General features: G+C 61.8%; 171 protein-coding genes, 1 tRNA gene and 1 pseudogene (2 of these 173 cut by a window edge). 98 read left to right on the top strand and 75 right to left on the bottom strand.

The features are described from left to right. From O6760_RS28635 to O6760_RS28620, 4 genes are all read left to right on the top strand, one after another. On the top strand, positions 1–275 hold the end of the coding sequence (locus tag O6760_RS28635) for a Do family serine endopeptidase (RefSeq protein WP_269583059.1). The gene continues 1252 nt to the left of window position 1, outside the view; 275 of the gene's 1527 nt are visible here — the last part of the coding sequence; its start codon lies off the left edge, out of view; it ends in the stop codon at positions 273–275. A gap of 287 nt (positions 276–562) precedes the next feature. Next, entirely contained in the window at positions 563–1249 is a 687-nt protein-coding gene (locus O6760_RS28630; protein ID WP_269583058.1) for a response regulator transcription factor, read from the top strand. Next, positions 1233–2684: a sensor histidine kinase gene (locus O6760_RS28625; protein WP_269583057.1), complete on the top strand. Its 1452-nt coding sequence runs from the start codon at positions 1233–1235 to the stop codon at positions 2682–2684. The genes O6760_RS28630 and O6760_RS28625 overlap by 17 nt, the downstream gene beginning before the upstream one ends. Continuing rightward, positions 2644–5631 (top strand): bifunctional [glutamine synthetase] adenylyltransferase/[glutamine synthetase]-adenylyl-L-tyrosine phosphorylase, encoded by a 2988-nt coding sequence (locus O6760_RS28620; protein ID WP_269583056.1) that lies wholly within the window; start codon positions 2644–2646, stop codon positions 5629–5631. The genes O6760_RS28625 and O6760_RS28620 overlap by 41 nt, the downstream gene beginning before the upstream one ends. A gap of 56 nt (positions 5632–5687) precedes the next feature. Here the strand turns inward: O6760_RS28620 and O6760_RS28615 are convergent, their stop codons facing one another. From O6760_RS28615 to pepN, 4 genes are all read right to left on the bottom strand, one after another. Next, entirely contained in the window at positions 5688–6377 is a 690-nt protein-coding gene (locus tag O6760_RS28615) for a hypothetical protein (protein WP_269583055.1), read from the bottom strand. Positions 6378–6595: 218 nt separating this feature from the next. After that, positions 6596–7069 (bottom strand): DUF3592 domain-containing protein, encoded by a 474-nt coding sequence (locus tag O6760_RS28610; RefSeq protein WP_269583054.1) that lies wholly within the window; start codon positions 7067–7069, stop codon positions 6596–6598. A gap of 42 nt (positions 7070–7111) precedes the next feature. Beyond that, the gene (locus O6760_RS28605) at positions 7112–9466 is read right to left on the bottom strand and encodes a PAS domain-containing sensor histidine kinase (protein WP_269583053.1); all 2355 of its coding nucleotides are present in this window, start codon (positions 9464–9466) and stop codon (positions 7112–7114) included. 158 nt (positions 9467–9624) lie between these two features. Continuing rightward, the gene (gene pepN / locus O6760_RS28600) at positions 9625–12267 is read right to left on the bottom strand and encodes an aminopeptidase N (RefSeq protein ID WP_269583052.1); all 2643 of its coding nucleotides are present in this window, start codon (positions 12265–12267) and stop codon (positions 9625–9627) included. Between the two features lie 220 nt (positions 12268–12487). On the opposite strand from pepN, the gene O6760_RS28595 reads away from it, so the two are divergent. The 10 genes from O6760_RS28595 (at position 12488) to O6760_RS28550 (ending at position 24426) form a co-directional block, all read left to right on the top strand. After that, complete coding sequence (locus tag O6760_RS28595; protein WP_269583051.1) at positions 12488–12985, top strand: class I SAM-dependent methyltransferase; 498 nt, start codon at positions 12488–12490, stop codon at positions 12983–12985. 27 nt (positions 12986–13012) lie between these two features. After that, the gene (locus tag O6760_RS28590) at positions 13013–14203 is read left to right on the top strand and encodes a CaiB/BaiF CoA transferase family protein (protein WP_269583050.1); all 1191 of its coding nucleotides are present in this window, start codon (positions 13013–13015) and stop codon (positions 14201–14203) included. A gap of 15 nt (positions 14204–14218) precedes the next feature. Beyond that, a complete protein-coding gene (locus tag O6760_RS28585) occupies positions 14219–14803 on the top strand; it encodes an NUDIX domain-containing protein (RefSeq protein WP_269583049.1) in 585 nt (194 codons plus the stop codon). 110 nt (positions 14804–14913) lie between these two features. Further along, complete coding sequence (locus tag O6760_RS28580; protein ID WP_269583048.1) at positions 14914–16794, top strand: adenylate/guanylate cyclase domain-containing protein; 1881 nt, start codon at positions 14914–14916, stop codon at positions 16792–16794. Between the two features lie 189 nt (positions 16795–16983). Then, on the top strand, positions 16984–18870 hold the full coding sequence (locus tag O6760_RS28575; protein ID WP_269583047.1) for an ABC transporter ATP-binding protein: 1887 nt from the start codon (positions 16984–16986) through the stop codon (positions 18868–18870). Next, positions 18870–20753: an ABC transporter substrate-binding protein gene (locus tag O6760_RS28570; RefSeq protein ID WP_269586373.1), complete on the top strand. Its 1884-nt coding sequence runs from the start codon at positions 18870–18872 to the stop codon at positions 20751–20753. The genes O6760_RS28575 and O6760_RS28570 overlap by 1 nt, the downstream gene beginning before the upstream one ends. 49 nt (positions 20754–20802) lie before the next feature. Then, positions 20803–21465 carry an O-methyltransferase gene (locus tag O6760_RS28565; protein ID WP_269583046.1) on the top strand — a complete coding sequence of 221 codons (663 nt, stop codon included), beginning with the start codon at positions 20803–20805 and terminating at the stop codon, positions 21463–21465. A gap of 99 nt (positions 21466–21564) precedes the next feature. Continuing rightward, positions 21565–22590, top strand: a complete 1026-nt coding sequence (locus O6760_RS28560; RefSeq protein ID WP_269583045.1) for an ABC transporter permease — start codon at positions 21565–21567, stop codon at positions 22588–22590. Further along, a complete protein-coding gene (locus O6760_RS28555; RefSeq protein ID WP_269583044.1) occupies positions 22587–23768 on the top strand; it encodes an ABC transporter permease in 1182 nt (393 codons plus the stop codon). Before O6760_RS28560 ends, O6760_RS28555 begins: the two co-directional genes overlap by 4 nt. A gap of 67 nt (positions 23769–23835) precedes the next feature. Continuing rightward, the gene (locus O6760_RS28550; protein WP_269583043.1) at positions 23836–24426 is read left to right on the top strand and encodes a class I SAM-dependent methyltransferase; all 591 of its coding nucleotides are present in this window, start codon (positions 23836–23838) and stop codon (positions 24424–24426) included. 195 nt (positions 24427–24621) lie between these two features. On the opposite strand, the gene O6760_RS28545 is transcribed toward O6760_RS28550, so the two are convergent. The 4 genes from O6760_RS28545 to O6760_RS28530 form a co-directional block, all read right to left on the bottom strand. After that, on the bottom strand, positions 24622–25128 hold the full coding sequence (locus O6760_RS28545) for a helix-turn-helix transcriptional regulator (protein ID WP_269583042.1): 507 nt from the start codon (positions 25126–25128) through the stop codon (positions 24622–24624). Beyond that, complete coding sequence (locus O6760_RS28540; RefSeq protein WP_269583041.1) at positions 25125–25778, bottom strand: cytochrome b/b6 domain-containing protein; 654 nt, start codon at positions 25776–25778, stop codon at positions 25125–25127. Before O6760_RS28540 ends, O6760_RS28545 begins: the two co-directional genes overlap by 4 nt. Before the next feature lie 2 nt (positions 25779–25780). Beyond that, positions 25781–26041 carry a PepSY domain-containing protein gene (locus O6760_RS28535; RefSeq protein ID WP_269583040.1) on the bottom strand — a complete coding sequence of 87 codons (261 nt, stop codon included), beginning with the start codon at positions 26039–26041 and terminating at the stop codon, positions 25781–25783. Between the two features lie 238 nt (positions 26042–26279). Then, the gene (locus O6760_RS28530; RefSeq protein WP_269583039.1) at positions 26280–26567 is read right to left on the bottom strand and encodes a DUF1330 domain-containing protein; all 288 of its coding nucleotides are present in this window, start codon (positions 26565–26567) and stop codon (positions 26280–26282) included. 98 nt (positions 26568–26665) lie between these two features. On the opposite strand from O6760_RS28530, the gene O6760_RS28525 reads away from it, so the two are divergent. Further along, a complete protein-coding gene (locus O6760_RS28525; protein WP_269583038.1) occupies positions 26666–27556 on the top strand; it encodes a LysR family transcriptional regulator in 891 nt (296 codons plus the stop codon). Between the two features lie 6 nt (positions 27557–27562). Here O6760_RS28525 and O6760_RS28520 read toward each other — a convergent pair whose 3' ends face one another. Genes O6760_RS28520 through nthA form a run of 4 tightly spaced genes read right to left on the bottom strand, consistent with a single transcriptional unit; the run spans position 27563 to position 29657 of the window. Beyond that, positions 27563–28015 carry a methyltransferase family protein gene (locus O6760_RS28520; protein WP_269583037.1) on the bottom strand — a complete coding sequence of 151 codons (453 nt, stop codon included), beginning with the start codon at positions 28013–28015 and terminating at the stop codon, positions 27563–27565. Positions 28016–28022: 7 nt separating this feature from the next. Further along, a complete protein-coding gene (locus O6760_RS28515) occupies positions 28023–28373 on the bottom strand; it encodes a nitrile hydratase accessory protein (RefSeq protein WP_442969944.1) in 351 nt (116 codons plus the stop codon). Further along, entirely contained in the window at positions 28366–29025 is a 660-nt protein-coding gene (nthB, locus tag O6760_RS28510; RefSeq protein WP_269583035.1) for a nitrile hydratase subunit beta, read from the bottom strand. Before nthB ends, O6760_RS28515 begins: the two co-directional genes overlap by 8 nt. Beyond that, the gene (nthA, locus tag O6760_RS28505) at positions 29022–29657 is read right to left on the bottom strand and encodes a nitrile hydratase subunit alpha (RefSeq protein ID WP_269583034.1); all 636 of its coding nucleotides are present in this window, start codon (positions 29655–29657) and stop codon (positions 29022–29024) included. The genes nthB and nthA overlap by 4 nt, the downstream gene beginning before the upstream one ends. Positions 29658–29847: 190 nt before the next feature. Here nthA and O6760_RS28500 point away from each other — a divergent pair, with 190 nt between their 5' ends. The 4 genes from O6760_RS28500 to O6760_RS28485 all read left to right on the top strand — a co-directional run bounded on the left by O6760_RS28500 (position 29848) and on the right by O6760_RS28485 (position 32982). Next, the gene (locus O6760_RS28500; RefSeq protein WP_269583033.1) at positions 29848–30390 is read left to right on the top strand and encodes a VOC family protein; all 543 of its coding nucleotides are present in this window, start codon (positions 29848–29850) and stop codon (positions 30388–30390) included. Positions 30391–30464: 74 nt separating this feature from the next. Further along, complete coding sequence (locus O6760_RS28495; RefSeq protein WP_269583032.1) at positions 30465–32075, top strand: FAD-dependent oxidoreductase; 1611 nt, start codon at positions 30465–30467, stop codon at positions 32073–32075. A gap of 4 nt (positions 32076–32079) precedes the next feature. Continuing rightward, a complete protein-coding gene (locus O6760_RS28490; RefSeq protein ID WP_269583031.1) occupies positions 32080–32292 on the top strand; it encodes a DUF2783 domain-containing protein in 213 nt (70 codons plus the stop codon). 189 nt (positions 32293–32481) lie between these two features. Beyond that, on the top strand, positions 32482–32982 hold the full coding sequence (locus O6760_RS28485) for a peptide-methionine (S)-S-oxide reductase (protein ID WP_269583030.1): 501 nt from the start codon (positions 32482–32484) through the stop codon (positions 32980–32982). Between the two features lie 25 nt (positions 32983–33007). On the opposite strand, the gene O6760_RS28480 is transcribed toward O6760_RS28485, so the two are convergent. The 6 genes from O6760_RS28480 to O6760_RS28455 are packed head-to-tail and all read right to left on the bottom strand — an operon-like array spanning position 33008 to position 38886. Further along, positions 33008–33313, bottom strand: a complete 306-nt coding sequence (locus tag O6760_RS28480; RefSeq protein WP_269583029.1) for a DUF3088 domain-containing protein — start codon at positions 33311–33313, stop codon at positions 33008–33010. Beyond that, a complete protein-coding gene (locus O6760_RS28475; protein WP_269583028.1) occupies positions 33310–34104 on the bottom strand; it encodes a polysaccharide deacetylase family protein in 795 nt (264 codons plus the stop codon). Before O6760_RS28475 ends, O6760_RS28480 begins: the two co-directional genes overlap by 4 nt. Next, complete coding sequence (locus tag O6760_RS28470; protein ID WP_269583027.1) at positions 34101–35255, bottom strand: glycosyltransferase family protein; 1155 nt, start codon at positions 35253–35255, stop codon at positions 34101–34103. Before O6760_RS28470 ends, O6760_RS28475 begins: the two co-directional genes overlap by 4 nt. Next, complete coding sequence (locus O6760_RS28465; protein ID WP_269583026.1) at positions 35252–36379, bottom strand: glycosyltransferase family 4 protein; 1128 nt, start codon at positions 36377–36379, stop codon at positions 35252–35254. The genes O6760_RS28470 and O6760_RS28465 overlap by 4 nt, the downstream gene beginning before the upstream one ends. A 24-nt stretch (positions 36380–36403) precedes the next feature. Then, positions 36404–37624, bottom strand: coding sequence for a glycosyltransferase family 4 protein (locus tag O6760_RS28460; protein WP_269583025.1), 1221 nt, complete (start codon positions 37622–37624; stop codon positions 36404–36406). A gap of 44 nt (positions 37625–37668) precedes the next feature. Continuing rightward, the gene (locus O6760_RS28455) at positions 37669–38886 is read right to left on the bottom strand and encodes a glycosyltransferase family protein (RefSeq protein WP_269583024.1); all 1218 of its coding nucleotides are present in this window, start codon (positions 38884–38886) and stop codon (positions 37669–37671) included. Positions 38887–39180: 294 nt separating this feature from the next. On the opposite strand from O6760_RS28455, the gene O6760_RS28450 reads away from it, so the two are divergent. The 4 genes from O6760_RS28450 (at position 39181) to O6760_RS28435 (ending at position 44557) form a co-directional block, all read left to right on the top strand. Beyond that, the gene (locus tag O6760_RS28450; protein WP_332306210.1) at positions 39181–41700 is read left to right on the top strand and encodes an ATP-binding cassette domain-containing protein; all 2520 of its coding nucleotides are present in this window, start codon (positions 39181–39183) and stop codon (positions 41698–41700) included. A gap of 99 nt (positions 41701–41799) precedes the next feature. Then, positions 41800–42258 carry a cyclic nucleotide-binding domain-containing protein gene (locus O6760_RS28445; RefSeq protein WP_269583022.1) on the top strand — a complete coding sequence of 153 codons (459 nt, stop codon included), beginning with the start codon at positions 41800–41802 and terminating at the stop codon, positions 42256–42258. A gap of 10 nt (positions 42259–42268) precedes the next feature. Beyond that, positions 42269–43093 carry an MBL fold metallo-hydrolase gene (locus tag O6760_RS28440; protein WP_269583021.1) on the top strand — a complete coding sequence of 275 codons (825 nt, stop codon included), beginning with the start codon at positions 42269–42271 and terminating at the stop codon, positions 43091–43093. Between the two features lie 339 nt (positions 43094–43432). Then, positions 43433–44557, top strand: coding sequence for a helix-turn-helix transcriptional regulator (locus tag O6760_RS28435; RefSeq protein WP_269583020.1), 1125 nt, complete (start codon positions 43433–43435; stop codon positions 44555–44557). Positions 44558–44562: 5 nt separating this feature from the next. Here the strand turns inward: O6760_RS28435 and O6760_RS28430 are convergent, their stop codons facing one another. Beyond that, positions 44563–44982: a GFA family protein gene (locus O6760_RS28430; RefSeq protein WP_442969840.1), complete on the bottom strand. Its 420-nt coding sequence runs from the start codon at positions 44980–44982 to the stop codon at positions 44563–44565. Positions 44983–45207: 225 nt separating this feature from the next. Here O6760_RS28430 and O6760_RS28425 point away from each other — a divergent pair, with 225 nt between their 5' ends. Continuing rightward, the gene (locus O6760_RS28425; RefSeq protein ID WP_269583018.1) at positions 45208–46563 is read left to right on the top strand and encodes an adenylate/guanylate cyclase domain-containing protein; all 1356 of its coding nucleotides are present in this window, start codon (positions 45208–45210) and stop codon (positions 46561–46563) included. A 173-nt stretch (positions 46564–46736) separates the two neighbouring features. Here O6760_RS28425 and O6760_RS28420 read toward each other — a convergent pair whose 3' ends face one another. After that, complete coding sequence (locus O6760_RS28420) at positions 46737–48269, bottom strand: arylsulfatase (protein WP_269583017.1); 1533 nt, start codon at positions 48267–48269, stop codon at positions 46737–46739. 267 nt (positions 48270–48536) lie between these two features. Here O6760_RS28420 and O6760_RS28415 point away from each other — a divergent pair, with 267 nt between their 5' ends. The 3 genes from O6760_RS28415 (at position 48537) to O6760_RS28405 (ending at position 51201) form a co-directional block, all read left to right on the top strand. Beyond that, a complete protein-coding gene (locus tag O6760_RS28415; protein WP_442969839.1) occupies positions 48537–49319 on the top strand; it encodes an SDR family NAD(P)-dependent oxidoreductase in 783 nt (260 codons plus the stop codon). 231 nt (positions 49320–49550) lie between these two features. Then, positions 49551–49967: a hypothetical protein gene (locus tag O6760_RS28410; protein WP_269583015.1), complete on the top strand. Its 417-nt coding sequence runs from the start codon at positions 49551–49553 to the stop codon at positions 49965–49967. Continuing rightward, complete coding sequence (locus O6760_RS28405) at positions 49960–51201, top strand: HlyD family secretion protein (RefSeq protein WP_269583014.1); 1242 nt, start codon at positions 49960–49962, stop codon at positions 51199–51201. Before O6760_RS28410 ends, O6760_RS28405 begins: the two co-directional genes overlap by 8 nt. 80 nt (positions 51202–51281) lie before the next feature. Here O6760_RS28405 and O6760_RS28400 read toward each other — a convergent pair whose 3' ends face one another. Then, positions 51282–51671 (bottom strand): VOC family protein, encoded by a 390-nt coding sequence (locus O6760_RS28400; protein ID WP_269583013.1) that lies wholly within the window; start codon positions 51669–51671, stop codon positions 51282–51284. 100 nt (positions 51672–51771) lie between these two features. Here O6760_RS28400 and soxR point away from each other — a divergent pair, with 100 nt between their 5' ends. Further along, the gene (soxR, locus tag O6760_RS28395) at positions 51772–52233 is read left to right on the top strand and encodes a redox-sensitive transcriptional activator SoxR (RefSeq protein WP_269586372.1); all 462 of its coding nucleotides are present in this window, start codon (positions 51772–51774) and stop codon (positions 52231–52233) included. A 40-nt stretch (positions 52234–52273) separates the two neighbouring features. Here soxR and O6760_RS28390 read toward each other — a convergent pair whose 3' ends face one another. Continuing rightward, positions 52274–52531 carry a YjhX family toxin gene (locus O6760_RS28390; RefSeq protein ID WP_269583012.1) on the bottom strand — a complete coding sequence of 86 codons (258 nt, stop codon included), beginning with the start codon at positions 52529–52531 and terminating at the stop codon, positions 52274–52276. 284 nt (positions 52532–52815) lie between these two features. After that, positions 52816–53070, bottom strand: a complete 255-nt coding sequence (locus O6760_RS28385; protein WP_269583011.1) for a hypothetical protein — start codon at positions 53068–53070, stop codon at positions 52816–52818. A 494-nt stretch (positions 53071–53564) separates the two neighbouring features. Here O6760_RS28385 and O6760_RS28380 point away from each other — a divergent pair, with 494 nt between their 5' ends. Continuing rightward, positions 53565–53867: a phosphatidylglycerophosphatase gene (locus O6760_RS28380; RefSeq protein WP_269583010.1), complete on the top strand. Its 303-nt coding sequence runs from the start codon at positions 53565–53567 to the stop codon at positions 53865–53867. Positions 53868–53885: 18 nt separating this feature from the next. Here O6760_RS28380 and O6760_RS28375 read toward each other — a convergent pair whose 3' ends face one another. Further along, a complete protein-coding gene (locus tag O6760_RS28375) occupies positions 53886–54128 on the bottom strand; it encodes a DUF6455 family protein (protein WP_269586371.1) in 243 nt (80 codons plus the stop codon). Between the two features lie 1605 nt (positions 54129–55733). Here O6760_RS28375 and fliK point away from each other — a divergent pair. The 4 genes from fliK to O6760_RS28355 all read left to right on the top strand — a co-directional run bounded on the left by fliK (position 55734) and on the right by O6760_RS28355 (position 59235). Beyond that, positions 55734–56912 (top strand): flagellar hook-length control protein FliK, encoded by a 1179-nt coding sequence (gene fliK / locus O6760_RS28370; protein WP_269583009.1) that lies wholly within the window; start codon positions 55734–55736, stop codon positions 56910–56912. Positions 56913–56925: 13 nt separating this feature from the next. Continuing rightward, positions 56926–57207, top strand: a complete 282-nt coding sequence (locus tag O6760_RS28365) for an EscU/YscU/HrcU family type III secretion system export apparatus switch protein (protein ID WP_269583008.1) — start codon at positions 56926–56928, stop codon at positions 57205–57207. Positions 57208–57357: 150 nt separating this feature from the next. Continuing rightward, positions 57358–58839 carry an Asp-tRNA(Asn)/Glu-tRNA(Gln) amidotransferase subunit GatB gene (gatB, locus tag O6760_RS28360; RefSeq protein WP_269583007.1) on the top strand — a complete coding sequence of 494 codons (1482 nt, stop codon included), beginning with the start codon at positions 57358–57360 and terminating at the stop codon, positions 58837–58839. Between the two features lie 21 nt (positions 58840–58860). Then, positions 58861–59235 (top strand): GFA family protein, encoded by a 375-nt coding sequence (locus tag O6760_RS28355; RefSeq protein WP_269583006.1) that lies wholly within the window; start codon positions 58861–58863, stop codon positions 59233–59235. Here O6760_RS28355 and O6760_RS28350 read toward each other — a convergent pair. Continuing rightward, positions 59232–60122 carry a LysR family transcriptional regulator gene (locus O6760_RS28350; protein WP_269583005.1) on the bottom strand — a complete coding sequence of 297 codons (891 nt, stop codon included), beginning with the start codon at positions 60120–60122 and terminating at the stop codon, positions 59232–59234. The genes O6760_RS28355 and O6760_RS28350 overlap by 4 nt on opposite strands. A 236-nt stretch (positions 60123–60358) precedes the next feature. On the opposite strand from O6760_RS28350, the gene O6760_RS28345 reads away from it, so the two are divergent. The 3 genes from O6760_RS28345 (at position 60359) to O6760_RS28335 (ending at position 63386) form a co-directional block, all read left to right on the top strand. Then, a complete protein-coding gene (locus O6760_RS28345; RefSeq protein ID WP_269583004.1) occupies positions 60359–61219 on the top strand; it encodes a hypothetical protein in 861 nt (286 codons plus the stop codon). A 112-nt stretch (positions 61220–61331) separates the two neighbouring features. After that, the gene (locus O6760_RS28340) at positions 61332–62876 is read left to right on the top strand and encodes an ArnT family glycosyltransferase (protein WP_269583003.1); all 1545 of its coding nucleotides are present in this window, start codon (positions 61332–61334) and stop codon (positions 62874–62876) included. Between the two features lie 45 nt (positions 62877–62921). Beyond that, entirely contained in the window at positions 62922–63386 is a 465-nt protein-coding gene (locus O6760_RS28335) for a GNAT family N-acetyltransferase (RefSeq protein ID WP_269583002.1), read from the top strand. 13 nt (positions 63387–63399) lie between these two features. On the opposite strand, the gene O6760_RS28330 is transcribed toward O6760_RS28335, so the two are convergent. After that, on the bottom strand, positions 63400–63864 hold the full coding sequence (locus O6760_RS28330) for a DUF2147 domain-containing protein (RefSeq protein WP_269583001.1): 465 nt from the start codon (positions 63862–63864) through the stop codon (positions 63400–63402). 123 nt (positions 63865–63987) lie between these two features. After that, positions 63988–64410 (bottom strand): DUF2147 domain-containing protein, encoded by a 423-nt coding sequence (locus tag O6760_RS28325; protein ID WP_269583000.1) that lies wholly within the window; start codon positions 64408–64410, stop codon positions 63988–63990. A gap of 576 nt (positions 64411–64986) precedes the next feature. Between O6760_RS28325 and O6760_RS28320 the strand changes: the two genes are divergently transcribed. Next, entirely contained in the window at positions 64987–65226 is a 240-nt protein-coding gene (locus O6760_RS28320; protein WP_442969943.1) for a hypothetical protein, read from the top strand. A 140-nt stretch (positions 65227–65366) separates the two neighbouring features. On the opposite strand, the gene O6760_RS28315 is transcribed toward O6760_RS28320, so the two are convergent. Continuing rightward, complete coding sequence (locus O6760_RS28315) at positions 65367–66011, bottom strand: DUF930 domain-containing protein (RefSeq protein WP_269582998.1); 645 nt, start codon at positions 66009–66011, stop codon at positions 65367–65369. A 403-nt stretch (positions 66012–66414) separates the two neighbouring features. On the opposite strand from O6760_RS28315, the gene O6760_RS28310 reads away from it, so the two are divergent. Continuing rightward, positions 66415–66504, top strand: a tRNA-Ser gene (locus O6760_RS28310). 94 nt (positions 66505–66598) lie between these two features. Here O6760_RS28310 and O6760_RS28305 read toward each other — a convergent pair. Both O6760_RS28305 and O6760_RS28300 read right to left on the bottom strand, forming a co-directional pair. Further along, entirely contained in the window at positions 66599–66772 is a 174-nt protein-coding gene (locus tag O6760_RS28305) for a hypothetical protein (protein ID WP_269582997.1), read from the bottom strand. A gap of 204 nt (positions 66773–66976) precedes the next feature. Further along, positions 66977–69181, bottom strand: coding sequence for a penicillin acylase family protein (locus O6760_RS28300; RefSeq protein ID WP_269582996.1), 2205 nt, complete (start codon positions 69179–69181; stop codon positions 66977–66979). A 652-nt stretch (positions 69182–69833) separates the two neighbouring features. Here O6760_RS28300 and O6760_RS28295 point away from each other — a divergent pair. From O6760_RS28295 to O6760_RS28225, 15 genes are all read left to right on the top strand, one after another. Then, a complete protein-coding gene (locus tag O6760_RS28295) occupies positions 69834–71252 on the top strand; it encodes a radical SAM protein (protein WP_269582995.1) in 1419 nt (472 codons plus the stop codon). Between the two features lie 2 nt (positions 71253–71254). Beyond that, positions 71255–73021 carry a non-ribosomal peptide synthetase gene (locus O6760_RS28290; RefSeq protein WP_269582994.1) on the top strand — a complete coding sequence of 589 codons (1767 nt, stop codon included), beginning with the start codon at positions 71255–71257 and terminating at the stop codon, positions 73019–73021. Continuing rightward, positions 73018–76236 (top strand): amino acid adenylation domain-containing protein, encoded by a 3219-nt coding sequence (locus tag O6760_RS28285; RefSeq protein WP_269582993.1) that lies wholly within the window; start codon positions 73018–73020, stop codon positions 76234–76236. The genes O6760_RS28290 and O6760_RS28285 overlap by 4 nt, the downstream gene beginning before the upstream one ends. Further along, on the top strand, positions 76233–77291 hold the full coding sequence (locus tag O6760_RS28280) for a TauD/TfdA family dioxygenase (RefSeq protein WP_269582992.1): 1059 nt from the start codon (positions 76233–76235) through the stop codon (positions 77289–77291). Before O6760_RS28285 ends, O6760_RS28280 begins: the two co-directional genes overlap by 4 nt. Position 77292: 1 nt before the next feature. Beyond that, the gene (locus O6760_RS28275) at positions 77293–80499 is read left to right on the top strand and encodes a non-ribosomal peptide synthetase (protein WP_269582991.1); all 3207 of its coding nucleotides are present in this window, start codon (positions 77293–77295) and stop codon (positions 80497–80499) included. A gap of 1 nt (position 80500) precedes the next feature. Then, entirely contained in the window at positions 80501–85069 is a 4569-nt protein-coding gene (locus tag O6760_RS28270; protein ID WP_269582990.1) for a type I polyketide synthase, read from the top strand. Next, positions 85059–85955, top strand: a complete 897-nt coding sequence (locus tag O6760_RS28265; protein WP_269582989.1) for a 3-hydroxyacyl-CoA dehydrogenase family protein — start codon at positions 85059–85061, stop codon at positions 85953–85955. Before O6760_RS28270 ends, O6760_RS28265 begins: the two co-directional genes overlap by 11 nt. 282 nt (positions 85956–86237) lie before the next feature. Then, positions 86238–86489 (top strand): acyl carrier protein, encoded by a 252-nt coding sequence (locus O6760_RS28260; RefSeq protein ID WP_269582988.1) that lies wholly within the window; start codon positions 86238–86240, stop codon positions 86487–86489. Then, a complete protein-coding gene (locus tag O6760_RS28255; RefSeq protein ID WP_269582987.1) occupies positions 86486–87634 on the top strand; it encodes an acyl-CoA dehydrogenase family protein in 1149 nt (382 codons plus the stop codon). The genes O6760_RS28260 and O6760_RS28255 overlap by 4 nt, the downstream gene beginning before the upstream one ends. Continuing rightward, positions 87631–88686, top strand: a complete 1056-nt coding sequence (locus O6760_RS28250; protein WP_269582986.1) for an HAD-IIIC family phosphatase — start codon at positions 87631–87633, stop codon at positions 88684–88686. The genes O6760_RS28255 and O6760_RS28250 overlap by 4 nt, the downstream gene beginning before the upstream one ends. A 197-nt stretch (positions 88687–88883) precedes the next feature. Next, the gene (locus O6760_RS28245) at positions 88884–89117 is read left to right on the top strand and encodes a hypothetical protein (RefSeq protein ID WP_269582985.1); all 234 of its coding nucleotides are present in this window, start codon (positions 88884–88886) and stop codon (positions 89115–89117) included. A 480-nt stretch (positions 89118–89597) separates the two neighbouring features. After that, on the top strand, positions 89598–91316 hold the full coding sequence (locus O6760_RS28240; RefSeq protein ID WP_269582984.1) for a hypothetical protein: 1719 nt from the start codon (positions 89598–89600) through the stop codon (positions 91314–91316). Between the two features lie 146 nt (positions 91317–91462). After that, positions 91463–97687 (top strand): non-ribosomal peptide synthetase, encoded by a 6225-nt coding sequence (locus O6760_RS28235; protein WP_269582983.1) that lies wholly within the window; start codon positions 91463–91465, stop codon positions 97685–97687. After that, positions 97687–98463 carry a thioesterase II family protein gene (locus O6760_RS28230; RefSeq protein WP_269582982.1) on the top strand — a complete coding sequence of 259 codons (777 nt, stop codon included), beginning with the start codon at positions 97687–97689 and terminating at the stop codon, positions 98461–98463. Before O6760_RS28235 ends, O6760_RS28230 begins: the two co-directional genes overlap by 1 nt. A gap of 323 nt (positions 98464–98786) precedes the next feature. After that, on the top strand, positions 98787–99530 hold the full coding sequence (locus O6760_RS28225) for a TauD/TfdA family dioxygenase (RefSeq protein WP_269582981.1): 744 nt from the start codon (positions 98787–98789) through the stop codon (positions 99528–99530). A 190-nt stretch (positions 99531–99720) separates the two neighbouring features. Here the strand turns inward: O6760_RS28225 and O6760_RS28220 are convergent, their stop codons facing one another. The 3 genes from O6760_RS28220 to lptB form a co-directional block, all read right to left on the bottom strand. Further along, a complete protein-coding gene (locus O6760_RS28220) occupies positions 99721–100452 on the bottom strand; it encodes a class I SAM-dependent methyltransferase (RefSeq protein ID WP_269582980.1) in 732 nt (243 codons plus the stop codon). Beyond that, positions 100452–101600, bottom strand: a complete 1149-nt coding sequence (locus O6760_RS28215; RefSeq protein ID WP_269582979.1) for a glycosyltransferase — start codon at positions 101598–101600, stop codon at positions 100452–100454. The genes O6760_RS28220 and O6760_RS28215 overlap by 1 nt, the downstream gene beginning before the upstream one ends. A 255-nt stretch (positions 101601–101855) precedes the next feature. Then, the gene (gene lptB / locus O6760_RS28210) at positions 101856–102623 is read right to left on the bottom strand and encodes an LPS export ABC transporter ATP-binding protein (RefSeq protein ID WP_269582978.1); all 768 of its coding nucleotides are present in this window, start codon (positions 102621–102623) and stop codon (positions 101856–101858) included. 501 nt (positions 102624–103124) lie between these two features. On the opposite strand from lptB, the gene O6760_RS28205 reads away from it, so the two are divergent. Further along, positions 103125–104435 (top strand): aminotransferase class I/II-fold pyridoxal phosphate-dependent enzyme, encoded by a 1311-nt coding sequence (locus tag O6760_RS28205; protein ID WP_332306209.1) that lies wholly within the window; start codon positions 103125–103127, stop codon positions 104433–104435. A gap of 174 nt (positions 104436–104609) precedes the next feature. Continuing rightward, complete coding sequence (locus O6760_RS28200; RefSeq protein ID WP_269582977.1) at positions 104610–105764, top strand: LptF/LptG family permease; 1155 nt, start codon at positions 104610–104612, stop codon at positions 105762–105764. A gap of 7 nt (positions 105765–105771) precedes the next feature. Here the strand turns inward: O6760_RS28200 and O6760_RS28195 are convergent, their stop codons facing one another. Genes O6760_RS28195 through O6760_RS28175 form a run of 5 tightly spaced genes read right to left on the bottom strand, consistent with a single transcriptional unit; the run spans position 105772 to position 109320 of the window. Next, complete coding sequence (locus O6760_RS28195; protein ID WP_269582976.1) at positions 105772–106179, bottom strand: MaoC family dehydratase; 408 nt, start codon at positions 106177–106179, stop codon at positions 105772–105774. Then, positions 106176–106640 (bottom strand): hypothetical protein, encoded by a 465-nt coding sequence (locus tag O6760_RS28190; RefSeq protein WP_269582975.1) that lies wholly within the window; start codon positions 106638–106640, stop codon positions 106176–106178. Before O6760_RS28190 ends, O6760_RS28195 begins: the two co-directional genes overlap by 4 nt. Next, positions 106621–107832: a beta-ketoacyl-[acyl-carrier-protein] synthase family protein gene (locus O6760_RS28185; RefSeq protein WP_269582974.1), complete on the bottom strand. Its 1212-nt coding sequence runs from the start codon at positions 107830–107832 to the stop codon at positions 106621–106623. Before O6760_RS28185 ends, O6760_RS28190 begins: the two co-directional genes overlap by 20 nt. Next, positions 107822–108145, bottom strand: a complete 324-nt coding sequence (locus O6760_RS28180; protein ID WP_269582973.1) for a phosphopantetheine-binding protein — start codon at positions 108143–108145, stop codon at positions 107822–107824. The genes O6760_RS28185 and O6760_RS28180 overlap by 11 nt, the downstream gene beginning before the upstream one ends. A 17-nt stretch (positions 108146–108162) precedes the next feature. After that, the gene (locus O6760_RS28175) at positions 108163–109320 is read right to left on the bottom strand and encodes a hypothetical protein (protein WP_269582972.1); all 1158 of its coding nucleotides are present in this window, start codon (positions 109318–109320) and stop codon (positions 108163–108165) included. Between the two features lie 354 nt (positions 109321–109674). Here O6760_RS28175 and O6760_RS28170 point away from each other — a divergent pair, with 354 nt between their 5' ends. Next, a complete protein-coding gene (locus O6760_RS28170) occupies positions 109675–110448 on the top strand; it encodes an SDR family NAD(P)-dependent oxidoreductase (protein ID WP_269582971.1) in 774 nt (257 codons plus the stop codon). A 121-nt stretch (positions 110449–110569) separates the two neighbouring features. Here O6760_RS28170 and O6760_RS28165 read toward each other — a convergent pair whose 3' ends face one another. From O6760_RS28165 to O6760_RS33490, 4 genes and pseudogenes are all read right to left on the bottom strand, one after another. Next, positions 110570–111316: a sterol desaturase family protein gene (locus O6760_RS28165; protein WP_269582970.1), complete on the bottom strand. Its 747-nt coding sequence runs from the start codon at positions 111314–111316 to the stop codon at positions 110570–110572. Positions 111317–111447: 131 nt separating this feature from the next. Next, the gene (locus O6760_RS28160; RefSeq protein WP_269582969.1) at positions 111448–112521 is read right to left on the bottom strand and encodes an LptF/LptG family permease; all 1074 of its coding nucleotides are present in this window, start codon (positions 112519–112521) and stop codon (positions 111448–111450) included. Between the two features lie 145 nt (positions 112522–112666). Then, a complete protein-coding gene (locus O6760_RS28155; protein ID WP_269582968.1) occupies positions 112667–113581 on the bottom strand; it encodes a fatty acid desaturase in 915 nt (304 codons plus the stop codon). Between the two features lie 30 nt (positions 113582–113611). Continuing rightward, positions 113612–113674: pseudogene (locus O6760_RS33490) on the bottom strand (hypothetical protein); the annotation flags it as partial. Between the two features lie 283 nt (positions 113675–113957). On the opposite strand from O6760_RS33490, the gene O6760_RS28150 reads away from it, so the two are divergent. The 5 genes from O6760_RS28150 to O6760_RS28130 all read left to right on the top strand — a co-directional run bounded on the left by O6760_RS28150 (position 113958) and on the right by O6760_RS28130 (position 120748). Beyond that, complete coding sequence (locus tag O6760_RS28150) at positions 113958–114962, top strand: hypothetical protein (RefSeq protein WP_269582967.1); 1005 nt, start codon at positions 113958–113960, stop codon at positions 114960–114962. Between the two features lie 499 nt (positions 114963–115461). Beyond that, positions 115462–117162, top strand: coding sequence for a glycosyltransferase family 4 protein (locus O6760_RS28145; protein ID WP_269582966.1), 1701 nt, complete (start codon positions 115462–115464; stop codon positions 117160–117162). A gap of 129 nt (positions 117163–117291) precedes the next feature. Then, on the top strand, positions 117292–118101 hold the full coding sequence (locus O6760_RS28140) for an ABC transporter permease (RefSeq protein WP_269582965.1): 810 nt from the start codon (positions 117292–117294) through the stop codon (positions 118099–118101). Beyond that, a complete protein-coding gene (locus O6760_RS28135; RefSeq protein ID WP_269582964.1) occupies positions 118091–119407 on the top strand; it encodes an ABC transporter ATP-binding protein in 1317 nt (438 codons plus the stop codon). Before O6760_RS28140 ends, O6760_RS28135 begins: the two co-directional genes overlap by 11 nt. Next, on the top strand, positions 119408–120748 hold the full coding sequence (locus O6760_RS28130; RefSeq protein ID WP_269582963.1) for an ABC transporter ATP-binding protein: 1341 nt from the start codon (positions 119408–119410) through the stop codon (positions 120746–120748). Positions 120749–120814: 66 nt separating this feature from the next. Here the strand turns inward: O6760_RS28130 and O6760_RS28125 are convergent, their stop codons facing one another. The 6 genes from O6760_RS28125 to O6760_RS28100 all read right to left on the bottom strand — a co-directional run bounded on the left by O6760_RS28125 (position 120815) and on the right by O6760_RS28100 (position 130302). Next, complete coding sequence (locus O6760_RS28125) at positions 120815–121774, bottom strand: glycosyltransferase family 2 protein (RefSeq protein WP_269582962.1); 960 nt, start codon at positions 121772–121774, stop codon at positions 120815–120817. A gap of 68 nt (positions 121775–121842) precedes the next feature. Continuing rightward, complete coding sequence (locus O6760_RS28120; protein WP_269582961.1) at positions 121843–123732, bottom strand: hypothetical protein; 1890 nt, start codon at positions 123730–123732, stop codon at positions 121843–121845. Positions 123733–124043: 311 nt separating this feature from the next. After that, positions 124044–125342 (bottom strand): lipopolysaccharide biosynthesis protein, encoded by a 1299-nt coding sequence (locus O6760_RS28115; protein WP_269582960.1) that lies wholly within the window; start codon positions 125340–125342, stop codon positions 124044–124046. Positions 125343–125661: 319 nt separating this feature from the next. After that, positions 125662–126765 (bottom strand): helix-turn-helix transcriptional regulator, encoded by a 1104-nt coding sequence (locus O6760_RS28110; protein WP_269582959.1) that lies wholly within the window; start codon positions 126763–126765, stop codon positions 125662–125664. A 102-nt stretch (positions 126766–126867) separates the two neighbouring features. Continuing rightward, positions 126868–128580 (bottom strand): alpha/beta fold hydrolase, encoded by a 1713-nt coding sequence (locus O6760_RS28105; protein WP_269582958.1) that lies wholly within the window; start codon positions 128578–128580, stop codon positions 126868–126870. 459 nt (positions 128581–129039) lie between these two features. Continuing rightward, the gene (locus tag O6760_RS28100; protein WP_269582957.1) at positions 129040–130302 is read right to left on the bottom strand and encodes a TMEM43 family protein; all 1263 of its coding nucleotides are present in this window, start codon (positions 130300–130302) and stop codon (positions 129040–129042) included. Between the two features lie 411 nt (positions 130303–130713). On the opposite strand from O6760_RS28100, the gene O6760_RS28095 reads away from it, so the two are divergent. The 8 genes from O6760_RS28095 (at position 130714) to O6760_RS28060 (ending at position 147740) form a co-directional block, all read left to right on the top strand. Beyond that, positions 130714–131238 (top strand): DUF3592 domain-containing protein, encoded by a 525-nt coding sequence (locus O6760_RS28095; protein WP_269582956.1) that lies wholly within the window; start codon positions 130714–130716, stop codon positions 131236–131238. A gap of 171 nt (positions 131239–131409) precedes the next feature. Beyond that, positions 131410–131760, top strand: a complete 351-nt coding sequence (locus O6760_RS28090; RefSeq protein WP_269582955.1) for a hypothetical protein — start codon at positions 131410–131412, stop codon at positions 131758–131760. Positions 131761–131906: 146 nt separating this feature from the next. Continuing rightward, positions 131907–135866, top strand: coding sequence for an autotransporter outer membrane beta-barrel domain-containing protein (locus O6760_RS28085; RefSeq protein ID WP_269582954.1), 3960 nt, complete (start codon positions 131907–131909; stop codon positions 135864–135866). A 2-nt stretch (positions 135867–135868) separates the two neighbouring features. After that, positions 135869–136414 (top strand): invasion associated locus B family protein, encoded by a 546-nt coding sequence (locus O6760_RS28080; protein ID WP_269582953.1) that lies wholly within the window; start codon positions 135869–135871, stop codon positions 136412–136414. A gap of 273 nt (positions 136415–136687) precedes the next feature. Next, positions 136688–138238: a hypothetical protein gene (locus tag O6760_RS28075; protein WP_269582952.1), complete on the top strand. Its 1551-nt coding sequence runs from the start codon at positions 136688–136690 to the stop codon at positions 138236–138238. Then, entirely contained in the window at positions 138235–140313 is a 2079-nt protein-coding gene (locus O6760_RS28070; RefSeq protein WP_269582951.1) for an ATP-binding cassette domain-containing protein, read from the top strand. The genes O6760_RS28075 and O6760_RS28070 overlap by 4 nt, the downstream gene beginning before the upstream one ends. Before the next feature lie 2 nt (positions 140314–140315). Next, positions 140316–141710, top strand: a complete 1395-nt coding sequence (locus O6760_RS28065) for an HlyD family type I secretion periplasmic adaptor subunit (RefSeq protein ID WP_269582950.1) — start codon at positions 140316–140318, stop codon at positions 141708–141710. Between the two features lie 9 nt (positions 141711–141719). Beyond that, positions 141720–147740 (top strand): VCBS domain-containing protein, encoded by a 6021-nt coding sequence (locus tag O6760_RS28060; RefSeq protein ID WP_269582949.1) that lies wholly within the window; start codon positions 141720–141722, stop codon positions 147738–147740. Between the two features lie 93 nt (positions 147741–147833). On the opposite strand, the gene O6760_RS28055 is transcribed toward O6760_RS28060, so the two are convergent. The 21 genes from O6760_RS28055 to O6760_RS27955 all read right to left on the bottom strand — a co-directional run bounded on the left by O6760_RS28055 (position 147834) and on the right by O6760_RS27955 (position 183097). Continuing rightward, positions 147834–152126 carry a hypothetical protein gene (locus O6760_RS28055; RefSeq protein ID WP_269582948.1) on the bottom strand — a complete coding sequence of 1431 codons (4293 nt, stop codon included), beginning with the start codon at positions 152124–152126 and terminating at the stop codon, positions 147834–147836. Next, entirely contained in the window at positions 152123–159586 is a 7464-nt protein-coding gene (locus tag O6760_RS28050) for a LysM peptidoglycan-binding domain-containing protein (RefSeq protein WP_269582947.1), read from the bottom strand. Before O6760_RS28050 ends, O6760_RS28055 begins: the two co-directional genes overlap by 4 nt. Beyond that, positions 159583–160932, bottom strand: a complete 1350-nt coding sequence (locus tag O6760_RS28045; protein WP_269582946.1) for an MBL fold metallo-hydrolase — start codon at positions 160930–160932, stop codon at positions 159583–159585. The genes O6760_RS28050 and O6760_RS28045 overlap by 4 nt, the downstream gene beginning before the upstream one ends. Continuing rightward, entirely contained in the window at positions 160929–162287 is a 1359-nt protein-coding gene (locus O6760_RS28040) for an MBL fold metallo-hydrolase (RefSeq protein WP_269582945.1), read from the bottom strand. Before O6760_RS28040 ends, O6760_RS28045 begins: the two co-directional genes overlap by 4 nt. Continuing rightward, entirely contained in the window at positions 162287–165934 is a 3648-nt protein-coding gene (locus O6760_RS28035) for a hypothetical protein (protein ID WP_269582944.1), read from the bottom strand. The genes O6760_RS28040 and O6760_RS28035 overlap by 1 nt, the downstream gene beginning before the upstream one ends. Then, positions 165931–169080, bottom strand: a complete 3150-nt coding sequence (locus tag O6760_RS28030) for a hypothetical protein (RefSeq protein WP_269582943.1) — start codon at positions 169078–169080, stop codon at positions 165931–165933. Before O6760_RS28030 ends, O6760_RS28035 begins: the two co-directional genes overlap by 4 nt. A gap of 87 nt (positions 169081–169167) precedes the next feature. Further along, positions 169168–170880, bottom strand: coding sequence for a Hint domain-containing protein (locus tag O6760_RS28025; RefSeq protein ID WP_269582942.1), 1713 nt, complete (start codon positions 170878–170880; stop codon positions 169168–169170). A 474-nt stretch (positions 170881–171354) separates the two neighbouring features. Continuing rightward, positions 171355–172110: a Crp/Fnr family transcriptional regulator gene (locus tag O6760_RS28020; RefSeq protein ID WP_269586369.1), complete on the bottom strand. Its 756-nt coding sequence runs from the start codon at positions 172108–172110 to the stop codon at positions 171355–171357. A 5-nt stretch (positions 172111–172115) separates the two neighbouring features. Next, positions 172116–172742: a c-type cytochrome gene (locus tag O6760_RS28015; protein ID WP_269582941.1), complete on the bottom strand. Its 627-nt coding sequence runs from the start codon at positions 172740–172742 to the stop codon at positions 172116–172118. A gap of 75 nt (positions 172743–172817) precedes the next feature. Further along, positions 172818–173360 carry a copper chaperone PCu(A)C gene (locus tag O6760_RS28010; protein ID WP_269582940.1) on the bottom strand — a complete coding sequence of 181 codons (543 nt, stop codon included), beginning with the start codon at positions 173358–173360 and terminating at the stop codon, positions 172818–172820. 12 nt (positions 173361–173372) lie between these two features. Continuing rightward, on the bottom strand, positions 173373–173981 hold the full coding sequence (locus O6760_RS28005) for an SCO family protein (RefSeq protein ID WP_269582939.1): 609 nt from the start codon (positions 173979–173981) through the stop codon (positions 173373–173375). 4 nt (positions 173982–173985) lie between these two features. Beyond that, entirely contained in the window at positions 173986–174837 is an 852-nt protein-coding gene (locus O6760_RS28000; protein WP_269582938.1) for an ABC transporter ATP-binding protein, read from the bottom strand. After that, complete coding sequence (locus O6760_RS27995) at positions 174834–175550, bottom strand: hypothetical protein (protein ID WP_269582937.1); 717 nt, start codon at positions 175548–175550, stop codon at positions 174834–174836. The genes O6760_RS28000 and O6760_RS27995 overlap by 4 nt, the downstream gene beginning before the upstream one ends. Continuing rightward, the gene (locus O6760_RS27990) at positions 175547–176494 is read right to left on the bottom strand and encodes an ABC transporter permease (RefSeq protein WP_269582936.1); all 948 of its coding nucleotides are present in this window, start codon (positions 176492–176494) and stop codon (positions 175547–175549) included. The genes O6760_RS27995 and O6760_RS27990 overlap by 4 nt, the downstream gene beginning before the upstream one ends. A 103-nt stretch (positions 176495–176597) precedes the next feature. Further along, positions 176598–177974 carry an ABC transporter substrate-binding protein gene (locus O6760_RS27985; protein WP_269582935.1) on the bottom strand — a complete coding sequence of 459 codons (1377 nt, stop codon included), beginning with the start codon at positions 177972–177974 and terminating at the stop codon, positions 176598–176600. 404 nt (positions 177975–178378) lie between these two features. Further along, entirely contained in the window at positions 178379–178915 is a 537-nt protein-coding gene (locus tag O6760_RS27980) for a TlpA family protein disulfide reductase (RefSeq protein WP_269582934.1), read from the bottom strand. Beyond that, positions 178909–179712 carry a GntR family transcriptional regulator gene (locus O6760_RS27975; protein WP_269582933.1) on the bottom strand — a complete coding sequence of 268 codons (804 nt, stop codon included), beginning with the start codon at positions 179710–179712 and terminating at the stop codon, positions 178909–178911. Before O6760_RS27975 ends, O6760_RS27980 begins: the two co-directional genes overlap by 7 nt. 42 nt (positions 179713–179754) lie before the next feature. After that, a complete protein-coding gene (locus O6760_RS27970) occupies positions 179755–180708 on the bottom strand; it encodes a HEAT repeat domain-containing protein (protein ID WP_269582932.1) in 954 nt (317 codons plus the stop codon). Between the two features lie 10 nt (positions 180709–180718). Next, positions 180719–180952, bottom strand: a complete 234-nt coding sequence (locus O6760_RS27965) for a 4Fe-4S dicluster domain-containing protein (protein ID WP_148587465.1) — start codon at positions 180950–180952, stop codon at positions 180719–180721. A 21-nt stretch (positions 180953–180973) separates the two neighbouring features. Further along, positions 180974–182710 (bottom strand): fumarate reductase/succinate dehydrogenase flavoprotein subunit, encoded by a 1737-nt coding sequence (locus O6760_RS27960; protein WP_269582931.1) that lies wholly within the window; start codon positions 182708–182710, stop codon positions 180974–180976. 66 nt (positions 182711–182776) lie between these two features. Then, positions 182777–183097, bottom strand: a complete 321-nt coding sequence (locus tag O6760_RS27955) for a DUF971 domain-containing protein (RefSeq protein ID WP_269582930.1) — start codon at positions 183095–183097, stop codon at positions 182777–182779. Between the two features lie 213 nt (positions 183098–183310). Between O6760_RS27955 and fdxA the strand changes: the two genes are divergently transcribed. From fdxA to O6760_RS27850, 21 genes are all read left to right on the top strand, one after another. After that, complete coding sequence (gene fdxA / locus O6760_RS27950; protein WP_269582929.1) at positions 183311–183637, top strand: ferredoxin FdxA; 327 nt, start codon at positions 183311–183313, stop codon at positions 183635–183637. A 68-nt stretch (positions 183638–183705) separates the two neighbouring features. Continuing rightward, complete coding sequence (locus O6760_RS27945) at positions 183706–184521, top strand: ferredoxin--NADP reductase (protein ID WP_269582928.1); 816 nt, start codon at positions 183706–183708, stop codon at positions 184519–184521. A gap of 11 nt (positions 184522–184532) precedes the next feature. Next, positions 184533–185540, top strand: a complete 1008-nt coding sequence (locus O6760_RS27940; protein WP_269582927.1) for a YeiH family protein — start codon at positions 184533–184535, stop codon at positions 185538–185540. Between the two features lie 202 nt (positions 185541–185742). Continuing rightward, positions 185743–186897 carry an iron-containing alcohol dehydrogenase gene (locus tag O6760_RS27935; protein ID WP_269582926.1) on the top strand — a complete coding sequence of 385 codons (1155 nt, stop codon included), beginning with the start codon at positions 185743–185745 and terminating at the stop codon, positions 186895–186897. A 374-nt stretch (positions 186898–187271) separates the two neighbouring features. Beyond that, positions 187272–188453 (top strand): alginate lyase family protein, encoded by a 1182-nt coding sequence (locus tag O6760_RS27930; protein ID WP_269582925.1) that lies wholly within the window; start codon positions 187272–187274, stop codon positions 188451–188453. A gap of 800 nt (positions 188454–189253) precedes the next feature. Then, positions 189254–190570 (top strand): nucleotide sugar dehydrogenase, encoded by a 1317-nt coding sequence (locus O6760_RS27925; protein WP_269582924.1) that lies wholly within the window; start codon positions 189254–189256, stop codon positions 190568–190570. A gap of 6 nt (positions 190571–190576) precedes the next feature. Then, positions 190577–192109, top strand: a complete 1533-nt coding sequence (locus tag O6760_RS27920; RefSeq protein ID WP_269582923.1) for a glycosyltransferase — start codon at positions 190577–190579, stop codon at positions 192107–192109. After that, positions 192106–193155 carry a PilZ domain-containing protein gene (locus tag O6760_RS27915; protein ID WP_269582922.1) on the top strand — a complete coding sequence of 350 codons (1050 nt, stop codon included), beginning with the start codon at positions 192106–192108 and terminating at the stop codon, positions 193153–193155. The genes O6760_RS27920 and O6760_RS27915 overlap by 4 nt, the downstream gene beginning before the upstream one ends. Before the next feature lie 141 nt (positions 193156–193296). After that, on the top strand, positions 193297–194709 hold the full coding sequence (locus O6760_RS27910; RefSeq protein ID WP_269582921.1) for a mannose-1-phosphate guanylyltransferase: 1413 nt from the start codon (positions 193297–193299) through the stop codon (positions 194707–194709). Between the two features lie 19 nt (positions 194710–194728). After that, positions 194729–195703 carry an HlyD family efflux transporter periplasmic adaptor subunit gene (locus O6760_RS27905; protein ID WP_269582920.1) on the top strand — a complete coding sequence of 325 codons (975 nt, stop codon included), beginning with the start codon at positions 194729–194731 and terminating at the stop codon, positions 195701–195703. A gap of 29 nt (positions 195704–195732) precedes the next feature. Beyond that, positions 195733–199464 (top strand): right-handed parallel beta-helix repeat-containing protein, encoded by a 3732-nt coding sequence (locus O6760_RS27900; protein ID WP_269582919.1) that lies wholly within the window; start codon positions 195733–195735, stop codon positions 199462–199464. A gap of 3 nt (positions 199465–199467) precedes the next feature. Next, positions 199468–202464 carry a tetratricopeptide repeat protein gene (locus O6760_RS27895; RefSeq protein ID WP_269582918.1) on the top strand — a complete coding sequence of 999 codons (2997 nt, stop codon included), beginning with the start codon at positions 199468–199470 and terminating at the stop codon, positions 202462–202464. Further along, positions 202461–203891, top strand: coding sequence for an alginate O-acetyltransferase AlgX-related protein (locus O6760_RS27890; protein ID WP_269582917.1), 1431 nt, complete (start codon positions 202461–202463; stop codon positions 203889–203891). The genes O6760_RS27895 and O6760_RS27890 overlap by 4 nt, the downstream gene beginning before the upstream one ends. A gap of 17 nt (positions 203892–203908) precedes the next feature. Further along, the gene (locus O6760_RS27885) at positions 203909–204562 is read left to right on the top strand and encodes an alginate O-acetyltransferase AlgF (protein ID WP_269582916.1); all 654 of its coding nucleotides are present in this window, start codon (positions 203909–203911) and stop codon (positions 204560–204562) included. A gap of 40 nt (positions 204563–204602) precedes the next feature. After that, positions 204603–207449, top strand: coding sequence for a tetratricopeptide repeat protein (locus O6760_RS27880; RefSeq protein ID WP_269582915.1), 2847 nt, complete (start codon positions 204603–204605; stop codon positions 207447–207449). A gap of 72 nt (positions 207450–207521) precedes the next feature. After that, a complete protein-coding gene (locus O6760_RS27875; RefSeq protein ID WP_269582914.1) occupies positions 207522–208622 on the top strand; it encodes an alginate lyase family protein in 1101 nt (366 codons plus the stop codon). Positions 208623–208657: 35 nt separating this feature from the next. Continuing rightward, positions 208658–210088, top strand: coding sequence for a phosphomannomutase (locus O6760_RS27870; protein WP_269582913.1), 1431 nt, complete (start codon positions 208658–208660; stop codon positions 210086–210088). A gap of 134 nt (positions 210089–210222) precedes the next feature. Further along, positions 210223–211563 (top strand): tetratricopeptide repeat protein, encoded by a 1341-nt coding sequence (locus O6760_RS27865; protein ID WP_269582912.1) that lies wholly within the window; start codon positions 210223–210225, stop codon positions 211561–211563. A gap of 27 nt (positions 211564–211590) precedes the next feature. Beyond that, on the top strand, positions 211591–212805 hold the full coding sequence (locus O6760_RS27860) for an AGE family epimerase/isomerase (protein ID WP_442969838.1): 1215 nt from the start codon (positions 211591–211593) through the stop codon (positions 212803–212805). Between the two features lie 124 nt (positions 212806–212929). Then, positions 212930–214366, top strand: coding sequence for an MBOAT family O-acyltransferase (locus tag O6760_RS27855; RefSeq protein WP_269582911.1), 1437 nt, complete (start codon positions 212930–212932; stop codon positions 214364–214366). Between the two features lie 18 nt (positions 214367–214384). After that, positions 214385–215518, top strand: coding sequence for an alginate O-acetyltransferase AlgX-related protein (locus tag O6760_RS27850; protein WP_269582910.1), 1134 nt, complete (start codon positions 214385–214387; stop codon positions 215516–215518). A gap of 42 nt (positions 215519–215560) precedes the next feature. Here the strand turns inward: O6760_RS27850 and O6760_RS27845 are convergent, their stop codons facing one another. Further along, positions 215561–216019 (bottom strand): Lrp/AsnC family transcriptional regulator, encoded by a 459-nt coding sequence (locus tag O6760_RS27845; RefSeq protein WP_269582909.1) that lies wholly within the window; start codon positions 216017–216019, stop codon positions 215561–215563. 113 nt (positions 216020–216132) lie between these two features. Here O6760_RS27845 and O6760_RS27840 point away from each other — a divergent pair, with 113 nt between their 5' ends. After that, the gene (locus O6760_RS27840; protein ID WP_269582908.1) at positions 216133–217335 is read left to right on the top strand and encodes a methionine gamma-lyase; all 1203 of its coding nucleotides are present in this window, start codon (positions 216133–216135) and stop codon (positions 217333–217335) included. 180 nt (positions 217336–217515) lie between these two features. Here the strand turns inward: O6760_RS27840 and O6760_RS27835 are convergent, their stop codons facing one another. Beyond that, on the bottom strand, positions 217516–217986 hold the full coding sequence (locus O6760_RS27835; RefSeq protein ID WP_442969837.1) for an Lrp/AsnC family transcriptional regulator: 471 nt from the start codon (positions 217984–217986) through the stop codon (positions 217516–217518). A 126-nt stretch (positions 217987–218112) separates the two neighbouring features. On the opposite strand from O6760_RS27835, the gene O6760_RS27830 reads away from it, so the two are divergent. Further along, positions 218113–220470 carry a 1-deoxy-D-xylulose-5-phosphate synthase N-terminal domain-containing protein gene (locus O6760_RS27830; protein WP_269582907.1) on the top strand — a complete coding sequence of 786 codons (2358 nt, stop codon included), beginning with the start codon at positions 218113–218115 and terminating at the stop codon, positions 220468–220470. Positions 220471–220784: 314 nt separating this feature from the next. Here the strand turns inward: O6760_RS27830 and O6760_RS27825 are convergent, their stop codons facing one another. From O6760_RS27825 to O6760_RS27810, 4 genes are all read right to left on the bottom strand, one after another. Next, positions 220785–221636 carry an amidohydrolase family protein gene (locus O6760_RS27825; RefSeq protein WP_269582906.1) on the bottom strand — a complete coding sequence of 284 codons (852 nt, stop codon included), beginning with the start codon at positions 221634–221636 and terminating at the stop codon, positions 220785–220787. Then, positions 221633–222064 carry an RbsD/FucU family protein gene (locus O6760_RS27820; protein ID WP_269582905.1) on the bottom strand — a complete coding sequence of 144 codons (432 nt, stop codon included), beginning with the start codon at positions 222062–222064 and terminating at the stop codon, positions 221633–221635. Before O6760_RS27820 ends, O6760_RS27825 begins: the two co-directional genes overlap by 4 nt. Next, positions 222054–223106, bottom strand: a complete 1053-nt coding sequence (locus O6760_RS27815; protein WP_269582904.1) for an aldo/keto reductase — start codon at positions 223104–223106, stop codon at positions 222054–222056. Before O6760_RS27815 ends, O6760_RS27820 begins: the two co-directional genes overlap by 11 nt. A 70-nt stretch (positions 223107–223176) precedes the next feature. Then, positions 223177–223890: a GntR family transcriptional regulator gene (locus O6760_RS27810; RefSeq protein WP_269582903.1), complete on the bottom strand. Its 714-nt coding sequence runs from the start codon at positions 223888–223890 to the stop codon at positions 223177–223179. 106 nt (positions 223891–223996) lie between these two features. On the opposite strand from O6760_RS27810, the gene O6760_RS27805 reads away from it, so the two are divergent. From O6760_RS27805 to O6760_RS27780, 6 genes are all read left to right on the top strand, one after another. Further along, positions 223997–225523, top strand: coding sequence for a UxaA family hydrolase (locus tag O6760_RS27805; protein WP_269582902.1), 1527 nt, complete (start codon positions 223997–223999; stop codon positions 225521–225523). Between the two features lie 51 nt (positions 225524–225574). Continuing rightward, a complete protein-coding gene (locus O6760_RS27800) occupies positions 225575–226324 on the top strand; it encodes an SDR family oxidoreductase (protein WP_269582901.1) in 750 nt (249 codons plus the stop codon). Positions 226325–226359: 35 nt separating this feature from the next. Next, positions 226360–227886: a sugar ABC transporter ATP-binding protein gene (locus O6760_RS27795; protein ID WP_269582900.1), complete on the top strand. Its 1527-nt coding sequence runs from the start codon at positions 226360–226362 to the stop codon at positions 227884–227886. After that, the gene (locus O6760_RS27790; RefSeq protein WP_269582899.1) at positions 227883–228887 is read left to right on the top strand and encodes an ABC transporter permease; all 1005 of its coding nucleotides are present in this window, start codon (positions 227883–227885) and stop codon (positions 228885–228887) included. The genes O6760_RS27795 and O6760_RS27790 overlap by 4 nt, the downstream gene beginning before the upstream one ends. A gap of 80 nt (positions 228888–228967) precedes the next feature. Next, positions 228968–229912, top strand: coding sequence for an ABC transporter substrate-binding protein (locus tag O6760_RS27785; protein ID WP_269582898.1), 945 nt, complete (start codon positions 228968–228970; stop codon positions 229910–229912). Between the two features lie 76 nt (positions 229913–229988). Continuing rightward, positions 229989–230686 carry the 5' portion of a fumarylacetoacetate hydrolase family protein gene (locus O6760_RS27780; protein ID WP_269582897.1) on the top strand. It continues 157 nt past the right edge of the window, so 698 of the gene's 855 nt are visible here — the first part of the coding sequence; it begins with the start codon at positions 229989–229991; its stop codon lies beyond the right edge, outside the window.

The following is a 230686-nucleotide window of genomic DNA, read 5'->3' as shown; positions in this document are numbered from 1 at the left end:
ATGATCTCGGCCTGGTCCTGACCACCAAGGCGGAAGCCGGCATGGACGGTGAGGGCGTTGTCATCGCGGAAATCGATCCGGACAGCCCCGCGGCGGAGAAACGCCTGGCCACGGGTGACGTGATCCTGGAAGTCGCCGGCATGGCGGTGAACAGCCCTGACGATGTCCTGAAAGCGCTCGAAAAGGCGGAAAAGGATGGTCGCAAGGCCGTGCTCTTCCGGGTCGAGAGCAACAATTCCACCCGGTTCGTGGCCCTGCCCATGAACCTGGCCTGATCAGGGAACGGTTCCCCGGAACCGGCTCCTGTGCGGCGTGACCGGCCTGCCCTCTGCCCCTAAACCCCGTCGGGCCGGTCATCGCCAAGGTTCTGTCCGCCTTCCACAAGGACAGACCAAGGGTTTTGCCCCAAACCCTGACTGACTGGCGGCGGCGTCTCACATCCATCGCCGCCGCCAGCCATTTTTTTTGGATCGCCAGGCGTCGAAATTTGAGCCACCTAAACGGCTCAGTCTTGCAGGAATGTCGATTGGCCCTCGAGCGCAACTCAAGGTAAAAGGGTTACATGTTGAAGATTCTTGTCATTGAAGACGATCCGGAAGCTGCCGGCTACCTGGTCAAGGGCCTGAGCGAACTCGGTCACACTGCGGACAAGGCCGGCGACGGACAGACGGGTCTGCAGATGGCGCTGGACAGCAGCTACGACATCCTCATCGTGGACCGGATGCTGCCGAAGCTGGACGGCCTTGCCGTCATCCAGGAACTGCGCAGGCAGGGCAACCATACGCCGGTCCTGATCCTCTCCGCCCTCGGCCAGGTCGATGACCGGGTCAAGGGCCTGAAGGCCGGCGGCGACGATTATCTTCCCAAGCCCTATGCCTTCACCGAATTGCAGGCCCGTGTCGAGGCGCTTGCCCGGCGGCCGAAATCGGCCGGCCAGGTCGAGACCACCTACAAGGTCGGTGACCTGACACTCGACCGCATGGCCCATTCCTGCCGCCGCGGCGAGACCGACATTCCGTTGCAGCCGCGCGAATTCAGGCTTCTGGAATACCTGATGCAGCATGCCGGCCAGGTGGTCACCCGCACCATGCTGCTGGAAAATGTCTGGGAGTATCATTTCGACCCGCAGACCAACGTGATCGACGTGCACATCTCCCGGCTGCGCGGCAAGATCGACAAGGGTTTCGATACGCCTCTGCTGCACACGATCCGGGGCGCCGGATACACCATCCGTGACGCGGTTCACTAGGTTCACCCGCACGACAGCTTTCAAGCTGTCGCTGCTCTACATCGCCGTCTTCACGGTGATGTCCGGATTTCTGCTCGTCTATGTCTCGGAAAACACAGATCACCTGATGTCCGAGCAGGTCGTTCAGTCGGTCGATTCGGAACTGAAAGGCCTGGCGGATGTCTACGTGCGCGGCGGCGTGCGCGATCTTGTCGAAACCATCGACAGCCGCTCCCGTCATCCGGATGCCAGCCTCTACCTGCTGACGGACTTTGCCGGCAATGCCCTTGTGGGCAACATCGCCCGCCTGCCGACCACCGTGCTGGAAGAAGCCGATGGCGGCTTGCGGAGGGTCCGCTACACCCGCCTTGGCCAGAATTCCGAGGATGTCGAGCGCCAGGCCATGGTGCGCACCTTCGAGTTGCGCGGCGGTTTTCGCCTCCTCGTCGGCCGGGACCTTGGCGATCAGCTGCGCTTTTCCAACCTTCTGGGCAATGCGCTGCGCCTCTGGCTGATCGTCGTCGTGGTGATGGCCGCGATCACTTGGTTCTTCGTCAGCCGGCGGGTGATGAAACGCATCGACGACATGTCCGCGACCAGCCGCACGATCATGCAGGGAGACCTGTCCGGCCGGCTGTCCATTGCCGGAACCAACGATGAATTCGACCGGCTTGCGGTCAACCTGAACACCATGCTCGACCGCATCGAACTACTGATGCAGTCGATGAAGGATGTCACCGACAACATTGCCCATGACCTGAAAACGCCGCTGACGCGCCTGCAGACACGTATCGAAACGGCGCTGCGCGAGGCGAAAGGGGAGGAGGGCTATCGCACGGCGCTTGAAGCGGCGCTCGACGAATCCGACCAGCTGTTGCGGGTGTTCAATGCGCTGCTTCGGATCGCCCGGATCGAATCCATGGCGCCGGGCACGGTCATGGAGCCGACGGACCTCAACCGGCTGGTCGCCGAAATCTCGGAACTTTACGAGCCTCTCGTCGAAGACGAGGGCGGCCGGCTGGAAACGGATGTTCCGGCAGGACTGATGGCCGAGTGCAACCGGGACCTGATCAGCCAGGTGCTGGTGAACCTGATCGAAAACGCGCTCAAATACGGCCGCCCGGAGGAGGGGGGCCTGGTGATCCGGTTGACCGGCCTGACGGAAAACGGCCGTGTCTGCCTGGCCGTGACCGACAACGGGCCGGGCATTCCGGAAAAGGATCAGGACCGCGTCAAGGAACGTTTCGTACGCCTTGAGGAAAGCCGTTCGGAGCCGGGGACCGGGCTTGGTTTGAGCCTGGTCAAGGCGGTTGCCCGCTTGCATGGAGGAGACTTGCGCTTCAAGAATGAGGCACCGGGCCTGAGTGCCCGCATAGATCTCGAACCGGTGGAACCGGACAGCAGCAGGAGCGGGCATGAACAAGGCGGCACATCCGGAGAACAGGAACGGTCCTGACGGCGGTGCCGGCAGTCTTGCCGACCGGGTTGCGGTTGTTCCGCACACGCCCGACACGGAACGCGCCGGTCTGTTCCTCAAAGACCTTCTGGAGGACGCCGACAGCGGCGGCGCCTTGAAATCCCTCCTGGAGCAAAAGCCGGACCTTGAAGGTTTCCTCACCGGTATCATCGGCAATTCACCCTATCTGCGCGACCTGATGCTGGCCGATCCGGCCAGGTTGCTCGCCCTGCTTCAGGAAGCGCCCGAAACCCGTCTGAAGCGGTTGCTGGAGGAGGCGCGCGCGGCCAGGGCTGAAGACGAAGCGGGGATCATGCGGGCCCTGCGTCATCTGAAACACGACCTGGCGCTGACCCTCGGACTGGCCGACATTTCCGGTGCCATCGGTCTCGACAGGGTCACCAGGGCCCTGGCCGGTTTCGCCGACGCGGCCCTGACCGCGGCAATCCGCTTCTGCCTCACCGATCTGGCCCGCCGCAACAAGTTCGCGCCGCGCGACGCGGAGGAACCGGAAAAGGACAGCGGCCTTATCGTCCTTGCCATGGGCAAACATGGCGCCAACGAGCTGAACTACTCCTCCGACATCGATCTCATCGTGCTCTACGATCCGGCGACGGCCCCGATGGCCGGCAACGCCGAAGCGCCGGTGGAATTTGTCCGTCTGACCCGGCGGCTGGTCAAGATCATGCAGGACCGCACGGAGGACGGTTATGTTTTCCGCACCGACCTGCGCCTCAGGCCCGATCCGGGGGCGACGCCGCTTGCCATGTCGGTTCCGGCCGCACTGGTCTATTACGAGTCGCTCGGCCAGAACTGGGAGCGCGCGGCCCTGATCAAGGCGCGGCCCTGCGCGGGGGACATTGCGGCCGGCGAGGAATTCCTGCGGGAGATCGTGCCCTTCATCTGGCGCAAATATCTGGACTTCGCGGCCATCGCCGATGTCCAGTCAATCAAGCGGCAGATCCACATGCACAAGGGCCACGGCACCATCGCCGTGGCCGGCCACAATGTGAAACTCGGACGCGGCGGCATCCGCGAGGTCGAGTTTTTCGTCCAGACCCAGCAGCTGATTGCCGGGGGACGCAATCCCGGGCTGCGCGGGCGGCGCACGCTCGACATGCTGGACGCCCTTGTCGAGGCGGACTGGATCCTGGCCCGCACGCGTGACGAAATGGCGTCGGCCTACCGGTTCCTGCGCGATGTCGAACATCGCATCCAGATGCTCAACGACGAACAGACACAGCTCTTGCCGAAGGACAAGGAGGGTCTGAACCGGGTGGCGGCCCTGATGGGCTTCGACAGTCTTGCCGGCTTCGAAACGGAACTGCTCGGCCATCTTCACAAGGTGCAGCAACATTATGCCGAGCTGTTCGAGGACGAGCCGGGCCTCTCGTCGGAACTCGGCAACCTGGTCTTCACCGGTGACGATCATGACCCGGACACGCTGGAGACGCTTGCAGGGCTCGGCTTCAAGCAGGCGGCGGAAGCCGCCGCCATCATCAAGGCGTGGCATTTCGGGCGTTATCCGTGCACACGCTCGACCAAGGCCCGCGAACGGTTGACGGAAATGCATCCGGCCCTGATCGGGGCGCTGGCGGCGACCGACAATGCCGATGCGGCCCTGCGGGCCTTCGACAGTTTTCTGGCCAAGCTGCCTGCGGGGGTGCAGCTGTTCTCCCTGCTGAAATCCAATCCGCAGCTTCTGACGCTTCTGGCGACCACCATGGGGGCGGCGCCACGCATGGCGGAAACCGTTTCCAAGCGCGTGCATGTGCTCGACGCGGTGTTGGATCCCGCCTTTTTCGGCGCGATGCCGAGCGTCGAGGAATTCCGGCGCGGCTTGGACCGCACCTTGTCCCAGGCGCGTTTTTACGAGGAAGCGCTGGATCGGGCACGGATTTTCACCCAGGAACAGCAATTCCTGATCGGCCTCAGGCTGATCTCCGATACGCTTTCGGCAGACCGGGTCGGTTTTGCCCTGGCACGGCTTGCGGAAGTGGTGGTCGATCGCCTGCTTGGCCGGGTCATCGAGCATGTCGGCGAAAGCCACGGTGGCGTTCCGGGCGGCAATGTCGCGGTTCTGGCCATGGGGAAACTGGGCGGACGTGAAATGACCGCGGCCTCCGATCTGGACCTGATCCTGCTCTACGAAGCCCCGGAGGACGTCAAGCAGTCCGACGGCCGGCGGCCGCTTGCCATCACGCAGTACTATACGCGGCTCACCCAGCGGCTGGTCACCGCCCTCAGCGCACCGACCGCGGAAGGGGCACTCTACGAAGTGGATTTCCGCCTGCGCCCGTCAGGCAATGCCGGTCCGCTGGCGACCAATCTGGACGGTTTCATCGCCTATCAGAAAAAGGAAGCCTGGACCTGGGAACACATGGCGCTGACCAGGGCGAGGGTTATTGCCTGCACCACGCCTGAATTCAGCCAGAAGATCTTCGACAGCATCAACGGCACTCTGGTGCAGGAGCGCGACAAGGTAAAACTCGCCGACGATGTCCGCTCCATGCGCGCCCGGATCGAGAAAGAAAAGGGCACCCGGGATATCTGGGACCTGAAACAGGTTGCCGGCGGCCTGGTTGATATCGAGTTCCTCGCCCAGTTCCTGCAACTCGCCCACGCACATGAGGCCCCCCAGATCCTCGCCCAGGGAACGGAACAGGCCCTGGAACGCATCCGCGACGCCGGTTTTCTCGCCCTCGACAATGCGGAACTGCTGCTGGAGGCGCTACGTCTCTATCACCGGCTGACCCAGGTCCTGCGCCTGACGCTCTCCGGCAAGTTCGTGCCGGCCGAGGCCCCGGGCGGCGTTCTGGACCTGCTGGTGCAGGCGTCCGGCAGTCCGACCTTCTCCCGGCTCGAGACGGAACTCGCGGAATTGCAGGGCAAGGTGAGGGCGACGTTTGTCAGGCTTGTCGGGGAAGTCGAGGCCAGCAAAGCCTGATCTCTTTCGGTCGTTCCACGGGGCGAAGGGTCTGTGTCCCCCGCGTCGACAACACATCAGATGATCGCTGGTTCAACGTGCAGGACGTTCCCTTGGTCAGACAGGGCAGCGTTCGAAGGTACGAAGATGCCGCGATTTGGGTCATAGGTCATCGAGATTTCGCTCACACCGCCACCGAAGGTCGCGACCGTGTATTTTCCGATGATCTTTCCGATCGCCGTCCCGCTGGTGAACTGGCTCTGAAGCCAGACATAGACCCTGGTGGTTGGGGTCAGGAGAAGCGTCTGGTTCGCCAGCACCATCTGCGCAGAGATCACTTTTCGCTCGGTGACCTGTCCATTGACGTTGGCCGTCTGTGACAGCCCGAATGTCAGCGCCGGATAACTCGACGGCGGCATGTCGTTGTTGATCGCAAACGAGCCTTGGGGAATATCCGACGAGCCGACAAACTGGTTGAAGACCGCGGCGGCTGTGAACGGGTAATATCCGGCGTCAAGCGCCGGGCCCGGCGTCAGTTCGGAGAGTTTCAGGATCGACGCACCGGAAGTCATTTGGGTGTTGGATGCATAGAGCCAGAAATCCTCGGCCCACTCGATCATATTCGCGGCGAAGGGATCGAACGTCAGCCACACGACGCTCGGTTCGCTGCTGCTGACGGTTCTCGCCAGCGTAATACGCTGCTGTGCCGCCTTGATGTATCTGAGTGTCTCCATATCGATATTCAGCTGAAGCTGGTAGCTGGTCATGACACTTTTCCCCGTCGCAACATTCTGTTGGCTGCCGCCCTCGCGCGCCGCTTTCAGTTCCGAAAATCCAACACACAGTCCAATTTCGTTTAGCGGGACGCCTACCGGCCAGAATCCCGCACAGGCTGAAACCTGCCGCAGGGAACCGGGGAGGACGTTACACCCTATCAGCGTGTATTGAAAAAATAAACAACTCAAAGATTAGTGGGCGCCGTCGTTCAGGCCTGTTTAAGGCGCCCCCGGATCCGGTCGAAGACAATCATGAGAACCAGCATGCCAAAGGCCACGAAAGCGAACAGGAAACTGCTTCTGGCCATTGCCGCGTGTGTGCCTTCGCTCAGCTCGGAAATGTCGGGAGTGTCGCGAACGAAGCGCACCGCAACCGTTTCACCGGGAGAGCTTGTCTCGTAGCGCTCACCCGAAACGGCGGCCTCTCCGGTGAATTCCGCGCCGCCGACCGCGTAGCGATAGGTCAGCAGGTGCAACTTCCGGCCCAGGCCGTCAAGGTCGTAGCGCCGGTCCCTTGTTTGTTTGGACAGGATCTTTCCCGTTGTGACGGCACCTTGTGTCGCGAGCAGCCGGGCATTCGAATGGGTCTGGTAGCCGTCGAAAAGGAAAAACAGACCGATGCCCAGAAGGAGCAGATAAAAGACAAGGCGGTATCGGTCATAGAACGCGTTACGGCGGTTCATGTGCAAATCCCCCGGCCCGTCGCAATGGCGCCATGTCCCGGATCAGGCGGCGGCTTCCTGAGCCAGCGGCAGCGTGAAGCTGACGGTGGTGCCCTTCTTGACTTCCGACTGGATCGTCAGCGACCCGCCGTGCAGTTCGACCAGGGAGCGGGCGATGGCAAGACCGAGGCCCGAACCCTGGTGGGTCTTGGTGAACTGGTTTTCCACCTGAACGAAAGGTTGGGCGAGCCGTTCGATGTCGCGGTCGGAAATGCCGATCCCCGTATCGACGACCTCGAAGCGCAGCTTGTCGCCGCGCGGCCGGGCCCTGAGGGTTACGGTCCCGTTGTCAGGGGTGAACTTCACCGCATTGGCAAGCAGGTTCAGCAAGATCTGTTTCAGGGCCCGCTTGTCGGCCTGCACGAACAGCTCCTTGGCGACGTCGGAGGTGACGGTGATGTTTTTCTCCGTTGCCGCGCCAGTCACGATCCGGCTGGCATCCTTGGCCGCGGCAGAAGCGCTGACGGCTTCGGTCTCGATCGACATGCGTCCGGCCTCGATCTTGGACATGTCGAGGATGTCGTTGATGACATTGAGAAGATAGATGCCGGACGAGTAGATGTCCTTGCAGTAGTCGCTATAGCGATTGGTGCCGAGAGGGCCGAACATCTCCTGGGTCATGATGTCGGAAAAGCCGATGATGGCGTTGAGCGGTGTCCTCAGCTCGTGCGAGATATTGGCCAGGAATTCGGACTTGGCCTTGTTCGCGGCCTCGGCACGGGTCTTTTCCCCCTGGTACTTGTCCGCCATCTCGACCAGCTGACGTGCTTGCACTTCGAGGGTCTGCCGGGACTTCTGCAGATCGGAAACGGTCGCCTTCAGGCGCTTTTCCGAGTCCATCAGCTTTTCTTCGTGTTTCTTCAGCGCGGTGATGTCCGTTCCGACGGAGACGAAACCGCCGTCCTTGGTCCGGCGTTCCGAAATCTGCAGCCAGCGGCCGTCCTCGAGCTGGGCTTCGTAGGAGCCTTCCGGCGCGCCGCCGCGCTGGCGAACCGAGACGGGGTGCGGTGCGACCTCGGCATTGGAAGCCGCGGCCATCACGTCCTTGTACGGTGTTCCCGGAACGATCACCGATGTCGGCAGACTGTGCAGGGCCTGGTAGTTCGAATTGCAGATCACCAGCTCATTTCTGGCATTCCAGAGAACGAAGGCCTCGGAGATCGTCTCGATCGCGTCGCGCAGCCGCAGGTCGGCCATGCGGCTTTGTTCGGCAAGTTCATGCTGTTCGGTGATGTCGATGCAGATCCCGATCAGGTGCGGTTCCGCCCGTCCCGTTTCGGACTGGATTTCACCGCGGGCGCGCAGCCAGATCCAGCTGCCGTCTGCGTGGCGCATCCGGAAGGTTTCGTCCACCAGCGTCTCGCCGGTTTCCAGCAGGTGTTCTGCAAGGCCGAGCAGGTCGATATCGTCCGGATGGGTGATGTCGGCCACGTCCGCGAAGCTCAGGATGTCGTCCTTGGGTTCACGGCCCAGCAGCTCGTATAGAGAAGACGACCAGAACATCCGGCCCCGGGAGAGGTCCCAGTCGAACAGGCCGCACCGGCCATGGGTCAGGGCGGTGTCGATGCGCCCGCGGGTGGCGGCGTACATGTCGTCCGCCACCTCGGCGCGGGTGGCCTGGCTGAAGAAGCCGTAGATGACGGCCAGCAGGACCAGCGACGTGCCGACGAACAGGGTTACATTCGCGGAAAGGTCATCGCGCCATTGAGCGTGCACTGCGCTTTCCGGCTGCAACACCGCAACCATACCGAGACTGCCGTCGAGATGATGGACCGTCGCCAGAACCTGTTCTTCACCGGCCGCGTTGCCTAGGTCCACCGCAAGCGGCAGCACGCCCGCGCGCGCGCCGAATACGGTCAGGGGCTGGGAATGGCCGAGCAGGTCGCTGATGGGCCGGCTTTCGAGGGAGGGCTGGATCGGTGCCGAGGCGGCGATGGTGCCGGCCTGGTCGGATACCAGGAAGATCCGGCCGTCACTGGTGGCTCCTGCGGGCAGGCTGTCGGCGAGGATGCGCTTGAGCGAGGTCCGGTAGCCCGTCTTCGGCAACGTGTCCTGCGAACCGGTGAGGCCGTTGGCAACCACCGTTGCCATCAGGCTCAGGGTGGTCTCGGCGGCCTTCTGTGTGTCGGAGTAGTCGCTGGCCAGTTCGCCGGCACGGAACAGGGCGAGCACGATGATGAACAGGATGGCAAGGCCGGGAATGAGGCGCCGCATCAGGCCGTCCGAGCGGGCCAGGCCGCTGCGGACCGTGCCGGCCAGCGAATTCAGGGGCAAGCCGGTTAGGCCCGCATCTGTCTCGCTTTCAGACTCCTTGTCGCCGCGCCGCGTGGAAGCGTCGCCAGCAAGTGCTCGCGCCATAGGAAGTGTGCCTCAAAAAACCGCCTCATCGGAGCTTGCCCCGAATCACTTCCATTTGAATCAAAACGTCTGATTTTGTCCAGACCTGCCCAAGAATAAAATGGTTAACGCGCGGCGCGTTTTTCTGGTCTCGCGTTAACCAATGCCAGTATTGCACACTATTGCAAGGTTCTGTCGACGATATCGCGGCTGTCTCTCGACAGTTCTTCGCATGAGGATACCCGCAGGAGCGCAGATTCCGCGAGGGCAGATCTCTGTGGGTCAAGTGCGCGCCAGGAGCGGAAACTGGTCAGAAGGCGGGAGGCGACCTGCGGATTTCGCTTGTCGATCTCCAGAACTGATTCGGCGATCAGCTCGAACCCGGCCCCGTCCGCCCTGGCAAACTGCGTCGGGTTGCCGGTGGCAAAGGATTGCAGCAGCGCGCGCACGCGGTTGGGGTTGCCGGGATCGTAAAGCGGGTGCTTCATCAGAGCCTCGACCTTTTCCACGGTGTCGTGGTGCGGTGATGTCGCCTGGGTCATGAACCATTTGTCCATGGCGAGCGAATTGTCCTGATGCCGGTTGCGGTACCGGTCCAGTGCTTCGTCCCGCTTCGGCATGGCGTCGTGCACCAGCAGCGTGAGGGCCGCAAGCCGGTCGGTCATGTTGTCGGAAGACGCGAACCGGTCCCACACGAGGTCAAAACCGTCGGGGTCCGTGGAAGCGGCGACATAATAAAGCGCCCGGTTTGCGAGGGCGCGCTTGCCGGCTGAAGCGGCGTCAGGCGAATAGCCTCCGTCGCCGGAAGGCCCGGCCGAGAACTTGCGCAACGTCTCAAGATGTGTGTTGCCGATGGCATTGCGCATGACCGACTTGGCATTGTGGATGGCGTCCGGGTCGACATCCTTGCCGATTTCCTGCGCGACATCCGCTTCGCTTGGCAGGGTCAGGGCCAGGGCGCGCAGCGCGTCGTCGAGGCCGGTGTCGAGCAAGGCCGACCCGATGACATCGATCACGTTGTCCGAACAGGTCGGGGCCTGTCCCTGCCTGGTCAATGCGGTAAGCCGCACCAGATCACGCATCAAAAGCGTTTGCACCGCCTGCCAACGGTTGAACGGGTCGCTGTCCTGGGCCGCAAGAAACGCGAGGTCCTCAGGCTCCAGATGCTGATTGAGGCGAACAGGCGCGGAAAATCCGCGCAGCAGGGACAGGACCGGCTTGGAGGCAATGTTCTCGAAGGTGACGTCCTGATGGGATTTGTCCAGGATCAGGACGTCTCCCGCAACTTCGGCTCCGCTGGGCGGGGAGACCTCCAGATCGTCTCCATTGGGGCCGATCAGACCGAAACGCAGAGGAATGACCGCGGGTTTGCTTGTCTTCTGACCGGGTACCGGCGGGATTTCCTGACCGAGGGAGACCGTAAAGGTCATGCGGTCCGGATCGTATTCCGATTCCGCCGTGACCACAGGCGTGCCGGCCTGCTCGTACCAGAGGGAAAACCGGGCAAGGTCGACCTCTGCGGCCTCCTCAAAACAGGTAAGAAACGCCTCGATTGTGGTCGCCTCTCCGTCGTGCCGGTCGAAATAGAGGTCCAGACCGGCCCGGAACTTTTCAGCACCGATCAGGGTCTTCAGCATACGGACGACCTCGGCGCCCTTCTCATAGACCGTTGCCGTGTAGAAGTTGTTGATTTCGTGGTAGATTCTTGGCCGGACCGGGTGTGCCAGCGGTCCCGCATCCTCCGGGAACTGATGCGATTTCAACAGGCGTACGTCGGCGATGCGCTTCACGGGGCGCGACCGCATGTCGGAGGAAAATTCCTGATCGCGAAACACGGTCAGGCCTTCCTTCAGGCACAGCTGGAACCAGTCGCGGCAGGTGATCCGGTTGCCGGTCCAGTTGTGGAAGTATTCGTGGGCGATCACGGCCTCGATATTGGCATAGTCCTGGTCTGTCGCTGTTTCCGGGTCAGCCAGGACATATTTGTCATTGAAGATGTTGAGACCCTTGTTCTCCATCGCGCCCATGTTGAAATCGGAGACGGCGACGATGTTGAAGACTTCAAGGTCGTATTCGCGCCCGAAGGCGTCCTCGTCCCAGCGCATGGACCGTTTGAGGGAATCCATCGCCCAGCCGCAGCGGTCGTCCTTGCCGTGTTCGACATAGATGTTCAGGTCGACATGAGTGCCGGACGCCGTGGTGAAGGTATCGGAGACCTCTGCGAGATCGCCTGCCACCAGGGCGAACAGATATGCCGGCTTGGGATGCGGATCGTGCCAGACGGCAAAATGGCGGCCGCCCTCCAGATCGCCGGTCTCCGACAGGTTGCCGTTTGCAAGCAGCACGGGACAGTCGGTCTTTGAGGCTTCCAGCCGTGTCGTGTAGACCGACAGGATATCCGGCCTGTCGAGGAAATAGGTGATGCGGCGAAAGCCTTCCGCCTCGCACTGGGTGCAATAGGTTCCCGACGATCGGTACAGGCCCATCAGCTTGGTGTTGGCGTCCGGATTGAGCTCGGTCACAAGCGTCAGCTCGAACGGATCCGGGGGAGGCGCCTTCAGTTCAAGCCGGTCGGAATCGGCACAAAAACTGTCTTCAGCGACCGGAGCGCCGTTCAGCCTGATCTCCACCATGGTCAATTCGTCGCCATCCAGAAGAAGCGGCGTGCCCGGCGGCGTGCCGGTTTGCCTGCGTACCGACAGGGTCGCGGAGACCCTGGTGGCCGTCGGGTTGAGTTCAACGTTCAGATCGACGGTATCAATGCAATAGGCGGACGGTTGATAATCTTCCAGCCGGATGGCCGGCGCCGTTTCGGAACGCATCTGGAACTCCTGAAATGTCGGTCCGCGGGAGACTGGGAAAAGGCAAGCGAACGACGCTAAGGCGTTACCATGATCAGGGAACGTGTCAAAGAACTGATTGGGGCCACCTGCGGGCGGGGCGGGGTTTCTCCCGGCCGGTGATGCGATTGGGCAGAGGGGTTTTGACGTGGGACGGGCCATTGTCTATGTGAGGGGTGCATCAGCTACAGGGACCTTCTGAATGAGCCGCTTGGACAGTTTTATCCGCCGCATGACATCGCAAAAAATTCTGCTGGAATACCTGGTCGACAAGGTCAATGAAGTTGAAGGTCCGGTTCTGGAGCTGGGTTTGGGCAACGGCAGGACCTATGATCACCTGCGCGAGATCTATCCTGACAAGGAAATCTTCGTCTTCGATTTCGCGATGAACTGTCATCCGAGCTGCGCGCCCGACGCCGAGCACATGATCCTCGGTGATATCCGCGACACGCTTGCCTTCTGCGAGCCGCGCGTGAAGTCGAAGGCTTCCTTTGCCCATATCGACATCGGCTCCGCGGATCCGACCAACGACCTTGCGATCGTCCACTGGCTGGCGCCCCTGGTCGACCAGCGCATGGCGGTCGGCGGATATGTGCTGACGGCGCTGGAGCTTGACCTGGACAATTTCGAAAAGCTCGAAAAACCCGGAGGAATCCATCCGGGCCGCTACCACATCTATCGCAAGACCGCCGAAGCCTGATCTGCAGGCCGCATTGGGATCAATGAAATGAGTGCGCCGCTAAAAGGCATCAAGGTCGTTGAACTTGCCCGCATCCTGGCCGGGCCCTGGACCGGGCAGACACTGGCGGATCTCGGCGCGGACGTGATCAAGGTGGAAAGCCCGCAGGGCGACGATACCAGGGGCTGGGGCCCACCTTTTGTCCGCGATGAGGCCGGCAAGGATCGTGACGCCGCCTATTTCCACGCCTGCAACCGCGGCAAGCGTTCGATCACGGTCGACTTCCGCACCGCGGAAGGTCAGGAAGTGGTCCGCCGTCTCGTCGCCGAGGCCGATGTCCTGATCGAGAACTTCAAGGTCGGCGGGCTTGCGAAATACGGCCTCGACTACGACAGTCTCGCCGAGGTCAATCCGAAGCTTGTCTATTGCTCGATCACAGGCTTCGGCCAGGACGGGCCCTATGCGCACCGGGCCGGCTACGATTTCATGATCCAGGGCATGGGTGGCATCATGGACCTGACCGGGGACCCGGACGGCGATCCGCAGAAGATCGGCGTGGCTTTTGCCGACATCTTCACCGGCCTCTACGGGGTCATCGGCGTTCTTGCCGCCTTGCGCCGGCGCGACCAGAACGGCGAGGGTGAGTGGGTCGACATGGGGCTGCTCGATGCCCAGGTCGGTGTCCTGGCCAACCAGGCCCTGAACTATTTCGTCTCCGGAAAATCGCCGAAACGCCTCGGCAACGCCCATCCCAACATCGTGCCCTACCAGGTCTTCCCCGCCAGCGACGGACACCTGATCATCGCTGTCGGCAATGACGGCCAGTTCAGGCGGTTATGCGCGGTTCTCGGCCGTCCCGATCTTGCCGAAGAGCCGAAATACGCCACCAACGCGGCACGGGTTGCCTCCCGATCCGAACTCGTGCCGGTCCTGGTGGCGGAAACCGAAACGCGAACCAGGGATGATCTGCTGGCGGCCCTGGAAGGCGAGGGCGTGCCCGCCGGCCCGATCAATTCCGTGGCGGACGTCTTTCAGGATAGCCAGGTTCTGCACCGGGGTCTCAAAGTTGATCTGCCTGCAACAGGTACCGAAACCGGCACCGTTGCCTCCGTACGCACGCCGATCCGGTTCAGGAACAGCGAGCTCGTGCTGGAGCGGGCGGCACCGGCATTGGGCGAACACACCGATGAAATCCTGGCCGAACTCGGACTGGCGCACGTTGCCGATCCGGCCGACTGAGTACTGGGTGGCTTCATGAAGAGCGCGGAGTTTCTGGACATCGTCGACAGCACGGTGCTGTCGGACGAATGGGGCACGCTGACCCGTCACAAGATCCGGTATCGGCGCCGGGACGGCACATGGCAGGAACAGGTTCGCGAAGTCTATGACCGGGGCCATGGCGCCGCCTGCCTTTTGTTCAACCCGGAAACCGGTTGTGTGCTGCTGACACGCCAGTTTCGCCTGCCGGTGTGGTTCAGCGGCAAGGATCCGTTCGTGATCGAGGCGCCGGCCGGTCTGCTGGAAGGTGCACGGGCCGAAGAGCGCATGCGGGCGGAACTGATCGAGGAAACCGGCTTTGACGTCTCGAAACTCGAGTTTCTCTTCGACGCGCTCATGAGCCCCGGCTCGGTCACGGAGTATCTGGCATTCTTCACCGGCACCTACCATCTGAAGGACAAGGTGTCGGAAGGCGGTGGCGAGCCGGACGAAGGCGAGGACATAGAGGTGATGCATGTGCCGCTCGCACGGGCCCTGGCCATGGTCAGGGCCGGGGAGATTGCGGATGCGAAGACCATCATTCTTCTGCAGGAACTGGCCCTTCGACAGGCAGGGCTGTGAAAAGTGCGGTCCGGACGGAACAATTCCGGTGGAACCTGAAGCATGTGCCTTAATTTGACGCAAAGTGTCAGGCAGGTAAGCTGCCGGATGACAACAAGGGGCGCCGCCTGATGAGCAAAGAGAAGCGCAGCAGACGCAGGATCAAGCTGCCCCTGACGACCATCGTCGGGCTCAGCTTCGGTGCGTTCGTGGCCATTGCCATCGGGCTCGTTCTGGGGCTGTCCGTCTCCGCCAATTTCCGCAATACCTTTTCCCTGCTCAACGACAAGACGATCTTGAGCACCCAGTCGCTCGAAACCCAGCTGCGCACCCATTTTGCCTCGATTGAAAACGCCGTCGTCGGTCTCAAGCCCTATTTCGACGAGGGCACGATCGGGTTCGGGGATCCGGAAAGGACCCTGGAAGACCTGACGATCGCGTTGAATTCGAACAACAACATCACCACGCTAGCCGTGACCGACGCCGACGGTCGGCGGCTCGGCGTCTACCGGGCGAACAATGGCAAGATCTGGCGGATCAGCTCCGACGCGCCCCCTCCGGGCATGACGCCGAAGGACATGCCGGAACTTACCGCCGACAGCCCGCCGACCTGGGGCGCGCTTGTCAAACACGACGTCGGCCTGTTCGCGAATGTGTCGGTCCCCCTCGTTCGCGACGGCCGGAAAATCGGTATGCTGACCGCCGCCACCTCCATGGAGGAGCTGGGGCGTATCGTGACCGCCCAGGACGAAGGCGTCGACAACACCGTCTTCATCATTGCCGACGGTGATCAGGTCATCCTGCATTCCGATGCGGACTGGCTCCAGACCGGTGGTGCGATCCGTGAAAACCTGCCCGGTTCCTTTTTGAGTGTGGGAGATCCGGTGCTGGCCGGAATCGCGAGCGAGCAGCCGCTGGACGAGTTCAAGAAGGCCGCTGAACTTGGCATCGATGTGTCCTTCGTTCAGGCCAATGATGATGAATACATCGTCATGAAAGCCCTGCTGGAAGGGTTCAGCGACATGCCCTGGACGGTTGGCCAGTACTATTTGAGTGCGACCGTTTCCCGCGAGGTCCGCCGCCTGGCGGGATCCATGTTTGTCGGCTTCGGTGCGCTCGTCATTTCCGTGCTGATCGCCTTCTGGATGGGCCGGCGGGTGGCACGGCCGCTGAAGTACCTGGCTCTGCAATCCAAGCGCGTCGGCTCCCTGTCGCTGAATGATGTTGAACCCCTGCCGCGCAGCCGTGTCGCCGAGATCGATCAGGTCGCCTCCGCCTTCAATTCGATGGTCGAGGGCCTGAAGGCCATGAACACCTACGTGCCACGGTCCCTGTTCATCAAGCTGATGCGGCTTGGCGGCAGGTCTGCCGCCGAGCCGCGTGAAGCCGAACTCACCATCCTGTTCACGGACATCGTCGGCTTCACGGCCCTTTCGGAACATCTGAGTGCCGAGGATACGGCGGGTCTGTTGAATGAACATTTCGCGATCCTCGTGGAAGCCGTCGAAAACGAGGGAGGGACGGTCGACAAATTCCTGGGCGACGGCATGCTGGCCTTCTGGGGCGCGCCGGATGCGCGGCCCGACCATGCCCGGGCGGCGGTGCGCACCGCGCGGCGAATCGCTGCCGCCCTGCACGAGGCAAATCGGAAAGCGGCAGAAGCCGGCCGGCCTCAAATGTCCCTGCGCATCGGCATTCACACCGGACCCGCGGTTGTCGGCAACGTCGGTGCGCTGGACCGCTGGAACTACACCGTCGTCGGAGACACGGTGAACGCCGCGGAACGGCTCCAGACACTTGGCAGGGAAGTGGAAGGCACCCCGGAGGTGACGATTCTGGCCAGCGCGGCCACGGTGGCGCAACTGCCGGGAGAACATGATCACAAGGCGGTCGGCGACCACCACCTGCGCGGCCGCAGCGGGCGCATGGAAGTCTACTGGCTGGATCCCTTTGCTGCCTGCGAACCGGAAGAGGTCGGCGCAGAAAAACTTCCCGTTACGGCCGCCGAGTAAAGTTGCCTCTACGGCAGGTGGCCGGTGGCGGGCCGTTTCTGCGGTAATTTTCCGTTTTGTGACACAGATCACACAGGCAATCTATGGATTCCTGCATTGCTATCCCATGGCGAATTTGGTTGTCTTTGAAATGCAATGAGGGCTTAGTAAGCCTCGGTCAGACAATCCTTGCCTGGGAGGAAGTACGCGGTGAATGTTCTCTCGATCGAGGGACTGACGGTAGATTTTCATACGGCGGAGGGCCAGGTCCGGGCTGTTGACGACGTCTCGTTTGTCGTTCCTGAAAACCGGACGGTCGCGCTTGTGGGAGAATCGGGCTCGGGCAAGACGGTTATCTCCCAGACCATCATGGGACTTCTGCCCCAGGCGGCCACGATCGCCTCCGGCAAGGTGATCCTTGCCGACCCGACAGGAGCGGAGCCGCCGGTCGACATAGCGGCCCTGGAGCGCAAGGGGCCGCAGATGCGGCATTTGCGCGGCAACCGCGTTGCCATCATCTTCCAGGAGCCGATGACCTCCCTGTCGCCGTTGCACACCATCGGCGACCAGATCGGCGAGGCGGCGCTGCTTCACCGCAACGTCTCCAGTGCCGAAGCGCGCGAGCTGACCAGAACCATGCTGAGCCTGGTCCAGTTTCCGGATCCGGAAAGGGCACTCGACACCTATCCGTTCGAACTTTCCGGCGGGCTGCGTCAGCGCGCGATGATTGCCATGGCCATGATCTGCCGGCCGGCTCTGCTGATTGCGGACGAACCGACCACGGCCCTCGACGTGACCATCCAGGCGGAAATTCTCAAGCTGATCCGCGAGGTTCAGGCCGAGCTGCGCATGTCGGTCCTGATGATCACCCACGACTTCGGTGTTGTTGCCAACATGGCCGACGAGATCGCCGTGATCTATCATGGCAGGATCATGGAGAAGGGCACCGCCGAGCAGCTCTTTTCCGACCCGAAGCATGACTATTTGAAAGCCCTGCTCAATGCCGTGCCGAGCTTTCACATGGACAAGGACGAGCGGCTGGTTCCGATCCGTCCGATCGAGCTGCATTCCGAGGACCTGACCGCCAACCGCCCGCACTGCAAGGTCACGCCTGGAGAGCCGCTGGTGGAAATGCGGGATGTCACCAAGCACTTCACGTTGCGCAAGGGCTCCTTCCTGGGCGGGAAGACCAAGACCATGACCGCGCTCGACTGCATCAATCTGACCATCCGCCGCGGCGAGTGCCTTGGCCTGGTCGGCGAGTCGGGCTCCGGCAAGACGACCGCCGCCAAGGCGATCCTGCGCGCGCTCGACCTGGAAGGCGGGCAGGTTCTTTACAATCGCGGCAACGGGCTGGAAGATATTTCCAGCCTTTCCGGTCCGGAGTTGATGGATTACAGGCGGCGTGTCCAGTTGATCTTCCAGGATCCCTTCTCGTCGCTCAATCCCCGGATGACCATCAATGACACATTGATGGAGCCCCTCGAAGTCCATGGCATCGGAACGCCGAAGGAGCGTGCGGAACGGGCGCGCAACCTGATGAACCTCGTCGGGCTCGATCCGCGGTTCCTGCGCCGCTATCCGCACTCCTTCTCGGGGGGGCAGAGACAGCGCATCGGTATTGCGCGGGCGCTTGCACTCAATCCGGAATTCATCTTGTGCGATGAGCCGACATCGGCGCTTGATGTCTCGGTGCAGGCCCAGATCCTGAACCTGCTTCAGGATCTCAAGCGCGACCTCAACCTGACCTACCTGTTCGTAAGCCACAACCTGGCCGTTGTGGACTATGTCGCCGACCGGATCGCCGTGATGTGCCGTGGACGACTTGTTGAAATGGGCGAGACCCGCACCGTCGTCGGCAATCCGCTCCACCCGTACACCAAGGCGCTGTTGTCCGCTGTTCCGGAGCCGGACCTGTCGGCGCCACTTGATTTTGCGGCTCTCGATGCCAACCGGGCATCCGAGCCGCATCTTTGGCCGGAGCCCTTCCGGCTGGAGGACGGACAAGCGCCGTCCCTGGTCGAAATGGAGCCGGATCACTTTGTCTGCGCACCCGGACTGAAGAACACCGGGGCGCTTGAGGGGACTGCAGCATGATGCTTAAGAATTCCATTCGGGCCGGTCTGTTCCTGACCGCAGCCCTGATCGCGGGGCCGCTGGCCGCGCTGGAGCTGAAGGAGACGCCCGGCCTCGATCCGTCTCTGCCGCCCGTGGCCGAACGCGTGCCGTCCGAGCCCTTGGTCGTCGATCTGGAAGCAACAGGACGCACTGTCGGCAAGCACGGCGGCAAGATCGACACATTGATCGGCCGAGCAAAGGACGTGCGTCTTATCAATGTCTGGGGGTATGCACGCCTTGTTGGTTACAACGAGGACCTGGAACTGGTTCCGGACATTCTGGAAAATGTCGAAGTCGAGGACGGCCGCATCTTCACGCTGCACACCCGCGAAGGCCACAAGTGGTCCGACGGTCATCCCTTCGGAGCGGAAGACATCCGATACTATTTCGAGGATGTCGTCAGCAACGAGGAACTGACACCGTCCGGGCTGCCGCCGTTCCTGCTGTCGAACGGCAAGGGACCGAAATTCGAGGTTCTGGACGAAACGACAGTGCGGTTCACCTGGGACGATCCGAACCCGTTGTTCCTGCCGGAGCTGGCCAAGTCCCGGCCGCCCTTTCTCTATCGTCCCGCGCACTATCTGAAGCAGTTTCACGGAAAATACGGCGATCCGGATTTTATCGCCGCGGAAGCGGCGAAGGTGAAGGCACGAAGCTGGGCACCGCTGCATGCCAAGAAGGACGACATGTACAACGCTCGCAATGTCGAGCTTCCGAGCTTGCAGCCCTGGGTGCGCAACCGCGACGACAGTGACCTGCGCTTCGTGCTCGAGCGCAACCCGTTCTATCACCGTGTCGACAGCACCGGGCAGCAACTGCCCTATGCAGACGAAGTCGTCATGACCGTTGCCGACAGCAAGCTGATTCCGGCCAAGGCGCAGGCCGGCGAAAGCAACCTGCAGGCACGCAATCTCAGCTTCGCCGACATCACTGTCCTGAAAAAGGGCGAAAAGCAGAACGACTATGTCACGGCGCTCTGGTCCAACAGCAAGGGCTCCGAGATTTCGATCCTGCCGAACCTGACGGTGAAGGACCCGGTCTGGCGCGAGCTCCTGCGGGACAAGCGTTTCCGGCACGCGCTTTCGCTTGGCATCGACCGCAATCTTCTCAACCGGGTGCTTTTCTTCGGTCTTGGCAAGCCGGGCAACGACACGGTGCTGCCGGTCAGCCCGCTCTACAAGGCGGAATACGCTTCCAAATGGGCGGAGTATGATCCCGACCAGGCCAACGCGCTTCTGGACGAGATCGGGTTGACCGAACGCAATGGCGAGGGCATCCGCCTGTTGCCCGACGGCCGGCCGCTCGAGATCATCGTCGAAACGGCCGGTGAGGAACAGGTTCAGGACGACGCGCTCGAACTGGTCAGCGAGACCTGGCGCGAGATCGGCGTCAAGCTGTTCGCCAAACCGAGCCAGCGCGACAACCTGCGCGAACGGGCCATTACCGGCCAGTTGGTGATGTCGGTCTGGTATGGCCTCGAAAACGGCATTCCGACGTCCGAAATGCCGCCGGAAGACCTGGCGCCGGTGCGCGGTGACATTCTGTCCTGGCACTCCTGGGGTGACTATTACGAGACCCAGGGGGAGGGGGGCGAAAAGCCTGACTGGAAACCGGCGGAGCGGCTGATGGAGCTTTACAAGTCCTGGCTGGAGTCCAGGACCCAGGAAGAGCGCGCCCGGATCTGGGAAGAAATGCTTGCCATCCATGCCGAGGAAACCATCCGCATCGGCCTGGTTTCGGGTGTGCCCCAGCCCGTCGTGGTCAAGGGTGTTGAAAACGTGCCGCTGGAAGGTATCTACGGATGGGATCCGGGCGCGCATTTCGGGATTCACCGTATGGATGAATTCTATCTGGCCGAGTAGGGTCGGCCGAAAGCGAATGTACGGATTCCCGGAAGCAGGTGGAGGGACCATGGCCGATCGGCTTGAGATGACAACAGATCTGATCGACTATGTATGCCAGCATGGCACCCGGGAATCCGCCCCCTTGAGGAAGTTGCGTAAGCAGACGCAGGCCCTGCCCGAATCCAGCATGCGCGTGCCGCCCGAGGAGGGGCAGCTTCTGCATTTCCTGATTCGCACCCTCAACGCGCGCAAGGTCATGGAACTTGGTGTTTTCACCGGCTACAGCACGTTGTGGATGGCATCGGCCCTGCCGGAAGACGGCCGGCTGGTTGCCATCGACAAACGCAAGGACTGGAAAGACCTTGCCGAAACGCACTGGGAAGAAGCGGGGGTCCGCGACAGGATCGATTTCAGGGTCGGTCGCGCGGAACACGTGATGTCGGACATGCTCGACGCCGGCGAGGGAGGGACCTTCGATCTGATTTTCATCGACGCGGACAAGAAAAGCTACACGACCTATTTCGAGCTTGCGCTGAAGCTGCTGAGGTCGGGCGGCATCATGGTGTTTGATAACATGCTGCGTCTCGGAGATGTTGTCGACCCGGCCGTGAGCGATCCGGCCGTCGACGATATCCGGACACTCAATGAGCGGTTGAGGGATGACAGCCGGGTGGAAATTTCTATGCTGCCGTTTTCGGACGGACTGACTCTCGTTCTTAAAACGTCATAATATCGAAACGGAAGTCGACCTTTCGTGCGGTTCTTCAATGCTCTTTCGCATACGAGCCAATCCGCACTGCAAGCTGAGCTGGGGCCGAGGGGAGATTAGGTGCTCTATTATATTATACGCCGAATACTGATGATGGTGCCGACCCTGTTGGTGATCAGTTTCCTGACGTTCCTGATCATCGAACTGCCCACCGGCGACTACATTTCCAATCAGATTGCTGCCCTCAAGACCTCCGGTGAAAGCTCCTCGATTGCCAAGCTGGAATTTTTGCGCAAGGAGTTTTCTCTCGACCGGCCCTTCTTTGAGCGATACCTCATCTGGGTTGGCCTGTGGCCCGGTCCGCATGGCTTTGACGGTCTCATTCAGGGGAACTGGGGCTGGTCCTTCGAGTTCGACAAGCCGGTTGAGCAGGTGATCGGCCCAACCCTGCCGCTGACGGTGGTGCTCAACTTCGCGACCATCCTGTTCGTTTACGTGGTGTCGTTCCCGATCGGCATCTTTTCGGCGACCCGGCAGTATTCCTGGGGGGACTACGGCTTTACCTTCGTCGGCTATTTCGGTCTCGCGACACCGAATTTCCTGCTCGCACTGATCCTGCTGTATTTCTTCAACAGATGGTTCGGCCTGTCGGTCGGCGGCCTGATGGATCCGGAATATATCGATCAGCCGTGGAGCTTCGACAAGGCGATGTCGGTGCTTGCGCACCTGATCGTGCCGACGATCGTGATCGGAACGTCCGGAACGGCGGCGATGATCCGGCGTCTGCGTGCCAACCTGCTCGACGAGTTGCACAAGCAATATGTCACGACCGGGCGGGCCAAGGGCCTGAAGGAAAGCCAGCTTCTCGTCAAATACCCACTCCGCATGGCGATCAATCCGTTCATTGCCGATATCGGCAACCTGATTCCGTCCATGGTCTCCGGCTCCGTGATCGTCTCGGTGGTGATGAGCCTGCCGACGGTCGGCCCGGTGCTGGTGTCGGCACTTCAGTCGCAGGATCAGTTCCTGTCGGGCTTTATTCTGCTCTTTGTCGCGGTACTGACCCTGATCGGCATGCTGATTTCGGACCTGTTGCTGGCCGTTCTGGATCCGCGCATCCGGCTTGGCGGGAGGGCGTCCACATGAGCACCGACATGAAGGACAGGACCTCCCAGCGCCAGGTCGAGCATTACGTCGATCCGACACCGTTCAACCCGGCTGTCACCGAGGAAATGACGGAAGAGCAGGAACGCTTCTTTCAGGCCTCGCAGTGGCAGATCATGTGGTGGAAGTTCAAGCGCCACAAGCTCGCGGTCTGGTCGGGCGTGATCCTGATCCTGTTCTACATGTGCGTGCCCTTTGCCGAGGTGATCGCGCCCTACGGCGCGAACACCCGCGACAGCCTGCATCTCTATGCGCCGCCGCAACCGGTTCACCTGTTTCACGAAGGCTCGTTTGTCGGGCCGTTCGTCTACGGAATGACCTCCGAAATCGACATGGAAACCCTGCAATGGGTGTTCAAGGACGACACGACGCAGGTGCAGAAGCTCCGCTTTTTCTGTCTTGGCGACGACTACAAGTTCTGGGGGCTGTTTGACGGGTCCTTCCATCTGGTCTGTCCGGCGGAAGGGGGCACGATGTTCCTGTTCGGCACGGACCGTCTGGGCCGTGACCAGTTTTCGGGCCTGGTCTATGGCGCCCGGCTGTCTTTGACCGTCGGCCTGATCGGGGTGATCATCTCGATCGTGCTCGGGCTGTTTTTCGGAGGCATAGCGGGGTATTTCGGCGGCCTTGCAGACAGTGTCATCCAGCGCGCCATCGAGATTATCCGTTCGCTGCCGGAACTGCCGCTCTGGATGGCGCTCTCTGCGGCGTTGCCCGTCACCTGGAGCCCTGTCTGGATCTATTTCGGCCTGACCATCATCCTGGGCCTGCTCGACTGGCCGGGGCTTGCCCGTGCCGTACGGTCAAAGCTCCTGTCCCTGCGCGAGGAGGAATATGCCAAGGCGGCGGTGCTGATGGGCGCCAAGCCCAAGCGGGTCATCACGCGCCATCTGCTGCCCGGCTTCACCAGCCACATCATCGCTTCGGCGACCCTGTCGATCCCGTCGATGATCCTCGGTGAAACCGCGCTGTCCTACCTCAATCTGGGCCTTCGGCGTCCGGCCGTCTCCTGGGGTGTGCTCTTGAACGAAGCGCAGAACATTTCGGTCGTCACCGTCTATCCCTGGCTGATGGCGCCGGTGATCCCGATCATTATCGTGGTGCTTGCGTTCAATTTCCTCGGCGACGGTTTGCGCGACGCGGCTGATCCCTATAAGTGATGCATTTGAGAGTCTGAGAAGCGGCGGGCCGTCCTCCTGGCCCGCCTTGAACATTTGGGAAGCCGTCATGTCGAAGAATGCCACAACCGCCCAGGGCTGGGACGAGGAATACGAAGCGGGCCGCTGGGCCTTCCTGCGCTCGTTGCCCGAAAGCGGCCGCTACGGCATCATCGGCATGTGGCTCAGCCTGACCGGAACCATGGACGAGGTGCTCGACATCGGCTGCGGCGAGGGTCTGCTCTACGAGCGCCTGCAGCCCATGGGCATCAGGCGATATGTCGGCATGGACCTTTCCCCGGCCTCGCTCGAGATTGCCAATGTCGACCCGGCGATCGCGTCCCTTCGCGACGGTGACATGCACACGTTCGAGCCGCAAGACGGCGAGCGGTTCTCCGCCATCGTCTTCAACGAGGTGCTGCATTTCGCCGACGACCCCGCGGCTCTGGTCGCCCGCTATGTGCCGTTCCTCAAGAAGGACGGCGTCATCGCTCTGTCGATGTATTCCCCCAAGAAGCCGGAGTCCGGCGCCAACAAGCTGATCAACAGGCTTTGGGAAGCAACCGACGACAGCAGCAGCTGGGAGGTCCTCGACGACTATCGCCTGGTCTCGGACAAGAAGGGTGTCACCTGGCGCATGCGGCTGGTGAAGCCGGTCTGAGCAACAAGCGCCCCGCACAACAGGCCTGATCCTGAGGAAGCGCGTCAGCGCTGCCTTGCAGGATCGGCCAATCGCGCGAGAGCCGGCAGCCGATCCTGCGATGCTGGCCGGTCGGTCCTTCTCTGGAGGACGCAATTGGATACAGAGGCATGGGCACGCCGGAAACCAGGGTTGGCCGGCGCTGATTTCTCGCGCTTAGGCGAGCTTGCCGACGAGCAGGTCTTCCACGAACCAGGCGGCGAACTGGTGCCGACCGGAGACACCGGCCTTGGCATAGATCCGCGTGAGCTGCGCGCGCACCGTACCCTGTGCAGCGCCTCGCATTTCGGCGATTTCCGCAAGATCCAGTCCCTTGAGCGCAAGCAGACCGACATCTCGTTCCGCCGGTGTCAGACCCCATTCCTCGAACTGGTTTTCAACGATCCTCGAAAGTTCGCCGCGCGCGGTGTCGAGCGCGCGTTCCTGGTCCCGCATCCGCTGGAGGGTGAGCCTCAATTGCCAGCCGGCGAGGAAAATGCCCAGAACAAGGACGAAGACGACAAATGCCTCTTGGAGCGAATGCGGGCTGCCGAGATCGCCGACAAGATCGGCGAAGACGTCACCGACAAAGAAGACTGCGGCAATGGATTGAAGGGCCATGAAGGTGGCGAGGGCGGTTGTTTCGTGCCGCCCCCGCCTGAAACGCAGACTGGTGAAATTCATTTGTTCCTGGCCCGGCCGTAGATCATCGGTCGGACAAGATTACGCCTCAGGAGCCGGCTTTCAACCGCGACGCCCGCGACATGGAGCAGCGCCAGAATGAGGAGCAGGTTGGCGGCCGTTTCGTGAATTTCTTCCATGATTTCTCCGGCGTCGTTGTCTTCGGAGGCATGTTCGCTGTCGTCCTGGTCTACCAGCACCGACCAGTCTCCCGCCGCAACCGCAGCCTTCTCCTCGGCGATGGTGACCGGGCTCTTGCCGCCTGTCATCACGAGGCCTGTTGCCGTCACCGCGACCAGGCAGGCCCACAGGGCGTAGACCATGATCGAGGCGGCGGGATTGTGCGACGGGTATTCGCTCGGCTTGCCGCGAGCGAGCTGAAGGAGATGCGCCACCGCTGCTCTCGGATCCGGCAGGAACGAGGAAAACCGGGCCTCTGCAGGTCCGAACAGGCCCCAGAAGAACCGGAGCGCCAGGAGCCCGAGGGCAACCCAGCCGATCCAGATGTGGATCGTTCCGCCTGGCTTGGTCAGGAGACCGTTGGCGATCACGGCTGCCGCGAGCGTCCAGTGGCTGATGCGCACGACCGGGTCCCAGGGATCGGGAGGGCTGTGCGCCCTCCCGGTTTCGTGGCGCGACTTGGGAGTGGCCATGATCAGTCGTCGGCCTTGACGTTGGTGACCTTGCCGGTCTTCGGGTCGATATAGATCTCCCAGCGCATGTTCGCGACGTCGGTGCATTTCGCTTCGATCTTGCCGTCTTCGGCCTCGAACTCCTGAACCTTGCAACCGGCTTCGGCGAGCGCGGCCGTGGCATCGGCCGGATTGGTTCCGACCGTATCGCCGACAGCGGGCATGGCATTGGCCGTCACCGGCAGCAGGACCAGAGCGGCCGTGGCAAAAACGTGCTTGAACATGGAAAAACCTTTCTTGGAACAGAACCGGGCCGTGATTGGCCTGTTCGAGATCTGAACCGGGAAAGGGGCGCGGTCGATTGCCGGATTGCTGACAAGGGCGCCCGTAAGCACCTGCTTACGGGCAAGGGGGGCGGCTTGCAGGCAGGAACGGACCGGTCCCACCTGGTATCCCTCATCCTCTCAGGCGGACCTGGCCGAATGCCTCGGGAGGAGGAGTTCGGGTGCCGGCCGCTTGGTTTCAGCCCGGCAGCACCACGATCGTCGACTTGCCGCCCTTGTTGCGCAGGGCGTGGATGTCGGCGAGATCCGGATCCTCGCGCCACGCCTTTGCGGCATCGGCGTTCGGGAAGGCAAGCACGGCGACGACGTTCGGGGCGTCATTGGCGGCTTCCAGAACCAGCGGTTCGGGGTCTGCGGCGACAACGCTGCCGCCGTGGCGGGCGAGGGCTTCCGCGGCCTTTTCGCGGTAGGCGCCGAGGGCTTCCTTGTCGGTGACGGTGATCATGGCGAGGGCTTGTACGGTCATCTCAAAACTCCTTTTGTCGAGACGCTCTCAACATAGTGAGATCGGTGGACGCGAAAAATTCTTCAAATTCGGAATGCTCATGTGCAAAAATGCACGGCATGGACAATTGGGATGATCTGAAATTCGTGCTCGCCGTCGCCAAGGCGGGCAGTGTCACCAGGGCGGCGCGGTCGCTCGGCGTGACCCACTCCACCGTGTCGCGCCGGCTGACGGCGCTCGAAGAGCGGATGGGAACGCGCCTGTTCGACAGGTTGCCGGAAGGTTTTACCGCGACCGCGGCAGGCGAGGAGGCGATCGAGACCGCCCGGCGCATGGAAGCCGAAGTGCTGTCGCTGGACACACGCATCACCGCCCGCGACGCGGAGCTGGAAGGCCCGCTCCGGGTGACCGCCGCGCAGCTCATCTTCCAGGCGCAGCTTGCCGACATCGTTGCCAGGTTCAAGGAGCGGCACCCGCAGATCGATGTCACCATGAACGCCGCCAACGAGATCCTGAGCCTGCACCGGCGCGAGGCCGACATTGCCGTGCGGGTGACCGACAAGCCCGACGAGACCTTGTTCGGACGCCGCGCCACTGGCCAGAACCGGTGTTACTACGTGTCACGCGAGTTTGCCCGCAGGTTCCAGGAGGCCTATCGCGACAGCATGACCACCGCCAGGGTGCCGTTCGTTGCTTTCAAGTGGTGGGGCAACAGCGTTCCGAAAGACCTGCGCGAGCGTTATCCCAACGGCGAGGTGGCAACCGTCACTGATGACATGATCACCATGCATGCGGCCGTGCGCGCAGGCATGGGCATCGGCCGGCTGCCCTGTTTCCTGGGCGATCACGACCCTGACCTGATGCGCCTGCCCGGTGTCGAGCCGACACGCTATTTCGACATCTGGATCCTGACCCATCCCGATCTGAAAAATGTCGCCCGCATCCGCACCTTCCTGCGCTTTGCCGCGGATGCCTACAAGGAGAACAGCGGGTTCTATCTCGGAAAGTGAGAAGGCTCAGATCCAGCGGCGAACCTTGGCGAGATAGGCGTCATAGTCGGCGCCGAAAACCTTTCGAAGGGCGGTTTCCTCCGGCTTGATCTGGTATTCGGTCATGAACCAGACGAAACCCGGTATGACGGCCAGTGCCGTCAACGTGCCCCAGAAGATCGCGATGGCCAGGAGCACGCACAGCAGCCCCAGATACATCGGATTGCGGCTGATCCGGTAGATCCCGCCCGTGACCAGTGTTGTCGCGGTGTCCGGTGTCATCGGATTGACCGTGGTCTTGCGCGCAATGAATTCCAGGACGGCCTGGATGCCGGGAACGACACCGGCAAGGCCGAGAAGAAGCGCAAGGTTCACCTGGCCGGGAAAGGAGAGCGACAGGGCGGGCAACAGATAGTGGCCGGCGGCCAGCAGGGCGACGGCGATCAGGAAGACGGCAACGGGCGGAACCTTCAGATGCATGGCACGCTCAACTCCGTTGCAGCTCGATGGGCTGTCCGTGCGGTGTCGCCTTGGCGGCCGCGTCCCAGGCCTTCCTGAGATCGGCGAGCTGTCCGGCGCCGGCGACGCCCTTGGCGTTCAGAAGCGTTTCGAAAGCGGTCAGCCAGTGATCGTAATATCCCAGCGTCTCGCCGCTGCCGTCACCGTCCCTGGCCAGCTCGGCGCCGAGTGTCTCGGCCCATTCCGGCCAGGTGAAGACACCTGCCTGATGGGCCTGGAGCGTCATGGCGAAGACACGGGCTTCCCAGGGGGCGGAGAAGACGGGGCCGCCGTCCTGGTCGAGCGGCAGGCGCGGCGTGGCGGGCAGCTCGTCAGGCAAGGTCAAGATAGGGCTCCCAGAGATCGAGTCGCAGGCTCAGATTGGGATCGCTGTCCGGCCCCCAGATGTCGGTGCCCTTGAAGGCAACACCATAGAGCCAGGCCGGCTGCTCTCCCTTGCCATGGGCATTTGTGTCGGGAAAGACATGCACCCCGTGCACCACCTCGATCGTTCCCGCAACATCCCGCGCGTAGCGCGGCAGGCGGATGTGCGTTTCCGGATGGAGGCGCCTGGTCCGCACCTTGTCGCCGACACGGAATCGGGCCGGTTGCCGTTCGGGCCGGTCGACCGGAGCGCCCCTGGCGAGCACTGCGGCGACATCCGGCGCCTTCAAAACCTGTTTGACTGGCTTGGGATCTACAAGCGCCTTGCCCTGTTTCAGTTCCTCGTCGGTGACAAGGCCATGTGTCACCACCAGCCGTTCCAGGCCCTTGGTCCAGATCTCGTAATAGCTGGAGCTGAGATACTCGGCCGGCGGCAGGGTTTCCCTTGCAAAACGCGAGGCATCGAGCGTCCAGGAGCCGGTCGCCCCCATGGCCAGCGTCACCGCAAAGGCACGCTCTTCCCATTTGGCATGGAAATTCGGTTCATTGTCTTCCGGCCCGACCGGGCCGAAGCCCATCTGGCCGCCGAGATCCTGGGCACCGTTCATGTCACCGGTTCCTCTTTCAGGGGATCCAGCGCCAGCCCGGTGCCGATCATGCTGTCGCGGGTGACCAGTTCGGCGAGTTGCTCCTCGCTCCAGTCTTCCGTTCCAACGGGGCGCTCCGGGATCACCAGGTAACGGACTTCCGCGGTGCTGTCCCAGACCCGGATCTCCTTGTCTTCGGGCAGGTGCACGCCGAATTCGTCGAGCACGCCGCGCGGGTCGCGCACCGCGCGCGAGCGGTAGGGCGGCGACTTGTACCAGACCGGCGGCAGGCCGAGCACGGTCCAGGGATAACAGGAGCAGAGCGTGCACACGACCATGTTGTGCGTGGCCTTGGTGTTCTCCACCGCCACCATGTGCTCACCCTGGCGGCCGGTGAAACCGAACTCGGCAATGGCCGCCGTCGCGTCTTTCAAAAGACGGTCCCGGTACTCAGGGTCCGTCCAGGTCCGGGCGACCACTTTTGCGCCGTTCTTCGGGCCTATCCTGGTTTCGTAGGTCTCGATCAGCTCGTCGAGCGCAGGCGGATCAATGTAGCCCTTTTCGGTCAGCAGGGTCTCCAGCGCACGCACGCGCAACTCGATGTCGCTGAGGTCTGAATGGTCGTGATCATGGGAGTGGTCGTGACCGGACATGGGCGGCTCCTGGCAGGGTGAGGCTCACATATGAAAACGCGGGCGGAGTGCTGTCAATTGCCGACGTGATCTCCGGTGTTTTCCTCCAGATCAAAATGGTTGCGCTTGTAACCAATTTGATCTGGATCAAGGCAATCGCTCTGCGGGACTATATAGTTACATATGTAACTAATTGCGGAGGAACGGTCCCATGAAAATCGAGCAGATGCACCACGTCGCCTACCGGTGCAAGGATGCCAAGGAAACTGTCGAATGGTACGGCAAGATGCTGAACATGGACTTCATCCTGGCCATCGCCGAAGACCACGTACCGTCCACGCATGAACCCGATCCCTACATGCACATCTTCCTGGACGCCGGCAACGGCAACGTGCTTGCCTTTTTCGAACTGCCGACCAAGCCGGAAATGGGTTTCGACCCGAACACGCCGCGTTGGGTGCAGCACATCGCCTTCAAGGTGAAGGACCGGGACGAGCTGATCGACTTCAAGGACCATCTGGAGAAAAACGGTGTCGAGGTCCTGGGCGTCACCGACCACTCGATCTTCCATTCCATCTACTTCTTCGATCCCAATGGTCATCGCATCGAGCTGGCCTGCCCGGATCCGGAGGAGGACCGCTTGCTGGCGCGTCTCGACGAGGTCAAGTGGCAGATGCTGGAGGAGTGGTCAAAGACCAAACGTGCGCCGAAACATGCCGAATGGCTGCATGCCAAAGAGCTGGCCGATGTGTGAGGACGACAAATGCGCGCGCTGCGGCAAGTGCCGCGCGCTCGACACCGCCTTGGCGGATCTGGGAGGAGAGCCCGATGTTTCAAACCTATCAATATCCGCAATACAACTACCGGCAGTCGGAGGAACAGCGCACGGGTGTGCTCAGGCGTCATCCGGTGGTGGTGATCGGGGCCGGTCCGATTGGCTTGACGGCCGCGCTTGATTTCGCACAGCGCGGCATTCCGGTGGTCGTTCTCGACGACAACAACACCGTCTCGGTGGGCTCGCGGGCCGTCTGCTACGCCAAGCGCCCGCTGGAAATCTGGGACCGGCTCGGCTGTGCGACACGCATGATCGAAAAGGGTGTCGAGTGGCAGGTCGGCAAGGTCTTCTTCCGGGATGACCTGGCCTATTCCTTCGACCTTCTGCCCGAACAGGGGCACAAGATCCCGGCCTTCATCAATCTCCAGCAATATTACCTGGAAGAGTACATGGTCGAAGAGGCACAAAAATCGAACCTCATCGATTTGCGCTGGCAGCACAAGCTGATCAACCTGACCCAGGACGACGACCACGCGACCCTGACCGTGGAAACACCGGACGGTGTCTTCCGCATGGAGGCCGACTGGGTGGTCGCCTGCGACGGCGCCAATTCCGACACCCGCAAGATGGTCGGTGCCGGTTTCTCCGGCCAGTTCTTCCAGGACCGCTTCCTGATCGCCGACATCATCATGAAGGCGGATTTTCCGACCGAGCGCTGGTTCTGGTTCGACCCGCCGTTCCATCGCGGCCAGTCCGCGCTGCTGCACAAGCAGTGCGACGACGTCTGGCGGCTCGATTTCCAGCTCGGCTGGGACGCGGATCCGGAAGAGGAGAAGAAACCGGAAAATATCATCCCGCGCGTCAAGGCCATGCTGGGCGAGGACCGGGAGTTCGAACTGGAATGGGCCTCGGTCTACCAGTTTGCCTGCCGGCGGATCGACAGGTTCCGCTATGGCCGGGTGCTGTTTGCAGGCGATGCCGCGCACCAGGTCTCGCCCTTCGGCGCACGCGGCGCCAACACCGGCGTCCAGGACATCGACAATCTGGGCTGGAAGCTGAAGCTGGTCCTTGATGGCGCGGCACCCGAGGGCCTGATCGACAGCTATCATGAGGAACGGGCCTTTGCGGCAGACGACAATCTGCTGAACTCGACCCGCTCGACAGACTTCATCACGCCGAAAAACGAAGCCTCGCGCCGCTACCGTGACGCGGTGCTGGACCTGTCCGAAGTGACGGACTTTGCCAAGCCGCTGGTGAATTCCGGCCGCCTGTCGACCCCGACACCCTACCAGCACAGCCCGCTCAACACGGAGGACGAATCCAGCTTCGCCGGCAAGATGCGGCCGGGCACCTGCTGCACCGACGCGCCCGTCCGGGTGAACGGCAAGGAGGGCTGGTTCCTCAACCAGGTCGGGGATGGTTTCACGTTGCTGGTCTTCGGTGACACCGCGTCCGGTGATATTTCTGTCGGTAGCATCAAGGCGCGTGTTCTCAAGGTGGGCAAGGACCTGGACGATGCCGAAGGCAAGCTGGCCGAACGCTATGACGGCCAGCCGGGCACGGTCTACCTGATCCGCCCGGACCAGCATGTCGCTGCCCGCTGGCGCTACTTCAACGACAACAAGGTGGAGACCGCCTTGAAAACCGCGATGGGAGGCGCGTGAAACGATGGCTCTTGACCTGACACGGAACATTCCCGACCCCGACGGTTTCTACGAACATCTGGTTTCCAGCCAGCGCCACATGAGCGACGAGGAGGCCAACTGCATGAATGCCCGTCTGGTGCTGATCCTCGCCAACCAGATCGGCGACCTGGGCACCCTCAAGGCCGCGATCGATTTCGCGGCGAACCCGAAAGCGGGGGCGAAGAAGGCAGCGTAGGGAGGGCGGCGACAGTTGCCCATTCCCGATCCACAAACTCAGGTGTCACCCAGGGTCTCGCGCTGCGTCCGGGGTGACATCTTTGAAGGTATCTTCCATCTCCCTTGTGTGAATCTCGACCAAGCCGTTTTGCATTTGCCCCGCTCACAGGCACACTGGGCGCCTCTCGTCAGACCACTGGAGGCCGGGGTGAAGATCGGATTGGGCGGCGGGTGCCATTGGTGCACCGAGGCCGTCTTTCAGGCAATTGCAGGCATATCCCGGGTGGATCAGGGCTTCGTGCGCTCCGACCCGCCCGAGGACGCGTGGTCGGAAGCCGTCATTGTGACCTTCGATCCGGTCGAGCTGCCGCTCGAGGACCTGGTCGAGATCCACCTTCGGACCCATTCCAGCACCTCGCGCCACAAGCTGCGCGGCAAGTATCGCAGCGCGGTCTATGTCTACGACGCCGGAACGGGCGTGAAGGTCGGCCGCATCCTGCGCGCGCTGCAGCACGGGTTCGACGAACCGCTGGTCACCAGCGTCATGACCCTTGCCGACTTCAAACCCTCAGACGAGCGCTTTCAGAACTACTACGCAAAAGGCCCGGAGCGGCCGTTCTGCAAGACCTATATCGACCCGAAACTGGCCTTGCTGCGCAAGCGCTATGCGAAGGTGCTCAAGCCGGAGCAGGTCGAGGCGGCGGAATGACGGCGAGAGATGCTGTGATTTGTCATCAAGGATGCGGATCCGGAAAGCCGTGGCGTTCCGTCAGGGCCGCCAGGATGGCGTCCTTGTCATCGATGAAACCGCCTTCGGCCAGGACCAGCACCGGAAGGCTCTGATTGGCCTCGCCGAGCAGGTCGACCAGTTCCTGCCGCGGTCTGGGCCAGGCGATCCGGCGGACATCGAGTTTGACGGCAAGGTCCGGGAAGGACGCCAGCACGCCTTCCATCAGCGCGCAGTGCCAGCAATAGAAGGTCCTGCCGGGAAAGGCCGGATCCTCGAAACCTGGGGCGAGAAGGAACAGCTTGTCTTTCATGCGGCGGCAGGCTCCGAAGTTTGGACCTTGTCCTTGCAGAAGAGCTCCTTGACGCTCGGCCATTCCGCTCCCTCGTGATGTGCCGCGATTTCCAGGAACACTTCCAGGAACTCGAAACAGCCGTCGTCATGGGCGAGGTGATGGGTCAACAGTCCAAGCGGTTCGGCGCCTGTGTTCCGGCGGCGCGTCAGCTGCAGGTCGAAGCGCAGCCGGGCGCTTTCCCAGCCGATGAAACGGACCTGCTTCTTCCATTTCAGGATGTCGACATGGGACTGGACCTGGGTGTCGCGCGGAAAGTTGAACCAGGTGAATGTCGAAAGACCCGGTAGGCCGATACCGGGCAGGCGGCGGCAGATCTCCGGGGCGATGCGGTTCCAGGGCGGCACCATCGCCGGCAGGAACCTGTCGCCGAAGAGGGCCTCCAGACGCGCCTTGCCCTCGGTGAGCTGGGCCATCAATTCACCCGGGTCCCGGCGCGACCCGAGTTCGGCGGCTTTCTCGCCGAGGTCCTTGCGCTGGAAGTTTTTATGCTGCCAGCCATGCTGCAGGACAAAGGCATGCGGTTCCCCGGAAAGGCGTTCTGCCAGCGCCTGCGTGGCGTCTTTCGGGATGACGGCAAGTGCCAGGTCGACATCGTGCCGGTTGGCAAGGTCCAGCATCCGCTCGAGTGCGGGCGTCGGCTCGATGGCATCGTCGTCCCGCCACCAGAAGCGGACCTTGCGGCCGCGCTCGGCAAACCAGTCGAGATGTCGGGTCAGCTCTTGCGTGAAGCGCTGCAGGTCAGAAGTCATGCAATCCGGTCTTTCAGGTCTTCAATCAGGACACGGGCGCTTTCCTCGGCGCCGCCCAACTGGACGGCATGATGGCTTCGCGGCAGCGCCAGCGCGTCGTCCATGGCACTGGCAAGCCGCTCCGGCGACAGCCCGGCTTCCGGGGTCACCACGGCGCGGCCGTGGCGCGCAAGCGCCTCGGCGCGCTGGGTCTGTTCGGTCTCGTTCGCCTGTGCAAACGGCACGAACACGGCCGGCACGCCGGCAATCAGGATGTCCAGCACCGTGTTGTAGCCGGCCTGGCTGACGGACAGGCGCGCGCGCTTCAAAAGCTCGGGAAAGTCGGGCCGTGCACGTTCCACGACCACGCCGTCGGCAGCGCTACGCTGGTAGATCGCAAAGGCTTCGTCCGAGATGTCGTGACCGATCAGCACGCGCCAGGGCGTGTCCTCCGCGCGGCGGGACAAGGGTTTCGCCTCCAGGGCGGCCGACAGCAGGCTTTCGGCCACCGCGCCACCGCCGCAGGAGATGATCACCTCGTCCGTACCATCCTGGCTGTCGGTGACCGGGCGCGGGGCACCACCGACATAGCCGGTGTAACGCACCAGGCCGTCGACATCCTCGGCAAAGGGAAAGCTGTCGCCGAGCCGGATGAAGTCCGGGTCGGAATGGACCAGGATGCGGTCGTAATATGTCAGCGCCTGGTCGGCCATCCAGCGCTCTTTCCAGAGTTCCTTCTTGCGCACCAGGATATCGCGGATGGACGTGGCGATCAGCGGCGGCCTTGCGCGGGCCTTCGCCGCTTCCAGAAGCGGTGTCAGCTCGAAATCCAGCTGCCTTCGGCCGAAGGGATAGGTTTCGGTCAGGAGCAGGTCGTAATCCGCCGCTTCAAACACTTGAATCGATGCTTTAACGCGGGCGGATTTCCAAGCATCGTCAATATCTTCATTGTCCAAGGTGACAAGGCGCTTGAAGGCGGCATCCGGGCTTTTGCACGCCGGCAGTTCGACGATGTCCAGAGGGCCGGTGTCCAGCGTGGGCGGGATCCGGTTGCCACTGGCCAGGGTCACTTCGACGCCTTCGGCGGCCAGCGCCTTGCCGATCGCGGCGGCGCGCACGACATGGCCGGTACCAAGCAGGTGCTGCACGTGGATGAAAGCTTTCGCGCTCATGCCGTGTCGCCTCCCGAGCGGGACTTGTGATTGCGCACTGCCTTTTCCGCGAGGGCTTCCAGCCTGGCGGCACCCGACGACAGTGAGTGGACGTCGACAATATGCTGGCGCGCGGCGACACCCAGCCGGTCGGCAAGGTCGGGGCTGTCCAGAACGCGCCGGAGATTGGCGGCAAGTGCGACAACATCGCCTTCGGGGGAGAGCAGGCCGGTTTCCCCGTTGCGGACGATGTCGGGAATGCCGAACGTGTCTCCTGCAATGACGCCGAGACCGGCCGCCTGGGCTTCCAGCAGGACCAGGCCGAACGCCTCGCGAATGGCCGGCCAGACCAGGAGATCGTGGCGGGCATAATGTTCCGGAAGAACGTCCGGCTCGAGTGCGCCGAGAAAGCTGATCCGCTCCGGCGGGAACAGGGTAAGCACATGATCGCGCATCGGCCCGTCGCCGATGATGGTCAGGTGCCAGGGCAGGTCGCGCAGCTCGGCAAGCGCGGCGGCCAGAACCTCGTAGGACCGGGTCTTGTCGCCCTCGCGCATCATGCCGACGGCGAGCAGTTTCATCGGCGCGGCTGCCAGAGGCTTTGCGGCCGTCGACGCGCGCAGATACGGTTCGGCATCCAGGAACGGCAGCAGGACCGAGAGATTGCGGTGCGGCACCACGGCCGCGAGGCAGTCCAGATCCGCATTGTGGATCGCGGCGACGGCGTCGGCACGTTCCAGGGCGGCATCGGCCGCTGCAAAGCCGAAGGCCCAGTCGCCGGTCTGGCGTTTTGGCGCCCTGCTGGCCTCGACAATGGCATAGGGCAGGTCGAAGCGGTCTGTGAGGGCAGGGCCGATCCAGTCCGGCGCCTTGTGATAAAGATGATAGGTCAGGAACAGGTCCGGCCGGTAACCGGTTTGCTCCCAGTCTGCGGCGATCCGCTCCGCTTCCTTGAGCGCCGCTGCCCTGACTTCAGACTGAATGGCCTCGCTGCCCTCCTTGCGCCAGGCCCGGAAGCGGCTGGCAATCGTCACCTCGTGACCGAGGCTATCCAGCGCCTTGACGATCAGCCGGCCCATGGTCCGGTCTCCGGAGGGAACCGGATGGTCCAGGGGCTTCATAGGCGCTGTGAAGGCGATTTTCATGGACATTCCTGATCTTGAACGACGTCAGAGCACCTTACGAAATTTCTCCGCAAGACGGTCAAGGCCCGGATTGGAGGAAAAATCCGACCGGACCCGCTTTGCTGCGGCCAAGCCCAGCTTGTGGCGCTCGCCAGGAGACCGGATCAGGCGGGCAAGGGCACTGCCCAGCTCCTTTGGGGCACCAGGGTCAACCAGAATACCGGTTTCGCCGTCGAGGATCAGTTCCGGAATGGCGGAGACCTTGGTGGAGAGGCAGCACAGTCCCATTGACTGCGCTTCCATCAGCACGTTTGGCAAGCCGTCCCTGTCTCCGGACCTGGCGAGTTTCGACGGCAGCACGAACAGGTCCGCATCCCGGCAGGCGTTGATAACCTCTTCGCGCGGCTGCGCGCCGCGCCAGGTGATCCGGTCCGAAAGCCCGAGCGCATCCGCTTGCGCTTTCAAGGTGTCCGACAGTTCGCCCCCGCCGACATGGGTGAACTGCCAGTTGAGACTGTCCGGCAGGGCATGGAGCGCTTCCAGCAGATCGTCATAGCCCTTTTTCTCCACCGCGCGGCCAACGGAGACCAGGCGCACCGGTTCACCGGTGCCGTCGCGCGGGGACGGCGTATCGGACGGGGCCGGGAAACCCGAGAAATCGAGCCCGTGATAAAGCAGCTCGACCTTGCCGGGGTCGTCGGCCAGGCCGTTGAGATACTGCTCGTTGACGGCCGTGCAGGTCACGCCCCACGCGGCATCGTTGATCTTGGTTTTCAGGTCCCAGTCCGGGCTGGTCCAGATGTCCTTGGCATGGGCGGAAAACGACCATTGCCGCCCGGAAAGATGGGCGGCATAGCGTGCCGCCGAACAGGGCGTATGCAGGTAATGGGTATAGATCCAGGCAATGTCGTCCGGAAGCTCATGGGCAAAGACGCAGCCCTGGGCCCAGCGCCGCCGGCGGTCCGCATTGGGCTGATGCGCGAAATCCGCCTCGAACAGGGCCTTGGCTTCCGCATAGGTCGGCTGTTTTTCCGCCCAGCGTTTGGCCCGGGCGACCCGTGCGGGATCGTCCTTCACGTATTCCGGCAGATACATCACCTCGGCGGAGATCTGCCGGTGCAGGTCATGGATGAACGGATCGTAGGGCTTGCGAAGGGCAACGATCAGGATGCCGATGCCGCGCCGTTCCAGGCCGAGGATCTCCTGCGCGATGAAGGTTTCGGACAAGCGTGGATAGCCTTTGACCACAACGGCGATACGGGACATCGGTCGTCTCTTGGGTGTCGGGATGGCGGGAACGGCGGAATGTGTCAGAAATTGACAAGCTTGCGGTTGTCATCCGCCTGTGCGTCGTCGAGGATCTCGCCCACCCGGGTCGAAATGATCTCGAGGCCGCCCAGCAGATTGTCGATCCCGGCGGCGGAGGGCGGTGCCATTTCCGGCAATTCCGAAAGCGCCTTCGCCATGAGATCAGGATCGGGATAGCTGTCGATCGGCAGGACCTTGAGCAATTTGCTGTTCTCGGCGCGTTCGGCGCGGATCGCCTGTTCACGGCGGGGGACCACACGCGGCACCATCAGGGTCGGCTTGTCGAAGGACAGGATCTCGCAGAAGGTGTTGTAACCGCCCATGCCGACAATGGCGGTCGCGTTGGCGAGATAGGGTTCGATCTGCGGGGTGAAGCGGATGATTTCCACATCCCTCAGATGTTCCGCCCGTTCGCTGAACTGCGTCGCTGCCGCCGCCGGCATGAACGGTCCGAGAACGATCAGGGCCGGGAACAGCGGCCGCTGCCGCGCTTCGTAGGCGCGCATGACCCAGTCGACCATTTCGACACCGTCGCCGCCGCCTCCAGGGGTCACGAGTATGTAGGGTTCCTCGTCGAACGGCGAAGGGGCGGGGTGTTCGAGGGCCGATTTGGGCAATTCACGGCGCAGGAAACCGGTATAGCGCAGCTTTTCGTTGACCGGCTCAGGCAGGTCGATTCCCTCCAGCGGATCGCAAATGTCTTCCGGACCATAGATCCAGATCTCGTCATACAGATCGTTGAGGGCCGGATAGACATTTTTCCGGTCCCATTCCTCCTTGAGGATCTGGGGGTCGTCCATCACGTCGCGCAGTCCGAGCACCAGCTTGGTATCGGTTTCCTTGAGGGCTTCCAGTGTCGGCAGCACCTCGCCGCGCAGGCCGAGCGGTTCCTTGTCGACGATAAAGATGTCGGGCTCGAACACTTTCGCGGTGTGTTCGATGATCGAGGAGCGTATCGCCAGGGTCTGGTCAATGTTTATATGCAGGGACAGCGGCGTGTATTCACCGTTGCGCAGCTTGATCACGCCGGGGATGCGAACGAAATCGACCCGGGAGCGGAATTCGAAACTGCCGATGATCGGGGAGCCGGACAGGATCAGGACGGACAGGGTGTCGAAGTCGCCGACCAGCGACTGGGCGATGGCACGGCAACGTCTCAGGTGGCCCAGTCCGAAGGAATCGTGGCTGTAGATGAGAATCTTCGGCGTTTTGGAACTCATACTGCCCCTAAATTTGTAAAGCTGCCCCGGTGGGCTTATGTCTCAACTTATCGGGTCTTGTCACGCGCGGATATGCCTTGACAGGAAACTTTCGACAAGGAACGGTCTGAGGACCCTTTCAAAGTGGTTGTTACAAATGCTAATCCTGGCTGGCGCATCGATCTCGGATCGCTAATATATCAAATCTGATCTGTTTGCACATGATTGATCCTTATCTGTTTGGATGAGCTGATGGAAAAGAGCCTTTTCGGTTTTATTTGGAAGTATAGTGCCAGACAGCAGATCTTTATTCTATTGGTCACCATACTCACCTATCCGGTGGTTTATTTCCTGCTTGAGTTACCGAAACTCATCGTCAACGACGCTGTTCAGGGCGACAACTTCCCGCGGTCGATTGTCGGTTTCGATTTCGACCAGATTCCTTATCTGGTTTTGCTCTGTTTCACGTTCCTGTTTCTTGTGGTCGTCTCCAACGGGCTGAAATTCTACCTCAACGTCTACAAGGGACGGCTCGGAGAGCGCATGTTGCGGCGCCTGCGTTTCGAACTCTTTCAGCGGGTGTTGCGCTTCAGGTTGCCTCATTTCAGGAAAGTCAGTTCCGGCGAGATCATTCCGATGATCACCTCGGAGGTGGAGGACGTCGGAGGGTATATCGGTGAGGCCTTCGCGCTGCCGGCTTATCAGGGCGGCATGCTGGTCGTCCAGCTGGGCTTCATCTTCATGCAGGACCCGCTTCTGGGTCTCGCGGCCATCAGCTCCTACCCGATCCAGGGCTATGTTATTCCGCTGTTGCAAAGGCGGGTGGTACTTCTGTCCCGCCAACGGGTGAAGAATGTCCGGATCATCGCGGACAAGGTCGGCGAGAATATTACCGGCGTTGCCGAGATCCACGCCAATGACGCGGCGGCGTGGCACTCGGCGGATATTTCCGACAGGCTCTATGAGAACTTCAAGATCCGCTACGAGATCTTCAACCGGAAATTCCTGATCAAGTTCCTGAACAACTTCATGAACCAGCTGACGCCGTTTTTCTTCTACCTGATCGGCGGTTATCTGGTCATCGAGGGCAACCTGAGCATCGGTGCCCTTCTGGCGGTCATCGCAGCCTACAAGGACCTGGCCGGCCCCTGGAAGCTGCTCCTGTCCTTTTACCAGATGACGGCCGATGTAAGCGTCAAGTACCAGACCGTGGTCGAGAATTTCGACCCGCCCGACATACATGACACCGACCGGCTGACCTCCGACGACACCGTGGAACTCACTGGCGACGTGAAGTTCGACAACGTGAATTTCTCCGGCGGCGCTGCAGGGCAGGAAGTCATGGACGTCTCGCTGACCGTCCCCGCGGGCAGCGCATGCGCCATTGTCGGGCCGGACGGTTCGGGGCGTTCGGAAGTTCTGCAACTTGCCGCCGGACTGGTGTCGGCCTCGACAGGCAAGGTCTGTATCGGAGAGCACGATCTCGACAAGCTTACGGACGCGACGCTCGGGCGCGAGATCGCCTATGTCGGCGGTGCTGTCCATGTCTGGACGGGGACCATCCGGGACAACCTTTATTACGGCCTCAGGCACAGGCCGCTGATTCCGCCGGAGCGGGAGGGCGAGGACCTCAAGCTATACAAGAGGCGTGTCAGCGAAGCGAAGCTGACCATGAACCCGATCTACGACCTGGGCGCGGTCTGGGAAGATCTGCAGGCTGCCGGTGCCGACACGGAGCGGGATCTGGACGAAAAGGCGCTGGAACTCCTCAAGGCGGTCCAGATCGACAAGGACATCTATCGTCTCGGCCTGCAGTCCAGGTTCGATCCGTCCATGGATGACGGCTTCGCCGACAAGATCCTGAGCGTGCGCAACAGCCTCGCCGACCGTATCGCGAAGGAACCCGCGCTCGGCGGGCTCGTCGAACTCTGGCACCCGGACAGGTTCAACGCGAGCGCCAGCCTGGCGGACAACCTGTTCTTTGCCGTTCCGTCCGATCCGGACATCACGATGGACGATGTGCCGGACCTTGAGGAGGTGAAGGCATTTTTGTCGGAAACGGGCTTTGACAAGAAGTTGCAGCAGATCGGTCTGAAGATCGCCGAAACCATGCTGGAACTGTTCTCGAACGTGTCCGGCGACAGCGGGCTGCTCGGTGCCTATTCCTTTATCACGCTGGACGAGATACCCGAATTCGAGCGTATCGTGCGCGTGGCGAAGTCCGAGCAGCAGCGCCCCGGTCTGAGCGAAGCCGACCGGTCGCGCCTCACCGGGCTCGCCTTCAAGCTGGTTCCGGCCCGGCATCGTCTGGGCGTGATGGACGATGCGCTCAAGACAGAGATCATCAGCGCCCGCAAGCGGTTCCTGAACGAGGTCGTCAAGGACAACGACAAGTTTGTGGCCTTCGACCCGGATGTTTACCTGCCGCCCCTGACCATCGAGGACAATCTGCTCTTTGGCCGCGCCAGGGTCGACCGCCGGGACGCGCGCAGGCGCATCGATGACGTCATTCGCGCGATCGTTGAAGAGACCGGGCTCCGGAAGCCCATCATCTATGCCGGCTTCGGCTATCATGTTGGGGTCGCCGGGTCCAAGCTTTCAGCAGGCCAGCGCCGAAAGATCGCGCTGGTCCGCGGCCTTCTGAAAAACGCGAAAATCACCATATTGGATGATATTGCCACCGGCATGACCGAGGATGACAAGTCGCTCCGTGAAGGATTGCGATCGATCCTTGCCGAAAAGACGTTCTTATACGGCACATCCAATGCGGATATCGCGGCTGAATTCGACCAGCGTTTCACATTCGACCAGGGACGGCTTGCAGACAAAGGATAGAAAGATGGCGGTGAGGACAAGCGGGTGGCCGTGCAGCTTTCCGTGCTCCGGCATGACGGACGCGGCAGTGCGTGGCAAGAACGGAACCGGGAGGTCGGCATGACCCTAGAAGCCGAAGTCGAGGCACTCCGGAAGGTGCCGCTTTTCCATGGCATCGACGAGACAAAGCTGCGTCTGCTGGCCTTTATCAGCGACCGCACCGAGTATCCTGCGGGCGAGCGCCTGTGCTCGCAGGGGGAAGAAGGGGATTGCGCCTTCATCATCCTGTCGGGGGACGCGGATGTTCTGGTCGAAACGCCGGAAGGAGAAAAGAAGGTCGCCCAGGTTTCTGAAAATTCAATCGTTGGCGAAATTGCGATTTTGTGCGACGTACCAAGAACCGCGACACTTGTTGCTGCAACCAATATGGATGTTTTGACTGTATCGAAAGACGATTTCTTGAAACTCTTGAAAGAATTTCCGGATATCTCACTTGAGGTGATGCGGACATTGGCCTTGAGGCTCGAACGGACAACCCGAGATCTGGCCGATGCGCGCCGCGGTGCCGGCGCCGGCTGAGGAGTAACACGTGACCGAGGAATTTTCGCTTCGTTGCTGGGGCGTCAGAGGATCCACACCGACACCTGGGTCGAGCACGCTCCGCTATGGTGGCGAAACCTCCTGTTTCGAGATCCGCGCCGGAGATGCGCTCGTTCTCGTGGACTGCGGCTCCGGTGCCCGAAACCTCGGCATGGAAATCTGCAAGTGCGACACGCGCCGTTTCGATCTCCTGTTCACGCATACGCATCTCGACCACATTTGTGGCCTGCCTTTTTTCAAGCCTGCCTATGATCCGAGTTTCGAGGTAACGGCATGGGCCGGGCATTTTCAGGACGAAACCAACCTGGTTGAAATTGTCAGCCGGATCATGTCACCGCCGATCTTTCCGGTTGCCGCCAAGACCCTCAAGGCGGTCGAGTTCAAATCCTTTGCCGCCGGTGAGCAGATCCCGCGCACCGACGACCTCGTCATCCGCACCATCAAGCTCAACCATCCGGGCGGGGCTTGTGGCTACAGGTTTGAATTCAGGGACAAATCGATCTGTATCATCACGGATCACGAGCACGGCGACCCGGACATCGACGCCGCACTTCCCGGTTTCGTCATGAACACCGATGTCATGATCTATGACGCCATGTTCACGGACGACGAGTACCAAAGCTATAAGGGCTGGGGGCACTCGACCTGGCAGAAGGCTGTTCAGCTGGCCAGGGAAGGAAACGTCAGGACACCGGTCCTGTTTCATCATGACCCGAGGCGGTCCGATGACGAATTGGATGAAATCGGCCTTGCGGCGCAATCTGCCTATCCGGGCACGCTGGTTGCAAGTGAAGGCATGGTGCTGCGTCCCTGAATTGTGTGAGCGGCAAGACTATTTAAAAAAATGGGCGGCCCAAACGGCCGCCCAAAAAACACTATAGTTTAAAAAAAGATCATACGCCGGATGCAGGAATGCGGGTATTCCTGAAGCGCACCCGGTAAACGGTCAGGTGCGACTTGAAATTCGGGCGCGCCTGAACGTCAGATACGATCAATAGTTGTTTACAGGGTGTATGCATTAAGTGCATGGTCCAAATGGACTAAATTGTTGCGATTTCTCGGTGTCGGCCACCGGATTGTCTAGCGGTATTGTAAAAAACAACAGGGTTCGCTTGGGGGTGGCGTGGTTGTTGATGCGGGAAAATATGTTCATTTGTCGAGCCTTGCGGTCTCCGCTGCACTGGATCCAAACCAGTGGCAGGTGTTTCTCGATGAGCTTGCACAGGTTCTCGGAACGCGCGTTTGCACACAGCTGATCGGCTATGATCAGCTCACCAGGGCAGCGCCGCTTGCCTGTTCGTCCGGCTACGATCCGCAGATCCTGGAGCTCTACGAAACCCACTACGCCGACAAGAACCCGTTTGCTGAGAATTTTTCGAGATGTGCGGTCGGGGACGTCATTTCCACGTTCCAGCTTTGCCCGCCGGCCACCCTGAAGAAGACGCAGTTCTATGCCGACCTTCTCGCGCCGCTGGAAGACATAACCGGCGGCGGCGGCTGCATGCTCGCCTATGATGCGGACCGCATGTTCCTGCTCGGCGGCAACATGCGGGCGAGGGATCGCGACAAATACGAGGCCGACTGGCTGCGGTTGTGTGACGATCTCGCGCCGATCATTCGCCAGTCCCTGGAAATCAACCGGACGATTTCCGGGCTCTCGTTCGAGAAATGGGCCGCCGAACAGCATCTGCTTGGGTCCGGCACCGCGATCATGGTGGTCGATCCGGCGATGACGATCCACTTTGCCTGCGGGCAAGCGCAAGCGCTGCTGGACAAGGGAACACTCATCGGTAACGGCTTCGGGCGGCGCGTCCGGTTCCGGTCCGAGGAGACGCAGAGAGAGTTCGCCGCCTTCACCCGCTTTCAGGCGAAGGGAGAAGGCATCTTCAAGAACTGGAGCCTTGAGGACGAGGAAGGCCATAAGTGGACCTGCCGTACTATGGGCGTGCGCCTTGCGGACCTCGACCGCACGCCTTTTGGTGCCTTTATGGACAAGTCCATTTCTGCGGTGCTCGTGGCGCTCAAGCCGGAAAAGAACCGTGCGTCGCTCAAGGATCACGTTCAGCGATTGCTTGGTCTGAGCCTGGCCGAGACGGTGACGGTCCTGAAGCTTCGCGAGGGACTGACGCCGGCGGAAATTGCGCAGGACAGGCAGATCAGTGTCCATACGGCGCGCAACCAGATCAAGGCCGCACTGTCCAAGACCGGTTGCCGTCGCCAGAGCGATCTGGTTCGCAAGGTGGAACAGCTTCACCAGCAAATGATCTGGCGGAGCTAGGCGCGTCAGGTGTCGGGCTGCCAGTCCGGTTGAGTTTCGAAACAGACGGTGTCCTCCGGCAATTGGTCCCAGTGCGGTTTGTCACGCTCGAAAACCACGACCTGAACTTCCAGGCCGGCGGCCTCATCCATCGAGCCGAGTGTCAAAGTCAGATAGTCGGGTGAACGCGTATTCGTGCCATATATCGGGCTGCCACATGTCGCGCAGGACGCTTTGGTCACTTTTGAGCCCTTTGCCGATGTGTATCTGTATTCGTGGAGGTCGCCGTGGATCCTGACCGCTTTGGCGGGGAACATGGCTCCAATCGAGTGGCCGGTTCCACTCAGGCGGCGGCATTCTTCGCAGTGACATTGGGCCACAACGACCGGCGGTCCATCCGCATCGTAGCCAATCGCGCCACAAAGGCATTTTCCCGAAAACTTCATACCGGTACTCGAACCTCGCAAGGCCTGTCCGTCACGCCTTCTGCCGCAGTCGGAACAGGCTTTTGTATCAGGGCAAGGAACGGGCGTCACGATCTTCGGACATTGACGGGATGTCCTCTCACGGCGACAGCCACTCACAACCGGTCACAATCCGGAGGAGCGGCTTGCGCAATGCCTTGCCGGAGTGGAAACTCCGGTTGTCCTTACATCGACATCGGCGTCCTGATGGCTTCATTTCTGAATTCTGTTAGATACATCCTGCGCGGTGGACCGCCCGAGGCCGGGTTGCCCGACCGGATCCGGGACGACATTCGCGCCCGGGAAGCCTCTTCGGAGCACCTGATCGGCTGGGTGCAGCTGGGCATCGTGCTGTTTTTCTCGACGCTCTATGCCATCGCGCCCCGGGCGGAAGGGTCCGCCGGGTTCAATTTCGTTCCCTACGCCCTGGCAGCCTATTTCCTGTTCACCGTGATGCGGCTGGTGCTGTCCTACCGCTTCGAGCTGCCGCAATGGTATCTGCTGATCTCGATCCTGGTCGACATGAGCCTGCTGGTCGGGCTGATCTTTTCCTTCCACATCCAGTATGGCCAGCACCCGACCTTCTACCTGAAGACGCCCACGCTGATGTATGTGTTCATCTTCATCGGACTGAGAGCGCTCCGTTTCGATCCGCGCTTCGTCCTGACCACCGGCCTTGTCGCGGTGACCGGCTGGCTCGGGCTGGTCTTCTATGCGGTGTTCGCGGACATGGACCACATGCGCGTCACCCGCAACTATGTCGAATACCTGACCGGAAACACCATCCTGATCGGCGCCGAACTGGACAAGACCATGGTCATTCTCGCCGTCACCATCATCCTGTCCGTTGCGCTTTACCGGGGGCGGTCGATGCTGTTCGAGGCGACAAAGGATCATGCCGCGGCGATGGACCTGCGCCGGTTCTTTGCTCCCGAAGTCGCCGCGTCCATCACCGGGGCGGACACCGAACTGCAGGCCGGCGAAGGCAGCCAGCGCGATGCGGCAATCCTTTATGCCGACATCCGCTCCTTCACCTCGACCTCCGCGACACTGGCACCGGAAACCGTTCTGGCCGTGCTGGCGGAATATCAGAACCTTGCGGTCGAGGTGATCGTCGAGGAGGGGGGGCGCGTCGACAAGTTCCTCGGCGACGGTATCCTGGCGACCTTCGGCGCGGTCCATCCTTCCGAGACCTATGCGGCCGACGCCCTCAGGGCGGCCAACCGCCTGATCGAATGCGCCGAACAGGCGCAGGACCGGTTCCAGTCTGCCGGTTGGCCGGAGCAATTGCGCATTGGTACGGCAGTCTCGGCCGGACCGGTCACGGTCGGGGTGATCGGCTCGAAGCGGCGGCTCGAATTCACGGTGATCGGTGATGCCGTCAACAGGGCGGCCAAACTGGAGGATGCCAACAAGATCCAGCAGTCGAAGGCGCTCACCGACAGGACAACCTTCGAGCTGGCACGGGCACAGGGCTATGACATTCCGCTCCTCGAGGCCCGCCCGGGGGAAGAGGTCGTCGGCATGCGGGCTCCGGTCGATCTTGTCGTTCTCGCCCGGTAGAGCTGTTGCAACAGGAGCATGCTTGCGGGTGCCTGCGGCTGGATGCGGGCGCGAATAACCGACGCCAGACATTTGACGGCGGCATCGCCGCCTTCCGGACCTGCCGTGAAAGCACGCGGCAGGAATTTCGTCCCGGAGAGCTGCCGGCTGCCCCGGGACGAGGTACGCAGATGTCAGCGCGCGTTGGGATCCATCATGGTGTCCATGATCGACTCGGTGTCGAAATCGAGGCTCTTCTGGCGCGGCGGATAGTCTTCGAACGACGAGAAGAAGCGGGCAACAATGGCGCTCGCCGGGCCGAGCGCCCAGGACCTGTTTTCCTGCCACTCGTCGAACCCCCTGCTTTCATGGAATCGCTCGAACGGATCCAGGTCGAGCCGTGTGATCAGGGGCGTCGTTATCTGCTCCTGGACACCGTTGAACCACTTGTCCTGCTGCGTGAACAGGAACTTCCATTCGCCGAACCGCAATCCGTGGAAGGTGGTTTCCGAGAAGAAGAAGAACTCCTTGCGATTGGAAGGGCCTTCGCCGGTCAGGACCGGTGTCTGGTCGTAACCGTCAAGATGGACGCGGTAGTCGGTGCCGCCGATCTCGGTCCCGCCAAGCAGGTCCTCCTTGAGGCCCGGCTGTCCGAGCTGGGCCATGATGGTCGGAACCCAGTCTTCCATGGTGACAAGTTCACCGGTCGTGGTGCCGGGCTTGACCAGGTTCGGCCAGCGTATCATCGCCGGCACCTTGAAGGCCCCCTCGTAGCCGCCGACACCCTTGTCGCCGCGGAAAGGCTGGTTGCCGCCGTCCGGCCAGCTGTTTGTCGGGGCACCATTGTCGGTGGAGAAGATCACCACAGTGTTGTCGGCAATGCCCAGTTCGTCGACAAGGTCCAGCAATTCGCCGACATCGTCATCAAGTTCGACCATGCCGTCGGCATAGACGCTTCCCGTGCCTGTGATGCCGTCATATTCCTCGCTCAGATTGGTCCGGTAATGCATCCGTGTCGTGTTGTGCCATACGAAAAACGGTTCGTCGGCGGCCACGGCGTCCCGGATGAACCGGAGGCTTTCTTCCAGGACTTCCTGGTCAAGCACGCGCTGACGTTCCTGGCCGAAACCTCCCAGGTCCTCAATTTTCTGCGCGCCTCCCTGGTCGGCCGCAAAGGAATGAATAACGCCCCGTTGTGCCAGTCCGGCTTCCTCGAATGCCTCTGCGGGATAGTCGTCCTGTTCGACATATTCGCCGGCGTTCAGGTGATAGAGGATGCCGAAGAATTCATCGAAACCGTGCGCCGTCGGCAGATGCTCGTCACGGTCGCCGAGGTGGTTCTTGCCGAATTGCCCGGTGCGATAGCCGAGCGGTTTCAGCATCTCGGCGAGGGTCGGGTCCTCAGGCTGGAGCCCTTGCGGCGCACCCGGGAGGCCGACCGTCGAAAGGCCTGTCCGGATCGGGTACTGGCCCGTGATAAAGGCCGCTCTTCCCGCCGTGCAGGACGCATGCGCATAATGGTCCATGAACAGCAGACCCTCGTCCGCGATGCGGTCGATGTTCGGTGTCTCGCAACACATCATCCCGCGGTGATAGGCCGAGATGTTCCACATGCCGACATCATCCCCCCAGATCACGAGAATGTTCGGTTTGTCCGGCTCTTGCGCCATGACTGGGCCGGAGGCAAGAAACAAGGCCAGGGCTGCAGAGGAAAAAACTTTCAACATCACATGGCTCCCTTGGAAACTGTGCAACTCAGGGAGATAGAGCGGCAGAATTAAAAGTCATTCGTGTGGCGACAAAATACCTTTTTGAGTTAACGCCCGCCCGTGCCCGAGGTCGAACTGCCCTGCCGCCGGGGTGAAGCTCATGGTCGCCAGGACAGTGAAACCCGGAATTGCTTGACCGGGCACGCATTCTCGGTCACTTTGCGCCTTAAATTGACGTTTTCGTCAAAAGGAAAAATTAAATCTATTGATATCAATGGATTGGTCATGTTGGAGGCTGACTTGAAACTGGATTCTTCTCTTTCGGCAATTGTCACAGGCGGTGCTTCGGGGCTGGGCGCGGCAACGGCGCGCATGCTCGCCGCCGAAGGCGTCAGGGTGACGCTGTTCGACCGCAACGCAGAAGATGGGAGCGCGGTGGCCTCCGAGATCCACGGCATCTTTGCGGATGTCGACGTCACCGACCAGGCCAGCGTTGAAGCCGGGTTCGAGACCGCGCGCAGCGCCCATGGGCAAGAGCGGATCCTCGTCAATTGCGCCGGTATTGCACCGGTCGCCAAAACGACGTCGCGCGGAGAACCCCATCCGATGGACATGTTCGAGAAGGTGATCGGTGTCAACCTGATCGGGTCCTTCCGCTGCATTTCGATCGCGGCAACGGGCATGGCGGCTCTTGAGCCGGTCACCCCGGACGGTGGGCGTGGCGTGATCGTCTCGACGGCCTCGGTCGCGGCCTTTGACGGCCAGATCGGCCAGGTTGCCTACGCAGCCTCGAAAGCCGGTGTCGCCGGCATGACGCTGCCTGTTGCGCGGGATCTTTCAAAATCGGGCATCCGCGTGATGACGATCGCACCCGGCATTTTCGAAACGCCGATGCTGCTCGGCCTGTCCCAGGAGGTCCAGGACTCTCTCGGTCAGCAGGTGCCGTTCCCCTCCCGGCTCGGCAAGGCGACGGAATATGCCCAGCTGGTCCGGTCCATCTGCGAGAATGACATGCTCAACGGCGAGACCATCCGTCTCGACGGTGCAATCCGCATGGCTCCGCGGTGATGGGTAGTCGGCGGCGCTGACATCAGTGCGCCGCCGGTTTGGCCAAACTCTTCCACAGACACACTTTTTCATACGCTTGTGGCTTTTTCCCGTCTAAGCTGACGCAACGGCGCGCGCACGTGAAGCGCTGCCTTGGCGTTAGGGGAGTCATCTATGTCTGAACAAGCGCATGAACTTGCGCCGCATCATTTGCCGCCTTTCATACCGACGGCGGATGGTGGCGACTGGTTGATGTCGGTGATGCTGGTCTCGCTGATCATCGGTGTCATTCTGGCGGGCGTTTTTTATCTGCACCTTCATTCAATCCCCGAACGCCTGGCGCACAAGCACGGTCGCATGCAGTTCGAACTGGTTGCGGTGCTTGGGTTGCTGGCGCTGTTCACTCACAACAACATCTTCTGGGTGGCGGCGCTGCTTCTGGCCTTCATCCAGCTTCCGGATTTCTGGACCCCTCTTGAATCGATCGCTCATTCACTGAGCCGGATGGCGGGCACAGGTGGCGTCTCCTCCGAGACAATTGTTGAACACGACACGGAGGTTGAGTTCGCCGCCGATGAAGGGCCGGCGGCCGAGGGCGAAATGTCCGCTTCTTCCGAAGAGACCGTTCAGGCTTCCGCGCAAGAAGGTGAGGGGGGCAAACATGTTTGAGCTTCTGTTCTGTTCGCTTCTCACCATCCTGCCGGACTTCCTGATCCGCCGATTTGTCCAGGGAAAGCGCATCGGTCATGAAATCACGCTTTATTCGGTCTGGTACGAGCTGCGCTACGGCATCGTCCTGTGCCTGATGCTGACCGTCGCTCTGATCACGCTGATCTTCTACTACCATCCGACCGCGACCTCGGCAGTGTCGTCCTTCCGGACGGTGCCGATCCTGCCCGAAGGTTCCGGCCGTGTGGTCGAGACCTATGTCCCGCGCGAGCTGGAGGTCGAGGTCAAGGCAGGCGACCCGATCTTCAGGCTGGACAGCACGCGTCAGGAGGCCGACGTGGTGACGGCCGAACAGCAGGTCGCCGAGACAAGGGGCGAACTGGCACTGGCGCAAAGCGAACTGGCGGTGGTGACCGCGCAGGTCGAACAGGCGCAGGCCTCGCTGAAACAGGCACAGGACGAGCTCGACACGCGGCAGGAACTGTTCCAGCGCAACGCCAATGTGGTCAGCGAGCGGGACATCGAGAAACTGCAGAACACGGTCGATGCCAGGTCCGGCGGACTGCGGGCCGCCCAGGCCAACCAGGAACTCGTCGAGACCAAGATCAACGTGTCTCTGCCGGCAAAGCTGAAAAGCGCCGAGGCGCGCCTCAACGAGGCGCAGGTGGAACTGGCGAAGATGACCGTCTATGCCGGTGTCGACGGAACGGTCAGCCAGTTCATTCTGCGCAAGGGTGACATCGTCAATCCGTTCATGCGGCCGGCCGGTGTTCTGATCCCCGCCGATGCGCAGCGGGAGCGGATCATCGCCGGGTTTGGCCAGATCGAGGCCCAGGTCCTGAAGGAAGGCATGGTCGCGGAAGCATTCTGCGGGGCAGTGCCCTTCACCATCATCCCTTTGGTGGTGACCGAAGTGCAGACCCAGATTGCCTCTGGACAGGTCAATGCGGGCGGACAGCTGGTCGATACCAGCCAATCCGTGAAGCCGGCAACGATCACCACGATGCTGGAACCGCTCTACGAGGACGGGCTGGAAGAGCTTCCCCCCGGCGCCATCTGCATCGTCAACGCCTATACCAGCAACCATGACCGGCTGACATCGGGTGAACCGCTCGGCACAGGCGAGTTCATCTTCCTGCACGCGGTCGATACGGTCGGCCTGGTGCACGCCATGCTGCTGCGTCTTCAGGCGCTGCTGTTCCCGATCCAGACACTGGTGCTCACCGGGCACTGACGGTTGCGGCTCACACGGAATGACAGCAAGGGCCGGACCGGACAGTCCGGCCCTTGTTCGTTCCCGTTTCACGGCGCAGATCAGGACGTGTAGCTGACCACCTCGAATTCGATGCCGTCGTCGTCGTCGAAATAAAACCGGCGCCCGGGCTCGTAGTCGCCGTGATTGTGGGTCCTGTAACCGCCGGCCTTGATCCGTTCTTCCGTGGCGTCCAGATCGTCGACCACAACGGCGACGTGATTGAGACCGCCGTGGGTGTGGTAGCTGACCGCGTCGGACCGGTTCGGCGGTTCGGGTGGCGTATAGGCGGCGATATAGCTGGTTTCGTTGCCGATATGATAGGTCGTTCCGCCACCGAGGCTGGCGCCCTTCCAGCGCACCTTCCAGCCGAACCAGGCCTCCAGCCGCTTGGCCGTCGCGTCCGGGTCGCTGACGGTGATGTTCACATGCTCCAGAAATGCCGTGCTCATGACAGTGTCCTTTCAAGGTTTGACCTTTTTGGGACACTGGAGATAATTCCTCAAGTAAGGTTGAGGTCAAGGGGAGAAAGCCCAAAAAATGAAAAAGCTTATGAAAGGGACCGATCCTCTGTCCATCGGTGAACTGGCTGAGCGGACCGGGCTTTCAGTCTCTGCGATCCGGTTCTACGAGGACAGGGGGCTGGTGCACCCGAGCCGGAACGCCGGCGGCCAAAGACGGTTTCTGCGGGCCGACATCCGGCGGCTTTCCTTCGTGCTTGTGGCACAGGAATTCGGGTTTTCGATTGCCGAGATCGCGGAGCAGCTCAAGCGCCTGCCCGAAGGCAGGGCACCAACCAAGGCGGACTGGACCAGGATCAGCCGGGAGTTTCGCGCCCATCTCGATCAGCGTATTGCACGCATGACGGCGCTACGGGACAAGCTGGATTCATGCATCGGCTGCGGCTGCCTCTCACTGAAGTCCTGCCGGCTCTACAATGCCGGCGACGCCGCGGCCAACAAGGGCCGCGGGCCGCGTTATCTGCTCGGTGACCGGCCGGATGTGGCCGGATGAATGGCCGGTCCTGCTTGCGCAGCCGGCAAGCGTTTTCAGGTTACCGGTTGTTGAGCTGTGACCGAACCCTCCTGAGACCCAGTTGGGTTATGCGGTAGGGACCGCCGTTTTTCGAGGAGATATACCGCATGTATTTGAGCTTGCGGAACAGTCTCTGAGTACAACCTCCCCAGAACCAGCCTTCGCGGGTGACGGTGTCATACGTGACGATACGGCCGTCCTCGTCCTTTTCCACGAGGATATGGCCGCCTTGAGCCAGCAGGTGCAGGACCCGCTGCTCGGCCTTGGAAATGTCCATTGATAGTGATTTGCCTGATTTTATGCATACCGGCAGTCACCGCAGCAGAACGCATGCAGTGCTGATTGTCTGTTCCCGGCTGGCTGCAGCCGGGTTTTACCGGGACTCTTGCAATCCGCGCATAAAAATCCTTTCAGTTGGCAGTGATGTCCATATCACGGGCACTTATGGGCAGCAATGTAGCGCGGTTGAAAGGACAGGAGAGAAGACCTCTTCGAGGCCGCCTGTTGCCCAAACGCCAAAGGACAGCGGTAAGGTGGAACGGATCCGGGGATCCGAAGAGGTCAGCTGCTTTCTGCGGGCCAGTAGCCGTTGTCGGTGTTCCTGGACACGGCAACGGCGCTGACATCCTTGGAACCGCAGGCGGCGCATTTCAGGGTTTCGCTCAGTGCCGATATTTTCTGATCGCCTGAGAACCGGCCGGCACTCATGTAGCGAAACCGTCCGCAATGGTGGCACTGGATTCCAAGACGTCGATCCGTCTTGCCCAATACTTCAATGGTAGGGTCGTCTTCATGGAAGGGTGCAAGTAAATTCATGTATTTAAATCTTGCCGAGCAGAAATGAAGAGGGGCTAGGGTCCGCGTATTGGGTGCCCAATTTATTTAGATTAGCACATGGCGGAGGAAAGTAAAGTTACAGACAGTTATGTGAATTGGTGTTCATGTTCTTGTGAATACGAAAAGTTTCGTAATAATACGTATTAGTGCTGAACGTTGCTGCTGATGAGACTATCCGGTTCAAACGGCAAGGCGCGTTGCGAAGCGCGATGCGGTGCATCGGACAAGCGGCGCAGCGCTGCCGGCGGGCCAGGCGGTTTGGCACGCCGGCGTCGTTGGCCCCTAATGGTGGGAAACACCTCCGCGCCAGGCCCGCCTCGCCAGCGAGCCAAATCGCCTCGGTCAAATGACCCTGATTGATCGCAAAGCGCTCCAGTGGGTCAGGTTGCAGATTTTTCGGAAGGTGGGGGCGGCCAGAAAAGAAGGCCTAAATGTCTCTCGCAATTTCAGGCGGCTGCCGTTAAGAGGAGCATATGATGACCCTCTCGGAAACCTGGTACGACCTGATCGGACTGTCCGGTCTCTTGAACCCGTTTGCGCTCCTGATCGGGGCCTATCTGGGGTGGCGCGCCGACCGTGCGCAAAAATTGTGGATCGCGGGTTTCGCCGCCGCCGCGCTTTCACTCATTCTCGAGGCCGCGGTCGGCATGCTGCAATTGCCGCTACCCATCTCCCAGGATGCGGGCGCCCTGGCAATGTTTCCCTTCAGATTTGTCGGAGGCGCGCTGGCCTCCGGCCTGGCGTTCTGGCTCAGCCGGCGCCGGAAGCACGGTTGAGCGTTTCGAGGGAAGCGATCAGTTGTCCAGCCAGCTGTTGAAAAGTGCGGCGTTCGGGCATTGGTCGAGCGGGTGTTCAGCCCCGTCCGGGTGCTGCTCCAGCCACGTTCGGCAGGCGTCCGTTTCCGAGCAGTTGATGCAGCGATAGGCGGCAGACCGCATGACGGCCTGCGACTGCGCCCCCGAAGGCATGTACTTCATGGCACCGATTGTATCGAGCATCCTGCCCATCAGTTCGGCGCGTTCATTCAGGCGATCCATCCAGTTCACGCTGTGTCTCCTCTTGTTCGGGCGAAACGTGCGTCCTCCTCATGAGTGTTTTTTGAGCACCGTCGGGGAGAAGGACACCGGCGGATAACAGCATGGTGCGGGAAACCGGCCCGCATTGCCTTGATCCGTGTCAACTCTGGCATTCCTTAAGAAACCGGCCATAATCGAGCCTTATGATTCCGCGAATGAATGCCCGTGAGCGGGACCTGGTCACCCGGAGATGGTGTGATGGTTGAAACGGTGAGTGCGTCCACACTGCCCCAGGGGAGCGGCAACGGCTCTGCTGCGCGGACGCTTGAGCCGGGAACGGAAATCAAGGCCAGGGTGGAGAGCAATTTGCCGGGAGGCGTGGTGCGTCTCGCGACCGCCGACGGCAAGGTCGACCTTCGGGTTGCCAGTCCCCTGCCGGCAAATGCGGAGGTGACGGTAACGGTCTCGGGCAGCAAGCAGCAGCCGGCCATATTGATCACGACCGACAAGGCGCCTGCACAGACCGGACAGCAGAGCGGCGGGGCGGTGCAAGGCCAGGGGGGACAGCAGGCCCAGCCCAATCCGTCCCGTTCCAGCCCATCTCCGGCCACCCGATCTCCGGCCACCCCATCTCTGGCCAACCCCTCTCCAGCGAATTCGGTCCGGCCGGACCTGCCCCAAACGGGTGGATCTTCGTCCGCATTCCCCGCTCAGAGCGCCGCTGCCCGTCCGATTGTCACGGCGACGCCCGCGGGAGCTCATCTCGTTCAAGTCATGCCGGCGACTGTGGGAGGCTCGGGCACGGGTGCTCCTACGGGCCCCTTGGCCACGGCTCCAGGGACGCAGCCGTCGCCCGGCGCGGGAGGCAGCGCTGCCCCGGCGCCCTTGTCCGGCCAGGCCACAGTGTCGGGAACCCCGCAACCGCCCCAGCCCGGCGTTTCGCAACCCGGCGTGCCCGCTCCGGCTGCATCCGCTGGCGGCGGCAGTCCTCAGGCACCGGCCGTTGCCTCCAGTCAGGCGCCTCCTCAGGTGTCCGCTTCGCCGGGACAGCTCCCGGGTGGCGGAACCGTCACTGGCACAACGGTGGGGCAGGGCGCATCTTCCGGGACGCAGCCCATCTTCTCCTCCAACACACCGGCAGGGCAGCAGGCGCCGCCTCCGGTATCCGGCAATTCCTCAACGGGTGTGCCGTCTGGCGCGGGGGCCTTGTCAGCATCGTCTGTGACCGTCTCCACCACTGGACCCGCTGGAACCGCAGCAGGGGGAACGCCGGCACAGGTCTCGGCGACACCTGCCGGCCAGGCTGCAGGCACGCCGTTGCCGGGGACCGCGCCGCCGGCCGGGGGGCAGGCAGCTTCCGCAAGCTCTGCGCAGACCGGCGCGCCGGCGGGGCAGGGATCCCCAGTTGCGCCCGCCGCAGGGCAGCCTTCAGGCGAACAGGCAGTCCCGGGGACAAGACTTGGCCAACAGGGCGCGCCTGCACAGTTCCGGCCGGGCACGGGATCTCCCCAACCGCAGCCGGCGGCGCAGACCGCATCCGGTCAGGCGACAGCATCCGGTCCCGGGCAGGCTGGACCGCACCCGTCAGGCCAGGCAACGCCGTCACTCGCGGGGACAACGCCAGGCGTGGCTTCCACACCGGCCGCGCAATCTGCGGTCTTGACTGCCACACCCCCGACCGGCGCACAAACCGGCGCACAGGGGCCTGCGCTGGCGACCCTGACCGCGGGAACCGGTGGTCTCGGCCAGCAACAAGGTGCTGCGCCGGTCCGGATCCTGAACGGGCAACCCTATCAGCAGCTGGGCAGTCAGCCGCTTGGCGGCGCTGGTCCGGCAACTTCGGGACATCAGGTCCTGGCCGGCAAACCGGAGCCGGCGGCGCAGGTCGCCGGCGCCCTGCAGAAGCCCCTGGCCGAGCAGCAGGCCGGTCTCACGAGCCTGTTTGCCCAGGTCGGCAGCCTGATGAGTGCTCAAGGTGCCGGAAATGTCGCCCTGCCGGATGCGGTGGTCAAGGCCATGCAGCAGATCCTGGGCTTGCGGCTGAACCTGTCTGGCGGGGCAAGCGCGGGCGACCTGCAGCAGGCGGTACGCCAGTCGGGCCAGTTTCGCGAGGCGCAGCTGGCGCTACCGGGCAGCGGGACTGGAGCGGTGCCGGATCTCAAATCCGCTCTGTTGTCCTTCAAGTCCCTGCTTCAGCAGCTGGGCGCCCGGCCTGAAATAGCCCGGCCCGCCGGGCAGCCCGCGGCGCCGTCCCGCCACGCGGCGCCCCAGGGGCAGGCACAACAGGTGGCGAGCGGTTACTGGGCGGGCGCGGCTCCGCAAAATCTCCAGGCCTTGTTGAAGGAAACCGACGCAGCCCTTGCGCGCCTGCGTCTGACGCAATTGTCGAACACCGGCCTGACCAGGGACAGTGCCCCGCAGGCGACGGCCAAGCCCATGGATCTGGTGCTCGAGCTGCCTCTGGCGATAGGCCAGGAAACGGCGGTCATGCAGATGCAGATCGGCCGGGATGGTGCGGGAAATCAGACCGGGGACGAGGCTGAGCCTGCCTGGCGACTGAGATTCGCGCTCGACCTGACCGCGACCGGTCCGCTTGAAGCCGCGATCAGCCTGCGCGGCGGCGGTACCTATGCCAGTCTCTGGGTGGACCGCAAGGACACCTTCGACAATCTGAACGCGGTGCGGGAGACGATGGAAGCGGCCTTTGCGGATGCCGGGCTGGATCTGCAGGAATTGCGGCTGATCCGCGGTCTGCCGCCCAGAACCGCTGCCTATTACGGCAACATGATCGATCGGCAGTCTTGAAGGGAACGGGCCTGTGAGCCAGGGAGACAAGGACAAGAAACTTGCGGTTGCCCTCAAATACGAGAACGAGGGCGCACCGGTGGTCACTGCCAAGGGCGCGGGCTCCGTGGCCGAGCAGATCGAGCGTCTGGCGAAGGAGGCGGGTGTTCCCATCGAACAGAACCCGATGATGGCGGAGGCCCTCTCGCAGATCGAAATCGACCAGGAAATCCCGATCGAACTCTACCAGGCGGTCGCCGTCCTGATCGGCTTCATCATGCGCACTGGCGAGGCGCAGCACCCGCCGCGTCCCTGATTGTGTGAAACCGCGCCTCTCGCACAAGGAAATCCTTGCAGCCGGGCCAAATTCTGACTAGGTCATCAGTCTGCTACACATTCGCGCCGCAGCATTCCTGCCCCGCTGCCGATCTCGCGCGAAATCGAACGAACAGGATTCTTGACGAAAATGACGATTGTCGACGTACGCACACCCGATCCGAAGAAATTCATCAAGGGCGCGACCGGCGACTGGGAAATCGTGATCGGCATGGAGGTCCATGCCCAGGTCACGTCAGAAGCCAAGCTCTTTTCCGGTGCCTCGACCGAATTCGGCAAGGATCCCAACGGCAATGTCAGCCTCGTGGATGCCGCCATGCCGGGAATGCTGCCGGTGATCAACGAGGAATGCGTACGCCAGGCGATCCGCACCGGCCTTGGTCTGAAGGCAGAGATCAACCTGAAATCCGTGTTCGACCGCAAGAACTATTTCTACCCGGACCTGCCGCAGGGCTACCAGATCTCCCAGTTCAAGCAGCCGATTGTCGGCGAAGGCAAGATCCTGCTCGACATGCCGGACGAGCAGGTCGAGATCGGTGTCGAGCGCCTGCATCTGGAACAGGACGCCGGCAAGTCGCTGCACGACCAGCACCCGTCCATGTCCTTTGTCGACCTGAACCGCTCGGGCGTCGCGCTGATGGAAATCGTTTCCAAGCCGGACCTGCGCTCCTCCGACGAGGCCAAGGCCTATCTCACCAAGCTGCGCACCATCCTGCGCTATCTGGGCACCTGCGACGGCAACATGGACCAGGGCTCCATGCGCGCCGACGTCAACGTGTCTGTCCGCCGTCCGGGCGGCGACTTCGGCACGCGCTGCGAGATCAAGAACGTCAACTCGATCCGCTTCGTCGGCCAGGCCATCGAATATGAGGCCCGCCGCCAGGTTGCGATCCTGGAAGACGGCGGCAGCATCGATCAGGAGACGCGCCTGTTCGATGCGGTCAAGGGCGAGACCCGGTCCATGCGCTCTAAGGAAGAAGCGCATGACTACCGCTATTTCCCGGATCCGGACCTGCTGCCGCTGGAATACACGCAGGAATTCGTCGACGCGCTGGCCGAGAACCTGCCTGAACTTCCGGACGACAAGAAGAACCGCTTTGTCAGTGACTACGGCCTGACCGTCTACGACGCCGATATCCTGGTGGCCGAGAAGGCCTCCGCGGATTTCTTCGAGGACGTGGCCAAGGGCCGCGATGCCAAGCTCGCCGCCAACTGGGTGATCAACGAACTGTTCGGCCGCCTCAACAAGGAAGGCACGGACCTGGCCGACAGCCCGGTTTCGGCCGCCCAGCTCGGATCGATTGTCGACCTGATCAAGGACGGCGTCATTTCCGGCAAGATCGCCAAGGACCTGTTCGAGATCGTCTGGACCGAAGGCGGCGACCCGGCGGCGATCGTCGAGGAACGCGGTATGATGCAGGTCACCGACCTCGGCGCGATCGAGGCGATCGTCGACGAGATCATCGGCGCCAACCCGGACAAGGTTGAGCAGGCCAAGGCAAAGCCGGGCCTGCTGGGCTGGTTTGTCGGCCAAGTGATGAAACAGTCCCAGGGCAAGGCCAACCCTCAGGCCGTCAGCGACATGCTGAAGCAGAAGATCGGCCTGGAATAAGACCCGGGCCGGGAGGGACCAATGACGGTGAACTTGCCGATCAGGGGAGCGTGTCATTGCGGCTCGGTTTCCTATGAACTGAAAGTGCGGCCGCGGTTCGCGATCTCCTGCAATTGCTCGATCTGCCGGCGTCTGGGGGCGGTCTGGGGACACGGTGACGTTGGCGAGGCCGAGATAACCTGCGAACCCGGCGCGACACTGGGCTATTCCCATGGCGACCGGGAGCTGGTGTTCCACACCTGCAAGACCTGCGGCAGCACCACGCATTGGGAAGCCGTGGCGGGGCCGAAAAAGGGCCGTGTCACCGTCAACCTGAACCTGGCGGAACTCGGCACTGTCGAAGCCGTGGGTCTGCGCCATTTCGACGGCGCCGAGACCTGGACGTTCCTGGACTAGAGCCCAGCTCCTACACTCTCCCATTCCATCGCTCGGGCCGCCTCGAGCGCCTTGAGGACCGGTGGCGAATGCTTGCGTCCCGCCTTGGTGACGATGCTGACCGTCCGATAGACTTCCGGTTCGACGAGATCCCTCAACTCAAGGTCCGCGATAACGGGAAGGAATTTCGGCATCAGCGTGATGCCGAGTCCCGCTGCGACCATGGTCTGCACCCAGTCCTCGCGCTCGGTCGAATAGCGCGTGCGAACCGCGTGATACGGCTTGGCGATACCGAGTTTGGAGAAGTTGGACGGGAATTCGCAGTGAAGGCGCTTGACGTAGTCCTCGCCTTCCAGTTCGCGCAAGGGCACCTCCGGAAGGTTGCCGAACCGGTGCCCCCTGGCGAAGGCCACCTGGTAGGGCTCGCGGAACAGTTCCACCGGCCTGAAATCCTCCGAATAGTCCGGTAGCGTAAGGATGGCGATATCGATGTCGCCCTGGTGCAGGGCCTCGGCGATGTCGGCGCAGTGACTTTCCCAGATCTCCAGGTCAAGGCCGGGCGCATGGCCCCGCAGTTTTTTAAGAAAAGCCACGAGATGGGCGCTGGACATGGTCGAAATGACGCCGAGTTTCAGTTTGGTGTTTGAGGACACATATTCGGCGGCCTCGCTTTTCGCTGTCTCTGCGGCCTCGTGCAGGGTCTGGAAATGGCGCTGCATCAGGCGGCCAAGATCGGTCAGGTGCGTAAGGCGCCGTTCCCGCCTGAACAGCTGGCCGCCCAGTTCATCTTCAAGTTTCTTGATCGCCCTGGTGAGCGATGGCACCGCGACGCCGCAATCGCTGGCCGCCCGGGTAAAATTCAGGGTTTCGCAGGCCGCGAGAAAATAGCGGATTTCATGAAGTTCCATGCGGTTTCCCAAACTGCCTTGTTTGACCTGAAATCGCGCCTTTCCAACCGGGCGAGACAGGGCGCAAAGACCGAAAGGATAAGATCCCGCCGGGGCCAAGTAAATTGTCCGGCGTGCAATATTTCGTTAGACAACCAGTGGGTATATCCGGAAAAGGGTCAGCTCTAGCCTTTCATGCATCCCAGCGGCGCTTTCGCACTGCCGGACTGGGCTAAAACCGCATGAAGGAGCCTCAGATGATCACTCTTGAAGAAAGCAATCAGATCCCCTTGCCGCCGTCTCCCGCCAATCTCGACGACATCGTGCCGCCACTGGCCAGGCCGTCCGTTATTTTCAACAATCTCGAACTGAAGGACGTGATCGCCGAGCCGCTCTATGCCTACAAGGAGGAGAGAAGCCGCCGCTGGGTGAATTTCGACCGGCGCAACATGCGCCTGCAGGTCAAGGCCGACTGGGTCAACCGGGTCGCCGTCAAGGTCACGCCGGGCAACGCGTTCAAACAGACCGAGACCATCAGCGAAGGCATTGCCAGCAGCACGACGGTGACGGAAATGTTCGCGACGACAATCGGCGTGAAAACAGGCATCAGCACACCGGTTGCGGACCTGGGAGCCGACATTTCAACGACACTGAGCCAGTCCACCAGCCAGACGTTCCAGATTTCCAACAACCGGCAGGTCTCGACGGAGTTCACGATCTCGACGGGTGATGAGGACAGCGTGGTGTGGCTGTGGCAGCTGAACCGTGCCTATCTCCTGTCTGGGGACCTGGTGACCTGGGCGGTGACCGGCGACAAGGGGATCAACCAGCTGACCGGGACGAACAGCCGCAAGGTTTTGACCCGGGACGGCGAGGGAAGGGAGCGTACCAACCAGATGCAGGTCAATGGCGCCAAACGCGAGGGCAGCAGCCGCTTCGAGCAAATGCTGCCAGTGGATTCCGATGTCTTTGTTTTCACGGCCTTTCCATCGACCAGGAACGTCACGGTCCAGATGAGGGATGCAGGGCAGGGGCCTGTGGTCATCCCGAGCTTCACCGGCCTGCTCCAGTCTGCTGTCGCCGAGGCGGATGAGACCACGCAGACCGCGGCCGCCTGAAGGGGCTGAAGAACGCCTTTTGAAGACGCACGGGAATCCCCTGTGCGTTTTCATTTTTGAAGTCGGGGATTGCGTGGTTAACAGGTGCGATAAAATCCTGTATCCCCCTGATATGACACTTCGAACGACCTCCGGCCAGACCAAGCTGACGCCCTTCTACGCCACTGCACCGGGTGTCTGGGTCATCGTCGCGGCCTGGGGGCTCGCGCATCTTCTCTTGCGCGCCATGTCCACGCCGGTGCTCGGCACGGACGACATGTTCGAAAACGTGCTCGTCCAGACGCTGGAACCTGGCTACATGCTGCGCCAGCCGCCGCTTTACGAATGGCTGCTCTGGTCGGCACAACAGGTTTTCGGGCCGACGATATGGGCGGCGCTTGTCGTCAAATACGGCCTGATTTCGGTTGCAGCGCTGTTCCTTTTCCTGATCGCCCGCAAGGCAATCGCAGACCCGCGTCTTGCCGCGCTGTGTGTCTTTTCCTATTCGCTGTTCTACCAGTTCGGCTGGAACCTGCATGAAGGCGTGACGCATACCGTCGTCCTGACCACCGCCTGCGCCATGAGCGCCTTCTTCTTTCTGAAGGCATTGGAGACGCGGCGGCTCGGCTATTACCTGCTTTTCGGGGCCGCCGTGGGGGCCGGTCTGCTCGGCAAGCACTCCTATCCGCTGTTTGCGCTGGCCCTGCTGCTGGCGGCCGCAAGCGATCCGGCCTGGCGCGTCCGGCTGCGGATTGGCGGCCTGCTGCTGGTGCCGCTGGCCGCCGCCCTGGTCTACAGTCCCTATGCCCTGTGGATCCTCGACGAGGGACTCAGGCTGTTCGCCTCCGTGTCCGACACGATGGGTGTATCGGCCGGAACGTCGCATCTTGCCCGGTCTCTGGAAGGTCTCGCCAAGCTCGCCTTCGGCCTACTGGGGTTTTCGGTGCCGCTGGTGCCGGTCCTGCTCGTCCTGTTCTGGCAGCGGTATCTCGGCCGCAAGCAAGCGCAGGTGCCCTCCGTGACCGATGCCGCGCGCCTGTGCGGCCGCACGGTGCTGGCGATGATCGCGTTGACCGCTCTGCTGATCGCCGTCACCGGGGCGACCTATGTCAAGGAGCGGCACATGCATCCGCTTCTTCTTCTGCTGCCGATCTTCCTGTTTGCCGATCTGGAGCGCTACGGCTTTCAGCGCCAGTGGCGCTGGCTCTGCGCCGTGCTGCTGGCGTTTGTCGCCATCGCCATTCTGGCCCGCGTGCCGGGCCTTCTGGCACCGGACCGTTTCTGGTGCGGCGGCAATTGCCGGCACATGAAGCCATACGCGGACCTGCGCCTGCCGCTGGAGGACCTCGGCGCGGCCCGTGCCACCCTGATCGCGGACAATGGCTATACCGGCGGCAACCTGAGGGTCCTGTTTCCCGGGGCCAGGCTTGTCACCAAGGCCATTCCTGCGCGCACGCCGCCGAGGGACAAATGCCTTTTCGTGTGGGAGGAAGGCGACGAGCGGCCGGTGGCGTCCGCGGAAGAACGCTATCTCAGGAACGCGTTCTGGGCGGCGGCACGTCCGCGTTCGGCAACCTATCTCAACGGTGCCTGGCCGCATCTGTGGCGGGCACCCGGCTGGCGCACGACCTGGTGGGGTGTCGCCGAACTCGAGCCGGATGATCCCATGTGCCGGTAGCCCTCCTTCAGGACGGCCTCTTTGCAAATCCCGGGAACGAAAGTCATGTCTCGACAGATCAGCATTGAAAAAGCCCGGCCCGAGCATCTCGAAAGCATCGTTTCGATCATCAATGCAGGCGCAACCACCGTCCGCAAGGACAGGGAATTTGCCGACTGGCAGGACTACCGGCCCGCCTTCGAGGCGCTTCGCGAGGCGCCGGAATGCGATATCTATGTGGCCTTGTCGGAATCGGGGGAGGTGGTCGGCACCTTTCAGATCCACTTCCTCAAAGGCGTTGCGTTCAAGGGGAGGCCGCGGGTGGAACTGGAAAGCGTGCACGTGCGCGCGAACCGGCGGGGTGCCGGGATCGGCCGAAAAATGGTGGAGCATGCCGAGCGGCTCGCCGCGGCGGCAAACGCCTGCATCATCCAGCTGACCTCGAACAGGGAGCGGGAGGGCTCGCATCTCTTCTATCGCCGCCTCGGCTTTGAGCAGAGCCACCTCGGCTACAAGAAGATGCTGATGTGACGGCGGGCTCGGATCAGTTCACCTTCCGCCAGGTTTCCTTCTCGCAGACATTGAAGACCACCCGCACACAGCCCTGGACCTCCAGCGAGGTGGCCCCTGTCCGGCGCACGGTGGCGTTGGCGCTGAAGCCGCGGCGGGGGTCGTAGACCCGCCCTTTCCAGCCGTCGGATGCGGGTTTAAGCCGCCACAGGACCTTGAGGCCCAGGATCTTGCGCTGCTGTTTTGACTGGTCCTTGTTGTTGAGGTCGGGCGTCGACCTGACCGTGTAGCCCTTGGGAGGGGGGAAATCGACAATCCGGCCGCAGGGCTCCTTGCCGCAGCTTCGGATCTGGATCACCGCCCCGGCGGGTGTTTTCCAGCTGCCGGTGATGTCCGGGGCCGCGTGAGCGAGGCTGCCGGAGGAGACCAGAATGGCGGCCGCAGCCAGCCACGCCTTCAGGGGCGAAAGACGAATGAGGAAGTTTGACCTACAAAACACGGAAAGACCCCGCCGCAGTGCCGATGGTGATTGCGCCACAATTCTTGATCGGCAAATGCGACGGGGCCAAGGCCAAATCGACGGGACCCGGCGGTGTTCTCACATTTTTTCGACACGCGTGGTTCAGTTTGCCCTGGTCCAGGTTTCGCCCTTGCAGATCAACCCGCCCATGACACAGCCCTCCAGTTTCAACTTGTTGGAAGAGGTCAGTTCGATGAAGCCGGTATAGGTCTTGCCGTCTTCCGCATTGTAGACCTTGCCCTTCCACTGGTTGTCCCTGGCTGTAGGTTTCATGGACTGGACGATCTGTACCCCGACCAGAGGCCGCTCGCGCTTGGAAGCGTCGGGATTCTGGGTATCGCTGCGCGGTTCACGCAGCCAGATCAGCTTGCCGCACAGGGAGCCGCCGCAGGAGCTGATGCGGATCTTGGAGGCGCCGTTGGGGCGAACCCAGTCGCCCTTGGCGTCGGCGGCCTGCGACAGTGACGGCGTGGCGGCTGTGAGACCGGCCGCCAGAATGGCGGCGGTCAGGACTGATTTCAGCATATGTTCCTCCCAAAACTGAATGCCTTCCGTTTACGGAAACGGAATGTATCGACTGAGAAGACCTCTGAAAAGCCGTCTCCTTACGTCATGCCGGCAGAAATCTTCTGCTGGACAGCAGTGGGCTTGCCGGTCCGCGGCCCGGCCGAACCGGACCTTCAACAAAAAGGCCCCAAATGTTGGGCAAACGAGTCCATGGTGAACAAAGTCTTGAGGCGCCCCGTCAATTTTTCGACGAATGGGACTGATTTAAAAGAGAGAATCGAAACCTTATGCTTACCGGCGTGTAAATTTCAGATTTGCTTAAATCTTTGTTCGGATTGCGTTAAACGTGATTTTTAACCGGCCCTTTAATCACCGCTGCTCAAGTAGACTTCATGAAACGACGGGAAAAGCTTCACGAAAGCTTGCGTTTCTTAGATCGGGTTGTCTCAAGGATCCAGAACAGATCCGGCAACACGATCGCTTCACGGGGAAGGCGCTTCCCGACAGCTTGTTATCAAGCGGGACGCGCCAGGGAAGTCTGACAGAAGAGGAAAGGGGAGCAACATGGCTCGTTTTGAAATGCATTCGGCCGACATGGCCTCGTTTGGTGAAAAGCCGGTCACTGCGGACATCATGTTCCAGATGGGACTGGACAGTGCCTGCGGCCGTCACGGCGCGACCGATCTCGTTACGGCCCACAAGTGGTTCAACATTGCCGCGCTGAAGGGCAATAGCGATGCTGCCCGCTATCGCAAGGAAATCTCCGGCGAGATGACCGCCTCGGAAATTGCCGAAGCCCAGCGCTCGGCCCGCGAATGGCTGTCGATGCATTGAGGTCCGCCAAGGCTGCCGGCCTGACGGCACCTGAACCGGAAAGACACAACTGACGCGGCGGCGACACTCTGCCTGCCGCGTCCATCTCCCGCGAACACCCTATTCGACAAGCGGTCAAGCGCGCCGCGTGCCCGGTCTCTTCAATGGATCGGAGCCAGTCCGTGTTCGTCCCAGAGCGCCCGGTCCACCGGTGCTCCCAGCGCGTACTCGAAGCCGACAATCGTGTCCTTGTCCGTTTCCAGGCGGCACCGATAGGCGATTTCATACCAGATCCGGTTGCTGCGCACCGCGCCCGCGGTGACATGGACCATTCGCTCCCTGAATGTTGCGTTCCTGAAGGCGTGCGGCGCAAGCCGTGTCGGCCGGAAGCCCGGCCTGTCCCTGCGCAGCTGTTCCATGGCTTCCAGCGCGCAGATCTGTTCCCGGCCATCCGCCCCCGCCAGGGTGGCGAGCGCCTCGCGCGCCTGGCGCGAGCGCGGGTCCCTGAGGACATCGGCCGCAAGCAGGGTTGTCGCCGTGACCCATGTGGGCGCGGCTTCGTCGACCGGGCCGGCTTTTGAGCCGCTCGGGACCGGCTCCGGCACCGGCGCCTCCCTGAGGGCCGTCATGTCCGTGTCCGTTGCCGGCTCCTCGGAAACCGGTGCCACGTCTGGCAGGACCGGTGATCCCGTCTCCGGCAGGAGATCCACCTCGACCGGAACCGGTGGCCGTGCTTCGGGCAGCCGCCAGGTGGCCGCATCGGTCAGGATCACGAACACCACCAGATGCAGCCAGAACGCGCACATCCACGCGACCCGGTCCGCGAAGATCCGGGGCAGAAATGCAGGCGAAAGGGGCGCGGCGTGGCAAGGCGCGGATATGGTGGTGCTCCGATTGTTGGAGGTCTGCGGAGAAGCACCATCGCAGCAAAGAACTGGGGCCGAATTGCGGAGAGTTGACAGGAATTGGGGGACGTTCGCGGGGGGAGGCGGTTGACGGGCCGATACCGCATCAGGTTTCAGGCGGCGTCCTCCTGTTCCCTGATCGTGCGCGGGCCCGTCCGGCGGCCAGGCGACGCCCGGGACGGTGTCGGGCTCCGGAGCCTGGCCACGCGGGACCGGCCTGCGCGCCCGCACGATGGGGAAAAGGCGCGAGGCGCGAAAAAAACGCCTTGAACTCGAAGGCTTTTGTTCGTACACGGGCGTTACCGGAGAGGTGGCCGAGTGGTCGAAGGCGCTCCCCTGCTAAGGGAGTAGGCGGGCAACCGTCTCGAGGGTTCGAATCCCTTCCTCTCCGCCACTTCCTCTTATATCATGCTGATTTATCTAGATTTTTTCGGATCTCTTCTCTTCTGAAAATGAGAGCCGGCGGTCTCTGGAAAACGCAGGGCTCTTCAGAACGAAGGAATGCCGCGCGAGATGAACAGGTCGCTCACTGCATTGACGACGTTGCCTGCGTTCAGCTTTCTGCCGACACGGAGCGCCACGCTTTCCTTGCTATCCTTGTCGATGGTCTTGGGCCCGCGGGGCCCCTTTCCGTCTTCGGTTCGTCGACGCGCAAATCCCATGACCGGACACGGTTGCGAAGCTCTGGGCAAAGCCTGATGCAAGAACCATCGTTCAGTCAGAGCCATCCCCTCTTTGGGGGCCTGTCCGCCATGTGGTCCCGCGTTTGTCCAGCTTAACGGTGGCCATTCCAGTGGGAGAGGATCCGCTTGGCGGCGAGGCTCCGGCCCTCGCATCCTGTGCGATTTGCTCCGGCGGCATTCAGGTCACGCATCAGCCGCCGTGGTCAAGGGCAACTCCGTTGGCGTTCCTGTGCGCCACAATTCGTGCGTCGATCCGTAATGGGGATGGTTCGGGTCCTCCGAAACACCGCCCGGCAGCTGAAAGTGCAGCGGCCCGCCGGGACGCGTCAGCAGGCGCGCCACGGCACCGGCGCGCCCCGCCCCCACGCATACCGAATACCGGGTTCCAAGATGCTCTTCCCCTGGCAATGACAGGTCCGATGCACTCCAGCCGGAGACAAGACCGGCGAACTCGGATCTTACGTCGGAGACATGGCGCATCGGTGCATGGCGGGACGCTTCGAGGGTGACATCTGCAATGTAGGCCTCCCACCCCTCAAAGGCCGCCGTGAACGGGAACGTGATCCTGGCCCGGTCCGCAAGCAGGGCCCGAAGCGGGGCTTCGACATTGCGCCAGGACCAGACCATGTCGGGATGACGCAGCACGCCCGGCCCGATGAGGGTTGAGAGCAATTCGTTCAATAGCGTATCGCGCATCCCCGCAGCGATGCTGAGCCCGGGTTCTATCCTGTCTCTTGAGAGCATCCGGCTGAGGGCGCTCAAGATGTCGTCCTTCGGGCCTTCGCATGTCGGCGCGGCCTCCAGGGCATCCGCGGCCAATTGTGCATAAAAGTCGAAAAAACCGGGATCGGTATCATGCTGTAATGCAAGCGATACCGGCAGTTCGTGGCCTTCCTCGCGGTCCAGCACGCGGCTGATGCGGTGAAACCGGAAACCGCTGCCGAAATTCTGGCCCAGCTGAAGGTCTTTGCTGCGCGCCACCATCCGGTGATTGGCAGAGACCAGATGGCCGGTCGGCGGGTCGAAAGCACGCGGGAGCATCTCAGCCGGCAGGGTCTTGGCGGGCCCTGGAGGCTGGCACGCCCCATCCAGACACGTCAAATGGTCCTCACCCTCGCGGACGGGAATCCGACCCGTGACACCCCAGCCCGCATGACCGTCGATATCCCCGACATGGAAATTCACCGGAGGCCCCCCAGCCTTCCGGCAAATATCGAGGGCCTGCTCGGCACTTTGCGCCGTTTCGACATCAAGCCATCCGGCATCGACATGTGCGGGATCAAGCGCGGTCCAGCGGCAGGCGACAGCTTTGCCGGCAAGCGGTTCGTCCAGAACGGTGCCCCAGACGCTTTCCGTGCGGGTGTGCTTCACCGGATCGGCCCCCCGGACATGGATGGTCTCGGTCACCTCGCGCAGGGGGTGCGGTCCGGATGCCGTCTGGCAAGTCCTGCCATCCTCGGACGGCGATATGGCAATCAAATCTAATGTGTCCGCGCAGAAATTCGTCAGACCCCAGGCGATTTTCGACGTGGCCCCACAGAGAAAATAGGGCAGCCCCGGGATCGCAAATCCGGCTGCCGATACCGTGCCATATTGCCATGCGATCGGCAGAAGCGGGCTTGGCAGGGTCAAGCCAAGATGCAGATCGTTCGCCAGCAGGGGAGCCACGCTGTTGGACGGATCGGTTGCCGTCCATGCGTTTGACCCCGGCACGGTCAGGGGAAATCCCGGGATGATCGTACCCGGCCCGGGACGCTCATCCGGCCGGGTGCCCAAATGCTGCCAGGGATCGTCCGGAAAGGTGACAGGCGGGCCCTCGGCGCCAATCAAAGGCGATGTGAAGACGTCGAACTCACTGGTCAGAGCGTCGTAGAGATCTTCGGGGAGTTCCGATTTCAGGATTGTCCTGCATCGTTTGCTTTCGATTTCATTGGTCAGAAAATCGCAAAACAACACCTGAAGCGACAGCGTATCGACGGGCGTCCAGGCCTCGGGCGCATAGGCCAGATCTTTGAAGGGAAACCGGCTGTCCAACTGCCCGCCGTTCAAATAGGCATTCACGCCATCCGCAAAGGCCTGGAGCAGGTTCTGGTGGTCCCTCGGCAATTGCTCGGCGGCCATTGTTGCGGTGCGATGGTACCCCAGGGTGCGCGCCCGGCGGTCCGAAGCGAGCACATCTGGCCCGCATATCTCCGCCAGCCGCCCCGCGGCCCTTCGGCGCGAGAGGTCCATCTGGAAGATCCTGTCGGCCGCCATCGCATAGCCTGTCAGATACATCGCGTCTTTGCGGCTCGCGGCCCGGATGCGCGCCACACCCAGGGCATCCCTGTCTATGCGGCCTTTTTCTGCCGCTGGCCCGGCCGATTGTGACACCTTCTGGGATTGCATCTTACATTGTCGTCCGTGGCATGGGTTGCGGGCACCTCCTCGGCAAGTGTGATTCAATTTCCCGGAATTGGCCAGCAGGTATGGATATGCTCGCTTTGCAATTTGAAGTGGATCGGGCCCTGCACAGGCGCGACGTGTGCGAACACTTGCCGATTGCCATGAACAGGGAGCGGCCGGCACTCGATCCGGCTGACCCATGGACCGCTGACGCCCGGTTGGACCGCAAGCGAAGGCGAATCAGACCACCTAACCTGTCGATCCCGCATCAATGCGCTCTCGCAGACCTCCGCCCGTTGAGGGCGCCAAAAGCCCGGGCAAAAAGCGGCTTCGCTTTTGAGTTGCAATTCTGGGGCCGGGCGCGCAGAAAGTTTGATTTTTATTCCCAGTTGAGGAACTATGGAGATGTCTTCCTTTAGTTGATTGTTACAAGAGATAGAGGTGGATGAAGCAAGTTGGCATCAGCATTGATTGTTGCGTCGTTGGTCATTTCGATGCTGGCTTCTCTGAGCACGAGCGCGCTGTCGGGGCACGAGGTGAAAACTCAGGGGAGTTCCGCACGCTGCGTCTGAATTGCCTCGAATTCAGAGGGCGAAAGCGCAGTTTTCTCGATGTTCTGAACCACTTGAGAGGCGAAGACCATCATTGGACCGAGATGCCGCAGCTCGGCCCTATCTGCATTGCGGATCACCTGACGAAGCAAGGCCTGAAAGCGGTTCCGGTGGGGACCCATGCCAGCCAGCTGGACAGGCTGGAGGCCTGTGTATCCGAGGCCCGGTGCGTCGCGTTGACGACGACCCTCTACATGACGCCTTTGCCGGCGTCCGAGGCCGTTGACCGGGTCCGCCAAATCAACCCCGACGCCTATGTCGTCCTCGGCGGTCCGCTGATTTACAACCTCCATCAGGATCTTGATCCCGAAAGCTTTTTGATGGTGGCAGAAGACATGGGCGCGGATGCCTATGTTGTGTCGCGAAGCGGCGAGGCAACCCTTGCCAGGCTGGTGGCTGCATACCGCGATGGCAGCGATCCCCGTGCCGTGCCCAATTGCCTTGTCAAAACCGCAAACGGGTATGTGGAAACCGGGCGCTCCCGGATCATGGAGGACATGTCGCCGATCGATTGGGCGCGGTTCGCGTCGTCGCTGTCGGATGCGACAGCCCAGTTGCGGACCGCCCGCAGTTGCGCGTTCTCCTGCTCGTTTTGCGACTATCCGATCCGGGCAGGCCCTTTGACCCTGGCCAAGCTGGAGGATGTTGAGGCTGAATTCGAGGCCTTGCATCGATGCGGTGTGCGCCAACTGGTTTTCGTGGATGACACGTTCAATGTGCCGATCCGTCGCTTCGAAGACATTCTTCGCATGATGATACGGCGAGGGTTCGGTTTCAGCTGGTACGCCTATTTTCGCTGTTCCAACGTCCGCAGCGAAGAAACCTTCAGATTGATGGCCGAAAGCGGCTGCGTTGCGGTGTTCCTTGGCATTGAATCCGCGTCACGCGACGTGCTGCTCACGATGGACAAGAAGGCCGCGCCGGAAAACTACGCGGCGGGCATTCAGAACCTGCGCGCCAATGGCATTGCGGTCTTTGCCTCCTTCATCGTCGGCTTCCCGGGGGAAACCGATGAGACCGTGGAAGAGACAATCGAGTTCATCAACGCCAACCGCCCAACCTTCGTGCGGGCGGAGCCCTGGTTCTACAATAGGCGCTCTCCCATCCACGGCAGGGCCGCGGAGTTCGGCCTCAAGGGGTCCGGGTATCGCTGGAGCCACCGGACGATGGACTGGGAGGCGGCTTGCACTGCCACGGACCGTATCTTTGCTTCCGTTGAGGGCAGCACCTGGATGCCGATGTATGACATGGATTTCTGGATCCTGCCCTATCTCGCGGGCAAGGGCATGGATGTCGATTGGGTGCGGGAATACCTGGACCGGTGCAACCGAATGCTCGCCCATCAGCTGTCTTCGAAACGGGACCTGCCTGATCTGGTGACCAAACGGCTGGAGCGCGAGATCGCAACCTTCTGCCGTGCAGGCCCCTTTGCCGGGGTCAAGCACTCCATGGCGGGAGGGTGATCATGAGGATTGCCGCCCGCATCATCAAAGTCTGTGAGCAAGTGCCGGACCGGATTGCGGTGTCTGCTTTCGACGGTGTGTTGAGTTACGGCGACTTGGCGGACCTGTCCCGGAGGATTGCCAATGGGCTGCGCGCCAGGGGGCTGTCGCCCGGTGACCACGTCGGTGTCGTGGACAGCGGAAGCTGCAAGGACTTGGCCGCCGTTTTGGGCCTTTGGATGGCGGACTGCGTGTTCGTGCCGCTGTCAGCCTCCGTTTCCCCCGCAAGGATCGCGCATGTTCTGAAGGCGACCGGGTGCCGAGGCATCCTTGGCTGTGAAGACATACTGCCCTCATTGATGGACGCCCTGCCCGACGATGGGGAACTCCCGGAAACCATGACACTCGAAGAGTTGTCGATGTCGGAGCCCGGTGCATCCTTGGCGATTCCGGAAGGAGATGGCCGCGCCTACATATTCTTCACATCCGGTTCGCAAGGCCAGCCCAAAGGCGTGGTTGGCCGGCACACGGCGCTTGCGGCCTATGTCGATTGGCATTGCGACCGGTTCGATGTGACCTCTGATCGATGTTTCAGCCAGGTTGCGCCGCTGCCCTTTGACTTTTCCCTGAAGGAATACCTTGTGCCGCTTTCGGTTGGCGCGCAGGTGACACGCTTGCCCCCCGATATGCGCGGCAATGCCGAGGTCTTGTCGGAGTGGATCAGCGATCACGGGGTGACAGACTGGTGCACGCTGCCCACGCATTTGCGCGGCATTGCACTTCTTCTGAGCTCGAACCGAGCGATGCGGGACCGCTTTGAGACCGTGCAGCACGCCCTGATCTCGGGCGAGCCACTCTATTGGGCCGATGTGCGGGCGTGGCGCGATGTCGTCGGGACGGGGCATCAACTCTACAACCTCTATGGCCCCACCGAATCCACGGTGCTCAAGTTTTGCTACCCGATCCAGCAGGAGGACGGGTCTGACGGAAGCGTTCCCGTGGGGCGGCCCATTCCGGGCACGGCGATCACCCTGCGCGACACCGACGAGGAGGGCGCGGGAGAGGTTGTCCTTTCGGGGCCGGATCTGGCAGCGGGCTATATCGGCGAGGATCAGGGGGGCTTTGGTGTTGAACGCTCGCCCGATGGCGATCTCAGGACCTACGCCACTGGCGATTACGGCCGCTTTACCGAGAGTGGTGATCTGCTCCTGTTGGGGCGCAAGGACCGGCAGGTGAAGCTTCGCGGCGTGCGCGTGTCGCTAGGGGCCGTCGAAGAGCAATTCCGGCAGCATCCAGCCGTTACGGAAGTGGCGACCATCTGCGTGAAGGAAGGGTTACACGACCGCTTGGTCCTCTTCTATGAAAGCACATCCGCGGCGGTGTCCGTAGAGGAGGTGCGCGCGTTCGGCCGCCAGATGCTGCCCAAGGAGGCGGTGCCGTCGCGGATCATTCCGCTGGCCAAGATGTTGCATTCGTCAAACGGCAAAGTCGACCTTGCCGCATTGGAACGCCTTGCCCTCGCGGGTCCGGAACCCGAAAGTTGCGTGAAAGAGCCCATACTGCTGAAAGATGAGCTCTCTCTTCGCATTGCCGACGTGCTGTCGGTGCCGGTGATCAAACCGGACGATAATTTCTTTGATATGGGGGGCGACTCCATATCGGCGATCAAGCTCCTGTCCTCACTGAGACACGATATCGGCCCGGGGCTGACTCTGAAGGACATATTCTTTCATCCATCGGCGGAGCAGCTTGCCGAACGCCTCGCCGAAATTGGGGCGTTGGAGACGTGAGCCGTCAGCTGGACATAGAGTTTCGGCGCCAAGCCGCCGCGCAACCTGACGCGATTGCCGTGGACGGGCCGGGCGGGTGTCTGTCCCGCGGCGAACTGGACCTGCGAGCCGAACGTTTGGCCGCCGAGCTCACACCGCACCGGTCCCAGGCTGTTTGCGCCTTCACGGGCAAGACCCCGGCACTTCCCGTGGCACTTGTCGCCTGCTTGCGCGCGGGAGCAGTCTATGTGCCCTGTGACCCGATGGATCCCGATGGGCGATTGAGCCAGTTGGTGACAATGGTGTCGCCCGCGGTCCTGATCACGACGCCCGAACTTGCTGACCGCGCCCGGGCGATCCTTGGGGACGCGGCGGTCGATATTCTGGTTGTCCGTGCCGATGGACAGATCATGGATCGCGAAACGCGCGGAGGACAGGGCGGGTTTCGCCATGCGCCGGATGTACCGGGTCTTTCGGGAACGCCCGCTTACGTCTTCTTCACATCGGGCTCCACGGGCATGCCAAAGGCCATAGTGGGCAGTGCGGAAAGCCTCGCCGATTTCGTGACATGGCAGGCGGAGGCGCTTTCGGTCTCTCAGGCAGACCGCTTCAGCCATTTCGGAGCGATCGGGTCTGACGCCAGTTTGAAAGACATCCTCACACCGCTGGTTTCAGGGGCCTGCGTGGTTATCCCGCCACCGGACGCCCTTGAAGGGGCGTCGCGTGTCAGCTGGGCCATTGACGCCAGGATCACGGTCCTGGCCGCGGTGCCGACCCTCTTCCGCACGATGCTGGAAGCCATTGAGACTGACCCGTCTGTTGCCGTGCGGCTCGATCGCTTGCGGCTTGTCCTTCTGGCCGGGGAGGTGGTGACGCCCGATATGCTGCGGCGCTGGCAATCCCTTTTCGGGGAGCGCGCGCCCATTGCGAACCTGTACGGGGCCACCGAATGCACGGTGTTCAGCGTCTGGAAGATTTTGACCCGGGAAGATGCCAAGCGTTCGCGCGTTCCGGTCGGGCATGCACGGCGCGGTTTCGAGATTCGGGTGCTGAACCCGGTCGGCCGCCCCTGCGCCATTGGTGAGCTGGGAGAGATATGGCTGGTCTCCGACCGGCAAAGCCTTGGGTATCTCGGGGATGCCAAAGCCACGGCTGATCGTTTCCATCCCGATCAAGATGGCAAAGTGGCTTACCGGACGGGCGATATCGGCAGGGTGCTGGATGACGGGTGTCTGGACTTTGTCGGACGACAGGACGCTCAGCTCAAGATCAGCGGTGTCCGGATTGAGCCGAGCGAGGTCGAGGCCGCGCTTGGCGGCTTGCCCCATGTGGCGGATGCTGTCGTGCTGGCAGATGGCGACGCTGAGGATCGCCAGCATCTTGTGGCGCATATTCTGACAAGGGACAGCGCATCAACCACCGCCTCGGCTATTCGAAGCAACCTCTCCCGTGTTTTGCCGGCCGCGATGGTGCCGTCCAGGATTGTTTTTCACGAAGCGTTTCCACTGACACACACGGGCAAGATCGATCGCAAAAAACTCGCGACCCACCGCGCGCCAGAGGACGCTCCCGCGATGCGGGCGCTTACCCCTGACGAGGCGCGTCTTGCCGTCATTTGGCATGCCCTCTTGGGCAGGTCTCCAGCCTCACCCGAGGCCGATTTCTTTGACATGGGAGGCCACTCACTCCTGGCCATGCAGCTGCAAGCGCGCATTGAGACCGAACTGGATGTGCGCATGTCTCTGGCGGATGTGTTTCAGTTTTCCAGACTGTCCGAGATGGCGCAAATGCTGATCCCCCGCGATCTGGAGGTGATCCGCACGGACCCGGCGGGGCAGGGCGACGGGCTGACATCCGGGCAAAGGCGGCTGTGGTTTCTCAACCAGCTCGCCGCCGACAAGGGCGTCTACAATGTGCATTGCGCCTTTCACCTGGAGGGCCCGCTGGACAAGATGGCGCTTGAGCAAGCCTTTCTTGCCCTGCATCAACGGCACCCCCAACTCCGCCTGAGCATCGAAAGCAACGCCGGGGCGCCGAACGCGATCATCAACACAAGCTTGTCGCCTGAGTTTCGCTGGACCGATCTGCAATCCGTTCCCGGCCATCACCGTATGAGCAAGGCGATGGAGGCGGCGGCCTCAGACATCGCCGCGCCGTTCGATTTGAACAATGGCCCTTTGGCGCGCCTCTCGATCTTTCAGATCGCCCCGGAAGAGCACGTCGCGGTCATGGCTGTTCATCACATTTGCAGCGACATGTGGAGCTGCGCGATCATGGCCGCTGACCTGTCGAACCTCTACACCGCGCTGGTGGAGGGCAAGCCCCCCGGGCTTCCAGACCCGTGTGGGCATTTCCCGGATCATGTGCAGGCAGAGGCCAAATTGCTGGCCGGCAATGACGTCATGCGATTGCGAGACTATTGGACCGAGGCGCTGAACGGGATGTCGTCCCGACCGTTGCTCAAGCCCGACAAGTCCCGGCAAGCCATGCGCCGGTTTCAGGGTGAACTGGAGCGCCTGTCCATTGGGCGCGATCAGATGCAAAATCTTGCAGAATTTGCCAGCCAATCTGATGCCACGGTGTTCATGGTCATGCTTGCGTTGTTTGCGATTGTGCTGCAACAGCGAAGCGGCAGCAACGATATCCTGATCGGCACCGATCTGGCGGGCCGCGCCGACCCAAGCATGGAGGATGTCGTCGGCTTTTTTGTCGAACAGGTGCCGCTGCGTTGCGACTTGTCGGGCAATCCGCGTGTCTCCGAATTGCTCGCGCGCGTGCGCAGCACAACAATTTCAGCCTTTGATCATCAGGGCCTGCCGTTTGACATGATGGTCCAGACGGTGCGCGGCTCGGCCGACCCGGTGGCACCGCTCTTTTCCGTGAAACTGGTCGGCCAGACCGGGCCCCGGCCCGAGATCGCGCTTTCCGGCATCACGGCCACGCCCGTCGAATTGCACCGGGGCACGGCCCATCTGGATCTGACACTGCGTTATCAAGAAACGGCAGACGGCCTGGAACTGGTGGCGGAGTATGACACCGATGTCTTCCTTGCCAGCACCATCCGCGATCTGCTGAAAGCGTTCGAAACAACGTTGCGGACGGTTCTGCGCACCCCGGAGATCAGGCTGGATGCATTTCAACAGATGTCATCCAAAGCCTGGGCGGCCGCCGGTCAATCACACGAAACTCTGAGCGCGCTGCGGCGCGTTCCCTCGGAAGCGTTGACAGAGACATGACCAGGAACTCTCCGTTTTCCTTCGCCGAGCGACCCAGAGCATTCGCACCCCGACCGGATGCCCTGGTCCAGCCTGGCCCCGAAGTGACGCCGCACGGTTTCCCACTGGTGCGTGTGCCCGCCACGTCCCATGTGGATCTGGAGGCATGGATCGGAGATCACCAGGACGAGGTCCGCAAGGATCTCAACACATCGGGGGCCGTTCTGTTCCGGGGCTTTGACATTGGCGGACATGCCGGATTTGAAGCCATCTTTTCCGCCTTCGCCGGGCCGCTTTTGGAATACACCGAGCGCTCTTCTCCCCGAACCGCGCTTGGCAAACGCAGCTATACATCCACCGAATATCCGCCCGATCAATCCATTTTCCCGCATTGCGAAAACTCTTACGCCGCGTCCTGGCCACGCTGGATCGGGTTTTTCTGCACGACCGAGGCCGAGGATGGCGGCGCAACACCGCTTGTGGATCTGATGCGTCTGGCCGACCGGGTCGGGGATCCGCTTCTGTCGTCATTTGCGCGCAAGGGATTGCGCTATCGGAGGATTTACGGTGGCCCCATTGGTATGGGCTGGCAGGAGGCCTTTCAAACGGGCAGCCCCGCAGAGGTCGAGGCGCTGTGCCGTCAGCGCGGTCTGCAGTTTCAGTGGCGGGATGATGGTGCGCTGGAGACCGTGCGCACTGTACCGGCCATGCGGCGTCATCCGGATTTGAACGTGCCGGTCTGGTTCAACCACGCCGCGTTCTTCCATCCGACCGCCTTGCCCGATGCCTTTCGCGGCCTGCCGCCGGAGCAACTGCCCTCCACCGTGACCTTCGCGGATGGAAACCCCATTCCGGATGACGAGGCCCAAACCCTGCATGAGGCCTTTGCCGAAGAAAGCGTGCGGTTTTCCTGGCAACGCAACGACCTTTTGATCCTGGACAATATGCGCGTCGCCCATGGGCGCGATCCTTTCCGGGGGGATCGCAAAATTGCTGTCGCGATGGCGGGGCCCCTGTCAGATGAAACGTGTGCCGCCGCGCGCCCGGATACCGGCTCGGACCGTGGAGGAGGCTGAGATGGACCAGCACACCTATAGCCTCGTTCCTGAACAGCTTCTGCTGTTGCAGCGCGCGGCTGCCATGGGGGTGGATAAGCCAGAGGCGCTTCGGGCCCGCGTTTGGGTCAGGGTTCAGGGAAAGTTCGATACCTCGGAGCTTGCCGAAACCGCAAACCGGGTGATGAGCCGCCATCCCGTATTGGGGAGCACGCTTTTGACCGTTAAAGGCTTGCGCGTGCCCATGCAGCGGCCCGGCAAGACCGACCCCAACATCATTATCGCGCCGGCCCAGACGAATGGCGATTTGGACACGGCCATCGTGCGCCTTGCCGAGACAATCGACAGCGGGACCAACGACTTGGGGGCCGTGGTCGGCGTCTGTCGGCTCTCACCTGAGGAACATCTGGTGATGATGGATGCCGCCGCCCTTTGGGTGGATGCCGAGGGGCTTGGGTTGTTGTGCAGTCAGTTTGCCGGGGAATTGGTGAACCCGGAGGACCGGTCCGAGACCCTGCCATTCGAGGAAGTGGTCAATTGGCTGGAAGGCGTTGCCAAAAGCGAGGCGGCGACGGAGGGAGAGGCCTTTTGGTATCAGGCCCGTTCCGGCCGCGATTTTGCGGAGCTTGCCGGGGAAAGGCTGCCTGTGGAAACAAATCGCGCGCGCCAGGCGCCGCAGCCGGCAAGGCATCTCACATCCATCCCGCTGACCTCCGGGATGTCCCGGGAGCTGGACCGTCTGGCCGACAGGATGGGGGCCACGGCAGCTTCTGTCGTCTGCGCAGTCTGGGGTCTTGTTATTGGCCGCATGGCGCGTGACACGAAACCGGTTCTGGGCCTTGCCGGCAGCCTGCGCAGGATTGAGGGCATCGAAGACGTGATCGGGCGCTGCCGCACCTGTCTTCCCATATCCGTGCCCCTTGATGAAATGACGACGCTGCGCGATTTGGTCGGTTCGGTGGAGGCATCGATGCAGGCGGCGGATGTGTGGCAGCCCGCCTTCCGCTGGCACGGGGACGCCATGGATGCTCCCGAACGGGCCCCGGTCTTTCCCTTCGTGTTTGAGGACGCGCGTGCGCTATCGCGTGACCTGGGCTGCGTGCGCGTGGTCAAGGCCCAGGATCAGGGCGACGCCTGCGGCCTTCGATTGCGTTTGACCGGGACGCCTGAGACCGGGTTCACGCTCAACATCGATGCCGATCCCAACAGGTTCGAGGCCCCGCTGAGCGAAGCGGCGGGCCGTCACGTGCTCCGCTGTCTCAAGACCTTCGCCCAAGATCCGGAGACAACGCTGGGAGAGGCATCGCCCTGTCCACGCCAGGACGCCGAAAAGGACGGCACATTTGTCGCGGCCCCCCCTGCGCAATCGGGGCAAGAGACATTTGCCTCCGCCTTCTCGGATCAGGCCTGCAAAACCCCAGCCCGGATTGCGGTGTCCACGAGCGAGGGAAAGCTGAGTTACGGCGATCTGGAGGCGTGGTCGGATGCCATCGCGCATCGGTTGGTTGAGCTTGGCGCAGAAACGGACGTGCCGGTCGGACTGTGCCTGCCGCGCGGGGCGGGAGCCATCGCGGCGATGTTGGGGATCATGAAATCGGGCGGGTGCTCTGTTCCCGTATCGCCTGAGATACCCAAAGAGCGGATTGCGAGGATTCTCGACAATTGCGGCGCACGCGCGGTCGTGACCCTGGCGGAGCACGCTGAAGTGTTTGAGGGCAGCGGGGCGTCGATTGTCCATCTTGATGGGATCAACCGCGCCGATGGCACCCGGATGGACAGGTTTGACAGGGCGGCGCCGGGATCTCTTGCCTACATCATGCATACCTCCGGATCGACTGGCGTGCCCAAAGGCGTGGCCGTAACGCATCGCGCGCTGTTGACCTTGTCTCATGCGCTCACGGATCTGCTCCAGGACCTCCGACCGAACCGCCCGTCCAAAGTCGCCCTGAATGCGCCGCTGGATTTCGACGCCTCGATGCAGCAGATCTGTTTCCTTTTGTCCGGTGATGAGCTTTGCATTCTTGATGAGACGGTGCGCAAGAACCCGCCCGCAATGGTGCGATGGTTGAGCGATCAGGCGATCGATATACTTGATGCCACCCCGACCCATATCCGCAGCCTCCTGGATGCAGGGCTGGACAAGCACGACGTGCCAAGGCCCGGCGTGCTGTTGGTGGCGGGCGAGGCGGTGGACGATGTGCTTTGGCTGCGATTGGCGGGATTGCGCGACGTGGCGGCCTTCAACATTTACGGCCCGACCGAGGCGACGGTGGATGCAACCTCCGTCAGGATCACCGCGGACGAACGCCCGACCATTGGACGGCCGCTTGCGGGATATGGTCTGAGCTTGCGTGATCCCTCGGGACATCTCGTTCCAGCCGGCGTTCCGGGGGAGATTTATCTGAGCGGCGCGGCTGTCGCCCTTGGTTATCATGGCAATCCCGAAGAGACCTCCCGCGCGTTCCCGCCAGACCCGGATATACCCGGCGGGGAGGCCCGCGCGTTCCGCACGGGTGACCTGGCCGCGGGCCTTGGGGATGGCAGGCTTGTCTTTCTTGGGCGCATCGACGATCAGATCAAGCTTCACGGCGTTCGTATTGATCCCGGCGATATCGAAGCCGCGCTGTCCCGCCATCCGGACATTGCCGCTTGTGCCGTCACAGCCCAGCAGTCGGAGGCCAGTGTCACGATGCTGGTCGCCCATCTGCAGACCCGCGACACTGCGGTCGTTGAACCCGCCGGGCTGCGCCGGTTCCTCGCTGACATTCTTCCCCAATCGATGATCCCGTCACGATACGAAATGCACGCGAGCCTGCCGCTGACCAAAAGCGGCAAGATCGACAGGAGCGCATTGGCGCGCATCGGGCCGGAGCAGACGATCGGTGCAGGCGGCGCGCCGAAATCAGACATGCAGCACGTGGTGGCCCAGGTCTGGCAAAACCTGCTTGGCAAAACCGGCATAGGCATTGACGACAACTTTTTCGCCTTGGGCGGTCATTCCCTGCTTCTGGTGCAGGTCCAGCATCACCTGAGCCAAAGGCTGCAGCGCCAGGTGCCGCTCGCGGACCTGATCGAACATGGGACCATTCGGGAGCTTGCGTCCTGGCTCGCCGAAAACACGGCCTCCTCCAGAACCGCAAGCACAGGAACAAGCAGGGCGCAGAAGCGAAAGCGCCTGGGCCGCACGCGGCAGGGCACGGCGCAAAAGCATCCAACGGGGGAGGTGTGAGATGATGAACAATGATCATGACACCCACACAAATGACATCGCCATTATTGGATGGAGCTTGCGCCTTCCGGGTGCGGACACATGCGATGCCTATTGGGACAATCTCAGAAACAAGACCGCCAGTGTGTCGTTCTTTTCCGAAGAAGAGGTCCTGGCGGCCGGGGTCAGCCCAAAGCTTGCGCGCGACAAGAACTTCATCAAGGCCCGCGCGATCCTTGAGGATGTCGGGCTTTTTGATGCGGAGTTCTTTGGCTACAGCCCCCGCGAGGCCGAGATCATGGACCCGCAGCAGCGCGTTTTGCTGGAATGCGCCTGGCAAGCGATGGAAGACGGCGGCTACGCCGGCAGCCTTGAGGATGACAGCCGGGTAGGGGTCTTCGGGTGTTCGAGCATGAGCAGCTATCTGTTTTCAAACGTGATGACAGGCCGCTCCGACATCGATCCGTTTCACGCTCTGCTCGGCAATGACCGAAACCATCTGGCCACCAGAATTGCCTATAAACTGAACCTCGCGGGACCCGCGGTTAACATTCAAACGGCATGCTCGGCCTCGCTTGTGGCCGTGCATTACGGCTGTCAGGCGCTGCTCAACGGGGAATGCGATATGTCCATCGTGGGCGGCGCGTCGATCACCGTGCCGCAGAAATCCGGGCATCCTTTCGTGGAGGAGGGCATCTATGCCCCCGACGGCATGTGCCGCGCCTTTGATGCCCGTGCCCATGGGATCGTCGGCGGCAATGGTGTCGTCGTTGTTCTGTTAAAGCGGATGGAAGAGGCCGTGGCCGATCGCGACACAATCCACGCGGTCATCCGAGGATCGGCCACCAACAATGACGGAGCCCGAAAGGCGGGCTACACCGCTCCCTCCGTCGATGGCCAGATTGACGTGATATCGGAAGCGCTGGCCATCTCCAACGTGGCGCCAGAGACAATTGGCTATGTCGAAGCCCATGGCACCGCCACGCTGATCGGCGATCCGATCGAGGTGGAGGCGCTGACCCGCGCCTACCGTCAATACACTGATCGCACCGGTTATTGCGGCATCGGGTCGGTGAAATCCAACATTGGCCATCTGGATGCGGCCGCGGGCCTTGCCGGGTTGGTCAAGGCGTCTCTGGCGCTCAAACATGGTGAGATTCCACCCACCTTGCATGTGACGGAGCCAAATCCGAAGATCGATTTTGCGGCAACGCCCTTTTATGTGGCCACCGAATGCAAGCCCTGGCCCAGGGGGGACAGCCCGAGGCGCGCGGGGGTCAGCGCATTCGGGCTTGGCGGCTCCAACTGCCATGTTGTGCTGGAAGAACCTCCAAGCCGCCCCGCCGCATCGCGGCAGACGCGTGCCGAATTGATCGTGCTGTCCGGGCGTACGCCGACAGCGCTGGCCCGGCAGGCGGAGCATCTGGCGAAACACGTTGAGACGGCCAGTGATCGTGCCGTGCCGGACATCGCCTACACGTTGCAGATGGGGCGCCGTCACTTGACGCACAGGGGGTTCTGCGTCGCGGACGGGGCACAACAGCTCAGCAGCAAGCTGCACCGAAACGGTTTGCGCAGTTCTGTCTGCCCGGGCGACGGCCCACCGCGGATTGTCTATGCTTTCCCGGGCCTGGGCGAGCATTTCCCAGGCATGGGCAAAGGCCTCTATGAAACCGAAGCGGTCTACCGGGATGTGGTGGATCGCACCCTGGCACAGCTTCAACCGCATTTTGAGACAGACCTGCATGAGGCCCTTCTGGGCGGACGCGACGAAGGCGGCGCAGGGAAGGGGATCGATTTTCGGGGCATGGTTCTTGGCAACAAGGGCAGGGCCGCGTCGGCGGCCACCATGGACCTTCAGCTGCAACACTCGCTGCTCTTTGTGACCGAACTTGCCCTCGCGCGCCTCTATCAAGGCTGGGGCTTGGGGGCGGATGGCGTGCTGGGTTACTCGCTGGGTGAAATTACGGCCGCTTGCATCGCAGGTGTCTTCGATGAGGACGGCGCCTTGAAACTGGTGCGGGAACGCGCGGCCCTGATCACCGCATGCCCGCCGGGCTCTGCCGCAGCCGTGCAACTGACCCCGGACATCATGCGCGATGTCCTGCCCGAGGGCTGCGCTATCGCGGGTGAAAACGCACCCAATACATTCACCGTCGCGGGCACGGCAGAGGCCATAGACGCGCTCGAGGACCGGGTTGCCAAGGCCGGCGGTGTCATGCGGAAACTGCCGATCGGCCGCGCCGTTCACACCCCCGCCCTGGCCGAGGCCGTTGGCCCCCTGAAAGAAATTCTCCGGACAATAGACATGTCCCGCCCGGCCATCCCTGTCTTGTCCAATCTGGAAGGGGCCTGGGCGGACCCTGACCATATTGCATCGCCTGAATATTGGCTGGAGCACATGGTACGCCCCGTGCGGATGGAAAAGGCACTCAACCTTCTGGCGACAGGCCCCCATAACGTTGTGCTTGAATTGGGCCCCGGGCGCAGTTTTTCGGCTTGGGCGCGGCAGGTCTCGCGTGATCTGATGTGCCTGTCTGCTTTGGGGCACCGGTATGAGCAGATCGATGCACGCGAACAGGTGCTGCAAACCGTGGGATCTCTTTGGGCGGCCGGAGCGGAGCCCGATTGGCCTCAGTTGCATCGCGGTCAGGGCTGCGGACGGGTCCCGCTGCCAACCTATCCGTTCGAGCGCAAGCTTTACTGGATAGATGCCAGGCCGAAGACCGCCAAAGTGCCTGCCGGTGAGCCAGAACGAAAAGCGGACCTGGCTGATTGGTTTTACCTGCCAAGCTGGCAACGCGCGGAGGGGCCTGCGCGCGGCCCGTCGCACAACTCCAACGCAAAGACCTGGCTTTTGATCAGTGACGGATCGTCGGACGAGCGGATGTCAAACATCCTTCGGTCTCAAGGCATTTCAAACCTCAAGACGCTCTGGCTGGGTGATCTTCGCGATGGGGACAGGGCCGCATCTTCGCAGAAGGCCAAGGCGCTCCTGGAAGATCTGAAGCGACGCGAGGCGTTTCCGGACAGCATTCTCTGGCTTCCCGCGCATACATCCGGCAACGGCTTCAACGGCAAAGGCGCGATGGAAAGGCTTGGCACCGGGATTGCGGAGGTTCTGGTCCTGGCGCAGGCCCTGGCCGATGTGGCGCCTGCGCGAAACGTTGATATCGCCATTGCCACCTTTGACGGTCAGGATGTCGAGAGCCGCGATATCGGTCATGTCGATCAGGCCGCTATTGCCGCGCTGCGCCTGGTCGTGCCGCAGGAATATCCAAACCAGCGCTGGCGCATTGTGGACATTCAACACGATGATGCCCGGGCGCTGGAGGGTCTGGCCATGGAATGGATAGCAGAGACCAGGACGGACCTTGTGGCCCTTCGCGGCGGGCTGAGATGGACGCATTCCTTTGCGCCGGTGAAACTGCCTCCCGCGCAACGGCCGGTGGTTCGGGAGGGGGACACCTATCTCGTGCTTGGCGGTCTCGGCACGATCGGGCTCACACTGGCAGGCTATGCCGCGCGCGAGGCCAGGATCAACCTGATCCTCGCGGGAGACATCGGCCTCACCGACGACGATGTTGCCCGAGGGCCCGGCGACGCCGCACCGCAACAGGACAAAGACCTTTGCGCGCAACTGCACGAATTGATGGCATGCGGAACGAACATAAAGGTCCTTGACGCCGATCTCGCCGATGAGGCCGCCGCGCAGGAGGTTCTGGCCCGCGCAAAATCCGTGACCGGCAAGATAGACGTGGTGATCTTTGCGCCCGGCAAGGCGGGTCTGGATGGACTTGCGTCGGTCTCGGAGGCGTCAGAGGCGCTTGTGAACTGGCATGTTGAGGCCAAGCTGGCCCCGCTGGTCCGGATGGCACCGCTCATCGATGAGGCCGCCCCGGGAAGTGTTGTGGTGACCTCCTCGCTTTCTCCCGTGTTGGGAGGGCTGGGCATGGCGGCCCATGCCAGCGTTCACACCGCGATAGATGCCTTCGTGCGCCACAAGGGCCGGTCCGGTTCTCCCTGGATCACGGTGAACTGGAACTGGGCGGATCAAAGCCGCAACAGCAAGAAGTCCCAGCTGGCCGACCTGACGGGGGCGACGGTTCGTTCCTTTGAAATCAGCAATGCCGAAGGGGCAGAGACCTTTGCACGGGTCCTTGACGCACGGCCCGCGGCGCAGGTCGTTGTGTCCAGCGGGGCGTTGAAGGATCGCATTGAGCAATGGACCGATCTCGACAATGCGGCCGGTCCATCATCTGTGGCCTCTCCAGAGGGAACCGTTTACGCCCGACCGGACATCGAGACGCCATTTGTCGAACCCAGGGGCAAGATCGAGAAGCTGCTCGCCGACATCTGGGCCGAAACACTGGGTGTCGAATGTGTCGGCGCGAATGACAGTTTCTTCGATCTGGGAGGGCACTCGCTGGTCGGCGCTCAGACGGTCGTCAGGCTACGGGAGATATTCGGTGTGAATGTCTCGCTCAAGGCCATGTTCACGGACCCCACCTTGCGGGCAAGCGCGCGTGTCATTGAGGACCTGCTTGATGAATCGGCCGACCATTTAGAGCAAGAAAAACATGCCGGGTGACACGACGTTGAACCAAGCCGTGGAAGGACCAATTGGCGTCGTTGGCGCGGGCACGATCGGCCGCGGCGTCGCTCAACGCCTCGCGGTCGGTGGAATGGACACCATTCTGGTCGACACGGATCCGCATGCCCTGCAATCGGCGCAGCGCGAAATCAGCGCCTCCCTGCGCATGTCCGCGTTGTTCGGTGCCAAGACGGGCGGCACGTCGGTTCCCTCCGCGCTCGAACGCATCCGGTTTGAGACATCCGTCGAGGCGCTGGCGGAGGCGGAGTTCGTCATTGAGAACATTCAGGAAAACGTCGCGAGCAAGAGCACGGTTTATCCTCGGCTGGACGCCGTCTGCCCATCGACATGTATCTACATCGTCAATTCCTCCGCCATCCCGATTGAGCGCGTGTCAGGCTTTTGCGCACGCCCGGACCAGGTGATTGGCGTGCATTTCATGAACCCCGTGCACCTGATCTCAAGTGTGGAGGTGATCCGCGGTGATCTGACGTCTGATGCTGTGTTTGACAGGACCTGCGCGCTGCTCTCCAGGCTGTCGATGGAGTGGGTTCCGGTCAAGGATGGATATGGCTACGTGTCCAACCGGGTTCTCATGCTGATGATCAACGAAACGATCCACCTGCTGGGGGAAGGCGCGGCCACGCCAGCAGACATTGACCGGCTGTTTCGTCAGTGCTTCGGACACAAGATGGGGCCCCTCGAAACGGCCGATCTCATTGGTCTTGATACCATAAAACTGACCCTGGATATTCTCTACGACGGGTTCGGAGATGACAAATTCAAGCCCGCTCCGGCCCTGTTGCGGATGCTGGACGCGGGTCGGCTTGGACGCAAGGCGGGTGCGGGGTTTCATGACTATGCACACAGGTCAACTGACTAGGTGACGGACTCATAAATGAAGACGAAATGGCATGGAAAATGGCGAAACGCCGCCAGGAAGGGTGCGTGGAGCGGGCTTTTCGCCCGGTCGAGCGCGCTGACGACGCGGAGTGAAGCCACTTCCATGTCCTTCGGATTTGACCGAATTGGGCTTCCTCAGCGTCGCGAAAGGCTTGAAAATGAACCACATTTCCTGCGCTTTCGTTCCTTGATGAAGACCAATTCGCCTCAAACCATTTCATCTTCATTTATGAGACCATCACCTAAGGGAAAGGCCCGTTGAATGACGCAGATCCTCAGCGAAAAGATACATGGATTTGTTTCGGCCTATCTGCGGGATCCGAACCTCTCTCCGGACACGGATATCTTCGAAAGTGGCCTCGTGGACTCGCTGTTTGCACCCCAGCTCGTGATGTTCATCGAAACCGAGCTGGGGGTCACCGTCGACAACGAGGACCTTGAGCTCGCAAACTTTGCCTCGGTGACCGCTGTCGAGGCGTTTGTCCGCCGCAAGCAAGAGGCGGGGCCGGTATGAATATGGTCGCTCCGGATCAGGACCGCTTCGCGCAAGACTGCGCGGCGTTTGTCGATGATCGGATTGCACCCTTTGCCGACAGCTGGGATCAGAAAGAAGCGCTTGATCCCGATATTGTTCCGGGTCTTTCGCGCGCGGGTTTTCTGGATCTGCCCTTCCGCGATCCGTCCGACGCTGCGAGCCTCACCAAGGTCGGCGTGCTGCATGAGGAAGTTGGCCGCGGGTGCGGGTCTGTCCGCAGCCTGTTGACGGTTCAAGGCATGGTGGGGCGTTGTCTGCGCCGCTGGGCGCATCCTGGTCTGAGCGCCGACTGGCTGCCGCGGTTGTCCAACGGGGAAGCAATCGCCGGGTTTGCCATGACAGAGGCCGGGGCGGGCAGCGAGTTGGAGAGGGTACAGGCACGGGTCACACGCGAGAAAGACCGTCTGATCCTGAACGGAGAAAAGAAATGGGTGTCGTTCGGGGAAATTGCCGGGTGTTTTCTGGTTCTCGCTCAGAGCGGGGAGGGACCTTGCGTTGTGTTCGTGCCGGGAGATGCGACAGGGGTGATCCGGACACCGGTGCGCGGTCTTCTGGGATTGCGCGCTTCCCATCTCGCGGACCTGACCTTTCAGGACGTGGAGCTGGACGCGTCTTCACTCCTGGGGCGGCCCGGTGCGGGATTGGCGTTTGTCGTCTCTTACGCCCTGGATTTCGGGCGGTTCAGCGTGGCGTGTGGATGCGTGGGCCTCGCGCGCGCCTGCCTTGAGGAAAGTGTGGCCCATCTTGCACCCGCGACGTCCACCAACCCGGAGCTTGTCAAACATCAGTTGGTCCGGCGCCGCCTCACGCGCATGCTCCTCGGGGTCGAGACGGCAAAATTGCTGTGCCGGAAGGCAGGTGAGGCCTCCGATCTCGCCGATCCGAACTCGGTGTCCCTCACCGCTCTGGCCAAGCTACACGCTGCGGAGACCGCGATGCAGGTCGCGGCCTCGGCGGTTCAGGTGCAGGGGGCACAAGGCTGCTCCGGGCAGCGCGCGGCCAATCGCCATTTTCGGGATGCAAAGATCATGGAAATCATCGAGGGCACGACAGAGATGCACGAAGCAGCGCTGGCCGATCTCGCGCTGCGCCTCCACGGATCCTTGCCAAAGGGGAAGACATGACGCTTGCCCAAAAGAAAGCTGAGCCAGGTCTGCTCAAATGCGTCGTCTGGGATCTGGACGACACGCTTTGGTCGGGTGTGCTGTCGGAATCCGCCGATGTCACATTGCGCCCCGGCGTGACCGACCTCCTCAATGCTCTGGACGCAAGGGGCGTGCTCAACTCCATCGCCAGTCGCAACAATCACGACGATGCCCTGGAGAAACTGAGGGCCTTCGGTCTCGATACCATGTTCGTGGCGCCGCAGATCTCCTGGAGCAACAAGGCCGCGTCCATTCAAGCCATCGCGGACACGCTGTCGCTGGGGCTGAACAGTCTTGCCGTTATCGACAACGACCCGGCAGAACGTGCCGAAGTGGCCCTGACGCATCCGGATGTGCGCATTTTTGATGAAACGCAGTTGGAGGACGTGTTGGATCATGCCCCGCAGGCAGGTTCCCTCACCACAGAGAGCGCACAACGGCGCAAGATGTATATCGACGAAGCCAGGCGGGTCGACGCGGAGCGCGATTTTGACGGATCCCGCACCGCGTTCCTGCGCAGCCTGAACCTCAAATTCGCGATCTCCCCCGCCAGGAAGGAAGACCTTGAAAGGGCTGAGGAACTAACCCGCCGCACCAACCAACTCAATGCCACCGGCACCAGCTATTCGATGGAGGAGCTGGAAAACCTGATGGTCTCGCCGGACCACGCCCTGATCATGGCAAGCCTGGAAGACAGCTTTGGCAGCTATGGAAAGATCGGCCTCGCGATCATCGAAAAAGGGGCGGAGGTCTGGACCCTCAAGATACTTCTGATGTCCTGCCGCGTGATTTCCCGTGGTGCGGGCACCGTGATGCTTGCCCGGATCATTGCCCGCGCGCAAAGCGCCGGTGTGCGCCTCAAGGCGGACTTCATCGACACGGGCCGGAACCGCCCGCTTTTCATCACCTACCGACTGGCAGGGTTCAGGGAAGTCGCGCGGAACGGCGATGCCGTCGAATTCGAGTTGCAATTTCCGGATGCCATCCAGATTCCTGACTACGTGGACATCGTCGAGACCAATATGTCCTGAGGGCGCGTCCTGCCCGTTTTACTGGGGCTATTCGGGCGTTTTAAAGACCTCTTGCGGCTTCGTTACAGAGGCGGAATCATGCCATCTGAGGTTGCGTAATCCCTATGAATTCGCGAAAATCTCTGCTACAATTCGCACCGTAAGCCTAAACAGTGGCGTGAGTCCTTTTGAGCATCAAAACTTCCTGGAGAAATGAGATGGGTAAAGAAGAGACATGGATTTACACGAAAGATCAGGCTGACGGACTTTCCAAGAAACTCCTTGAGTTTTATGAAGGTCTCGACCGCGGCGAGCAGGTGCTGATGCAGGATGTGCTGGCGCGCGCGTCCAACAACGTGGGCGCACCGACCCGGTCTTTCCAGTCGATTGTCGGAAGGTCGTCCGAGCTTTCTCTTGCCGCCATTCGTGAGGCCACCGGCGTCACCTGGTAAGCACGGCGGACCCAAAGCCTGTCTGATGAACGGGCTTGTTGCGCGACTTCAAGCCAACGGCGAGCTTGCGGCATGTCGTTGGCTGAGATGTCTCTGCCGAAAGTGGGCACTGGCATGAATCGACAATCTGCCCTGGATGTGGGGTGGCCCCGTGCCCACGAATGGGTACGGGATATGGCAGCTTATAATGATGCTGCAAAAAAATATCGTCGAACCCGAACCCTTCCCATATTGACGCCAGAGGACGAAACCCAACACCAGCGTTGGGAACGGATCCTTGCGTTCTATGGTCTGTCCGAAGCCATGTCGGACCCCGTGGCTGCCTCCGGCCCTGTGTCGAGCTTCTCAGGTCGCATCGTCATTATTGGTGAGGACTGGGCGGCGCCGGCATGGTTTTACGCCGATTGCACCGGGCGGCCTGCGACGCTTTTCGACGATTTGGCGGCCTGTCTCGAATCCAGCCCTCCGGAGCCCGGGCCCGTGATGTTTTTTGGCCCGCCCGACGTCTTCTCGCTGCACAATTGCGACAAGATCGAAGCATGGGCGAGGGAGGGATGGGGTTTTCTGACCGCAAGCGACTTGGCCGGTCTTTCTTTCATTGTCGCCAAGCTCCTGGCGCCACCTGTCGCGGCGGGCGGAGGCCCCTTGATCGTGGATATCCTCGGACGCCGACTGTGGGTGGGCGAGCAAAACGAAGCGCTGACGGCCGACAGGCTTGCCTCTGAAATCGTCAGCCCGGCGTCAAAACTGGTCGTGCGCGCCCACGGCGAGGGAGGCCACGTCAACCTGGAAAGCATCGTTCTTTGTGGTTTGATAGGGGCCGAAGAATGGGCTCCCAACGGCCCGCTGCAGGGCGGCTGCCGGTCCGGCCCGGGCAAACGGCGCTGCAAACGCGCGCCGGATCCCGGCACGCAGGTTCTGACCTTTGCGGAGCTTCCCTCTCCGGAGATCCACCTGCTGACCTGCGCCTCCTCCCTGATGACGGGAGAGCTTTACCCATCGAATGTCAGCGCAACCCTGTCGCTGGCGGATGGGTATGCAAGGGAGGCCTTGCTCAACAACCGGATCGTCGATGTGCATAGCGGCATGGCCGACTGGGTCCTGTCACAGCGCGAGAACAACACCGACGCGGTCACCATTTGCGCGACGCTGAATGATATCCAATCCAAAACCATCGGGTGTCGGCCCTACATCTGGTTCGGCGATCCCGGCACCTGTTGCAATGACGCCAAACCGGATGTTTCGACATCGGTGATCGGTTTCGATGTGGCGTCCGGTCCCGATCGGATCCTTGAGGTGAACAATGTTTCACCAGATGCCTATGTCGAGGCGGGCGAAAGCTGTGTGATCGGATGGCAAGACCATCCCGGGTCAGCGCCGCCGGCGATTTTGGAGGCAACCCAAAGGCTTGAGGACGTTCAGTCATGGCTGCCTGTTCTGGCAGCACGGCGGGCAGGCGCGGCGGATCTGGAGTTCGGGATTGAGAGGCTCTACAGCCAAAGGCTTGAAAAGAACGAGGCCATGAGAGAGGCCCTGTCCTTGCTTCGCGACATCCGCCAAAGGATCGACCACGGCGCATATCAGATCAATCATCTGTGCAACACGTCCACCGCAACGGGCATCCTTGACCCCGGATTGGCCTCCGAGGTCGGAAACGCCATGCAGCTCATTGCGCTATGGGATCGCCATTTCGCCATTCTCATGGCCAATCACCTGTTTGGCGGCCCGTGCTACAACTTGCCGGGGGAAGGTCTTGTCGCAGTGTCCAGGCCCGGTGAGCCTTGCGACTATTGCGGCCTCGAGACCCGGCATTTTGACATGAGCCCGCGGGACGGCGTCCGCTTGGTCTGTACCTTGTGCGGCGGAAAAGCCGCGTGGCATGCACCGGGTCCGCGACTGGCCGTGAAACATGCCCCCCATCTGCGGCGGGGTGAGCCGACGGAGGTCATCCTAGAATTCGCGGAACAGGACGGCACAGGTTTGGAGAGGCTGCACCAGGGCATTGCGGTCGTGCATGCCCAGGACAAGGCCTTGCAGGTTTTTCATCGCAGTCTGGTCGTGGTGAGCGAGCCCGGTCTGACGGTTGAGGTCGTGCCGCCGCCGGATATTGCACCGGAATTGCACACGCTGCACATTGCCCTCGTGAGGGGGCTGCGGTTTGAGGTGATCAGGCGGCGGTGGCCTGTGCTGGATCAATGACATCAGGAGCCTGCCAAGACCTGCTTGACCGCATTGAGGACAATGCAGCGCGGGGCTTGGAAACGGCGCGCCTGGCGACCGTCAAAAGCGATGGCACCCTTTCGGATGAAACCGACATCGACAGGATTTGGGACCGGGCCGGGCGCATGGCCAAGATCATCCATGGCCAAGTTCCCCCGGGTGGGCGCGTCCTGCTCTGCTTGACCCGGCCCGTAGACGTGGCCATCGGCCTGATCGGATGTCTGCGCGCGGGCGCCGTGGCCGTTCCGACTCCGCAAGCCTCGGGCAAACATGCGATCTGGCGCATTGAGGCCATCGCGCGGGACTGCGATGCGTCTCTGGCCATCCTGCCGGCTCACGCCGCAGCCGTGACACCCGTTCCGGGGCTGCCAGCGATCTCCGTCGATCCCGAGTGCGCTCCGGTGACAGGGCAGGAGGATCTGCCCGCCACGGCCCCCGATGATCTGGCCGTCTTGCAATACACCTCCGGGTCTACCCAAAGCCCGCGTGGCGTCTGCCTCACAAGGGCGATGATATCCCGCCACCTCAACCAGATCATTGGGCATTTCGGGCTGGTCCAGGACGACGTCTTCGTCAATTGGCTGCCAATGCATCATGATCTGGGCCTGTTCGGAACCCTGCTGACGCCGCTCTACCTGGGCGCGCGCAGCCATTACCTGCCCGCGCGGCGCTTTCTTGGAAATCCGTACACCTGGCTTGGCGCGATCTCGACCTGCAGGGCCACTGTGGCCGGGGGGCCGAATTTTGCCTTCGAACATGTGTTGCGCGCATCCAGAAAATCTATCGGTGCCGATCTTGACCTGAGCCATTGGCGGGTCGCGTTTTGCGGGGCCGAACCGGTGCGGTCCGAGACGCTCTCCCGCTTCTCCACCGCCTTCGCCGAGCATGGCTTCGACGCGCGCGCCTTTTGTCCGACCTATGGGCTCGCAGAGGCCACGCTGGTGGTCAGCGGGGTCCGTGCGCGGGTGCGGCCCCGCCATATCTCGGTTGATCCGAATACGTTGATCGCTGGCCGTGTCGAGCAGATGCCGGGCGGCAAGACCATCGTGTCGAACGGCACGCCGCTCGATGGCATCCGGGTCGCGATTGTTGATCCCGCCTCAAGGACGGTCCTGCCGGAGGGAGGCGTGGGTGAGATATGCGCCTCGGGCCCGGCGATCGCCTCAGCGGCCTGGGGCGGGCGCGACGCCGAACGGTTCTCCACCCCCTTGGATGGCGAAGGCGCGTATCTGAGAACCGGCGATATCGGGTTTCTGGATCAGGGGGAGCTGTTCATCTGCGGACGCAAGAGTGACGTCCTCGTCCTCGCGGGCAGAAACCACCATCCCGAAGACCTGGAGCGATCGGTGGAACGCCTGTCTGATGCCATCCGGCCCGGCGGCAGTGCTGCCGTCCCGCTTGAGACGGCGGAAGGGGAGCAAGCGGCCCTGCTTGTTGAATGCGCCCAGAAGCTCGATGGCCAGACACTTATGGATCTGGCGGTTCAGCTGCGCGCGGAAATGGCCGAACAACACGAAATCGCCCCCGCCATCATTGCCCTTTTGAAACCGGGTGCCCTGCCGCGCACGTCCAGCGGCAAGGTGCGCCGCAAGGCAGCGGCACAGGCATGGCGAGCGGGGGAGATGACGCCCCTTTGCGTCCTGGAACAAAATTTGGAACGTCCGGACGCACCCGTCGAGACGGGCGGGTTGCGAGGCGTGGTGGCCCGGGCATTGGGCGTGTCCGCCGACCAGATCGATCCGACGCGGAAGCTGACCGAGTATGGCTTGGACTCGCTTAAAGCCATGCACTTGGCCGCCGCGTTGGAAAACACCGCAGCGAAGGACGTGACACCGGGGTGGCTGCTGGCCGGACACTCTCTGCAAGACATTGAAGACCGCCTTGAGGGCGTGCCTATCACGGACAACAGGGCCGTGCACCCCACCCCTGGCGCGCAGATCGCGCTCAATCCGGTTCAAAGGGCGTTTTGGTATCTCGATCGGCTTGGAACGCGGGGCACGGCGGACGTGATCGCAGGCGCGATTCAACTGAACGAGATGCCAGGGTTCGAGCATTTGCGCGAGGCGTTCCTCGGGATTCTTGCGAAACACCCGCTTCTGCAGTCGGTCGTTGCCACCTTTGAAGGCGATCTCGCATTTGCCCCCGCAGATGCGAAGCAGGAGAGGGTGCGACACATCCGTGTTGAAGACGCGCCCGCGAAAATCAAGGAGCTGCTGGCCGAGCCCATGGATCTCGAAACGGGGCCCCTGGTGGCGCTCGACCTGGTGGAAGAGGCGGATGGCGCGCCTCTTCTGCTTTTGCGACTGCACCATATCGTGGGCGACATGAGGACCGTGGAATGTCTTTGGGAACAGTTGAAGGAAAGCCTGCAAGGGGACTGGCGTCCGCCAGAGACGCCCTTGCAGGATGCGTTCGGCTACTCTGAAGATGCGGTGCGGGCCTGGCAGGAGAAGCTCTCTCCCAACCTCGCCGACCTTCCCGAGCTTCCCGGGGATACGTCCACGCCCGATGCGGTGCAGGGCGCCGAACACACCCTGCGCATCGGGTCGTCCCTGTCGAAAGATCTGCGTGTCTTCGCGCAAAGGCGCGGGGTCACGGTGCCTGCGGTGCTGTTGACCGCGCTCCAGATCCTGCGCGCACGCCTCGCCGATGCCGGGAAGGCCGTCACTTCGGTGTCCGTCTCCAATCGCACCAGACTGGACGACATGACTGCGATCGGGTGTTTTGCCCACGTGCTGCCCGTTTCCATGACGGTGCCTCCGATGGCGTCGTTTTCTCAGATGGTTCAGCAATGCGCGGCTGAGCTTGGATGGGTCCTGGATCATCAGTCCGTTCCCCTGTCCGCCATCGCGCCGGTGGTGGAGGCCGCAGGGGAGGACGGCATGCATCCCGTCTCCCGGATGGTTTTCTCCTGGTACGACGAAAACGCAGGCGACGGTGATCCTGCGCTCACCGCCATGGCCTTGAATGTGCCGGATGTCCCCTTGCCGTCTGGGCCCTTGGCAGGGCGGACATATAAGCTGCCCGACAGGCCCCCCCAATTTCCGCTGATGGTCCTTGGAGGATGGCTGGGAAACCGGTTGCATCTCACCTTGCGGTCCCGGTCCAACCTGTTTGACGAGACGGGGCTCGAGCGGCTCTCCCAACGGATAGAGCAGCTTCTCGCGCAAGCCCTGGACCGGCCCGAGACACAGGTGTGCGATCTGCATGTCCTCTTGGCGCAAGAGCGGGCAGAGATAAATAAATGGAATGACACGCGGCGGCCCTGCCTGCTCAACCGGGACCTCTTTCAGGCCTTCCAGGATCAAGCCAATCAGCAACCCGGGGCCGTCGCACTGAGCAGCGATGCCGGCCAGCTGACCTATTGCGAGCTGGCAACCCGTGCACGCCGCGTTGCGGCAGCGCTGCAGGCTTGCGGCGTGACAGAGGGAACTGTCGTCGCCCTGTCACTGCCCCGCCAGCTTGAGTATCTGGCCGTCATTCTGGGAATATTGGCCCTGCGCGCCGTTTTCGTGCCCATAGAGGTCGAAACGCCCGTTCTGCGGCGCAACAGGCAGCTCGAACAGGCCAAGGCCTCGGTCTTGATCACCTCGAATGCGGATCAGGCAGAGGACACGCCCATTCGCACCCTGTCGCTGGATGAGGCGATGCACCACCCGCTTGAGGTATTGCCGGGTCGCGCCGAACCAGAGGACGGGCTGGCCTATATCCTGTTTACATCAGGTTCGACCGGCCAACCAAAGGCGGTTGGTGTGCCCCGGTCTGCACTGGCAAACCGGCTGGACTGGATGCAGCAGGCATTTCAGCTGCGCCCCGGGGAACGCGTGCTTCACAAGACGCCCGTGAGTTTCGACGTCTCGATCTGGGAGCTCCTTTGGCCGCTTCTATACGGCGGAGAGCTTGTCATCGCGGCGCCGGGGGGGCATCGCGATCCCCATTACATCGCCGATCTGATCGTCCGCCGCGATATCCATTTTGTGCATTTCGTGCCCTCCATGCTGAAGGTTTTTCTGCAAGCCTGGGCCCTGGAGGCACGTGACCCGCCCTCCCTGAAACACTGCATCTGCAGTGGGGAGGCCTTGCCCGCGCCGCTTGCAAGCCGCGCGCAGTCATCGCTCCAATGCACCGTGTCAAACCTCTACGGCCCCACCGAGGCCGCAATCGACGTCACGGCATGGGTATGCAGCCCCCAGGACCGGGTCGAAGTGCCGATCGGTTGGCCGATTTCCAATGTCGTCACCGAAGTGCTTGACCGTCAGGGCAACCGACTGCCGCCCGGGTGTCTGGGGGAACTCGCCATCGGGGGAGTGGCGCTGGCCTGGGGCTATATGGGCAATGCGGGCCTGACGGCAGATCGGTTCCGCCCGGATCCGTTCCGCCCCGGCAAGCGGCTTTATCTGACGGGCGATCTTGTCCGGCAACGCCGGGACGGGGCGCTGACATATCACGGGCGCCGGGATAGCCAGATCAAACGCCGCGGGCAGCGCATCGAACTGGGAGAGATCGAAGCAACGCTGCTGGAGCATTCCGGAATTGCTTGGGCGGGGGTCACTGCCCGGCCCGATGCGGCGGGAGACATCCGCATCCATGCGTTTTGTGTGCCCACCGGCAGGGATCTTCCGGATGATCTCGGCGGCTTCGTCGAGGCACGTCTTCCACCGGCGTTCTGGCCCGACACCTATCAAAAGACAGAACGCCTTTGGACGACACAAAATGGCAAGCTGGACCGCAAGGCGCTGGCTGAACTGGCACCGACAAGCCCTGAGCGCCGCTACCAGGAGGCGCCGGTGTGTCTTGACGATCCGACCGAGCAACGGCTCGCCGCAATCTGGACATCCGTGCTGAATCTCCCCACGTCGCCGCAAAGCTCCACGAATTTCTTTCGCGCGGGCGGTCACTCCCTGTTGCTTGCCCGCCTGCAATTGGTGATCGAGCAGGAGTTCGGGGTGCGGGTGCCGTTGGCCCTTCTTGCCGGGGCGGCAGACATGTCAAAGATGTCTGACTTGATCAAGGACGCGCGTGTCTCCCCCGCGCATCTCCCGCAGGCGGCTCGTGGAATGCCGGGGAAAGATACTGTGCTGCCGTTGAGCTCTGCCCAGCTGCCACTCTTTCTGAAAGAACATATCTCGGGCAGTCCCGGGCTCTTTAACATGCCCATTGGTTTTGTTCTGGACAGTGAGCCGGGCCACGGCACCATCCAGAAGACGCTCGGCTGGCTGAGTGACAGGCACCCGGCATTGCGCACCTCGTTTGAGCTGCAATCGGGAAAACCGGTCCAGGTGATCCGCAGGCAGGCCCAAGTCCCGTTCGATGTCCGTGACGCGAAGAACGCTGATCCCCGCGAGCTGATGTCAGGCAGGCTTTCAAACCATGACGGCCTGCCTGGAAATCCGCCTTTGCAGGTTCGTCTGTTTCGCCTCGGCGACGGCCGCAGCCTGCTCAGGTTCGATCTGCATCACCTCGTGGCCGATCGTCAATCCGCGTCGGCCCTGATGCAGGAGTTCTGTTCCGTGTTCAAGGACTGTGAGGCAGGAGATATTCCCAAACCTGCGCCCCCGCGCGCCAGTATCGAAGACCTTCTGGCGTGGGAGGCGGACCAGTTCGAGAGGTCCAAGGCTTCGCGATACTGGGCGAACCGCCTCCACCGTGCAGCTGAGCCAAGCAGCTTCCCAACCGACGGTGCGCCGTCCGGTCAGGCGGCTTCTATCGAAAGGCGCATACCCGCCGAGACCGTCTCGGCATTGACCGCGCGGGCGGGCGAGCAGGAGGCCACGCTCTATGGACTGCTTGTCACCGCCTATGGCGTTTTGGTCCAACGCCTCACCGGCAAGACGGATCTCCTGTGCGGGATGCCTGTGTCCCTGCGCCCCAATCTGGATTACGACGACATGTTGGGGTGTTTTGTGGCCGTGCTGCCGCTCTCCCTCGACTTCTCGAGGTCCGATCGCGTCCCGGATCGCCTGCAAACGACCCAAGACATTCTTTTCCAGGCGCTCGATCATCGGTGGAACGCGCCGGGGCCCGCAAACCCAAACCTGCCCAAGCTGCCGCCTTATCGCTCGATCCTGCAATTGGTGGAGCCACACCCGGACCTTTCTATCTCTGGGCGGCCCGTCCAGGTGATCTCGGCCCCCGAAAGCCAGGGCAAGACCGATCTCATCTGGACCTTTGTCCGCTCCAATGACGGCGCGATAACCCTTCACCTTTCCTATGATACCGGCGCCTATGGCCGGCCGTCCGCGGAAAGGCTCCTGTCCCAGTTCATTGCGCTGCTGCGTGGGATCGCCGAGCAAGAGGATGGTTCAATGTTCCACCTGTCCCTGACCGAAGACCATGAGCGTGCGCGATAATGCCCGACCGTATTGAGGCCCTTCCGTTTCTTCAGCCGTCCGACAGCGCAAAGCTTCGGCTCTTCTGCCTGCCCTTCGCCGGGGGCAGTGCATCGGTCTATCACGATTGGAAACGGAAACTGCCCGAGACGATTGAGCTCGCAGCCGTTCAGTATCCGGGCCGCGAGACGCGCCTGGACGTGCCGCTCATTGATGACATGGACCACATGACAGAGCATCTGGTGGTGGAGTTGGAGCCATGGCTGGACAAGCCTTTTGCCATATACGGGCACAGCATGGGGGCCCGCATCGGTTTTGAGCTGGTGCAGGGCCTTGGCGATCGCGGCTTGCCTTTGCCTCAAAAACTCTTTGTCGGGGCCTGCGACGCACCGCGCCGGGCCGCCGCGCCGCGACAGGGTCCGATGCTGCATGAGCTGAGCGATGACGAGTTGCTCGACCGTGTCGGCCGGATCGGAGGCCTGTTGCCGGATCATCTGGAAAACAGGGAGTTCGTCGATCTCCTGCTGCCCGTCTATCGATCCGATTTTCGACTGAATGAGCGCTACAGGCGCAGGGACACGGGTCCCCTCACGGTACCGATCACGGCATTAGGGGGCACCTGGGACAGCTACGTGGAGCTGGAGGCGCTTGCGGAATGGAGTGAGGAAACGGTTGCGCGGTTCAATCTGTTTCTTGTGGAAGGGGATCATTTCTTTTTGCGAGGGACCGCGGATCGCGTCGTGGATTTGCTTCTCTGCGAGCTTGATCAGGGGCCGGGCCAGGGTACGGACCCATAAAAATGTGCATTCAGGCGTCAATCGGGGGCAGAAAAGCCTGGAAAGGCCTGCAGAGCCATGCCGGTGCATGGCGCAAAGGCTTTGACGCCGCTTTTCAAAGCCCGGTTGGCGTCCTCTGGATCGTTCCGGAAAAGACCATCTCCTGCGTGGCAAAGGCTCGGAAACCGACTGGGTTTCCTTGCCCTTCACGCCTTGGAGACGGTCATTTCCGGAACGACCTGAATGAACAACCTTTTTGGATTCCACACCTAGGCCTCGACAGGTTTCGTGGTAGACCAATCCGACTGTCGTGATACCCTTGGTTGAACGGAGTGTTTGACCACATGTCCTACTTGAAGAAAACAGACTACGCGGATCGTTCCTCCACGCTGGCGCAGATACGGGCCAACGCTGCCGTCAATGCCCATGCTTTGCTGTTTACAGAGTTTCCGGTGGATGATGATGACCTTCTGTTGGAACTGGCCAATGATCTTGGCCAGATGTCACGAGAAGGGATCGACACACGCTCCAACAAGCTTTCCAAAGACATCATTCATCTGGTGACCGATCACAAAAGCAAGGTATGCGACCCTTTCGGAAATCAGATCACCTCGACCACGTCCCGGGAGCTTGATCTGCACAGCGATGAGTATTTTTCCGAGGAGCCTTCAAGCATCGTTCTGCTGGCCTGTGTCACCCAGGCGGCGCGGGGTGGAGAAAGCTTCGTCGTCTCCGTCGATGCGATTGCCGAGGCGTTGCCCGCGGAGTGCAAGGCGATGCTCATGGAGAATCCGGTGCCCACCCATATCGGTCCAAGACACGTTCTGACCCAAACACCTGACGGACTTGAGATCCGTTACAACAGGCTGGAAATGGAGCGGGCACAGGCACTTGTGGATTGTGCGCCTTTGTCACCGGAGATGAACGACGCCATTGATACGCTGGAAGACTGCGCCCGCGCGCATCTGGAGTTTTTTCACCTCGCGCCCGGTGATCTCCTCGTGCTGAACAACCGAAAATCCCTCCATGGCCGCACAGCTTTCAGCGAAAACGACAACCGGGTCTTGAAACGGATCCGGATCAAGTAGCCGGTTCTCTTGGCGCGTTGATCCGGGCGCCCGCCCTGTCGATGGGCGGGCAGGGCCCCATTCGTTTCAACTGAGGCAACCTTTCAACCGAAGGTCAAGCATCACTTCGGAACATACGGAAAATCAAGCGGAAAGTCTGCGAGGACAACGCGCGTATCAGGCGCGAATACCTGCAGGACGCAGGGGTCTGTCAAGCGTTGTCAGTACGCTTTTTTCGCGCCATGGCAACAAGCGTGGGCGAGAGAGGCAACAGGCAGCGCAAGATGAAATCCGGGCAGTTGCCGACAACCCTTCCCGCTGTCGGGCCCATTTCATGTTTGGCCATATATCTCAGCGCCTCGAATGTTATGTCTTCGTGTGACAGGCCGGCTGCGGACAGCAGGTTTCTCAATTCCGGCGCAGACAGCGGGCGGCAGTCGTAGTCGGTGCCTTTGCGTGTCGCTCGCAACAGCCATGAGGCGGCGGGTCTCGGCAACCAGCTCAGGAAAGGGAGATCATAATGATGCTCCCAGACCGCCCGCCGGTTGGGAACAGCCAGGTAGACAAGTCCATCGTCCTTGAGGACACGCCTGATTTCCGAGAGGTGATGGCGCTGGTCTCTCTCTTCACCGACATGTTCGATGACGTGGTTGGTGATGACGACATCAAAACTCTTGTCTTCAAATGGAATATCCGTTGTCTCCGCAAGGCGGAAACTGATCCCGTGTGCCGCGAGCTGGCGGCGCCGATCCACCGCGCAGACTTCTCCGTCGGGCCGGACCGCGTCCAGGAAAACGCTCGCGGCGTGTCCGGATCCTGTTCCGACATCCAGTATGCGCAGGTTTGTGAGGGAGCGCCGCCGCGCAAGCAGATCACGGATTTTTTGTCCTTTGCGCAACCGGGAGTCCCGATCGAGGATCGCGTGATTACCCGGTCCGCTCATTATCGAACAGCTTCCGTTTCAGCCGCAGACATGGGCCCATCTCCAAAATCGCCTCCGAGGACCTTGGCTGCGTAATTGTGCCATGTCAGGAACGCCGCGCTGGATTTAGCGTTGATGCCTGCACGCTCCGTCGCTTCCCTGTCAAGGGACTTCAAGATGTCGGCAAGAGCCTGAGGCTGTTCGGAAGGGAATATCCAACCCGCATCAAATTGCTCCACCAATTCACGCAGTGCGGGATGGTCACTCACGATGACGGGTCTTTGATAGTGGAACGCCGTCGCCACGATGCCCGAGCCCGTTACGGACCTGTAGGGCAAGACCACTGCGTCGCTCCGGTCGAAAAGTTCTGCCGTGTCCGCGTCGCTGATATATTCGGGGATGAGGTTCACCTGATCGGATATGCCCAGGGTTTCGATCAGAGCACGTGTATCTGCCAGGCCTTGCCAGAACTCTCCTGCCACCGTCAGCCGGATATCCTTGCGCCCGGACAGGGCAAGGGCATGCAAGGCCACATCGAGCCCCTTGTAGGGCCGCACCAGGCCATAGAACAACAATTCGAGGGCGTACTCCCTTTTGAGGACATGCATTGCCGGCGGAAAGTCGTCGAAGAGCGGAATTGGAAAAACGTCGACCCGCGCTCCCGGGAAATGCGACCGGATCTGGTCGGCCAAGTCCGATCCGTGCGTCACATACCGGTCTGCTTGTCCGAGAGACCAAAGGCTCAGTCTCGCCTTCCAGAATGCCTGTGCATGATCGAACACGTTGTGGACGATGGCGCAGGTTTCGCAGCCTCTTTTCCGCAATGACCGCGCCATCCACCCCATGGCCGGTGCCTGGAAGAATGTCCATACCGGGAACACGAGCAAATGCGGTTCCCAGGCGGAGATTTCCTTGGCCGTCCTGACCCATGTCAGCGGGTTGATGCCGTCGACGATGCGCCGTTCATCCAGGTCGTTGTGGCGAGGGAGGTCGGCCGACACCTCGGATTTTCCCGGATACAGGAACTTCGGATATTGCCGCTGGTAGGACCACACTTTCACACTTGCGCGCTCGCCAAGGGCGGCAGCGGTCAGTGCCGTGTGCCTGGCAATGCCTCCGCGTGTCGGAGGAAGCGGGCCGAGAACGGCTATGCGTTGGTCTGAAGCCATTGGTCTGGGCCTTTGCGAAACATCCGATCACAAGTCCTGCCGGCCAGCCTGGCAGGTGGCTGGTTGAGAGTATGACTTACCACAAGAAGCAAAAACCACTCTGCGATACGAAGCGGCTGGTTCAGCAGGACACGAGCGCCGTTTTACCGTGTTCCCCCGATCCAATAGCGCACTCCAGCTCGCCCGAATTCGCAATTCCACCCGGTCCCCGGTTCATTCAATTTGTCTTGGACGTGTGAGCCCTCAGGTGGAGACTCATACTGCGTTTTGCCTGTTCGCGCCTGAGCGTGTACGGGATTTGAAATTACTCGGCTGGTCGAGACTGTCGCCGAGATAATAATGCCGCACCAGTTTGTTCGAAGCGATTTCGGCCGGACTTCCCTCCGCGAGAACCTTCCCTTCCACAATGATATAGGCGTGATCAACAATAGACAGCGTTTCCCGTACATTGTGGTCGCTGATCAGGAGCCCCAGTCCAAACTCGCGGATCTTCGTTATCATGCGCTGCAGGTCGGAGATTGCAATCGGGTCAACACCGGCAAACGGCTCGTCGAGCATCAAGTACTTGGGATTCGAGGCGATTGCCCGGGCAACTTCGCATCGACGCCGCATGCCGCCGGAAAGTTTGGCCGCGTTGCGGGCCCGAACAGAGGTCAACCCGAATGCATCGAGGATCAGACGCAGGATCTCTTGCCGGGAGGCTTTGTTCGGATAGGAACTCTCCAGGCCCATCATGATGTTGTTTTCGACCGACAGGCCTCTGAAGACAGACGACTCCTGAGGGAGATAGCTCAGGCCGAGTTTTGCGCGCGCAAACATTGGAAGCCGCGTCACGTCGACACCGTCTATCTCAACCAGACCTGCATCGGGTTGAACAATGCCGGTTATCATGCTCATCAATGTCGTCTTGCCGGCACCGTTGGGGCCGAGGATCCCGATCACTTCGCCACGACCGATGCGGATGCTGACACCGTCGATTATCTTGAAATCACCAAACGACTTTTCAAGCTTGTCCGCCGTCAAGCATCTGGTCTTATGATCCACGGTATTCAGCAAATCTGTTGAGCCACTTCATAGGCGGGCGAAACTGCCGCATTTGCACACCAGTCACTTCAACAGCAGCGCGGCCTGACACAGGTCTTTGCCCGTGGGCGACACTCCCACAAGACAGATGCATCGATGACGAAGTCCGGTCCACTGTCATCTCGCACATCGGCAGATCAAGTCAAGTCCCGGAAACCGGGCAGCAAACACGTTCCGCGGCGCCTTGCAACCCACGGTTTTCCTGTGTGCGCAGCGTTGAAGTTTTCCAGGGAGCCGGCTGACCATCAGGGGCCTGACACTGCCAATATCCAAATTGACTTAACCGGTCGCGGCATTAAGTTCGTCGCCACGCGGGAGCGTCGGAAGTGGTGATGAAGCCTTGGAACAAGGCCTTGGAAAGCATTTCGATCCCGATGGAATTGGCCATGTAATCGAGTATTATCGGCCATAGACGATTATCAAAACTCGGGGTTCAGGAATTTGTCCGATTTACCTGCGGCGGTATCGCCAGGAAATACATCTTACGGCGACGAAAACCCTTCTCAAGAACCCCAGTCGGAAGGTCGACCGCAAGCCAGAAAGACCGCGCCCACAGGGTTTCGGATCCCCCGGTATTATCAAATACTGAAACACAATATCGGCGGGACCGGTTCTCTCGGGGCCGGCGATCTGTTCTATCAGAATTTCGAAGGGCTCAACAACAGGCTGGCGAGGCTGAACGGTCGGGAATTCATCAACTTCTGCAGCTACAACTATCTTGATTTGTGTGGTGATCCGCGGGTTGCGACCGCGGCCCAGGCAGCGATCGAAAAGTACGGCACCTCCGTCTCGGCATCGAGAATAGTGAGCGGTGAGCGTCCCATCCACCTGGAACTGGAAGCGGCGATTGCCGATTTTGTCGGAACCGAAGCGGCAATCGTTTTTGTCGGGGGCTTCTCCACCAACGAGGACACGATCGCCCATCTCATGGGCGAAGGCGACGTCATCTTTCATGACGAGTACATCCACAAGAGCGCACAGCTCGGGGCAGCCATGTCCGGAGCAAAGGCCGTGTCCTTTCCGCATAATGATCTGGATGCATTGGAAAAGTCTCTGCAAACGCATCGCGAGCAGGGCAAAAACGCTCTTGTCGTCGTCGAAGGTGTCTACAGCATGGACGGCGACATTCCAGACCTGCCGAAGCTGATCGAGCTCAAACGGCGCTATCAGACCCTGTTGATGGTCGATGAAGCCCATTCAATCGGCGTGCTGGGAAAAACCGGCCGCGGCTTGGCCGAGCATTTCGATATCGATCCGGATGAGGTTGATATCTGGATGGGCACCCTGAGCAAATCCTTTGCCAGCTGTGGCGGCTACATTGCCGGCAACGCAGAACTCATAGAATATCTGCGGTATACGGCGCCCGGCTTTGTCTACAGCGTGGGACTTGCTCCTCCGATGGCGGCCGCCGCACTGAAGGCTCTTCAATTGACGCAAGAGGAGCCGCAGCGCGTCAGCCAGCTTCACTCACGGGTCTTGTTGTTTCACACGCTGGCGCGCGAGGCGGGGATAAATATTGGCGAGGCCAATGAGGCCTCCGCGGTGCTGCCCGTCATCATCGGCCAATCCGATGTCACGATCGCGTTGTCGAGAACCTTGATGGACAAGGGCATACTTGCGTTGCCGATCGGGTATCCCGCGGTGTCCAAGAGCAAGTCCCGGATCAGGTTTTTCATCAGCTGCAGCCATACCGATGATGACATCCGAAGCGCTGTCGAAGTCATTTCGAACGAGATCAGCGGCAGCCAATGACAATAGGCCTGCCGAGTTGCCGTGCCACGGCACAAGAACTTGTTTCACCGCCACCGGCAGGCAACCGGTGAACTGCGGTTCCAACCAATCCGGGGCAGACCATTGCGGCTGGCAGACATGATACCTGCGTCGTTTGGTGTCCGGCGACCCGTTTCGCTCGGGTATCTGGCAAGTTTGTCCGCTGACATATTCAAGATCACGCTCATCGTCCTGGTAACGATTGAAGCGCTGTTTCTTTCGGATGTCATTGTCAGCCGTGTCCTGCCGGAATTGCTGTCCCTGGGGGCAGGGATCGGCAGCATCGCGTTAATCGTGCTTTTTTCCGTTCCCAACGGCCTGTTCATCGCGCTGCCGACGGCGCTCCTTGTCGGGGTCTATATTGTTGTATTGCGGCGTCGTGAAAACCAGGAATTCAAGATATTCGCTGGTTTTGGCTATGGCCCCCGGACACTGAGCCTGACCGCCGTGACGGTAGGCCTCACGGGTGCGGCCCTGTCCCTTGCGCTTTCCGGGTTCGTCGAACCTGTGTCCCGCTACCTCCTGGTCACGACCCTGGAAGGGGTTGCCCATCAGGCGATCCGGGATGGAGACCTGGCATCCGGACGGTTCTACCAGGTTGGTGACACAACGATTTTTGCCGCGTCTGGACACCTGAAGACAGTTGCGGGCGATGTGTTCATGCATCAGAAACGGTCTGACGATCTTGGAAGGGTGATCGTCGCCAGCCGGCTGTTCAACCCAAAGATCGGGGAACAGAACCAATTCGGTCTGCTCTTGAATGATGTGAATGTCTACGAGTTTTCAGATCGGGCGGGCGAGCGGAAGGCGAAGACCGCGCAGAAACGGGAACCCGGCTGCGTCGACTGCGATCAAAAGGACATTCTGCCGCCTTTGAAATACATGTATGTCGACAAATTTTACATGGATTTGCCCAAGGTGAGCGCCGAGGTGACGCGCAATTGGCGCCACCCGAGAGAAACCAATTTCATTGACCTGTTTTCGGTTGCCGAGTGGGATGCAAGGCATGTCGAAGTCTTCGGAGAACGCCTGTTGCGTTCGGTCCTGTGTCTGTTGACGCCGCTTCTGGCATTGGTGGCGGTTGCGGTGACGACCAAGGCAACATTGCTTTTCGCACTGCCGGCTGCGTCGGCCGGCGTCTTGTTCCTGAGCTTCTTTGCTTCCAACAACGTTGGCGTGATCAGTCAATACGGGCTGGGGGGGGCGGTGGCGATTCTCCTTGGCGGGGCAATCGCGATGGCAGCGGTCCTGATTGTCCTGGTGTGGAAACTGAACGGCAGGTTCATCGGCTCGATCGGCATCTCGGTGTGACGGGCTTTCAGGCGCTGGCGAGGGTTATGTTCGCATCGCCCATGGCCACCAGCTTGTCTTCCTGAAAAAGCATTACCCTCACGATTGCCGTTTGTTCCTCACGGTTCGAGACCATGACCTTTCCTGCAATCCTCAAGCTTCTGTTGGCCAGCGCAGGATGCACGAAGCGCATGCTCAGTTTGCGCAGCGTTTCGCAATATTGCCAGTTTTCGATGTAGCTGTTCGCCAGAGCCATCAGCAACATCCCCTGAACGGGAACGTCCTCCAGGCCCAAATCGTTGGCAAGCTGCCGGTCTGTGTGGACGGGGTTGTCGTCCCCCGACACTGAGGAGTAGTCTGCGATTTCTGCGGCGGACAAACCGGGTATGGTCGTTTCTCCAAGAACCGCGCCACGTTCAATCTGGTCACCGCTCATTGCTTGTGCCCTTGGGCATGGACCACAGCAAACAGGCTGGTCATGATCACCAGGGGCTCCTCCCGCAAATTCGAGACCCGAGCAAACACTTTCAATTTGTTGTCGCCGCCCGGCCTGTCCATTCGAATGTCGAGGTTGTAGGTCTCGCCAACCTCCAACCGGCCCGGCTTGTCGATCGTTTGTTCCAGATGAAGCAGGGCCGACTGTGCCAAATCGTCAGCTCGGCCCACCGTTTCCAGGATGCAGTCCTGCACGTCTTTCATGCCGTACCAGACGGCAGGAAACGTCAGCGGAACGCGCAGGGCGGCGTTCGTTTCGCTGTCGGCCGTCCTGGAAATGGCACGGTTGAATTCTTCGAGCTTCTGTCGTTCTACGGTCACCCGGAACCGGTGTGCGCCATCACCCATGTCCGGATTGTCACGTTCTGACGACATGGCAGGACTAATTGGCACCTGTTGCAATCAGGGTCGAATTTACGCCCCCGAATGCAAACGAGTTGCACATGGCAGCCTTCGAAGCCGGCAAGTCAATGCATTCCTCGGGCAGGTACAATTCGCACCTGGGATCGGCTTCGGTCAGGTTGATGTGGGGGGGGCACAGGTTTTCAAGAAGCGCTTTTACCGTGACGACGAACTCGAGGGCGCCCGAGGCGCCGAGCGTGTGGCCGATGACCTGCTTGGTGGACGAAACCGGAACCGTCGCGGTCCGGTCACCGAACACCTTTCTTATTGCGGATGTTTCGTTGATGTCGTTGAGGATCGTCCCGGTACCGTGCGCATTGATGTATCCGACGTCGCCCGGCTCCATCCGGGCATCTTCCAGGGCCAGCTGCATGGCACTCGCCGCACCATCAACATCGGGCTGGATGATGTCCTTCGCGTCGCTGCTGGTGCCGTATCCGGACAGCCAGGCCAACGGCGTTGCCCCGCGGGCGTTCATGGCCGCTTCCGACTCGATCAGGAACACGCCCGCTCCTTCACCGAGAACCAGGCCGTTTCGATCCTTTGAAAACGGCCGGCACTTGTTGGGACTGAGCACCCGCATCAGTTCCCAGGACTTCATGGATGCCTCGGTGATCGGGGCTTCGCTGCCTCCGACCAGGGCCCGGTCGACCAAGCCGTGGCGAACCATCTGCATGCCCACCCCGATCGCCTGACTGCCGGACGAGCAGGCGCTCGAGACTGCAAAGCAGGGGCCGGTGATGCTGTTCACGATACTGAGATGCGAGGCGGCGGCACTGGGCATGACCTTTGGTATCGTCAAAGGGTTCAGCCGTCGCTCTCCGGCGAAGAATTTTACGTAGGATTCATCCAGAGAGGTGAGGCCGCCGATACCGGTCCCGATGACCACCGCGCATCTCGGGCTGGCCAGTTCCTGCGATTGAATGCCGGATTGCCGGATTGCTTCGGCAGCGGCAACATGTGCGAAGTGGGTAAACCGGTCTGTCCGCTGCAGCTCTTCTTTCGACAGATGGTCTTCCGGTGCAAACCCCTTGAGCGTCGCTCCAATCCTGACGCGCACCTGGCTTTCCTTCGGAAAATCCAGGGGGCCGATCTGCGAAACACCGTTTTTGACCGCATTCCAGAGAGTGTCCACACCCAGACCGGCGGCGCTGACGGCGCCGAAGCCGGTTATTGCGACCCTATTTTGCATCTTGATCAAATTCGCCCGGCTCTCCGGCTTCCAGCGCCCGATCAATTGCCGCAACGAACTCCGACATGTTTCGCGCCGAGGCGAGATCGTTGTCCACCGGAAGATAGATGTTCAACTTCTCTTCGACACCCATGAGGATCATGACCACGTCCATGGACGCCAGCCCCAGGGTTTCCAGGGTCGCTTCCGGGGTGATCAGCGCACGATCGATGGCACCGTCTTCGGCGATAATGTCAATAATACGTTCAAGGCGATCGGGTGTCTCCAACACCGGCCACGTTGCGGTCACCGGTTGTTCGGCTTCTTCACTCATTTACGGGTGTCCTAAATTCACGTCTGGTCTGAAAGCGCCAAAGAGCGGTCGTACAATCGCAGTGTTCTGCTTATTTGAAAACCCTTCTGTTTCAAGATGTTTCGTAGTGGTTCGTTGTTGTCCAGGACCCATCCGGCCTCGATCGCTCCGCTCTGACGATTGAACCCCAGGAGGCGCTCGACGATTTCTTCAACCATTGACATGGCCACGATGGCTCCCCCCACGGAATGACGCATTTCGGGGCTCACTCCAAACAGAATGATCCTGCCCGACTGGAACTTGTGGGTGTAGGTCCGGTAGACCAGTTTGAGCCAGCCGATTATCGACGGGTTCGGTCCGATATCGGCTGTAATCTCCGCCAGGTTCGGGATAACGATCGCAACGGCGACCGGCTTGTCCCCCTTTTCGACGATGACGCCCATCTCTTCCCTTAGAAACGGCTTCAAATCCGTGCCGAGGCCTTCCACGTCTTCCGGCTGCAAGGGAACGAAACCCCAGTTTTCCTTCCAGGCGGAATTGTAAAGGGTGCGGACGATTTCCAGGTCTCGATCGAAGTTCTTGAAATCCAGTTTCCTGGCCCGGACGTCTTTCGGCAGTCGCGGAAGTTTCGGCCGTTTCGCGTAGTCAGCTTCTTTTTCCGGTGACCAGTCCAAACGCCAGTAATGCAGGTCTCTGCATTGCTGGTAAGGCAACCGGTCGAAGTGGGAGGCCAAGTAAGGTGGGTGCCATGGAACCATGATCAGGGGGGCCAGATCATGCCCCTCAACCAGAAGGCCCGCCATTTCGTTGAGGTTCAACGTAATCGGGCCGACTGCCCGCTCGACGCCCTTTTCCAACAGCCATCCCTCGGCCGCCTGAAGAAGGGCCTTCGTCACCTCGAGGTCGTCCACCACATCAAGGCAACCGAACAATCCGGCATTTCCATAGGCGGCCTGCGGCTGTACCGAATCTATTTGTGCCGATATCCGGCCAACCGGTTTTCCATCCTTGTGTGCCAGCCAGTACTGCGCTTCTCCATGTTTGAAAAACGGAGCCTTGCGCGGATCGAGAATTTTGCTCATTTCCAGCGCGAGCGGGGGGAAATAACTGTCGAACTGACGATACAGGGAAGCAGGCAGGGACATGAATGTTTTCAACTCGGATCTCGAGCTAACCTTGGAAACTTCAATGACCATTGAGCTGCACGACCTGTTTCGGTTGGGGCGTCAAAAACCGAAGATGACGATCTCCGGGCTGATTTCGCAATGACACTTTGTGATGAAATTCAACATGATGCCGAAGCATTCCGGCACCAGGTTCGGTCCCGCTACGACCGTCGACGTGCCGTTGTATTTGAATTTGTCTTCCAGGCAAGTCCCTGCTTTGGAAAGGGGACTGCCTTCGGAAGGGCCTGGACCTGATATGTCTTCTTCGGCCGTTTTCGTTAGTATCCGTGCCTTGACCACTCCGGGGGCGGGGGCAGGGCGGCGAAACCGTCCTGGTCAGACGCAGTCTGCGGCCCGAAAGATGCAGAATGAGGAACGCTTTAAATGCATGTTGCGATCACTGGCGCCACGGGTGGATTGGGGTGGGAAATTGCAAGGCACTACGCCAAAAACGGTTGTTCCCTCTCCTTGTCCGGCCGCGACGAAGTGCGCCTCGACGAGATTTCGGACATTTGCAGGGGCCTGGGGGCCGCAGTCTCAGCCAGGAAGGTCGATGTCACGGATGCGCGGGCGATGGATGCCTGGCTCACACAGGCAGACGCGCAGCATCCGGTCGATCTCCTCATTGCAAATGCAGGCATTGGCGGCGCTGATGTCGTTGTCCCGGAGCATGGGGAAAGCGCGGAACTGGCGCGGCGCATTGTCGAGATCAATACCACCGGGACCATGAACACGGTTATTCCCCTGATCCCGGCGATGACGAAACGCAAACGCGGTCGGATTGTCATCATCAGTTCCATATCAGCGGCGATCGGATTGCCACAGTCACCGGTCTATTGCGCCTCGAAAGCAGCCCTGAGTGTTTATGCCGACGCGATCCGGCGATTGCTCAGGCCGCATGGCGTCGGCGTGACCTGCGTCTTGCCCGGCTTTATCGATACGCCGATGAGCCGGTCCCTCGACCTTCCCAGGCCGTGGTGCTGGCCGCCCGACAAGGCCGCCCAGCGGATCGCGCGCGACGTCGAAAAGGGGAAGGCACACTCGGTCTTTCCGTGGCAGCTGAGATACCTGATCGGTCTGGAGAAACTGTTGCCCGTTGGCCTTTCCGACCTGTTGATGCAGTCGGTGACGAAGAAGGGATGGTCCGGCAATCAGTAGTGCGACCGGCACATTGATAACCAGCTCGCCCGGGGACGCGGGGTCTTCATGGTTTCAAGGACGGTTCCGTCTGCCGTGAGCGCGTTCCTATACGTGCCGGCGCTTTGCCGTCTGACAACGCCTATCGATGGCCCGAGCCGCCTTGGGCGGAGCCGTGATCGCGCGCGTAGCCGTCGCGGACCCAGGGATAGACCTCGGCAACGTCGTCGTCGTAACCAAGATTTCGGACGGTGGAAGAGTGGTGGGTCGATGTGTCGGCGGTGCCGGCAATCCTGTCCATCACATGCGTTCCAATTCCGTAATTTTGCGATTCACAGACAAAATGATGACGCAGGTGGCTCTGTTTGTGGCTGGCAATCCAGTTGCTTTGAAAACCGAGTTTCAGATGCGCGCTGGCATGCATGAACTCATAATAGGTGAACATCAGGAAATTGGTCGCCAGCATTGCCGGGAACAACCCTTCAAGGTTCAAAACCGAACCGGGCACCGCAGCCAGGACAACGAGCAGCGGCACCGAGGTCAGGGGGGAGGCGAACAGGACGGTCAGGTTGTTCGGGTCCATGTGGTGATCGTAATGGAGCCGGCGCCAGATGGGAGCGGTTATGGCGTTCTTGTAAAGCAGCTTCGAGTGAAGAACGAAGCGGTGGAGGACATATTCGACCAGAGGGTAGAAGGACAGGGTCAAGAGAATTGCGACCGGCAGGGCGAACACGTTTCCGCCGATTGCCGCGAACGCCAGGAGGCTGACGCCACTGATTGCCAGGTACATTTTGACGGCATAGTGATCGACTATCGCCGCAGCCAGGGCCCACCTCGTCCTGATATGACGTTCACGGTATTTTTTGGACCAGGCCTTGTCACTCAGCATTCGGCGTTTCCCAGACGGAAGGAAAGAAACGGGCGGGGCGTGCAATCGCATTGACGGGACCCGGGGCTGCCCGAACCAGAGTTCTATATCAGTGCGTTTGGTGAAACAATTGCCTGCCGGGTGTACCCCAATCAGGCGATGGGACCCGGCTTGCGCACGTGAGCGTAGACAGCGCCTATGCCGACGACGGTTGCAATCAAGGGAATGCTCCAGGCCGCGATCAACACCGGGATATAGCCGTGATGGCCGAGCATCAGGGTGATGCTCAGGAAGAAATACGCCGCGAACCCCACTGCAGCCACCGACAGGGCCCGGTAGGGCATCATGCCGGACTTGAAGCGGGTCATCGCCAGATGGGCGGTCAAAAGCGCCATGGCCACGCAGTACAGGATGCTGGAGTAACGCTCGAAGGCAGCCATCTCATACTTGTACGCCTTGGGTACATGATCTCCCTGCCGGATGAGAGCATGGAGCAGGGGCTGCGGCAGAAGGATGGGCAGGACACCGAAATTCTCGAGCCAGAGAGGGCTGAGCGGCAGCTCGATTTCGAGCACTTCAAACCGGGTTTCATCCATTTTGGGTTTTCGGCGGTCCTCTGCTGCAACAGCCGGGAATTCCGTCACGGCGCCATCCAGAAACTGCCAGAGATCGGGCTGCGGCGTCGCCAGCGCATGGTCTGCCCGGACAATGCGCTGAAGCTTGTGGTTTTGCCCGAAGGTGAAGACGGAAACCTCGTTCAGGCGGACGTCTTCCGCGATTTCGACACGCGCCCTGATGATGTGATTTCTGACTGAAATCCATTCAGCCTTGCTTTGAGCCGGCCGGTCGAATTTCAGTCCGTACGAACGATGCGTGGAAGCTGATTCCAGTTCGATGGTTGCCGGCTTTACAAATCCCGCAATCGAAAACTGCAGAAGACCGACGAGACCTCCCACCAGAAGGGCCGGAACCAGCGAGGGGATATAGGACTTTCCGCAGTTGAACAGCATGATGCGCTCATGCGAGGTCGCGAGGGAATACTCTGCCCACACGATCCCCCAGACACCGGCGAACAGCAGAACGGACGGGCTGACAAAGCTCACGCGCAGGAGTGAGTAGTAGAGGATGTGAAGAAAGTTTCCGGACCCGGAGGACGCGGGGTTGGCGTTTATGACCTGGTCAATGTTTGCCGAGATATCCAGCGCAACAACGATGGATATCGTCACTACGGCCAGAATGATCCCGCGCTGAAGATACAGGGCCGTGACGAAACGGGTCTCCAAGCGAACCAGTGCGGCAAGAACTGGTTTCCATAGTCTCCCCGGACTTGGGAGAATGTTTCCGGTGCGCCTGGAATGCTCTTTCGTCGGATTACTCAAGATTTTGGTTTCGCTTCGAAACGGGCGAAGAGCACGAAGCGCCCTGACCGGGAGCAGCACGAAGCCGAGGCTCGTGAACGATCCGGCTGAAGGTTGACATGGACCTGTCGAAAATGAACCGGAACAAGACGGCTGTCCAGGAGCTGTAGGACTTCAGGTTGTCATAGTAATCCGGCGCGAGCCTCTTGAGCTTTGGCAAATTGTTCCACGGGACGCTTGCAAAATCATGGTGTTCGGTGTGGTAACCCACGTTGAAGCAGAGCTTGTTGAGCGGCCCGTAATAGGAATGCGTTTCTTGCCCGTCGCCGTCGGTGTAATGCTCCTGGATCCAGCGTCCTCCAACGGGATGAAGGCCAAGTGCAATAAGCGTCGACAGCCCAAGATACGCCAGAACTTTCGGGCCCATGACGGCAAAGATCAGGATATCGACAGCCAGCACGATCAGAATATTCGCAACGAGCCAACGGTCGACCCTCCGCACTTCTTTGATCTTGAGAGGCCTCAGCGCCTGCGACACGCCCAAAAGGAAGACCCAGACGATTTTCCGTACCGCTGAATTGCCCACCAGACGCCCTTCGGTGCGGCTAACGACATCCGGATCCATGTCGTACTGGCCGAGATACTGGTGATGCAGCAAGTGGTACTTCCGGAACGCCATTGCGCTGGGAACCAACAAGGCAAAGTCGCCGAATATTCCCAGGACTTTGTTATAGGCGGGATTTCGAAAGACCAGATTGTGGGTACATTCATGCATGATCACGTAAAGCGCGTGGTTGATGAATGCACCAATCAGATAGGCGGCCACGAAAACCCAGACCCAGGACAGGTTCGTGAGCACATAGCCGATGCTCAACTGCAACAGGACCAGGCCTGCGGACCAGAACACCGTATAGGGGTTGGTGCCCATCAGCGACCGGACTTCCGGATATTTGGCCTTGATTTCTCGCGCGCGCTTTATGTGGACATTCTGTTCATGATCGTAGCTGAAGTCTAGCGACACGATTTCAATCCCGTTGCGACGCCGGTTGGCGCGGGTTTCAACGACGTGTACATAGCAGTAATTGATGTGTGATCAAACGAGCACGGTCCGGAGCGGCGGTTGAGTGCGGCGAAGCGAAAATTTCGCCTCCGCTGGAATGTGACAACCTTGGTGATGAATTGCGTGTGAAAAAGCAGAGCCTTCTGTCGATGGACGCCGGGACCCTGTTTTCAAACAAGAACGAAAAATTGCCTGGTCCGGCCAGGGATCATCTGGCCGACCCCGGCACGGACTGAGGAAAAGCATGGGAAGTGAATACCTGACCGTGGCGGTTGTTCTGATCGCGATTGTCGTTGTCGCTGCTGTTGCCGCCGCCCTGTTGTTCGGCTCCGTGGTTCACGCGCTGAGCCGTAATCCGGTACCACCGTGGGACACGGCCGTGACCCGGTATGCCGCCAGCGAGCATGTGCCTGTGGTCGTTTCGTTGACAACCATGCCCAACCGCTTGCAGGGCAAGACCATCAGAAACGTGCTGGCTTCGGTTCTGGCGCAGGACCCTGCGCCCCAGGCGGTGGAAATTAACATTCCTTACGAGATGAAACGCCTCGGCACACAATACACGCTGCCGCAATGGCTCATCGACAGCCCGGTCGACATCCACCGTTGTGAAGACCTGGGCCCGGCGACCAAATACGTGAGCACTCTGCAAAGGTATGCCGACAAGAATGCGGACCAGAAGATCCTTGTTGTTGACGATGACATGATCATGCCGGCCGGTCTGGTCGGCGCCGCCAATGCAAGCATGGACGCCCATCCCGACTGCGCCGTCTGCGGCCACGGAATGGTGCTGAAAGGCAAAGGCACACCGCAGGTCAAGTTGTCCTTGACCAACTTTGTCACGGGGCACAAGACCATACTGCGTGTGTTGAGCGAGCATCGGCAGGACATCCGGCATGCAGATGATGTTCAACGCGTGGACCTGGTCACCGGCTATCAGGGATACGGCGTGCGGCCACGCTTTTTCGAGATCGAAAAGCTTGCAGACTATGCGGAGCTTCCGGACGAAGCGGTGTTCGTCGATGACATGGTTATATCTGCCCGTCTGGCGGAGCGGAACGTTCCACGGATCGTATGCGGTTCCTTCAAGACGTTTACCCTGGAAAGCGCGATGACGGTCGTCGGCTTTCTCGCGAAATGGCTCAAGAACTGTGTCAAACCGAACTATCGGTCCGAAACCTTGAGCAACAGCGTCAATCGCAGCAACCACAACAACGACGTCGTCGCACGCCACTTCTGGAAGGTTTGGTAGAGAAAAGGTGGGCCGCCTTGGCCCGTGGGAAGGGCTCACCCCTTACCACGGGCACTCACAGTCGCTGGATGGAACGGGTGTCGCAACGGCCGCGTCCCGACCGCCGACACCCGGCTGCATTCAGGGCCTGAGCCAGACGCCTCGGGCGCTTTCAACGCCACGACCGTCTGCTGCGGCGCGATTCCGAATTCCTGTTGAAGAGGCCGCGCGCATTATTGTATGCCATTTGCGACATTGGGGCATTGCAACACCATGCGCGCTCTGTATTGTCTCCGTCGGCGTGCTGATGCTTTGAAAGAAATTCCGGGATGGTTCCGCAAGGGCTTGCACCAAATCTGCCTGCCTCGACAGGAATATTCTGGACGTGAAAGCAGCTCCCGCCGAAGTGACCCATGCAAGCCGAGTGATCCTTGAAGACCGAACTCATCGAAATGGAACGCCCCTTGTCCCTGTCATTCCTGCGCGCCCATAACCTTTGCGCCTACAGTCAAGATTAATAATGGACGCAAGCGTAAAACTGGAACAGGCGGTCATCAAAGACCTGTGCTCTCTTCACAGACCGATTTCAAAGATAGTTCTGGAACCTGGCGAACCGCCGGTCACACAGATGATGTATCTCATGTGGATGCAGCGGCCCGATCTCAGGAAACAATATGACCTGAATACGAAAAAGGGGCGGCGAAAGCTTCGTGCCTGGTATGCCACGCACGGGGCCATCGAACTTGACCTGGTGCATTGGCTGGCCGATTGCGCCGGCGCACCAAGGGAGCATCCGCGCAGCTACGGTGAACTGGCCAGAAACCTGATCGTCCATTTCCAGCCGCTGCTGTTTCTCAAGATGGTGATGACCTTGTGGAGATGGAACGGCCCAATCGTCCGGCGCACGGAAAAACTCGGCCTGACGATCGGACTGCATTTCCGCGATTTTCTGGTCGCGGGTGCAAAACGTCTCCCGAATGTCGCGCAATTGCTGCGCACGGAAGAACTCATTCCGGCGCCTGCCGCGGGCCCGGGCCGCATTCACCCTCTGCTGAATTTTTCTGTGGTCGAGGGGCTGGACGTGTCCGAAATCCGCGCTGCGGATCCTGGATTGCGGGAGAAGGGCGTAAACATCATCGGATATGCCTACGGCGAACTGGGACTTGGCGAGGACACCCGTACCGCGGCACGCGCCCTGGCGCTCCATGATGTCCCCGTGGGAGTGGTGAATTTCGACCGCGGCCTGTTCACCCGGCAGCAGGACAAGTCCGCCAAGCAGTGGATCACGAACGAGTGCAGGTACCGGACAAACCTGTTCCCCATGGCTGTGAACGAGGCGCACAGCGCCATCCTCAACATCGGTATGGCGAATTACAACCGGCGCTACAATATTGGCTATGCGCCGTGGGAATTGCCGAAATGGCCAAAGGCATGGATGAATTACCTGGACCTGCTCGACGAGTTCTGGGTTTCGACCACCTTCACCTATAACGCCTTGCGCCCGTTCACGGACAAGCCGGTCTGCCTCATGCCACTCGCCGTGACGATTGACGAGGTCGCGCCCGTCAAACGCAGTGACTTCGGTCTGCCGGACGACGCCTTTCTCTTCTTCTTTTCCTTTGACGTGACCTCCTCGGTCCACCGGAAAAACCCCTTCGCGACCATCGAGGCCTTCAAGCGTGCCTTCCCCAGGGGAGATGAGCCGGTCGGGCTTGTCGTGAAGGTGATGAACCTCGATCCGCTGGTGCCCAACTGGCACCGGCTCAACGAGGCCACCAGCGGCGATGACCGGATTCATTTCATCACCGGGACACTTGCGCGACCGACCCTCATGGGCCTGGTTTCCAGCTGTGATGCGTATGTTTCGCTCCATCGTGCCGAAGGGTTCGGCCGCGGTCCCGCCGAGGCGATGCTGCTCGGCAAGCCGACGATTGTGACCGGGTTTTCCGGCAATCTTGATTTCACGAAACCCGACAATTCCTGTCTGGTCGATTACAAGCTGATCGACGTCTTGCCGCACGAATACCATTTCGGTGAAGGACTGCAATGGGCCGATCCGCATGTCGACCACGCCGCCGAACACATGCGGAAACTGGCCGGGGACCGGGAGTTTGCGGAGCAACTGGGACGCGCCGCTCGCGAACAGATCCAGACGCATCACAGCGCCAAGGCCGCCGGCGACCGGTACTGTGTTCGCCTGAACGAACTCGGTTTGCTGTGACGTGCCGGGAGGTGAGCGCCGGGTGGGAGCTTGGCGCGGCTACGGCTGCATGACATCAGTTGAACCATGACGTCACGAGTGCAGAATGTGCCAGACGCGAATGGTGCCGCAAACAGAAGAACCCCGCTCTTGATCAAACGAATTCTCCATCCGATTGCGACGATTTTCTTCAACTGGGACCTTTTCTCCCGTCTGCTCGTGCGAGATCTTCAAGCAACGGTACGCGGAAGCATGCTGGGACTGGCCTGGATCGTTATCAGTCCGCTGGCCATGGTTGCCATTTACACCTTCGTCTTCGGAACCATACTGGATTCGGCATGGACGATCGGAAACCCCAGCCCGCTTGAAGTGCCGCTGATCTACCTTACAGGGTTGATTGTCTTCGGCTTTTTCATGGAGATTTTGCTGCGTGCGCCTGATTACATCCGCGTACACAAAACCTATGTGACAAAAATCGTCTTCCCGATCGAGTTGTTGGACTGGGTGCTGGTCGGGGCCGCCGCGGCCAAGCTTCTGGTCGGTTACCTGTTGATCGTCGTCTTTGCCACTCTCGTGACGGGACGGGTTCCTTTGGCCGCGCTGCAGCTGCCTCTTGTTGTCCTGCCATTCGTCATCTTTTCAACGGGGCTGGCCTGGTTCATCTCCGCCCTGGGAACGTTCGTGAGAGATATCGGCCATGCCTTGATCGCTTTTGCGCCCGCATTGATGTTCGTAAGCCCCATTTTCTATTCGGTCGAGCAGGTGCCGCAGGGCGTGCGCTGGGCCTACGGCCTCAATCCCTTGACCTTCGTGATCGAAACCACGCGCGGAATCCTGTTCTTTGAACAAGGCCTGACGCTCTCGGCATACGCAGGCTACTGGTGCGCCGCACTGATCGTGTTCTTCTTCGGATACTGGTTCTTTGGCAAGGCGCGGCGGGGGTTTGCCGATGTCCTGTGAAGTATCGGTCAAGGCGCGGGGGCTGGAAAAGCGATACAATCTCTTTGATACGGATCTCGGCGCACTGGCCGGTCTGGTGGCCGGACGGGATGCCCGCAAACACCACTGGGCCCTCAGGGATTTTGACCTTGATGCCAAGGCCGGTGACTTCATCGGAATCGTGGGTCGCAACGGAGCCGGAAAATCGACCCTGCTGCAGATCATCGCGGGCATTTTGACACCGGATGCGGGCACCTTGGAAATCAAGGGCCGTGTCACGGCACTTCTGGAACTCGGAGCAGGCTTCAATCCGGACTTCACCGGGCGGGAAAACGTGGAGTTGAGCGCCGCGCTTTATGGATTGAGTTCCGGCCAGATCACTCAGCGGATCGACGCCATCACCGAATTTGCGGGGCTGAACGGGTTCATGGACCGGCCCACTCGTGAATATTCAAGCGGCATGCTGGCCAAATTGGCATTCTCGGTGTGCCTGCACGTCGATGCTGACATCGTGATCGTCGACGAACTTTTCGGTGTCGGTGATTTTCGGTTTCGGCAGAGGGCGACCCGACGACTTCTGGAGTTTTCAAAAGACGGCATCGTTTTCTTTGTGTCGCACAACGAGGCAACAGTGCTCTCCTTGTGCAACCGGGCCGTTTTCATCGAGGATGGCAGGAAGGTTCGGGACGGTTCGACGAAATCGGTATACCGCGCGTATCAACGGCTGATCTCGAGACTCGGCGCCGAAGGCGAAACCTTCCGTGAGAGTGGCGACGTTACGATAGGTGAGGGCAGCCCGGGCAACGACGCGTTTTCATTCGCTGGCAACAAACAGACCGCGGCATTGTCCGGGCATGGTTTTTACGATCGGGCGGCTCCGGTCCAAGGTGATGAACGGGGGCTGATCGCCTCGGTGGATCTCAAGGCACCGCGGCATGCCGATACGCTCGTGTTCGAAGGGGGCGAACACCTGCTGCTGGAGGTTCACACGAGGGAAATCGATCTGCGCGAGTTATTTATCGCGATATTGCTGAAGAACGCCATCGGGCAAACGGTCTGCGCACGCGACACCCTGGATTTCACCAGGCAAAATCCCGACGGGGAGGGGGCGCGCGTCTTCGGAGCCGAGTTTGATTTTCCGTTGCCGTTTCTGCCCTCCGGCGACTACGCCTTCGACGTCGCCATTGGCCGGGAAGACAATTCGGGCAACTGGATTGGGTACAGCGAGGCTGCGGTCGAGTTCTCGGTCCTGTCCAGGCATGTTTCGGACGGGCTCGCCAATATCGCCATGGACGACGTGACCATTTCTCCAGTGGACGGATCTTAGATGCATCGGGATGCTGCCATTGAGATTTCCGGACTTGGCAAGGCCTACGATACCCGTTCGGGACCTGCGAAGAGACTGTGGAACACGGTCGTCCGCGGCGGAAGCCAGGCTGGTGAACTCTGGGCCTTGCGTGACATTGACCTGACGGTCACGCGGGGAGAATCCATCGGCATTGTCGGTCTCAACGGATCGGGAAAGTCCACGCTTTTGCAGTTGATCTGCGGGACGACCCAACCGACCGCCGGTTCCCTGTCGGTGAACGGGCGGATAGTCGCCATGCTCGAACTTGGCGCGGGTTTCAATCCGGATTTTACAGGCCGGGAGAATGCGTTGCTGAGCGGGATTGCCTACGGCCTCAAGGGGGCGGTGGTTCAGGCGCGCATGCAACAGATCGAAGCCTTTGCGGATATCGGAGACTATTTCGACCGGCCTGTCAGGGAGTATTCCAGCGGGATGTACGTCCGGTTGGCCTTTGCGGTTTGCGCCAACGTTGATGCGGACATCATGCTGGTCGACGAGGTCCTCAGCGTCGGGGACGCACTTTTTCAAAACAAATGCCGGCGATACCTCGACAATTTCAAGAAAACCGGGACGGTTCTTTTTGTCTCTCACGATACCAAGCTCGTCAGCTCGGTTTGCGAACGGGCGGTCTTGCTCGAGACGGGACGGAAGATCGCCGAAGGTCCGGTGGATACAATCCTGGACTTGTTCACCAGGTCCTCAGGCGCGGCGCCTTCGAATGAAGCCGAGAAGTCGCTTGGGCCGCGAGGCGAGGACACATGCGAGGCCTTGCCGAGGCCCCGATTGGATCCCTTCTGGGGCACGAACAACCAGATTGAGGTTGGCGCCTACAATCCAAATGCGTTGCGGCACGGTCATGGCGGCTGTGTGATCACCGACTGCTACTTCACAGCTGACGGCTCTTCACCGGTGCGGGAACTGCACGGAGGGCAACACGTCACATTGCACATAGAAGCGCAAGCGGAGCGTGACGTCGCGCAACCTATCTTCGGGTTTATTTTTCGCAATGAACGTGGCCAAAATCTGTTTGGCGATAACACCTTCCAGGCGTACAGGAGCAGGCCGGTCAGTTTGAGGTCGGGCCAAAAGGTCGTGGCGAAACTGAGTTTTCAGTTTCCGTACCTTCCGGCAGGCAGGTTCGGACTGTCACCGTCCCTGATCGAGGGCACGCAACGGGACCATAGTCAGCTTGATTGGCTGGAAGACGCGTTGGTCGTGACGGTCACGGACTCGGACGTTCGGGGTGGGGAGATCGGATTCCGGCATTTCGGAATCCGGCCGATTGGCAAGTCTGTCACAACTTCATCAACACCGGAATGATCCCGCTTTACCGGGGCAGGCCTGTGACCGGAAACCGCTCTGCAGATGATCCGGCCGGGCAGCCGGTTACTCCTTGCGGTCGGTGTTCTCAAGTTCCTGTTTGAGCAAACGGTATCGAATGTCCTCGAGCAACAGGCGATTTGCGGCGATGATATCGCAGACGATGCCGACCGTGAGCGAGAGGGCGGCGATCACCGCGAGGGCGACGCCCGCCAGCAGCGACTGCACATGGCCGCTTCCGTCCCCCATGAAATAGAAATACAGGAACCGCAGCCCGATGACGCCGGCGAACAGCCCGAGTACCACGGCCAGCGCCAGGAACGACCTCAGTGGCTTGTACAAGAGCAATATGCGCAGGATCGTGGTCAGCGAACGCCAGACGTAGCTCAAATTGCTGCGCACCAGTCTGGAGGGGCGCGTAGGCGGATTGACGTTGACGGGAACGGAGACCACCGGAATGTTCTTGCGGCCGGCCTGGATAATCGTCTCCAGCGTATAGGTGTAGTTCGAGTAGACAAAAAGCCGAAGCGCGGCATCGCGGTGGATTGCCCTGAAACCGCTCGGCGCGTCGGCAATGTCCGTGCCGCTGGCCTGGCGCACCACCCAGCTGCCGATCACCTGCAACGCGCGCTTGACGAGCGACATGTTCCTGTCGGTTCTGACCGGGCGTGCCCCGATGACCATCTGGGCCTTGCCGTCAAGGATCGGCTGAACCAGATCCGGTATCGAACCGGCACAATACTGGTTGTCGGCGTCCGTGTTGAGAATGACATCCGCCCCCCGTCTCAGCGCCGTTTCAATACCCACCGTGAAGGCTTTGGCGAGGCCCATGTGATAGGGGAGCGATACGACATGAATGCCGCCATATTCCCGGGCAATTTCTACGGTGGCATCCGTCGAACCATCGTCAACAATCATGATTTCGACTTCATCAAACCCCTCAAGGGTTTTCGGGATTTCGTCCAGCGTTGCCTTGAGTTCTTCTTCTTCGTTGTAGCATGGGATCTGGATTACCAATTTGCTCATAAAGCACCCGTATTCGCATCCGCTTCAAATATTACCTGTTGCCCGCCTGCCGGGGCCGCCATCGAAAGTCAGCTCCCGCAGCCCTCGAAAGAGAGATCCGTCAATCCGATGCTCAAACGGCGCGTGTCGCTGCTGAGACCCAGTTCCTGCATGGATTGAGGATTTTCAGCATTGATGTCGATGACAACGCGACGGTCTTCCACCTCGTCCGAGCGAATGCTCAATAGCCATTCGAAACGATTGTTCGGAAGTTTCCCCTCAAACGACTGAACCGGACCGGGCCCCAACTTAACCGAAACACGAGCCTGTGCATGCTGTTCATTCAGGAACCACTCGCCGCGAAGCCGAAAACGGCACTCTCCTTGCGAATTTCTCGGGATCCTGAGATCGATCGAGCTGCGCGGGCCGATCATCCAGACACCCCATGTTTCAATCGCTCCCCAACCGGGCCCGAGCAGGTCCGCTCCCTTGGCGTTGCCGGCGAAATCAATATGGGTGCCGGTCGACAATTCGTTGGGAAACCGGAGGGACGCGGTGTCCTGTCCCATGTACCATAGTTGTTGCGAGTGGCTTTGCTCGTGGAGCAGCAGGACCGCGTCTGGATATGTGGTGCCGAAGCCGGGATCCGCGCTGATGACCCACTCGCTGCACATGCGCTCCGGCTGAATCTCCGCCTCATCCCTCATCTGATAGTTGAACAGGAAGAACTTGGTGTTCCAGTGAGCCCAGATGGACGTCTCGGGCGTCAGGTGTTGTGTGACGCACGTGCCCGGCTCGAGATTGGCCTGGATGTATTCGGCTATCCTGCGTTGGGAGTCCCGGCCATCTGACGACGGCATCAGGAAATAGGCCGCAACGTAGAGCGACTGCAGTGCGAACAGCGCCGCAACCAGCAGGAGGCCCCATGTTCGACGGTAGGCGAGCAGGAAAATGACCGCTGCAACAAAGCCCGCCTTCAACAACAGGACATGGTCATAACCGCCGGTAAATGGCTCCATCCACCAGTAGAGGGACATGACGTTGTGCAGGTTGGCCGGCGCGAAGGACCACTCGGGCAGCCATGTCAGGATCAGGACCAGGCTGCCCAATGAAACGGCAAATGCCGTGAGGGCAATGCGGGCGCCGGAGCGATTGAATTCCAGAAGGCCGATGGCCAGAAACACCGGGATGACAGCCTCGCTGTAGCGGCCGTAAATGACATGGTCGATCCGTGTGCCCTGGTAGAGAGACACCGCGGACATGCCGATATTGGCCGCCAGAACGACCAGTGCGAAGATGCAGAATGCCTGTGTCGGTCCACGCGAGCCGGACCACGCTCGTCTCGCCATGACCAGTACCCCGACGACCGCCAGGCCAAACGTCGCGGCAACCAGGTAGCTCAGTTGGCCGGTCCCGGTCAAAAAAAGCCGGCCGAAGGCCGCCAGAAACTCTTCGGGGCTCGAGAACACCTGGAACTTCGACGAGAGTTTGTAGCTGCGCTCGCTGTATCTGGAGATGTCCGAATACGACTCGAGCGTGAGGCGGGTCTGGATCAGCTGCGTCAACCACCAGCCAATGCCCAGCACGCCCGAGGAAACGGCAAGCCAGACGCCCAGGGCGCCCGGCCGCCGGACACGATAGAGCAGGTATGTCGCAAAGAGGGCTGAAAGAATGGCCGTTGGCGCACCCCGCAAATGCATGAACGCCAGGGCACCGCTCAAGGCTGCCGATACAACGAGCGGTCCCCAGCCCTGGCCGTTTGCTGTTGCAAGCCGAAAGTTTGCCAGGAGAAGGCCCGCCATTGCCGAGGAAAAGAGCACTTCCGCCTGGGCGGACGTCGTATAGATGAAGCTTGCGGGATAGAAGGAGACAACGACGGAGACCAGCAGCGCAGCCTGCCAGTGATGGTCCGCCTGCTTCCAGGCGGTCAGAAACCGGTAGACCAGCCATGCGGTCAAGGTTGCCAGTGTCGCATTCATGACGAGCACAAGTCGGTAGATCGTTTCCGGCTGATCAAACAGCAGGAAAAGCGGAGAAAAAAGAACGGGAAAACCTATCCCGTAGCGGGTCGGGCCGTGCGTGCTATACCCGGCCAGGGCTGCCGCATTCAGGAGGTGTCCTGCCTCATCTGCGTGGATCAATGGGGTTGATACAAAGAATACGTAGCCCAGGTGAAGAAGTCCGAGGCCGGTAAAAACAATCAATTCCAATTGTCTCTGAGATTGCCAATTCTTAAGCAAAGTTCCGATCTGTCCTGTTGTCTGGGAGAATTGATACGAGATTTAGCGGTTCAGCTGCGAGCCTCGCTTGCAGAGTTTGAGTAGTGACGGAAAAACAGCCAGCTTGCGATTGATGTGACGAGCCGGCTTGCGGCCAACGCGATCGCAGCCATTTCGGCCTGTCCAGCCATGGCCGCCAAAAGGACCAGGAATGTAAGCGCACCGGTCGTTTCGGCATGAAAAACCCGGTTTGCGCGTCCAAGCGCGAAGAGACCGAACTGGAAAGGCAGTGCCATCGTCGTGGGAATGGCCGCGATGATGCACCATTGGATCGCCGGGATCGCGGCGATGTAGTCCAAGCCGAACACGAAGCCGACAAATGACTTGTCGATGCACGCGAACACCAGCGCGGCCAAGGTCGTCAAACCGCCCATTCCCGCCGCCCAGAATGTTGTCTGCCTGCCCAGGCTTCTCAAGTGACCATGCTCGACGGCGCGGCACTGCTCTGCGTAAAGGGTGAAGGCGAGAGGGTCGGCGTAGATCCGGACCGCCTGGCTGATCTTGACTGCAAGGCCAAACAGGCCGGCCATGGCGACGCTTCCGAAAACACCGACGATCGGCGTTGCGAAATCGAATGCCAATTGTGGCAGGCCGGTGAGGGCCCCGGCGCGCAGGAGCGGGAGAAACTCCGGATGATCTTCGGCGAAGTCCTTGCGCGTGGATCGGCTGTGAGCGAGCGCGCCATGTGTTTTGCTGGCGCGGCCCAGCAGCACGAGCCCCCCGGCAACGGGAACAAGCTGCCAAACGAAAAACGAGCCAAGAACACCTGGGTAACCACCGCCGAGCGACCATGTGGCGTAGAGCAAGGCGGTCTTCAGGGCGGCCCCCAGAAAGACCAAGAGGTACAGCGCCACGTGATGACCGAATGCCCGCGGCAAGGCGACTGCGAGAACCTGCGGCTTGATGGGGTTTACAAGCACGGTCATCATGACCAGGACGAACATGACGGGATTATCGCCGGAAACAAGGAAATGCGCAGCAGCGGCTCCGGCTGCAAGAGCGAACGCCAGCAACAAGCCGTCGCACGCCACTCCCAAATCGAGGATGAACCTCAGATCCTTGGGTTTGCCTTGGTCTAGCGCCCGGGTGGCTGAGCGCATGGCAACATTCGACAGGTTATAGGTCCCGATCCGGACCAGCCCCGCGCCGATCATGAGCGAGATGAGAAAGACGCCCATCTCCTCGGTGTTCAGGATGCGGGCAACGAGCAGAAACGACAGCAAGTCGAGGCCTGACGCCGCGCCATTCGCCAGGGTTGAAATTCCAGCTCCCTTTATAAAAGTGCTGCTCAAGAATGTGAAAGCGCGCAAACAGGATGCTCCGGTTGGCTTTGGCCAAACTATAAATACTTGCGGGGCATCTGTTTTCCCCAATCGGCTTTGACAAAGTGATACAGGCCCAAAAATCCATCCAGGTCCAGCGTCTGGACCTCCCTTACCATGTCTTTGGTGGAATTTTTGAGTTTTTGACCGGAGGTCCGGCTCAAAGTTCACTGCGGGATCAACAAGTTGACGGGCTCCGGTTCGTTACCCTGACGCCACGCAGGGCGTCTCACGCTACAGCCGTTGGCGCGAGGGTCTGTGGCAGCACTGCAAAATGCAGGTGTTTCGGTCCCGCGTGTCTCAGGTTTCAGCTCTCCAGCAAAACCCGTATCAGTTCGGCCTGACGTTTGACGCCGGTCTTTTCAAAGATGCGCATCAGATGGGTTCTGGCCGTGTTGATCGAAATCCCGCAGCGGCCGGCCGCCGCTTCGCGGCCGTCGCCCTTGAGCATTTCGATCGCAAGCCTCGCTTCGGCCGGCGTGAGGTCGAAACGGTTTTTCAAGTCGTCCACTTCATCGACCTTGCCGTGACAGGGATCGCGAAGCAGAAGCATGGCTGCCGCCCGCACACCGTACGGATTTCCGGTGAGTGCCTGATACGGCAAGACTTCGATCGTGAGGGCCGGCTGACCGTGGCCGCGCTTGACTTGTATGGGGTCGCCGCATGGCCTTTCCGGCCCGGGGCCGGCGCAGGACAGTATCGCGGATTTAAGCTGGTTGTCGGCCTTGGCGTCCCTCACATGAAGGACACCGTTCCTGGTTTCCATCTCGGACTGCGTGGCCAGCAGCCGCTCGGCCGCGTCATCCGCATACAGACACCGTCTCTTGGCATCGACCAAAATCAATCCCGCATGATCGGGCCTGAGACTGTTCCCGTTCAGGAACTGTTCGAATTCCAGCTGGTGCAGCTTGCGCGCAATCGACACGGCCCGTTGCAGATGAGGCACCACTGTCCGGCTCCTGAATAGGGTCTGTGCGTCGATTTCGTCCTTTTGGGGCGATGTCTGCAGGACGAATGTGCTGAGCGCGTTCCGGTCTCGAAACAGGGTCGTGGTCACCCCTTGGTTGCCGTAACCCGTGAACCGCCGGAATTCATTGTAGAATGCGCTGGCAAAATACGCGTTTCGGTCGGTGTCGGCGACGGAGACGAACCTGCCCGGCGGAGCCTTGGCAGCCAGCGCCGAAATGGGATCGAAACGCCACCAGTGCTTTTTGTAGGCGGCCAGGGACTCCGGATTGGCACCAGGCGTGATCACCGACGAATAGTTGATATCGGGATCGATGGTAACGAGCGCAGCATTCGCACCACCGCAAAAACTGGCAATTCTCGACAGAAGTTCGTTCCACTGATCGGGGATCAGGGTCGCTTCATAGATCTCGCCGACTATCTCCAGGGCGGAATAGTGTTTCATTGCTCAACCGGTTCCGCTGCACTTGGCATTCCTGCTTCGTGATAGGAAATAACGGTGCACGGCGCTTACCCCACGTGGGGTAATCTGGGCTGAAAGGGGGACCTAGCCGACGATATCGGCAACAGCGCCGATGACCCGGTCCGGGGCCTGGTAGAGGACGAACTGTCCGGCATCCTCGATCGGACGCAGGCTGATTTCCGCACGTTCACCGGCGATTTCGGTCAGCAAGTCAAGCGGCGTTACCGGATCCTGGACACCGTGAACGAACAGCATGGTGCGCGGTGCGCGCTGTTCCAGCCAGTGGGACCAGTCGGACGCCGCCAGGGCGGCGTCGATTTCATAGGCGCCGGTTCCCTGTTGAAAGACCCGGCGAAAGTCGTTCAGGAAGATTTCCCTGTTGTCGGGAGCGGAAACCACGTCCCGGTCAAAGTCGGCACCCGCGTAGAGATTGTCGAAAAGGACCTCGATCCGGTTTTCAACGAGAAGGCCGAACGTCCCCCTGACGAGCAGTGAAAGGGCCTTGGGGAAATAGCGTGCGGTGTAAGCGAACAGCCGGGGCCATGCGGGCAGATGATCGATGTGCTTGCGTTTGAGAAACGGCGGAAACCCGGCAATGGCCATGGCATCTTTGATCCGGCCCGGCAGCAGGGCCGCGCTTGCTGCGGCATAAACGGCGGCAGACATGTGCCCGATCGTAACCGTTTTCTCGATGCCGAGCGTGTCGAGGAGAAAGGTCAGATCGGCCGCAAAGGCCTGTTCCGGCGTTTCGGTCTGTTCCGCATATATGGTGGAACCGGCGAAACCGGCTCGCAGTGGACAGATCAGCTTGATCCCATGCCGGTCCAGGGCGTCCAGAACGGGTGCGGGCATGCTCGTTCCAGAAAACATGTTGTGCAGAAACACCACCGGACGCCCCGTCGGCGGACCGTGGATGTCCACCTGCATTTGTCGCTTTTGGGGAAGAGTGAGGGTCAGACTTCCCATGGGGGCAGGATCGTCCGGCCGGCCCAGAACGGGAATGGCGAGTTCGGGTGTGACCAGCGCAATGGCCGCGAACAGACGAACGAGATCGAGTTGCGAGCTGACACCTGTCTTCGACAGCAGGGATTTCGCCTGTGTGCGCACGGTTTCGATGGAGCGCTGGCGTCTTTGCGCCAGATCGGCCAGGCTTTGCCCCTTGACGAGTGTCTTGAGAATGTCCTGTTCCGTGTTGGACAGCCCGAACGCCTCCGCGATCGCGGCGCCCGCGGCTTCGGACCAGTCGAACTCAAGCCGGCTGAGCCGTGCGATCGCGCCGCTTTCACCCGTCCCGACTGCGGACAGCGCCCAGAGGGTCCGTTGGTTGTCCGCCTGGTAGAAGGGGACAATGCAGGACACGCCTTCCAGATGGACCGTGGCTATCTGTTTCAGGCTTTCCTTGAGAGCGAGTTCGGCATCCGCATCTGTCGGCACCGAGAAAACGCTCCGGCCGGGCGCAAACGGCCAATCCGGTTCATTCTTGACCTGGATGGACAGGATTGTTCCCGCCCGGTCCAGCAGGACAAAATCGCTGCTTCCACCCGTGCCTTGCGCCTTGAAATCATCTTGCCGCCAAAGGCGCATGAAGGCATTGGCGGCCTGTTCGAAATGCTGCTCGGCATCGACGAGATCGAGCACCTGGTCCTTACCGCCGGCGGCGCCGCGCGCGTGCGGCCGGGGGGCTAGTGACTTGTCATAGATGGCCGAGAGTTCATTGATGAAATGTTCGATTTTGGCCGGGTCGGAAATGGTTTCGCAGGCGAGGCTGACAATCTGTTGCTTCTTTTCAATTTGCAAGAAAAGCACTCCCCCGCCTGTTGCAAAGGCATCGTCTACATGGTCGCCCGCGATATCCAGCCTCGAACATGTGCCTGAAATCCCGTTCATGGTAATGAAATGACTATCGCACAAAGCTTGTGCGCGCAGAAGCCACGCCAGGGTTGCACTGGCCTGAGCATTGGTGACGTTCAGGGCATTGCTTCGGCCAAGGAGCCGGTTCCGTCTGGTTCCGGGGCGGTCATCGGGCGGTCGCCCCCCAAGTCGATAGGCCCCGGGAGAAGGCCCGCGCCCCATTTGGGTGTGGGCATCGTCAAGCGGGGTGCAGCTTCAATGAGCTGCGTCGTCGTGCCCTCAAGGCTGTTGCTTTTGATCCCGTAGATCGTTTGTGAGAGGAAACCGCTCTCGCGCCCCACCCGGTATTTGGTGTGATTTTCCATGCCGGCTGACAGGGGCGTGGTGCCATCGGCCTCCACCGTGTCATGAACGATGCCGCTCAATGTTTGGAGACGGGCGCGCATGATGGTGTGGGGTCGGGACGGCTTGGTCGGGCGGCTTAGCATCGTCGGATCTTCTGGCCGCTGACGCCCGGGTCTTGCCGGCAAACATCAACACCGCGGCAAACGCCAGGCCGGCGATCAGGATGATTGCGCCCAGAACCGGCCGGTAGACAATCCACGAAATTCCGATGACGGCCGGAGCAAGCACACAGGTGAGTGCCAGGGATGCAAGCCCGATGGCGAAACGGAAAACATCGCCAAGAACCGGAAGGATTTTGCCGATGGCACCCAGGATCGAGAACATCAGCGTGAAGCCTGCGAAGATGGCCAATGTGCCGCACCCGCGTATCATCCAGGTCTTCGCGGTATTGGCACTCTTGACGTTCTCGAACATTTCGGCGGCTGTCTGCCGACCGGCGGCAGTCAGAAAAATCTCGTTGCCGCCGGCGGTCTTGTAGACGCGCAAGCTTCCGTCGTTCTGCAGTCCGACAACGCTGGCGTCACCGGCGACAGAGGCGACCAGGGTGATCTTCAGGTCGCCGATGGCAGGCGTGGCAGGATTGTTGCCGACATATAGGGTTCCTGCCGAATTCAGGACACGATCGTTGTCACCAAGGAATTGTTTCACCCTGGCTGCAGCGACACTGTCCGGCAGCAGCTTTTGTGCTGTTCCCAATCCGGCCAGCGTGTATCCCTTGAAGCGGAAACCGCCAATGGCTGCGCTTTCGGAAAACGACACCTTCCGGGTGATGGAAAAATCCGGGTTCTCATGTCCGTCGGGCTTTCTGAAGGTCTTGCTGTCGATCGGGTCGGAAGACCATTCCCTCGTATAGCTGTAGACGGTCACCTTTCGCGTGTCGCCGCCGATCTTGTTCCTCGTTTCGCGCCTGCTTTCTTCCTTCCACTGGTACATCTCGACCTGGCGCAGGATACCGATCGTGTTGACCGGAAGTTCCAGTTTGCCGAAAAGCGGGTCAACGGGAGGGGACAGGACTTTCACCGGACCGCTGATGTGAACCAGCCGCCCGTCCAGAGCGGGATCAACTTGCGGCGGATCGACCGAGATGACGGCGTCCGCGCCTTCGTTGAGGGTCCACTCGAGCCGCACCGCCCACCCTTCGTTCCGGACGAGCGCCACACTCGCCACAGCCACCAGGAGGAAGCCTGCCGCGATCCCGCCTAATGCAAGGACGATGCGTCCGGACCAGGACGTGGAGGTCGTTTGCCTGAAAAGGCCGGCCATGGAAGAACTCTCCGGCAAGCTGCGCGGTCACTTGTAGACATTCAGGCGGTTGCCATCGCCGAGGACCTTCCAATCGAACATCGGCATTTGAACCGTCCTTTCCGTACTGCCCGGGCAAAAACTAGGGTCAGGGAAACAGCCGCGCATGCGACGTTCGTGTGATGTGCGGCGGTTTCGGCTCACTTATCGTTCGCCGGGTCGCGTGTTCCGCGAACCGGCCTGGATGAAACAACGCTGTTTTCAGAGATCGAAAAAGTGACACTCTTTACGCGTTTTGACGGACGAATTTCGAGGCGCGGTTTTTGGCTGAGTTTCCTTGCAATGGCAGTGGCGGGAAATGTTGCCGCGCTTTTGCTGCTCGCCGCCGCCGAGCGGACGCGGTCCGGGCTGACCTGAGGAGGAGAACGCGGAATGTTTGTCTATCTGCCGACGAGTGGGAACTGGCTGCTGCGTACGCGCAACGGCAAGCGGGAGGCCTCATGGCGCATGTGGCTTCTCATCTTCCTGCTGCCAGCAGGCTTTCTGTGCGCCACCGGGTATCTGGTGTTCCAGAGCCTTTATCTGGACGCCGCGGCCACCCGGACCACCGGTGAAGTGGTGCGGATCTACGAACGGCAGGACTGGACGCCGTGGGACGGAGACACGATGACCTACAGCCCCGTGTTCCGGTATCAGTTCTCCGATGGGTCCATGACCGAGGCAAGTACCGGGCTTTCTTCTCCGAACTGGAATTTTCCGGTCGGTTCGACGCACGAGATCCTGTTCTTTCCGGCAAGAAAAGGCGATGTGAAACTCGACAATTTCGAGACGCTTTGGGCCGCGCCGCTCATAATCGCAATCATCGCTCTGCTTGCATTGATCCCGTCGGCGGTTGCCGCCTTGTTCCTGTTGCGTTGGCTGAAGGGCGGCAGGGGCGAGGCAACTGCCGGTGCCTGAGCTGCTCCGGAAGGCCCGTTTCACCTCATACCGGTCTCGACAGACAGGACCCCGGTTCCATCACACGAACGTCTCACGCCAGGACATTCGCGATCTCCTAACACTGGAAACGGGGGCGCGAGACAAGGATGACCTGGAATGCGAACTTGTTCCATTGCACTGGCTTTGGCCATGCTTTCAACGGTTGCTGACGCCGGTCCGGCATTTGCCTGGGATTTAATCGGCAGCAAAGTGGTGACCGACCGTGTTGATCGGGACGTGATCCAGATGCCCGGACCTGGCCGTTTCAAGCAAATCAGAATCTGCGTCTATCGCAATCCGGTGCGTATATACGACGTCGATGTGCGGTTCGCCAATGGCGGGCACCAGGACATCAAGCTCGCCAGGCGGATCAACGCCGGGCGCTGTTCCCGTGCGATCGATCTCAAGGGACCAAGGCGCGACATCGCCTTCATCAAATTCATCTATGAGGAAACGAGCCTCAAGCTGAGACGGGCGACCGTCCGGGTGTTCGGTCGCTAACCAATTGTTGTGGCGGCTCTTTCATTCCGCGCGACATCACACGGACGTCGCACGCCGAACCGCCACCCCCATTCTAGAAATTCGCGTTGTGGATCGTTCGTTATCGAATCGGGAGCGGATCCGAAAGCCTGTCTACGAGGAATGCAATGGTTCCGGCATATTTGAAAAACACTTATTACCGCGATGTCACCACCGGCCGCTCTTTTCAGCATGGCCTGAAGCACCTGCTGGCAACGACGGCGCTGACAATGATGGTGCCGCATTTTGCTCAGGCACAGGTCGTGATCGACGGCAGCACCGAAACGGTTGATGGCGGCGGTGGCGGAACACAGGCGAGCCCCTGGAACGTGGGTGATGCCCTGACGGTCGGGGACACGGGGACCGGTGCCCTTGAAGTGTCCAATGGCGGCGTTGTGACAAGTGGAGAGGGACGGCTGGGCAACGCGTCGACCGGCGACGGGACGGTCTCGGTTGACGGTGCCGGGACAGACTGGTCTCTCAGCGGTCAGCTCTTTGTCGGGTACGAAGGCACCGGGGCGATGACCATATCCGCCAGCGGGACGGTGTCCTCGACATCGGCTTCCACCATTGCCTTTGGCACGGATTCCACGGGCACCCTGACGGTGACGAATTCGGGGACCTTGAATACGGTCGGCGCCCTTTATGTCTCCGAAGGGGGAACCGGTTACCTGACGGTCTCGGCAGGCGGCACCGTCAGCGTGACGAACACGGGTGCACAGATCCGTATCGCCAATGACGCGGGGTCCTACGGCGAGGCCACGGTGACCGGCTCCGGATCGAGCCTTGAGGCCGCCACCAACGGCACGCTGTTTGCCGGTTACTCCGGAACCGGCGTGCTGAACATCCAGGACATGGCGAACGTGGAAGCCGATGGCGGATATATCGGCTACTACGGCACGGCCGTCGGAACCGTCAATGTTGACACGGGCGGCAGTGTCAACCTGGCCTCGACAGGCACTGATCTCACCATCGGATATCAGGCCGGCAGCGAGGGGACGCTGAACATCGACGACGGAACCGTCGATGTCGGAGACTTGACCACGCTTGGTGATTTGAGCGGATCGAACGGCACACTCAACGTCAGCGGCGGGAGTGGCCAATTCGAAACCCGCCGGTTTTACGTGGGCGATGCAGGCACCGGCGTGGTCGATATTTCCGGTGGCGCGAGTGCCGAGGCCGAAGTGATCATGACCGTCGGCGTCCAGGCCGGCAGCATGGGCACGGTCATCAATGACAATGGTTCTCTCATCGTCGGGTCCACATTCACCATAGGAGATGCGGGTACCGGGTCGGTTACGATCCGGAACGGCGGCGACCTCAGCGTCACCGGTTACACATATGTGGGCGATGATGGCACTGGAACACTCACCCTCTCCGACGGTGCCACTGCCACCCTGGCCGACGAACTTCTCATTGGAGACGGGACGAGCGGCGACGGTACCGTCACGGTCGACAACGCCCAGCTGGACGCCGGCAACATTCTTGTCGGCAATGAAGGGACCGGCACGATGACCATTTCCGGCGGCGGCACCGTCAATGCGGAAGATGTGGTCATCGGCAACGCCGCGGCTTCGAACGGCACCATGACTGTCACGGAAACCGGCAGCAATCTGAACCTGTCGGTCGAGCTGAACGTGGGTCTGGACGGCACCGGCACGCTCAACGTGACAGATGGCGGCGGCATAAACCTGTCCGACTGGATTCGTCTCGGCACCGGGACGACGGGCGTGGGCAGCATGACGGTCGACGGTGCCGGCAGCCAAATCACCAATACGGCCGATACCATCGTTGGCGACGACGGCGAGGGCAGTCTTGCGCTGTCAGACGGCGCACAGTTTTCCGGCGATGGCGAGCTTTACATCGGATACGCGGCCACCAGCACAGGTACGCTTTCGATAAAAAGCGGTGCGCAGCTGTCCGTCGACACTGCCTACATGGGCTGGATTGCAGGCTCGTCGGCGAGTGCGACCGTGGACGGCACCGGATCGTCGTGGACCAACACATATGATCTCTATGTCGGACACCAGGGCACGGGCGACCTGACCGTTTCGAACGGTGCCTCGGTCAGCAACGCCGTGGCCTATATCGGGTATGACAGCAGTGCTGTTGGCACGGTCGCTGTCGACGGCAGCGGCTCGAGCTGGATGAACGGATCCAACGTCTATGTCGGCGAGAACGGCAGCGGGACGCTGACGATATCAAATGGCGGCGACGTCTCGGTCGGCGGCCCGGGCACACTCGTCCTGGGCAACCTTGCCGGGAGCACCGGCACGCTGAATATCGGTGCGGCGTCCGGCGATCCGGCCGTCGGGGCCGGCACGCTCGATGCCGCCATGGTCGAGTTTGGAGCCGGCACCGGCCTGATTGTCTTCAATCACACGGACACGGACTACCAATTCGATGCGGAGATTTCCGGTCCCGGAAACGTCATGGTCTATGGCGGCGAAACGGTCCTGACCGCCGACAACACCTATACCGGCGCGACCGGTGTCCATGACGGACTGCTGACGGTCAACGGCAGCATCACCGGAACGGTGACACTTCTGGGCGGTGCGCTGGGCGGCTCCGGAACGGTGGGCAACGTCGCGGTGCAGTCCGGCAGCTCGCTGGCTCCGGGCAATTCGGTCGGGACCCTGAACGTGGCCGGCATGATGTTCGGCTCCGGTGCGTCTTATGACGTGGAACTGAATGACGGCGGCTTTGTCGCCGGTACCAACAACGACCTTGTCAATGCCAGCGGAGCGGTCGTCATCGCCGGTGGCACGGTCAATGTCCTTCCTGAAAACGGTACCGACACCGGCTCCACCTATGAAGAGGGCACCTATACCATCATCACGGCCGCGGGCGGTTTGAGCGGCACCTTTGACAGTGTCAGCGAAAGCTTTGTTTTCCTTGATTTCGCCTTGGGCTACGACAGCAACAACGTCTACCTGAACTCGGAAAAAGTGGTTTTCTTCACCGATATTACCGAGACCGCCAACCAGACGGCGGTCGCCGCGGCGCAAGAAGCGCTTGGCAGCGGCACGACGGTCTATGACGCCCTTACGGGGCTTGTCGGCGACGACAGCGCGGCCCGCGCCGCCTTCGACGCACTGTCCGGCGAACTCCACCCGTCCGCGCGCACGGCGCTTATCGAGGACAGCCGCCAGATCCGCGAAACGGTCAACGCCCGGGTGCGCAGGGCCTTCGACAATCTGGTGCCTGCGGGCATAGCCACCCACTCGGGCGGCAACACTCCGGATACAGGATCAGGGGGCGGACGCTACGCGCTTTGGGGCCATGCCTATGGAGCGGTCGGCACGCAGGATGGTGACGGCAACGCGGCTGCCCTGGATCGCACGGTCGGCGGGATCCTGTTCGGCGCGGATCATGAAATCGGCGATGCCGTCAGGGTCGGTTTGCTGGCCGGGTACAGCCGCGCCAACCTCGACGTGGATGCGCGCAACTCATCGGGATCGGTCGACGGGTATCATCTCGGTGTTTACGGCGGCACCCGGCTGGGCGCCATCGGCCTGCGCGGCGGAAGCGTCTACACCTGGAACAGGCTCGACACCGACCGCACGGTTGCCTTCACCGGGTTCAATGAGACACTGGGCGCCACCTATGATGCCCAGACCTTCCAGGCATTCGCCGAGGCGGGATATGACATTGATCTGGGCAGGGCGCGGCTGGAGCCCTATGCGGGGCTGGCCTATGTGCACCTGCAAACCGATGGTTTCACCGAAACCGGCGGATCAGCGGCGCTCAGCGTTTCCGGCAGCACGACCGGCACCGCTTTCACGACTCTCGGGTTGCGCGGCGAGACCGATGTGACCTTCGGTCCTTCAATAACGGCGCGTCTGGGCGGGGGACTTACCTGGTATCATGCCTTCGGCGATCTGGCATCGTCCACGCAGATGGCCTTTTCAGGTGGAACCCCTTTCGCCATTACCGGCGTGCCGGTTGGCCGTGATTCCGTGCTGTTGGATCTCGATGCCGACGTCCTGCTCACGCCTTCGGCCAGCGCCGGGCTGGCTTATTCGGGCCAGATCGGCGACGGGTTCGGTGAGCACGGCCTGAAGGCCAGGCTGGCGGTGTCGTTCTGATCATGACCTGTCCGTCCAGACCCCCGGTTGCGATGGCGGTGCTTGGCGCCGTCGCGATCACCGCAGCTGTTTCGAGCGCGACAACATCCGCGCTGGCCCTGCCGGGCGGGGCCAATTCCCTGCGCGAAACCCATGGCGAGTGGACCGTTTCCTGTGTCAGGCAAAAGGCCGCCACCCGTTGCGCGATGAGCCAGATGCAAGCCGACCCCAAGACCCGCAAACGGGTTCTGACAATGGAATTGCAGTTGAAAGAGGGCGGAAACGCCACGGGGGTCTTGCTCATGCCCTTCGGCCTTGCGCTCAAACCGGGGGTGGAGCTCAGGGTCGACAACCAGCAAACCGGAATGCCGTTTGCCTATTCCACCTGCCTGCCGGCCGGCTGTGTTGTCCCCTTGTCGGCGGATCCTGCCTTGCTGTCCGCGCTCAAGGCCGGAAGCAAGCTCAACATCAAGGCCGTCGCAAATGCGGACAATCAGCCACTTGCCTTCGTGCTCCCGCTCAACGGGTTTTCAGCCTCTCTGGAACGTTTGACGGAATTGGCGGACTGAAGACAGGCAGTTATCGGTACGACCGTCAAGCGAACAGCATTGCGCTCAGACCTTTCCAGCCGCGCGCTTGCCATTGATTTGGCTGCGACTTCGGTCGGCAGGACGCAGCAGAAAACCTGCCGGGAACCACGGCTTTAACCTGTGTCGCGCGTAATCTAACGCTGCGGTAACTTTGTGGCCAGATTTCCCTTCTATTATCGGTATGAGTGTGGTCCCCTTGCGTAAAACAACTTGTTCCTCTGTTTGTTTGCCGGGTGTTTCAGGGAGTATTTCGTGCGTTCGCGTGTCTGGATCGTGGTGCTTTCCCTCTTGTCGAACGCGCTCGGGCTCGCACTGCCGCTGGCCCTGATCCAGGTTTACGACCGGATCATCGCAAATCAGGCCATCGGTACGGCCCTCGTTCTCTTCTCGGCGGTCCTGATCGCCATTCTGCTCGACGGAATGGTGCGGTTCGCGCGCTCCGCCCTGTTCAGCCGGCTTGGCAGCGAGGAGGAATTCCGTCTCTCATTGAATGTCGCGCGCCGTGTGCTGGGCATGCGGCGAGAGGAACTTTCCCGCTTTGGCGCAGGGCACGTGGAAGAACTGTTCGCCTCGATTTCACGGTCCCGGGACGTGCTCGTGGGCCAGTCGCTGCTGGCAATGTTCGACGCCCCTTTCGCAGTCGCGTTCCTGGCTCTGGTCTGGTTCCTGGGAGGGGCTGTGGTTCTGGCGCCGCTGGCGGTGGTCGCCGTTGTCGGGCTTCTCGCATTCTCGGCCGCAATCGTGCATCGCAGGGCCGATACCGACCTGTTTCACGCGCGGGCCGAGCACAAGACGCTACTGGTGGCCGGAGCGCGAAACGCGGAGGTCTTTCGAACCGGCGGGCTTGCCGGAGCGTTGATGGCCCGGCTTCACGGGACTGAGCTGGCGGTGGCGGAGGCGACGGAGCGCACCGAGACGCAAACCGGTCATCTGATGGATCTTCCACAGGTTGGCAGTATCGCGGCCTCCGTCGCGATCCTGGCGATGGGGGCACTGGCAGTACTCGCGGGTGATATGACGTCGGGCGGAGTCGCTGCCTGCCTGATCCTGGGGCAGCGGGCTGTCGCGGGCCTGATCGGCATCGTGTCGGGCCTTGCCCGCCGGCGCACGGCCGCCGCCGCGGAACGGCGTTTGCGCGCAGTCCTGGGAACACAGGACGCGCCAGAGGGGCTATCGGCGACAGGTGTTCCGCTGGGACTCGATTTCAAGGACGCTGACACGCAGTTCTCCGTGGAGCCAGGGGCACTTGCCATCGTGGAATTTCAAGATGCCGCCGCCGTGAAGGCTTGTTTCCGCGCGCTCTCCGACGGTTTTGCCACAGGTGACGGTCCGGTTTTGACAGCCGCCGACGGCTCACGGGTGCGGGCGGGCGCGACACTGGTCGAAACGATGCCTCCCCTTTTCCAGGGCACGATCCTCGACAATCTTTCCGGGTTCACACCTGAAAACATCGACAGGGCGATCTCGATCACGAACGCGCTTGGGCTCGATCAGCTGCTGGCGCGGCTTTCGGGCGGCTACCAGACGCCGGTCGGAGCAGAGTTTGGAGCTCCCCTGTCTGCCGGGGCGATCAAGCGGATCGGGCTGATCCGGGCACTGAACGGCATGCCCGGATTGATCGTTCTCGAAAACCCAACTTATGCGCTGGACAAGGACGGGGTGGACCGGCTTGCCGCCTTCCTGCCGGGTCTCGGGGCGCAAACCACTGTGGTAATTCTCGCACGTGCAGGCACGCTCGACGGCTTGCCCGGTGCCGTCAGGCTTGCCCCCGGCACAGCGTCCTCCGGGAGGATCGCGGCATGAACCGGCGCGAGACATCCCGGGTCGCCAGGCCCACCCGGCAACAGGCGCACGGTCTCAGGAGCGAACAGCCGGCATTGGCGGAAAGGGAGGCGTCAACGCCTCTCGAAGAGGTCCTTCCCAAGGTCTTGGGCACGATGGGATGGCGGCGCTCGGAAGCTGTGTTTTCAAGTGCGCTGCCTGGGAACGCGGGGCTGGAGCATGTGGAGGAAGCCGCGGTTCTGCTGGAATTGCTGGATTTCGCGGCATCCGTGGAGCGCGGTTTGCCGCAAGCCTGGTCGGATGGGCTGGATGGCGCGGTGGTGGCTCTCTCTGGTGGCGAAGCCTACGCGATCGTTCGGGTGAACGGTATCGAAACCCTGCATTCCAGCGCGCCGGGACGAGATCAGGCTGCTGTCGATATCGTTGCCGCGGCAAACCGTGTGTTGCATGTGCGGATGGCCGATGGCGAACGCATGGCGGCCCTCGCGCACCGGTCGCTGATGCGGCGGCTTCGGCGCGGGATCCGGCACGGGCTGTTCCTGTCGCTGTTTATCAATGCCCTGGCGGCCCTTGTGCCGCTGTTTTCCATGGAGGTGTTCGACCGGGTGATCGGTGCGCGCGCACCGCAGTCCCTGTGGCCCCTGATCGCGGGAGGCGCGGTCGTGGTGTTTTGTGTCTGGTTGCTGCGCCGCTCGCGGGCGCGGTACCTTGCGGGGGAGCGTGCGCGGCTGTCCTCGCTCGCCGGTCTCGCCGCTGAACTGCGGCTTCTCAGGGCACCGCTGGACGCCTTGCACAGACAGTCTGTGGCGCGGCTGGATGCGCGCATCGCGGCGGCGCGGCGCTTTGCCGACCTGTTTGCCTCGGCCAATACGCCGGCCGTGTTCGACGCGCCGTTCATCCTGATCTCGTTGGTCCTGATCGCCTTCATAGGTGGCTTGCTGGTCATTGTTCCCGCCGTCTACCTGCTTCTTTTTGTCGGCGTTGCGCTGCTTGTGCACCGCCGTGCACGCGAGACAGATCCGGAACTGGCAGAGGCGGGGAGACGCCGGACCGCGATGTTGCACGAACTGGGCGCGGTACCGACCGCCCTGCGCGAGAGCGGCGTGGGGCAGGCCTGGCTCAAGAGATTTGCGGACACAGCGAAGCTTGCCGCGCGCGCGGAGCACGCGGCCGCCACACGCAGGGGTGCCGTTCAGGCACTGGGAGCGATCCTGGGCACGGGCGCGGCACTGGCAACTCTGGCTGTTGGGGTGGACCTCGCCATTGCCGGGTCGATCACGCCGGGGGCGCTGGTCGGCGCGATGATGCTGACCTGGAGGATCACGGGACCCGCGCAAGGCTTCTTCCTGGGGCTGCCGCGCCTTCAGGCGGCGCGCGCCGCGGCCGAGGGACTGGAGCGCATCATCGCCACACCCACACTTGCCACCTGCGCGGTCGCGCTGGAGCGGATGCCCGCCGATGCCCCCTCGCTTGAATGTGCAGGGGCCTGGTTCCGATACGACACAGGAAACGAAGCGGCCCTGTCCGGCGTGAATTTCCGTATGGAGCCGGGAACCGTCACGGTGGTGATGGGACCGAACGGCGCGGGCAAGACCACATTGCTGCGCCTGTTGTCCGGCGCGCTGATACCCCAGGCCGGCAATGTGCTGCTGAACGGTCTGAACCTGCGCCGCTACGATCCGGACGAGGTCGCTCTGGCGTCGCTCATTCTGCCCGCGGGAACCGAAGGAGCCTTCGACGAAGGCGGATCGAGGCACTGGAACCCCCGCAGCATCCTGGACAAGCGGATTGCCGGGATCCTGGGGGACGATGAGCGCGGAGACGACGGCCGGGCCGGAACGAATGATCCCGCGGAAGGGCCGGCTCCGCTGATCCTGCTCGACGATCCGCTTGCGGCTGCCGACCCGGAAGAACGGACCGGTTTCGAGGCCTTCGTCACGCGTGCCCGTGGCCGGTCGACGCTGGTCTTCACCACCCATGACACGTCCCTGGTTCCCCTGGCCGACAATGCCCTGGTGCTCGACCATGGCGCGGTTGTCTATTTTGGTCCGGTCGCGCGTGAAGATACTCCGGCACTGCAACTTGGAAAGGTGTGACAATGCGCAGGCATTCCGGCAACCGCTCCGTTGAAAAGCGATTTGAACTCAGTGACGGGCCGGTCGTGCGCCTTGCCCATCTGGGGTCCCTGACCGTCCTCGTCTGTTTCGGCCTGATTGTCGCCTGGATGGTGCTCACGAGCGTCGACGAGGTCGCCAAGGCCCATGGCGCGGTCCAGCCGGAGAGCCAGATGCAGCGTCTCCAGAGCGAATTCGGCGGGTCGCTCACCGAGGTGCGCGTGCGGCGAGGAGATCTGGTCGAGGCCGGAGACGTGATCGCGGTGTTCGACAAGGCCGAAATCTCCTCCGAGCTGCGTGCCGCACTCGCCAAGGGTTTTTCGCTCGAACTGGAGCGTGAACGCCTCCTGGCGCTGGTCGAGGGCCGTGAGCCCGATTTCGACGCAATACGCCGTCGTTCGATCGAGGTCGGCATCAAGCATGTCAAGGCGGATTTCCAGGGTGTCATCGGTGAGCACAATTCCGAGATCTCGGAGTTCGTCGACCTGGCTGTCAAACGTGAAATCGCCGCCTTTGAAAGCCGCCGCGCCTTTCTTGAAAACGAACACCAGGTGATTGACCGCCAGGTCGCCGGAAAGAAGGCGGACATCGCGGCGGTCGATGCCGAGGTGCCAGCGGTCGATCGTCAGCTCGCGGCCGAAAGGGACGAATTGGCGTCGCTGCGCGAGCTGCTCGACAAGGGGCTCGCCCCGAAACCACGCATCATCGCCGCGGTCGAGGCAGAAGCCGATTTCGAGTACCAGATCGCAACCCTTCAGGGGCAACGGGCGGTCCTGGAAGCGGAGCTGGACGAGCTTGGTGAACGGCGTGAAAAGATCGACCTGGATCACGCGGCCAGTGCGCGTGAACGCATAGCGGAGATCAGTGAAGAAGAGCTGGATATCGCCGAACAGCTGGTCCGTCTGCGCCGTCAGGTGGCCGCGGCACAGGTCATTGCTCCTGTGTCCGGATTCGTTCAGACGATCCCGGAAACGGTGGTTGGCCGCGTGGTCGAGCCGGGAGGTCTCGTGGCCGAGATCGTCCCACGCGGCGTCGATTTGCGGTTTTCCGCCCAGCTTGCCCCCCGCGACGTCGGGTTCGTGTCCCCGGGACAATCGGTGAACCTGAAGATCGATGCCTTCGACTTCAGCCGCTACGGTGCCCTGGCCGGGCAGGTGGTGGAGGTTTCCCCGACCACGATCGTGGATGAGCGGGGGACCGCCTATTACGAGGTCCTGGTGGAGATTCCCGAACCGTTTTATCGCGGCGATCCCGAGCGATTTGCCCTGCTGCCGGGCATGACGGGGGAAGCCGACATCCTGACAGGGCGCAAAACCGTCTTCGAATATGTCTGGAAGCCGGTTTTCACCAATCTCGACCTGGCGCTGAGCGAGCGATAGGAGGCGACGATGCCCAACGATCCTTCCGCAGACGGCGGTGGCGGAAACGCACGCGGTTCCTGGTGGCGGCGCCTGCTGGGACTTGGCGGCCACCGCGTGCCGGACGAGACGAAAGATCCCCGCCAGGTGCACTCGGAGGAGGGGTTCGGCTGGGTTGTTGATGATCTGGACCCTGACCATCAGTCTCGACCCGGCCCGGCCCTCGGTACGGGAGACCGGCAGGGCACCCTGGCACCGGGCGGCGCCGAAACATCTCGGCAATTGGCCGCAGAGGGCGGCGGCAGCGCGTCTCGGGAAGCGACGCGACAGGGAACGGCGGCCGGAGAGAACCAAGGCACGGGGTTACGAGCCGGAGCGCCGGGGCATCCAACTCCCGAAGCGGGACAGGCCGAAGGCTCGTCGCATCCGTTGGCGGGACCAGCCGTTTCGAGTGGCTCGGGGCACCCGGGGATCTTGGCCGGCTTGGGAGCCGCGCCGAACCTGACGCCCGCACATAGCCCGGGACCTGCCGCAGGGCCGCATCCTGCGGCCGGGCATGGGGACCCGGAAGCGATACCCGATACCATTCCTGAGCATGGTCCGGGACCGGACATTCAGCCGAAACCACCGGCGGGAAGTGCCGGGGCGATCCCGATACCGGACCCGACACCGGACCAGATTCCCGGTCCGGCCGTGCCGCCGAAACCGCCTGAGCCGCATGGCGACCAGGTGCCGACGCTGGGCCCGACGCCGCAGAACGTGCCGGGCTACAACGTGCCGCCGAAACCGCCGGAGCCGCATGGCGACCAGGTGCCGACGCTGGGCCCGACGCCGCAGAACGTGCCGGGCTACAACGTGCCGCCGAAACCGCCGGAGCCGCATGGCGACCAGGTGCCGACGCTGGGCCCGACGCCGCAGAACGTGCCGGGCTACAACGTGCCGCCGAAACCGCCTGAGCCGCATGGCGACCAGGTGCCGACGCTGGGCCCGACGCCGCAGAACGTGCCTGGCTACAACGTGCCGCCGAAACCGCCTGAGCCGCATGGCGACCAGGTGCCGACGCTCGGGCCGACGCCGCAGACCGTGCCTGGCTACAACGTGCCGCCGAAACCGCCTGAGCCGCATGGCGACCAGGTGCCGACGCTTGGCCCGACGCCGCAGAACGTGCCTGGCTACAACGTGCCGCCGAAACCGCCTGAGCCGCATGGCGACCAGGTGCCGACGCTGGGCCCGACGCCACAGAACGTACCGGGCTACAACGTGCCGCCGAAACCGCCTGAGCCGCATGGCGACCAGGTGCCGACGCTGGGCCCGACGCCGCAGGCCGTGCCTGGCTACAACGTGCCGCCGAAACCGCCTGAGCCGCATGGCGACCAGGTGCCGACGCTCGGCCCGACGCCACAGAACGTGCCTGGCTACAACGTGCCGCCGAAACCGCCGGAGCCGCATGGCGACCAGGTGCCGACGCTGGGCCCGACGCCGCAGAACGTGCCTGGCTACAACGTGCCGCCGAAACCGCCTGAGCCGCATGGTGACCAGGTGCCGACGCTCGGGCCGACGCCACAGACCGTGCCTGGCTACAACGTTCCGCCGAAGGTGCCGCCGACACTCGGCAATGACCAGACGCCCGATATTGTGCCGCATGTCGCACAGATCTCGGGCACCGACACCGGCACTATGACGGAAGACCGGGACGTGACCTTAGGTAACCTGACGGCGGATGGACATCTCACGATTGCCGATCCCGATGCCGGTGAAGCGGCCTTTGCGCCGGTTACGGCAGGTATCGGTGCCTATGGCACCTTCACGCTGGACACGCAGGGAAACTGGACCTACACCGCGGACAACGCACAGCTGGCCGTGCAGGCGCTGCAGGCCGGTGCAGTGCCGCTAACCGACACCCTGACCGTCACGAGTGTCGACGGCACCAAGCATGACATCATTGTCACCATCCACGGCACCAATGACGCGCCGGTGCTGAGCGCCGCGACGGCTTCAGCCACGGAGGATGGCAGTGCGGTCACGGGCCGGATGTCGGCGACGGACGTTGACAGCGGCGATACCAAGGCCTTCTCGATCGGCCAGCCGGTCGATGGCTTCACCCTGCAGGCGGACGGTTCGTGGAGTTTTGATCCGTCCCATGCCGCCTATCAGCATCTGGCTGCGGGACAGACCATGCCCGTGACCATCCCGGTGACGGTGACCGACAGCGCCGGGGCAACGGACACGGAGAACCTGGTCATCACGGTGACGGGCACCAATGATGCCCCTGTCGTGAGCGGCCCGGTGGATCTTGGCAGCGGCACTGAAGACAAGGCCGTCCCGATCACGGCGGCGCAGCTTCTGGCCCATGCCACCGACATCGATACGGGCGACCACCTGTCCGTGACGGGTCTGACCGCCAGCCACGGCACGATCAGCGGCGACGCGGCCCACGGCTTCACCTTCACGCCGGATCCGAACTACAACGGCCCGGTGGACCTGAGCTACCAGGTGACAGACGGCCATGGCGGCAGTGTTGCCCAGACCGCCTCGCTGACCCTGGGCGCGACGCCGGATGCGGCGGTGATCACGGGAGGCGATACCGGTTCGATGACGGAGGACCGGAATGTCGGGCCGTCATCGGCGCATCCGCTCGCGGTCAGCGGGAGCTTGTCCGTTCAGGATCCGGACGGCCCGTCTCAGGAGTTCTTCCAGTACAGCCGCTTTGGCGAACATGCGATCTCGGATCCTTTCGGCGGAAGTCTGCACATCGACCGCGCCGGGAACTGGGATTACGAGGTCGACAACACCCATCACGCCGTCCAGGCTCTCGCTGCGGGCGAGGAAGGCCATGCGATCTACGAGGTGCACTCGGCCGATGGCACGGCCCACCGGATCCAGATCACGATCCACGGCACCAACGACGCGCCGGTGCTGAGCGTGGCAACCGCCTCGGCGACGGAAGACGGCAGCGCGGTCACCGGCCAGATGTCGGCAACGGACGTGGATACGGGTGACACGAAAGCCTTCGCGATTGCCCAGCCGGTCGACGGCTTCACCATGCATGGCGATGGCTCGTGGAGTTTTGATCCGTCCCATGCCGCCTATCAGCATCTGGCTGCGGGACAGACCATGCCCGTGACCATCCCGGTGACGGTGACCGACAGCGCCGGGGCAACGGACACGGAGAACCTGGTCATCACGGTGACGGGCACCAATGATGCCCCTGTCGTGAGCGGCCCGGTGGATCTTGGCAGCGGCACTGAAGACAAGGCCGTCCCGATCACGGCGGCGCAGCTTCTGGCCCATGCCACCGACATCGATACGGGCGACCACCTGTCCGTGACGGGTCTGACCGCCAGCCACGGCACGATCAGCGGCGACGCGGCCCACGGCTTCACCTTCACGCCGGATCCGAACTACAACGGCCCGGTGGACCTGAGCTACCAGGTGACAGACGGCCATGGCGGCAGTGTTGCCCAGACCGCCTCGCTGACCCTGGGCGCGACGCCGGATGCGGCGGTGATCACGGGAGGCGATACCGGTTCGATGACGGAGGACCGGAATGTCGGGCCGTCATCGGCGCATCCGCTCGCGGTCAGCGGGAGCTTGTCCGTTCAGGATCCGGACGGCCCGTCTCAGGAGTTCTTCCAGTACAGCCGCTTTGGCGAACATGCGATCTCGGATCCTTTCGGCGGAAGTCTGCACATCGACCGCGCCGGGAACTGGGATTACGAGGTCGACAACACCCATCACGCCGTCCAGGCTCTCGCTGCGGGCGAGGAAGGCCATGCGATCTACGAGGTGCACTCGGCCGATGGCACGGCCCACCGGATCCAGATCACGATCCACGGCACCAACGACGCGCCGGTGCTGAGCGTGGCAACCGCCTCGGCGACGGAAGACGGCAGTGCGGTCACCGGCCAGATGTCGGCAACGGACGTGGATACGGGTGACAGCAAGGCCTTCTCGATCGGCCAGCCGGTCGATGGCTTCACCCTGCAGGCGGACGGTTCGTGGAGCTTCGATCCGTCCCATGCCGCCTATCAGCATCTGGCTGCGGGACAGACCATGCCCGTGACCATCCCGGTGACGGTCACCGACAGCGCCGGGGCGACGGACACGGAAAACCTCGTCATCACGGTGACCGGGACGAATGATGCGCCGGTGGTCAGCGGCCCGGTGAGCCTGCCCGGCGGCAAGGAAGACCAGGCAGTTTCGATCACGGCGGCGCAGCTTCTGGCCCATGCCACCGACATCGACACGGGCGACCACCTGTCCGTGACGGGTCTGACTGCCAGCCACGGCACGATTTCCGGCGACGCGGCCCACGGTTTCACCTTCACGCCTGATCCGAACTACAACGGTCCGGTGGACCTGAGCTACCAGGTCACCGACGGTCATGGCGGCAGTGTGCCCCAGACGGCCTCCCTGAGCCTGGGCGCGACGCCGGATGCGGCGGTGATCACGGGAGGCGACACCGGTTCGGTGACGGAGGACAGCACACTTGTCACCGGTGGCAAGCTGGATGTTGCCGACCCGGATCAGGGGCAGGCCGCCCTGGTGCCGCAAACCGGTGTTGCCGGTACGCATGGCACGTTCACGGTTCAGGCGGACGGAACCTGGAGCTATCAGCTCGACAATGCACAGCCGGCGGTGCAGGCGCTTCAGGCCGGCGGCACGCCGCTGACCGACACGCTGACGGTCTCGAGCATCGACGGAACCACACACGACATCACCGTTGCCATAGAAGGCACGAATGACGGCCCCCAGGTTCAGCCGGGCGATCTGGGAGCAACGCAGCAGGATCAGTCCCGAACCTTCACAGAGAGTGAACTGCTTCAACGTGTGCATGCCACGGATATCGACAGGGGAGATACGCTCACCATCGATTCTGTTTCGGTGGACCCGAAATACGGGTCTTTCGCCCGATCTGCCGGAGGAGACTGGGAATTCCGGCCCGCCGCCGGTGTCGCGCATGACGACATACCAGTCAGCATTGTGGTCCGTGACAGCGCCGGGGCGACCCGGGCAGCGCAGGCGGATCTCGACATCACGCCGGCACCGGTGGCTGCGCAGGTTCAGGGTGTCGGCACGCAGCATCTCTCTGGTACGATCGCCGGAGCTCCGGGAGGATGGGCGATTGCGACTGCGACAGGTGCAGGCGTCTTGTCGCTACAGGGGCAATACGGCACGTTGACGATCGATCCGCAGACGGGTCATTTCGATTACCACTACACTCCGGATTCCGCGGTCATCAAGCATGGCGGCACCGGTGCGGCGCCGGGGATCCACATCGACACGTTCAAGATCATGCAGCACGGCGGGACAGTGGCGGACGCGGAAGTAGAAGTGAAAATTGACGTCCAGAGCGTTCACGGCCAGAGCGGGCACCACATCGATCACACCCAGCTTCAGGGGATCACCCTTGTCCCGATTGCGCCGGTGCAGCATGACGCGCCAGGTGATGAGGCCGTCGAAGAGGTTTCCGTCCATATTCAGGCAGATGACCAGCTTGCTGATATCGGGGCAGGGCTTCCGGCAGAAAGCGAGCAACTGGCCGAAATGGCGCCGCACGCCGGCCAGGGAAGTGGAGACGGTCCGGTGGACCACTATCTCGGAGCAATTGACAGGGATGTTGCCGCGCAGGGAGACGAGCAGCCGTCCTATTCCACGGAGGCGCAGGACCCGGTTCCATCGCCAGAACAGGAACTCTCACCGTTGTCAGGAACACCGGTGACCGCAGAGGGGGGGAGCCAGGCCACCCCGGTCGATCATTATCTTGCGGCAGTCGGAGACACTGCTGAAAGCGGCGCTGCACCACAGCACGAAGCGCAAGTGGCGAGCTACCTGCAAAGCGCGGGCGTCGATCCGCAGTCGGCACCCATGCCGCCGCCGGACATGCACGCCGGGCTCCCGGATCCGACACTGACCGCCGACGGCAGTCTCCTGGGTGCCGCCGATCAGGACAGTCAAGACAACGGCAACACCCCAGCACCGGCCCCGGAAGCTGATGTGCCCGACACGGCGCCGCCACCGGACCCGCAGGACGATCAGCACCATACCTGACCGGAGCCGCGTTCACCTTTCGGGCACCCGACCGGAATTGGGATGCTCCGGGCCATGGCCTGACGTATCGCTGGCTGGAGGAAATCACCCCTGTCAGGTTTCCGGAATATTGGAATAGAGCGCGGTCAATTGCAGGATCGGCCGGTTCAGGGCTTCGTCGAGCGCGGAATAGAGCGAGATCGAAAACCCCCACAGCGCACCTGTGGTGGCCGGGTTGTTGGCACTCTGCCAGGTTTCGACGGCCGTGACGATGGGGGCCACACCCGAATAGCTGTAGCGCGGATGCAGGGTCGCCGGCAGGAAGGTCCGGATCGGGTTGTCTCCACCCGTGAGCGTATAGCCATAGCGCGCCGCGATGGAGATGTCGCGTGCCTGGGCGTTGCCGTCGAAGATCGCCTCGAAGATGGCGTTGAGCGGGTTGGTGGCCGGATCGCTTGTCCAGTCTCCGATATCCAGCGGCGCGGAGCTGATCAGGTTTGGAACCAGGGGTTCCGGGAAGGAAAGGGCGGGCGTTCGATAGACGAACGCGTCCCGCGTGCTCGGACCGCCGGAGCCGAGTAGGTCCTGGTTGCGCACGACCCAGACACTGGCGGTTGCGCTTTGGTAGTTGGCGATATGCAGCCCGCCGAAGGACAGCTGAAAGGCCAGCTGGACGAACGCAGGAACCAGATCGGCCGTGTCGCCGGGGAACTGGTAGGTACAGGTTTGCCCGTCAGGGTCCTGCCGGGTCAGCGTGACATGCTTGCCATCGGGGCGCACCACTTCGATCTCGGGCCAGCCGACATCGCCTTCGGCCTTAAGTCGCTGCAAGGTGAGGGTCGTGTAGACCGCGTGCCCGTCAACCACCGCGCTGCTCAGGGAGGCGGAGAACTCGTAGCTCTCCGGCACCGGCCCGCCCAGGGCGCTTCTTTCGCTGTCCGGCGGCGGCGTGTCGCCGTCGTCCCCCCAATGGGCGGCCCAGGCCGAAGCGATGGAACCGGCAAGGCCCGAGAAGGTGGTAAGCGTGTTCTGCAGCACGGTTCCCGTGGCCGGCGGCAGATCCGTCAGGGTGGCAATCTCGGGCCAGATCTGATCGGCAATGGCCGCGTATTGGGCCAGTGGCGGAAAAATGTCCTCGCCCTCGTCCTGCTTGGCATTGGCGCCAGGCAGGAGGTTGAAGGCGACCTCGAAGCGGATCTGGTCCTGCGCGGCGCTGTCATGGGAATAGGTGAAGACATAGGACCAATGCAGCGCGGCCTCATAGGACTGAGGATCTTCCGCCAGCTTCGCATGCTGCTCGATGAGGGCGGCATATCCCGGGTAACTGCGCAGTGGAATGGGGACGGACGGGCTGCCCAGGGCAGTTGAAACGCCCGCCGGTGCCGGCTGGTCGAGCGGATGCACAAAACTCAGCCACTGAGAAGCGTCATAGCCCTCGGCAATCGGTTCGATGCCGAATTCAAGTTCGTTGACCGCGTAGTCCAGCGTCAGCTCAAGCGACCGTTGTGCTGCCAGGTCGGGAACGAAGAAGATGAAGGAAACCGGCCAGGTGCCTGTCTTCAAAGGGGCTTTCGCGTTGCTGACCTGTGCCTTGCGCCATGCGGCATCGCCGCCGCCGCTGTCGTTGTCGATCCGGGCGGCGCCGGACAGCCGGGCGTCATCGGCCGCGGAGGGGCTCTCGACCACCGCGTCATATTGCAGAATGGCGGCGGTCTCTCGGGCTCGTGCGAGGCGGATCAGAAGTTCCTGGCGCAACTCTTCACGTGCGGCGGCCCAGTTGCCGGTGTCCGGGTTGCCGCCCTGGTCGAGCGCAAAGACGGTGGAAAGCCCGTCGGCAACGGCGCCAGCAAGGGTTTCCTTCGCATTCAAGGCTGCCGCCAGCGCGGCCGGGGCCACCTGGTAAGCGGCCGTTGCATAAGGGGCGGTCAGGAACAGGTCGAGATCGGCAAGAAAGCTTTCGGCCCAGACCTGCAGGTCGATCCCCTGGTAGTCCTGGTTGTCCGCCGGTCCGAGCAGGCCGGTGGCGGGATCGAACGGCTGGATCGGTACCGACTTTCTGGCCTCCAGTGTGTTGGAGAGCGGCCGCAGGGCGAAGCTGCGCGGTTGTGGTCCTGTCGTTCCCGGCACGGTGCAGGAGGCGGTCAGGTCCATTTTGGTGATGCCGCCTGGATTGGTGAAGGAGACGGACCAGAGATCTTCCGCACCGGTGGCATTGTTGTGCCCGATGGCGACGCGCAGGCCCGCAATGGCGGTTTCAAGTTCCGCTGCGAAGGCCGACAGCGTCACCGCGCCATCCTCGCCCTCGGCCGGGCCTGGACTGCGGTGCGGCGCGATGGTGGCCGGCGCTGTCGCCACCGGCGAGGCGGCGGCTCCGCCAGCCAGGAAGGCGGGATCGACCAGATCGGGGTCACGTCCGAGCGTCAGCGTGACGGTGAGTGGAAATATCACGCCTGGAAACCGCCAGCCGTTCGCACCGATCGGTACATCGAGCCGCAGAGGAGGAGGGGGGAGCAGAACATGTGCGCCCGGCAACAGGCAGGCAATGTCCTTGTTGGCTTCGGCGATGTCGCCGATCGTGGTTGTCACGCCGGCGCGGGCAAACCGGCCGAGCACGGCATTGAGGCTGTCATGGGCAACGGTGGTCACATGTTTGCCGGTTTGGGTCGGCCCGGCCACCAGTTGCTGGTCGGCGGCCAGAAGTCCGGGGGTGGCCGCGTTGGCCGACAGGAAAGCCGCCGGGGTCAGACCGTAGCGGTCGGCCGCGTCCCTGGGCGTGACCCCTGATCCAGTGTCTTGCAATTGACCGGCCGGACAGAGCAGCAGCCCGCCGACGGCGAGAATGTTTGCCTGGCCGGCGATGGCGGCGGCCAGGGCTTCCAGCGTGACGGGGGGATCTCCACGGCCGGCAACATCGGCAAAGCTGTCACCGGTCCTGGTTTCGATCTCCTGTCCGTCCACCGAGACCGTTTGCCCGCCGTCAACGGTGCCCGGAAGAGCGGCATTGGCGAGGACAAGTCCTTCGGCTGGCGTGCCGGTGCCGAGCGGCAGGAAACGGCTCGCGATGTCGTCGAGCGTCAGGCCTGAACCGATACGGTACGGCAGGTGCAGGGCGTCGGCGGTCGAAGGCAGGGCAACCAGCCCGGGTATCGCCGGACCCGGCGAGTTTGCGACGGTGGCGGCCGCGTTGTGCCGCAAGATGTCGGCGGCCGAGACCCCGCTGAGCTTGGCCAGCTGTCCGAGGGGGATGTCCTGCGCATCCGTTCGGGTTTCAACCCTCAGGAAAACGGGAGCACCGGAGGGGAAGAGATTTTGAGTGTCGGTGTTGAGGCGAATGAGGTCCGCGGTCGAAGCGCCCGAGCTGTTCGATGCAAGTGTCTCGGTCCCGCTTGCGAGATATCCGGGTACGCTGAGCACGGCATTCTCCCGGAACATGCCCGGTTTGTCCGCGTTGGCTCCGGCTGCCATGACGGCATCGAAGGGCACGCCTTGTGCCGTGAACTCGGCCGCGATGTCATTCAAGGTCACCGCGTCGGCCTCGCTGCCGGCGGGAACCTCTATCTCGATGCCCTCGGCGGCAAAGACAAACCCTGGCGCCAGCAGCTCCCGGGTCGGGGCATTCGCGGTGACAAGGCTTGCCAGCGTGACTTTCCAGGCTGTGGTCAGATCGTCGAGCCTGGCATCGGCATGGTCGACGGTTTCGTCTCGCGCGGGGATCTCGAGTTCGGTACCCTGGCGCAGGGGGAGCGCCGTGTTGTCCGGGTCACCAAGCACGCCGGCTGGATCGCTCACACCGGGCAGTGTTGCAACACTGTCCAAATCCTTGAAGATCGCAAAAACGGGTATGTCGACGCTACCGGAGGCCAGGATTGCGCTCATCGGCAAGGTGCCGTTGCAAAGCGCGAGCGTTTCCCAGTCGAGACCGTATCGGGACACGAGGTCGTTCAGCGTGGAACTTTCGCCCTGATCCGGATGAACGGAACCAAGCCGAGTGGCACTGGTGCAAAAAGCGGCATTCGCGGCTGCCTGTCCGCGCAGCGCCTCTACCGGTACGGCAAGCTTGTCGGGATCGCTGCCTTCGGTCTGCTGAAGGCTGGATGTCACCCAGGCAGTCACGTCGGGCTGCGCCATCTGATAGTAGATCAGCGCATACCGCTCGCTCAGGTCACCCGCCGCGGTCGCGGAGGTTGACCCGTTGTCGGCGGGGCCGGGCAGGAGCCCGGCGGCCTGGGAGGCAATCTCGATGGCGATGGACGCACCCTGCTGCGCGGACTTGACGGTAAAATGCGCCGTGGTGCTGGGCCAGCCGAGAAGGGGGATCAGCGGATCGGTATAGCCGACCGGGATGGTCAGCAGGCCGTCGCCGCCGTCTTCCAGGTGACGGCGCGGGGGAGGAGGAAGCTCAGTCATGGCCGGTCCTCCTGCGACTGCGTCTGTGCCTGTGTGGATGCGGTGGTGTTGCCATAGACATCATGGAACCAGAGCGCGACTTGCGTGGTTGGCCGCGTGGCGGGCGAGGTGCCCGAGGAAATGCCCGCGTAAGGGTCGTTGCCCGGCAGAGGCAGGCCCGGTACCACCGGCAGAGAGCCGGATTTTGCGAAGTTGCGGATCGGCACGACCTGCTGGATATGCCATTCATCGTCATTGCCCGCACCGGTGCCCTCCGCATTGTCCGGCGTACGCGGTCCGATCGACGCGCCCTGGTTCGAGCCCTCAAAGGTCGTCGTCTCGATCAACTGGTACCCTGCAAGATTGTAGAGATCGCGGAGCCGGGTCTCCGGCGTTTCCGGTTCGGTGGCGGGAGGAGTGTTCAAGGTGAATTCAAAGCCCACTTCGCCCGGCGCAACGGTGGCCCGGCGCTGCAGTTCCGCCCGGTTTGCCGCCTCGACGAACAGCGCCGTGGCGGCCGAGTCGACCGGATCGCGCAACAGGGCACATGTGTTGAACGGGAGAATGCGGCGGGACGGCTCGGCTGCCGTCTGACTGCCGAGGGTCAGCAGCAGCGAGATTTCAGCGCCGCCTTCGTTGCCGAAGATCTGCGAGGGCAGCCCGGCACCGGTGGTGTCCGTAATCTCCAGCCAGTAGCCGCCGCCGCCCACGGTGCCTGCCTCCCAGAGCAGCCGCAGGAAAGCGAGCGGGCTGCCGATCGGCGCAAACAGCTGGTCGGGTTCGATGTTCCTGCTGCCGGTGGCAGCCATGGCCGAGGACGAACGGGTCTTGGTCGACAGGTTGGTCTTGACGAGATAGGTCTGCGCGTCGTCGAGGGGCATCGACGTCAGCCCCTCGGGCAGGCCGGAGGCTTCGGAAAGCTGATAGAGCAGGGTCAGCGACGCTGTCTCCGTCGGGTTGGCCTGAAGGTATTGCCAGGCGGACAGCAACCGGGCGGTCCCGGCGGCATCTGCTCCCATGAGCTCATAGGTGTTGGGGCGGCCGGGCACGGTGCGGATACGCAGCCCGGTCAGGCTGGCCCAGACATAATTCTGCATCTCGGTTTCGGGAGCATCCGATCCCTTGGCCGGATCGGCGTACATCAGTTTCCAGTCGAGATCGCCGGCGGCTGCGGCCTTTCGTGTCAGTTCTCCGGGGAAGGGCCAGAAACTGGGCATTCCGGAGCGCGGTGCAGGACCTGAAAAGGCCGGCAGGACGGGCGGCTCGGGTGTCTGCCAGCGGGTTTCATGCGACAACGGATGCTGTACCGGCGTCTCCCGGAAGACCGGCATTGCGCGCGGCGCTGCAACGAAGTCGGGGGCCAGACCGGTGGCGGGATAGTCCGCCAGCATCGCTTCGGTGATCTCGACTGTCAGGCTGCCGGCTTCCTCGCCGGTCAGGACAAGTCCGGGACGGAAGCGGCCCGGTACGGCAAGCCCGGGATTGCGGATCAGGAGGTTGGGGTCCGCGGCCGCCAGGGCCGCCAGGTCGTCCGTCTCCAATATCGCGCTGCTTTCGACAAATTCGAACCAACTCACGTCTTGTGAGAGTGACAGGCTCAGGCTGGCCCGCACGGTTTCCGGCGGGTCTTCCGGTGCCGGGGCAATGCCGGTCACCTGCTGGCCCAGGAGTTCATAGAACCCGGTCATCGGGCCCGTGGCGTGATAGTGCCCGTCCTTGAGTTCGGGTGCGGGCATGCGCTGGGCATGCATGGACAGGCGCGAGACCTGACCGGCAATGGTCGCGGCCGGGGCGCCGGCCAGGATAAAGGCGACAAGCGTGTTCAGTTCGATCGCGGGCACGCCCTGCAGGATCAGGGTGTCTTCGTCGTTGGAGCCGGGGACCAGCAAGCCGGCGGTTTCGGCGCCAAGATGGCCGACATCTTCGTTGCTGAGCCCGAAGCTGGTTGCGAAGCTGGCAATGGTCTGCCCGGAGCCGGTGGTCAGGATCGCGTCGGTTACGGGAACCTTGGCGAGGGGCTGCAGAATGTCGGCCCCGGCGACCAGGCTGCGAAAGGCCGCTGTAGGTGTCGCCGGAGAACCGGAAACAAGCAGGAGGCGCTCCGCCAGGGTTTCGAGCGTCTGGTCCGGCAGGATCGGCACGTTGGCGGCCGGCAAGGTCACCGGGCCGCCGTTGTAGGAGGGGTTGAGCGCGGTAACAGCCTGCAGATAGACGTCGAAATCGCTGCCGGCGACCAGGTTTTCGAAGAGAGCCACGGTCCGGGCCACAAGCTGCAGCGTGTCGCCGGGCAGCGTTGTCCAGCTTTGCGCCTGCTGACTGTCATAGGCGGAAGGCACGTTGATCGTTGCAGGCAGCGGACCATAGGCGTCGATCACGCCGGGATTCAGCGCGGCAATGCTTTCCGCGTACCAGTCGGCATGCGGGTAATCTCCGCCAACGGGCAGCCGCGTATAGAAAACCGCCGCAACCTGCACCAGCGGCAGGGCGTTTGGGTTGTCGTAGACCAGGGTGTCGACCGTGAGCTCGGCAGAAGTCCGCAACATGTCAGGCTGTGCCAGCAGCGTGGGCGTCTGCAGCCAGGCATCGAGCGTGGTATCCATGCGCTCCGCGAGAGCGGTCAATGTTTCTCCCTCACGCGCCTGGGTTTCCAGATAGGCGGCGGCAAGTGTCTTGTCGGCTGCCAGCGGCCAGGTCGGATTGTCGGCCGCAATGCTCTCTGGTGTCACACCCAGGTGGATCTGAAGCACATCGCCCGGCGCGGCGTCTGCCAGCTCTGCGGGAAGGTTCGGGTTCAGGGCGAGGAGTTCCTGAACGGAAATGCCGAAATGTTCGGCAACCGTCTCGACGGTGTCTCCCGCATGCACCGCATAGCCGGTCTCGAAATCTGGGAACTGGCCGGCAAGGCCGGCAAGCGTTGCATTGGCGGGAACCGGCAAGGGGAACTCGGCCATCAGGCCCTGCGCGGCCTCGACACCTGCCTTTGCGATCTGGGCCATGTAGTCGCGGAAAATGAAACTTGCGAAACTGTCGCCGTCTTCCTCTTGCCTGACCAGTTTCGGCGCGGGCCTGTAGGCCGGGTCCGTGGGATCAAGCTGCGCGTAATAGGCGGCAATTCCCGCCTGATAGGTCGCGTCGACCGGTTGGTAGGTCCAGAAATCGCGGTCGGGAAGGTCGTCCGAAGTCCATTCGACCACCGGCGGCATCGGAAACGCAACCCCGCTGACCAGCGTGGGCGGCGGTCCGGCCAGCTTGAAAAGCAGGTTCTTGCCGAACAGCAGCGACAGGGCGTCGAAGCTGAACCCCTGGTCGATCGTCTGGGCGCAGTCGAGCCCGGCGGCGAGCTCGGCCATGTCACCGGCGCTCACCGTACTGTCCTGCGGCGAGAGACCGAGAGAGGAAACCGAATAGCGCAACATGGCTTCGATCAGGACGCTGAAGGCCATGTCCGAGGCGTCTTCCGCCTGGGCCGAGTGGGCTGCGGTCTGCCGGTGGGTCTCGGCGATGGTTTCCGCATCCGGGGGCGTTGCCGAATCCGCCGACAGCATCATCACCAGCCGGTAGGCGGGATCGCTGTTGGGCGGCGGCGTGGTTCCGGTCCAGTCAACGGGAACGTCCGCAATGGTCAGTCCGGGCGTGATCCGCAGAGAAACGTCATGAACCTGCCCGTCGGGAAAGACGGGTTGATCCGGGGTCCAGGTCAGCGGGTAATCCGCGCAGACATCGATGGCAGGGGCAGCTTCGGCGGCCAGCAGCTCCGCGAGCCCGTCGCCCCTGCGTGCGGCGATCCGGCGGGCATGCAGCTGGCGCGCAAGCTGAACCGGGCGCCTGCGCGCGACCCGGCGCCGCCGGTGCCGCGGGTCGGCGGGCAGGAAGGCCGCCGATTGCCGGCTGTCGGCCAGTTTCCAGACGGTCCTGCTGTCGGAGCCGACGGTCCAGTCCAGCTTGATGTTCGCGCTGAAGGAATAGTTGAACTTGATGAAGAGCACCTTCACCTTGGCGGTCACATACACCCCGGCCTTGACCTCGATCAGCGTCGCCTTGTGGGATTCCAGAGTGAGGGTGACAGAGGCGTAAACGCCGACATCGACACTTGCACCGGCGTATTTCCAGCCGACGCGACCATAGAGCCGGCCTTCCACAGCCGCCGTGCCGCGCGCCAGATAATACATCGCCTTGGGATCGGACGCGTTGTCGGGGTTGAACCAGGCGAGCACGCCCTGGAAGAGGACCTGAACCTCGATATAGGCGCCGCCCGCCAGCACGCCGTAATTGACCTCACGCCCCAGCCCGACTGCGACCCCGACACCGAGTTCCAGGACCGGGTTGAATTCGCCGTTGGTGATGCGGGGAACCCGCTCGGACGTGGCACCGTTCAGGAGCCCGAAATAGAGGCCGCCGCGTCCCCGGAAAATGCCGTAGGTCAGTCCGAAGGAAACCGAGAAATCCCGGTCATGCGGGAAGCCGAGATCCACCAGGAAATTGCCGTTGGTGTAGATGTCGACCGATATCACGCCCAGGGTTATCTGGATGACGCCGAAATCCAGCCGCCGGAAGATTTCGGGCACCTGCAGGCGTGCATGGAACATGCCGATGTCGTCATTGATCTTCCGGTAGATCAGCTCGAAGCTGAAACCCGACAGCGTGCCGGCGGTCGGACCGGCAAGCGAGATCAGCACGCCGTAGAGCACCGGATCGTTCATCACCAGCTTGGCGGTGACGGTCTCCATCAAGGTGATGTCGAGGCCGATCAGCCATTGCCGCGCTTCGTTGAACTTCAACTGGCTGCCGCTTGGCTGGTCCAGGGGATTGACCGCGCCATCCGCGATCGGCCGCAGCTGGTCCTGCATCTTGGCGATGATATCGGCCATCGAGTCCTGGCGGACGACGCCGGTCAGCTCGACATGCTGGCCGAAGCCCAGATAGCGCAGGTCGACAAGCTGTTGTCCCGCTCCGGGGATCTCGGGCGGGCTGTCGTTGAGCGCATCCCAGCTGAGCGGTTCTTTGCCAGCGGTGCGGTCGTAGGTCTTGCCGAGGAAGCTGCCCGTGAGCTCGAACTTGATCTGCGGTTGGCCTTCCGAGCGCTGGTAGCGCAGGCCGACCGATTTCAGATGCGCGAAGCCGAGATTGAGATTGATGCGGTAGTCGAGCGTCACCGCCTGGTCGCGCGGATCGAGGATCAGGGTGAAACGCCCGAGATCGATCTTGTTCAGAAAATCCCAGGGCGGCTCAAGGCGATAATTCTGGTTGGGGTTCGCAAGCCGGGCGAAACTCTCCACCATCCCGCCCAGCGTGACGCCGGAAAGCTGCACGGTCAGGATCTGGTGGCGGTCGGACCCTTCGCCGATCCAGCTCGTCCTGGCTTCGAGCGTGAACCTGTCGAAGCTCAGCCGGAAGAGATAGGTCAGTTCCTGCCGCACATAGGAAACGCCGAGCGTGACCAGGATCCGGTTGATGCCGAAGCTGCCCTGCACCCGGCCTGAATAGACCATGGTCGGGGTGTCGGCCTCCAGCCTGGCATGGTCCAGCCAGTGCCCCGGCGCCCTGGGTATCGCCTCGGGGTCGATGCCACGCCTTGAAAGCGCCTCCAGCGTGACCAGGTCGCTGTCGCTTTCAGCCTTGTAGCGGCTCACTTCCGTCTCTGCGGCAAGTGACAGTTTCAGGCCGCCGAGCACATCCACGTCCCATCTCACCGACAAGGCGGCTTCGAATTCGTAGGGAAAACCGTCCTCGGTGCTGATTTCGGCATAGAGCCGGGTCAGTTCCAGATTGGCAATAGTGGTCAACCATTCCGGCGGCCTCGTGCCGAGAAAGGCGAAGGCGAACTGGGGCACGTTCAGCGTGCCGTCGGCCAGCCCGGCGTGGAAGTTCCAGTGCCCGTCGGGCCTGAGCAGTGCACCGGCGGTCAGGAGCGCCTTCTGATCGCCTTCGACATTGACCCCGAAAAAGCCGTTCAGGTTTCCGGTCAGCGTTGCTTGCGAGACATTCACGGAGAAGTTGATATTGTCCAGCGTGAACCCGACATTTCCGATCGGGATCTCCCAGTCGGTTCCCACCACGAGGCTTGCCCCGTAGATCTGGTTCAGGATCGAGGCGTTGGCCGAGACCCGGATCACCTTCAACGTTGTCGGCAGATAGGGCGCCGCGCCGGGAAAATAGGCCTGGATCGCGGAGCCGAGATCAATGGAGATGGGTTCCAGGGTCTTGGCCTGGATGTCGAGCGAGGGCAGGCCGACCTCGACAAAGAGCTCAACAGTGTTGCCCTCGTCATCGAGGATGGCGGGCCCGGGAGAACCGCCACGCCGCCAGTGCACGTTGGGAGGCTGGACGCCGAGCGAGCCCTGGCCCTCTTCGCCGAAGACCATGGTGCCGAATATGCTTCCGGTGATCAGAGGTACGGGGTCGCCCCAGTTGAACAGCCAGCGCGTGCCGACATCCTTGAGCGTCAGGAACGGTACCGGCACGTCCCATGGCGTGGTCGACTGGATCGTGACGGCTGTATATTCGATGCCGGGCAGGATCGAACCCACCGGCGGTGTGACGCCGAATTCAAGCTCCTTTATGCCGAAGGCATCGAGCGGAGCGATGCCCTCGGGCAGCTTGAAGTCCGAGATCGTGGCTCCAGGGAAGATCGACAGAAGGCCGCGTATGCCGTCCGATAGCGTCAAGGGCGGCTCGATATTCGCTTCCAGCGGCCACAGACTGCCGCCCTGCGCCAGTGGCGCCGTCACGGTGACAATGGTTTCACTGCCGGTATTGATCGCGGTTTCAAACAGGATCTGGATGACCGAAAGCGGCTGAACGGTTTCGTCCAGCGAATACTCGTCGGGCAGGTCGTTGCGCAGCCGCACCCCGATTTTCTGGATGCTCATGCCCGGAAAATCGAGTGGCGCGGAGGGCGTGGCGCAGTCGAGTATCAGAACGGGACCGCTTCCCTGCGTGAAGTCCATCGTTCCGTCCGTCCACAGCGGCCCGGCACCGATGAAAAAGGCATATTGCTCCAGAACCGTTCCGGTCAGGGGCATCCAGCCGCCGAGGTGCGCCAGAGGCGGATCGGCGCCTTCGGTTGCCTCCGCGGTGGCCTGAACCTGCGTCAGAGGCAGATCCGCGATCAGCGAACGGCCGAGGACCAGACCGCCACCGACGCTTTCCGAGAGAACGCGCGATTGAGGCAAACCGGTGAAGGCGGTGCCGAAGGTCCAGGCCGGTCCGGCAGGGACGATTGCGCGCATGGCAAGGCTCAGGTGGTCCTTGCCCGCCTGTTCGTCTCCCGTGATCGTCAGCGACCAGTCCGTGTTGCGCCAGCGTGTCTGGCCCTCAAGCGTCGCGGTCGAGCCACGCAGGTTCGCCCGGCCGCCGGTGAGCGGTAGGCTGGTCTGGCCGAGCTGGCCCACAAGTGTGCCCAGGAGTGCAAGCTGGCTGCCATCGATCTGGCCGCTGGCGGCGGCTGCCTGAAAGGCCTGATATATCGCCTGGAGGCTCATGGTGCACCGGCCCCGGGCCTGGCGGTGACACGGCGGACAGGACTATCGACCTTCGCGGTCTCAACTCGCATCCCTGCAATTTCCACCGCCAGTTCCCGCGACATCGGGAAAATATCGCCGGTGTCCATTTCGCTTTCTTCTTCGGCTTTTTTGGCGAGGTACTCCTTGGTTACGCCGTCGAAAATGTAAGGTGTAATGAAAGTTTGCCCGTCGTTGTTGAGCGCAAAGCGCCAGTCGGCAACCTGGATCGGCAACGTTAGTGTCAATTGCGTCGTGAAGACTTTACCGGCCAGAACAAGGCTGCCCCAATCCTGGTTCTCGTTGGAGAAGAACACGATGTCGTGCATGAGATTGAAGTCTGTTTCGACGTATTTGGAGAACTCGAGCAGCACCTCCAGGTATGGATGCTTGAACCCGTTCTTGATTCCGGCGCTCGCGACAGTGGAATTGGGCTTGAGATATTCCGTGAACGCCCGGACGATCGCGAAATCAAGCTCGGTCGCCTTGTGGTTGGGTACGATGGTCCTGAGCGAGCCATGATGCGGAACCGACAAGACGAAGCATGGCTGCATCGGCGTCTTTTCCTTCTTGGCCCATTTCTTGAGATATTTGTTGGCGTCCTTCAGGGTCTCCCAGGTTGCGTCACCTGGCAGCACCGATTTGACGCCCTTGTAGTCCAGCACCACCACGGCCGAGGTGCCGTTCTTTTTCAGGTCCATCCCCTTGGATGACACCGGTGCATTGACCGTCAGCAAGCGGAAATAGACATCACCCAGATTGAAGACCTGGCCGGGATCTCCGTCGGGGTTGTCGTAGTTCGTTTCGTTCTTGGTCCAGGGAACGTAGTCGGTATCCGTGTCGGCGACATAGGCGGCCAGCCGGCTCAGGGCGGCCTTGGCGCTCTGGCCCCAGTCCGATCCCCCTCGACAGATCTTGCCGACCTTGAAGTGCTCCGCCCAATCCTGCGTTTCGACGGAATCGACGAGGTAGTTCAAAAGGCTCCAGTGGTCGGTGTCCTGATGCGAAATCACGACATAATCAAGCTTTGGCGTCTGGCCACCGTTGACCTGATCCTGCAGCCGGGCAATCACGTAGTCGACGGCGGGGGCCGCCTGCGCCGCTTTCAGCACTCTGGACTTGAACATTGTCTCGGTGCCGAAGTCGACGAGCACCAGTGCGGCGGGCGTGGTGCCGTCGGATCCCTTTTCATAGACCTCGACCAGATGGGCCATGCCCTGATCGCTCCAGAGGGCTGCGAGCGCCACAAACTCGGCCTCGTCGAAATCGGGCGCGTCGATCAGGTTGGCCAGATTGCGGTCTTGAGCCTGGGGGCGTGAGCGTGTCATTTCATGCCCCCTCTTGCCATGGCGACAACGCGGCGGACAGGGCCCGAGGCCGCGGCGGTTCTTGCTGAGCGGAACCGCATCCCGGCAATCTCGGCTGCCATTGCCTTTGACATCGGGAAGACATCGTCGATGTCCATCGTTTCGTCTTCTTCGGCTCTTCTGGCGAGGTATTCCTTGGTAATGCCGTCAAAGATCTTGGATGTAATGGCGGGGGACTTGTTGCTGTCGAGCGAAAAGCGCCAATCGGCAACCTTGATGGGATGGTCCAGGTTGAGCTGAGTTGTGAACACCAAGCGTGTCGTGTCCTCGCTCTCCCATTTCCGCCCGTCGTTGACGTAATAGACGATGGAATGCGGCAAGTTGGCATTCGAGGTGACGTAGTGGGAAAAGATCGCCAGAACGTCCTTGTAGGGGTGCTTGTAACTGTTCACGATCCCCGCACTCGCGATCGTCGATTGGGGTTCCAGATATCCGGTAAATGTCCTTGCAATCGTGAAATCGAGATCGAAGGCCCTGTCATTGGGAACGATGGTTCTGCGTGAGCCGTGGTGAGGAACAGACAGCACGAAGCAGGGCTGCAATGGCGATACGCCTCTGTCTTTCGCTTTCTTGAGGATCTTGTTGGCGTCCTGCAGGGTTTCCCAGGTGGCATCACCCGGCAGGACCCAATTGACCCCTTGAAACTCAACCACGATCACCGCGGTGGTGCCGTTCTTTTTCATGTCCATTTTTTTGGACGCAACGGGTGCATTGACGGTCAGGAGGCGGACAAGAACGTCCCCGATCCTGAGAATGACCTTCTTTCTGGGGCCAGGGTCGCTGTAGTTGGAGGTGTTCTCGGTCCAGGGAACGTAGTCCCTGTTCCTGTTTGATACGTATTTGACCAGGTTGTCGAGCGTGTCTTTGGCGCGCTTTCCCCAGTCCGAACCACCGCGAAAAACCTTGCCAACCTTGAACTGGCCGGCCCAGCTTTTGTCCTCGACCTCATCGACGAGATATTGAAGGAGGCTCCAGTGGTCGGTGTCCTGGTGCGAAACAATGACACCGTCCAGGAAGGGGGCGCGCCGGTTATCCACCTGCGCCTGCAGACGGTCAACGACGTAGGCTACTGCCGGTGCTGCCAGCTCTGCCTTCAGCACTTTCGATTTGAACAGGACATCCGTGCCGAAATCGACCAGAACCAGTCCGGCAGGCGCGGTGCTGCCCGTGTTTTTCTCGTAGACCTCGATCAGGTGGGCCATGCCCTGGTCACACCACAAGGCGACCAGCTCCACGCGGTCGGCGTTTACAATATCCGTCACGTCGAAAGGCCTGGACAGGTCGTTTGTCTTTTTGATCGGGGCCGGCTTGTTCATCACTGCGTCTCCCCGCGCGGAGGGCGGTCCAGCCGGGCGAGTGACTGGCGGCCGGAGCGGCCGTCGCCGTCGCTGCCATTGGAATAGGCGGCATACCAGCCGAGCTTGGTGTTGGACCGCTGGTTGGGATTGCCGAAGAGCGTGATGTCGTTGTGCCCGGGCGGGAAGGAGAGGCCCAGAACCCGCAGTCCGAAATCCCTGAGCCGCATCAGGTAGCTGCGCCGGCCGTCCGCATCCTCGGAGGCCAGGAACTCGATGGTGCGGAAGCCGAGGTTCAAGATGCCTTGAAGCGGCAGGTCCAGTCCCAGCGCGTCCTTGACGCCCGGCAGGGCCAGGCCGACGAAGACTGCCGCCGACCTGTCCTCGGTTGCCGGGCTCCAGGCGGCCAGAAGGCGGACGCTGAGCCCGGCGCTGCCGGCCAGCGCCCCCAGGCTGCCGAGGTCGATCTGGTAGACCAGCCCGTACCAGGGTTCGCCCAGCAATCCCTGCTGGATCGGGGCGTTGATGGATACGAAGCCGCGTTCCTCGGCGCTGACAGGCTTGGCGTCCGGCGACAACAGCGGGTCCGGTGTGGTCATCAGCCCGGTCAGGTGCACGGGAAACCGCGCGATCAATGAATTGGGGCGTGCAAGACTGCCGGCAAGATCAAAGGCGATGTTGCCGTCTGCGACGGTGAACCGGACATCCTCGGGATCCGACAGCGAAAATGTCATGGTGATGGCGAGGTTCGAAAAGCGCAGGGCACTCTCCGGTTGCCCGGCCTCGACAAGCGGGCCGCCGGTCCCGCCGGGTGATATGATCTCCGGTGGTGGCGTGCCGAAGCAGAACGGATCGAATTCCGGGGGCTCCTCGAAATTGAGCGCGCCGGCCAGCTGGAATACGGCCGTCACGTTTGCATCGGCGGCGGCCTGGTTCGGCGGCTTGACGGTGACCATCTGCGTCGAGGTGACCTTGACCTCCTTCAACGCACCGGTGTCGAGCTGGAACCGGCTGTCGCCGCGCATGCCGAAGACATAGGTGTCCTGGGTCTGGCCGTTGGCCTGGCGCTGGCTCTGATACACACCGTCGAGAATGATGTTGTTGCCGTGTTCGGAGGGATAGAGCCGCGTGAAGGCGCCGAACAGGCGGTTGATCATGAGCTCGACCTTGCTGGAAAAGCTGGTCAGCGTGGCATTTTCGAAACCGACCGTGAGCTCGAGCACACGGAAGGCGAAGGGAATGTTGGACGAGAAATACTGGTCGACCGGATTCTGATAGTCGATCAGTCCGAAGCTGGCGGTCTTCTCGGCGGAAATCGTGCCGCCGGCGGAGGAGAACGGCGTTACCGTCAAGCCCAGGTGATGGGCGTAAAACAGGGACGGGTCGACACCGGCGGCCAGCGGCTGCAGGGCCGGCGGCAACGCGTTGAGCGGAACATCGACCGAAAGCGCCAGAACTCCGGTCCAGTTGGGATCGTCGACGATGCGCAGAAATTCCGCCTTTGGTGCGCTGGCGCCGGTTGCCAGCAGCGAGACGACCGAAACCTCGGCTTCCTGGATGATCTCGAGGATCGCACGCTGGGCGATGACGGGATCTTCGGTCGGCGCCGAAACCTCGGGCCAGCCCCAGGCGGGAATGTCACGGACAAGGTCCCGAAGCGATCGCCCGACGGTGTATTTCATCACCAGAAAGGCGTTTTCGGCGCCGACGCGGTCGGGATTCGACCAGTTGCGCGGCGACAGCTGGAAGTTCCAGCCACCAATGCGGGCAATCAGCTGCCCGGCATGGCGCTGGAAGATCCGCTTCTGATCCAGAGGCATGTCGGCCTCGGCCTGTTCCAGCATCGCGTCGAAAGCGGTCTCGTCCGGATACAGCCTGAGCCCCGCGCCGTTCGGCAGGTTGCGCACCGCGTTGACAACCGACACCGGTACCGGCGTTCCGGGGAGGGTCTCGATCATGCCGAGCGTGGTGGCCGTCAGCTGGTAGGGTACCGAGGCGTGCTGCATGAAGAGATCGGCATTGCCGAGCACCATGAAAAGATGATTGGTCTGCAGTTCGCGCGCGAACTTCTCGCCGATCGAGGTGAAGCGGATATCAGGCTCGCCGGCGCCGGTGTTGTTGCCCATGGCCAGCCAGGGCCAGGGTGAACCGTCGCTGCTGACCTTGGCGATCAGACCTTGCGGGGTCGCAACGTCCTCGGTGGTGGCGGCCAATGCATCGCCGCCGTCTTCCGGCGGCAGGAACCGGCCCACCGCCTTGCGCCGCGCCGGGGCGATGGCCGCGGCTTCCAGGCGTTTTGCGAGTTCCGCCGCGTCCGGCGCCACGCCGCGATAGGGAGCCAGCGGAAAAGCGGCGGTGGCCGGAGCGTCGTCGGGCAGGGTGCCGGTGCGCAGGTCGTAGAAATTCAGAAACCCTTCGGCTCCCGCGCTGTAGAACGGGGCATCCTCCGCCTGTGCGAAATAGCCGGTTCCGCCGGTGCCGCCCGGAAAGACCCATGCCGTGGTCCCGAGCGCGGTCAGGGCCTCGGCAACGTCATTTGCGGTGCCGTCCAGCTGGTTTGGCGCGAAGGCGGGCCCGGCGGTGCGGAAGATCAGTCTGGCGTCCGTCTCGTCCGGGAGGCCGAGCGTTTCCAGTCCCGACATGCCGCAAAGAAGTCCGGTTACCCGAGCCGATCCCGCCCCGGCGTCGTATTGCGGCTGGAACCCGCCCTCGGGGGTGAGATAGACCCGCACCGGAACCCGGCCGGTTTCGCCCACCGTCTGCGGTGCGGTGGCAAAGACCAGACGCGCGTCGGGGGTGCCGCCGCTGCCGGCCAGGGCGGTCAGGGAGACGGGGTAGCCGCTCTTGGTGGTGTAGCCCGATGCGAAGGCCGGGGGCGACCCGGTTCCCGATCCATCCTGCGGAAAAAAGCTGAAGAAGCAGCGCTCGGGCACATGAGGCCGTAAGGGGTCGAGCCGGACGTAAAGCGGGGCCGCGCCGAGCTGGCGAAGGGGCTCGAGCGCCAGGACCTCGATCCGGCCGGCCGGGTCGCTGGAGAAAAACCGCATGCCGGCGCCGAGCCGTGCGAGATCGCTGGGCGTGTTGTCAACGGGGGGCGCCAGGGCAATCTGGAACTGCCAGGCCCCCAGTCCTTCGGTGTTGATGGCCAGGAAGGCGTCGTTCATGGCCGCAAACGCACCCCCCGGGGCCAGCACCTGTGCGGTCAGGTCTCCGCTGAGCTGCAGGCCCCACAACGTCTGCCCGCCGGCAATTTCCTGGCTTGCGACGGCAATGCCGACCCCGCCGGACACCGACAGCGCCATGCCGTCATAGTCGACATCCATGCGCTGGCGGGTCACCTCCTGCCCATCCTTGAGGACAACGTCAAGCGCCGTCACCTGCCAGTTGGCCAACGGAAGGTTGGTGCCGCTGATCCAGGCAATCCGTGTGCCGGCGCTCGGCGGCTGCGCGGCTTGCCAGGTCTCCAGCGCGGCAATGAAGGTGCCGGTGTCGTCCGGGGACGCGTCGAGGAACACGTAGAGCCCGTTCCGGTCGGCCCAGCTCTGGCTGAGCGTCAGAGGAGCCGCGCCGACGGAATTTGCCAGAAATCCCGCCAGCGACGTGCTGCCGTCGAGCCAGTAGTACCGCGTGCCTTCGACCGGCTGGAAATTTGGCTCCGGCGTGCTCACGGCAGCTCCGTCCGTACCAGATCGCCATGCAGCAACGGCAGGTCCAGCCACGCGGCGTTTGCACCCGGTTGCCAGCCCAGTTGCACGGGGTGTCCGGCGGAGAGGTCGAATTCGCTGGCGTCCGACGTGACTGCCGTCCCCGTGGCTCGGGTCATCCGCACTCCGCTGAACGGCAGATCCACCTGCGGAGGCCGCGCTGCGCCGCGCTCCAGAAGCGCCGAGACCGGGCTGGCAATGGAGACCCGTTGCGGCGCGCCGTTAAGCTGGACGTCGATCGCGGCGCTCAGCGTGGTACGACCCCGGAAATACAGCTCGGCCACATCGGCCCCTGTTTGGCCGGTGTCCCGGATATTCTGCGTGGCGGTGTTCAGCACCGTGAAGCTGGACCCCGCCAGAAGCAGTGCATTGCTCTGCGGATAAGCCGAGCCCTGGGAGCTCTGCGACAGGAAATTCGTCGGATAGACAATGCGCAGGAACGGCCGGCGGAACTGGGCGTAGAAGCTGTCGACCAGTCCGCCGCCACCCTGCATGGCGCCGCCGCTGCTGGCCGAGGGTGTCGGAATGTCGACCCCGCCCGCACTGGCGATCTGTCCGAGAAAGGCGTCGAGGCCGCTGAGGCGCGCGCCTCCTCCCAGATACGATGCCACCGGATACTCGGCCACCGCCGTGCCGACATAGCCGTTCAGGTAAGCGGTGTCCGCCGCATTGGCGCCGACATACTGGTAGTTCTCGTATTCCACCCGGAGGATCGTGCCGGGACGCAGGTCGCAAACGCCCTGGTCGGGCACGAAACCGTAATTGTAGTAGAGCGTTTCGGCATAGGTCTGCGGCATGGCACGGCCGATGGCCTGTTGCAGGGTCGCGATTCCGCTTGGCGTGGCGGTCAGGGTCTCGAGCGCCGAAATCAGGTCCAGGTAATCGGTCTTGACGCCCGACCGCAGGGGCTCCGCGGTGAACGTCCAGGCCCTGCTGTCGGCGGGAATGGTCAGGAGATACGGAAAAGGCGCGCTCCCGGCCGTCATGGTGAAGCTATTGTTTGTCGGCAGGTTGGCCGGATCAGGCGCGGTTGCGAAGAGGTCGGGCAAATACAGCGTGATGGCCTCGGCCGTCATGGCCGGAGCTGCATAGGGCAGGATCTGGGGGGGCGCGTCCGTCGGGGTCGCGGGATAGAGCCCCGGAGTGAAGGCTGCCACGGCAGGGGACGTGGGACCGAGCGTCGGGCCGTTGGCGGCCTGAACGGTCACCGTGAAGGTCTTGCCCGCGTCATAGGCCAGTGGCATCCGGATGGCCGGTTCGCTGGTGCGCACCGGATCGCCGGTCACCGTGCCGCCTTCGAGCACGCTGACGACATAACCCGAGGCACCGGTCACCTCTGGCCAGCTGGCGGTGAGTTCCGTCCCGTTCCAGGCAATTTCGGGTGTGGCGGGAGCACTGGCCAGGATCGGCGCCGGGATCGAGCGCGGGCCGGACTTGGCAATCGTGCCGCCCGTCGATACGGCGTGAACCGTGAAGCGGTAGCTGCCGCCCGGTTCGAGGAGGTTGCCGGGCAAGGCGATCGAGGCGGTATAGTCCTGGGTGGTCAGGGTTTCGACGATCTGGTCGCCGGCCCAGATCTCGACCACGTAGTGATTGCCGCCGTCCACGGCGCTCCAGCTGAGCGTGCCATCGGCCCCGGTGGCCGCAAACACTGCCTTCAGCCCGGATGGCGCCTCGGCAATGGCGGCGGCCGGTGTGCTGAAGGGGCCGCGTGTGCTGTTGCCCTCGGCACGGACCTGCAGGCTGAAGGGGCTGCCCGGAACAGGGATCGTGGCCGTGGTCGTGCCGGCAGGATAGGCCGCGACCGTCATTCCGTTGGCGAGGATCGCTGCCGTGTAGCCGGTGACGCCGGCATCGCCGACCGCATTCCACTCCGCCGTCAGCAGGCCGTCGGCCACATCCAGCCGTGTCAGAACCGGCAGGCTGGTGAGAACAGGTATGTCGGCCCCCTGCAACCCGAGCGAATTTCCCACCATGCCGCGCGCCGTGGCGGTAATCGCGGATCCGATGTCCGGGGATTCCAGCGTGACTGTCCTGGTGAAGCCCGCGCCGAACGCAGGCGTATTTGCAGTCAGGCTGGTAACGAAGGAAGCGCCGGTCGCCGCGACCGGACCGGGGGGCGGCGCCATGGTCAGCGTAACGGTCCGGTTTTCGGTTTCTTGCGGCGGGACCGAGGTCTCGACACTCAGCCCGGCCGGCGGGGTCGGCAGAAGGGTGATCGGCAGACCTGCGGGACCTGTACTGGTCCGGTTGCCACCCGCCGCGAGCGGCACAAGCTGGGCAAGGCGCAGTGCGGCGGTGTTGATCCGGCCGATATCGAGCGGGGCCGGAGGGGAGGGAACCGTGGCAGTGACCTCCAGCTTGCCGTTGGCTGTCGTGGCGGTCAGGGGCGCCGAGCGGTAAAGCTCGGTCCCTTGCGCGGCAATTTCCGCCACAAATCCCGGCGAAGCCGGCAGACCTCCAGGAGAGGTCGCCAGTGTCACGCTGAGCTCGTCACCGGTACCGGGATTCAGAGACAGGGCATCGACCGGCGGCCGTTGCCAGAAGACCGGCGCGGCGGCGCTCTGCAAGCCCGTGGCCTTGTCCTGTTCCGGTGTCAGTGTGAGCGACCAGTCTGTTCCCGCCGGCACCTGGGTCAGGTCGGGCAGGAAACGCGCTCCGGACGCGGCCGTGATCTTGGCGCCCTGGGAATAGGTGCCGGCGGTGAACAGAAGGAACACGTCGCTGGAGGGCGGGCCCGCGGCCGGTGTCCACTCGATGTCGATCACGGTACCGTCGAACTGGGTCGCGATTTCAGTCGGCGCCGTGAAGCGCAGCCAGACCTGGTCGCTCGACAGCGTCGTGCCGCTCGGCTTCACGGCGATGTAGTAATTGCCGGTTTCCTGCATCGCTCCGGCGTCAGCGGTCCAGGTGCCGGCATTGGCTCCGGCCTGCGCTGTGCCCTGGACACTGGCGCCGCCGCTTGCCGTGACCACGATGTCGAAGGGGCCGGTATAGCCGTCTCTGGGAGTCCACGAGAGCACGAATTTCGGCGTCGGCATGCCCTCTTCGCAGGCAACGGAGGTGATTGCCGGCGGGACGGGAGTGGTGGCGTCGGATGCGTCGGTCATCGGGCAGCTCCGCAGGAAGATCGGGGAAACGCCCCGCCTGCGGCGGGGCGTTATCAGCGCGGGTGATGCGCCTTGGGGACGGCCGGTCTAAAGGGTTTGCATCGATGAAACCGGCGGCAGGCCAGCCCGGGCGCGGCGTCCGTTGAGGACGTCCAGCCGCATTTCTGCCGGATAGTCCGCAAGCGCCGGTATGGGGCGGACCCGCGCCGCATCGGCGCAGAGCCCCTGCATCCGGTTGTCGCCCACGGCCAGCCCATCGGCATAGAACCCGATGATCCGGTCGTCCGGCAGCGCGTCGAATGCCTCACCGGGAGGGGCGAGATCGTAATTGATCACCAGTCCGTCAAAGCGGGCCCATTCGACAGCGGCGAGCGTGGTTTCGCCGTCCCGGGTGCTCAGGACCTGCCCGGGTTTCAGATCCTTCGGCAGGCGCATTCCCTCCGGTGTGAGGATCGGATGTTCGTCCGTGACCAGCGCGCTGCTGCCGCAGGACGTGATCAGCCGGGCCATCGGCTTGTCTTCCCTGCCATGCCAGACGCGCACGACCTCCATCGGTCCGTCCGGGGAGGCGAGCAGTTGGCCCGTGCGGATATCAATTGCGGCACGAGTCTCGCCGTTGGCGAGCAGGACCGGCGTCGTTTCGGCAACGCAACCCCAGACGAATTGCAGCGGATCGATCGAGGCGATGTTGGTCGGCTGCACCAGTCCCACCGCAGGCGGCACCGACGTGACCGACAGGTGCCGGAGCCCGACATTCTGGATGTCGAAGTTCAAGACGAATTCAAGATCGATGGTCTGGTTCTGGTCCCAGGGAACGCCCTGGAACCAGTCGGGCCCGATGTTCCAGTTGATCACGGTTCCCGAGGCCGACGTGAGATCCGGGATTTTGTCGGGAGGAAAGGCCACGGTCGCGCCGTCGCCGACCGCCGAGCGCCGACGCAACACGCAGGAGCCGGATATGTTGGCGGGGTCGGCAAAGGTGAACCCCTGCACGAGCTGGGCATAGCCCTCGACCGAGACGCCGATGACGGGCCTGCCGTCCAGGCGTCCGTAACTGTAGATATAGTCGCAATCGGCGGTATTGATATCGCCGCGGCCGAGGCAGACCTTGATGTAGTCGCGCTCCGGGTGGTTGTTGTGATTGGGGTTCAGAACCGTGATCTGCTGGATCACGCTGGAGCCGTCGAGGGTCGAAACCTTCGTGATCGGAATGGTATAGGGCGACCCGGCTGGCTGGTAGGTCGCGACCAGCGTGGCGACAACGCGCATGTTCTCGATGTCATCCAACTGGCCGGCAGCCTCGATCTGCTGGGTCAGGGTGTTGTACTGGGCCGGCAGGGTCTCCTCGGCGATCACCTTCCCGGCGATCTCGTCGTAGAGCGTCAGCGAGATCGCGACGGACGTGGCATCGTTGGGCAGGGTGATGATGCCCTGGGCGAGAACATTCTTGTTGTCCGGCGTCACGTTGAGATAGCTGATGGTGACATAGGGATGCCACTTCTCGGCGTCCGGGTCGTCCTGTTCCAGCAGGGTGGTGCCGGCCGGCGGGCCGGCTTCGGCATGATGGCGGCGCGTCGTCAGCAGCGACTTGTAGAATTGAGGGAAGTAGGCCTTGAGGCGTTCATCGCCGCCGAACCGGTCGGTCAGAAAGCCGAAGGCCTTGTCATCGCTCAGATCGAGCGTGGCAATGCCGTTGCGGGCGGCGCCCGTGCGCTCCGTCACGTGCTGCCAGGCAGCCAGTTGATCCTTGTTGAATTGTTCGACAGGCGCACCGTGTGAATCGTAAACAGTCTCGGTCATGTTCCCCCCCGGAACCTGGAAATTGAACTGCAAGGCGTTCCGAAACGGAAAGGCGGGTTGGATACCGTCAGCCTGACGCACGCAGTCGAAACCGGTCGCCTTCGGCATTCAGGGCACAACAAAGCCCGCCCTCGCGCGCAATCCTGCAGGCGACGGGTGTCTGTGACAGACCTGTGTTCCTGAAATCCTTGATGGCAACCTATGGTAGACTATGACCGAGGGTTGCGGGGCTGTCAACTTTGAATGGAAGTGGGTATTTTTACACCTAATTCTTGCGGATTGCGGCAGGGGAAGCGGTGTTCAACGTCTCCATATCGCGTCACTGCCGCGAGGAAATCCGGCTCGGTCCATGGCGTCCGGGAGACCTGTCCTGTCCGGCCGCGAGTGGCGCGTCGCCGCCCATCAAGGTTTTGCAATCGCAGCGGTAGCCAGTGCCGGATCGTGTTCGGCAGGGAAGGGGATCAAGACTGGTGTTCAGCCGGCAAGGCCCTGAAGCAGCTCATAATTTTCAACCGTGATCCGGTTTCGCCCCACGCAGATCAGGCCCTTTTTCTGGAACTTGTCCAGCGTCATGGTCACCCACTGGCGGGTGGAGCCGACGATAGCGGCGAGATGTTCGTGGGTGATCTTCTTCTCGATGACAAGCCGGTTGCCCTCCGGCCTTCCATGCGTGTCGGCAAGGATGATCAGCAATTGGGCGAGCCGTTCGGTCACCGACCGGGTGCCGAGCATCTGCACGAGGGCGGAATAGCATTTGCCCTTGGCAACGAGGCCCTCGATGATGCAGATGGCAAAGCCGGGCACGGTGTCGATGAGCTGCCTGATGCGCTGGCCCGTCAGGTAGAGCAGTTCGACATCCTCCGGAGCGTCGGCGGACCACATGTGGGTGCCGCCTCCGAAAATCTCCGGACCGCCGACAAAATGACCCGGGGTCCAAAGGGCAAGCGTGATTTCACGGCCCGACGGACCGGCATAGAAGGTCCGCACGCTGCCGGTTTCTATCAGCCAGATACCGTTGTGGCGGTCTCCCTGGAAGAAGACGCCTTCTCCCTTGGAAAACCGGACCTGGGATCCGGCGGCCCTCACGGTCGCCATGTCCTCTCCGGAGAGCCGGTTCAGGAAATCGGAGCCTTCGTCCAGATCCGACAGCACTTCACTCAGATAGACCGCCGATACGCGATCCGGCGACGGGACCTGCTGGCCCTTGATCCTGTTCGGGTTGCCGAGCATCTTGTTCACGGTGTCCTCTCCGGTCGTTCCTGACCGGCAATGAATGCCGTCAGGGTTTCAATGTCTGTCTCCGACAGGCGGGTGGCGATGGACCGCATGACACCATCCGGGTCGTTGCTGCGGTTGCCCTGCCTGAAGTCGTTGAGCTGCTTTGCCAGATAGTCCGCGTGCTGTGCTTCCAGCCAGGGTGCAAGCGGGAGGTCCGGATCCGTGCCGCCGTGGCAGGACAGGCACGCGGGTATGTCGCCGCGTCCCTCCCGGAAAAGGGCGCCTGCCGACGCAAGGCCGCCCGTGTCATCCGGCTCGACCGCCGGCGGTGGCGGCAGGTCGGCGAAATAGGCGGCGATCTCCGGCAGCTCCTCCATGTCGATCTCGGTGGTGATCGCCTGCATCTGGCCGCCATCGTTCTGGCGGGAGCCGCCGTGGAAATCGCGGAACTGCTTGATGATGTAGTCCGGCCGCTGTCCGGCCAGTTTCGGAAACCTGGCCATGGCGCTGATGCCGTCGAGCGAATGGCACAACCCGCAGATTTCCCAGGGCTGCATGCCGCTCGTGTCGATCATGTCGGCGCGGGCCGGATGTGATCCGGCCGCCGCTGCGAGGAAGAGGACGCCCTGAACCAACGCAGCCACCGGGCTCCGCCGGGAGGGGAGCCCTGCGGGCAATTGTGTTGCGCGGCAACCTTGATCTATCACGCCGGACTGCCTTCAGTTCATCTTCATGGAACTGTGGTCATGAGTGGCCGGCAGTTCGCCGGGTTTCACGACCGCGACGTCGACAGTCAGGGCCTGGCCTTCACCGAACACCAGGGAGAGGGGAAAACTGTCACCGGGACCAAGGGGCTCCCTTGGGCCCATCAGCATGATGTGCAGTCCTCCGGGGGCAAACATGACGGTTTCTCCGCGGGGGATGGCGAGTTGCGCGACCGGCTCCATGGTCATCAGACCGTCCGCCGTGGAGGTCTTGTGGAGATGCGCCATGGCAAAGGCGGGGCTCTCGACCGACACAAGGTCGATGGCCGCATCGCCGGCATTTTCGAGAAGCAGATAGACGGCCGATGTCTTGATTCCCGGAGGCGCTGCCGGGGACACGGCTTGTGTGACGACGAGACCGGTCGCCTGCCTGTCCGCCGACATGTGCTGGTGGGAATGACTTTCACCGGCCTGCACTGGGCCGAGGACCAGGGCGGACACGGCGACGGTTGCGGTCAGACCGGAAACCAGTTTCCGGCAAAGGGAGGTGGCAGGCATTTGGAACTCCTCTCAGTTCACGACATCCAGCCCACGCATGTGGCGGAACAGGTAATTCGCGGTGTTGACCGGATGAAACGGCGGGCTGATCTTGGCCGTGATGGCGCCCTCCGGGTTGATCACCGTGACGGCCGCGCTGTGGGTGACGTCATAGGCAACGTCTTCGGCGTCGGATTTTTCCAGGCGGTAGAAGCCGTCGATGCTTTCCACCAGCTTGTCGATCTCGGCGCGCTCGCCCGTGATGCCCGTGAAGGAAATCCCGAAATGGGTGACATAGTCCGCCAGCAGCTCTTCGTCCCGGTCAGGATCCACGGCCAGGAACACCACTTCCGGCAGCCTGGCGGGTGAAACGAGTTGGGAAAGTTCGGTGCGCACCGCCTCAAGATTGGCGAGCGTGAACGGGCAGACATCGGGGCAATGGGTGAATCCGAGGAAGAGCAGGGTCCAGCCGCCCTTCAGCTCATCCTGGGTGAAGGGCGACCCGTCCTGTGCAGCCAGGGAAAAGTCGCCGACCTTGACCGGCTCCTCCAGAATGACGCCCTGCACCCCCTGCGCGGCTGCGGTAATTGAAGCGAGCGGTAGGAGCAGGGCCAGACACAAGCCCGGGAGAATGCGTCGCATGGGCTTACCTGTTCTGCTGTTCGAAGGCTTTCAGGCTTTCGGCGCGGATCTGGTCGAGGCAGATCTTCTTCAGGGCCATGAACTCGGCACCCGTGGCCATGGCCGGATCGCGCGGGCGCGGCAGGGTGACCTCCAGGTCGTCGATGATCGAGCCCGGGCTCGCGCTCATGATCAGGACCCGGTCGGCAAGGAAGATGGCCTCGTCGACATCGTGGGTAACGAACACGACCGTGATGCCGAACTCGCTCCAGAGCGACAAAAGGTTTTCCTGCATCATCAGGCGGGTCTGGGCGTCGAGCGCCCCGAAAGGTTCGTCCATCAGGAGCACGGACGGGTAGTTGGCCAGCGCCCGGGCGATGCCGACCCGCTGTTGCATGCCGCCGGAGAGTTCCGAGGGGTACTTGTCCGCGAACCGGGACAGGCCGACCATTTCCAGGAAGGTGTTGGCGATGGAGCTGCACTCCACATTGGTCCGACCCGCGACCTTGGGCCCGAAGGCGATGTTGTCGCGGATCGTCTTCCACGGAAACAGCGAATATTGCTGGAACACCATGCCCCTGTCCGGCCCGGGATCCTTGACGACTTTCCCATCGACCGAGACGGTGCCGCTCGAGGGCGTGACGTAGCCCGCGATCGAGTTCAGCAAGGTCGACTTTCCGCAGCCGGAGGGGCCGAGGATGCAGACGAACTCACCGGGCTTGATGTCGAGCGAAGTCTTCTTCACGGCCTGGTTGGCGGTGGCTCCCTTGCCGAAGACGATCTCGACATCCTCGATTTCTATGTGGCCGATGTCCTTTTGGGCGGCGAGCGGCCGGTGGGGGATGTGTTCCTTCAGGGACACGACTTGCGTGGTCATGCATGCACTCCTTTCGCGGAGGAAGATTGGGTGTCTGGGCTGGCTGCTGTCGCGGCGTGGCGGTCCGACGGGCCGGGATCGGCAAGGATGAGCACCGTGGCGGCCAACAGCGCATAGCCGCCGGCCGTCAGGTAGGGGCCTGCGGGCTCCACCCAGAAGGACGCGGAAACGCTGAGGCCGAGCATCGACAGGCCCACGATCCAGGTCGGCGTGGCACAGCACACCACCCAGCTCATCGTCGCCGAGGTCACGGCGACAAAGCCGGCACCCAGGCCCGTTGCGGTGCCGGCCTTGAGACGTGTCGAGGTCGGACAGCCGGTTTTGGCTTTCAACAGGAGAAGGCTGGTCGCCAGCAGGCCGGCGAGGATCATGACCAGGAACACCTTGTAGGGCAGGATATTCAGTGCCCATTCGGATATGCCGTGGCCAAAGTCGTAGTTCATGTAGCCGAACTCGAGAAGATACTCCTCGGCGACGATTGGCGGAACGTCGCTGAAAGAGGGCGTCGAGCGGTAGATGGTCCACACGTTTGCCGGCCAGTTGTAGGCGGTCGCGTAGTTCGGCAGGGCGCCGAAGCGGACAATCAGCGCACTCATCAGCAGGGCGTAATAGCCCACGGTGAAGCCCGCGGTCAGCGCCAGCCACAGTCCGAACCTGGAGCGGACGCAGGCGCCCGCAACCGCCAGTCTCCTGCCGAGGGCAAGCACCGTCATCTTGCCCTCTTCTGCCAGGCAAGCAGCGGTTTCATGGCGAGTTTCACCGCATAGGTGGACAGGGTGCCGAGACCGCCGATCACCAGCATCCCGACGACGATGTCCGGGTAGTTGATCAGCGAATAGGCGTCCCAGGTGAAATAGCCGATGCCGTACTGGCCGGAAATGATTTCGCCGGCAAGCAATGAAAACCAGCTGACGCCCATGCCGATGGCCAGGCCCGCGGCAATGCTCGGAAGGGCGGCGGGCAGGATGACATGCCAGAAGATCTGCATTCGGGATGCCCCGAGCGACTTGGCGGCGCGGACCAGGACTTCCGGCGTCTGTTCCACGCCATGAAGCGTGTTGAGCACGATCGGGAACAGGGCGCCGAGCAGCGTGATATAGATGATCGAGGCTTCCTCGGTCGGCCACATCAGGATGGCGAGCGGGATCCAGGCAACGGCAGGGATCGGACGGAGCACCTCGATATAGGGATAGATCAGCGAGCGGGCGATCTTCGACCGGCCCATCAGCACGCCGGCGGCAATGCCGAGTACCGATGCCGTGACATAGCCGATCAGGATCCGCTGCATCGAAACGCCGATATGGATGTAGAATTCCTCTTCGCCCAGATGAGTCCAGAAGGCCGTGAACACCTTCGCGGGGGAGGGGATGTTCTCGAAATTGATGTAGAAATCGACCTTGTAGGTGGTCGCCAGGTGCCACAGCAGGATACCGGCGGCGAGCGAGACCAGGCTCAGCAGGATGGTGAGCGCGTTCTTCCTCAGCAGTCCGAGACCGTTTGCAACGCTTTCCCGCAGCTTTTCGAAGACGTCCTCGCCCGACATGCCGGGCGCATCCGCGAATCCGACCAGGTCTTCCTTCCTTTGGGCGGGAGCGGAGGGCTCCGGCCCCTGTTCCCTTTCCTCGGCCACGTCGGTGGCCTGACCCAAATTGCTCATGAATTTCTCCCTCAATAGACGGCGGCAGACCCGGGCGCGAACGGGCTGGAAGCACATTTTGGCGGGCGCCGCGGTGAAAGCCGCGGCGCCCGGGTTGATTTTGTTATTCGGTGGGAATGAAGGCCGCGACCGCCGTCGGCAGGTCGATGAGCTGGCCCTTGACCTCGGCGGCATAGGTTTCCGCATCCGGCTTGCGCAGGAAGGTCTCGTAGGAACCGTCCTCACCGAGGACGAAATAGGCGGTCTTGCCGAAGAGCTTCAGGCCGGTCGACTTGTCGTAGACATAGGTCGCGTTGAGCTTGGCTCCGGTCCCCTGGAATTCGGCAACGGCCTTGAGGAACTCCGGCATGGACCCGTATTTGAGAATGCCGTCGCGGGAGTGCCAGATCTCGGCGGGCAGACCGGCATTGGCCGCCTCGGGATCGACGACCTTTGCCTTGTCGGCTTCATAGTCCATTCCAAGATCGGAATAGGCCGCCTTGATGTAGTCCTCGGTGATCCACGCATCGAAGTCGAGCGGCGGGATGGCCTTTTCCTTGACCAGGACCGTGTGGTCCAGCTTCAGGGCATCGACCCAGGCGTCCTTGATGGTCGGATCCAGCGTCAGGTGACCGCCATTGGAGAAGTAGATGTAGAGGACTTCCTTCTCCACGCCGGTCCATTTTTCCATCAGGTCGACGGCTTCACTCGGATTGTCCTCGATCCACTTGCCGGCCTCGATGACGGCCTTCAGGAAGGCCGTGACGACTTCCGGATATTCCTCGGCGAAGTCCTGGCGGACCACGACGCCGTGCAGGTAGGGAACACCGGCTTCACTGCCGTCGTAGATTTTCCGGCCCGTGCCGCGGAATTCCATGATCTCGGACCAGGGGCAGAAATCGGAATGCGCGTCGATTTTGCCGGCCGCGATGTTGGCAGCGCCAACGGCTGGGCTCTGGTTCTTCAGGGAAACGTCTTCCCTGATGCCGTTGTCCTGCATGGCCTTCAGGAGCATGCCCCAGGCCGCCGACCCGACCGGTGTCGAAACCGATTTGCCCTTGAGCTGGTCAAAGGAGTAGATGTCGCTGTCCACCGGCACGACGACGGCGTTGCCGCTGCCCTTCAGGTTGTAGCCGGTTCCGGCAATGTAGAGTGTTCGCAGGGAATCCGTTTCCTGGAACTTCGCACCGTTCACGATGAGCGGATAGTCACCCATCACGCCGATATTCAGCTTGTTGGCGAGCATCTGGTTGGTGATCGGCCCGCCGGACGAATAATCCGCCCACGAGATGTTGTAGTCGACATCCGCGTAGTCGCCGTCTTTCGGAAGGTTCTTTTCCAGAAGTCCGAGTTCCTTCACCACGATGCCCGCGGTGTAGGTGTCCGTGCACATGCTCTGGTGACCGATCGCGATGTCGATGGTCTTGGCCAATGCAGGAATGCTGGGGAGTGCGACCGCGAGTGCGAGCCCCAATCCGAATCCAAGTGTTTTCTGCGTCATAACGTTCCCTCAAGTAGTGCCGCCTATCTCAGGACGGTTTTAATGGCGCAAAAGCCGTGCCAGCTTGAGGGAAGAAAACACGGAAATTTCTGTAATAGCTTGAAAAGACTACGTATATATCGGGATGACGGAATGTCCCGCCCATGGAGGCGGAAACCTCCAACCCGGGAAACGCTTATCCGCATGGCAGGTTGCGCGGTTTTTATGCAGTGCAGCAAGCTTAGCGGTAATACAAGTTCGCAAAACCTGTATTAGGCGCACGTGTTTTGTGATCGTGACAAGACGGAGAACAGCAAACTTGACGATCAAGTTTGCTCTTTTTTCTATTCGGGAATTTGGTGAAAAGGCGTCAAGGCTTCCCGGCCAGGGCCGGAAAGCAGGAAATACTTGAATTTAACTCCGGATCAGCTCAAGGACTTGAGGCCGGATATCATGGCCGGAGAGTCCCAGACCCTTTCACCGATTGCTCCGTAGATCACCCGGCCGCCGGCATCCAGAACATAGGTTACCGGCAGGCCGCGTATGAACCACTTGCTTGCGAGTTTGGTGTCCTGATCCAGCAGGACAGGCAACGCATCGTGATCGATCTTCTGAAGGAAATCACGGACCCTGTCCTCCCGGTCGCCGACATTGACGGCAAGAACGGCAAAGCGCTCCTGTCCCAGTTCGCGGTTCAGCCGTGCCAGCGTCGGCATTTCCTTCCGGCAGGGCGGACACCAGGTCGCCCAGAAGGAGATCACCACGGTCTTTCCGCGGTAGTCGCCGATCCTGTGAATGGTGCCGGACAGGTCCGGAATATCGAGTTCGGGGGCATCAATCGCCAATGGCGGCTCGGCCAGGCCCAGATATTTGAAGTCATGTTCCGCGCCAAAGGCGGGTGTCACCGCCACCGCGCCGGCAGCAAGACCACCCAGAATGTCCCGCCGGTTGAAGCTCACCATCTCGGTACCCTGATCTTGAATTGATGGCAGTCCGCGCGCACGAACAGGTGTTCGTAGTCGATCGGCCTGCCGGATGCATCAAAGGTAAGACGTTCGGTGCGGATCACCACGTCACCTTCGTTCACATTCAGGAGACGGCCGATATCGGGTTCCACCGGGACCACCGTCATGGTGATGTCGGCGAAGCCGATTTCAATGCCGAGCTTGTTTTCGATGAGCGCAAAAATATCGGTGTGCGGCAGATCGAGTTCGAGCAGCCGCTGGCCGATGGACAATGGAAAATAGCTGACGTCGATGCTCATCGCTTCCTCGGCGGCGATGCGAATGCGGCGGATCTTGACCAGGTCTTCACCGCGTTTCAGGCTCAGCGCCGCCGCAGCGGCCGCCGGAGCCGGGACAATCTCTGCGGAAAGGACTTCGGAACGGGTTTCCACGCCGAGCGGCGCCATCAGTTCCCCGAACCCCTGCAGCCGGCCGAGATCCTGCACCGCCTGCAGCGTGCACACGAAATAGCCCTTGCCCTGGTGCCCGACGATCAGGCTGGCATCCCGCAATACATTAAGGGCCAGCCGGATGGTGACCCGGCTGACCCCGAAACGTTTCATCAAGGCGCTTTCGCTGGGAAGATAGCTGCCGGGAGGAAAATCCCCCGCCAGGATCGCATCCATCAGCGTGTTGCCGATCTCCTGATATTTCGGCGGACGGGAAGAGGCGGTCGCCGAGGGACGGGTGTCACACAGGCGGGTATCGACATGCGCCTTCGTCCTGTCCACCTGCCGTGCCACCAGTCTGCCCACCTTGTGCCTCTCCCCTTGCCGAAATGCTGCTCTGCAGCATTATTACTCGATTTGCGCCAAAGCCCAACGAACATTTTTGCGCACGTCCGGATCCGGATCGTCCACCAGGCTTTCCAGGAACGGCAGGGCGGACCGGTCGGCGATCTCGCCGAGGGCCGCCGCCGCTTCCTTGCGCAGGTTGGAGGTCTGCTCGCCGAGCTGGGCCCCGATCCTGTCCACGGCGTCCACGACCTTCAGTTTTCCGAGGCTGCGCACCGCCTTGACCCGAACCTGCCAGTAGGCGTCGTCGAGCAGCGGAATGAGCTGTGCCGCCTCGTCGGTCATGGAGAACTTGCCGAGAACCTCCGCCGCGATCTCGCGCACGGCCCAGTGGTCGTCCTGAAGCGCCGCCAGCAGGGCGTCCTTGGCGTGAGAGGATTTCGAAAAGGCGAGTGCGCCGACAGCCGTCCGCCGGACCTCCGGGTCCTCGTCCCGGCAGCTGGCGATCAGGGCGGGCAGGGCCTCCTCGGCCTTCAGATAGCCGACCACGCCGAGGGCCTGGATCCTCACGGCTGCGACCGGGTCCTTCATGCCCTCGATGCCGTTTGCCAGCGCATCGGGGCGGCGCAGTTGCTTCAGGCCGAGCAGCGCCCCTTCGCGAACCTTCGCATCCTCATGCCCGGTCAGGGCCAGCAGGGGCGGCGCCGAGTCCGGATCCTTCAGTTCGGCAAGACTGTCCGCGGCGGCCCTAGCCACCTTGCCGTCCGTGTCCTGCAGTGCCTCGCACAGGGCGGTGGCCGCGGCCAGCCCGTCGAATTCTCCCAGCGCGATCGCGGCCTGCAGGCGGACTTCCGCGCTGTCATCGCCAACCGCCCGGGCAATCAGCGGAATGGCTTCGGGATCGGCCGTGTCGGCGAGATCCATCACCGCCACCCGGCGCACCGCCGGGTCGGGATCGGAGAGTTTCTCGTCCAGATCCTCAAAATCGCTTTCGTCCTCGAAAGGTTCGAACACCATCTCGACCTCCTCAGCGCAGCAGATAGGGAATGTTGACCGTGACGGCGTCGGTCGGGCAATCCGCCTCGCAGGGCATGCAGTACCAGCACTCGTCATATTTCATGTAGGCCTTGCCGGTCAGGTCGCTGATGCGCAGCACGTCGAGCGGGCAGACATCGACACAGACCGTGCAGCCCTTGTCGGCGATGCATTTTCCCTCGTCGACCACGACAGGAACGGTTGTCGGCGTGTTTGCAATGGGCATATGTGTCTCCGTTCTTTCGGGTCAGGCCTGGGCCGAGATGCGTTGTTTGTAGTAGGCGTCCTTCTCATCCTCGGCGATCGGGATGATGTAGGGCGCGACCTCCTTTTTCTCGCAGGTCATGGCGCCGCCCTGCTTGGACAGGAGCACGTGGCATTTCCAGTCCGTGTCATTGGAGTCCGGATAGTCCGAGCGCCAGTGGTACAGGCCCCAGCGGCTCTCCGCCCGGTAGAGCGAGGCATGTGCGGCCATATCGGCGCAGTCGAGGATGCTGGTAACTTCCATGGACCGCATCAGTTCGTGCGCGTCCCGGGCCATCATCTGGGTTTCCATGTCCTCGCGCACCTCGGCAAGACGGGCCTGGCAAAGCTCGTATTTGGCCGTCACCTTCGGCGGCTGCAGGTAGTCGTTCACCAGGCGGCGGATCTTGTATTCGATCTGGTTCGGTGGAATGCCGTCGTCGCGCCTTGTCGGCGCCAGAACACGCTCCTGCTCGAGGGAGATCGCAGCGTCGTCGAATTCGTCGAAATCGACGTCGTCTGCGAACTCGATAGCGTGTTCGCCCGCGATCGCACCGTTTGTAAACGCGCCCAGCATGTAGTTGTGCGGGACGCTCGCCATGTCTCCGGCGGCATAGAGGCCTGGCACGGTGGTGCGGGCGAACTCGTCGACATAAACCCCGGAGGCCGAGTGTCCGGAGCAGAATCCGATTTCCGAGATGTGCATCTCGATCATCTGCTCGGAATATTTCGTGCCGCGCTGCTCGTGGAAGCGGCCGCGGCTCGGCCGCTCAACCGTGTGCAGGATGTGCTCGATGTGATCGGCGGTATCCTTGTGCAGGTGGTTGAGCTTGAGGAACACCGGTCCCTTGCCGGACTGCAGTTCGTTGTAGAACTCCTGCATCATCTGGCCGGACCAGTAGTCGCATTCGATAAATCGTTCGTTTTTCGAGTTGGCGGTATAGCCCCCGAAAGGACCCGCCACATAGGCACAGGCGGGGCCATTATAGTCCTTGATCAACGGGTTGATCTGGAAACACTCCAGGTTCGCGAGCTTGGCACCCGCGTGATAGGCCATGGAATAGCCTTCCCCGGAATTCGTCGGGTTCTCGTAGGTGCCGTACAGATAACCGGATGTCGGCAGGCCGAGACGGCCGGCGGCCCCCATGCACATGATCACGGCCTTGGCCTTGATCACCAGGAACTCGCCCGTACGGGTGTTGACGGCGATCGCGCCGGCGGCGCGGCCGCTCTTTCCCGTCAGCAGGCGTGTCGCCATGTAGCGGTTGGAAATCAGCACGCGCGCCCGGCGCAGCTGACGGTAAAGCGCCTTCTTGACGGTGTCGCCATTGGGCATCGGCAGGACGTAGGTTCCCATGTGGTGAACCTTCTTGACGTCGTATTCGCCGTTCTCGTCCTTCTGGAACCTGATGCCGAACTGGTCGAGCTCCTCGATGATGCCGTAGCAGTTCTGGGCATATTTGTAGACGGCCGCCTGGTCGACGATGCCGTCATTGGCGATGGTGATTTCCTTGGTGTACTGCTCGGGCGTCGAGTGCCCGGGAATGACCGCGTTGTTGAGGCCGTCCATGCCCATGGAAATGGCGCCGGACCGTTTCACGTTGGCCTTTTCCAGCAGGATGACCTTGGCGTTCGGGTTCTTCTTCCGCGCCCTGTAGGCCGCCATCGGCCCGGCCGTGCCGCCGCCGATCACCAGCAGGTCGCAATCCACTTCATTCAATCCTGCACGAAGGTCATCCATGCCTGTCTCCACTCTCTCCAGCAATTGCATTCAGACTAGGACCGGCGCTCACGGCCGGTCGGTCAACTAATTGCCCTTCAGAAAATCATTTGGTGTCAGAGGGCTGTTTTCCGGGGCGGGCTGCACTGTTTGGGCAAGGTCCAGCAGATAGGCCCAGGGATAGATCGCGCGGTCATACCCGTCGGAAAAGACGATGTTGATCGCGTAGGAACCGATCGGGCGAACTGCGCTGATCGACAGGTCCGCGGCAGCCGGAACGGCCAGGCCCGAAAGTTTCAGTTTCTTGCTTCGCGCCGACTGGCTGTTGTCCCGCAAAAACGGCGCGGTGAAGGAAAGCACCTGACCGTCCGGCCAGGTCAGCTTCAATCCTGCGCCTTTGCCGGTCACCCGGATTTCCTCCGGGCCTTCACAGTTTCTCAGCCGGTCGGGCGAGGGAAGGGGGACGGTTGGTTCTGATGGGGTCGGGATCACGGGTTTCAGCTCCTTGCCTTTGATGAAAGCAGCTGACCACACGCCCGCAGACGCCAATAGCAACTAATTGACCGACAATTCGGAAAAGGACCGCAATAACGGCGAAAGTTCATCAAAACGGAGGGGCCAATGACCTTTGTCGTCACTGAAAACTGCATCCGGTGCAAATACACCGACTGTGTCGAAGTCTGTCCGGTCGACTGCTTCTATGAGGGCGAGAACATGCTCGTCATCAATCCGGACGAGTGCATCGATTGCGGCGTCTGTGAACCGGAATGCCCCGCCGAGGCCATCCTGGCCGACACCGATCCGGAAGCGCAGAAATGGATCGATCTCAATGCCAAATACGCCGCCCTCTGGCCGGTCATCACCGAAAAGATCGACGCCCTGCCGGATGCCGAGGACTGGAATGGCGTTGGTGGCAAACTCGAGCAACTGAGCGAAAAAGCCGCCTGAACACGGAAGTATCCGCCCGCTCACCCGGCCCCCGCGCCGCGAACCCGATCCAACCGAGAGAGCTTGCCATGAATGTCATGACCCGCCCCGAAGAGCTGGAAGCCTGCGCACCTGCGGGCACCTTTGTCGAAACCGTCACCAAGGTCACCCATTACACCAACCGGCTGTTCCATTTTCACATGACCCGTCCCGCCGGGTTCCGGTTCCGCTCGGGCGAGTTCGTCATGATCGGGCTGATGATCGAGGGCAAACCCGTGTTCCGGGCCTATTCGATCGCCAGTCCGTCCTGGGCGGAGGACATGGAGTTCTTTTCCATCAAGGTGCCCGACGGCCCGTTGACGGCGCACCTGCAGAAGATCCAGCCGGGCGACGCGATCCTGATGCGCAAGAAGCCGACGGGGACACTGGTCAACGACGCACTGGTGGCCGGGCGCCGGCTCTACATGTTCTCGACCGGCACGGGCATTGCGCCCTTCGCCAGCGTGATCCGGGATCCGGAAACCTACGAAAAATTCGACGAGTTGATCCTGACCCATTCCTGCCGGGAAGTGGCGGAGCTCAAATACGGCCAGGACCTGGTCGAGGCGGTCAAGCAGGACGAAATGCTCAACGAGCTGTTCGATACCTCGAAACTCAGGCTCTACAATTCCGTCACCCGCGAGGAGTATCCTTTTCAGGGCCGGATCACCGACCTGATCGGGAACGGCAAGCTGTTCGACGACCTCGGCGTGCCGCCCCTGGACCCGGCAACGGACCGGGGCATGATCTGCGGTTCCGCGGAAATGCTCAAGGACACCAAGGCGCTGCTGGAAAAGGCGGGGCTCACCGAGGGCGCCAACAACCGTCCGGCCGAATTCGTCATCGAAAGGGCCTTCGCGGGATGAAGACCCGGGCCATGTCCGGGCTCCTGCCGGGACTTCTCCTGTGTCTTGTCGTCAGCGCCCTTGCGGCCGGCATCGGCAAGGCCGGAAGTCTTCTTGCGGGCGTGCGGCTGATCGATCCCTTTACCGCTGCCATCGTGCTGGGGTTCTGCATAAGAACCTTTGTCCGCATTCCGCAGGCCTGCGCCCCCGGCATCCGCTGCGGGACAGTCTCGGTGCTCGAGGTCGCCGTCTTCCTGCTCGGCTTTTCCATAGACCTGAGCGTTTTCGAAGGCAGCAACCTGGCCTTTGTCGGCATGGTCATGTCCTTCGTCGTTGTCATGATCGTGACCAGTTTCGCGATCTGCAGGGCGATTGGCCTGCCCGAGGACCTGGCCGTGCTGGTCGCCTGCGGAAACGCCATTTGCGGGAATGCGGCGATCGCCGCGGTCGCCCCTGTCGTGCATGCGGGCAACGAGGACGTGGTTGCCGCAATCACCTTCAGTTCCATTCTCGGCGTCGCGTTTGTCATCGCCTTGCCCGTCATGGCGCCGGTCATCGGTCTGAGCACGTTCCAGTTCGGAACCTTCGCCGGACTGACGGTCTATGCGGTTCCGCAGGTCGTGGCCGCGACCGCGCCTGTCAGCATGCTCAGCGCCCAGGTGGGCACGGCCGTCAAGCTGATGCGCGTGCTGATGCTCGTTCCCGCGGTCCTGGTCGCGCCGCTGCTGCTGCGCAAGCGTGAAAACCGTCACCAGGTTCAGGCGGAACCACGCGGCAGCCTGATCCGGACACTGCCCTGGTTCATACCGGGCTTCCTCCTGGCTGCCCTGATGAACAACCTGGGTTATGTCCCCGATCCGGTTGAAACACTGACGTCGGATGTTTCGCGCGCGCTCTTTGTCGTGGCCATGGCCGGGCTGGGCCTCAGCGTCGATTTGCGCCGGTTATTGAAGATCGGTCCGAGACTGATCCTCGGGGTCAGCGCCAGCCTGGTGCTTCTGTCCGCCGTCAGCCTGCTCTTTGCCGTGACACTTACCTGACCCATTGAAAGACTGCGTCCCTCAGGTGCCGGCCATAATGTCCACCGTCAAGACCGGATTCGCGGTCTGGATGAATTGACGCGGTCGACAATATTCCGAACACTGCGCGCATCGCGGCTGCTTCCCTGCGCTTCATTCCGTCCGGGGATCAAGAGGCCTGAAAAGGTTCGAGGGCCGGGCATGGCGCAAAGGGGACAAGACCATGAATCCGTTCAGCTTCCAGACCACCCGCTCGGTCCTGTGCGAGGTTGGCGCGACCGCGAAGATCGGGGAGATACTGGCCGGAATGGGCTGCCGAAAGGTCGCCTTCGTGACAGACGCGATCATCCTTGAGCTTGGACTGGCCCGGCAGGCGCTCGATGGCCTTGAGGCCGCGGGCGTGGACGTGTGGACGTTTTCCGGCGTTCTGGCCGATCCACCGGAAACGGTAATCCTGGGCGCCGTCGAGCAAGCCCGGGCGGAGAATGTCGACGGCGTCGTGTCGGTCGGCGGCGGCTCGTCGATGGACACCGCCAAGTTGATCGCGGTGCTCCTCAACACCGATCAGCCGATCGGGGAGATGTACGGCGTAGGCCTCGTCAAGGGCGAAAGATTGCCGCTGGTGCTCGCCCCGACGACCGCGGGCACGGGGTCCGAGGTGACGCCGATCTCCATCGTGACAACGCCGACATCCGAGAAAAAGGGGGTTGTTTCCCCGCAATTGCTGCCGGACTGGGCCATCCTCGACGCCGAACTGACAGTGGGGCTGCCGGCACCGGTGACGGCGGCAACCGGCATCGACGCCATGGTGCACGCCATCGAAGCTTATACTTCCAGGCACAGGAAGAACGTGGTGTCGGACTGCCTTGCCCGGCAAGCGCTGGAATTGCTGGGGGCCAATATCCGAACGGCCTGCCACAGCCCTCGGGACCGTGACGCCCGCAGCGCGATGCTTCTGGGATCGATGCTCGCCGGCATGGCCTTCGCCAATGCGCCGGTGGCAGCGGTGCATGCCCTGGCCTATCCGCTCGGAGGGCATTTCCACGTTCCCCACGGACTGTCCAATGCGCTCGTTCTGCCATACGTGCTGGAATACAACGCACCGGAGGCCGAGAAGCTCTACGCCGAAATCGCTCCGATCATCTTTCCCGAGCTTGCCGGCAAACCCGCCCGGCAAATGGTCGAAGGCATGGTGACGGGCTTCATGGAGCTGGGGCCGGAGCTTGGCATGCAGACCAGGCTTTCGGAAGTTGGCGTGAGCCACAACAATCTGCCGACCCTTGCGGAGGACGCCATGAAACAGACCCGGCTCCTGGTCAACAATCCCCGTGAGATGACCTATGAGGCCGCGCTCGGGATTTACGGCAAGGCCTTGTAGGAACCCCGGCACCCCGTCACCTACCGCTCGAGTGGTGCCTGGGCCTCACGCGGGACCTTGGAAACCTTCCAGCGCCTTGCGCAGAACGTCCGGGGCGGCGACCGGATCGAGGCTGTTGCCGGGGCGACCCTGGAGGAGGGCAAGTGGCGAATAGGCTTGAGACCGGTAATCGCAAGCGACAATTTCGCGGCGCCAAGTCGCAATTTAGATAAAACTTTATCTTTACAAAAAATTACATCGTCAAATTGTCGGATCCCTAAAATTTTAGAGTTTCGCTCAATCGGATATTTCGAGCTTGAAGCTACGTTCCGTGCCAAATAGTGCGGAGCGAACGAATGAAATTCCGTTTCAAGAGTTTTGTTTTTGTAAATTTGATGATGTCTGTTTGCCTGGGGTCCAGCGTGTTTGCGGAGGACGGCACGGCGGACGGGCGCCAAGGTGCCGCCAAAGGCTGGCTGGTCGCGTCCCTCCTGACGGACACCGGGTATGACCGCGCAGGCGCGGAGCCGCAGCAACCTGTCGGACAGGGTATCGAGGCTGGCGGCAATCGCATCGAAGCACCGCACGCGCTGTTTCCGCAGGCGGAGCAAGCGCCGGCCGCGCAAGTGCCGAAAAAGAGCTCCGCCGCGGTCCGGTTGGCGGCGCTGCTCGGTGGCAGCCCCCTCCAGCTGCGCCGCGACAAGGCTCCGCGGGTTGAGGCCAACGTGCCGGACTGCCTTCTCGCTCCGGCCCCGCCGGCCCAGCTCGCGACCTATTCCAAATACGACCAGGCAGACAAGTCCCGGTCAACCATCGATCCGCTGGCGCATAAGAAGCGCAAAAGCCAGGTGCAGCCGATCCGCAACTCGGTGAGGCTCCTGACGAATGTCGCCTATGCCAAATCCGCGACGTCTGCTGTTGCGGAGGCTCGCGCGGAATGTGTCCTGAAAAGCCTGGACTCCTGGGCTCGGGCCGATGCCCTGACGGACATGCAAACCTCCGACGCCGTCCTGAGCCGGGACCGCTGGGTCGCCGAGGCCGTGCTCGCATTGCATGAAGTGTCGCAAAAGGTCGAACTCAGCAATGAGCGACGCGCCAACTACGATGCCTGGCTGCGCAAGATCGCCGACAGCACGATCGAGGCCTACGCCATGCGCCTCGGTCCCAAGTCCCGCACCAACAATCACAGATATTGGGCCGGCCTTTCGGTGATAGCGATTGGTGTTGTCCTCGAAGATCAGGACCTGGTGGCCTGGGGCCGCAGGAGTTTCGAGATCGGGTCCTGTCAGGTGGACGCCAACGGGCTGCTGCCCGGCGAGTTGCGCCGCGGTTCCAAGGCGCTGGAGTACCACCTTTATGCCCTGCGCCCGCTGGCGGCAATCGCGAGGTTGCACCAGGTCAACGGCTCCGCCGAGGGGTTGAAGTGTTTCGATGGGTTCCAGCGTCTTCAGCAAACCATGCAAAAGGCGATGAAAGACCCCGCTGATTTTGAAAGATACTCTGGCATGCGTCAGAAGGTGAAAGTCAGCGAAACCAGTTATTCGGCTGCCCTGCAATTTCAGCAGCTCGGCATCTGAAACAGCCTGACATCCTGCGTTTTCGAAGAACCCCGGCCGCGCCAAGCTGCCGGGGTATTCTGTTTGACGCTGTCTGACGCGCAGATATTGAAGCTGTGCAGGGGGGCGGGCCCTTGCTCCGCCCGGACCCGCGGATTGCACATGTTGGTGCTCGCCTCGCCGATTTTCGTCTGGTCAGGCCGGAATTTTTCGGGGCAAAAGCCGTCCGAAATCAACTTACAGGCGCGTTTTTCTCGAATTCAATCAAACGCAAATCGATTTAATACGCTCCTGCCAGGGAGAGTGAGCGGCTGTTTGGCCGTCTGAAGCCGGCTCTGAAATGTTTTGTGAACACGGACTTTCCGCAAGGTTAACGAAAAATGACGCCAAATCGTTCATTTCACCGGTGAAATAATAGAGCTGTTCAAATTTTCATCAAATTGCGGGGAAGCGACGAATTCTGGTCATTTTGGATGATGGTAAAATTAGCAAGCAAAATTGTTTCGCAGCAATGCACGTATTGGTAGCGCGATTGTTGTGCAGTCAATTGATTATTTTTTTTGCAGCCTGAAAAAATGTCAGGAAAATTTCGTCTTGACGCGATTTCTAATTGTCCCTTTAAGTTCTCATTAATTGGTTTTGCGATGCACAAAGTGCGGTGCACAAATTTCTGTGCACATCAAGACGAGTGAAACAACGAGCGCAATCCAGCACAGCCGGCCTTCGGCTGTGATCGGGGAACTGTGCTTAAAAACAGTAGTTTATAGAAGGCTGCCCGAAACGGTTGCCACCAGTCCGACTTGAATTTTGGAGATTCGGAAATGAACGAGAAGAAGTTGAAGGTAAGCATTTTCGGTGCTGGCTATGTGGGCTGCGTATCTGCCGGCTGTCTTGTGAAGGACGGTTTTGAAGTGGTCGCGGTCGATCCGGACAGCTACAAGGTCGATGCAATTTCTGCGGGCAACTCTCCGATCTATGAGCCGGGCCTGTCCGCACTGATCAAGTCCGGCGTCGACAACGGCATGCTGTCGGCGACCAGCGACTTCAAGAAAGCCGTCCTTGAAACCGACGTCTCGTTCTGCTGCACGGGCACTCCGAGCCAGGAGGATGGGTCGCTCAACACCGGCTATGTGAAGCTTGTCTCCGAGCAGATCGGCGAAGCGATCCGCGAGAAGGAAGGCCGGCACATCGTCGTGATGCGTTCGACAATTCTTCCGGGCACCGTGGAAGCCGAGGTCATTCCGGCGCTGGAAAAGTCCTCCGGCAAGAAGGTCGGCACGGATATCGGGCTTGCCTACTATCCGGAATTCCTGCGTGAAGGCACCGCGATCTCCGACTACTACGAACCGGGGGCAATCGTTTTCGGCAAATACGAGGACGACGAAGAGTCCGTCAAAGCGCTCATGGCCCTTTGCGCGCAGATCCCGGTCAAGCCACATGTCATTCCGATCCGCAGCGCCGAGATCGTCAAATACACCAACAACTGCTGGCATGCCGTCAAGATTTCCTTCTCCAACGAGATCGGCAATCTGTGCAAGTCCGTCGGTATCGACAGCCATGTCGTCATGGATGTCCTTTGCGCGGATACGCGGCTGAACATCTCCCGGGCCTACATGAAGCCCGGCTTCGCCTATGGCGGTTCATGCCTGCCGAAGGATCTGCGGGCGCTGCGCCATTTCGGCAAGGTCCACAACATCTCGACGCCGGTGCTGGATGCCGCGGTCGAAGCCAATGAATACCAGCTGGACCGGGCCTTCCGCCTGGTCAATCGCGGCGGTGCCCGGAAGGTCGGCATGTTCGGCCTGACCTTCAAGCCCGACACGGACGACCTGCGGGAAAGCCCGCTGGTCCTGCTCGCCGAGCGCCTGATGAGCAAGGGCCACAAGCTGTCGATCTACGATCCGAACGTGTCCGCGATCGACGATGGCGGCCGCAATTTCGTCCCGCACCTGGCGGACTTCATCAAGAGCTCCGCGGATGAGGTCACGTCCGAAGTGGACACGATCATCATCGGCATCAAGAACGACCAGATCCGCGAAGCCCTCAAGAATGCGCGGGGAGGGGCGAGCATCGTCGATCTCGTCCGGTTGCCGATCGAGGCACCGGAAGGTGTCCACTACGAAGGCCTCGTCTGGTAAATCGATATGGTCGCCATTCTGACCCACGTCATCTTTGTCCTGGCAATTGCGCTGTGCGCAGTGCTTTTGCCGGACATCGCCTTTGACGAAAAATCACGGAATGCCATTCTCCTGGTCGGCGTCATCGGCATGTGGCGCTGGTCCTGGGGCCTGGTACACCTGGTCAGAAGCCTCTGGTTCCGGCTGGTCCGTTTCCCGCGTACACGAAAGCTCGCGGAACGGACGGCCGATGCTGAAGGGTACGGCCATGCGTTTTTCCTGATCACAAGCTTCCGGATCGATGCGCCGACCACTGCCAAGGTCTATCGCGGGGCGTTCATCGCCGCGGCCGAGGCACCGGCGGGCGCAACCGTGGTCTGCTCGATTGTCGAACTGGGCGACGAGCGGCTCATTCGCCGCCTTGCCGAGGTCATGTACGGCGAGAAACTGCCTTTCACACTTGAAATCGTGCGCATTCCCGGAACCGGCAAGCGGGACGCGCTGGCACATGGCTTCCGGGCAATCGCGGCCTACAATCCGGCGCGCGCCGACACAGTGTCGGTGATCGACGGCGACAGCATCATCCCGCCGGATCTTGTCCGCAAATGCGCCTGCCTGTTCCAGATCGACCCGCAGCTCGGGGCGCTCACGACGGACGAAGTCTGCACCGTCGAAGGCGCCGAGATCTTCAAGCAATGGTACTCCATGCGGTTTGCGCAGCGGCAGATCCTGATGTCCTCGCACGGACTCGCCCAGCGGGTTCTGACCCTCACCGGACGGATGTCCATGTTCCGCGCCGAGGTCGCCTGCAGTCCCGAGTTCATCGATCACGTGCAGAACGACTACATCCATCACTGGCGTCTCGGCCGCATCAAGATGCTGACCGGTGACGACAAGTCGAGCTGGTTCTGGCTGCTGAAGAATGGCTACAAGATGTATTACGTGCCGGATGTCCAGGTCGAAACCATCGAGCAGCCGCCCGATCCGAACTTCCTGAAGTCTGCCTACGCCCTGATGACGCGCTGGTTCGGCAACATGCTGCGCACCAATTCCCGCGCGCTGCAGCTCGGCCCCGTGAAGATCGGTGCCTTCACCTGGTGGTCCATCCTCGATCAGCGTATCTCCATGTGGACCAGCCTGTCGGGCATTACGCTGGCCCTGCTCGGGACTGCCTTCATCACGCCGTGGACCTTCGCGTTCTACATGCTCTGGGTGGCGGTCTCGCGCTACCTGCTGGCACTCACCTTCCTGACGGTCAGGCCCTCGATCAACCTCGTCTACATTCCGCTTCTCTATTTCAACCAGATCTTCGGGTCCCTGGTGAAGGTGATCATCTTCTTCCGGCTCGACAGGCAGAAATGGACCCGGCAGAAGACCGCGCTCAAGAAGACCGACAGTGCCTTCGAGGCCCGCTTCAAGGAATGGTCGTCGCACCTGATCAACACCGTGGCCCTGCTGGTCTTCGTTTCGGTGCTGGTGCTCCTGTCGAACATGCACAACTACACAACGTCAGAGCAGCCGCCGCGGATGCCGCGCGTCTCGGAAAGGACCTTTCCATGAGTGCTGTGGCTAAGGCAAAGCGCCCGGACCGGCAGTTCCCGCGCTACAAGGTTCCGCTGAAGGCACGGATCGACGGCGAAACTGTCACGGTCTGCGACTGGTCGGCTGCGGGACTGGGACTGGCCGACCTGCCGGCTCCCCTGCAGGTGCCCGGCACCCTGACCGTCACGGTTCTCCTGGAGACCAACGGATCGGTGCTCGAACTTCCCCTCGCCACACGAGTGGTCTGGTGCAACCCGGACGAAGGACGGGCCGGTCTCGAGATCCTCGACGATGCGCACAAGACCGCACCCCTGTCCGACTTTGCCGACCTCTACCTGGCCGGCCGCGTGGTTCAGCAAGACACGAACATCTACGTAATGGGAAACACCATGTCCGAAACAGAAAGCATCAAGTCGCCGGTCGTCGCCTCGGCTCCGTCATCCGGGCAGAGCGGCCTGGCCGGACGCATTTTCGGCCTGGCAATCTTCGCGGTTGTCGGCATCGCAGCGTTCCTGTTTCTGTTCGATGTCGTCTACAAGCGGCTGTTCACCTTCGAGGCGATTTCCGCAAGCGTCTCGTCGGACGTCGTGACCGTCTACCAGCCGCGGGACGGGGTGGTCGAGGTCGCGGACCTGCCGCGCGAGGTGACACCGGGTCAGAAACTGGCCACCGTCACGCTTGATGCGCCGGATCTGGATGGCAACAGGGTGGTCGACATCATCTCCCCCTGCGACTGCTATGTCCTGCAGCAGGCACGGCCGCAGGGCTCCTATTTCGGTCGGGCCGGCGCCCAGGTGTTCAACCTGGTGCCAAAGGATGCGCAACCGCACGTGACCCTGCGCGTTCCGTTCCGCAGACTGGAAACACTTTCTAAAAATCCAGCTATTTCATTGACTTACCTAGACGGCACCAAGGTGGATGGCGTTGAGATCCTGGCTGTTCCGAAAATCAGCGAATACACGGCGACGCAGCTTGAAGTCGTCGTTGACGCGGGCACCCGGCTCGACCCCTCGATGATCGGACAGCCCGTTTACGCGGTTTTCGACATGGCGCCCTGGCGCTAGGGGGGGAGCATCCGGGGGGGCGCGAACTCGTTTTTTATTGGAGACTGGAAAATGGTTGAATTGGTAAATTCGAGAAAAATTGTACCCGCAATCATGATTGGCGGAACCGGGTCGCGTCTGTGGCCGCTTTCCCGGAGCAACATGCCCAAGCAGTTCCTGCGCCTTACCAACGAAAAAAGCCTGTTCCAAAACACTCTTTCGAGGGTGGACCATCCGGTTTTCACCAATCCCTGGTTCCTGACCACACAGTCCTTCGTGGACCTTGTGGACACCCAGGCGGATGAGGTCGGCAGCGCCTATGACGGCATCATTCTGGAGCCGCTTCAGCGCGGCACGGCCGCCGCTCTGGCGGTGGTTGCCCTGAAACTTGCCGCGACGGACCCTGAAGCCCTGGTGCTGGCCATGCCAGCCGACCACGTGGTCGGCAAGCCCGAGAACTTCGTGTCTGCTGTCGAACGCGCCATTCCGATCGCCGAGGACGGAAAGATCGTCACCTTCGGCATCGTTCCCAAGGCGCCGGAAACGGGCTTCGGCTATATCCGTCCGGCCGATCCCTATCTCCTCAACGGTGTCGAGATCGGCGCGCTGGTGCGCCAGCCCGGCGGTTTTCTGGAAAAGCCGGACCGGGAGAGGGCCGAGCAGTTCGTGGAGGCAGGGTATTACTGGAACGCGGGCATCTTCCTGTTCAAGGCCTCCGTGCTGGCAGACGAATTGCGCAAACATGCGCCTGAGACCCATGAAGCAACGTCCCGCGCGATAAGAAACGGTGAGAACCGGCCGTTCGCCAGCCATGTCGTCCATATGCCGTGCGCCGAGGATTTCGCGCGCTGCCCCGATGACGTTCCCATCGACATCGCGGTCATGGAGAAAAGCGACTGCGTCGCCGTGGTGCCCTGCAACGATATCGACTGGGCCGACATCGGGTCCCTGTCCGCGCTCTGGGAAATCAGCGACAAGGACGACGAGGAGAGTTGCAACGTGCTGGTCGGTGACACGCTGGTGACCGAAGCCCGCAACTGTTTTGTCCATTCCCAGGCCGGGCGCAAGGTGGTGCTCGGACATGTCGAGGACATGGTCGTGATCGACAGCGAGGACACTGTCGTCGTTCTGCCCCGGCATCAGGCGCAACGCGTCAAGGACATCGTCAAGACCCTGAAGGCAACCAATGCCAAACAGGTGAAATACAGCCGCAGCGCGACGCGCACCTGGGGCACGGTCAGCATCGATCGCACCTTCGAGGGGGGGCAGGTCTGCGCCGTCACCATCAAGAAGCACGTTCCGATCACCTACCGGGTTGCCGGCGCGGCGCACGAGGTCTGGATGATCCACGGCGACGGATCCGCGGAATACAGCGAGGACGGTACCTTCAAGCCGTTCCTGCCGGGTGTTCCGGTGTCCTTCAGCGAAGGGCAGGTGGTCACGCTCCGCAACACGACCGGTCACGCCGAATTCACCTATGTGCGCAGCAGTCCCGATCTCGACCACGCGATTGAAGACTGGTTTCCGCAGGTGGCCGAAGTCGAGCTGGCCGCTGCCGCGGCCCGGTTTGCCTGAACGGAAAGGCGCTTTGGAAATGAATTTCGGTTCGGATACAGCCATTGAGATCGACGGTGCGCGGCTGCCCCTGTTTGGCGTCGCCGCGGGTGCCCTCGTCGTGCCGCTCGAGCCGGCGCTCATCGGCTACCAGGGCGAGGCCGATATCGAGGTCCACCGCGCGGACTATGTCTGGAAGGGCCGGGCACAGATCCGCGCGGAGCGCGCCGACGAGCAAATGCGCCTTGTCTTCACCGGACCGAAATCCGAACTCAAGCGGGTCGCCAGCGTGCTGAAATGGCGGATCGGAGCGGCCTCGTCCTTTGCCGCCGAATTCGACGATCAGGCCGTCGTTTCGGAACGCAGGCGGTCCGGAGTTCTGCAGCTTGGCAAGATCGCCATGCTTGGAACGGTTGCCGTTGCCATGATCGTGCTGATCTCGTTCCTGCTCACCCAGAAGAGCGCGACCATCACGGCTCAGCTTGCCTATGTCGCCTTTCCCGGCGCGCCGCTGGAGGCACATACGACCGGGGAAGTGACCTACCTGAAAAACGAGGGCAACCTCGCGGACGGCGAAATGTTTGCCGCCCTCCAGACGCCGACGGGCCACGCCAAGTTCCTGGAGGCGACGACGGACGGTGTCGTCTCGAGCGTTGCGGTCAGCAATGGCGACTTCGTGCGCAAGGGGCAGGCGCTGGTGCGGGTGTCCGAGGAAGACGCCAGGCCTTATGTCGCCGCGTTCGTCAGGCCGGAAGAGATCGTGGCGGCCCTGGGAGCCCCGGAAGTGACAGTCACCTTCACGCTTTCGGGCAAAACGATAACGATCCCCGGCTCGTACGGCCGCTATGCCAGCCGCAACCAACTGGTTTCGGACGAGACCGGAACCGTGCTCGCGGAAATCGAGTTTCAGCTTCCCGAGGATGAAGAGGTGCCGGATGGCGAACCTCTTGTCGTCCAGTTCAAACGGCCTTTCTGGGACAACCGGATGCTCTGGCCATACCGGGCAGGGAGCTGAGGGAAAGCGTGTTGAGGTTTAACGGTCACATGGCATTTTCGACTGCATATCGGGCTTTGCTCCTTGGATGCACCTTTGCGGCATGCGCCTGCGGGCTGCCGGGATATTTGCCGCTCGGTGCGGACGGGTCTGCGTTTGCCCAGGAGCTCACCGAAAACGAGCTGCTGCCCGGGCGGCGCCAGCTTGCGCCGACGGAGAAGGATGTCACGGTCGACAACCTCAAATTCGGCGCCGAGGTCGCGATCGCGCGCTGGAAGGTGTTGCAGGAAGATCCGACACAACAAGGGTTTGACGCCTATTTCGAGATTTTCCGCGAGGTCGCGCGTATTGAAAGTCTGGAACGCGCCTCGCAGCTTGCCGGTGTGGGCCTGCAAAGCGAGCTCGCCGCGGCAGCGGCACAGATCCATGCTGATCTGCTAGCGAACGACCTGACGGCCGACGCCGCGGGCAAGGCCGCGCTCGCCGTCCTGGTCGAGTCCGACGGAGCTCTGTTCGCGGAGGATAGAATCGAGCGGCTGAAAGTCAGCTACGCGCTGATCCTGGACTATCTGGGTGATATCGAAGCCGCACGGCTTGCCATCGAACTGGCAGCACGGTTCGCAGAAGACGGTCTTGTCGATCTGGCTGCGGAAACCTATGCGGATTTCGTTCCCTATTATTTTGGTCTTCTGGAGACTGCGGCCGAACGGCGCGAGCTCGTCGGCGAAGCCGCCCAAAAGGCGAGTCTGCTGAACGCACCGGAAGTCATGCGGGCCTTGGGCGAGGTTCTGACCAACGCCCCGGTATCTGAAAAGGTAGAGCTGTCAAGGCTCGCCTTCACCAAACTGGACCCGGCCTACCTGGTGGGTCAGCTCGAAACGGCGGAAGGCGCGCGCCGAACCACGCTTCAGGCCTGGATCCATGGTGTTCAGATGGTGTCCGGTGCGCCGCCCACGGATTTGGCGGGGGATCTGTTCGAACGAGCCTCGGCAACCGCGAATTTTGTGGCCTTCGAACTGGTGTATGCCGCCCAGCAGGACCGCACCGCGCGCAAAAAGCTCCTGGAGCAGTCCCTGGGAGAAGACATTGGTGCCGGCCGTCCGCTGCTGGCATTCCAGAAACTGAACAATCTCCCGCTTGGACCGGAAGACGTGTTGCCGGTCTATCTTGCTCTCATCGAGAGTTTTGCCGACCACGGTTACGGAACCTATGTAGCCTTGCTTGCCGACGAGGTTGCCGCCGCAGTCTCCGCCGGCAGCATCAGTCTCGATGATGTCCACATGTCGTCCCTTTTCGCCGCGCTGGAGACGGTGCCCGACAATGCCCGGATCGATCGCCTCGTCGAGGCCTTGCCCGGTACGGCGGCCCTGGGCGAACGCGCCAAGCTGCGCGGCTCGATCCGCAGGATTTTCGCCGGGCCGGTCGACAGGCCGGTAGGCGCTGCTCCGATTGCGGTACCCTCCGGCAGCTCGGGCGCACTTTCGGCGGCGGCCGATCTGATCGGCGGAAAGCTTGTCCCGGGAGACGCCGGCTCGGCGCCGGCCGAAGATCTGGACCTCCTGGCGAAAGTGGCAGAGCGCCTGTGGCATTACAGGGCACATAGAAAAGTCCTTGCAGATTTTGTTGCCAGCGAGACCGACCCGGTCCTGCGCCAGGTGGTCGCGCTCGGGGTAACGGCCAATCCTGCCTTTGACGTCACCGGCCCGAAAGGGGCCGCGGTCGCCGCGGGGATCGAAGCACTTCTGCCGTCGCTGGCTCCGTCCCACATCAAGGATCTCCTTGGAGCGTCCATTGGCGATGTCGACGAAGAGGCGATCCCGCGCGGCCAGACCCTTGTCCGCTATGCCCGCTATCTCGCGTCCAAAGGTGAGAAGCTGGATGTCGGGGTTGCTGAAACGGAGACGGAGAAACGCGGTCTGCTCGAAGCGCGTGCTGTTTTCAACGGCGCCTCTGAAATGACCGGCATGCTGAAGGAGGTCCCCGATTACCTGGACCGGGTCAGGGCCTTTCACCGGCTGGCGGCCGCGCGGGCGGACGTGCTGGACAGCAAGGGATGGCTCAACGGGGCCGTGCGCACGGAAGCGGCCGGTCCAATGGTGCCCGAATTCAGTCCGAACGGTGTGGCCAGCGACGGTCGCCTTACGTTGAAAACCAGCGGCGACAGCGACTTTTCCGGAACAAGAACTCCGTTCATGCCGAACCTTTTGACCGGGCCCGAGGCGGTGACGTCCAGTGTGCCCGTGCCGGAACACCGCAACCTCCTTGGCGCACTCGCCAGCATTGCGAAACGCGGCGAGACCCGTGCGACCCGCCTGGTCAGGTTTTCCTCGGAGCATTATGACGGGCTGATCAACCTCGGCGCCCGTGAATACGTCTTTCTGAACACGGGCAGTTCGACACCGCGCATCATCTTCATCTCGCAAGGTGTTCTCACTGCGAGCGAGCTTGTTTCCCAGATCCAGGCCAGCGATCCGGATGCCATCACCTTTGAAGACGGGATCGTGACGCTGAATGTGCCGCTCGCGATCAACGAAGGCGCCGAACTGATCCTGAGCGGGCTGGAGATCAAGGAATTCCGGCTCAACACGAACAAGGGTGCCTTCCTTGTCAACAGCGGCCGCCTCTTTGTCGACCGCGTCACCGTGTCGTCTTTCGACGAAGAGACCGGAAAACCGAGTTTCGTCACCGACGGCGGCAAAAAGCCGATGTTCCGTCCGTTCCTGCTTTCCTGGAGCAACAGCCGGACCTTCGCAAGCTCGTCACATTTCGTGGCGCTCGGCTATGCCGGCGGACGCACCTATGGCCTGTCCCTGTCGGCGGGCCCTTCCGATGCGGTGTCAAAACGCCTGCACTCGGAACCGCCGACCGGAACGTTCATCAACAACTCCTTCGACAACCTCTATTACGGCTTCTACACCTACGAGGCCGAGGACGTTGTCTATGTCGGCAACGAGCTGGTGAACGGTGTCATCTACGGTCTGGACCCGCACGACTGGTCCTACAACCTGATGATGGCCTACAACGCGGCCTACGGAACGCAGAAGAAGCACGGCATCATCATCTCGCGCGAGGTCGATGACAGCTACATCGTCGGAAACCTGTCCTTTGAGAACAAGGGCTCGGGCATCATGCTCGACCGCATGAGCTTCGGCACGATCGTGTTCGCGAATGATGCCAGCCACAACAAGGGCGATGGCTTCGCCGCGATGGAAAGCCCGTGCGTCCTCGTGGACAGCAACTATTTCGCGGGCAACCGGCGTGCAGGCGTGAAGATCCGCAATTCCTGGGACGTCCATGTCGCCAACAACATCGTTGCGGGCAACCGCGCTGCGGGTGTCGAGGCCTATATCGACAACCTTCGCGCCGCCGATGCCAGCGAATTCCGCAATTTCAAGAAGGACCCGTTCCTGCCTGTTGCGACCCTCTCGGCCGTGCGAAACCAGATCAGCGACAATGCGGTCGGTGTCGCCATCCGCGGCGCAACGGAAGGCATGTACTTCCAGAACCGGTTCATCGACCAGGCCCCTAAATACGCGAGCGGCGACATCAAACCGCTGGCGATAGACGTGGTTTCCCGCAGCATGAGCAACGGCGTGCAGGTGCGCTCCGCCTGTGTTCCGAAGATCACGATCGAGAAGAGCTGCTCCCTGTTCCAGAAGGGCATCATCTACTCACACGTGGCGCAGGCGCCTTATCGGGGCGCGGATGCCGCGGAAAACTTCTGCGTCGATGTCGCGGGCACACCGCAAGCCAATTCCTTCAATTCAGCTGGCGTGGAGTAACCGATGAAGCACACACGCTCCCTTTCCCTGCTGCTGCTGTCGGCCGCCATCCTTCTACCGGCCTCGACTTCACCGGTGTTTGCGTCCGACATGCCCCGGCAGATCGAGCGCCGTACCGCATCGGCCTTCGAGGAACAGGACAAGACGCTCGAGCGGTTCGAGTTGGCGACAGATCCCGAGGACCGGCTTGACTATGCGCGGTTCCTCGTCGACGGCCTGATCACCGGCAAGACAAACCCGATCCGCGTTTCCGCGCCCGGACGGGCGGTCGAGATCTATCGTGAACTTGTCGGCCTCGACGACGACAGGACGCGGCTCAAGGCGGTGCGGGAGTTGCGTGATCTGCTGGTCCGCTTCGGCGGTGACGCTCATCAGGCAGAAGTTGCGGACCTTGAACGGGTTCTGGTTGCGACAGGGCAGGCGCCCGCGGTCCCCGCGGCCCCGCAGATCTTGCCTGCTTTGGACGATGCGGAGATCGAGCAGACCCTCCGCAGCGACATGGCCGAAGGATCTCTCGATGCCACGCTGGACCTTCTGCTGCTGCTTCGACGTCAGGGCTCCCGGGAAGCCGACGTCGTGCGCAGCCAGATGCTCTATCTCGCCAACATCGAAATCATCGACAGCGACAGTTCCGTCATCAAGCTTGCACGGCGCTACGCGGACAGCATCGATGCCGAAGAGCACCCCGAAACGTTGCTGTCACTGCTGAACCTGGCTGCCAACAGCGGCTCCGACACGGTCATGTCCATCGTCAACGCCAGCCAGGAGCGGCTCGACGGGATCGGAGCGGACAAGTTCAGGGACATAATCTGGCAGCTTGTGGCCGCCGGTTCGGACCGGGCGATGGAAGTGGTTGCTCTCGATCTCGTCGACAACAACGTTTTCGGCTTCGATCAGGAGGATTCACTCTGGGCCGTCGAACGCCTGGACGAGCTTGAGAACTTCCGCGCCAACTACCTGATCGCGAAACTCTATTACCAGGGGGTCCACGTCAAAAGGGATCTGCAAAGGGCTGTCGCCGCGATGGAACGCATGCAGGCGCAGATGTCCGAGGTCGGCGAGGATCACTTGGAGATTGCCGATCGCTTTTCCAGGATGAACCTCTCCAATGCGCTGACCGCGCGTTACGCGCTGCCGCTCTACCTGGATGCCCGCGAACGCGGAGACGGTCGCGCCATTACGCGGATCGGACGGATCATCATGCAGGCCGACCGTGCCGGCTATTACACGTCGCCCGCGGATTTTCCGCTGCCCGCGGAAACGCTCGTTTCGGAACTGGAAGACGCCTATATCGGCGGCAGCATCACCGCCGGATCCGTGCTGGCGGAAATCTACCGGGATGGCCGCCTGGTGCCTGCAGACAGGCTGAAGGCGCGGAAATACTACGAGGAACTCCTGGCGCTTGCCGCGGGCGACGAAGACAAGACCACGCATCTGCATGAGCAAATCGCCAAGCTCATGCGCGAGGATCTTGAAGTTTTCCGCAACCACGCCGAATACCACGCCCTGGTGCGCAGCCTGGTGGATCGCGGCAGCGTTTGGGCCATGCGAGAATACGGCAAGTTGCTCCTGAGTGGAGGGCCGCGCATCACGCCGGAGCCGGAACAGGGCTTTGCCCTGCTATTGCAGGCTCTCAATCAAGGTTACCTGTCGGCGGGTTCCAACGCGGCCGAATATGCCCTCCAGACGCAGAGCAGGGAAAAGCTCGTTGCGCTTTCCGAAGCTTATGACCGGTTCGATACCAGAACGCTCTCGCCCGAGGACATCGTGTTCCTTGCGCGGATCAGCTACACGCTCGGGGATTTCAAGAAGGCCTTCCAGCTTCTCGACGCTCCTGAAATGGACACCGTTCCACCTGCCCGGTTCCTGCGCGCAAAGGTGGCCATGCAGCTCGGCCGGATTTCGGAAGTCGACGCCTACGTCCAGATGCGCGAGATCATTCTGGAATTCAAGGGCGACAACAAGACCCTCTTGGGGTTCATCGACGATTATGCCCGCAAGGACGACCTGGCTCTTGAAACGGTCGAGCCGGTTCTGGGTGTGCTGGCAAGGATCGCCGACACACGCCAGGTCGATGCAATCGAACTGGCCTTCCAGTTGCGCCAGAAATGGCCACGCACGGAAGCACTCAGTTTCCGGAAAGTCGTCGACTGGTGCCGCGTGTTCGCGGAGCGTGGCCGCGGTGGTCCGCTGACGCGTGTCGCCCGTGACGTCGATATTCATGCGGTCGGCGAAAACAATTACCGCTACTTGATCGACACGGTAGAGGACATGCTGCCGTTCATGCCGAGGAACGGCAACTTGCGCATGTTCATTGCCCGGCAATATGTGCGCGGAAAATATCGCGACAAGGATGCGTCAAAGGCGGAAGAACTGATCCGGGAGGCCGCGGAACTCGGCAACGAATCCGCGTTGTTCGAAATCGCCAACACCTATTATTACGGCGAGGGGGTCGAACCCGACCGGAACAGGGCCATGACCATTTACCGGGACCTGGCCTTTATCGGATCAAACCGCAGCGCCTTGTCCCTGGCACGCCTTTATTCCAAGGGTCCCAGCAGCCGCGTCTATGAATCGCGCGCCTTTGCCCATTATGCGCGTGCCGCGACCAGCGGCTCGGTCACCGCAATGACGGAGCTCGGCCGCAGTTACATCGCGGGGGCGGGGGCGGCCCGGGATGCCGAGAAAGGTCTCGCCTGGCTGGAGCGTGCAGCCGCGCGTGGCAGCTCCGAAGCGATGATCCAGCTCTACTACTACTACTTCGTCCAGAACCCGACGACCGACAACCCGCAGGCGGAAGAATGGCTGGATGCACTCGTTGCCGCAGATGTCCCCGACATGATCATCCGCAAGGCGGTGCTGTTGCGCAATCGTTCCAAGGAAGACCATCGCGAAGAAATCGGCCAGCTTCTCGACAGGGCGGAAGCGCTCGGAAGCCAGTTCGCCCGCCGGCTGAGAAACATCTACCTGCAGGAAGACCGAGGCGAGGACGCGACATGACCGGATGGGTATTGAAACGGCAAGGCGTTTCCCGGATTGCTGCCGGCCTCGCGCTGGTTTCGCTTTCCGCCTTCACGGCGACCGGCAGCATTGCCGGGGAAACTGCCGGCGAGGAGAGGGTGCTTTACCGCTGTGAAAATCTCCAGGAAAAGTCACCCAAATCGACCATCGGAGTGAAACTCTACCAAGGCTATGACGGCTGGTTCTTCCGCAAAAGCGATCTGGAGAACCTGTTCGAGATTTCCGAGGAGAGCCTTGAGGCGTTCAAGCGGGTCAATGACGCGCTGGCCTATCACGACATTCATTTGATCCTGATGCCGATGATCCCGAGGGGAATTGTCGGGCGGGACAAGATTCCGAACAACGGCCTGCTGCCCGACATGATCTACGATGCGGACTTTTCGGCAGGCCAGTTCAGCGCGTTTGTCGACACGCTCCGGCAATCGGGCATCGACGTGGTCGACATCAACCGGATTTTGCTGGACAACCCGGACTTTGACGCCAGCAGCTACGCGTTTCCGGGAGATGTGCATTGGAAGCCGGCCGGTGCACAACTGGTGGCAAAGGCGGTCGCTGACAAGATCAGGGAGCTCGCACCGGACACTTCCAATCCTGTCACCTTTCAGACACGTCCCTCCGGTGAAGAGGTTCTGGTGCGCGGCAACCTGACCAAGGCGCTGAACGAAGTCTGCCAGGACAAGATACCGCCGGATGTGCTGAAGACCTTCAAGACGGTTCAGGAACTGGACACGCTGGATTCACTCTTCGCGGACGAAAACGCGGAGCCGGAGCGTGAACTGCTGCATATCGTCGGCACGTCCTACACGGATGAAGCGCTCTACTACAACTTTGCTGGGTACCTCAGGGAGTATTTGCAGCAGGACGTGTCCAACTTTGCCGTTGCGGGTGGGGGCCTCACGGAAGCGATATACGGCTGGACGCAGAAGTCGAGTGGATTGGCCAGGAAACCGAAGATCCTGCTCTGGGAATACTCAGACCTGCGCGAGATTCTGAAAGAACTCAACGTTGTCAGCAGGGCCATAGTGCCGGCCATTTTGGGTCAGTGTTCCGCCGACCTGGAAATTGCGTCCGGCACGTTCGATGAAGGTTCGCGGTTTTCCTTCTCGTTTCCGGAGACAGGGGACGCCCCCGGCAACTATTACCTCCGGTTCAGTTTTTCAAACGCGGCACTGACCGGCTTCCGCATTTCCTACCGGTATGCGGACGGAGATGAAGAGCTTGTCAGCTTTGCAAATCCCGTTCGCGTGACCGGCTTGAGGGAATTCTATCAGACGTTTCCGGAAGAAAAGGATGCAACGCCCGCACAGGTGTCGCTTCAGGTCGAGAACGATCTCCTGACATCAGGCGCGGTGCAGCTCTGCCGATTTCCGCCAAACGTCTTTTCTGAACAACCGGTATCCAACTAGTTTTCGAGGATTAGAACATGTTATCCAAACTCAGCACGCTGGCTGCTGCAATTTTTGTCACTCTCGTTGGTGCATCCACCTGGAGCGTCGCCGAAGACGCATTGTATGAAGCGCCAATTCCCGCGGACAAGAGCCTGGTGCGGTTCGTCAACGCGAAGCTCAAGAACGGGCTCGTGGTCGATTTCTCTGGCCAGAAATTCAGCGTCGACGGCAAGGCGCTCACGGCCTACCACATCATCCAGAACGGCAGCTATTCGATTGGTGACGGGATCACGACGACCGACGCTGTTCTCGAGCCCGGCAAGTTTTACACCGTGGCCGTGGGCGCTGAAAACGCCGGGGGAGCGCCGATCCTCGTGATCGAGGACAAGGCCGTCGACAATCCATCCAAGTCCGCGCTGACATTCTACAACTTTGCCAGCCAGCCGGCCGATCTCGCGCTTGCGCTGAAAGGCGACAAACGCACGCTGTTCGAAGCGGTCGCCCCCGGCGGAATGTCGAGCAAGGAGCTGCCGGCAATCGATATCGGCCTTCTGGCCTCGTCCGACGGTGAGCAGGTGCTTGAAGTGGAATCCGTATCGCTGACTGCGGACAAGCGCCAGAACGTGGTTGTTCTGGAGACCTCCGGGGGGATCACCGCTTATCTCGCCGCGACGGAGCTCGACAAATAATCAGGGAAAACAAACCCGTTCGGGTTGGGGGTCAAGAAAAATGAAAAAGATCACTCGTTGGAGAAAAACGGCAGGGGCTGTATCCGCATTGGCCATTCTGGCCTGCAGCGCCCATGGGGTGCAGGCCGAGAATCCGCTCATTGTTCTTGAACCGCCCCAGCTGGATTACGCGGCCATTTGCGAACCGGAAGAGGAACGCGAGCAGATTGTGCTCGACCGGGACTGGACGACATGGGACGGGGAAGAGCTGGGCGTGGAAGCGTCTGCCGCGATCGCGATTTCGCGTGAGTATCTGCGTGGCAGCGAGCAGGTGCCACGGTCCCCGGAAACGGCCCTGCGCATTCTGGAAGCGGCCATGGAGACCTACCCCGACAGACGGCGGTCGTTCCTGCTGCCTCTGGCGCGCACCCTTCAGGCCGCTGCCGAAACGTCCGAGGACTTGCAACGGGCGGAGGCCTATCTGCTTGAATCCTATGACAGCGGCTACGCCCGTGCCGCCCTGGCGCTCGGGCAGTTCTACGGTGAGGACGGGCCCGCCGAAACACGCGATGCCGAAATGGCCAGACATTACCTGCGCCTGTCCGCGCTTTCGGCCGATCCGGATGGGCTTGCCGAATATGCCCAGGTTCTGGTTGTCGATCCGAATGTCCCGATTGAGCAGAAACGCACCGCGGTTCTGGGCGCGCTCTTGAACATGGTCGCGCAGCTCAAGGAAGGCGATTGCTCGGTGCTCAACGACATCGGATTTTTATATCTGCGTGGCGTTCTGGTGGAGCGGGACGTCAGCACCGGTCTCAAGTGGCTCGAGGCATATGCCCAGACGGGAGACCCGCGAACGGCCAACTATCTGGCGGATCTGTTCATGTCCAACCAGGTCGAGCAGATAGATGTTTCCAAGTCGCTCCGCTACCTCCAGCAGGCGGCGGATGGTGGCATAGCGTCTGCGCAGTTCGGCTTGGGCAAAGCCTATGTCACGGGCGTGTCGCTGGAGCGCGACCTTGTCCTCGCGGAGCGATATTTCCAGCAGGCTTCCGCGCAGGGGCTGCACGCGGCTGATGAATGGCTGGCCCGCATCTATTCCGGCGAATTCGGGGGAGAGCCGGACGAAGCCAAGGCGAAATCCTATTTCGAAAAGGCCCTGAAACAGCCGGGACGTTCGGACTCCCTGCCGGTGGTGTATGGCGGTTACCTGATGGAGATCGGCCGCGAGGGAGATCTTCGCTACGCGCTTCGTGTTCTTCAGCATGCCGCCGATGTCGGCTCGGTCGAGGCGGCAAACGAAATCGCCAAGATCTATTTGCAGCTCGGCCGCGAGGACACCAGGTTGCTTGAGAAGGCCCTGGACTATTTCAGGTCTTCTGCAAAGTCGGGAAATCCGGACAGCGCCTCCAAGCTGGCCAGGATGTTTTCCTGCGGCATGGGCGTTCCGATCTCTGTCAATCTGGCCAACGAGTGGCTGCACCAGGCGGCTGTCCTGGGAGGGGTCAACTCGATCTATATTTCCGGGCTCAACCTGCTTGCAAGTTCCGACGAGACCGAGCGCGAACGAGGCCGAACCTACATCAAGCAGGCGGCCTTTAAAGGCAGTCCTTCAGCAATCGGTTACGCAGTTGCCCGCTGGGAAAAGGGAATTGAAGGTTTCGAAGAACAGGTCGAGGCGGCCAAACGCCTGACGGATTTCGTCGACAATCTCAAAGATCCCGATCAGCGCATCAGGGCCAAGATCGCGATCCTGCGGAACCGGTTTGAAGTCGCGGAAACCGTCGAGGAAAAGGAAGCACAGATCCTGGAACTGGAGCCGCTTCTGGAGACCGGCGGGCCTGAAGCCTATCTCGCCAAGGCGGAGATGCTCCGGAACGCCGGCACCGCCAAGGAAGCGGAACTGGCCGAGCTCTATCGCACGATTGCCGAGATGGGGGACAGTCGTGGGCAGCGCGAATTCGGCAAGCTCCTCCTGTCCGATCTTTCCCTTGACGTGTCGGTCGGCCGAGGCTGGCTGGAAAAAGCGGCGGCTGACGGCGATTTCAAGGCCAAGCTGGCGTTGCTGGACCCGGGTGCCGCGGATGCTATGCAGTCCATGGCCGAAATCTCCTCCTCAGGCGAGGTCTGTACGGTCGACGAGATGGTATCAGTCGCCCGGGTCTATTCGACATTGCCCGATCCGCAGGCGGGCACCATGGCCAAGTACTGGATTTCGCTGGCGACCAAGATTGCCGACCAGGATGCGGATGACCTGTATGCCATCGGCTCAGCCTTTCAGGACGGCGTCAACGGTCTCGACGAACGGTACCGCGCCGAGGAATATCTCTTGAGCGCGCTTGCGCTCGGCCGCAATTCGGTTCTGCGAGATCTTGCAGAGGGGCACCTGAAGGATTTCTGGAACGATTCCTCGCCAGAAAAGGCAAAGGAATATCTCCGCAAGCTCGCCGATCTTGGTGACAAGGAAGCCGGTAACAAGCTGCTGAGCGAGATCGCCGACGGAACCATCGGTTCTGATATCCAGGAAGTCTCCGAACTGCTCGGCTTCCTGGGCGAAGATGTCAGATCGCCAGGGAAATACCTTCTCAAGCTGGCCAGGCTCAATCTGGATGGCGGCTTGGGTGATACCGACAATTCCAAGGTCATTGATTGGCTTGTTCTCGCAGCACGGGCTGGAGAGCCGAACGCCATGTACCGCCTCTACCGGGCCTATTTCTTCGGCGATGGCGCTCCCAAGGATGTCGAACTCGCCCTGGACTGGCTTGAAAAGTCAGCGGAGGCGGGCAATCCGAAAGGCGCCCGCGACCTGGCCGTCGCCTACAAGGTCGGGGTGCCCGGCCTGGCGGCTGACCCCGAGAAGGCCTCCTACTGGGAAGGCCAATACAAGGAACTCGAGGATCTTGAATGAGGGCAAAGGAAAGCCGCGTACCTCCGAACAAGAGCGTAACCCGGACGGATTGCAGGAGATCAAGGCAGAGAAATGACGCTTAAATCAATGAAATTGATGATGTTTTCCATAGTGGTGGCACTGATGGGATCTTCGGCATCCGCGAGCGGGTTCAGCGTTCCGTTTCCGCTCGCACGCAGTGTGGAAGACAATAACGGCAAGACAAGCTGTTCAGAAAAACTGCCCCAGCCGGTCAGAACGCTTGAACTGGGCAGCATCTACAGTTCAGCGGATGAAAGCCGGTCGACCATCGATCCGGACAACAAGCGCCGGTACCAGGCCGCCATCAAGGATACGCGTGCTTATCTCAGCTTCGTCACCAAGAACGCAAGCAACTACACCCAGACCGACGGCAATCGGCTGGACGACGCCGCGTGCGCTCTTGCGGCCCTGGATCTCTGGGCTCGGGCAGACGCGCTGTCGGATCTGAAAACGCGGCAGTCCTTCCTGAGCATGACCCGTATCATTGCGGGCAGCGCGGTGGCGTACATGCAGGTTCGTCCAGCGGTTCGGCTGCTGGACTTCGACACCGCCGAAATCGACAAGTGGCTCGTCCGGCTCGCCGAGGCCACCATTCCCGTTTACACCGAATCCGGCGACCGCCGGTCCAACAGGCAGAACCATCGCTACTGGGGCGGCTTCGCAGTGGCCGCCGTCGGTGTGGCTGTCGGCCGGAAGGACCTGCTCGAATTCGGTTATGACAGCTACAAGCTGGGCGTCTGCCAGGTGACCGCAGACGGCGCGTTGCCTCTGGAGCTGGATCGCAGGAAGAAGGCCCGCGATTACCACCTCCATGCCCTGGCGCCCTTGCTCATGCTGGCGTCCCTGACCGAGGCCAACGGCTATGAAGCCTATTCCCTGTGTGGCAACGCGCTGCGAAGGCTCGTCCGCTTTTCGCTCGATTCGATTGCCGATCCCAGCCGCATGGAAGAGCTCAGCGGCGAACGGCAGGTGAAGCTGCCGCGCGAGGAAAACGGCCTGATCCGGGGAGACCGGATCGCCTGGCTCGAAGTCTATCTCATGAAATACCCGGAAGACCGGGCGAAATACGGCGGGCTCTATGTGGACCCCCTGTATTCGTCGTCTTTGGGCGGGCGCATCAGCGCCGTCTACAACATCGACTTCAGAAACTGATCGGAAATCACAGTGTATTGTTTAAGGAGATTCCCGTGAGTTTGAAATTTGGCACAAGCGGTCTTCGTGGTCTTTCCGCCGATCTGGTCGGCAGCCCGTCCTTTGTCTATGCCGCAGCATTTTCGAAATACCTCCTGGACGAAGGTCTTGCCGGTCCCGGCAGCCGGGTGCTGATCGGGTACGACTTCCGTGAGTCCAGTCCGGCAATCGCGGCCAATGTCAAGCGCGCGGTCCGCTCGGCCGGGATGATCCCGGTTGATTGCGGAACCCTGCCGACACCTGCGCTGGCCTTTTACGGGATAAAGCTCGGCGCCGCCTCCATGATGGTGACCGGATCGCATATTCCCGCGGACAGGAACGGCATCAAGTTCTATCTGCCGACCGGTGAAATCGGCAAGGCGGACGAGCAGGCGATAACCGCACTTGCCGACGGCATTCAGGCCCCCGGGAGCCTGGAGGGGGAGGCAACGTCTGAAGACCACGGCGCCGAGGCTGTCGCGCTGTTTCTGCAGCGCAACCGGTCGCTCCTGGCCGAAGGAGCGCTGAAAGGGCTGAAGGTCGGCGTCTACCAGCATTCGACGGTTGCCCGGGACATGCTTGCCGAGATCCTCGAATTCTATGGCGCGCAGACCGTTCTCCTCGGCCGCTCCGAAGAATTCATCCCGGTCGATACGGAAGCCGTCTCAGCCGAGACACGCGCCGCCCTGAGGGAATGGGCGCGTGCGCATGAACTTGACGCCATCGTCTCCGCGGATGGCGACGGCGACCGGCCGCTGGTTGCCGACGAAACCGGGGAACCGGTCAACGGCGATATCTGCGGTCTTCTGGTGGCCCTGTTTCTCAAGGCCAACCGGGTGGTGACACCGGTCACGTCCAACTCCGGCATCGACGCGAAGATTTCCGGAAAGGTGGTGAGAACCAAAGTGGGCTCCCCCTTCGTGATTTCCGGCATGGACGCGGAAACCGGCTCCGCCGACGCCCGCATCGTCGGTTTCGAGGCCAATGGCGGAACGCTGACGGCATCGGAATTCGAGGTTGCCGGCGGCGTTTTGGCACCGCTTCCGACCCGCGACTGTTTCCTGCCCATCCTCGCCGTTTTGGCGACGACGGTTCAAAGCGGCCTGCCGCTCTCAAAGGTCACGGCGTCGCTTGGACTGAACGCTACGGCGGCCGACAGGCTGCAGGAGTTTCCGCAGGAAAAAAGCGCGGCGATCATGGCCTGGCTCTCAGCCGATGAGGGCAATGTGGCCAGCTTTGTCGAACCGGTCGGAACGCCTGCCTCGGTCAACGCGCTCGACGGCATGAGGATCACCCTTGAAGACGGTTCGGTCATGCATTTCCGGCCGTCGGGGAATGCCCCGGAAATGCGCTGCTACGTGGAAGCTTCCGACGTCGAGACATGCAACCGCCTGCTGGAGCGCGGGCTCGGCCTGCTTGTGTCCTTCGACCAGGACGCGGCCGCGTGAGGCGTCCTGGCATGAGCGGGCGAACCGCCGAGAAGAACAAACTGAAATGAACACCTTTTGGGGATTGGAGTGGGGAAGTGGCTAATCGTATCAAAGCAAACGCTTGGCTTGTCTTGTTTTTGGGAAGCGCCGGCATGCTGCTCGCAGCGTGTCAGGGCAATCCGGATTCTGCCTATCGGGAAGCCAAGATCAGCATCGCCCACGGCAAGGCCGGCGTGAAAACGCCGAACAGTCCCGAACAGCTTCTTGCGATCGCCGCCAGCAAGGCGACGTCCAAGGCCGATATCCAGCACTACAACCGTGAATACGGCAAGTATCTGCAGGAGCGCGGCAAGACCCGCAGCGCCTATCAGGCCTTTGAAAAGGCGGCGCTGGCCGGTGACACCTCTTCCCAGAACCGGCTGATTAAGGGGCAGATCGACGGCAAGTACCGTCCGTCGAACCTGAACAAGGTTGCCAGGGAAGTCTATCTTCCCGCCGCCAACAGCGGATCGAGCGTTTCGGCCAACTTGCTGATGGCAGACCTTGTCGGCAAGGGCAAGGTGCGCGGTGCCGAGTTCAAATCCGAAAGCTACTGGCTGCAAAGGGCAGCCGGCAAGGGCTCCACGACAGCTTCCCGCGAGCTTGCTGAAAATGCCGAAAGGGCAGGCAATATCAAACTCGCGGCCAAATACTACGCCAGGAACGACCGGATTTCGAAGAGCGACCGGGCCCTCCGCCAGGCGCGGGTGTACTACCTTGGTCAGGGCGTAGGGCAGAACACCAGGATCGCACATGCCTGGATGGAACAGGCACGCAGGCTGGACAAAAAGGGCGCCGGGCAACTGGCAGCGCGGGTCTACCGGACGACGGGCGGCAGCAAGGACGGCGCCTACCTGCAGGAAGTCGCCTCGGCGGCCGGCATCAGCAATGTCCTGCCCCAGGGCCGGATCTCGCGCGAATATCGCGCCGCCAAGTCGGAGGAGGCGCGCCGGGCGATCATCGCGCCTCTCGAGCAGTCGGCGCGCAACGGCAACGCGGACGCCGCCCTAGTTCTGGCGAACCTCTTCATCGAGACCGGCGGAAATGACGACGCGATCGCGGGCTATCTGGTCAAGGCCTATTCCGGCGGCAAGTCGGAAGCGCTTGAGGTGATGATCAAGCGGCTGCAGCGCGCCCGCGCGGGCAGCGGAGCGGCAAACACGCTCTATTCCGCCGTCGCGTCCGCCGCCAACAAAGGCAATGTCTCCGCCGCGAGGGCGCTGAGTTCGATCTATTCGATCGGGGGTGCCAAGCCGGCAAGCGTGTCGGAAAGCCGCAAGTGGCTGCGCAAGGCGGCCGATGCCGGCGACACCAAGTCCCAGTACGAACTCGGTGTGGATCTCTTTGAGAACGGCAACGGGGGAGCCGACCAGGCCACCGCCTTGAAATATCTCAAGATGGCTGCGGCGAGCGGCGATCCGTTTGCGTCCTCCTATCTGAAGACAAAGCAGTAGGTATCTGTATTTTCAGGAGTATTGCCCGTGGTTGATTCAGAATGTGAACTGCAGTCGGTAGCGTTCGGCCGGGAGGTCGAAAAACTGGAGGACTGGCTGACGAATGCCGCCCTCCCACTCTGGCTTGATGCCGGCTGTGATCCCGTTCATGGCGGTTTTCAGGAAAGGATCCGGCAGGACGGACAGCCGAGCACCACGGACAATCGCCGTGCCCGCGTTCAACCCCGGCAGATCTACTGCTACGCGGCGGCCGGCGCGCGCGGCTGGACCGGGAACTGGCGCACCGCGTCCCGGGATGCCTATGACCTGTTCGAGAAGGTCTATCGTCGTTCGGATGGCTTCTACGGCAATCTGGCTTCACCGGACGGAGAGTTGATCGACGACGGCTTCGATCTCTACAACCAGGCCTTCGCCCTGTTCGCCTTCGCTGAATTCGGCGCGGCGTTTCCGGAGCGGCAGGCGGAGATGGAGGAAAAGGCGCGGGCGCTTCTGGCCGCGCTGAAGGCGACTTACGCGCACCCCCAACTGGGATTCGAGGAAGCGGTGCCGGTCAAGCTGCCGCTGTGTTCCAACCCGCACATGCACCTGTTCGAGGCCGCGCTGGCATGGGAAACCGCCGCTGCCGAACCTGCGCCCTGGACCGCGTTGGCGGACGAGATTGCCCTGCTTGCCATGACCCGGTTCATAGACGCGGATACCGGCGCGTTGCGGGAATTCTTCGATCACGACTGGGCCCCCTTCGAGGGCGACAAGGGCAGGATTGTCGAACCCGGTCACCAGTTCGAATGGGCCTGGCTCCTGTGCCGCTGGGGGGAAAGCCGAGGGCGTGCCGACGCGCTGGAAAAGGCAAAACGGCTTTTTGCAATCGGGACGTTCCACGGCATCTGCGAAGACCGGCAGGTGGCCTTCATGGGTCTTTACGACGACTTCTCGGTCTCGGACCCGGTCGCCCGGCTGTGGCCGCAGACCGAATGGTTGAAGGCGGCCGGCATTCTGGCGCGGCAAAGCGGAATGGCGGAACGGTCGGTCTACCTGCGGGAAGCTGTCAGGGCCTGCCAGGCACTCGGCAAGTTTTTCGAAACGCCCCTGAGAGGCCTCTGGTTCGACAAGCTCAAACCGGACGGGTCCTTTGTCGACGAACCGGCCCCGGCAAGCAGCTTCTATCACATCGTCTGCGCCATCCATGAGGCACGGGACACGCTTGACCTGCTCGCGGCCGAGGGACTGAAGAAATCGGCGTGAGGCTCGCCTGCGCGAGCGTACAAGACCGGCACCGGCCTCTCCTGGGCTGAGATACGCCGAATTTGAAAATTCCGCTTCCCGGATCTGATCCAGGAAAACCGGTTGTTTTGGAAAGAGTTAGGCCATGGTGTTTTCTTCGGTCATTTTCATTTTCACCTATTTGCCGCTGTTCCTGGCCTGCTACTACCTGACGCCGAACAGGTTTCGCTCCTGGGTGATCCTGGTTCTGTCCTATGCGTTTTATGCCTGGTGGCGCATCGACTTCGCCTTTCTGATGTTCTTCACCACCTGGGTGAACTACATCGCGGTTGCGCAGATGTTCAGATCGGACAATGACCGTGTCCGGTTGAGTATCCTCGCCGGCATGGTGGTCGCAGATCTCGGCCTGCTGTTCTATTTCAAGTATTTCAACTTCTTCACCGACAGCGTCTCCTATGTCTTCAACGGTGGAGAGACCTATGCCTGGGCTCTGCCGCAGGTCATCCTGCCGATCGGGATCTCCTTCTACATCTTCCATAACCTGAGTTATCTCGTGGATGTCTACCGGCGCGACCTGACGCCTTCACGCAGCTTTGTCGACTTCTCGGCCTTCATCGCGTTTTTTCCGCACCAGATCGCGGGCCCCGTTCTGCGTTTCGCCGACCTCAAGGAGCAGTTCTACGCGCGGGCGCACAACCCTGCGAAATTCAATTACGGCGCGGTGCGGTTCATGACCGGCCTTGCCAAGAAGGTTCTGATCGCCGACAGCGCGGCCGTTATCGCCGACGCCGCGTTCGCCATTCCGAACCCGACTGCGGCGGAAGCCTGGCTTGGCGCGATCGCCTACTCGATCCAGCTCTATTTCGACTTTTCAGGCTATTCCTCGATGGCGATCGGCCTGGCCATGATGGTCGGCTTCTACTTCGTCGAAAACTTCGACGCGCCCTACACCTCGGTCAACATCACCGACTTCTGGCGCCGCTGGCACATTTCGCTGTCGTCCTGGCTACGCGACTACCTCTACATTTCGCTGGGTGGCAACCGCATCTCCATAAGCCGGACCTATGTCAACCTGGCGGCGACGATGGTGCTCGGCGGCCTGTGGCATGGCGCCAACATGACCTTCATCGTCTGGGGGGCGTGGCACGGGCTCTGGCTGATCATCGAGCGTCTGTTCAACGTCAAGGCCAGCGCTCCCTTCCGGGTCGGCAACTGGCTGCTGACGACCCTGGTGTTCGTGATCGGCTGGGTGTTCTTCCGGTCCGAAACCATGGGGCAGGCCATGGACATGCTGTCGGGCATGTTCGGGTTCCACGGCCTGGCGCTCAGAAGCGACTATGCCTGGCAGTTCACCGGGTTCTCGCTGGCCCTGTTCGCGGTCGGCGTGGCTATCGCTCTTGGCGAACGGCAGCTTCGTCAGGTCTTCCGGCTGAAAAGCACACACGAGCTGGTCAAGGGCGGGGAAATCGACAATCCGCCGATCACCCAGCCGATGGCACTCGTTGCCACGGTGCTCGGCGGCCTGGCCATCCTGAAGCTGGTCGCCGACAGCGACACGCCGTTCCTTTACTTCCAGTTCTGAAGCCCCGGAGACTGACCCATGAATATCCGTCAAATCATGCTCGGCGCCGTTTCCGTTCGGGACGACAATCCGCTGGCCACAACGGTCAGGTATCTGCCGACATTCTTTTCCGCTGCCATGTGCATGTTCGGCATCTACGCCTTCGTGCATTTCTGGAACAGCGAGGCACTCCAGGAGCACCGGCAAAAACCGGTGAGCGCTCAGGACATTATCCAGGGGCGCGAGGCCCTGGCGCTTGAGGAAATCTTCAAGGACGAATTTCCGATCAGGAACTTTGCGACCGGCCTGATGAATGCCATCAGCTTCGGTGTCTTTGACGAAGCCCGGAAAGGCCTGGTCAAGGGGACGGACGGCTGGCTGTTCTCTGACGAGGAATTCACCTGGAACAGGGAATCGACAGCGACCCTCAATGAACACCTGGCCTTCGTCGAGGAAACGGTCTTCGATCTCACGCACAAGGGTGTCACGGTCGTTGCCGTCCTGATTCCGGAAAAGGCGGATATCTACAGTGACCAGCTTGGCAAGATCGAACAGCCTTCCATGCGCGCGACCTACTATGAAACGGTTCGCCGGCGTCTGATGGCGATCGAGCATCTCAAGGTGCCTGACCTTCGGCGGGACTTTCTGGCGGCCAGGGAGCAGGAAAAGGTCTTCCTGAAATCCGATACCCACTGGACGGTGTTCGGCGCGGGAGTGGCAGCCAATACGGTCGCCGCAACGCTGGAAAATGTGGCCGGACTGAAAGAGACAACCTACGAACTGAAGCCTCAGCCGGAAATCGCCCACAAGGGCGACCTCTACAACTTCGCGGAGTTCTCGGCGTTTTCGCCCTATTTCGATCAGCCGGCTGAACCGGTTACCCGCCTGGATGCGGTGGCCGCGGAGCTGGGGCTGGACGATCTCTTCGCCGACGAGGAGGCGGGCCCCGAGGTTGCCCTTGTGGGGTCGAGCTATTCGGCCAATCCGCTCTGGAGCTTCGAGGCGCAACTGCGGGCGGCGACACGGGCCGACCTGATCAATCTTGCCGCGGAGGGCGAGGGGCCGTTCAAACCCATGGAGAGTTTCCTGAAGGAGGAGGTTGCCGGATTGTCCGACCTGAAGGTCGTGATCTGGGAAATGCCGCTGCGCTATTTCGACGAGCCGAATTTTTGATCCCGCGGCAAGGACGGAGTTCGCAGGGCGGGCGCCCTGCGTTCAGTCCAGAGCCGGGAAAACGGCCGTCTTCTTGACCGTGCCGTAAACGAAGCTGGTGTCGATCGAGGCAATGCCTCCGATCGGGTGGATCCTCGTGCGGATAAAGCGCTCGTAGGCATCGAGGTCCGAGACAACCACGCGCAGCTGGTAGTCCATCGCGCCGGTCAGGACATGACACTCCAGGATTTCTTCGATGGTCTGGACCTGCCGCTCGAACCGGCGCACGTCGTCTTCGTTGTGGCGCTCCAGCCGGATGCGCACAAAAACGGTGATCGGCAACCCATAGGCGGAGGGGTCGACATCGACCGAAAACCCCTTGATCGCGCCGGACGTCTCCAGGTTGCGCAATCGGCGCAGGCAGGGCGAGGGTGACAGGTTGACCTCCTCGGCGAGATCCTGGTTGGTCATGCGGCCGTCGCGTTGCAGGGCGCGGATGATCTGGCGATCTTTTCTGTCCATATCGCTCTCTATTGGCAGATTCTGCCAAAATGATATATCGGTGTGACAGAATTTGAAATCTATTGCTCTCATGGATCCGTCATATTGCTCTCACTGAGATCTGGGAGACAGCCATGAGTGCCATGAAGGGTTTTGCAAGCCGCGCCATCCACCACGCCTATGAGCCGTTGGCCAACGACGCCTCTTTGACGCCGCCGCTCCACTTGAGTTCGACCTTCGTGTTCGAAACCGCAGAGGCGGGAGGCGAGATATTCGCCGGCGAGCGTCCGGGACATATCTACAGCCGGATCTCCAATCCGACCCTGGACCTCCTGGAACAGCGCATCGCCGACCTGGAAGGCGCGGAAGCCGGTCTGGCGCTGTCCTCCGGCATGGGTGCGATCACCGCGACACTCTGGACCCTGGTGGCACCCGGCGACGAGATCATTGTCGATGAAACGCTCTATGGCTGCACCTTCGCCTTCATGCGCCACGGCCTGACCAGGTTCGGCATCACCATCACCCACGTGGACATGACCGACCCGGAAAACCTTCGCGGCGCAATTACCGACAAGACCCGCGTGGTCTATTTCGAGACCCCGGCCAACCCGAACATGCGCCTGGTCGACATCGAACACGTTGCGTCGATCGCTCATGAAGCCGGCGCCAAGGTAATCGTCGACAACACCTATGCGACCCCCTATCTCACCCGCCCGATCGAACTTGGCGCCGATATCGTCCTGCATTCGGCGACGAAGTACCTCGGCGGCCATGGCGATGTCGTCGCCGGCCTCGTGGTCGGCCGCGCCGAACAGATCCAGGAGATCCGCCTCGTCGGCATGAAGGACATGACCGGCGCGGTGATGGCGCCGTTCAACGCGCTCCTGATCCTTCGTGGTCTCAAGACCCTTGCCCTACGCATGGACCGGCATTGTGCCTCGGCCAAAAAAGTCGCCGAATGGCTGGAAGCCCAGCCGGCGGTTTCCAAGGTCTTCTTTCCGGGTCTTGAGAGCTTCGAGCAGTATGGTCTGGCGACAAAACAGATGAGCCAGCCGGGCGGCATGATCGCCTTTGAACTGGAAGGCGGCCTGGAGGCGGGCATTTCCATGATGAACGCCCTTGAGATGATCCAGCGCGCCGTTTCCCTTGGCGACGCGGAAACCCTGATCCAGCACCCGGCTTCCATGACCCACTCCACCTACACAGCAGAAGAGCGCGCGGCCCACGGCATCAGCGACGGTCTCGTGCGCCTGTCGGTGGGACTGGAAGAGGTCGAGGACATCCTCGCGGACCTGGCGCAGGCCCTGCCGGAAGGCGAAGTGGCTGCGGCGGCCTGAACCACAAAGAGCCGGCCCAACCTTCCAACGTCATCCCGAGGAGCCGCGACAGCGGCGTCTCGAAGGATCGGCCATTTACTCTTTCACAAGGTGCCGATCCTTCGAGGCGGGCCTTTGGCCCTCCTCAGGATGACGCTGTGGGAAGGGAGTTGTGAGGCTGGGGGAACGGATCACCTAAGGTCAGGGCGTTCGCGCCACGCCCGATTTGACCCGCCGCAGCGGGATCGAGCTTTCGATATTGGCAACACCGGGCACCTTGGTGAGCTTGCCGGTCAGGAAGGTCTCGAAGGCCGCCAGTCCGGTGGTTGCCACGCGCAGGAGATAGTCGCGGTTGCCGGTCATAAGCCAGCAGTCGACGACCTCCGGAAAGGCCTGGATCGCCGCCTCGAACTGGTCGAGCGTAACGTCGACCTGCTTGTCGAGCTGGACGGAAACGAAGACCGACACCTCGTAGCCGAGCTTCCCCTCGTCGATCAGCGCGCAATATCCGGTGATGATGCCGCGGTCTTCCAGGTTCCGGAGACGGCGCGCCGCCGGGGTCGCGCTGAGGCCGATGCGCTCGGACAAGTCCTGAATCGATATGCGGCCGTTTTTACGCAGCTCTCGCAGGATCTGGATATCGAACGTGTCCAATGTGTCGGAAATCGCCAAGAAAGAAACCTTTGTGAGTGGAATTCGCCAAAGACTAGCTGAAGTGGGTAGGAAATCGCAAGAATCCGGTTTCGGTGACCCACTAAAGTGGCGTTCAATCAAGCATCTGCGGGAATGAGGGGCAGCATGAGCACCGATCACTTGAAGACCATCGAGCAGCGGCTCCTGTGGCTGTCGCACTGGATGATCCATCACGCCAATCACATCCGTCCCAAGGAGGACGGCATCAAGATCGGTGGCCACCAGGCAAGTTCCGCCTCGATGGTATCGATCATGACAGCACTTTATTTTTCCGTGCTGAAGCCGGAGGACCGGGTCGCGGTCAAGCCGCATGCGTCACCGGTCTTCCACGCGATCCAGTACCTGATGGGCAACCAGACCCGCGAGAAGATGGAAAACTTCCGGGGCTACGGCGGTGTGCAGTCCTATCCCTCGCGGACCAAGGACATCGACGACGTCGATTTCTCCACCGGCTCGGTCGGCCTCGGTGTCGCGATCACCTCCTTTGCCTCGCTCGTCCAGGACTATATCGCTGCCAAGAGCTGGTCGGGCGACAGGCCGCTCGGCCGCATGATCGCCCTGGTCGGGGACGCCGAGCTCGATGAAGGCAATGTCTACGAGGCCCTGCAGGAGGGCTGGAAGAACGACCTCCGGAACTGCTGGTGGATCATCGACTACAATCGCCAGTCGCTCGACGGCATTGTCCGCGAGGGCCTGTTCGACAGGGTCGAGAAGATCTTCGACGCCTTCGGCTGGGACGTCGTGCGAGTCAAGTACGGTGCCTTGCAGCGGGCCGCATTCGAGGAGCCGGGCGGCGACAGGCTGCGGCAGTGGATCGACGGCTGTTCCAACCAGGACTACTCGGCGCTGACCTTCATGGGTGGCGCCGTCTGGCGCAAGCGCCTGATGGACGATCTCGGCGACCAGGGCGACGTCACGGCCCTGATCGACCGCCGCTCCGACGACGAGCTGGCCGACCTGATGGAGAACCTCGGCGGCAACTGCACCGCGACCATGGCGGGGGCCTTCGCCGCCATCGACCACGACCGGCCGACTTGTTTCCTCGCCTATACGATCAAGGGCTGGGGCACGCCGATTGCCGGCCACAAGGACAATCACGGCGGCCTGATGAACAAGGCCCAGATGGCAGAATGGCAGAAACACATGGGCGTGGCCGAGGGTGAGGAATGGGAGCCTTTCGCCACGGTGCAAAACGCGGAGGCGCTCAGGGCCTTCCTGGATCAGGTGCCGTTCTTTAAAAAGGGCCGCCGCCGCTATTCGGACGACAAGATCCCGGTGCCGTCCATCGAGCTTGGCTCGGACCGCGACATCTCCACCCAGATGGCCTTCGGCAAGGTGCTCGATGACCTGTCCAAGGGCGACAGCAAGCTGGCCGAACGCATCGTGACAACCTCGCCGGACGTCACCGGCACGACCAATCTCGGTCCCTGGGTCAACCGGCGCAAGCTGTTTGCACGCACCGCCATGGCAGACGCCTTCATCGAGCACCGCATCCCCTCGACCGCCAAATGGGAGTTCACGCCTGAGGGACAGCATATCGAACTCGGCATTGCGGAGATGAACCTTTTCCTGCTGCTTGGCGCGGCCGGCCTGTCCCATTCGCTGTTCGGCGAGCGGCTCATTCCCGTCGGCACGGTCTATGACCCGTTCGTCTGCCGCGGCCTCGATGCACTCAACTATGCCTGTTACCAGGACGCCCGCTTCATGATCGTCGGCACGCCGTCCGGTGTCACGCTGGCGCCGGAGGGCGGCGCGCACCAGTCCATCGGCACGCCGTTGATCGGTATGAGCCAGGACGGTCTGGCGGCCTTCGAGCCTGCCTTCGCCGACGAACTGGCCGTCATCATGGAATGGGCCTTCGATTATCTGCAGCGGGACGGCGAGGGCGATCCGGACGAGCGCACCTGGCTCCGTGACGAGACGGGAGGATCGGTCTACCTGCGCCTCTCGACCAACCCGATCGAACAGCCGGTCAAGCGCGCCGACGAGGATTTCCGCCAGGGCGCCATCGACGGGGCCTACTGGCTGCGCAAGCCGGGGCCGAATTGCGAGGTCGTGATTGCCTACCAGGGCGTGGTCGCGCCGGAAGCGGTCAAGGCGGCCGGGGAACTGGCCGGCAACCGGCGCGATGTCGGTGTGCTGGCGGTCACCTCTGCGGACCGGCTCAATGCCGGCTGGACGGCGGCGCAACGCGCCCGCTCACGCGGCAATGCCTCGGCCCGCTCCCATATCGAGCAACTGCTCGGTGACCTGCCGGCCCATTGCAGGCTGATCACCGTCATCGACGGCCACCCGGCGACGCTCGCCTGGCTCGGCGGCGTGGCGGGTCATCAGACCATTCCGCTCGGCGTTGAGCATTTCGGCCAGACCGGCTCGATCGGCGACCTCTATCGCCATTTCGGCATCGACGCGACCTCGATCATCGAGAAGGTCAACGGCCTGACACCGGGGAGACGGGTCTAGAGGGAGCAAGGACGACCGCGAGGCGCTTTGAGGGTTGCGGACAACACCCCTTGCGCACCTCTCCCACCTTGAGGGCAGGGCTATCGCATTTGACAAACATCCTGTCCGCAGTCGCCAAATTTACCTCTCCCACTGGGAGAGGTCGGACCGAAGGTCCGGGTGAGGGGGCAGACTTTTCTGCAGGTCTCAGGCGTTTGTTCCCTCACCCCAACCCTCTCCCACAGGGAGAGGGAGCAATGCTCTGCCAAATGCGATTGCCCTGCCCCACAAGGGCGAGAGGGGGGCAAAATGTTAGGCGTGGGGCCTTCGCTTCCTCAGGAGGCGGTTCTTTGCCGGGTCGACTTTGACAGGTAGACCCGCTCGGCATTGCCGCCGAGCACGGCCTGCCGCTCGGCCTCGTTGAGGTCCTTCAACAGCGTGTCGGTGATGCCGATCCAGTCCTCGTAGGAACAGGCGAGGGTGCAGACGGGCCAGTCAGAGCCCCAGATCAGCCTGCCGGGACCGAAGGCTTCCAGCAGGTGGTCAACATACGGACGCAAGTCTCTGACCTTCCGGCTGTCTCCCGCCTCGGTCACGAGGCCGGAGAGCTTACAGAAGGCCGGAGTATTGTTCGCGATCGCGGTCATGTCTTCGGCCCAGCCGTCGATGATCCCCTTGGCAATAAACGGCTTGGAGCCGTGGTCGACGACCATGCGCAGGTCCGGGTGCCTGTCGGCAAGCTGCAGCAGGTTCTTCAGATGCGGCGGCAAGGTAAGGGCGTCGAAGACAAGGTCATGCGCGACGAGGGCGCGATAGGCAGGGGCAAGGCTGTCCCGCAGCATCCAGTCCGGATCGGCGATGTCCTGGATCATCGGCCTGAGGCCGACGAGATTCGGGTCTCTCGCGAGGTCGCCGATCTGGTCCGGCGCATCAGGCGCTTCGAAATCGGCCCAGCCGACGACGCCCCTGACGAAATCGTTCTGGCGCGCGAGATCGAGCATGTAGCGGGTCTCGGCCACCGTCGGCGCCGCCTGGACGAGGATGGTGCCGTCGATGCCGAACCGCTCAAGGAAGGGCGTCAGGTCTTCCGGGCCGAAATCGCGATAGATCGGACCGGTCTCCGGCGTCAGCCAGCCATAGTCGCCGCGCTCGAGTTTCCAGAAATGCTGGTGGGCATCCAGTCTCATGGTTCGATGATGCCCTTGGTCAGAAGAATGTTGCCGTAAAGGCGCTGTTCGCCGGTCTGGACGACCGCGAACGCGGTCGCGGCTTCCTCATAGAAGGCATGCCGTTCCAGAGTATCGATCTGCGCGGGCTTGTCGGCGACCTCATCGATGATCGTTTGGAAGTCCGCCACGATGTCCGGCACGGCGTCCGGATCTCCGACGACCTGCATTGTCTGGGCCGGAGCGGGCACGAACGTGTCGAGCGGCATCACCTTGAGGACCGCTCCCAGAACGTCGGTCGCGGAGATGCCGTCGAGGCGGATGCACTCGGGGCCCGAGCTTTCCGCGGGAAAGTTGGCGTCGACGATGGCGATCCTGTCGCCATGGCCCATGGCCCTCAGGGCATATAGCAGCGACGGACCGAGGATCGGGGGCAGGTTACGCAGCATGGGTGGCCTCGCTCGGTAGGGGCGCGTCGGGACGGATCAGGGTTTCGGATCTGAGGTCGGACCACAGTCCGGCGGGAATGTCGGTTTGCAAGAGCGCGATATTGGCTTCGACTTCTCTGGCGTTCACCGCGCCCGGGATGACCGTCTTTACCGAAGGGTGACCGAGCACGAACTGAAGGGCCGCGGCGATCAGGGGGACCGAATGGGACCGGCAGACATCCTCGATGCGGCGCACCCGTTCGAGGATGTCCGGCGGCGCGTCGGCATAATTGTATTTGGCACCGGGAACGGCGCCGGTCGCCAGGATGCCGGAATTGTAGGGCCCGCCCAGGATGATGCCGACATCGCGCTCCACGCAGAGCGGCAGGAAGCTTTCCAGCGCGTCCTGTTCCAGCAGCGTGTAACGGCCGGCCAGCAGGAAACAGTCGAAATCGGCGAGGCCAAGCAGTTTCTGGCAGACCTGCCATTCATTGACACCGGCGCCGATCGCGCTGATCTCGCCGGCATCCTTCAACTCGCACAGGGCCTTGTAGCCGCCGTCGTCGAAGAGCTCGCGTACCCGGGCGTCGCTGGCTTCCTGGGAGCCTTGCGAAAAGGCGCAGACATCGTGCACGAAAAGAATGTCGGCATTGGCGACACCGAGCCGCTTGCGGCTCGCCTCGTAGCTGCGCATGACGCCGTCGTAGCTGTAGTCGAAGACGATCCGCTTCTGAGGCACGTCGACAAAGGCTTCCGGCGTGACTTCCTCCGGAGCGCAATCAAGCAGCAGGCGACCGATCTTGGTGGAGAGCTCTATGGTGTCGCGCCCGAACCGCCGGATGGCTTCCGCGAAACGCATTTCCGAGCGGCCGAGACCGTATTGCGGTGCCGTGTCGAAGTAGCGGATGCCGTGGTCATAGGCTGCCTGCAGTGCCGCCTGGGCGTCGTCTTCCGTGACCTTTCGATAGAGATTGCCGAGCGGCGCACCGCCAAAGCCCATTTCCGTCAGGTCAATCTTACGCGCGGTCCTGTTGTTCAGGGTCCGCGTCGGCAGGGCGTTCATGGGCGTCCTCCGTTAGGTTCTTGTCCGGTCTGCCACGTTTGCCGTGGGCGTTCCGGTCGATGGGGTCGTGCTATTCGAAGAGGTCCGGGCGGCTTTCGACAAGCGGTTCCAGACGGGTCACAAGTTCGCTCAAATGGACCTGCATGGCCTTGCGCGCCTTTTCGGGGTCCTGCTCGCGGATGGCTTCGACGATGGCCCGGTGTTCCTCGTACGACGCAATCGCCCGGCCGCGCATGGGAAGAAGCAGGTGACGCGCCCGGTTGACCTGAACCCAGCCGGTCGCCGCAATCGCATTCAGCTTCGGAAATCCGGTGAAGGAAAAGATCAGTTCGTGCAGGCGTTCGTCCTCGCGGTAGAAGCCGGCCTCGTCATGGTCTTCCAGACAAAGTGCCTGAAGCCGCAGGTTCCGGGTCAGTTCGGCGAGCTGCTCCTCGGTCCGCTCCACCGCCACCTTGGCGACGGCGGCCAGTTCGATGGCTTCGCGCAGGAAAGCACCCTCGCGGATCTCCGACATGGAAAACCGGGTGACGCGAGAGCCGGACTGCGGAATCACCTCGACCAGCCCTTCCGCCGCCAGTCGGGTGATCGCCTCCGTTACGGGGGAGCGCGATACGCCGAGCTGCTCGCAGATCACCTGTTTTTTCAGAGGTGTGCCCGGCGGCAGGTCCATCGCCAGGATCGCCGACCGCAGAGCTTCGTAAACGCGCTGCGCCAGTGATCCGGACAGTTTGCCGATGTCCGGCAAGGGAAATTCAAGGGCATCTGGTTCGGTGCTGAGGGACATGGCTATCTCGATTAGAATGCTAACATGTTAGTTGACACAGTTCTCGTGTCAAGCTAATCGTCGAGACAGAACGGCGCTCTGAATTGCCGGACCGGGAGAGACATTCGTGCTGAAACCTCACGCAAATTCGATTCTATTGAACGGCGAAGACAACGTCGTCATCGCGCTTGAGGACATTGAGGCCGGCGCCAAGGCTGCGTTCGTGGATGTCCCGCTTCCCGGGCAGGTCCAGCGCGGTCACAAGATCGCACGCAGCGCCATTGCAGCCGGTGACAACGTCATTCGCTACGGCCAGATCATCGGCCAGGCGAAATCCGATATTCAGCCTGGTGAGCATGTCCATGTCCACAATCTCGGCATGGGCGACCACAGCCAGGATTACCAGCACGCTGAAGCTTGCGTTCCTCTTGCGCCGATATCCCAAGAGCGGACCTTCATGGGCTACCGCCGCGAAACGGGCCGGGCAGGCACGCGCAACTATATCGGCATTCTGACCTCGGTGAACTGTTCCGGGTCGGTGGCCAAGTTCATTGCCGAGGCAGCGGAAAAGTCCGGGTTCCTCGACGACTATCCGAATGTCGACGGCATCGTCCCGATCGTTCATGGCACCGGTTGCGGCATGTCCGGCAAGGACGAGGGCTACGCGACCCTGTTCCGGACGCTGTCGGGATACGCCCAGCACCCGAATTTTGCGGGCATCCTTCTGATCGGCCTCGGCTGCGAGGTCATGCAGATCGCCGACCTGGTCGGCGACCGCAAGATCCGGCCCGATGGCGACCTGCGCTACATGACCATCCAGCAGACCGGTGGCACCCGCAAGACCATCGAGGCGGGGCTGAGCGAGCTGCGCGCATTGGCCGAGAAAGCCAACAAGGCTGTCAGGACACCGGTTCCGATTTCCGAGATCACCGTCGGCATGCAATGCGGCGGCTCGGACGGCTATTCCGGCATCACCGCCAATCCGGCGCTTGGCATCGCCTCGGATCTGCTGGTGCGCCATGGCGGCACCACGATCCTGTCGGAGACCTCGGAGATCTACGGCGCCGAGCACCTTCTGACCCGTCGGGCCGTGTCGGTCGAGGTGGGCAAGAAGCTGATCGAGCGCGTGCGCTGGTGGGAGGATTACACCGCCCGCAACGGCGGCGAGATGGACAACAACCCGTCTCCCGGCAACAAGCGCGGCGGCCTGACCACCATTCTGGAGAAGTCCCTGGGTGCGGCCGCCAAGGGCGGATCGGCGCCGCTGGTCGATGTCTACAAGTTTGGTGAGCCCATCGACAAGAAGGGCTTCGTCTTCATGGACAGCCCCGGGTTCGACCCCTGTTCCGTGACCGGACAGATCGCCTCGGGCGCCAATATCATCGTCTTCACGACGGGCCGCGGCTCCGTCTCCGGCTACATGCCGACGCCCTGCATCAAACTGGCCACCAACAGCGAGATGTATGCCCGCATGTCGGAAGACATGGACATCAATTGCGGCGACGTCGTTTCGGAAAATGTCAGCCTGGAGGCCAAGGGCGAAGAGATCTTCGAGAAGATCGTCGCCGTGGCCTCCGGCGAGAAGTCCATGAGCGAAGAGCTCGGCTTTGGCGGCGTGGAATTCGTGCCGTGGCAGATTGGCGCCGTGATGTAGGCGCTCACTGGAAAAGAAAAAGAAACGCGTGGACTTTCGGGAGGGTTTTGAGTGCGCTTGAAGGACAAGACAATATTGGTATCGGCGGCGGGGCAGGGGATCGGCCGCGCCAGCGCGATTGCCTGCGCCAGGGAAGGGGCAAAGGTCTACGCGGTCGACATCAATGCCGGCACCCTGGCAACGCTCCCGGGAGAAGCCCCGGACATCGAGACCCGCACGCTGGATGTCTGCGACCGCGCCGCAATCGATGCGCTTGCGCGCGAGTTGCCCGATCTCGACGGCCTTTTCAACTGCGCCGGCTTTGTCCATCACGGCACGGTTCTGGACATCGGCGAGGACGACTGGGACTTCAGTTTCGATCTCAATGTCCGCTCCATGTACCGCATGACCCAGGCCTTTCTGCCCGGCATGAGGGCCCGTGCGAAGGAAACCGGCACCGCGTCCATCCTGAACATGTCGTCGATGGCCTCGTCCCTGAAAGGCTTTCCCGTGCGTACGCTCTACGGTGCCACAAAAGCCGCGGTGATCGGCCTGACCAAGGGCGTCGCAGCCGACTTCGTCGCCGAAGGCATTCGCTGCAACGCGCTTTGCCCGGGAACGGTCGACACGCCGTCCCTGCGCGGACGGATTGCTGCTGCGCCGGATCCGGTCGAGGCGGAGAAGAACTTCATTGCCCGCCAGCCCATGGGCCGGCTGGCAACCGTCGACGACCTGACCCCGATGGTCGTCTACCTGTTGTCCGACGAGAGCCGGTTCGTGTCCGGGCAGGCGCTCCTGGTCGACGGAGGTGTCACCATCTGAGGTGATGCACCGTCGCGGTTTGGGAGGACCGTGTCATGACAAGTCTGGTCAAGATGACGGGGATCGAGAAACGGTTTCCCGGTGTCCATGCCCTCAAGAATGTCAGCTTTGAGCTGAACAGCGGCGAAGTCCATGCGCTGATGGGCGAGAACGGCGCCGGCAAGTCGACCCTGATGAAGATCCTGTCCGGCATCTATCCCAAGGACGGCGGCGAACTGCTGGTCGCAGGCAAGGACGTTGTCCTGGACAGCCCGCGCGCGGCACAGGATCTCGGCATCGGCATCATTCACCAGGAACTCAGCCTGATGAACGACCTGACGGTGGCGCAGAACATCTTCATTGGCCGCGAACCGCGCAAGCGCTTCGGCCGTCTGGACGAGGCCGCCTTGAACGCGCAGGCGGTCGAGATCTTCCGGTCCATGAACCTGACCATGAACCCGAAGACGGTGGTCGGCGACCTGACCATCGCCCGCCAGCAGATGGTGGAAATCGCCAAGGCGCTGTCCTACCGCTCGAAGGTCCTGATCATGGACGAGCCGACCGCGGCGCTGAACGATGCCGAGATCGCCGAGCTGTTCACCATCATCCGGCGCCTCAAGGTCGACGGCGTCGGCATCATCTACATCAGCCACAAGATGGATGAATTGAAGCAGATCGCCGACCGGGTGACCGTGATGCGCGACGGCGCCTATGTCGGCACGGTCGGCGCGGCAGAAACCCCGGTTTCCAAGATCATTTCCATGATGGTCGGGCGGGAGGTCACCAACGAACCGGTCGCCGTGCCCGATCTGTCGCATGCCGAGACGGTCCTCGAAGTGCGCGGTCTCAATCGCGGCAAGGAAATCCGCGATGTCAGCTTTGAAGTGAAGAAAGGCGAAATCCTCGGGTTTGCCGGCCTTATGGGCGCGGGACGGACCGAAGTTGCGCGCGCTATCTTCGGGGCGGACCCGCGCGACGGCGGAGAGATCCGGGTACACGGCAAGCCCTGCAGCATTGCCAAGCCGTCCGACGCGGTGAAGGCGGGCATCGGCTACCTTTCAGAAGACCGCAAGCATTTCGGCCTCGCGACGGGCATGGACGTGCGCACCAACATCGCGCTTGCCAGTCTCGACCGGTTCTCCAGCCGGATGGGTGTCTTGCGGGACGAGGACATGCGCAAGACCGCGCAGGACTATATCGGCAAGCTGGAGATCCGCACGCCGTCGGACCGGCAGGAAGTCCGGCTCCTGTCCGGCGGCAACCAGCAGAAGGTCGTCATCGCCAAGTGGCTCTACCGGGACTGCGACATTCTCATCTTCGACGAACCGACACGCGGCATCGATGTCGGTGCCAAGTCGGAAATCTACAAGCTTCTGAAGAACCTGGCCGCTGAGGGCAGGGCGGTGATCGTGATCTCGTCGGAACTGCCGGAAGTCATGCGCCTCAGCCATCGCATCGCCGTCATGTGCGAGGGCCGGCTGACCGGCATCCTGCCCGGCGGCGAAGAGACCTCCCAGGAAGACATCATGCATCTCGCGACACTCAGGGCCCCATCCATGCAGCCAGAGGGATACCAGCAATGACCGCCGTGAACACCACCTCGAGCCCGTCGCTCGTTGGCCGTCTGGTCGAAGCCGGCGCGCACCAGAAACTGCTCGCCTTTGCCAGCCTGATCCTGCTGCTGATCGGGTTCTCGATCGCCTCGCCGAATTTCATGCAGACCTCGAACATGATCGCGATCCTGCAGGCGACCTCGGTCAACGGGGTGCTGGCCGTCGCGGCCACGCTGGTGATCATCACCGGCGGCATCGACCTGTCGGTCGGCACGCTGATGACCTTCTGCGCGGTGATCGCCGGTGTGGTCCTGACCAATCTCGGCATGCCTTTGCCATTGGGCGTCATCGCGGCGATTGCGACCGGCGCCTTCTGCGGCCTGTGCTCTGGAACCTTCGTTGCCAAGATGAAGATCCCGCCCTTCATCGCCACCCTCGGCATGATGCTGATCCTGAAGGGGCTGTCGCTGGTGATTTCCGGCACGCGGCCGATCTATTTCAACGACACGCCCGGCTTCGACCAGATTTCCCGAGGCTCGCTGATCGGCGACATCATTCCGGCGCTGCCGATCCCGAACGGCGTGCTGATCCTGTTCCTGGTCGCGGGCGCCGCCGCCTATATTCTGGGCCGCACGGTGCTGGGCCGCTACACGTTTGCCCTTGGATCCAACGAGGAGGCGGTGCGCCTCTCGGGCGTGAACACCGATTTCTGGAAGATGTCCGTCTATGCGCTGGCCGGCTCGATCTGCGGCATTGCCGGCATCCTGATCGCCTCACGGCTCAATTCCGCCCAGCCGGCGCTGGGCCTCGGCTACGAACTGGAAGCCATCGCGGCGGTCGTGATCGGGGGCACGTCGCTCAGCGGCGGGCGCGGCACAGTGCTCGGCACCCTCATCGGGGCCCTGATCATGGCCGTCCTGACCAACGGGCTGCGGGTGCTCTCCGTCGCCCAGGAATGGCAGACGGTGGTCACCGGCGCAATCATCATCCTGGCCGTCTATGCGGACATGGTGCGCAAGCGCAAGGCCTGAGTTTCACCAACCAACCAACAAGAGGGTGTCCACACCCCGCGTACCGGACCTTTCGTCCGGATCAACCAAAGGAGAGGAAAATGCTGAACAGACGTACCCTCATCGGAGCCGCCAGCGCAGTCGCGCTGATGCTGTCCGGGAACATCGCCAATGCCCAGGAAACCTACATTCCGCTGATTTCCAAGGGCTTCCAGCACCAGTTCTGGCAGGCCGTGAAGGCCGGTGCCGACCAGGCAGCCGAAGAATTCGGCGTGGCCATCACCTTCGAGGGCCCGGACAACGAGACCATGGTCGACCGCCAGATCGACATGCTCGCCGCCGCCCTTGCCAAGAACCCGACCGCGATCGGCTTTGCCGCGCTGGACAGCCAGGCCGCGATCCCACTCTTGAGGCAGGCCCAGGAAAACGGCATTCCGGTGATTGCCTTCGACAGCGGCGTCGACAGCGACATCCCGGTGACCACCGCGTCCACCGACAACGTCGCCGCCGCGGCGCTTGCGGCCGACAAGATGGCTGAACTCATCGGCGGTGCCGGCAAGGTTGCCATCATCGCCCATGACCAGACCAGCCGCACCGGCATCGACCGCGTTGACGGTTTTGCCAATCAGATCAAGGACAAGCACCCGGACATTGAAGTTGTGACCGTGCAGTATGGCGGCGGTGATCACCTGAAGTCGACGGAACTCACCAAGGCGATCCTGACGGCCAATCCGGACCTGAAAGGCATCTTCGGTGCCAACGAAGGCTCGGCCCTGGGTGTTGTCAACGGCGTCACCGAAATGGGCAAGTCCGACATCGTCATCATCGGCTATGACAGCGGCAAGGCGCAGAAGGACGCGATCCGCAACGGCGTGATGGCCGGCGCGATCACCCAGAACCCGGTCGGCATCGGCTACGAGACCGTCAAGGCGGCGCTCGAAGCGTCCCAGGGCAAGGAGGTTCCGGGCCATATCGACACCGGCTTCTACTACTACGACAAATCCAACATTGACGACCCGAAGATCGCTGCTGTCTTGTACGACTGAGCGATATAGGGTGTAACTCTGGAAAGAGCCCGGTTGCGCGAGTGACCGGGCTCCAACAATTCAAGGACGGTATTTCATGAAATTGCTGAGATTTGGTGCCCCGGGACAGGAAAAGCCCGGTGTTCTCGATGCCGACAACAGGGTGCGCGACCTGTCTTCCGTTATCCCTGACGTAGCGGGTGACGCGCTTTTGCCGGAGACCATGGAGCGGCTGCGCGGGCTGGACATCGCCGGGCTTCCGCTCGTCGACGGTGTGCCGCAGCAGGACCTGCGTCTCGGCCCGTGTGTCGGTGCCATCGGCAAGTTCATCTGCATCGGCCTCAACTACGCGGACCACGCCGCGGAATCCGGCATGGACGTACCGCCCGAACCCGTCGTCTTCAACAAGTGGACCTCTGCCATTGTCGGTCCGGACGACGATGTGAAGATCCCGCGCGGCTCTGAAAAGACCGACTGGGAAGTCGAGCTTGGCGTCGTGATCGGCAAGGGTGGCGCCTATATCGACGAAGCCGATGCGATGGACCATGTCGCCGGCTTCTGCGTCGTCAATGATGTCTCCGAACGTGAATTCCAGATCGAACGCTCCGGCACATGGGACAAGGGCAAGGGCTGCGACACCTTCGGTCCGACCGGACCCTGGCTGGTGACGCCGGACGAGGTCGGCAACTTCGACGATCTCGGCATGTGGCTGGAAGTCGACGGCAAGCGCTACCAGAACGGATCCACCAAGACGATGGTCTACCGGGTCCCGTTCCTGATTTCCTATCTCAGCCG

The sequence above is a fragment of the Roseibium sp. Sym1 genome, from assembly GCF_027359675.1.
Lineage (GTDB): Bacteria > Pseudomonadota > Alphaproteobacteria > Rhizobiales > Stappiaceae > Roseibium.
This window is presented reverse-complemented; position numbering and strand designations above follow the sequence as displayed.

What these genes read in the sequence shown, in the direction of transcription:
- O6760_RS28630 (WP_269583058.1), top strand. Translation starts at nt 563, where the DNA reads ATGTTGAAGATTCTTGTCATTGAAGACGATCCGGAAGCTGCCGGCTAC.
- O6760_RS28620 (WP_269583056.1), top strand. Translation starts at nt 2,644, where the DNA reads ATGAACAAGGCGGCACATCCGGAGAACAGGAACGGTCCTGACGGCGGT.
- O6760_RS28615 (WP_269583055.1), bottom strand. Translation starts at nt 6,377, where the DNA reads ATGACCAGCTACCAGCTTCAGCTGAATATCGATATGGAGACACTCAGA.
- O6760_RS28610 (WP_269583054.1), bottom strand. Translation starts at nt 7,069, where the DNA reads ATGAACCGCCGTAACGCGTTCTATGACCGATACCGCCTTGTCTTTTAT.
- O6760_RS28605 (WP_269583053.1), bottom strand. Translation starts at nt 9,466, where the DNA reads ATGGCGCGAGCACTTGCTGGCGACGCTTCCACGCGGCGCGGCGACAAG.
- pepN (WP_269583052.1), bottom strand. Translation starts at nt 12,267, where the DNA reads ATGCGTTCCGAAACGGCGCCGGCCATCCGGCTGGAAGATTATCAACCG.
- O6760_RS28595 (WP_269583051.1), top strand. Translation starts at nt 12,488, where the DNA reads ATGAGCCGCTTGGACAGTTTTATCCGCCGCATGACATCGCAAAAAATT.
- O6760_RS28590 (WP_269583050.1), top strand. Translation starts at nt 13,013, where the DNA reads ATGAGTGCGCCGCTAAAAGGCATCAAGGTCGTTGAACTTGCCCGCATC.
- O6760_RS28585 (WP_269583049.1), top strand. Translation starts at nt 14,219, where the DNA reads ATGAAGAGCGCGGAGTTTCTGGACATCGTCGACAGCACGGTGCTGTCG.
- O6760_RS28580 (WP_269583048.1), top strand. Translation starts at nt 14,914, where the DNA reads ATGAGCAAAGAGAAGCGCAGCAGACGCAGGATCAAGCTGCCCCTGACG.
- O6760_RS28570 (WP_269586373.1), top strand. Translation starts at nt 18,870, where the DNA reads ATGCTTAAGAATTCCATTCGGGCCGGTCTGTTCCTGACCGCAGCCCTG.
- O6760_RS28565 (WP_269583046.1), top strand. Translation starts at nt 20,803, where the DNA reads ATGGCCGATCGGCTTGAGATGACAACAGATCTGATCGACTATGTATGC.
- O6760_RS28555 (WP_269583044.1), top strand. Translation starts at nt 22,587, where the DNA reads ATGAGCACCGACATGAAGGACAGGACCTCCCAGCGCCAGGTCGAGCAT.
- O6760_RS28550 (WP_269583043.1), top strand. Translation starts at nt 23,836, where the DNA reads ATGTCGAAGAATGCCACAACCGCCCAGGGCTGGGACGAGGAATACGAA.
- O6760_RS28545 (WP_269583042.1), bottom strand. Translation starts at nt 25,128, where the DNA reads ATGAATTTCACCAGTCTGCGTTTCAGGCGGGGGCGGCACGAAACAACC.
- O6760_RS28540 (WP_269583041.1), bottom strand. Translation starts at nt 25,778, where the DNA reads ATGGCCACTCCCAAGTCGCGCCACGAAACCGGGAGGGCGCACAGCCCT.
- O6760_RS28535 (WP_269583040.1), bottom strand. Translation starts at nt 26,041, where the DNA reads ATGTTCAAGCACGTTTTTGCCACGGCCGCTCTGGTCCTGCTGCCGGTG.
- O6760_RS28530 (WP_269583039.1), bottom strand. Translation starts at nt 26,567, where the DNA reads ATGACCGTACAAGCCCTCGCCATGATCACCGTCACCGACAAGGAAGCC.
- O6760_RS28525 (WP_269583038.1), top strand. Translation starts at nt 26,666, where the DNA reads ATGGACAATTGGGATGATCTGAAATTCGTGCTCGCCGTCGCCAAGGCG.
- O6760_RS28520 (WP_269583037.1), bottom strand. Translation starts at nt 28,015, where the DNA reads ATGCATCTGAAGGTTCCGCCCGTTGCCGTCTTCCTGATCGCCGTCGCC.
- nthB (WP_269583035.1), bottom strand. Translation starts at nt 29,025, where the DNA reads ATGAACGGTGCCCAGGATCTCGGCGGCCAGATGGGCTTCGGCCCGGTC.
- nthA (WP_269583034.1), bottom strand. Translation starts at nt 29,657, where the DNA reads ATGTCCGGTCACGACCACTCCCATGATCACGACCATTCAGACCTCAGC.
- O6760_RS28500 (WP_269583033.1), top strand. Translation starts at nt 29,848, where the DNA reads ATGAAAATCGAGCAGATGCACCACGTCGCCTACCGGTGCAAGGATGCC.
- O6760_RS28495 (WP_269583032.1), top strand. Translation starts at nt 30,465, where the DNA reads ATGTTTCAAACCTATCAATATCCGCAATACAACTACCGGCAGTCGGAG.
- O6760_RS28490 (WP_269583031.1), top strand. Translation starts at nt 32,080, where the DNA reads ATGGCTCTTGACCTGACACGGAACATTCCCGACCCCGACGGTTTCTAC.
- O6760_RS28480 (WP_269583029.1), bottom strand. Translation starts at nt 33,313, where the DNA reads ATGAAAGACAAGCTGTTCCTTCTCGCCCCAGGTTTCGAGGATCCGGCC.
- O6760_RS28475 (WP_269583028.1), bottom strand. Translation starts at nt 34,104, where the DNA reads ATGACTTCTGACCTGCAGCGCTTCACGCAAGAGCTGACCCGACATCTC.
- O6760_RS28470 (WP_269583027.1), bottom strand. Translation starts at nt 35,255, where the DNA reads ATGAGCGCGAAAGCTTTCATCCACGTGCAGCACCTGCTTGGTACCGGC.
- O6760_RS28465 (WP_269583026.1), bottom strand. Translation starts at nt 36,379, where the DNA reads ATGAAAATCGCCTTCACAGCGCCTATGAAGCCCCTGGACCATCCGGTT.
- O6760_RS28460 (WP_269583025.1), bottom strand. Translation starts at nt 37,624, where the DNA reads ATGTCCCGTATCGCCGTTGTGGTCAAAGGCTATCCACGCTTGTCCGAA.
- O6760_RS28455 (WP_269583024.1), bottom strand. Translation starts at nt 38,886, where the DNA reads ATGAGTTCCAAAACGCCGAAGATTCTCATCTACAGCCACGATTCCTTC.
- O6760_RS28445 (WP_269583022.1), top strand. Translation starts at nt 41,800, where the DNA reads ATGACCCTAGAAGCCGAAGTCGAGGCACTCCGGAAGGTGCCGCTTTTC.
- O6760_RS28430 (WP_442969840.1), bottom strand. Translation starts at nt 44,982, where the DNA reads ATGAAGTTTTCGGGAAAATGCCTTTGTGGCGCGATTGGCTACGATGCG.
- O6760_RS28425 (WP_269583018.1), top strand. Translation starts at nt 45,208, where the DNA reads ATGGCTTCATTTCTGAATTCTGTTAGATACATCCTGCGCGGTGGACCG.
- O6760_RS28420 (WP_269583017.1), bottom strand. Translation starts at nt 48,269, where the DNA reads ATGTTGAAAGTTTTTTCCTCTGCAGCCCTGGCCTTGTTTCTTGCCTCC.
- O6760_RS28415 (WP_442969839.1), top strand. Translation starts at nt 48,537, where the DNA reads ATGTTGGAGGCTGACTTGAAACTGGATTCTTCTCTTTCGGCAATTGTC.
- O6760_RS28410 (WP_269583015.1), top strand. Translation starts at nt 49,551, where the DNA reads ATGTCGGTGATGCTGGTCTCGCTGATCATCGGTGTCATTCTGGCGGGC.
- O6760_RS28405 (WP_269583014.1), top strand. Translation starts at nt 49,960, where the DNA reads ATGTTTGAGCTTCTGTTCTGTTCGCTTCTCACCATCCTGCCGGACTTC.
- O6760_RS28400 (WP_269583013.1), bottom strand. Translation starts at nt 51,671, where the DNA reads ATGAGCACGGCATTTCTGGAGCATGTGAACATCACCGTCAGCGACCCG.
- soxR (WP_269586372.1), top strand. Translation starts at nt 51,772, where the DNA reads ATGAAAGGGACCGATCCTCTGTCCATCGGTGAACTGGCTGAGCGGACC.
- O6760_RS28390 (WP_269583012.1), bottom strand. Translation starts at nt 52,531, where the DNA reads ATGGACATTTCCAAGGCCGAGCAGCGGGTCCTGCACCTGCTGGCTCAA.
- O6760_RS28385 (WP_269583011.1), bottom strand. Translation starts at nt 53,070, where the DNA reads ATGAATTTACTTGCACCCTTCCATGAAGACGACCCTACCATTGAAGTA.
- O6760_RS28380 (WP_269583010.1), top strand. Translation starts at nt 53,565, where the DNA reads ATGATGACCCTCTCGGAAACCTGGTACGACCTGATCGGACTGTCCGGT.
- O6760_RS28375 (WP_269586371.1), bottom strand. Translation starts at nt 54,128, where the DNA reads ATGGATCGCCTGAATGAACGCGCCGAACTGATGGGCAGGATGCTCGAT.
- gatB (WP_269583007.1), top strand. Translation starts at nt 57,358, where the DNA reads ATGACGATTGTCGACGTACGCACACCCGATCCGAAGAAATTCATCAAG.
- O6760_RS28355 (WP_269583006.1), top strand. Translation starts at nt 58,861, where the DNA reads ATGACGGTGAACTTGCCGATCAGGGGAGCGTGTCATTGCGGCTCGGTT.
- O6760_RS28350 (WP_269583005.1), bottom strand. Translation starts at nt 60,122, where the DNA reads ATGGAACTTCATGAAATCCGCTATTTTCTCGCGGCCTGCGAAACCCTG.
- O6760_RS28345 (WP_269583004.1), top strand. Translation starts at nt 60,359, where the DNA reads ATGATCACTCTTGAAGAAAGCAATCAGATCCCCTTGCCGCCGTCTCCC.
- O6760_RS28340 (WP_269583003.1), top strand. Translation starts at nt 61,332, where the DNA reads ATGACACTTCGAACGACCTCCGGCCAGACCAAGCTGACGCCCTTCTAC.
- O6760_RS28335 (WP_269583002.1), top strand. Translation starts at nt 62,922, where the DNA reads ATGTCTCGACAGATCAGCATTGAAAAAGCCCGGCCCGAGCATCTCGAA.
- O6760_RS28325 (WP_269583000.1), bottom strand. Translation starts at nt 64,410, where the DNA reads ATGCTGAAATCAGTCCTGACCGCCGCCATTCTGGCGGCCGGTCTCACA.
- O6760_RS28320 (WP_442969943.1), top strand. Translation starts at nt 64,987, where the DNA reads ATGGCCTCGTTTGGTGAAAAGCCGGTCACTGCGGACATCATGTTCCAG.
- O6760_RS28315 (WP_269582998.1), bottom strand. Translation starts at nt 66,011, where the DNA reads ATGTGCGCGTTCTGGCTGCATCTGGTGGTGTTCGTGATCCTGACCGAT.
- O6760_RS28305 (WP_269582997.1), bottom strand. Translation starts at nt 66,772, where the DNA reads ATGGGATTTGCGCGTCGACGAACCGAAGACGGAAAGGGGCCCCGCGGG.
- O6760_RS28300 (WP_269582996.1), bottom strand. Translation starts at nt 69,181, where the DNA reads ATGCAATCCCAGAAGGTGTCACAATCGGCCGGGCCAGCGGCAGAAAAA.
- O6760_RS28295 (WP_269582995.1), top strand. Translation starts at nt 69,834, where the DNA reads ATGCCGCAGCTCGGCCCTATCTGCATTGCGGATCACCTGACGAAGCAA.
- O6760_RS28290 (WP_269582994.1), top strand. Translation starts at nt 71,255, where the DNA reads ATGAGGATTGCCGCCCGCATCATCAAAGTCTGTGAGCAAGTGCCGGAC.
- O6760_RS28280 (WP_269582992.1), top strand. Translation starts at nt 76,233, where the DNA reads ATGACCAGGAACTCTCCGTTTTCCTTCGCCGAGCGACCCAGAGCATTC.
- O6760_RS28275 (WP_269582991.1), top strand. Translation starts at nt 77,293, where the DNA reads ATGGACCAGCACACCTATAGCCTCGTTCCTGAACAGCTTCTGCTGTTG.
- O6760_RS28270 (WP_269582990.1), top strand. Translation starts at nt 80,501, where the DNA reads ATGATGAACAATGATCATGACACCCACACAAATGACATCGCCATTATT.
- O6760_RS28265 (WP_269582989.1), top strand. Translation starts at nt 85,059, where the DNA reads ATGCCGGGTGACACGACGTTGAACCAAGCCGTGGAAGGACCAATTGGC.
- O6760_RS28260 (WP_269582988.1), top strand. Translation starts at nt 86,238, where the DNA reads ATGACGCAGATCCTCAGCGAAAAGATACATGGATTTGTTTCGGCCTAT.
- O6760_RS28255 (WP_269582987.1), top strand. Translation starts at nt 86,486, where the DNA reads ATGAATATGGTCGCTCCGGATCAGGACCGCTTCGCGCAAGACTGCGCG.
- O6760_RS28250 (WP_269582986.1), top strand. Translation starts at nt 87,631, where the DNA reads ATGACGCTTGCCCAAAAGAAAGCTGAGCCAGGTCTGCTCAAATGCGTC.
- O6760_RS28245 (WP_269582985.1), top strand. Translation starts at nt 88,884, where the DNA reads ATGGGTAAAGAAGAGACATGGATTTACACGAAAGATCAGGCTGACGGA.
- O6760_RS28235 (WP_269582983.1), top strand. Translation starts at nt 91,463, where the DNA reads ATGGCCAAGATCATCCATGGCCAAGTTCCCCCGGGTGGGCGCGTCCTG.
- O6760_RS28230 (WP_269582982.1), top strand. Translation starts at nt 97,687, where the DNA reads ATGCCCGACCGTATTGAGGCCCTTCCGTTTCTTCAGCCGTCCGACAGC.
- O6760_RS28225 (WP_269582981.1), top strand. Translation starts at nt 98,787, where the DNA reads ATGTCCTACTTGAAGAAAACAGACTACGCGGATCGTTCCTCCACGCTG.
- O6760_RS28220 (WP_269582980.1), bottom strand. Translation starts at nt 100,452, where the DNA reads ATGAGCGGACCGGGTAATCACGCGATCCTCGATCGGGACTCCCGGTTG.
- O6760_RS28215 (WP_269582979.1), bottom strand. Translation starts at nt 101,600, where the DNA reads ATGGCTTCAGACCAACGCATAGCCGTTCTCGGCCCGCTTCCTCCGACA.
- O6760_RS28195 (WP_269582976.1), bottom strand. Translation starts at nt 106,179, where the DNA reads ATGAGCGGTGACCAGATTGAACGTGGCGCGGTTCTTGGAGAAACGACC.
- O6760_RS28185 (WP_269582974.1), bottom strand. Translation starts at nt 107,832, where the DNA reads ATGCAAAATAGGGTCGCAATAACCGGCTTCGGCGCCGTCAGCGCCGCC.
- O6760_RS28180 (WP_269582973.1), bottom strand. Translation starts at nt 108,145, where the DNA reads ATGAGTGAAGAAGCCGAACAACCGGTGACCGCAACGTGGCCGGTGTTG.
- O6760_RS28175 (WP_269582972.1), bottom strand. Translation starts at nt 109,320, where the DNA reads ATGGTCATTGAAGTTTCCAAGGTTAGCTCGAGATCCGAGTTGAAAACA.
- O6760_RS28170 (WP_269582971.1), top strand. Translation starts at nt 109,675, where the DNA reads ATGCATGTTGCGATCACTGGCGCCACGGGTGGATTGGGGTGGGAAATT.
- O6760_RS28165 (WP_269582970.1), bottom strand. Translation starts at nt 111,316, where the DNA reads ATGCTGAGTGACAAGGCCTGGTCCAAAAAATACCGTGAACGTCATATC.
- O6760_RS28155 (WP_269582968.1), bottom strand. Translation starts at nt 113,581, where the DNA reads ATGGGCACCAACCCCTATACGGTGTTCTGGTCCGCAGGCCTGGTCCTG.
- O6760_RS28150 (WP_269582967.1), top strand. Translation starts at nt 113,958, where the DNA reads ATGGGAAGTGAATACCTGACCGTGGCGGTTGTTCTGATCGCGATTGTC.
- O6760_RS28145 (WP_269582966.1), top strand. Translation starts at nt 115,462, where the DNA reads ATGGACGCAAGCGTAAAACTGGAACAGGCGGTCATCAAAGACCTGTGC.
- O6760_RS28135 (WP_269582964.1), top strand. Translation starts at nt 118,091, where the DNA reads ATGTCCTGTGAAGTATCGGTCAAGGCGCGGGGGCTGGAAAAGCGATAC.
- O6760_RS28130 (WP_269582963.1), top strand. Translation starts at nt 119,408, where the DNA reads ATGCATCGGGATGCTGCCATTGAGATTTCCGGACTTGGCAAGGCCTAC.
- O6760_RS28125 (WP_269582962.1), bottom strand. Translation starts at nt 121,774, where the DNA reads ATGAGCAAATTGGTAATCCAGATCCCATGCTACAACGAAGAAGAAGAA.
- O6760_RS28120 (WP_269582961.1), bottom strand. Translation starts at nt 123,732, where the DNA reads ATGAATGCGACACTGGCAACCTTGACCGCATGGCTGGTCTACCGGTTT.
- O6760_RS28110 (WP_269582959.1), bottom strand. Translation starts at nt 126,765, where the DNA reads ATGAAACACTATTCCGCCCTGGAGATAGTCGGCGAGATCTATGAAGCG.
- O6760_RS28100 (WP_269582957.1), bottom strand. Translation starts at nt 130,302, where the DNA reads ATGGCCGGCCTTTTCAGGCAAACGACCTCCACGTCCTGGTCCGGACGC.
- O6760_RS28095 (WP_269582956.1), top strand. Translation starts at nt 130,714, where the DNA reads ATGTTTGTCTATCTGCCGACGAGTGGGAACTGGCTGCTGCGTACGCGC.
- O6760_RS28090 (WP_269582955.1), top strand. Translation starts at nt 131,410, where the DNA reads ATGCTTTCAACGGTTGCTGACGCCGGTCCGGCATTTGCCTGGGATTTA.
- O6760_RS28085 (WP_269582954.1), top strand. Translation starts at nt 131,907, where the DNA reads ATGGTTCCGGCATATTTGAAAAACACTTATTACCGCGATGTCACCACC.
- O6760_RS28080 (WP_269582953.1), top strand. Translation starts at nt 135,869, where the DNA reads ATGACCTGTCCGTCCAGACCCCCGGTTGCGATGGCGGTGCTTGGCGCC.
- O6760_RS28070 (WP_269582951.1), top strand. Translation starts at nt 138,235, where the DNA reads ATGAACCGGCGCGAGACATCCCGGGTCGCCAGGCCCACCCGGCAACAG.
- O6760_RS28065 (WP_269582950.1), top strand. Translation starts at nt 140,316, where the DNA reads ATGCGCAGGCATTCCGGCAACCGCTCCGTTGAAAAGCGATTTGAACTC.
- O6760_RS28060 (WP_269582949.1), top strand. Translation starts at nt 141,720, where the DNA reads ATGCCCAACGATCCTTCCGCAGACGGCGGTGGCGGAAACGCACGCGGT.
- O6760_RS28055 (WP_269582948.1), bottom strand. Translation starts at nt 152,126, where the DNA reads ATGACTGAGCTTCCTCCTCCCCCGCGCCGTCACCTGGAAGACGGCGGC.
- O6760_RS28050 (WP_269582947.1), bottom strand. Translation starts at nt 159,586, where the DNA reads ATGAGCCTCCAGGCGATATATCAGGCCTTTCAGGCAGCCGCCGCCAGC.
- O6760_RS28045 (WP_269582946.1), bottom strand. Translation starts at nt 160,932, where the DNA reads ATGACACGCTCACGCCCCCAGGCTCAAGACCGCAATCTGGCCAACCTG.
- O6760_RS28040 (WP_269582945.1), bottom strand. Translation starts at nt 162,287, where the DNA reads ATGAACAAGCCGGCCCCGATCAAAAAGACAAACGACCTGTCCAGGCCT.
- O6760_RS28030 (WP_269582943.1), bottom strand. Translation starts at nt 169,080, where the DNA reads ATGACCGACGCATCCGACGCCACCACTCCCGTCCCGCCGGCAATCACC.
- O6760_RS28025 (WP_269582942.1), bottom strand. Translation starts at nt 170,880, where the DNA reads ATGACCGAGACTGTTTACGATTCACACGGTGCGCCTGTCGAACAATTC.
- O6760_RS28020 (WP_269586369.1), bottom strand. Translation starts at nt 172,110, where the DNA reads ATGCTCGGCAACCCGAACAGGATCAAGGGCCAGCAGGTCCCGTCGCCG.
- O6760_RS28010 (WP_269582940.1), bottom strand. Translation starts at nt 173,360, where the DNA reads ATGCCTGCCACCTCCCTTTGCCGGAAACTGGTTTCCGGTCTGACCGCA.
- O6760_RS28005 (WP_269582939.1), bottom strand. Translation starts at nt 173,981, where the DNA reads ATGCGACGCATTCTCCCGGGCTTGTGTCTGGCCCTGCTCCTACCGCTC.
- O6760_RS28000 (WP_269582938.1), bottom strand. Translation starts at nt 174,837, where the DNA reads ATGACCACGCAAGTCGTGTCCCTGAAGGAACACATCCCCCACCGGCCG.
- O6760_RS27995 (WP_269582937.1), bottom strand. Translation starts at nt 175,550, where the DNA reads ATGACGGTGCTTGCCCTCGGCAGGAGACTGGCGGTTGCGGGCGCCTGC.
- O6760_RS27990 (WP_269582936.1), bottom strand. Translation starts at nt 176,494, where the DNA reads ATGAGCAATTTGGGTCAGGCCACCGACGTGGCCGAGGAAAGGGAACAG.
- O6760_RS27985 (WP_269582935.1), bottom strand. Translation starts at nt 177,974, where the DNA reads ATGACGCAGAAAACACTTGGATTCGGATTGGGGCTCGCACTCGCGGTC.
- O6760_RS27980 (WP_269582934.1), bottom strand. Translation starts at nt 178,915, where the DNA reads ATGGTGAGCTTCAACCGGCGGGACATTCTGGGTGGTCTTGCTGCCGGC.
- O6760_RS27970 (WP_269582932.1), bottom strand. Translation starts at nt 180,708, where the DNA reads ATGGTGTTCGAACCTTTCGAGGACGAAAGCGATTTTGAGGATCTGGAC.
- O6760_RS27965 (WP_148587465.1), bottom strand. Translation starts at nt 180,952, where the DNA reads ATGCCCATTGCAAACACGCCGACAACCGTTCCTGTCGTGGTCGACGAG.
- O6760_RS27960 (WP_269582931.1), bottom strand. Translation starts at nt 182,710, where the DNA reads ATGGATGACCTTCGTGCAGGATTGAATGAAGTGGATTGCGACCTGCTG.
- fdxA (WP_269582929.1), top strand. Translation starts at nt 183,311, where the DNA reads ATGACCTTTGTCGTCACTGAAAACTGCATCCGGTGCAAATACACCGAC.
- O6760_RS27945 (WP_269582928.1), top strand. Translation starts at nt 183,706, where the DNA reads ATGAATGTCATGACCCGCCCCGAAGAGCTGGAAGCCTGCGCACCTGCG.
- O6760_RS27940 (WP_269582927.1), top strand. Translation starts at nt 184,533, where the DNA reads ATGTCCGGGCTCCTGCCGGGACTTCTCCTGTGTCTTGTCGTCAGCGCC.
- O6760_RS27935 (WP_269582926.1), top strand. Translation starts at nt 185,743, where the DNA reads ATGAATCCGTTCAGCTTCCAGACCACCCGCTCGGTCCTGTGCGAGGTT.
- O6760_RS27930 (WP_269582925.1), top strand. Translation starts at nt 187,272, where the DNA reads ATGATGTCTGTTTGCCTGGGGTCCAGCGTGTTTGCGGAGGACGGCACG.
- O6760_RS27925 (WP_269582924.1), top strand. Translation starts at nt 189,254, where the DNA reads ATGAACGAGAAGAAGTTGAAGGTAAGCATTTTCGGTGCTGGCTATGTG.
- O6760_RS27920 (WP_269582923.1), top strand. Translation starts at nt 190,577, where the DNA reads ATGGTCGCCATTCTGACCCACGTCATCTTTGTCCTGGCAATTGCGCTG.
- O6760_RS27915 (WP_269582922.1), top strand. Translation starts at nt 192,106, where the DNA reads ATGAGTGCTGTGGCTAAGGCAAAGCGCCCGGACCGGCAGTTCCCGCGC.
- O6760_RS27910 (WP_269582921.1), top strand. Translation starts at nt 193,297, where the DNA reads ATGCCCAAGCAGTTCCTGCGCCTTACCAACGAAAAAAGCCTGTTCCAA.
- O6760_RS27905 (WP_269582920.1), top strand. Translation starts at nt 194,729, where the DNA reads ATGAATTTCGGTTCGGATACAGCCATTGAGATCGACGGTGCGCGGCTG.
- O6760_RS27900 (WP_269582919.1), top strand. Translation starts at nt 195,733, where the DNA reads ATGGCATTTTCGACTGCATATCGGGCTTTGCTCCTTGGATGCACCTTT.
- O6760_RS27895 (WP_269582918.1), top strand. Translation starts at nt 199,468, where the DNA reads ATGAAGCACACACGCTCCCTTTCCCTGCTGCTGCTGTCGGCCGCCATC.
- O6760_RS27890 (WP_269582917.1), top strand. Translation starts at nt 202,461, where the DNA reads ATGACCGGATGGGTATTGAAACGGCAAGGCGTTTCCCGGATTGCTGCC.
- O6760_RS27885 (WP_269582916.1), top strand. Translation starts at nt 203,909, where the DNA reads ATGTTATCCAAACTCAGCACGCTGGCTGCTGCAATTTTTGTCACTCTC.
- O6760_RS27880 (WP_269582915.1), top strand. Translation starts at nt 204,603, where the DNA reads ATGAAAAAGATCACTCGTTGGAGAAAAACGGCAGGGGCTGTATCCGCA.
- O6760_RS27875 (WP_269582914.1), top strand. Translation starts at nt 207,522, where the DNA reads ATGACGCTTAAATCAATGAAATTGATGATGTTTTCCATAGTGGTGGCA.
- O6760_RS27865 (WP_269582912.1), top strand. Translation starts at nt 210,223, where the DNA reads ATGCTGCTCGCAGCGTGTCAGGGCAATCCGGATTCTGCCTATCGGGAA.
- O6760_RS27855 (WP_269582911.1), top strand. Translation starts at nt 212,930, where the DNA reads ATGGTGTTTTCTTCGGTCATTTTCATTTTCACCTATTTGCCGCTGTTC.
- O6760_RS27850 (WP_269582910.1), top strand. Translation starts at nt 214,385, where the DNA reads ATGAATATCCGTCAAATCATGCTCGGCGCCGTTTCCGTTCGGGACGAC.
- O6760_RS27845 (WP_269582909.1), bottom strand. Translation starts at nt 216,019, where the DNA reads ATGGACAGAAAAGATCGCCAGATCATCCGCGCCCTGCAACGCGACGGC.
- O6760_RS27840 (WP_269582908.1), top strand. Translation starts at nt 216,133, where the DNA reads ATGAGTGCCATGAAGGGTTTTGCAAGCCGCGCCATCCACCACGCCTAT.
- O6760_RS27830 (WP_269582907.1), top strand. Translation starts at nt 218,113, where the DNA reads ATGAGCACCGATCACTTGAAGACCATCGAGCAGCGGCTCCTGTGGCTG.
- O6760_RS27825 (WP_269582906.1), bottom strand. Translation starts at nt 221,636, where the DNA reads ATGAGACTGGATGCCCACCAGCATTTCTGGAAACTCGAGCGCGGCGAC.
- O6760_RS27820 (WP_269582905.1), bottom strand. Translation starts at nt 222,064, where the DNA reads ATGCTGCGTAACCTGCCCCCGATCCTCGGTCCGTCGCTGCTATATGCC.
- O6760_RS27815 (WP_269582904.1), bottom strand. Translation starts at nt 223,106, where the DNA reads ATGAACGCCCTGCCGACGCGGACCCTGAACAACAGGACCGCGCGTAAG.
- O6760_RS27810 (WP_269582903.1), bottom strand. Translation starts at nt 223,890, where the DNA reads ATGTCCCTCAGCACCGAACCAGATGCCCTTGAATTTCCCTTGCCGGAC.
- O6760_RS27795 (WP_269582900.1), top strand. Translation starts at nt 226,360, where the DNA reads ATGACAAGTCTGGTCAAGATGACGGGGATCGAGAAACGGTTTCCCGGT.
- O6760_RS27790 (WP_269582899.1), top strand. Translation starts at nt 227,883, where the DNA reads ATGACCGCCGTGAACACCACCTCGAGCCCGTCGCTCGTTGGCCGTCTG.
- O6760_RS27785 (WP_269582898.1), top strand. Translation starts at nt 228,968, where the DNA reads ATGCTGAACAGACGTACCCTCATCGGAGCCGCCAGCGCAGTCGCGCTG.